Raw genomic sequence first — 228205 nt, forward strand, 5'->3', positions numbered from 1 at the left:
TCGCTGATCGGCGAGGTCATCCCCGCCCTGCCTATCCCCAATGGCGTGCTGATCCTGTTTCTCGTGGCCATCGCAGCCAGCTACATTCTGGGCCGCACCGTGCTCGGGCGCTACACTTTTGCACTGGGTTCCAACGAGGAATCGGTGCGCCTTTCCGGCGTCAACACGGATGCGTGGAAGATGGCGGTCTATGCGCTGGCCGGCGGCATATGCGGCATTGCCGGCCTGCTGATCGCCTCGCGCCTCAATTCCGCGCAGCCCGCTCTCGGCCTCGGCTACGAGCTTGAGGCGATTGCCGCCGTCGTCATCGGCGGAACCTCGCTTGCCGGCGGGCGCGGCACGATCCTCGGCACGCTGATCGGCGCCTTGATCATGGCGGTTCTGGCCAATGGCCTGCGCATCCTCTCGGTGGCGCAGGAATGGCAGACCGTGGTGACGGGCGCGATCATCATTCTCGCCGTCTATGCCGACATGATGCGCAAGCGGCGCATGGGATGAGTTTCAACACAAAGAGGGCGGTGAACGCCCCGGGTTTCGACCAGATGAGTGAGTGTGAACAAGAAACCGGAGGAGGAAACATGTTCACGAGACGCGCAATGCTGGGCGCCATCAGCGCCGCAGCCCTCGTCGCGAGCGGTATGGCCGCTTCGGCGCAGGACAAGATGTATATCCCGCTGATCTCGAAAGGGTTCCAGCACCAGTTCTGGCAGGCCGTGAAGGCCGGCGCCGACAAGGCCGCTGAAGAGCTGGACGTGGAGGTCACCTTCGAGGGACCGGACAATGAAACCATGGTCGACCGCCAAATCGACATGCTGGCGGCGGCGCTTGCCAAGAAGCCGGCAGCACTCGGCTTTGCCGCCCTCGACAGCCAGGCGGCCATCCCGCTCCTGAAACAGGCGGATGAGGCGGGCATTCCCGTGATCGCCTTTGACTCCGGTGTCGACAGCGACATCCCGAAAGCGACAGCCTCGACCGACAATCTGGCCGCAGCGGCCCTTGCCGCAGACAAGATGGCAGAACTCATCGGCGGCGCGGGGCAGGTTGCCGTGGTCGCCCACGACCAGACGAGCCGCACCGGCATCGACCGCCGCGACGGTTTCGTCAATCAGGTGAAGGAGAAATATCCGGACATCGAGATCGTCACCATCCAGTATGGCGGCGGCGACCACCTGCAGTCGACGGAGATCACCAAGTCCATCCTCCAGGCCAACCCGGATCTGAAGGGTATTTTCGGCACCAATGAAGGCTCCGCCATCGGCGTGGTCAATGGCGTGCGCGAGATGGACCGCACCAATGTTGTGATCATCGGCTACGATTCCGGTGCACAGCAGAAAGAGGCAATCCGCGATGGCCTGATGGCCGGCGCGATCACGCAGAACCCGGTCGGCATCGGCTACGAGACGGTCAAGGCTGCCGTGGCCGCCGCCAAGGGCGAAGAGGTGCCCGCGGCGATCGACACAGGCTTTTACTACTACGACAAGACCAACATAGACGATCCGGAAATCGCAGCCGTTCTTTACGACTGACGGATCTTCACGACCGCTCCGGGGAAACCCTCCCCGGAGCATCTTTCAAGCCAACAGGACATGACATGAAGCTTCTCCGCTACGGCCCGCGCGGCCAGGAAAAACCGGGCCTCCTGGACAATGAGGGCCGCGTGCGCGATCTCTCCGGCGTGATTGCCGATCTGGCCGGCCCGGCGCTTGAACCCGAGGGCATCGCCAGGCTGAAGGCGCTCGACCCGGCCAGCCTGCCGGTGGTCGAAGGCACGCCGCAGGACGGTCTGCGGCTGGGCCCCTGCGTGGGAAGCATCGGCAAATTCATCTGCATCGGCCTCAACTATGCCGACCACGCCGCCGAAACCGGCGCGGACATTCCAAAAGAGCCGATCATCTTCAACAAATGGACCTCGTCCATTGTCGGACCGGACGACGATGTGGAACTGCCACGCGGCTCTCTGAAGACCGACTGGGAAGTAGAGCTCGGCGTGGTGATCGGCAAGGGTGGGAAATACATTGCGGAACAGGATGCGCTTTCCCATGTCGCCGGTTACTGCGTGGTGAACGACGTTTCGGAACGGGAATACCAGATCGAGCGCGGCGGCACCTGGGACAAGGGCAAGGGCTGCGACACATTCGGCCCCACCGGCCCCTGGCTGGTGACGCCGGATGAAGTGAACGACGTCGACAGTCTGGGCATGTGGCTGGAGGTGGATGGCAGGCGCTATCAGGACGGTTCCACGTCAACGATGATCTTCCGCGTGCCGGAGCTGATTGCCTATGTCAGCCGCTTCATGAGCCTGCAGCCCGGCGATGTGATCTCCACCGGAACGCCGCCCGGCGTCGGCATGGGGCAGAAGCCACCGGTCTATCTGAAAGGTGGCGAAGTGATGCGCCTCGGCATTGAAGGGCTGGGCGTACAGACACAGAAAGTCGTGAGCGCAAAATGACCAAGATTACCGGCCTGCGTACCATCGATGTGCGCTTTCCCACCTCCGACCATCTGGATGGCTCGGATGCGATGAACCCGGATCCGGATTATTCGGCAGCCTATGTGATCCTTGAAACCGATGGAGACCATGAAGGCCATGGCCTGACCTTCACCATCGGACGCGGCAACGAGATCTGCTGTGCGGCCATCGAGGCCATGCGCCATCTCGTCGTCGGGCTCGACATGAACTGGGTCGCCGAGGATATGGGCCGTTTCTGGCGGCATGTCACCTCCGACAGCCAGTTGCGCTGGATCGGGCCGGACAAGGGCGCGATCCATCTGGCGACGGGCGCGGTGGTCAACGCCGTGTGGGACCTGTGGGCAAGGATCGAAGGCAAGCCCGTCTGGCGGCTGGTCGCAGAAATGAGCCCCGAAGAGCTCGTGCGCTGCATCGATTTCCGCTACATCACCGACTGCATCACGCCCGAAGAGGCGCTTTCATTCCTGCGCGAAAAAGCGGCAGGCAAAGAAGAACGGATCGCCACGCTCGAGCGCGAGGGCTACCCCTGCTACACCACATCCGCCGGCTGGCTCGGCTATGACGATGAAAAGCTGCGGCGGCTCTGCCAGGAGGCTGTGGATGCCGGGTTCCACCATGTGAAAATGAAGGTCGGCCGGGATATCGACGACGATATTCGCCGTTTGACCATCGCCCGCGAGGTGGTCGGCCCGGACGTCAATCTGATGATCGATGCCAACCAGGTGTGGGAGGTGGACGAAGCCATCGAATGGGTGAACCGGCTCTCCTTCGCCAAACCCTGGTTCATCGAAGAGCCCACCAGCCCGGACGACATCGAAGGGCATCGCAGGATCCGTGAAGGTGTCGCGCCGGTTGAAGTTGCCACCGGTGAAATGTGCCAGAACCGCATCATATTCAAGCAGCTCATCATGCGTGGGGCCGTCGATGTGGTGCAGATCGATTCCTGCCGGCTCGGCGGTGTGAACGAGATTCTCGCGGTGATGCTGATGGCGGCGAAGCACGGGCTCAAGGTATGCCCGCATGCGGGCGGTGTCGGCCTTTGCGAATATGTGCAGCATCTCTCCATGATCGACTATCTGTGCATCGCCGGCACACGCGAGGGGCGCGTCATCGAATATGTCGACCATCTGCATGAGCATTTCGTGGAACCCTGCGTGGTCCGCAACGCAGCCTATATGCCGCCGCAGGCACCGGGCTTCTCCATCGAGATGAAACCGGCCTCGCTGGAGAAATACCGTCACCGCGCAGCCGGGGAGCGGGTGCCGGCATGAGAGCTTCGGACCCGGTTGCGCTGCGCGCCAGCACCGCGCAGCCGGTCACGCTGACGCGCATGGGATTTGGCGGCGCGCCGCTCGGCAATCTCTATCGCCGGGTCGAGGAAGCGGACGCGCAGGCGACGCTGCAGGCCGCCTTCGACGGCGGCATGCGCTATTTCGACACCGCGCCGCAATATGGCCTCGGGCTTTCCGAACAGCGCTTCGGGCAGGCCATCAGGCGCTTCGGGCGCGATGCGATCACGCTCTCGACCAAGGTCGGGCGGCTTCTGGAAGACTGCCCGCCCGACGCGGTGACGCCCACCGCCTTTGTCGACACGCCCCAGAAAAAAATCGTCTACGACTACACCTATGATGGCGTGATGCGCAGCCATGAGGCGAGCCTCGCGCGGCTCGGTGTGGAGCGTGTCGACATCCTTCTCGTGCACGATGTGGACGTTTTCACCCACGGCAGTCAGGAGGCAAGCGCCGCGAAGGTGCGCGAGCTTTTTGACGGTGGCGGCTATCGCGCGCTCTGCGAGCTGAAAGAGGCGGGGCAGGTGCGGGCCATCGGCGCGGGCGTCAATGAATGGCAGGTGTGCGAACGCCTGCTCGGGCTGGGCGATTTCGACGCTTTTCTCTTGGCCGGGCGCTACACGCTTCTGGAACAGGAAGCGCTCGACAGTTTCCTGCCGCTCTGCGTGAAGCGCGATGTCGGCATCATTCTGGGCGGACCCTACAATTCCGGCATTCTGGCGACCGGGGCCATTGAGGGCGCGCGCTATAATTACGAGCCCGCGCCGGCAGACATTCTTGAAAGGGTGCGGCGGATCGAGGCCGTGTGCGCCGCGCACGGCGTGCGGTTGATCGAAGCGGCTCTGCAATTCGTGATGGGGCACCCGGCGGTGCGCACGGTTATCCCCGGTGCGATGACACCGGAAGAAGTGCAGGCGAACATCGCGCTCTTTTCGCGTAACGTGCCTGCCGGATTGTGGTCTGACCTCAAGGGCCAGAACCTGATCCGGCCCGACGCACCGACACCGGAGGAAAACTGATGCTGCGTGGTATCGACCCCATTCTCTCACCCGATCTCCTGCGCATCCTGCGCGCCATGGGCCATGGCGACGAGATCGTCATTGCCGATGCGAACTTTCCCGGCGAGGCGAGCGCGCGAGATTTCGTGCGGCTCGACGGCATTTCCGCGCCGCGAGTGCTGGAGGCGGTTCTGAGCGTGATGCCGCTCGATTCCTTTGTCGACGATCCCGCGATCAGCATGCAGATGGTGGACGACCCGGATGGCGTGCCGCCGGTGGTGGCCGAGTTTCAGACCGTGATAGACCGGGTGGCGGACAACCCCGCGCAGATCAGGCCGCTGGAACGCTTTGCCTTTTATGACCGCGCGCGCGATGCCTTTGCCATCATCCAGACGGGCGAGCGGCGCTTCTATGGCAATATGATCCTGAAGAAGGGCGTTCTGCCGCAAGAGGGCGCCTGACCATGCGCCGGATCGACGCCCACCAGCATTTCTGGAAACTTTCTCGTGGCGATTATGGCTGGCTGACGCCGGAGCTCTCCACGATCTACCGCGATTTCCTGCCCGACGATCTCAGGCCGCTCATGGAGGCCGAGGGGATTGACGGGACGGTGCTGGTGCAGGCGGCGCCCAGCGACGCGGAAACGGATTTCATGCTCTCGCTGGCCGACGAGAACGCCTTCATCAGGGGCGTTGTCGGCTGGGTGGATTTCGAAAACCCGGACGCACCGAGGCGCATCGCGGAACTGGCCGCCCATCCTCGCTTCAAGGGCCTGCGCCCAATGATTCAGGACATCCCCGATCCGGACTGGATGCTGCACCCGCAACGCGACGCGGCGTTTCGCGCGCTGATCGACCACGGGCTCGTCTTCGATGCGCTGGTGCTGCCACGCCACCTGAAAAATCTCGCCGTGCTGGTGGATCGCTATCCCGAAATGGCCGTGGTGATCGACCATTGCGCCAAACCGGACATCGCATCGGGGGCATTCGAGGCGTGGGCCGAAGACATGGCGTCTCTTGCCACGCGCGAGCAGGTCTCGTGCAAATTATCCGGCCTGGTGACAGAAGCGGGGGAAGGCTGGGACAGGGAGAAGCTTCAGCCCTATGCGGACCACGTGCTCGCGGTCTTCGGCCCGGGCCGCGTGATCTGGGGCAGCGACTGGCCGGTCTTGACGCTCGCCGCAAGCTATTCCGAATGGTGCGAAGCGACCGCCGCACTGCTCCATCGGTTTGATGCGGCGGACTGGGAGGCAATCCTCGGAGGCAATGCCGGGCGCATCTACGGGCTGAGCTGACCGCGGCTCTCCTGGAGCGGTTCACCGTTTCGCGGAAACGCTGCTCCGTTCCATCTATCTGACTTGCTGCATTTGTGCTGCAATCGTTCAGGGCTGCCCTCGGCATCAGAGCCTTGTCTTCCCACGCCATTCGCCCCGCCCGCCCTGAGACGGGCAACCTTGCCGATGCGGTCAATTCACATGATTTTCCTCCTGCTGCGCTTTCGTTCCAGCTCGCCCCGCTTGCGCATCCAGAATGTTATGATATTACATTCCATTCACCAGCCAGAGGAGCCATGCATGCCCAATCCGGACAACCGCCTGCCCGTCACCGTCCTTTCCGGCTTTCTGGGGGCGGGTAAGACGACGCTCCTGAACAATGTGCTCAACAACAGGGCAGGCCGCAGGGTGGCGGTGATCGTCAACGACATGTCGGAAGTGAACATCGACGCCGATCTGGTGCGCGAGGGCGGGGCCAACCTCTCGCAGACCGACGAGAAGCTGGTGGAGATGACCAATGGCTGCATCTGCTGCACGCTGCGCGACGATCTCCTGAAAGAGGTGCGGCGCCTCGCAGCGGAAGGGCGGTTCGACTACCTGTTGATCGAATCCACCGGCGTTTCCGAGCCGCTGCCTGTTGCCGCCACCTTCGAGTTCCGCGACGAGCAGGGCATGAGCCTTTCCGATGTCGCACGGCTCGACACGATGGTCACGGTGGTCGACACGCTGAACCTGCTCGAAGACTATGCCAGCCATGATTTTCTGCGCGACCGGGGCGAGGTCGCGGGCGAGGGGGACGAGCGCACGCTCGTGGACCTGCTGGTCGATCAGATCGAGTTCGCCGATGTGGTGATCCTGAACAAGGTGAGCGACGCCGGCCCGGAGCGCCTCGATGCGGCACGCAAGATCGTCACCGCGCTCAACCCGGATGCGCAGATTATCGAAACCGATCATTCGCGTGTTGCGCCGGAGCGCATCTTCGACACGGGGCTTTTCGACTTCGAGGCGGCGCACCAGCACCCGCTTTGGGCCAAGGAGCTTTATGGCTTCGCCGATCATGTGCCGGAGACGGAGGAATATGGCGTTTCCTCCTTTGTCTACCGTGCGCGGCGGCCCTTCCACCCGCAGAAAGTGCATGCGGTGCTGAATGCGCCGTTGCCGGGGGTCATCCGCGCGAAAGGGCATTTCTGGGTGGCGACGCGGCCTGACTGGGTGGCGGAGTTCAGCCTGGCGGGCGCGCTATCCAGCGTGAAGCCGCTTGGCACCTGGTGGGCGGCCGTGCCGCGCGAGCGTTGGCCGAACCACCCGGAAGCGAAAGCCTTCATGGATCGCTACTGGAGCGAACCCTATGGGGACCGGCGGCAGGAGCTGGTCTTCATCGGCACCGGCATGGACCGCGAACGCATCACCGCAGCGCTGGATGCGGCGCTGGTGGGAAGCGAGACGCGGTTTGATCCCGCAGAATTCCGTGCGCTGGCGGACCCTTTCCCACGCTGGCAGCGGGCTCGGGCGGCCTGAGGCGCAGTGTGCCGGCAGCGCGTGTTCTCTCCCTCGCCCTTCGACAAGCTCAGGATGAGGGAGAGGACATGGATCGTGGTTAGAAACCCTGTTGAGCGGAAACGGGTATAATTAGCCCCCTCGCCACAGAAAGGTGAAGCGCCCACACAGCCCTCATCCTGAGCTTCCTGAGCCTGTCGAAGGGCGAAGGGCGAGGGCGGGATGAAGTCCGCCGAACCTACCGCCTCACCCGCAAGAGATAGGTATCCATGATCCAGCCCTTGTCTTCCCGCGCTCTCGCCCGCGTCTCCACAATCTGCTCCATCACCTCCCCCAGCAGCCCACTAATCAGAAGCTCATCCGCCGTACCGAGATAGGCCCCCCAGAAAATCTCGTAGGCATCACCGTCGAGCGTTTGGAAGGCGCAGTCGCCGTCGAGCATGACGAGAAGCGTGTCGGCGTTGGGCGGAAACCCCTCCGCCTTCAGCCGCCGTCCGGTGGTGATCAGCACCGAACCGCCAATCCTGTTGATCGGCATATGGTGACTGGCCGCAAGCGCCTGAATGCTGGTGATGCCCGGCACCACCTCCAGCGCGACGGCAAGCGCCGTCTCGCGGCGCATGTGCTCGATGATGCGCAGCGTGCTGTCATAAAGCGAAGGGTCACCCCAGACGAGAAAGGCCGCACGGCCCGTCTCGCCCGTATGCGCCGCAAGCAGATCGCCATAGGCGCGGGCGATGGCCATGTGCCAGTCGTCCACGCCCTGGCGATAGCTCGGATTGGCGGCGTCGCGCACCGGCAGGTCGAACTCCACGATCCGCGTCTGCCGGTTTTCCAGAAACCGCTCGCAGATGACGCGGCGCAGATCTGCCAGATCCTCCTTTGCCTCGCCCTTGCGGGGGATGAGGATCACGTCAGCCCGGTTAAGCGCATTGATGCCCTGAACCGTCATGTGTTCGGGATTGCCCGTGCCGATGCCGATGAGCGAGAGCGTGCGCATGGTCAACCGTCCGAAACGCCGGCTTCGGCGAAGGTCGCCATGCCGTTGTGGCAGGCAAGAGCGCCGCGGAGGATGTTGATGGCAAGGCACGCGCCAGACCCTTCGCCAAGCCGCATGTCGAGATCGAGCAGCGGCTTGAGGCCGAGTTCGGCAAGCAGTTTGCGGTGGCCGGGTTCGGCGGAAACGTGGCCGGCAATGGCGTGCGCCAGACCGTCCTCGCCAAGACGCGCGAGCGGCGCGACCGCCGCGCCGCACACGAAACCGTCGAGCAGGAGGGGAATGCGCTTTTGCCGCGCGGAAAGGGCTGCGCCAAACATGGCGGCAAGCTCGCGACCGCCGACACGGCGCAGCGCTTCCAGCGGATCGGAAAGCGCCTCGCCATGGCAGGCAAGGGCGGCATCCACGGCCTCGGCCTTGCGCGAAAGGCCGGCATCGTCGACGCCTGTGCCGCGCCCGACCCAGTCCGCGCCCCGGCCACCGAACAGAGCGGCGGCCAGCGCGGCGGCGGCGGTGGTGTTGCCAATGCCCATCTCACCGAGTGAGATGAGGTCGGCTCCTTCCGGCACCGCATCGAAACCGGTCTGGACGGCGGTCAGGAAGTCGGCTTCATCCATGGCCGGCGCTTGCGTGAAGTCCGCCGTGGGGCGCTCGATCTCCAGCGGCGTGACGATGAGGATGGCGCCAGACTGCTTTGCCAGCTGATTGATCGCCGCACCGCCGGCGGAGAAATTCGCCACCATCTGCGCCGTCACCTCGGCCGGGAAGGCCGAGACGCCCCGCGCGGTCACGCCATGGGAGCCGGCAAAAATCAGCACATGAACCCGCTCAAGCGCAGGCTTTTCGCGCCCCTGCCAGCGGGCAAGCCGGATGGCCGCTTCTTCCAGCCGGCCAAGGCTGCCGGGCGGTTTGGTCAGCACGGCCTGACGGGCGGTTGCAGCCTGGGCGGCGTCCTCGTCGCCATTGGGGCGGTTGTTGCAGGCGGTGCGCAGGTCGGTGATCGAGGGAAAGCGGGTCATGGGAATCCTTCAGGTGAAATGAGCAACGGCGGCGATGAGCAGAACGGTCTCGGCAAGCTGTTGCAGCGTGCCGAGCACATCGCCCGTCTGCCCACCGATCTGCTTTTCGGCGAGCCATTTGATGAAGATCAGCGCCGCCACCAGAAGCGGCGCGGCAATGAGCGCAAAGCCGGGACCGGGAACAAGGAGGAGAACGCCGCCAATCGCGAACGCGACGAGAACGGTAGCCGTTCCCGGTCGCCCTGCGCCTGCCGAGAGCCCGTTTTCGCGTGCCGGTGGCGAAAGGCGCATCAGCGCCGGCATCAGCGCACGGGACGTACCATGCGCGACAAGCAGCGTCGGGATGGCGGCAAGACCCAGCGAAGAAAGCGCCGTCCAGCGCAGTAGAAACGACAGGATCAGCGCGGCGACACCATAAGAGCCGATGCGGCTGTCCTTCATGATGGCGAGCTTCTTCTCGCGCGTCGAACCGCCACCGAAACCATCGGCCACATCGGCCAGCCCATCCTCATGCAGACCGCCGGTCACGAGCGTACCCGCCGCGAGCGCGAGAACGGCGGCGATGGTAGCCGGCAGGCCGAGCGCCATCGCGCCCGCAAGCACCGCGCCGCAGAGCGCACCGACCACGAGACCGGCGAGCGGTGCTGCCCATTGAGCGGCGGCAAACCCGTGCGCCGGCATCTCGAACGCGGGCAGCGGAAGCCGCGTGTAGAAGCCGAGACAGGCTGCGATGTCGCAGAGGGCGTCGCGGGGTCCCACCATCCCTCAACTCCGCGCTATGGCGTGGAAATAGGTGCCCGACACATGCCCGCGCCGCGCGCCGGAGGGACCGAGGTCGCGGCCCTGCCCATCCGCGAGCATGGCGAGCGGCGCATCGCTGCCGGGCTCCACCAGCCGCGAATAATGGAACTCATGACCACGGATCGTCTCGCCCTTGCCGCCGATGGCGCAGTCGCTCATGAGCGTGGCCTGCCGATAGCCGAGGTTCATCTTGCGCTTCGCATAGCTCGTCACATGAGAAAGCAGACCCAGCATGGCGTGGGTCGTGCCGTCCGCATCTTCCAGCGCCTTGCCCAGAACCATGAACCCGCCGCACTCGCCGTGAATGGGCCTGTTCTCCGCGAAAGCCTGCATCGAAACATGAAAATTCTTCGCAGCAGCAATCCGCCCCGCGTGAAGTTCGGGATACCCACCCGGCAGCCAGCAGGCGTCGGCGCTTTCCGCCGGTCCTTCATCGGCAAGCGGCGAGAAAGGCAGGAGTTCTGCTCCCGCCTCGCGCCAGTGCCGGGCGAGATGCGGATAGACGAAGCTGAAGGCTGCATCCTGCGCGATGGCGATGCGTTGCCCCGGCGGCGGCAGAAGCCGCACCGCATCCCCCGCCTGCATGGAAAGCGGCACGGCGGCCTTCATCACCGCGTCGAGATCGATGGCCTCTTCCATCACATCGGCAAGCCGCTCGATGAAGGCTTCCAGCGCGGCATGTTCGCTCGCCTGCACAAGGCCCAGATGCCGCTCCGGCAACGCCATGTCCGGGTTGCGGTAGACCGCGCCCAGAACCTTGATGCCGATGGCCTCGATGGCATCGCGCGCCATCGCTTCATGGCGCGGGCTCGCCACCTGATTGAGCACCACGCCGGCAATCCGCACGTTTGGATCGTAAGCGGCGAACCCCTTTGCCAGCGCAGCAGCCGTCTGCGACTGGCCGGACACATCGAGAATGACAAGGCAGGGCACATCGTAAAGCCGCGCGATGTCGGCTGCCGCACCGGATCGTCCCGGCTCCGAAACGATGCCGTCGAAGAGGCCCATGGCGCTCTCAATCAAAAGCATGTCGGCATGCTCGCTTTGCCGGCTTCCCAGATGGGCGAGCAGATCCGGGTGCATGGCCCAGCTGTCCAGATTGACGCCCGGATGCCCCGTCGCCGCCTGATGAAAACCGGGATCGATATAGTCGGGGCCGGATTTCGCGCCCCGCACCGCAACACCGCGCCTCCTGAGCGCGCGCATCAGGCCGATGGTGACGCTGGTCTTGCCCGAGCCAGAACGGGCCGCGCCGATGATGATCGCCCGCGCCGTCATGAAAGCGCCTCGCGCAACGCGACGATGCCGCCAATCACGATGATGGAAGGGGAGCCGAAGCCCTGTTCCTCGGCCTGCGAAACAAGGGACGAGAGCGTGGTGGTGAGGATGCGCTCGTCCGGCTTGGTCGCATTCATGATGAGGGCTGCGGCCGTATCGCCCGCCATGCCGCCGGAGGAGAGTGCGTCCACGATCAGGGCAAGCTTGTGCATCCCCATATAGATGACGATGGGCTGCCCGGTTTTCGCCAGCGCTGCCCAGTCCAGATCGTCCGGCGTGCCGGCGGCGTGGCCGGTGGCGAAGATCACCGCCTTGTTCACCCCGCGCATGGTGGCGGGAATGCCCGCATCGGCAAGTGCGCCCACCGCCGATGTGATGCCCGGCAGAAAGCGGAAGGGAATGCCGGCGAGCGCCAGCACCAGCGCTTCTTCGCCGCCACGGCCAAACATGTTCGGGTCGCCGCCTTTCAGCCGCAGAACCCTGTGCCCCGCCTCGGCCTCGGCCACCATCAGCCGGTTGATTTCATCCTGCGCCGTGGAGGGCTGGCCGGCGCGTTTGCCGACGAAAATGTGCCGGGCCCGCGGTGCCGCCTTCAGGATCTCCGGGTCCACCAGCGCGTCATAGATCACCACACCCGCCGCATCGAGCGCGGCCAGAACACCGAGTGTCAGACAGCCAAAGCCACCGGGACCCGCACCCGCAAGCCACACATGGCCGGGCTCGAACGGCACTGGCTCAAAAGGCAGGCGGTCGAGCGCCTCAAGCAAACTCATAACCCCTCCCGCCCGCGAAACCGGCGCTGATAATCGACGCTGTAGAGCGCGCTTTCGCGAAAATCCTCGGCACCCAGCCCCGGCCCGACGAGAATGAGCGCCGTGCGCTCGATCGGGTCTTTCGCCATCTCCGCTTCGATGGTGGAAAGCGTGCCGCGCAGAATGCGCTCGTCCGACCAGCTTGCGCGGGCAACGATGGCGACCGGGCAGTCCGGGCCGTAATGCGGGGTCAGCTCCGCCACCACACGGTCCAGCGCGTGAATGGCGAGATGGATCGCGAGCGTCGTACCCGTGGCCGCGAAATTGGCCAGCGTCTCGCCCTCCGGCATTTTCGAGGCGCGGCCGGAAATGCGGGTCAGGACGAGGCTCTGCGCCACTTCCGGAATGGTCAGCTCGCGTCCCAGCGCCGCCGCAGCCGCCGAGAAGGAAGGCACGCCCGGCGTCAGCGTGTAATCGATGCCGAGTGCTGCAAGACGGCGAATCTGCTCGGCAACCGCGCTCCATACGGAAAGATCGCCCGAATGCAGCCGGGCGATATCCTCGCCCGCTTCATGGGCGCGGATATATTCCGCCTCGATCTCTGCAAGCGACATGGGCGCGGTGTTGACGATGCGCGCTCCCGGCGGGCAGTGCGCGAGCAATTCCTCCGGCACCAGCGAACCGGCATAAAGGCAGACCGGGCAGCGCGCGATCAGGTCGCGGCCGCGAACGGTGATGAGGTCGGCAGCGCCCGGTCCAGCGCCAATGAAATGAACGGTCATGATTGTCTTCCGGTGGTCGCGATGGCGCAGGTAACGCCGTCAAGTGTGATCCTCTGCCCGAGAAGCCGGGCGGCTGGGCCGCAGACGGCCAGCGCCGCCGCCTCCGAGGCCGATGGCAGGCCCGTGGCGGAAAGCGCCTGTTCCGAGCGGGTCAGGCAGTGCGCCGCCGCCGCCTGAAGTGCCGCATCATCGGCAATGACAAGCGGCAGGCCGAGCGCCTTTGCCGCGTCCGTCAGGCCGGGCTCGTTACGCTTCTGCGGCACGGTCGCCAGCGCGTCGAGCCTATCCCGCGCGATGTCATGCGTTGCCAGAGCGGCGTCGAGCGCGGCAAGAACCGCGTCGTGCGTGACGCCTTTTCTGGCTCCAAACCCGGCGCAGATCATGGTTTCCTCCAGCGCCATTGAAGCACCGGCATGGCCGGGCGCAGCGCCGTCATGCCGCCAACGGGGGCAGCGCGCGCAATGGCGATCTCGATCAGCTCTCCGCCGTGCCGCCCATGGCAGTCGATCAGAAGCGCTTGCGTTTGGAGCGTCACCCCGTTGGCGACAAGCCGGCCCCCGGTTCCAAGAGCAGCAATCGCCGCATCCATCAGCCCCGGTGCAGTCGCCCCGCCACCGACGAAAACCACATCGGGCACGGCAAGGCCCGCGAGCGCGGCGGGAGCCTTTCCCTCAACCACGGTGAGCTGCGGCACGCCCATGCGCTCCGCATTGCGGGCAATGCGCGCCGCCCGCTCCTCGTCCGCCTCGATGGCGATGGCGCTGAGCGACGAATGCTGCCGCAGCCACTCGATGGAAATGGAGCCTGAACCCGCTCCGATGTCCCAGAGCCGTTCACCGCGTTTCGGGGCGAGCGCGGAAAGCGTGACAGCCCGCACCTCCGATTTGGTGATCTGCCCGTCATGCTCGAAAAGCCCGTCTTCAAGCCCGGTTCCAAGCGGCAGGATGTGCGCATCCTCATCCGCCACCACCTCGATGGCGACCACGTTCAGATCGTCGAAACTTTCTGCGGAAAGCGCGGAAGCCATGAAGCTGACATGCCTTTCGCGCGGTCCGCCCAGCGCTTCCAGCACGTGAAAGGGGGAGGGACCAAAACCCTCTGCCGTGATCAGCTCCGCAATCGCAGCCGGAGCCGCGCCATCGGATGTGAGCGCGAGAATGCGCGCGCCGGGATGGAGCAGCGGGCGTATCAGCGCAATGGGCCTGCCATGCAGCGAAACCGTCTCGACCGATTGCAGCGGCCAGCCAAGCCGGGCAGCAGCAAGCGCGAAGGAAGACGGGGCGGAAAAGACGCGCATCTCGTCCGCCGGAATGCGCCGCGCCAGCGTGGCGCCAACGCCGAAATGAAACGGATCACCGGAGGCGAGCACGCAGACATTCTTGCTTCTCAGGGCTTCGATTTCATCGACCGCCTTGGCAAAGGGGGAGGGCCACTGCCGCGTCTCGCCGGAAATCTGGCCTGCCGCCAGTTCGAGGTGCCGCGCACCGCCGAACACGACCTCCGCATCGGCAATCGCGCGGCGTGCTTCCTCACTGAGCCCGGCCATACCGTCCTCGCCGATCCCCACGATGGCAAGCCAGCGCCTTGAGGTTTCCGCCTGACTGCAAAATGCTCTAGAAGACGTCATGGCAAAGCAGACCCTTCTCATTCTCGGTGGAACAGGCGAAGCGCGGCTTCTGGCCGAGCGGCTCTACGCGCGGGGTGGGCTGCGTGTCGTCACCTCGCTTGCCGGCCGCACAAGCACACCGGAAGCCTTGCAGGGCGAGGTGTGTGTGGGCGGTTTCGGCGGCGCTGAGGGGCTTGCGCGTTATCTCGAGGACGAAGGCATCGACCTGATGGTGGACGCCACGCATCCCTTCGCCGCGCGCATGGCGCGCAATGCGGCGGAAGCGGCCAGCCTGACCGGCGTGCCGCTCATCACGCTCATGCGCCCCGCCTGGCAGCCGGTCGCCGGCGACAAGTGGCAGACCGCGTCCGGCATGGCCGAGGCGGCAACGCTGCTCGGTTCTGAGCCCCGGCGCGTCTTCCTCGCCATTGGCCGGCAGGAGGTTCAGATGTTTCGCGCGGCGGCGCAGCATCATTATCTGGTGCGCAGTGTGGAGCCGGTCGAACCGTCCCACCTGCCGGCGAATGCCCAATGCATTCTGGCGCGCGGGCCGTTCTGCGAAGACGATGAGATTATCCTTCTCACCCAACACCGCATCGACATCGTGGTCGCCAAGAACAGCGGCGGCACCGCAACCTATGGCAAGATCGCAGCCGCCCGCAGGCTCGGCCTGCCGGTGATCATGATAGACCGGCCAAAGCCGACTGGCGCAGCCGTCGTGGCCGGGGTCGACGAAGCCATGGCTGCAATCAAGGCTCATCTGGCGGCTCCGCTGGCCGAGCGCGGCGCATAGACCAACGGCGATTTGCCCGGACGCTCGATCATCCGTGTTTCGGGCGAACCGATGATGACACAGGTGGCCATGTCGGCCATCTCCCCACGCGCCTCGTTCAACGGAACGATCGCCATGCGCTCGTCGGACCGGCCCGCGGCGCGGCCGAACACGACCGGCGTGGAGGCCGGCAGAATGCCGCTTAACAACTCGAAGGCGCGGCCAAGCTGCCAGGGCCGGGCGCGGCTGATCGGATTGTAGAGCGCGATCACGAAGCCCGCGCCGGCAGCCGCAGCCAGCCGGGTTTCGATCAGGTCCCACGGCTTCAGATTGTCCGAAAGCGATATGGCGCAGAAATCATGACCGAGCGGCGCGCCGACGCGGGCGGCCACGGCCAGCATGGCCGTCAGCCCCGGCACGATCTCCAGATCGAGCGCGCGCCAGTCCTCCGGCCCGTGTTCGATGGCCTCGCACACCGCCGCCGCCATGGCGAAAACACCTGCATCTCCTCCCGACACCACCGCCACATGCCTGCCTTCAGCGGCCATGGTAAGCGCCGCCTTCGCGCGGGCAAGCTCTTCCCGGTTGTCGGAGGCGTGACGGGTCTGGCCATCGTTCAGTTCGAGCCGGTCGAGATAGGGACCGTAGCCGAAGAAATCGCTTGCCGCCGCAATGGCTGCGCGCGCCTCCGGCGTTGTCTGTGCCGGTTTTCCGGGGCCGGTGCCGATGACGACGAGACGCCCGCTCATGCCACCGCCTCGCCGGGCTTTGCCTGCCAGCCCGGCCCGAGCACGAGCGAGAAATAGGGCGCCGTGTCGTCGGCCTTGCCGGCGAGCGGCGTCATGCTCGTATTGTCCATCGTGCCGCGTTCCACATAGACCGCACCGACGAGCCTGCCGGCGCGGGCCAGCGCCCGGCGGATTTTCGGCAGATTGCGCCCCACCTTCATGATGACGAAGGCTTCCGTGTCGCTCACGCGGCGCACAAGCTCATCTTCATCGAGCGTGCCGGGCAGAACTGTCATGATGTCGTCGCCCTGAACGATGGCGATGCCCGCCTGCGACCAGCAACCCGACATGGCGGTGATGCCGGGGATCACCTCCGTCGGATGCTGCGCGGCAAGCCGCACATGCAGGTGCATGTAGGAGCCGTAGAACAGCGGATCGCCCTCGCTCAAAACGGCAACCGTGCGCCCCGCTTTCAGATGCGCTTCCACCGCACGCGCCGAGGCCTCGTAAAAGCCGGTGATGGCCGCGATATAGCGAGGGTCGGCCTTGTCGATCTCGGTGGTGACGGGATATTCGAGCGGCAGTTCCTCGATGCCTTCCGGTAAAAGCCCCTCGACCGTGCGGCGGGCATTGCCCCGGCGACCACGTTTGGCGAAATACGCCACCACATCCGCCCGCTCCAGCGCCTTCAGCGCCTTGACGGTGATGAGTTCGGGATCGCCGGGTCCGGTGCCGACGCCAATCAGGGTTCCGCTCACAGGCCCGCCCTCGCAAGTGCGTTGATGGCCGCCGCCGTCATGGCGCTGCCGCCCATGCGGCCGCGCACGATGGCGAAGGGAATGCCAAGCCCGCTCTCGGCCAGCGCTTCCTTGGATTCCATCGCGCCGACGAAACCGACCGGCATGCCGATGATGGCGGCAGGCTTCGGCGCACCGGCGCGCAGCATGTCGAGCAGGTAGAAGAGCGCGGTCGGCGCGTTGCCGATGGCCACCACCGCGCCCTCCATGTGCTCGCGCCAGAGTTCCAGCGCAGCAGCGGAGCGCGTGTTGCCAAGCTTTTGCGCAAGCTCCGGCGTGCGCGCATCGCGCAAGGTGCAGATCACGTCGTTTCCGGCGGGCAGCCGCGTGCGGGTCACGCCACGCGCCACCATCTCCGCATCGCACAGGATCGGCGCGCCTTCTTTCAGCGCCGCGCGGCCAGCGGCCACGAACCCTTCGGAAAAGACGAAATGTTGCGCCGCCTCCACAAGCCCGCAGGCATGGATCATGCGGATGGCCACATCGGCCTCTTCCATGCTGAAGCGCGCGAGATCGGCCTCGGCGCGGATGATCGCGAACGACTTTTCATAAATGGCGTTGCCGTCGCGTATATACTCGGTTTCTTGCATTCAGCCTGACTTTCGAAGAAGGGCGGCGCGCAGCGTCTCGCCGCGCTCGATGAGAAAGGTGCGAAGGCGCTCGGAAGGTTTTGCGCCAACGGAGGAAAGGGTGCAGCCACCTTCAACCGCGATCAGGTTCACAACCGGCCCGGCGGGCTGGGCGCATCCTTTTTCGCAGGCCGAAAGGTGAAGGCGGAACGGACCGTCCGGCAAACCCGCCGCAGCCGCCTCGGCGGCAAGCGCCTTGGCATCGAATCGCGCCGAAGCGCAAGCGGGCGCCCCGGCGCAGGCGGCGATGGAAAGGCGCGGATCGTCGCCTTTCGTGACGAAACCCAGCGCGTGCGCTGCCTGCAACGCCTCTTCGTGACGGGCTTCGTCGAGGCCGAGGAGAAGCAGGCCGTGGCGCGGCGTAAGGCGGATTTCGCTTGCATCGGATACAGCCTCGCAGAGCGCCACTAGCACTTCCGCTGAAATCTGGCCGAAGGGCAGGGCGATGCCCAGCGCGTTTTCCCCGCCTGCCATGGCAAACGGGCCGACCGGTGCCGCATCGGCGCGCGACGCGTGTGTCTTTACCGGTGCAAGCCCGGCGCTCAGCGCGTTCGTTTCTGCCTGCGTGAAATCGCGCGCGCGCCCGCCAGTCTGCGCCAGAAGGTCGAGAATGGCGAGCGCCCTGTCGCCTGCCACGCGTTCATCCCCCGCGCCCAGCCAGTGCGCCGTCGCGCCATTGCCGCCAATGCCGATCAGCCACTGCCTGTCATCAGCCATGATGAGCTTTATGTCGGCGCTGATCGCATCGAGATGCAGTGTGCCGCCGCAATCGACCGTGACGGACACTTTTGGCGCAAGGCATGGGCCAAGGCCATGCGCAGCGACATGCGCATTGATGCGCTCCGCAAGCGGAGGAGGAGGGGCGAGCGGTGCGGTCTCCACCGCAAAGCCATCCACAGGACCAAGCTCCAGCGCGTTGATTTCCGTGGCAAACAGGGGGGCGCTCTCGGTAGTCAGTCCGCGTATCTGCAATTTGCCGCGCGCGGTCACTTCCAGAATGCCGTTGCCATGCCGGCCCGCCGCTTTTGCGATGCCCGCCAGCTTCTCAGGCGTCAGCGCGCCATGGGCCGGCGCAATCCGCGCGAGCAGCCCGTCGCCGGTCTTCATGGGGGCGGAGAGTGTGGGGCAAGCGCCGCGCCGCATCGTCATGCTGTCGCCTCCGCAAGAAGTGCGGCCAGATCGGCATCGACGGAATTGCGGCGGGGGTGCCACAGGCCGCGCCTTCGCGCAGCGTGAAACCGTTCCGCCATGGCGTGAGCGGCGGCAGGGTTTTCCGCCAGAAGAAAATCGCGCACACGATCATCGCCGAGATAAGCGTCGAACACGGCATCGATCAGGCTGCCTGAAACCGCATCCGTGGTTTCAGCGAAGCCGATCAGCCGGTCCACGGTTTCCGTGAGTTCCGCCGCACCGCGCGGGCCGTGGCGCAACTGGCCTTCGATGAAGCGCGGATTGACCGCACGGGCCCGCACGGTGCGGGCAATGGCCTGCGCCAGAGAGCGGGCGCGCGGACGTTCCGGATCGGTTGTGTCGAGCACCACCAGATCAGCCTTGCCGCCCAGCGCTTCCACCGCCGCCGCGAACCCGCCGATGAAGGCCACATCCGCCGAGCCTTCGAGAATATCGCGCCCGGCATCGTCGCCCGTGTGGAGAAGCATGTCGGCGTCCGCCACCTGCCTTGCAAACGCGCCGTCTTCCCGCCGGCCTTCGCCCTCCGCGCCGCCGAAGGCAAACGCGCCCGCGTCCAGATAGGCCTGCCCGAGTTCGGCGCGTTCCTGCCAGTCTCCGCGCGCAAGCTTTTCTTCCGGTCCCGCGCCATAGGTGCCGGGCGCGGAGCCGAAAATACGCGCCGGAGCCTTGCCGGCTTTTCGGGCGGCGCTCGCAAGCGGGTTTTCGCTGTCGTCTTCGTCACGCGCGGCCACGGCGGCAACCGCCGTATCGAGAAGCGCGATCTGGGTGGGAAACATATCGCGAAACAGACCGGAAATGCGCCAGGTCACGTCGATGCGCGGGCGGCCAAGGCTGGCCGGCGGCAGCACTTCGATGCCCGTCACACGGCCCGTCGCCTGATCCCATTGTGGGCGGCAGCCCATCAGCGCCAGACCCTGTGCGATCTCCTCGCCGCCGGTGCGCAGGCTCGCGCTGCCCCAGAGGTCGATCACCAGCGAGCGTGGCCAGTCGCCATGCTCCTGCAGATAGCCGCGCACAGCTTCATCCGCCGCCATTTTGCCAAGCGCGCTTGCGGTTGGCGTGGGCAGGGTGCGCGGGTCGGCGGTGAAAATGTTGCGGCCCGTCGGCAAAACATCGGTGCGCCCCCGCGCCGGCGCGCCGGAGGGGCCGGGTGCGATGTGTCGGCCATCGAGCGATGCCAGAAGCGCGCGCTTCTCGCTCTCCGCGCAGGCGCGGCGTTCGGGCGCTTCATCCGCGCCGCTGCCCCGGCCATAAATGTGCAGCCCGTCCTTGATGGCGAAATCTTTCAGATCACACAGCCAGGCGTCGATCTGCATCAGCGCCGCATCCGTGTCGCCAGTGTCCTCAACGCCGGCATCACGGGTCAGGCCCGTCCGCTCGGCGGTTTCCACGATCAGCTGCGCCAGCCGGTCGCGGCGGCGGCGGTCCAGACCGTCGGCCTGCGCATATTCGTCCACCAGCCGTTCCAGCTCCTGCTGGTCTTCAGAAAGCCCGGCACCCGCAAGCGGCGGCGTCAGATGGCCGAGCGTGACCGCGCCGATGCGGCGCTTGGCCTGCGCGGCTTCGCCCGGATTGCTGACGATGAAGGGATAGACCACCGGCAGCGCGCCCGCCACGATCTCCGGAAAACAGGTTTCCGTCAGCGCCACGGTTTTTCCCGGAAGCCATTCCAGCGTGCCATGCGCACCCACATGGATCAGCGCATGGGCATCGAGCCCTTCCCGCATCCAGTGGCCGAAGGCGACGAGCGCATGGCGCGGCGCAAGCGTCGGGTCGTGATAGTCCACGCGCCGGTCTGCCGAACGTCCCCGGTCCGGCGCAAGCGCCACGGTGACATTCCCGAACCGCGCCGCGCGGAACGGAAAGACGCCATCCTCCGCATCGTCTTCGGCCGGTCCCCAGGTGGCGAGCAGCGTTTCACGCGCCTCTTCGGGCAGCGCATCGAAGGCCACCCGGTATTCATCCAGCGAAAGCGCTTCCGAAGGCTGTTCGAGGCGCTGCATCAGCGCCCTTGGCGTCTCCGGAACACCATCAACCGCATACCCCGCCGCACCGAGGTCATGCAGCATGGCAAGCACGCTCGACGGCACGTCGAGACCCACCGCATAGCCGGTGCGGCCGGGCGCGCTAGGATAATCCGGTATGAGAACGACAATGCGGCGCTCCGCCGCCGGTGTGCGGCCAAGCTTCAGATGTGCGGCAATCCTTGCCGCCACCTGCCTTATGCGCGCGGGTTCGGGCCGGTTGCGCTGAACGCCGAAGGAAAGCCCTTCATCCATCGCCGCCTCATCCTTGAAGGAAATCGCGCCAGCCATCAGCCGGCCATCGAGTTCCGGCAGCACCACATGCATGGCAAGGTCCGCAGGCGCGAGGCCGCGCTGCCCTTCCTGCCACGCTTCGCGCCGCGTGGTGGCGGTGACCACCTGAAAAACCGGCACGCCAAAACGGTCGAACAGTGTTTTTTCGCCAGGCTCCGCGCCGCTGGAAAACGCCGTCGCGGTGATGAGCGCCTCAGGTTTCAACGTCTCCACGGCGTCCCGAACGAAATCGGCGGCAACCGGGTCGCGCAGGCTGGAGACGAAAACAGGAACCGCACACAGCCCCTGTTCCTCAAGCGCCTCCACCAGCGCGTCGATGGGCGCGACATCGCTGGCAAGCAGCATGGAGCGATAAAAGAGGATCGGAACGATTGCCCTGCCGGGCTGCGCGGCAAAGAAGCCCGCCTCCACGATGCCATGACCCGGCGCATAGAAGCCTGCCTTGGCGACCGGTTCGGCCTCCGGCGTGTCGATCTCCCGCCCCGCAAGGCGCGCCATCTGCATGGTCAGCGCGCGCATATTGTCCGGCCCGCCCTCGCGAAAGCAGGCAAGCAGCGCCGCGCGCGCTTCCGGCGAAACGGTGGAGCGCTCGGCAAGGCGCGGGTCGTCCTGATGGCATTCGCCGGGCAATAGCGCCAGCGCGATACCCTTGTCTCGCGCAAGCTCCGCCAGCCGGTCACAGCCATAGCGCCACCACTCATAGCCGCCCAGCACCCGCACCAGAATGGTGCGGGTGTGCGCTGCCGTGTTGTCGATCCACAGATCGACCGACATGGGGTGTCGCAGATCGCGCAACGCGGCAAGGCACAGCGAGGGCAGGGCCTCGCGGTTCGCCTGCCATGCAGAGGCGATCCCTGCCAGATCGCTGTCGGTGAACGACAGCGCCACCATATCCGCCGGCGACTGCTGCAGATCGACAGGTTCGATCAGGTCGTCCAGAGAGGCGGTGGTGGTGGCGAGGATGTGCATCGGATCAGGCCGAGAGAAGGCTTTCGATGCGCGCGCGATCAATACCCTTGAGGCCGATCACGACAAGCCGCGTTTCGGCAGCTTCACCGGCCTTCCACGGACGGTCGTAATGATGCGAAACGCGCGGGCCCACGGCCTGCACCTGCAGGCGCATGGGCTTGCCCTTCACATGCGCAAATCCCTTGAGACGCAGAACCTCGCCGGTCTCCACCGCCGCGTTGACGCGCGCTTCCAGATCTTCAGGCCGCAGGACCGATGGCAGATCGACGACAAACGTATCGAAATCGTCATGCTCATGATCGTGCGGGTCGTCGTGATGGGTCTTGCGGTTTTCGATGTCGTCTTCCACCGCGAGGCCGAGACCGAGCAGCAGCGCCGGGTCCACCTTGCCATGGGCGCTCGGCACGATCTGCACATTGCGCGACAGATGGCCCTCGATGCGGGCGCGGGCGCGCTCATTGCCTTCCGCGTCCAGAAGGTCGCTCTTGGACAATACGATGAGATCGGCGCAGGCCACCTGATCGTCGAACACCTCTTCCACGGGATCGTCATGGTCGAGCGAATCATCAGCGGCGCGCTGCGCCGCGAGCGCATCCATGTCGGCGGCCACCTGACCGTCGGCCAGCGCCGGCCCGTCCACCACCGCAATGACGCCATCGACGGTGACGCGATTCTTGATCGCCGGCCACTGGAAGGCCTGCACCAGCGGCTTGGGCAATGCCAGACCGGAAGTCTCGATCAGGATGTGATCCACCTTCGGCTCACGGGCGAGAATCTGGTCGAGTGCCGGCACGAAATCGTCGGCCACGGTGCAGCAGATGCAGCCATTGGCCAGTTCGAGCACGTTTTCCTCCGGGCAATTGTCGAGCCCGCAACCCTTCAGCACCTCGCCATCGACGCCGGCATCGCCGAATTCGTTGACGATGATGGCAAGCCGCTTGCCCTTGGTGTTTTCCAGCACATTGCGAATGAGCGTTGTCTTTCCGGCACCGAGAAAGCCGGTCACGACGGTGCAGGGCACACGATTGAAGCTCGTGGTCATGGGATATCCTTCAGACGGAGTGTGGTGAATGCGGGGATGCGGGTGAAGGAGACGCCAGCCCTTTCACGCCGCGTTCGGGCAAGGTCGCCATGAATGGCAGAGAGAAGGCGCTGAGCGGCGCAATCGGCAGTCACAATGCACACTCCTTGCCCGGGACACCCGCCAGGCGGTCAGGATTTCATTTTCAGACGGCAGGTTTCCTGGCTCACGGGTCGCTGCGCTCTCCAGCCTTCCCAGGGCGTTGCCCCAGTGGCGTGTCAGGTGCGCTCTCCGCTTACAGTTGCGGGGACAGCTGCGGCATTGGGCAAGGCCCGCACCGCATTCCCTCTTAGCCTCCTCCCTTGAGGGAAGAGGACCGTCTGCCTCGCATTTATGGCTCGCCTGGCATGTCTGTCAATGCGTGAAGAAAGCGTTTGCCGGGAGAGACGACTCCTGTATGGTCGGGCCGCTGTCGGTTCCGCGCAAGCGGACCAGAGGGAACATGGTGCGGCGCAAAATGCGCCAAGGCCATGGCTGCCCCCGCAACTGTAAGCGGTGAGCGTTTTCCTGATCGCCACTGAGGCTTTTTGTCTTGGGAAGGCTGGAAAACGCTTCGACCCGTGAGCCAGGAAACCTGCCGACAGTATGAAAGAAACACCGTATCCCTCGGGTGGAGGGGAAAGGACCGGACATGACCACGCGTATCGCACGCATTTTTTCCGCATTCGTTTTTTCATCGCTCTTCGCAACCAGCGCCGAGGCCCATCACGCCATGGGCGGAGAAACGCCCACGACCCTCTATGAGGGACTGGTCTCGGGTCTGGCGCATCCCGTGATCGGGCTCGATCATCTGGCCTTCATCGTCGCCGCCGGCCTGTTGGCTGCCGTTGCCGGCATGAGCCTTTTTGCGCCGCTTCTGTTCGTCGCCGGCTCGCTGATCGGCGTCGGTCTGCACCTGATGCTGCTCGATCTGCCGGCGGCTGAAATCATCATCGCGGCAAGCGTTCTTGCCGGCGGCTGGCTTCTGGCGCGCGGCCGGGCGGTGGAGAACCAAATCCTCGTCTTCGCCCTGTTCCTGGTGGTCGGCTTGTTCCATGGCTATGCCTTCGGCGAGGCCATTGTCGGTAGCGAAGAGACGCCGCTCATCGCCTATCTCGCCGGCCTCGCCGCAATCCAGAGCGCCATCGCGCTCGGCGCATATTTTCTGGTCCAGTCGCGTGGCTGGGCCATTGAGGCCATGCAGCCCCGGCTTGCCGGTGCCGCCATCCTTGGCGTTGGCGTGACCTTTCTTGCCGGGCATCTTGTCGGCTGAGCCGGCAAAATAGCGATGCGATCCCTTCATTTCGTTCTGGGCGGCGCGCGCTCCGGCAAGAGCCGCCATGCCGAGAGGCTGATCGAGGCCGCACCAGCGCCCTGGCACTACATCGCCACGGCGCAGGCCTTCGATGACGAGATGCGCGAACGCATCGCCATGCACCGCGCGCGGCGCGAGGGGGCGGGGGCGGGGGCGTGGCAGACGCGCGACGCCCCGCTCGACCTGCCGGGCGTGCTTGAAAAATTGCCGGCCCGCGAAACGGTTCTGGTCGATTGCCTGACCCTGTGGCTCAGCAATCTCATGCTGAACGACCATGATCCAAAGCCTGCCGCCGAGGGGCTTCTATCGGCACTCGCCGCGAGAGAAGGAACAACGGTTCTCGTTTCCAACGAGGTCGGCTTCGGCATCGTGCCCGAAAACGCGCTGGCACGCCGCTTCCGCGACGAGGCGGGGTTCCTGAACCAGAAGATTGCCGCCGTTGCCGACAGCGTCACGCTGGTGGTTGCCGGCCTGCCCATGAAAGTGAAGTGACATGCGAGAGATCGACGCAAACGAAGCCGAGCGCCACAAGGCAAAGATGGAAAAGCGCAAGGCGGTTCAGGATGCCGAAGTGCGCGACAAGACGGTCGAGAAGGGGCTTCTGATTGTCAACACCGGGCCGGGCAAGGGCAAATCCACCGCCGCTTTCGGTCTTGCGCTGCGCATGCTCGGCCATGGCCGCCGCGTGGGTGTCGTGCAGTTCATCAAGGGCGCCTGGCACTGCGGCGAGAAGGACGCCTTCGCAGCCTTCGGCGATCAGGTTTCCTGGCACACGATGGGTGAGGGCTTCACCTGGGAAACGCAGGATCTGGCGCGTGACATCGCCGCCGCCGAGCGCGCGTGGGGAAAGGCCGAGGAGTTGATGGCCGATCCGACCATCGGTCTGGTGGTGCTCGACGAGCTGAACATCGCCCTGCGCTACGACTATCTCGATCTTGAAAGCGTGGTGACCGCACTGACCGGGCGGCGCAGGGATCTGCATGTGGTCGTGACCGGCCGCAACGCCAAGCCGCTATTGACCGAGGCTGCCGATCTCGTCACCGAAATGGGGCAGGTGAAGCATCATTTCGCCGCTGGCGTGAAAGCGCAGAAGGGCATCGAATTTTAGGTCGCCCTGCTTTGAAGTTGTGCGTGGTTCGACAGGCTCACCATGAGGGAGGGAGAGACACAGCAACTGCGTCCTCCATGTTGATGAACAGGCTTGCCAGCCGCCACCTCCCTCATGGTGAGCCTGTCGAACCACGCACGACGCAGCTGCCAGAAGATCAGAGAGCGCGACAAACGCGCCCCATTCTCTCGCTCCAATCCGCCAATCTCAGAAAGCCAGATGCCAGAGCCCGACGGCAAGCGCCACAAGCCCGATCAACAGCCCGTCAGCAATCCGATAGAGCGTAAGCGCCCGGCGAATATCACCGGCATTGGCACCGCGGCGGCCACCATCTCCCATCACCGCGTCGTCCACCACCTCGCCGCCATAGCGGCGCGGGCCGGCAAGGGCGAGGCCGAGTGCACCTGCCATGGCCGCTTCCGGCCAGCCGGCATTGGGCGAGCGATGATGGCGCGCATCGCGGCGCACCGCGCGCCATGCCGCTCCAGCCGAGGCGTCGCGCATGAAGAACGCTGCAGCAATGAAGAGAAACGCCGTCAGGCGCGACGCGGGCAGGTTGATCAGATCGTCGAAACGCGCCGCCGCCCAACCGAAATGAAGGTGCTGCGCGGTCTTGTGGCCGATCATGGAATCACCCGTGTTCGCGGCCTTGTAGAGCGCGCCGCCCGCCAGCCCGCCAACCGCCAGCCAGAACACGGGCGCGACCACGCCGTCGGAGCAATTTTCGGCAAGGCTCTCGATGGCCGCGCGCGAAACGCCGGCCTCATCGAGGCTTTCGGGATCGCGGCCAACGATCTGCGAAACCGCTTTGCGTCCTTCCAACAGCCCCCCCGCGTCCAGCCCGTCCGCCACCGCTTTCACATGGGTGGCGAGGCTCCGCTGGGCGACGAGCGTGCTGCCTACAAGCGCGGCGACCAGCAGCCCGGCCCAGCCGGAAAGAGCCGTCTGGATCAACCAGCCGGCCAGACCTGCGAGCATCAGAATGGCGGCCAGCGCAAGCGCGCCATTCAGGCGGCGCGCACCGGGCGAAAGGGTTTCGACATTGCATCGCGCGTCCGCCAGCGCGATAAGACGGCCAATCCAGGTGACGGGATGACCGATCAGGCGAAAGAGAAGCTGCGGATAACCGATGGCGAGCTCGACCAGCATGGATGAAAGGGCGATCAGAATGGACATCAGGCCTCGACTGGCTGACCGGGCGACGGACAGGGTGACCGATCACGGCGGCAGTCTCGTACAGGCTTCGGCGCTCTTTCCAGACGCGCCGACGCCCTTTCTCGATCTGTCCACCGGCATCAACCCACACCCCTATCCTTTTTCGCCGCTGCCTGCCAGCGCCGTGGAGCGCCTGCCCGAAGAGGCTGACATCGCCGCCCTAACGGAGCAAGCCGCCGACTACTACGGTGCCCCCTGCGCCGCCCATGTCATCGCCGCGCCGGGAACCCAGCTTCTCCTGCCGCTGGTCGCATCGCTTCTGGCGCCCGGCCCGGCCCGCATTCTCGGTCCCACCTATGCCGAACACGCGCGCGCCGCCGCACTCGCCGGGCATACGGTCGAAGAGGTGGAGCGTTTCGATGCGCTTCATGGCGCGCGGCTTGCCGTGGTGGTCAATCCAAACAATCCCGACGGGCGGCTGATGGGTCGCAGCGAATTGCTCCATCTTGCGGAAAATCTGCGCCGCAATGGCGGTATTCTGGTGGTCGATGAGGCCTTCATGGATGTCGGCCCGCAGGCCGAGAGCCTCGCCGGCGATGTGGAAGCCGGCAACATCGTGGTGCTGCGCTCGTTCGGAAAGTTCTTCGGTCTCGCTGGCATGCGTCTGGGGTTCGCACTTGCTTCGGAAGAGCTTGCGCAGAAACTTTCCGCATGGCTGGGCCCATGGGCGGTTGCAGGGCCGGCGCTTCATGCCGGGCTTGAGGCATTCGCGGACCGCGACTGGCAGAGCGCCATGCGGCGTGATCTCATCAAGGCGCGCATAAGGCTCGATGCCCTTTTCGACAACGCAGGACTGAAGATCGAGGCCGGCACCGATCTCTTCCGCTTCCTGCGCCATCCCCGCGCGGCAGAGCTCTTCGATCATCTGGGCCGCAGCGGCATTCTCGTGCGGCGTTTCGCGGAGCGTCCCGATTGCCTGCGCATCGGCCTGCCGGGAGACGATCAGGCTTTCGAGCGCGTGCGCATCGCTCTGGGAAGCTGGCAAAGGAGCGGCGCGTAATGCTCTATGTCTGTCCCGCTTCGCATCTGGAACGTATGCTGAAAGCGACCGGCGCGCGGCACATGATCTCTTTGACATCGAGCGGTGAACCACCCGCTCTTGACCAGATCGATACGGTGCCGAAACGTCTCCATCTGGCCATGCACGACATCACGGATCAGCGCCCGGGGCTGATCGCGCCAGCCCTGGATCAGGTCGAGCAGTTGCTCGATTTCGCCCGCGACTGGGACTGGCGCTCGCCGATGGTCGTGCATTGCCATGCGGGCATCAGCCGCTCCACCGCCGCCGCCTATGTCATCGCCAATGCCTTCGCGCGCGAGATGGACGAATTCGCCCTGGCGCGGATGCTGCGCGAGCGCGCGCCGAGCGCCACGCCAAACCGGCGCATCGTCGCGCTGGGCGACCGGCTGCTTGAGCGCGAAGGCCGGATGATCCGCGCGATCCATGAGATCGGCCGAGGTGCGGAAGCCTTTGCGGGCGAGCCGTTTCACTACCCCGCCCGCTGAATGCGAAACAGGCCCCCTGGATCGCCGTGCGTCCATCTAAGGGGCCTGTCCCTGTCGCAGCGTCTTATTCTGCTGGCGTCGTGCTTGGTATGGCCGGCGTCTCCCAGCCATGGTCGCTCAGATCGGCAATGGTTTCGCCGCTGTCATGCCAGCCCTTCATCTCCGCCTCGCTCGCCCGGGGCGAGAAAAGACCCGTATAGGCATAGGCGAGGCCGATCACCGGCGACAGCCAGCAGGCGAAGGCGAGCGGGATATAGAGCAGGTTCTCCAGATGCCCATCGGAGACACCGAGCGCCAGCGCGCTGATCACGAAGGCACCGCCTGCGTTCCACGGAACCAGCGGCGAAATCAGCGTGCCGCCTTCTTCCACCGCGCGCGACAGATTGAGCGTGGAATAGCCCATGCCGCGATAGACCGGCGCATACATGCGCCCGGGCAGCGCGATGGAAAGATAGGGATCGCCCGCGACCAGATTGGTCGCCATGGACGTGCCCACGGCTGCCGTCTGGATGCCGGCAAAACTCTTCACCTTCATCATGATCGCCTTGATGATGGTCTCAAGACAGCCGGTCTTCTCCAGCGCACCGCCGAAGCCGAGCGCGATCAGCACCAGCGAGATCGTCCACATCATCGACTGGATGCCGCCGCGATTGAGCAGCGAGTCGATCTCGCTCACGCCGGTGTCGATCCTGTAGCCGCTATTGGCATAGGTGAAGACATCATGCAGCCCCACGCCCTGTGCGATCATCGCCGTCAGCCCGCCGGCCAGAACGCCGGCAAAGAGAGACGGGATCGGCGGCATGCGCTTCACGGCCAGCGCGATCACCAGAATGGCCGGCAGAAGCAGCCAGGGCGAAATCACGAAGTTTTCCCGCAGCGACGCGGTGATCGTCGTGATCTTCTCGAATGAGGCACCGCCGGACTCGATCAGACCATAGCCGGCAAAAAGATAAATGCCGAGCGCAATCAGCATCGAAGGAATGGTCGTCGGCATCATGTTCTTGATGTGCGAGAACACGTCGACGCCCGTCACGGCCGGTGCCAGATTGGTGGTGTCGGAGAGCGGCGAGACCTTGTCGCCGAAGAACGCACCCGAAACGACCGCGCCCGCGGTCCAGTAGACCGGAATGCCAAAGCCGGCACCGATGCCCATCAGCGCCAGGCCAACCGTTCCGACCGTGCCCCACGACGTGCCGAGCGAGAGCGACACGACGGCGCACAGAAGCATGGCCGCCGCAAGGAAAATCTCCGGCGAGAGAATGGTCAGTCCGTAATAGATCAGTGTTGGCACGGTGCCGCTTGCAATCCAGACGCCGATGATCATTCCGACGGTGATAAGCACCGATACGGACGGCAGCGATACGTGGATGACGTGAAACACGCCCTTTTCGATATCCTCCCAGTCGAAACCGAGCTTGATGCCGACCAGCCCGGTAAGGGCGAGACCTATGGCAAGGGGCACATGGGGCGTGAAATCATCAAAATAGAAAAGCTGGACGCCAAGCACGATGAGCGTGAGCAGCACCGGCGTCAGCGCGAGCGGTAAGCTCGGCAGAGCCTTTTGCGGGGATGACATGTCTCTCTCCCATTAGTGTTCGTCGAGGGCGCGTTGACCGCGCTCTTGTTCATTTGACGATAACAGGAGTGAAAACCCGTTTGGTCTTAATTTGCCGCTATTAAGGTCTAATCGACCAAATATTCCATTTCTGATAGATCAGGTCATGGCTAAAACAGATTTTCGGAAGAGATTTTATCATCGGTAAATTTATGTCTCGGCGAGAATGTCTGCGGCAATGCGGAAGGATTTCAGCCGTGCATCATGGTCATGAATCTGCCCCGTAATGATGATTTCGTCCGGCCTGTGGCGCGCCAGAAACGCGCTTAACGCCTCCCGCACGGTTTGCGGGCTGCCGGCGGCCGTGCAGGCAAGTGCCTGCGCCACACCGGCGGCAATGGCAGGCTCGAGGATTTCTTCAACATTCTCCACGGGACGGGGCAGGGGTCCCGGTCGCCCGGTGCGCAGATTGGCAAAGGCCTGCTGCATGGAAGACTTCAGAAACAGCCCCTCCGCGTCCGTATCGGCGGCAAAAACGTTGAGCGCCATCATGAAATGCGGCTTTTCCAAATGTTCAGAGGGCCGGAATGTCTGGCGGTAGACCTCAATCGCCTGTTCCAGCGCGGCAGGCGCGAAGTGCGAGGCGAAGGCATAGGGCAGGCCAAGATGCGCGGCGAGCTGCGCGCCATAAAGGCTGGAGCCAAGTATCCAGACCGGCACATGCGTGCCCCGTCCGGGGATGGCGCGTACCTTCTGACCGGGTTCATCGTCACCCAGATAGGCGATCAACTCCATGACATCGCGTGGGAAGCCCTCACCATCGTCGAGCCCCCGCCGCAGGGCGCGGGCCGTGGCCATGTCGGTGCCCGGCGCGCGGCCAAGCCCCAGATCGATGCGGTCGGGATAAAGCGTGGCCAGCGTGCCGAACTGCTCGGCGATGATCAGCGGCGCGTGGTTGGGCAGCATCACACCGCCCGCGCCCACGCGGATCGTCTTCGTGGCGGCGGCCACCTGCCCGATCAGGACCGAGGTTGCCGCGCTGGCGATGCCCGCCATGTTGTGATGTTCGGCAAGCCAGAAACGGCGATAGCCCCAGCTCTCGGCATGGCGGGCAAGATCGAGCGTGTTGTGGAGTGCATCGGCAACGCTCGAACCGTCGGGGACGGGCGCCAGGTCGAGAACGGAAAAGGGGATCATGGGAGAACTCCGGGGAGGAAAATCACTCCCCGGCATATGGGGGCAATTTGCGCCGATCCAAGGGTGTCGCTTTCAACGATCCCTGACGTCATGGGCAGAACGCTGGCATCCAGTCTTCAGATTGTTACGATGCCCCATTGCATTATCGCCGTGCGTGGTTCGACAAGCTCACCATGAGGAAAGCTTTACCCGGCAATGAGCCTTGGGCGAAGACGGTGCAACGCATCCATTCGCCAACCCCGCCCCTCATGGGGAGGAAAATCACTCCCCGGCAAATGGGGGCAATTTCCGCTGATCCAAGGGTGGCGTTTTCAATGGCCCCTGACGTCATGGGCAGAACGCTGGCATCCAGTCTTCAGATTGTTTCGATGCCCCTTTGCATTATCGCCGTGCGTGGTTCGACAAGCTCACCATGAGGAAAGCTTTACCCGGCAACGAGCCTCGGGCGGAGACAGTGCGACGCATCCATTCGCCAACCCCGCCCCTCATGGTGAGCTTGTCGAACCACGCACCGCGATCCAATTCCCCCCGATAGCACCTTCCTTTGCCAGCGCTTCAATCTCGTCAGCGTCGAAGCCGCTCGCTTCCAGAACCGCCCTCGTGTCGGCGCCCAGCTCGGGCGCGGGATGGCGCAGGCGGCAGGGCGTGTCGCTCAGCTTCACCGGAAAGCCCAGCATGCGGATCGGACCGTGGTTCGGCTGGTCGACCTCGATCACCATCTCCTGCGCCCGCGTCTGCGGGTCGTTCAAGGCCTCGGCCAGGTTCTGCACCTTGCCGCAGGGCACGCCGGCGGCATTGAGCCGCGCAATCCAAGCCTCCTGCGTGTCCCGACCGACTGCCTGATTGATCATCTCGTTGAGTTCGGGACGGCGGGCAAAGCGCTTGTCATTCGTGTCGTAGCGCGGATCCTTCATCAGGTGACCGAGCTCCAGCACATCGAGAAACCGCTTCAGGATCACGTCATTGGAGGGCGCGACGGCAATCTCGCCGTCCCGCGCCCTGAAGAGGCCATAAGGGGCCACCAGCGGGTGGTCATTGCCGGTGCGGGCAGGCAGCTCTCCGGTGGTGAAATATTCCGACGCCAGATAGGCCATCATGCTGATCGCGCCATTCATCATGGCGCTTTCCACATGCTGTCCCGTTCCATTGAGATCGCGCGCGCGCAGCGCGCTCACAATGCCGAATGCACAATAGAGGCCAGCCACGAGATCGGTGATCGGCTGCGCGACGCGCATCGGCTCCGTGCCTTCCGCGCCGTTCACGCTCATCAGCCCGCTCATGGCCTGGGCGATGAAATCGAAGGCGGGGCGGTCCACATAGGGGCCGGTCGAGCCATAGCCGTTCACATTGGCGGTCACGAGCCTCGGGTTAAGCGCGTTCAGGCGTTCCTCGCCGAAACCCATCTTCGCCATCACGCCGGGGCGGAAATTGTCGATGAGGACGTCGGCATCCGCGATCAGCCGCTCCAGCACCGCGCGGCCGCGCGCGCTATAGAGATCGATGACGACCGATTTCTTGTTGCGGTTGAAGCTTGCATAATAGGCGGAGAACCCGTTGCGCAGCGTGCCCTGTTCGCGGATCGGGTCGCCCTTGGCGGGTTCGACCTTGATCACCTCCGCTCCCATGTCGCCCAGCATCATGGTGCAGAACGGGCCGGAGAGAACCCGCGTCAGATCGACGACCCGAATGCCTTCGAGCGGCGCTTTTTTCTCGGTCATGTTCTCAGCCATTGGCGGTCGCAACGCTGTCCATGCTGGCGGTCTGGAGCCGCGGCCCCGCCTTCATCACCTGGCCGGGAAGCGTGCGCCCGATGATCGCTTCGGCTTCCTGCGCGACACCGATCAGTTTTTCGAGATCGACACCGGTTTCCACCCCGCATTCGCTCAGCATGTAGACGAGATCCTCGGTGCAGATATTGCCCGTCGCACGCGGCACGAAGGGGCAGCCGCCAAGGCCGCCAATGCTCGCCTCATAGCGGGTCACACCCTCCAGCAGCCCGGCATAGACACAGGCAAGCCCCACGCCGCGCGTGTTGTGGAAATGCAGCGCGATGTCGGCCTCCGGAACCGCCTCTCTCAGCGCGCGGCAGCGCTCCTGCACCACGGGCGGCGTCGCCATGCCCGTCGTGTCGCCCAGCGAAAGCGTGGTGATGCCCATGTCGCGATAGGCGCGGGCGATCTCCACGACCGAGGAGACCGGCACATCGCCCTCGAAAGGACAGCCGAAGGATGTGGCAATCGCCCCATAGACCGGAATGTCTGCATCGCCTGCAATGCGCACGATATTGGCGAAGCCTTCAAGCGATTGCGCGCGGGTGCGGTTCACATTCTTCAGATTGTGGCTCTCCGAGGCCGACATGAAAACGACCATGGCATCGACACCGGCCTCGGCCGCGCAATCGGCGCCGCGCGCATTGGGCACCAGCGCGGTCAGCACCGCGCCTTTCGAGCGGTCGATGCCGGCCAGAACGTCTGCTGCATCCCGCATCTGCGGCACGGCACGTGGCGAAACGAAGGACGTGACCTCCAGATGGCGGATACCGGCATCGATCAGCCCGTTGACGAGCGCGATTTTCCTGTCCGTCGGCACGAATTGCGGCTCCGACTGCAATCCGTCGCGCGGTCCCACTTCGACAACGCTGACGCGCTCGGGAAACCCTTTCACAAGGTGGCCGGCTGGTGCTGTCACGATTTTTCCTCCCACCTGATTGCATCGGTAGACCGGATTGGTATACCGTCTTGCGAAGAACGGTCAATGCCCGTTCCAAAAATGGCAGACCGGAGGGCAGGGAGGCTTTCCGGACCGCCGCACATGCAGGGAGGAGTGCCCGTCCATCATGGGTGAGGCTGCAAAAGACATGGCTGAACAGCCGCTCGGCGAGCGCGTGCTTTCGCGCATTCGCGGCGATGTGCTCTCGCTCAAGCTTGCGCCGGGCGAAGTCGTGTCCGAACGATCGCTGGAAACCGCCTATGGCGCCTCGCGCACCCCCATCCGGCAGGCTCTTGCGGAGCTGATCCGTGAGGGGCTTGTCGTGAAGGCCGAGCGGGGCTATGCCATCGCGCCGTTCGACCTGCAGCAGCTTGAGGAAATCTTCGAATACCGCGAGATCGTCGAGGACGCGGCGATCCGTCTTGCCTGCGAAAGGGCAAGGCCTGAGGAGCTGGACGCCATCTTGCGCACGGTGGACGAAGGCCTGAGCGACTTCACGCCCGACGACTGGTTCGAGGCGGGGCTCGACGTGCATGTGCAGCTTGCCGCCCTTTCGGGCAATCGTTTCCTGCGCGATGCGGTGCAGGATGCGGTCAACCGCACGATCCGCGCCCGCTGGCTGGTGGCGAGCTCGCCGGAGGCGCGCGCCATCGCCCACCGCGAGCACAATGAAATCATAGCGCTTGTCCGGCAGCGGAAGACCGAGGCGGCCGCCGCCGCCATTCGCCGGCATGCGCGCGACGTGCGCGGGCAGATCCTGCAGGCGCTGGAGGATTCGCGCCGCCTTTTCGGCGCGCGCGGGTTTGTGGAAGGAGGCTGAGGGCGGACGCCAATCCGGTCTCGGACACTGGAATTTCGACTTCAATGAGGGAGGACTTGATGAGCAAACTTTCAAAGCTTTTTGGAGCGGCTGTCCTGTGGACGTCGCTTTCCGTGGCTGGTGCCACGGCTGCCGAGTGCATCGCACCTGCCGATCCCGGCGGCGGCTGGGATTTTACCTGCCGTACCATCGGCAAGATGCTGTTCGACCAGAAGCTGGTGGATGCACCGGTTCAGGTCACCAACATGCCGGGCGGCGTGGGCGCGGTCGCCTATGCCAAGGTCATGTCGTCGCGCGCCGACGATGCGGAGCTGATGGTGGCCACCTCCACCGTGGGCGTCACGCAGATCGCGCAGGGTAAATATCCGGCCGACACGTCGGTGATGCGCTGGGTGGCCATGCTGGGCACCGATGTCGGCGTGATCGTCGTGCCGAAGGATTCGGACTTCAAGACGCTCGACGATCTGGTGGCCGCGCTCAAGGAAGACCCGAGCGCGCTTGCGGTTGCCGGCTCTTCCGGCGCGGGCGGCTGGGACCATATCCGCCTCCTCATGCTGGCGCAGGCCGCCGGCCTCTCGGGCGATGAATACAAGCAGATCCGCTGGGTGCAGTTCGATGGCGGCGGCCCCGCCGTCACGCAGATGATCGGCGGGCAGGTTCAGGCGGTCTCCACCGATCTGGGCGAAATCGCCGGCTTCGTGGAATCGGGCGACATCCGCATTCTGGCAGCCCTCTCCGACGAGCGCATTCCCGCCTTCCCGGATTCACCCACCGCAAAGGAACAGGGCCTCGATGTGACCGGCTACAACTGGCGCGGTTTCTACACGGGCGGCGAGGTCTCCGACGAAGGCTACAATGCCTGGATCGAGCGCCTGCAGAAACTCTATGACACGGACGACTGGAAAGAGACCGCCAAGGGCAACGGCCTCGTGCCGGTGTGGCGCGGCGGCGCGGAGTTCGAGGCCTATGTGAAGGACCAGTCCGAACAGATGCGCAAGATTTCCCAGGAGATCGGAGTCATCAAGTGACAGACAGGATCGTCGGCCTTTTTCTTCTGGCCATTTCGATCTGGTACGGCGTGACCGCGGGAGACTATGAGGCGAGCTTCGGCGACCCTCTTGGCCCCGCGGCCTTTCCCATCATGCTGTCCGTGCCCGCGGCCATCCTCAGCCTGACGATGATCATCCGCCCGGATGAGGAGCCGGCCTGGGTCACGGGCAAGCCGCTTCTGTTGCAGGTTGGAGCGGTCTCGCTTCTGCTTGCCTATGCGGGCTTTCTGGAGGTGCTCGGCTTTCCGCTCGCCACCTTCATCGCCGTCGCGCTTTTGGGGCGCATCCTGCGCAGCTCATGGTCGAAATCCATCGCTTCTGCGGCGATCATGAGCGCGTTCCTGTTTCTTGCCTTCGACAAGCTGCTCGGCCTGCCGCTGCCGCTTCTCCCAGAATTCGTGAGCTGATTTCATGGACATGCTCTCCGCCCTGGCCCAGGGTTTTGCGGTGGCGATCACGCCGACCAATCTGGCTCTGGCGCTGTTCGGCTGCTTTGCGGGGACGCTGATCGGCGCGTTGCCGGGGCTCGGCCCCGTGAACGGCGTCGCCATTCTCATCCCGCTCGCCTTCTCGCTCGGGCTGGAGCCCACCTCGGCGCTCATCATGCTGTCCTGCATCTATTATGGCTGCATGTATGGCGGGCGCATCTCCTCGATCATGCTCAACATTCCCGGCGACGAGCCGGCCATCATGACCACGCTCGACGGCTATCCGATGGCGCGCGCCGGCAAGGCTTCGGAGGCGTTGGCCATCTCCGCCGTCGCCTCCTTTATCGGTGCGACCTTTGCCACCATCGGCCTCACGCTTTTCGCGCCGCTTCTGGCCAAGGCTGCCATCTATTTCGGCCCCGCCGATTATTTCGCGCTCTATGTCATGGCCTTCGCCACCATCGGCGGCATCACCTCGGTCAATCCGTTCAAGACGCTGCTTGCCGCCTTCATCGGCCTGATGATCGCCACGGTCGGCCTCGATCCCGCGACGGGCACGGCGCGCTACACGGCCGGTTCGTTCCACCTTTATGACGGTTTCGATCCCATCGTTGCCATTGTCGGCCTGTTCGCCATTTCCGAAGTGCTGGTCTATCTGGAGCGGGTGCATCAGGGGCAGGAGAAAATGGTTCCGCTCGGCCGCGCCCTGCCGCGCTTCAGGGACATGATGGCCGGCGGCTGGGCCAATTTCCGCGGCTCGGTCATCGGCTTTGTCTGCGGCATCCTGCCGGGGGCAGGCGCCTCGCTCGGCGCGTTCATGTCCTACATCGCCGAACAGCGCTGGAGCGCGAAGGACGGCAAGTTCGGCGAGGGCGACCCGCGCGGCATCGCGGCACCCGAGGCCGGCAACAATGCCGCGTCCGGCGGCGCGCTCATCCCCATGTTGACACTCGGCGTACCGGGCAGCGGCACCACGGCGGTCATGCTGGCGCTGCTCATCTCGCTCAACATCCAGCCCGGCCCATTGCTCTTCGACCGGCAGCCGGACCTCGTCTGGGGCCTGATCGCCGCGCTCTACATCGCCAACATCGCGCTGCTCATCATGAACATTCCGATGATCGGCCTGTTCACGCGCATGCTCTCCATGCCGCAATGGGTGCTGATGCCCTTCGTCGTGATGGTCAGCTTTCTCGGTGTCTACTCGATCAGCCACTCCACCTTCGACCTGTTCGTCATGGTCGGGTTCGGCGTAATGGGCTACATTCTGCGCATGCTGGGCATTTCTCTGGTGCCAGTCATTCTGGGCCTGCTTCTGGGTGCGGACATGGAAAACAATTTGCGCCGCGCGCTTTCCATCTCGAACGGCGATTTCCAGATCCTGTTTTCCAGCCCCATCGCGCTGACGCTCTACGCCATCACCGCGACCATGCTCGGCCTCGCCTTCCTGCTCGCCTTCCGCGCGCGCAGAAGGGCCCGCGCAGCGGCGGGGTGAGACCTCATGCGTTGACAGGTGTCACCCGAAGACGACCGTCTTGTGCCCGTTCATCATCACCCGGTTTTCCAGGTGCAGCTTGACGGCGCGGGCGAGAACCCGGCTTTCGATGTCGCGGCCCGTGGCGACGAAATCCTCAGCCGTCATGGCATGCGTCACACGCTCGGTTTCCTGTTCGATGATCGGCCCTTCATCCAGATCAGGCGTCACATAATGCGCCGTCGCGCCGATAAGCTTCACTCCGCGCTCATGCGCCTGATGATAGGGCTTTGCACCCTTGAAGCTCGGCAGGAACGAATGGTGGATGTTGATCACCTTGCCGTAGAGCCGGTTCGAAAGATCGTTGGAAAGCACCTGCATGTAGCGCGCGAGGATCACGAGATCCGCACCCGTCTCCTTGAACAGGTCGAGAAGCTTTGCCTCCTGCTCCTGCTTGTTGTCCTTCGTCACCTTCCAGCAGTGATAGGGGATGCCCTCCATCTCAGCCGTGGAGCGCGAATCCCCGTGGTTGGAAACGACGGCCACCACCTCGGCATCGAGCCAGCCGACGCGAATCTGGTAGAGCAGGTGCAAAAGCGCATGGTCGAACTTCGACACCATGATGATGATCTTCGGCCGCCGTGCCGTGTCGGCGATGGCCGTCTTCATGTCGAAACGCGCAATGGCCGGCTCCAGCGCGCGCAAGAGCCCGTCGCGCTCCACGCCCTGTGGCGCGGTAACGGCGATGCGCATGAAGAAGCGGTTGGTCTGCCGGTCCCAGAACTGATTGGATTCAGCAATATTGGCACCAAGACCGGCAAGCTCCGTCGTCACCGCGGCAACGATGCCGGGGCGGTCTTCGCAGGTGAGATTGATATGAAACGTCTTCTCGGTCATGGCGCGGCCTGAACTGATGGATTACAGAGTGAACACCCCGAAGGGTGCCGGGGTTTATACGCCATCGGGCCGGGATTGAAACTGCGTTAATGTCACGCGTGGCGAAGCCTATCCTCTCAGGAACCTTTTCAGGTTTACCTCCGGGTCGCTGAGAGCTCCCGACGGCACCGGCGTCTCCCGTTCGATGAGTTTCTCGGCGATGGATATGTGCCGGGCGACAGCATTGCCCAGCCCGACGCCGCTTGCAGAAGAAAGACGTTCGTCTTCATCTGTCTGGAACAAAACGAAAGCACCACCGGCGAGATTGCGGCGGGTGAAGGACCCGGCCGGGTTCGGCAGGCCGGCGACCTGCAGGCCGAGGTCGTACTGGTCGGACCAGAACCAGGGCGTGCGCAAATAGGCATCCTGCGCGCCGAGCATGGCGCGGGCGGCATGGGCCCCCTGATCCTGCGATGCCCGCCAGCTTTCCAGCCGCACGCGAGTTCCGCGGAAAGGAAAACTGCAGCAGTCGCCCGCAGCGAAGATATGCGGGTCTGTGGTCAAAAACCGGTTGTTGACGACAATGCCGTTGTCGACCGCAAGGCCGGCGTCTTCGGCCAGTCGAGTCTCGGGAACAGCGCCCACTCCCGCCACGACGACATCGGCGTCGATTTGTCGCCCGTCGCTCAGAAGAAGGCGGTCCGGCCCCGCCTCCGCGACCTGCGCACCGAAGAGGAAGCTGACGCCTTCTGCCCTGTGACGCGCCTCGAAAACGGCGGCGATCTCTGCCGGCACGATGCGCGCCATCGGCCGGCCGGCGGCTTCGAGAACGGTCACCCGGGCCCCGAGGCCGCGGGCCGTGGCGGCGAGTTCGAGGCCGATGAATCCGGCGCCTATGACCGCAAGTCGCCGGCCCGGCCCCAGCATTGCAAGGATCGCCTGTGCATCCTCGATTGAGCGCAGCGTCCATGCTGCTTCCATACCGGGAAAGACACGCGCCCGCGCACCGGTGGCGATCAGCAGCCTGTCGTAAGACAGCGCCCCGCCACCATGCGCCACGACGTGGCGTTTTTCAGGATCGATACGGACGATACGCACACCGCGCCGCAGTTCGATGCCTGCTTCCGCATAGCGCTCTTCTTCCGCTATCGGCTTTGGGACCGGCACGGCGGCCTTGGAAAGAGGCGGGCGCTCATAGGGCAGATGTGTCTCCTCGCCGATCAGCGTAACCTCGCCCTTATATCCCGCCTCGCGCAGGGTGAAGGCCGCGCGTACACCGCACTCTCCAGCACCTATGATGACGATCCCGGCCATTGTCCCGCTCAGGCGATATCGATCAGGACGCGGTCACCCTCGACCCTGACCGGGTACGTCCTCAGGTTCACACAGACCGGTGCTCCCCTTGCCTCCCCGGTGCGGTAATCGAAACGCCCATTGTGCTTGGGGCATTCGATGATATGGCCCATCACAAGCCCGTCTGCCAGATGCACCTGTTCATGGGTGCAAAGACCGTCGGTTGCATAGAACTGCTCTTCCGGACTGCGATAGATGGCGAAGGTGCGCCCTTCATGGTCGAAGCGGATGAGATCTTCCTCTTCCACATCATCGACCCCGCAGGCCTCGATCCATTGCGACATGTTTTCCTCCTCTCAGGGGCTCGACGTGACCTTATTTTTCTTCCGAAAGCGGCTCGGCCGGGACATGAAACTCTTCTCGATAGGGTCTCGCCGTGTGCGGCAATTCCCGCCTGATGAAATAGTCCTCGTGGCGCAGCTGCCGCAGGAAAGCCGGCAGCATCTCCCGATAGCCGTCGAGGATCGACGGGTTCGGTGCCGGCAGATCGTGCCTGATCAGTTCATGCAGCTTCGGGAGTGCGTGATAGGGCACCATGGGAAACATGTGATGCTCCACATGGTAATTCATGTTCCAGTAGATGAAGCGGCTCACCGGATTCATCAGCACGGTGCGGCTGTTCAGCCGGTGGTCGGTCACGTCCTCGGCAAGCCCCCCATGCTGCAGCAGACCCGTCATCACGTGATGCCAGGCGCCATAGAGGCGCGGTCCGCCGATCAGCAGGAGGGGCAGGACCGAGCCCATGACAATGGCGAGCCCGATCGTTGCCACATAAATCGCGACCCACAGGCGGGCGATGCGAACCACTTTCGGCTGCTCCGTCCCGGGAATGAAATCCTTCTCCGCCGCGCTCAGCCCGCCGGCCGCATTGCGCGTCATGTCGATGAGTGCATGCCAGACGTCGACAATGCCGAACAGGTTGAGGATCAGACGCGCAAGATCCGGCGGGCGCATCACCGCGATTTCCGGATCACGGCCGACGATGATCGTATCCGTGTGGTGGCGCGCATGGCTCCAGCGCCAGGTGACAGGGTTGCGCATGATCATGAAGGAGGCGATCTGATAAACCGCATCGTTCATCCAGCGTGTCTTGAAGGCAGTGCCGTGGCCGCACTCGTGCCAGCGCGAATCTGCCGCCGAGCCATAGAGTACGCCATAGGCCAGAAAGAGCGGCACCGACCACCAGGACGGCCAGAGCATGACAGCCATGACGGCGAACACCGCCATCGCACCCAGCCAGACGATCGTGTCGCGGATCGCCGGAGCGTCGCTGCGCTTCATCAGCGCCTTCATCTCCCTGCGCGACACGTCCGTATGATACCACTCGGCAGACGCCAGCCCACGCTCGACGGCGCGTCTGGCATCCACTCCCGTCAAATCGTAGTCGCGTTGCCGCGCGGCGCGCGCATCCGTCGAAACGTCCAGTGCAGTTGCAGGTCCTGTGGTCATGGCTTCTCGCTCCTCCGATTGGGAGCCTATGCCAGGGAAACTGAAACCCTCAAGACAAATGAAAGTTTTTCTATCATTTTACATCATTCTATGATTGGATATATGATGCGAAACTTGCGAGGACTGCATGGCGAGACGCCCTACCATTGCCGATCTGGCCGAAAAAGCCGGCGTGAGCGTCGCAACGGTGGACCGGGTCCTGAACGGACGGCATCGCGTGCGTGAGGAAACCGCGCGGCGCGTCTACGAAGCCGCCAATGCCATCGGCTATCATGCAGCGGCGCTGATCCATCAGCGCATCACGGCGGAACTGCCGCGCATGGAGCTGGGGTTTCTCCTGCAGAAATCCCGTCAGCCCTTTTACCAGGCTTTTGCAGCGGCTTTAGAAGAGGCGGTTGCGAGAAGACGCGATATTCGCGGCCATGCGCATGTCGAGTTTCTCCAGAGTTCAGCCCCCGGCGACATGGCCGATTCGCTCCGCGCATTGGGCGGACGCACACAGGCGGTGGCCGCCGTCTGCCTCGACCACCACCTCGTGACGCGGGCGGTGGAAGCGCTCCGCGCCGATGGAAAGCCGGTTTTCTCCATGCTGTCCGATTTCGCGCAGGATGTACGCGAGAGCTATGTCGGCACCAACAACCTGAAAGTCGGGCGCACCGCGGCCTGGATGATCTCCCGCACGGCGCGGCGCGCCGGAAAGGTGGCGCTCTTCGTCGGCAGCCATCGGTGGCTCGGACACGAGCTGCGCGAAACCGGCTTCCGCAGCTACTTCCGGGAACACGCACCGGAGTTCCACATCCTGGAAACGCTGGTCAATCTCGACACCCGCCAGGTGACCCATGAGGCAACGCTCAGCCTCTTCTCCCGCCACCCGGACATCGTAGGCCTCTATGTGGCCGGCGGGGGAATGGAAGGGGCGATCGCTGCGCTGCGGGAGACCATGGATGACGGTCGTTTCGCACGCGGCGAGGGGCCATCCGTGATCGTCAACGAAGTCACCCCGGACACCACCGCAGCGCTTCAGGATCACCTTATCTCTGCGATTGTCGCAACGCCCCTGCGGGAGCTGGCCGACAGCGTGGTGGACATGATGGTCAACACGGTGCAATCCGGCCCGGCAGACAATCCGGGACAATTGTTTCTCCCGTTCGGCTTTCATGTGCCGGAGAGCCTTTAGGCTGCAATTGTTGCAGACGGCACACCTGTTTCTATCACAAATGATGTTTTTTCCAGCTGGATTGAATTGACCGGCCATTGCGGCCCCGACATGTTTCCGCCGCCGGCCCCGGAGCCGCCATTCCCGAGGAGACATCAATGACTGCGACAGCTTCGCTTTTCGCGCTCAATCACATGAGCGCGCCCAATCACACGATTTCCGACTTCTTCGATCTCGCGGCTTCGCTCGGCATGAAGGGCGTGGAAATCCGCAACGACCTGCAGGACAATGCCATTCTGGATGGCACGCCTGCCGCAGCCGTGCGCCGGGAAGCGGAGGCGCGCGGCCTGCGCATCCTCTCCATCAACGCGCTACAGCGCTTCAACGAATGGAACGACACGCGCGAGGAGGAAGCGCGATCGCTGATTGCCTATGCGCGCGATTGTGGCGCCGAGGCGCTGGTGCTCGTGCCGGTCAATGACGGAACGGGGCGGGCCGATGGCGAACGGCAGGCCAATCTGCGGATTGCGCTAAAGGCATTGCGCCCGCTTCTGGAAGACGCCGGAATTGTCGGCCTGGTGGAACCGCTGGGCTTCGAGATCTGCTCATTGCGGCTGAAATCCGAGGCCGTCGAAGCCATCGCATCGCTCGATGCCGCCGGCACCTTCCGGCTCGTGCACGACACGTTCCACCACACGCTTGCCGGCGAGGATGAGCTGTTTGTCGCTGAGACAGGACTCGTTCACATTTCCGGCGTCGTCGATGAGGCGCTTGCGGTTCGGGACATGCGGGACGGGCACCGCGTTCTGGTCGATGAGAACGACCGGCTGGACAATCTCGTGCAGATATCAGCCCTGCTTTCCGGCGGCTTCCAGGGGCCATTGTCGTTTGAGCCATTTGCCGAAAGTGTGCACCGGACTGCCGACCTGAAGAGAGACCTTGAGGAAAGCATGACGCATATCCGCAAGAATGCTTTCCAGCCGCGCGCCTGAGGCGAAACGCAAAATGGAATTTCGCCTTGACGCGACCGAACAAAATAGAATAAATATTACATATTGATCTCCTAACGGTTCCGGAATTCTATTTTATGGAGTGCCGGGCGGTTGAAAATTGAGGACTTCAGCCGTCCACCCCGATGGAGTTCATAAATTCGCATTGCAGGATTCCGGCCAAAGCGGGTGCTGCCGGACACCCATCGTGTGGAGGAGCATTCAGATGAAAAAGCTTATGATGGGCGTTGCCGTTTCGGCACTGATGTCCACCTCGGCCATGGCTGAGACGGTCGGTGTCTCCATGGCTCTGTTCGACGACAATTTCCTGACCGTTCTGCGCAATGGCATGGTCGACTATGCCGACACGCTGGACGGTGTGGAACTGCAGGTCGAGGACGCGCAGAACGACGTCGGCAAACAGCTCAACCAGATTCAGAACTTCATCGCCTCGGGCGTCGACGCGGTCATTGTCAACCCGGTCGACACCGACGCCACCGTCGCAATGACCAAGGCGGCAGCCGATGCGGGCGTGCCGCTCGTCTTCGTCAACCGCGAGCCGGTCAATGTCGACGATCTGCCGGACAATCAGGCTTTCGTCGCCTCCGACGAGAAAGAGTCCGGCACGCTGGAGACACAGGAAATCTGCCGTCTGCTCAAGGAAAAGGGCAAGGGTGACGGCGCCAAGATCGTCGTCATGATGGGTGAGCTGTCCAACCAGGCAGCGCGCATGCGCACACAGGACGTTCACGACGTGATCGCTACCGACGATTGCTCCTTCATGGAGATCGTCGAGGAGCAGACGGCCAACTGGCAGCGCACCGAGGCAACCGACCTGATGACCAACTGGCTCTCCGCCGGCCTGGAGTTCGACGCGCTGGTCTCCAACAATGACGAAATGGCCATCGGCGCTATCCAGGCCATGAAAGCCGCCAACATCTCGATGGAAGACATGCTGGTGGGCGGTGTCGACGCAACCCAGGACGCACTGGCCGCCATGGCCGCGGGCGATCTGGACGTAACCGTGTTCCAGGATGCGGCCGGCCAGGGCAAGGGCGCGCTCGATGCGGCCCTCAGACTCGCCAAGGGTGAAGACGTCGATCAGAAGGTGTATATTCCCTTCCAGCTCGTGACGCCGGACAATATGGATCAGTTCACGACCAAGAACTGATTTTGCGGACCTGACGGCGGCGGCCGCAGAGCCGCCGCCATCCCGCCGGCGCATGCCGGCTCTCCATGGCGGAAAAAACGATGGCAAACCAGGCACAAGCAGTTTCCGGCAGCGCCGCGGACATGCCCCAGAAGCGGCCGCGCTCTCACGAATTGAACGCGTTGCTCGGCCTTGTCGGCATCGCGCTCATTTTCGAAATACTCGGCTGGATCTTTCAGGGGCAGAGCTTCCTGTTCAACACCCAGCGCCTCTCCATCATGATCCTGCAGGTTTCGGTGGTTGGCATCATCGCCATCGGCGTGACGCAGGTCATCATCACCGGCGGCATCGATCTTTCATCAGGCTCCGTGGTTGGCGCCACGGCGATGATTGCGATGAGTTTCGCGCAGGTGAGCACCTATCCGCGCGCAGTCTATCCGGAACTGACCGACCTTCCCGTCATCATTCCCATACTCATCGGCCTTGCCTGCGGCATCGTGGCCGGCATGATCAACGGCCTGTTGATCGCCTTCACGAAAATACCGCCCTTCATTGCCACGCTCGGCATGATGGTGACGGCGCGCGGCATCGCCAAATGGTACACGAAGGGCCAGCCGGTCTCCTTCCCGACCGACAGTTTTGCGGCCCTCGGCCAGGGCATGACCCCGGTCTTCATCTTCCTGGCGATCGCGGCTCTTTTCCACGTCGCGCTCAAATACACCGTCTATGGCAAGCACACCTATGCCATCGGCTCCAACGAGCAGGCAGCGCGCATGTCGGGCATCAATGTCGAGCGGCATCTGGTGCTGGTCTATACGATAGCGGGTCTTCTCGCCGGTCTTGCCGGCATGGTGATCGCCGCCCGTGGACTGACCGCGCAGGCCGGCATGGGCGTCATGTATGAGCTCGACGCCATCGCCATGGCCGTCATCGGCGGCGTCTCGCTTTCCGGCGGACGCGGCTCCATCGTCGGAACGCTGATCGGTGCCGTCATCTTCGGCGTCATCATCTCCGGCTTCACCTTCCTGCGGCTCGATGCCTACTATCAGGAAATGATCAAGGGCGTGATCATCGTCGCCGCCGTGGTGGCCGATGTTTACCGTCAGCGCATGCGGCCACGGTCGCGCTGAACCCCGGGAGGAACCCATGGCAGACGCAGAACCGGCAGGCAAAGAACGCAAAGTCATCCTCAGAACCGAGGGCTTGACCAAGCATTATGGCGGTGTGCACGCGCTCCAGGACGCGGACTTCGAACTGCTCGACGGCGAGCACGTGGCGATTGTCGGCGACAACGGTGCCGGCAAGTCGACCTTCGTGCGGCAGATCACCGGCGTCGAGCGCCCCACCGCCGGCAGGATACTGTTCGACGGGCGGGAGATGGATTTTCAGAACCCCGTCGACGCCCGCGAGGCAGGCATTGAAGCGGTGTTCCAGAATCTGGCGCTGGCCGACGATCTGGACGTGCCTTCCAACATCTTTCTTGGCCGGGAGGAAACCTACTTCAATCTCGGTCCATTCAGCTTTCTGAACGAGAAGAAGATGTTCCAGCGCAGCCAGGAAGCGCTGGAAAAAACAGGGGTGAAAATTCCCAATCTGCACAATTCGATCGCCAACATGTCCGGCGGTCAGCGCCAGTGTGTCGCCATCAGCCGGGCGGCGAGCTTCGCCTCGAAGCTGATCCTCATGGACGAGCCCACGGCAGCCCTGGGCGTGCAGGAAACGACCCAGGTGGAAAACATCATCCGCGGTCTGAAGAAACGCGGCATTCCGCTGATCCTCGTCAGCCACAATCTCAGGCAGGTCTTCAACCTCGTCGACAAGATCTGGGTGTTCCGGCGCGGCCGCATCGCCGGCATGCTGGAAGCCGACAAGACGGACGGAAACGAAGTGGTCTCGCTGATCACCGGCGTGCAGTCCGGCGTCCACGAGAACGCCAGTTACATCTGAGACAAAGCCTTCAAGAACCCAGACAGAAAGACCCTCTATGACCGTGAACTTCGCGCTTCTTGGTGCCGGGCGCATCGGCAAGGTGCATGCAAAAGCGATTGCCGGCAATGCGGACGCCCGGCTTGTCGCCGTTTCCGACGCCTTTGCCGAAGCCGCACAGACTGTCGCCGACACCTATGGCTGCGCGGTGCGCGGCATTGAGGATGTCGAAGCCGACAAGAGCATCGATGCCGTTGTCATCTGCACGCCGACCGACACACATGCGGATTTGATCGAGCGCTTTGCCCGCGCCGGCAAAGCCGTTTTCTGCGAAAAACCCGTCGACCTGAACCTTGCCCGCGTGAAGCAGTGCCTTGGTGTGGTGAAGGAAACCGGCGCCGTGCTGATGGTGGGTTTCAACCGCCGCTTCGATCCGCACTTCGCTGCCGTGCGTGCAGCCATCGACGAAGGCCGCATCGGCCCTGCCGAGATGGTGCAGATCACCTCGCGCGATCCAGGTCCGCCGCCTGTCAGCTATATCAAGTCATCCGGAGGCATCCTGCGTGACATGACGATCCACGATTTCGACATGGCGCGCTTCCTGCTGGGCGAGGAGCCCGACACGATCTTCGCCACCGCTTCGGTTCTCGTCGATCCGGCCATTGGCGAGGCCGGGGATTTCGACAGCGTTTCCGTCATCCTCACCACCGCATCGGGGCGGCAATGCAGTATCTCCAATTCGCGCCGGGCCACCTATGGCTATGACCAGCGCATCGAAGTGCTGGGTGCCGAGGGAGCCGTCGCGGCGGAAAACCAGCGGCCCGTTTCCATCGAGATCGCCAATGCGCAGGGTTTTACCCGACCGCCGCTGCACGATTTCTTCATGACCCGCTACACGGAGGCCTATGCCGCCGAGATTGCAAGCTTCATCGCCGCCATTGTCGAGGGCAAGCCGGCTTCTCCCTCGGGCGAAGACGGTCTGCGCGCGCTGGCACTGGCCGATGCGGCGCTGCTCTCGGTGAAGGAAGGCCGTGCGATAAAGCTCTCGGAAGTCCTCTGATCTGATTTCAACCGGCAAGCCAGCGTTCGGACAAGTGGGTTTTCGCCGCGCGAATGCTGGCCTCCAGCCCATCGCCCCGGGCAAGACCCGCAGCGATGGCGCTGGCCAGCATGCAGCCGGTGCCGCGCATCGTGCCGGGGAGGCGTGGGCCCTCGAACCGCAGCGGCGGTTCCCCCGCCCGATACAGCGTGTCGGTGGCGCGCCGCCCCTCTGCATGCCCGCCTTTCACGAGCAGCGTCTTCACACCGCCCTCAAGCAGATCGCCCGCCTGCTGGTGCTCGTCTTCCTCGCTCCCACCTGAAAGGAGTGCGAGCTCAGGCAGGTTGGGCGTCACGAGGGTGCAAAGCGGCATCAGGCTTTTCCGCATCACGGCAATGGCATCGTCGGAAAGCAGCGCCCGCCCGGACGATGATGCAAGAACGGGATCGAGAACCACCGGTATCGCCGCATGATCGCGCAGAACCGCGGCAACGCGCGCCACGGTCTCGCGGCTACCGAGCATGCCGATCTTGATGGCGGCGACCACGTTTGCCGAAAGGGCGGCGCGCATCTGTGCTTCCACCAGATCGGGGTCGCAGAGCTGGACGCGCTCCACCGCCGTGTGGGTCTGCACCGTTACCGCTGTGAGCGCGAGGCAGGTTTTCACGCCAAAGGCAGCAAGTGTCTCCACATCGCGCGCGATGCCCGCGCCGCCAGACGAGTCCGAACCGGCAATCACCAGCACATGCGCCATGCTCACCGCCATTGCGCGGTGGCCGCCAGCCATTCGCGCGTGCGTGCTTCCGGATCTGGGTTCAGAGTGATGTCGGTCACCACGGCGGCACTATCCGCCCCAGCCGCGAACACGCCGGGAAGCCGTTCGGGATTCAGCCCGCCAATCGCCACCAGCGGCACATGGCCAACACGCTTGCGCCAGTCAGCCAGCCGGTCGAGCCCCTGCGGGTTCCATTTCATCTTTTTGAGGATCGTCGGATAGACCGGCCCGAGCGCCACATAGTCAGGCTTTTCCGCAAGGGCTGTGCGCAGTTCCGCCCCGTCATGGGTGCTGATGCCGAGCTTCAGCCCCGCCGCGCGGATCGCATCGAGATCGGCCCCGGCCAAATCTTCCTGCCCCAGATGGATGAAATCGCAATCCGTCTCGATGGCCAGCCGCCAGTGATCATTCACGATGAGCTGGCAATCGTGTTCGGCGCAGATGCGCCTTGCCTCGATGACTTCTTCGCAAAGTGCTGCCTTATCCATCTCCTTGATGCGCAACTGCACGAGCTTCACACCGAGTGGAACGAGCCGGGCGATCCACGCCGCACTGTCGACGATCAGGTAAAAGGGATCGAGTTTCATTCAAACACCGCCTTGCCGATCACCGGCGTTGAAGGAACGGCCATGTCGCGCGGCTCCAGCGGCCCGGCCAAAAAGGCCTTTCTCCCTGCTTCCACAGCTCCGCCAAAGGCCTCTGCCATCGCCACCGGATCACCCGCCTTCGCCACGGCCGTGTTTAATAGAACGGCGTCAAACCCGAGCTCCATCACCATGGCCGCATGCGATGGGCGTCCGAGCCCCGCATCCACGATCAACGGGATATCGTGAAAGGCTCCACGCATGGCCCGAAGCCCATCCACATTGATCGGCCCCCGCGCCGAGCCGATGGGCGCGCACCAGGGCATAAGCACCCCGCATCCCGCCTCTAGCAGCCTTTCCCCAACCACCAGATCGTCGGTCGTGTAGGGAAACACCCTGAAACCATCATCGCTCAGGATGCGCGCGGCCTCGACAAGACCAAACACATCCGGCTGCAGCGTGTCGTGATTTCCAATCACCTCGAGCTTGATCCATTCCGTGCCGAAAAGCTCGCGCGCCATCCGCGCTGTCGTCACCGCCTCTTTCACCGAATGGCAGCCCGCCGTGTTGGGCAGAACACGCACACCGAGCTTCCGGATCAGCTCCCAGAACCGGCCGCCCGTGCGGTTGCCTGCCATCTCGCGGCGCAGCGATACGGTCACGACGTCGCAGCCGCTTGCCCGCACCGCATCCGCCATGATGGCGGGGGAGGGGTATTGCGCGGTGCCGAGCAGCAGCCTCGATGAAAGCTGTTCACCATAAAGCGCCAGCATGTCAGCCTCCCTGCATGGGCGAGAGGATTTCGACCCGGTCGCCGTCTTTGAGTGTGCACCGGCTTCGTTCCGCTGCCGGAACAAGCTCTCCATTGCGCGCCGTGGCGAGAAAGTCGGGCGCATAGTCCAGCTCATCGAGCAAGGCGGCCAGCGTTGCTGCTGTCACCTGCCGCTTTTCGCCATTGATGATCAGCTTCATGGCTGAACCTCAACGGGTTGCGCATGGCACACTCCAACATTCACGCCCATTGCCGATTCTCCTCAAGTAGAGCTGCCGCCGCCTCGCGCGCCATGGCCGGCGAGAGCAGAAAGCCATGGCGGTAGAATCCGTTCACGCTGATGCCCTTCGGCGTGCGCTTCACGCGCGGCAGATTGTCGGGATAGGCGGGCCGCACACCAGCACCCGTCTCCACGATCTTCGCCTCGGCAAAGGCCGGGTGCAGGCTGTAGGCCGCATTGAGCAATTCCATCATCGAGCGGGCGCTGATCGGCCCGGCATCATCGCTTTCGATCATCGTCGCGCCCACCATGAAATGGTGATCCGCACGCGGCACGATATAGACCGGTATGCGCGGATGAAGCAGCCTTACCGGGCGCGAAAGCCCGACCTCTTTCGTGCGCAGCAGAAGCATCTCGCCCCGCACCCCGCGCAGCTCCGGATCCGCTGCCGCCATGCCGGTGCAGTCGGCAATCCGGTCTGCTTCCAGATGCGTTTCGCAGACGAAGCGAACACCGGCCTTCCTCAGCCCCTCGACAAGCGCCGACAGCGCCCGCCGTGGGTCGAGATGGGCCTCGCCCCGGAAGAAAAGCCCGCGGCGAAACCGGCCCGCAAGATCAGGTTCGAGTGCGGCCACGGCCTCGCCCTCCAGCCATTCATGGCCGGACGTGCGCGCGGCAAAGCGGTCGAGCTCCGCCCGGTCCCGCGCCGGCGCAACCACCAGTGTTCCATTGCGCAGCACATGGCCGGGAAGGGCGGCCTCCCACCAGTCTGCTGCGCTCTTTCCGAGCGTGAGCACAGGCTCTTCCGCGCTCTCGCGCTCACACCACGGTGCCAGCATCCCACCCGCCAGCCACGACGCGCTGCCCGCCGGGCCGGAGCGGGTATCGCACACCGTCACCCGCACACCGGCCCGCACCAGCTCATGCGCCAGTGTGAGGCCGGCCACGCCGGCCCCCTTGATCAGGATATGCATCGATGCACCAATCTCGAAAAAAACAGGCGCCCACAGCACTCCCCGTCATCCCGGCCGACCGAAGGGAGAGCCGGGACCCATTGAGAGGCGCGGCCGATTTCCGCAGAAGGAACCGACCGTGCCAATATGCGCCGAGACCCGAACCGGACCGCGCCCCATGGCATTCTCTCAATGGGTCCCGGATAGCCCTCCGGGCTTCCGGGATGGCGAGGAGCGCCGGGCTTCCCTCGCCGGGACAAAGCTGTCCCTACCTCGCCGATCACAACCCTACTCCCCGGGCTCCACCGCCTTCTCCAGCGGCATGTAGAGCTCGCCGCCCTCGCGGAACTTCTCCGCCATCTTCGCCATGCCCTCCTTCTGGGCCTCGGCGCGGATGTCGTGGGAGATGCGCATGGAGCAGAATTTCGGCCCGCACATGGAGCAGAAATGCGCCACCTTGTGCGCTTCCTTCGGAAGCGTCTCGTCATGGAAGTTCCGCGCCGTTTCGGGATCGAGCGAGAGGTTGAACTGGTCCTCCCAGCGGAACTCGAAACGCGCCCGCGAAAGCGCATCGTCGCGGATCTTCGCTGCCGGATGCCCCTTGGCGAGGTCTGCCGCATGGGCCGCGATCTTGTAGGTGATGACGCCGGTCTTCACATCGTCGCGGTCGGGCAGGCCCAGATGCTCCTTCGGCGTGACGTAACAGAGCATGGCCGTGCCGAACCAGCCGATCATCGCCGCGCCAATGCCGCTCGTGATGTGGTCATAGCCCGGCGCAATGTCGGTCGTGAGCGGCCCAAGCGTGTAGAAGGGCGCCTCGCCGCAGACATCGAGCTGCTTGTCCATGTTCTCCTTGATCTTGTGCATCGGCACATGGCCGGGGCCCTCGATCATCACCTGGCAGTCCTTCTTCCAGGCGATCTGCGTCAGCTCGCCCAGCGTCTCCAGTTCGGCAAACTGCGCGGCGTCGTTGGCATCGGCAATGGAGCCGGGGCGCAACCCGTCGCCCAGCGAAAACGACACGTCATAGGCGCGGCAGATGTCGCAGATTTCCTCAAAATGCTCGTAGAGGAAACTCTCCCTGTGGTGATGCAGGCACCACTTGGCCATGATCGAGCCACCGCGCGAGACGATGCCCGTCACGCGGTCGACCGTCAGCGGGATATAGTGCAGCCGCACGCCGGCATGGATGGTGAAGTAATCGACGCCCTGTTCGGCCTGCTCGATCAGCGTATCGCGAAAGACCTCCCAGTTGAGGTCCTCGGCAATGCCGTTCACCTTCTCCAGTGCCTGATAGATCGGCACGGTGCCGATGGGCACGGGCGAATTGCGGATGATCCATTCGCGGATGTTGTGGATGTTGCGGCCGGTGGAAAGGTCCATCACCGTGTCGCCGCCCCAGCGCGTTGCCCACACCATCTTGTCCACCTCCTCGGCCATGGAGGAGGTGACGGCGGAATTGCCGATATTGGCGTTGATCTTCACGAGAAAATTGCGGCCGATGATCATCGGCTCGGCTTCCGGGTGGTTGATGTTGGCGGGAATGATCGCCCGGCCCTTCGCCACCTCGTCGCGCACGAATTCCGGCGTCACGAAATCGGGAATGGCGGCGCCAAAGCTCTCGCCATCGCGCACGAGCGCGGCCTTCGCCTGTTCGCGGCCAAGGTTTTCGCGGATGGCGATATATTCCATCTCCGGCGTGACGATGCCGGCCCGCGCATAGGCGAGCTGCGTCACGGCCTTGCCGTCCCTGGCCCGCAGCGGCTGGTGGCGGGTGGGGAACTCCGGCGTCAGCCGGTCGCCGGAGACAAAGCCATTGTCCTCCGGCTTCACATGGCGGCCCTCATAGGCCTCCACATCGCCGCGCGCCTTCACCCAGGCCTCGCGGATGCGCGGCAGGCCCTTTTCGATCTCGATCAGCGCGTCCGGGTCGGAATAGGGGCCGGAAGAATCATAGACCGTCACCGGCGGCTCGCCGGCGCTCGGATGCACGGCGATTTCGCGCAGGGGCACGCGAATCTCGGGGTGAAGCTTGCCGGGTTTGTGGATCTTGCGCGATGCCGGCAATGGGCCGGTGGTCACTTTCGGAGCGATAGCATCCATGGGTCAGAGCCTCCTCTGCTCAGTCAGCAATGGAGACCCAGTTCGTGCCGAGAGGAGGAAGAGCTCCGGCGATCCGCTATGGAAATGGATTTCGGCTCGAAGGAGCCAGCGACCCGCCAGGCATGCACCATCCCTACGCCAGTATGAACTGGATCAGGTTCATCGGGTCACTGCGCTGCATGGAAAACCATGCCCAGCAGAATCTCAGCCCCTTGGCGGGACCCCCCAGGTGAGGCTGCAAGGTGAGTGAAGAGGGGCGCTCTTGTCAAGCACCCATGTCAGATACCGGGCAACAAGTTTGGGAAGGGGGCTTCGAGCCATGTCTCGAAGCCCTCTTCCTCTATCGAGAGGCCATACCCGTCATCCCGGCCGACCGCTGGGCTATCCGGGATGACGGGTATGATTTGTGGATGAGCCGCTGCCAGATCCTAGGCGCTTGCCTCAACGCGCTCCTTCGCACCGGAGATGGTCGGCAGGCTCTCGCCGGCGTCGATGCGCTTCAGAAGTTCGACTTCGCGCGCCTGCATCTGGATGGCGCGGTCTGCCACCATGTCCACCTCGTCGGGAGACAGGATCAGAACGCCGTTTTCATCGGCCAGCACCGCGTCGCCCGGATTGACCACCACACCGCCAACGCTGACGGGAATGTTCATCTCGCCCGAAACGCCCAGCAGCTTGGTGGTGATGGGCGAGGGGCCCCGGCACCACATGGGGAAACCGTGACGCTCGAAATCGGCGACATCCGTCGCCGGCCCGTCCACCACCGCACCGGCGGCCTTCTTGCGGGCCGCCGTGTGGGTGATGACGCCACCCCAACAGGCGTGGCGTGTGTCGCCGGCACGATCGATGATCACGAAATCGCCGGGCCGGATATGGTCCATCGCGTAATGCAGGAGCGTGCTGTCGGCATGGGGCAGGCGCAGGGTCACCGCCGTTCCGGCCGCCCGCACCCTGGGCAGCATGGAGCGGATGCCCGTGTCGAGGAAGTTGGCGTGCAGAAAATGGCCGACCGTGGCGGTCTCCACCTGCATCAGCTTGTCGATCTTGGCCTGTGCCAGCTGCTCCGGCATCGAGTTGACCTGGTACATATGCGTATTCCTTATGCGACGACGTGATGGTCTGCGACAGGCATGGAGCGGCGGATCTGCTCGGCATAGCCGGTGTCGATGGTCGCGCTTGCATGGCCGACGCGGTCCGAGCAGTTGGCGATGGTCACGCCCCATGGATCGATGATCAGCGAGTGGCCGAAGCACAGCTTTTTGCCTTCGTCATGCCCGAAGATCTGGGCCGATGCAGCCACATAGGACTGTGTCTCGATGGCGCGGGCGCAAAGGAGTTGCTCCCAGTGGTCCTTGCCGGTCTGCAGCGTGAAGGCGGCGGGCAGGACGATCACCTCGGCCCCCTTGTCACGCAGCTTGCGGAACAGTTCCGGGAAGCGCAGATCGTAGCAGATGGCGCAACCGATCTTCACGCCTTCCAGCTCGTAGACGACCACGTCCTCGCCGCGCTTCATCGTGTCGGATTCCAGATAGCTCTGGCCGCCCGGAACCTTCACGTCGAAGAGATGGATCTTGCGGTAGCGGGCAATTTCCTTGCCCTGCCGGTCGAACACGATAGTCGTGTTGTAGCACTTCTCGCCCGCAGCCTCGGCCATGGAGCCGGCGTGAATGTTCACTTTCAGTTCGGCGGCCAAAGCCGACATGGCGCGATAGGCTTCGCCGTCCGGAAAGGTTTCCGCATTGGCGCGACGGCTTTCCACGGTCCCGCCCATATAGGTGAAGGTTTCGGGAAGCACGACGAGATCGGACTTGTCTTCGGCAACGGCCTTTCGGACGAACGCTTCCGCATCGGCAATGTTCTTTGCCTTGTCGTCCTGCGAGTTCATTTGAATGACGGAGATTTTCATGAATTTCCCTTGCTTTGGAGTTTGAGCGGGGCGGCCGTCAGGCCGGCCCCAGAACGAGATTGGGGAGGAAGAGCACCAGCTCGGGCACGAAGGTGATCATGAGCAGGGCAACGATCAGTGGTATGAGAAAGGGCAGGATCGCCACCGCCACCTTTTCGAACGGCACCTTGCCCACCTCAGCGACGATGTAGAGCGCGATGCCCATGGGCGGGGTGGCAATGCCGATCAGAAGCGCCAGCGTGATGATCAGGCCGAAATGAATGCGGTCGATGCCGAACTGATCGATGATCGGCAGCAACATCGGCACGAGGATCAGCTTTGCCGGCACACCTTCCACGAAACAGCCGACCAGAAGCAGGAAGCCGAGCAGGAGGAACAGGAAGACCGTGCGCGATTCGGTGAACAGAAGAATCTGGTCCGCCAGCTGCTGCGGGATCTGCTCGATGGCCAGAAGCCAGCCCATCACATGCGAGAAGCCGATGATGATCATAATGACGCTGGTGATGGTCATCGTCTCCGTCAGCGCCTGCCAGAGCATGCGGAAGGAGAAGGTGCGGTAAACGAAGCCGAGCGCGATGGTGTAGACGCAGGCCAGAACGCCGGCTTCCGTGGCCGTGGTGAAACCGGTGAGGATGGCAACGAGGATGATGCCCGGTGCAACCAGCGCGGCGATGCCGTCAATCGCAGAGCGGCCGATCTGCGGCAGGCTCTTGCGTTCCTCGCGCGGAAAGTCCTGCTTCAGCGCGACGAGGTAGTTGAACGCCATCAGCGACATGCCGACGATGAGACCGGGAATGATGCCCGCGAGGAAGAGCCGCGCGACCGACGTGTTGGACAGGAACGCATACACCACAAGGCTGATGGATGGTGGAATGATTGGCCCGACCACAGCGCTTGCAGCCGTGAGGGCCGCCGCGAAGGGTGCTGGATAGCCGCGCTCGCGCATCGCCTTGATCTCGATCGTGCCGAGGCCGGCACAATCGGCCACGGCCGCGCCGGAGACACCGGCAAAGAGCAGCGAGGAGACGACATTCACCTGTGCGAGGCCGGCCCGCATATGGCCGACAAGCGCGGAGGCGAAATTGAAGATGCGATCGGTCATGCCGACGCCGTTCATCAGATTGCCGGCCATGATGAAGAAGGGGATGGCAAGCAGGGACGGGTTGTCGACGCCGTCGAGAACCTGAAGCGGAATGATGTAGAGCGTGTCGGAGAAGCCCGCATAGATGAGGGCGGAGAGCACCGCCAGGCCGATCGCCATGGTGATCGGCACACGCAGGAGGATGAGGGCGACGAAGCCCGCGAAAAGTAGCAAGGTCATGGTTCTACCCGGATCCTAGATGTCGCCCGCAGGGTGATGCTCAGGCTCCGCATGCCCTCTGAGGGCATGCACGAAGTCGCTGAAGAAGTGCAGGGCAATGAGCCCGCAGGACACGAAGAAGGGGACACTCAGCCAGTAGCGCTGAATGCCGACCATCTCGATATTGCCCACCTGCCGCTGGATCAGCTCCGGTGCTTCGCGCAGGATGATGAGCAAGAGCGCGATGACGGCGATGTCCACAAGCATCCGCCCGGCGCGACGCACCGGGGGCGGGGTGGCGTTCAGCAGAAAATCGACGGTGATGTCCTTGTTCTGCCGGTAGACGACGAAGAAGCCCAGAAAGCTCATCCACACGAAGCAGACGATGCTGATGGGGAAGGCCCAGACCACCCCCTGACCGAGAAATGCACGTGACGCGACATTGAGTGCGGTCACGAGGAGCATGGCGAACAGGGCCGCATTCGCTCCCACAAGAAACAGCCGGTCGATAACGGCCAGGATTCGATCCAGGACGGGCATGAAACCTCCCCCATCAATGTGAGTTCAAAGGATGCCTATTCGGCGCGCGACGAACGAACCGCGTCAAGGAACCCTTCGGGGAGTTCGCCTTTTTCCTCCATCTCCTGATAGAAGCTCTGCATGCGCTCGACGAAATCCGAAGTGTCCGGTTCCGTATAGGCAACGTCCTTGGCCTTCATGGCTTCAAGATCGCTGTTCGCCGCAGCAATCATGCGCTTTTCCGACTCTTCGGCCATTTCGGCAAAGGCGTCGAGAACCTGTGCACGCAGCTCATCGGAAAGCGCGTTCCAGCGCTTCGCGTTGGTCATGAAGGCCATGCCCTGCGGATATTCGTCATGACGGATGATATGCGACGCAACCTCGTAGAACTTCATCGGTTCGACGAGCGCGATCGGGCTGTTCACCGCATCGACGATGCCGCGGCTGATGGATTCGTAGACTTCCGTCCAGGCAAGCGTGCGAACCTCCGCGCCCAGATGGCGCCAGGCGGCCGCGGCCAGCTCATCGGGATGCATGCGCAGCCGCGTGCCCTGCATTTCTTCCAGGTTCGTCCAAGGCTTGTCGGTCACCATCACGCGATAGGGGCCGCGCAGGAAGGCGGTCGGAGAGCCGATCAGCGCGATGCCGGCTTCGTCTTCGATCTGCTTGAACCAGCCCTTGACCAGATCGGTCTGCATGAAGCGGACCCAGTGCTCGCGGTCGTCAAAAAGGAAGGGGGCCGAGGTGAACTTGATATCCGGCACCCATTTCTGGAGATAGCTGGTGCCTTCCGGATAGACATTCACGGTGCCGATCTGAAGCTGTTCGAGGACCGTGTCGTCCGAGCCGAGCTGCTCGTTCGGAAACACCTTGATCTCGACCTCACCGCCGGTCTTCTCGACCACTTTGTCGGCAAAGAATTGGAACAGTTCGCCCTCGATGCTGTCCGGCGGCATCTTGTGCGCCATGCGCCAGGTCTCAGCCTGCGCGGAGACCGTTGAGGCAGCGCCGATCGCTGTCATCACGCCTGCAGCCAGAAGATTGCGTAGAATACGGTTCATTATCCTTCCCCATCGTTTTTGTCTGGTTATGGGAACAGGATCGGAGAGCCGTCTTAAAAAGTCCAAATGAAAAATATGGCTTCCGGTGATAAATTTTTTCAATCAAGGTTGATCAGATAGTCATCAGGAAAGCGGCTCGAATAGGCAATCGCCTGTTGGCGGGCCATTTCCACGAATTCGTCCCTGAGGGTCTTGCGGGGCGAGGCTTCGGTGATCGCGAAAAACTCAAGCGGTGGAAATTCCACATCCACCGCAATTTCGTGCAGCGTGCCGCTTGCCAGTTCCTTCATCACCACCGCGCGCGGCATCGGCGCAATGCCTAGCCCCTCCTCGGCCATCTGGACGATGGTGGCGATGGAATTGGATGAGTGCACGTTGACCCGCACCTTGGAGTGCATCTTTAGGTAGCGCTCCAGTGTCTTGTAGGGGATCGAGTTCTTGGGAAAGCTGAGGATCGGCAGGTCGAGCAGCGTACCCACTGCGGCCCTGCGGATGGGGAAGGCGGTCGGGCTTGCGACCCAGGCGACCGGAAACGAGCCGAGTGGCACGAAGTCGAGCTTGGGGTCGTTTCCATCCCGCATCGCCAGTCCCACATCCACCGCATGATCCCGCAGCGACTGGATGACATCGGCAGAGGTCGACGACAGCATCTCGATGTTCACGCCTGGATATTTTGCCCGGAAGCATTCCATGAGCTGAACGAACCAGGAGCGCAGGATCGTGTCGGTCACACCAACGCGCAGCGAGCCGGTCATCTTTCTGTTCTTGTTGACCAGCCATTTCATTTCATTGGTGAGTTCGACCACCATCTCCGCATGCGGAAGAAGGACCCGGCCTTCGCTGGTCAACTGCACCCCGCGTTTAGACCGCTCGAAAAGCTTGGTGCCCAGCTCATTTTCGAGTGCGTTTATGCGTGAGGAAATGACGGGCTGGGTGGTGTGCAAAAGATCGGCCACCTTGCGAAAATTCCGCACCTTCGCGAGGTGAATGAAGGTTTCCAGAAATCGCAACTGCACGGAAGGCACCTCAAAAGAACAACGGCCCGCCACCCTTCCGGGCAACAGGCCGCATGCTAGTTGATGCTTTGCTCCCGCGCCATAGCGCCGAAGTTCACGCCGGTTCGGAAATCTTCGCTGCCAGCTTCCCCAGAAACGCAAGACAGAGAGAAAGCTGTTCGACCTCGACGAATTCATCCGGCTTGTGCGCCTGCCGGATGGAGCCCGGGCCGACGATCACCGAAGGGATGCCGCCAATGGTCTCGAACACGCCTCCCTCCGAACCGTAAGAGACCTTTCCGGACCATTCCGGCATGATGTCGCGGAAGAAGGCGAAGCCCTCGCTCGCCGTGTTGTCGCCCATCGCGGGATAGGCGAAGATTTCTTCCCATTCGATACCGGTTTCGGCGCATTTTTCCTGCATTTTGGGCAGAATTTCCGAATTTACACGCGTTTTCAGAAATTCCAGTTCGGCCCGTGCGTCATGAGTGGGTAAGCTACGGATTTCAAAGGTGAAACTGCAAAGATCCGGCGTCACATTGGTGGCGACACCGCCGGAAATCATGGTTGCCAGCATGGTGGAATGCGGCACCGTGAAATCGTGGTCGAAGGGGCCGTTTTCAGCAATCTCCCCGGCGCGCTCGGCGATCATCGCAATGATGCGCGCGGCATTGTCGATGGCGTTGACGTGATCGGGCGCGAAGGAGGAATGACCTGACGTGCCATGCACATGGCAGCGCATGGCGATCTTGCCTTTCTGGCCGGTCACCAGCTTCATGTCGGTCGGCTCGCCGATGATCGCAAGCATGGGCGGCACCTCGCGTTTCGCCAGCCATTCGGCGATGGCCGGCGCGCCAAGACACCCCACTTCCTCGTCATGCGAGAAGCAGAGCCAGACAGGGCGCTCCAGCTTCGCGGCGACAAGCTGCGGCACCATCGCCATGACACAAGCGGCAAAGCCCTTCATGTCGCAGCTTCCGCGGCCATAGAGCTTTCCGTCGCGCTCGGTCAGATCGAAAGGCGGGGAGGTCCAGCCCTTTTCCAGCGCCGGCACAACGTCTGTATGGCCGGAGAGAACGACACCCGGCACGTCGGCTGGGCCGATGCGGGCGATCAGGTTTGCCTTCTCGCCCGTCTCGTCCAGCAGAATGACCGGCTCGATGCCGTATTCCCGCAGGAACGCCGCCATGTGGTCGATGAGCGGCCGGTTCGTGTAGCGGCTCGTCGTATCGAAGGCGACCAGATCCTTCAGGTGGCTCTTGGCATTCTCAAGCAGTGACATGGTGGACTTTTCGGCCTCAGGCATTCTTTGCTGCACGATTCTCTCTGAATTTTTGCCACTCCCGGCGGATCGTCAGGCCGACGAAGAACACGATGAGGCCTGCGAAAATCCAGGAAATGGCGGACTGGAAAAAGACGGACGGATCACCGCGCGAAATGGCCAGCGCGCGGCGCAGATTGTCCTCGAACATCGGCCCCAGAATGAAGGCGATGAGGAACGGCGCCGGGGGGATGTTCAGGAGCAGCATGATGAAGCCTACCACGCCCATGATGAGCAGGACGGTGACATCGAACATGCTGCTGGAAATCGAATAGATGCCATAGACGCACAGCATCAGGACCACGGGCGTCAAAAGCACCTGCGGAATGGAGGAGATGTGCGAGAAGAAGCGCACGGTCAGCTTGCCCGCGCCGAACAACAATACGGAAGAGAACATCATGCCGATGAACAGCATGTAGACCTCGTTCAGATTGTTCTGGAAGAGAAGCGGGCCGGGCGTGAGGCCCTGGATCATGAACGCGCCGAGCATGACGCCGGTGATAACGTCACCGGGAACGCCGAGCGCCAGAAGCGGGATCATGGTCGCGCCGCAGCAGCCATTGTTGGCGGATTCGGAAGCCGCGATGCCTTCCAGCTCGCCCTTGCCGAAATTCTCGCTGTTTGGGGAGGAGCGGCGCGCCTCGCCATAGGAGAAGAAGGCGGCGGCTGACGGGCCAATGCCGGGAATGGCGCCCAGGACCACGCCGATGAAGCTGCCGCGAATGATGGATTTCAGCGAGCCGCGGAACTCCGCCAGCGTCAGTCGGTTGTCGCCGAGCTTCATGGCCTGGCCGTGGTTTTCGTCGCGAAACATGATGAGGCGCAGAAGCTCTGGCAGGGCGAACAGGCCGATCAGAACCGGCGCAACCGAAAGGCCGCTCTTCATGTCCTCGGTCATGGCGAAGCGGAACGAGCCGTACATATCCTCACCGACCGTGGCGAGCAGCAGGCCGAAACAGGCCGACACAACGCCGAGCAGGAGCGAACCGCCGGAAATGGAGGCGACCATGGTGAGCGCGAAGGCCATCAACATGAAATATTCCGGCGGACCGACGCGCAGCGCCAGAAGCGCCAGCGGGGCCGCGAGGAAGATCAGCGAAATGTTGGACAGGAAGTCGCCGATACAGGACGAGATGAGCGCCATGTTGAGCGCCTTGCCGGCCTTGCCCTTCTGGGCGAGCGGCCAGCCATCGAGCACCGTGCAGGCGGCCGATGCCGTGCCCGGTGTCTTGATAAGGATTGCCGAGATCGACGCGCCATAGGTGCTGCCCTTGTAGAGCGCGACAAGCAGCAGAATGCTGGTGACGGGCGGCAGATAAAAGGTGAAGGGCAGGGCGAGCGTGACCGCCATCGTGCCGGTCATGCCCGGAATGGCGCCGATGATCACGCCGGCCAGAATGCCCGCGCCCATGGCCAGCACATTGGCGAGTGTGGCGACGGATTCGAATGCGAAAAGAAGATCGTTCCACATGTGTTGAGCGGTCCCGGTGGCGGTCGGTCAGTTGAGGGCGGGGAAGACACCCCAGCTTCCCGACGGAAAGGGCGTGTGCGTCACATTGCCGAAGAAGAGCTGCAGGCCGAGCGGCAGAAGAACGGCAAGAGCCAGAACGGCAACCCACCGCCCGGATGCGCCGGCAAGCAGGAAACAGGCAAGCGCCAGAAGCATGGAAGAAGCGAGAAAACCCAGCAACGGCACAAGAACGACAAAACCTGCGAATGCGGCGAGCGCCAGTGCGAGCCGGATGAGCCGATTGCGCCATTCAACCGCCGACGCCGGTCCCCGCTCCGGCTCATCGCTCGTTTCGTTCCCGCCGCCAAGCGCCGCGAACGCCATCGCCAGCAGGCCAAGGGCGAGCCCGAGGATCGAGACGGTGCGCGGCCACATGTCCGGCGGCGGCGCGAAGCCCGGAATGAAGGAAGGACGCGGCACATGAACCGGAATCAATGCGAAAAGCACCGTGCCGAAGAACAGGGCTATCAACAGCCCCCGGAGCATGGCCTTGTTCAACATGCCGCGTCCTCCTTTGTTGTGCCGGCTTACTTAATGTAGCCGAACTCGCGGGCGAGCCCGTTGAAAAGCTCGTACTGTGACTTGGCGTAGGCCGCCATGTCTTCCTTGCCAACGGTGGAGATGGAACCGCGGCGCTTGGCGAGCTCCAGCCACTTCTCGTCCTCGGCAACCTTTGCAAGCGTTTCCTGCCAGCGGGTCACGATTTCTTCCGGCAGGTCCTTCGGGCCGTAGAGCGCGCTCCAGCCGGTGATCTGGCCAGCCTTTTCAAAGCCAAGCTCGGCGGCGGTTGGCACGTCGGGCAGCGTGTCCATGCGCGACGGTGCATAGACCATGAGGGCGCGCATCTTGCCGGACTCGATGTGCGGCATCAGCGAACCGGCCGCGATGGCGAGGAAGTCCACATGGCCACCGAGAAGTGCAGTCGCCAGCGCGCCGCCGCCCTTGTAGGGGACGAGGGTTGCTGCCGTCAGCGGGTCGAGCTCGTTGTCGGCCAGAAGCGCCTGAACGGTGAAACCGTCAATGGCGGTCGCGCCCGATGCGCCATAGGTGAGAGCGCCGGGATTGGCCTTCAGGCCTTCGACCAGCTCTTCGGCGGTCTTATAGGGAGAGTTTTCCGCCACGGCGAGGATCATCGGCGTGGCTTCCAACGAACCGAGGAAGGTGTAATCGTCCCAGCCGACCGGCGAGCTTTCCTGCACGGCGGGATATAACGCCATGCCGACGCGGGCGAGCAGCAGCGTGTAGCCATCGGGTGTGCCTTCGGAAACGAAGCGCGCGCCGTTCATGCCGCCATTGCCCGGCTTGTTGACGACGACGACCGGCTGCTCGCCGAGGTAGTCGCGGGCTGTTTCAGCCAGCGCCCGGGCTGCCAGATCGGAAGCGCCGCCAGCACCATAAGGGGCGACGATGGTCACGGCCTTTTCCGGATAATCGGCGTGGGCAGTGCCGGCAGCAAGGGCGACAACCGCTGCCGCCAGAACGGTTTTCATCAGAGATTTCATGCAAATCCTCCCAGGGAGAGTGAATCCATTCGCCCGAAGGGTTCGAGCGCCGTGAGGTTTTTGCACAGTATGCTTTCTTCTGCAAATTATGCCTGTTAGTATTACATTTATGAATACTGACTATTGAGGATGCGCAGATGAACCTGAAGCAGCTCGAAGCTTTCGATGCGTTCATGAGCCATGGCTCGGCGACACGGGCAGCGGCCGCGCTCAAGATCAGCCAGCCGATGGTGAGCCGGCTGCTCGGGCAACTGGAAGAAACGATCGGCTTTCCGCTGTTCGTCCGCAAACGCAACCAGCTGATGCCGACACATGAGGCGATCCTTTTTCACGCCAATGTCTCACGCTCGCTGACCACATTTCAGGAGCTCGAACGCGAGGCGCGCGCCATCGCCAACCGTCAGGTGGGCCGCATTGTGGTGGCCGCGCAGCCGATCTATGTGGATACGTTTCTGCTCGACGTGGTGGCGCGCTTCAAGGAGACCCATCCCGACGTAGCGGTGAAGATTGTCGACACGGGACTGGAAGAGCTGCTGCGCATGTTCAACGAGGGGAGCTGCGATCTGGGCGTCGGCATCACGCTCGATGCGAGCCCCTATGGCGCACGCCTGATACCTCTCGGCGCCTGTGAAGCGCGTTGCCTGATCCCGCGCGGACACCGGTTGGCGAGCCGCGACGTTGTGCGCCTTGAAGACCTGCGGCGCGAGGTGTTCGTCGAGCTGGCCATCGGCAGCCCGCTGCGCACGCGCGTCGACTACATGATGCAGACGGCGGGCGCCCAGCGCCGGATCGCAGCCGAAGCGCGCACGCTGCGCGCGGTGCACGGTCTCGTGCGGCGCGGCGTGGGCATCGCAATCGTCGATCCGTTCAGCATTCTCCTGCCATCGGGCGATGATGTGATTGAACGGCCACTGGAGCCTTCCATTCCCTGGGAAATGGCTATTTTCCACCATGAAGACCGACCGCTGAGCCGCATCGAGAATGCCTTCATCGAAACGATCAGAGCCGAAATCGGCGAACTGCGAGAAGAGGGTGTTCTTTCGTGAAGGTCGACAGTTCCATAATGTATATTATGCGAGCTACTGTTGAGGCGGGGGCAGCAAACGTTGCCGTAGCATTCATAGCCCAAGTGGCCATGAGACAAGATGGGCAAGGCCACCTGCCGGGAAGAACACGGGAACTTTTCCGAGCCTCCCCCATAGGTCCATTCCGGTGGGCACAAGCCCGTGCGGTATCCTTTCTCAGCCCTGCCCGCGCTCGGGCGCAGGACCGGTGGTCGAGCGAACGATCAGGTGGGTCTCCAGAACATAGGAAGCATCGCGCACCGCCTGCGAGCCCAGCACCTCCAGCAGCAGAGACACGGCCAGCTTTCCAGCTTCTATGGAGCGGCTGGAAACGGTTGTGAGGCTTGGCACGGTCAACGGTCCCAGCGCATCGTCACAGCCGACCACCGAGAATTCGCCAGGCACGCTGACGCCCCGCTCGCCAAGGCCGGCCAGAATGCCCTGCGCCGTCACGTCGTCGAAGGCAATCGCAGCCGTCGCGCCCTTGGCAAGGATGGCATCGACCGCCTGCAAACCGGCCTCGAAACTTGGAACGCTGGCCGAGACGAAGCTCAGATCAAGGCCGAGCTTCTTTGAGGCCTGGCGCACGGCAGCACGGCGCTGCTTGTTGGACCAGGATGTGGATGGGCCGCTGACATAGACAATGTTGCGGTGCCCGAAATCCGCCAGATGCTGCGTTGCCTCGGCAATGCCGGTGCCACTGTCGATCAGCACTTTCGGGATGCCCTTCACATCGCGGTTGATCAGAACAAGAGGGCGCAGAAGCGCATGGGCCGCGATGCGCTCGTCTGAAAGCCGGGGCGAGGCCAGGATGATGCCCTCGACCTGCCCGGCAAAACGACCGAGAAGCTGGTCCTCCTTTTCCGGGTCTTCATCGGAATTTCCGAGAAAGACGCAGAAATCGGAGCGATCCGCCTCGACCTGGGCGGCGCGGATCATGGGCGGGAAAAACGGGTTTGCGACATCCGGCACAATCAGCGCCACATTGCCATAGCGCCCGGTGCTGAGCGCCCGCGCCGTGTGATTGGGTACATAACCCAGTTTTCCGGCGGCCGCCTTGATCCGTTCAACGGTCTCCGGGCTCAGCATATCGGGTCGCGTGTAGGCGCGGGACACGCTCGAACGCGCCACCCCGGCCTCCTTTGCCACCTGACTGATCGTGACGCCGCCCTTGCGTTCCGCTGCCACTGCCTGCCCTCGAACCCTGTGCTTGCTTGCCACAAGATGCACCGCCGCGAGGCGTCAGGCAACCGGTTGACATGCAACCGGTTGCACAGCATAGTGCGCGCATTCTCGTTCTACTCTGCCGCAAGGCCCTGCGATCAGCGGGCGCACTCTTGGGAGACATGATTTGCAGCATAGCCAAGCCGCGCTCCAGCCAACTCCGCTCGTTGACCGAAAGATCGACAGGCTCGCCGTAAAAACGTTTGCAGACCGCGAAGCGATGGGAGCCGCCGCTGCAGCCGATATTGCAGGAGCGCTGCGCGAACGGCTGGCCAGCCAGGAGAATGTGCGCGTCATTTTCGCCTCCGCGCCGAGCCAGGCCTCGATGGTCGAGCAGCTTCGCGCCATGCCGGGCATCGACTGGTCGCGCGTGACCGCCTTTCACATGGATGAGTTCATCGGGCTTGCGCCGGATGCGCCCCAGCGCTTCGCGCACTGGCTGAACCGGCATATTTTCGATGCGCTTCCGCTGGCTGCCGCACACCGGATCGACCCCGGGGCAGACCCGGAGAGAGAAGCGCAACGCTACAGCGCGCTGCTCAACGAAGCGCCCATAGACTTTGTGTGCCTCGGCATCGGCGTCAACGGCCATATCGCGTTCAACGATCCGCCCATCGCCGATTTTAACGATCCGCTGGACGTCAAACTCGTGGAGCTCGACGCGGTCTGCCGCCAGCAGCAATATGACGATGGCGGTTTTGAGAGCCTCGATGCGGTGCCGCGCACCGCGCTGACGCTCACCATTCCAAGGCTGTTGCGCGCCGACCGCCTCTTCTGCATCGTGCCGGGCGCACATAAGCGCCATGCCGTGCACGGGGCGCTACACGGACCGCTGACAACAGATTGCCCGGCAAGCATCCTGCGCGTGCACGGCAATTGCACGCTTTATCTGGACAAGGAGGCTGACCCGGATGCCTGAGATCAACGCCGACGCGATCTGCGCAGACTATCTCGCAACGAGCCACGCGCTCATGCAGCGCATCCTTGTCGAAGAGCGCGACACTCTGGACAAGGCTGCCGAGCGCCTCGCCTCCCAGATCGAGGCAGACCGGCTTATCCACATTTTCGGCCCCGGCGGACACTCCAATCTCGCCAGCCAGGAGGTGTTTTTCCGGGCCGGCGGCCTGATGCATATGAGCGCCATTCTCGATGAAGGCACGCTGCTTTCCAATGGCGCATTGCGCTCCATGGCAATCGAGCGCACGCCGGGCTATGGTCGCGTTGTCATTGCCGATGCCCGCCTTGGCGAAGGCGACGTACTGATCCTCGCAAACGCTTACGGCATCAACGCAGCCCTGATCGATGCTGCACTGGAGGCGAAGTCTCGCGGGGCCTTTCTCATCGGCGTCAGCTCGCGCGAGCATGCCGAAAGCACGAGCCCGGACCACCCGGCGCGCCACCCGGAAAAGAAGAACCTGCATGATGTGGTCGACATCGCCATCGACACCAAAGTCCCGATTGGCGATGCGGTGGTCAGCCTGCCCGGCATGACCGAGAACATCTCGGCCATTTCCACATTTGCCAATGCGTTCGCGCTCAACTGTCTTGTGATCCGCACCGTTGCCAAACTGCTCGACCGTGGCGTCGAACCGCCGGTCTGGCGCAGCGGAAATGCACCGGGTGGCGATGAGGCAAACGCCCGCTTTCTGGCCCGCTTCCGCGACCGGGTTCGCGCGCTGTGAGCACGGAGAAGACCATAGCCGGGCGCGATCCCGTTACCGGAGGCGGCATCGCCATCACGATGCGCGACGGGCGGATCGCCGCCATTGCCGAGACGGATTCGCAGGATGAAACCTATCTCACGCCCGGCCTGGTCGACCTTCAGGTCAACGGCTATGCTGGCCTCGACCTGAATGACGGCGCGCTGACGCCGAAGCGCGTTTCCGAGCTCACCCGCATCATGGCCGGGCTCGGCGTGACCACCTATCTTCCAACCCTTGTGACCGGATCGCGCGAGCGGCTGCTTGATGCGCTCGACGCCATCGCTACGGCGCGGCACGAAGATCCTCTCTGCGCGCGCATGATCCCCGGCGTTCACATGGAAGGCCCGAGCATCGCGCCCGAAGACGGGCCGCGCGGCGCGCATCCAGCGGAGCATGTGAGACCCCCTTCCCTCGATGAATTCAATGCATGGCAAAAGGCGAGCGGCGGTCTTGTCCGTCTCGTGACCCTTGCGCCCGAATATGAAGAGGCCCCGGCCTATATTCGCGCAGTGACGGCGCAGGGTGTTCATGTCGCCATTGGGCATTCCTCTGCCACGCCTGAGCAAGTGCATGCCGCTGCCGAGGCCGGTGCGCGGCTCTCGACGCATCTGGGCAATGGCGCTGCCGCGCTCATGCCGCGCCATCCGAACCTGATCTGGGCGCAGCTTGCCGATGACCGGCTGACGGCCACGCTCATCGCCGATGGCCATCACCTGCCGGACGACACGTTCAAGACCATGCTGCGCGCCAAGGGGCTGGAACGCGCCCTTTTGGTTTCCGATAGCGTGGCGCTGGCCGGCATGGAGCCCGGCGTCTACCGGCAGCCGATTGGCGGCGATGTCGAGGTGCGCGCCGACGGACGCGTGGGCATTGCCGGAACACCATATCTGGCCGGAGCCGGCCTGCCTTTGATTGAAAACATTCGCATCGCGATGCGCATGGCCGGGCTTTCGCTGGCGCAGGCGCTCAGGCTCGCCACGGCCAATCCCGGCGCGTTTGTCGAGGGGCGGGGCGTGATGAAGCTGGATGCACCGGCCGATCTCATCCGTTTTACGATCGACGGGAAAACCGGCTCCTTTGAGCTGAAGACCACGCTCGTTCACGGCGAGGGGGTGTTCTCCGCATGATCCGCGCAGGCGTCGCCACGGTAGACATCACCCCGCCCGCGGGCTTGCCGCTTTCCGGCTTTGCCGCCCGCACCTTGCCTGCAACGGGTGCGCATGATCCACTGACGGTGCGTGCGCTGGCTGTCAACGATACGGCGATGGTGGTTGCCGATGTGATCGGCCTGCATGGAGACATGAGCGCGCGCATCCGCCGCCGCTGCACCCTCCCCGAGACCAATGTCATCATCAGCGCCCTGCACAATCATGGCGGCCCGGTTTCCATGGCCGGACGTCTGACGATTGAGACCGACGAGGCCTATCTGCAAAGGCTGGAAGACGCCTGTGTCGAGGCCATCGATCAGGCTTTTGCCGCGCAAAGGCCTGCAACGCTGTCGGTCGGGCTCGGATCCGACCCCGACATTGCCCGCAATCGCCGCCATCCGGGCGGCCCGGTGGATCGCGCTCTGCCGCTGCTGCGTGTGCGCGATGAGAGCGGCGACATGATCGCCTTGATGACGGGCTACGCCTGCCACCCCGTGGTGCTCGGCGCAGACAACAGGCTGTGGACCGCCGACTATCCGCACTATGTGCGCCGCGCGCTGGAAACCGCTTATCCCGGTGCCACCGCCCTGTTCGTGACCGGATGTGTGGGCGACGCGAATACGGGCCACAGCGCCCATGCCTCGATCAGCCTTGCCGCAAACCCGGACCGCAGCTTTGCCGCCGCCGAGCGGATTGGCGAGAAAATCGCAAAGGCGGCAATGGATGCACCGGAGCTGCCACTTGGCGGGGATGTGACGGCACTGGAAGCGCAGGTTTCCCTGCCGTTCGAGCGGCGTGAGACAGAGACGCCGGCAGAACTGGCAGCGCGGTGGCGCGCTGAGCGCGCACGGGCTGAACCCGCGCAGGCAGCGCTGCTCGATGCCTGGACGCACTGGGCGGAGACCATTGCGCTTGAGCCAGCCGACGCCCTGTCGGGCCGGGTGTCCCTGCTCGATTGGGGCGGATTGCCAGTCTTTGGCCTGCCCGGAGAGATCTTTGCGGCGACCGCGCTTAGCCTGCGGGCTGCATGCGGTGAGCGCCCGGCCTTCATCGCAGGGTTCGCGGAAGACAATCCCGGCTATATCCCGCCGTCAGAGGAATTTGCTTTCGGCGGATATGAGGTGGACGAGGCGCATCGCTATTATGGTCAGCCGGCAAGTTTCGCACCCGGTTGCGCAGAAGCACTCGCTGCGGCCAGTGCGACGCTTTTGAAGAAAACGCACTCTGGCAGGGATTAGAGGGAGACGAGGCGGCGCCTTCGCGAAATGCGGGGCGGCCATGCTGATGCAAAAGGAAGTCGGCTTGACGCGCAACCGGTTGCATGGCAGTTTTTCATTGGGAACGAAATTGCAGTCTGCTCACGTCGAAAGGGAGAACAAAAGATGAGAGCGTACAGGTCCAGCAACACAAAATCCGGCAGCTCGAGTTTCACCACTCGGGTGGCAGCATTGTCACTGGGGGCGGCGATTGCCGCGATCTCCGGTTCCGCATTTGCCCAGACCATCAATGTCTGGAGCGGCTACCCCGAAATGGCGCCGTTTTATGAGCATGTGGCGGAAGGGCTGAAGGAAAAATATCCTGACCTCACAGTCAACGTTGAAGCGATTGCCCTGCGCGAGCACGAGAAGCGCATTGCGCTCGGCCTCACCTCCGGCTCCGCCGGCGTGACCGTGATCGAGCTCGCGGGCTCCACGGCCAGCCGCTACATCGAAAACGATCTGTTGCCGGCGGCACCGGAAGCCGTGGCGAACTTCGTCACCAACAGCAATAATTTCGGTGAGTTCTTCGTCGGTGCCGCCTCCAAGAACGGCACCGTTTATGGCGTTCCTCTTTTCCGCGGACAGGGCGCGCTTTTCTACAATGTCGACATGTTCGAGGCGGCGGGGCTCAAAGAGCCGCCGCAGACCATGGAGGCCTATACGGATTACGCCGAGAAGCTGACCCAGCGCGACGCTGACGGCAAGGCGACCGTTTCGGGCTGGAGCCTGCGCCTTTCGGGCGGCGGCCAGGGCATTGCCGAGAAATTCTGGATCAACCTGTTCCAGTATGGCGGCTCGGTTATCGAGGAAGTGAGCGACGGCAAGTGGAAGGCGAACTACGCCAATGAGGCCGGCCGCAAGGCACTCAAGCAGTATCTCGAGAACGTGCATGTGCTCAAGACCGTGACGCCCGAAATGCCGGCAGATGCCGAGGCCTTCGAGCGCGGTCAGACGGCCATGTTCATCCGCGAGTCCTGGGTTATCGCCGACATCGCGGCCAAGGCACCCGACCTGAACTATGCGACCGCGCCGCTGCCGGTCGGCTCCATCGCCCTGCCGGCCAACCTCTATGTGAACTCCGTCGAGGGTGAGGACGCAGAGGCTGCATGGGCCTATGTGCAGGCCGCCAACGACCCGGAAAACCTCGTCTGGCTTCTCGACAATGTCGGCTGGCTGCCCAACCGTTCGGGCGTCGACTACAGCGTCGTCACGGACAAGGTGCCCGCCTATGGCGCATTCGTCGACTATCCGGAGGACTACAAGTTCTTCACCCTGCCGGCCATCGGTCCGATCGAGGAGGTGCTGACCCGTCTCGCCGCCCAGCTTACCAACGCCTATGGCGATGCCTCGCTTGCCGAGGATGACGCCGCCATCGACGCGGTGCTTGCAAAGGCTGCCGAAGAGACCAACAACATCCTGAAGCGCGAAGGCCTTCTCGCCGAATAGGCGCTTCAACGATACCCTCATCCCGGAAACGGCGTCCGCGCCGTTTCCGATCAGTGACTTCAGGCGGACGGGAACAAAATGCTGCAACAAAAGCGATGGCGCTTTGCCATTCTGGCGATCCTACCGACGCTGGCGATCTTTGCCTGGGTGCGCATGTACCCGATCGTCGAGACACTGCGGCTGAGCCTGCATCAGTGGAACATCCTGTCGAAGAACAAACCGTTCATCGGCCTGGCGAATTTCCGCGAGCTGTTTCAGGACCAGCTCTTCCTGAACGCCCTGACAAACACGTCGATCATCGCTTTCGGCGTGGTCATTCTTACGGTGCCCACCGCCATGGTGATCGCCGGGCTCATTCACCACCGCACGCATTCGCGCTTCTCCGGGTTCTACGAGACATCAGTCTTCATCCCGCATGTCGTGTCGCTGGTGCCGGCGGCGATGGCCTGGAAATGGATTTTCGACGCCAAGCTCGGCCCGCTCAACGCTTTGCTCGAATTCTTCGGAATCCCGGCGCAGGCATGGCTTTTCGATCCCGTTCTTTCGGTGATCTGTATCATCGTTCTGTGTTCCTGGCAGGCGCTCGGCTATGCCGTGCTGATCTATCTCGTCGGTTTCAAGAACCTTCCGGTCTCTCTCTTCGAGGCTGCCAAGCTTGATGGCGCGTCCGGCGTGCAGCGCTTCTGGCATGTTTCGGTGCCCATGCTGAAACCCATCACGCTCTATGTTTCCGTCGTCACGCTGATCTCCGGGTTCAATGTCTATGCGCAGGCCTTCGTCCTTGCCTCGGATTCGCAAGGCGCGCCGGGCAGGCAGGTCCGGGTTCTGGTGCTCGACATGCTCGAAAACAGCTTCCGCAACTACCGTGTCGGCTATGCGGCCTCCGAAGCCGTGGTGCTTCTGGCCATTGTTCTCGTGCTGACTCTCATCCAGTTCGGTCTTCTTCGGGAAAAGGGGCGGAAATGACACAGACGATAGCCGCTTCCACACCACGCCCGAAAGCCGGCGGGCGCATGAAAACGCGGGGCAAACTCATCGATTTCGCCATCGATGTGTTCCTGTTCTGCTTCTCGATCCTGATGATCCTGCCGCTGGTGTTTCTGGTGTCGAACGCCTTCAAGACGCCTGAAGAGATCGTCGCCTGGCCGCCACGCATCATTCCCACCGATCCGACGCTGGAGAACTTCCGCTCGGTGCTGGCGGACACGCCGTTGCCGATGTGGATCTTCAACAGCGTCGCCTTCTCCACCCTTTCCATGGTGGCGATTGTCATGACCTCGGCAATCGCCGGCTATGTGCTGGCCAAGTTTCCGTTTCGCTCGCTCAACATCATCTTCATCCTGATCCTCGCCACGGCCATCGTGCCGTTCGAGGTCTATATGATCCCGCTTTATTTCCAGGCGCAGGCGCTGGGTGTGCTCAATTCCCTCTGGGGTCTGCTGCTTGGCTATCTGGTGATGAGCTTCGGCATCTTTCTGATCCGCCAGAATGTGATGCATTCCATACCCGACGAACTGCTCGAGGCCGCGCGCATCGACGGGGCGGGAGAGTTCTGGATCTTCTGGAAGATCGTCTTGCCGCTCTTGCGCGGTGCGCTCGGCGCGCTTGCCGTTCTCGCCTTCTTCCAGGCATGGACCTCCTTCGCCTGGCCGATGATCGTGACGACGACGCGCGACAGCTACACGATCGAGGTTGGCCTCGCCCTGTTCCAGACCGGATTCACCGTCGATCTTGGCCGGTTGAGCGCAGCGTCTGCGGCCGTGCTCGTGCCCTCCATCACGCTGTTCGTGATCCTGCGTCGCAATTTCGTGCAGGGTGTTGCCAGCACGGGGATGAAGGAATGACCGCCGGGAACGCCTTCTTTCCAGAGGCCGCCGACCGCTATGCATCGGCCAATGCCGGGACGCTCCGGTGGATGCTCGATCGCCCCCTGCTTGGGGCGGGCTTCCTGAACACCAAGGTCAACAGCCTGACGCTTGCCGATTATGGCGAGGCCGACGGGCTGCGCGGGCCCGACTACACCTATGGCTGGATTCAGGGGCGTGGGCTGGAAGCGCTGGTCACGCATGCGGCTTTCTTCGAGACGCGCGATGCGGCGCTGTCTCGGCGGCTCGATGAGGCCGGGCGCTCGCTCTTCGCGCGCATCAAGGCGCTTCAGGCGCGCGATGGTCATGTCTATTTCCGCTACGATGCCGGGCTTCGGCCTGTTCGCGCGGACGCCGATGGCACGGTGACCGCTCAGGAACCGGCGGGAGACGTGTTCACCTATTCCGATGCTTTCGCCGCCAAGGGACTGGTGGCTGCGGCAGCCCGCTATGCGCCTGAAGAACTGCCCGGATATTTGCGCTACCTCGCCGATGTGACTGCGGCAATCGAGGATGGCCGCTTTCAGATGGGCGAGGAAAAGCCTCTGGGGGGCGAAGCGCTCGCCGGCGAACCGGACGATTTCGGGCCGCGCATGATCCTGCTCGGCGCTGCCGGCATGCTGGAACGCTGTGGCCTTTCAGATCACGCCGCCTATGCGCAGCGTTTCATCGATCATGTCATCGAGAACCATCTGGACGCGAAAACCGGGTTGCTGCGCAATGTGCCGGGCGGCGATGAGTGCAATGTCGGCCACGGCATCGAGTTTGCGGGCTTTGCGCTGGACCATGCGCCCGTTCGCCGGAACCCGGCGCTGGTGGCCACGCTGGAGCGCATCCTGTTCGCTTCCTTCAGGGCAAGCTTTGCCGAATGCGGGCTGCATCTCACCGTCTCGGTTTCGTCCGGCGAAAAGCTCAGCCCCTACCGGCCCTGGTGGTCGCTGCCGGAAACGATCCGCACCGCCGCGCTCTGCCACCAGCTGACCGGCAGCGCGGACAGCCTCGCCATCTGGCAAGAGGCGGACAGCGCATTCTTCGACCATTACTGGCGCGGTGCGCCGGCCATCGCCTACCAGACCCGAACGGCAGATGGCCCGACGGACTATGTGCCGGCCACACCCGATCTGGACCCCGGATATCACACCGGTCTGAGCCTTCTTGCCGCGATCCGCGTTGCGGAGGCTCTTTCAACGTCACACACCGCTTACGCCTCGAGGTAACCATGGCTTCAGTCGACATCCAGGATGTCCGCAAATTCTACGGACAGCTCGAAACCATCAAGGGCGTAACCGTCGACGTGCCGGATGGCGCGTTCGTGGTTCTGGTCGGCCCTTCCGGCTGCGGCAAGTCCACCCTGCTGCGCATGATTGCCGGGCTTGAGGACATTTCCGGTGGCACGATCAGCATTGGCGGACGCGTCATCAACGATGTGGAACCCAAGCACCGCGACATCGCGATGGTGTTCCAGAACTATGCGCTTTATCCGCACATGACGATTGCCGAGAATATGGGCTTCTCGCTCAGGCTCGCCAAGCGCCCAAAGGATGAGATCGACCGGCGCGTGCGTGAAGCGGCGGATATTCTGGGGCTTGCCGACTATCTGGAGCGCTATCCGCGCCAGCTGTCAGGCGGTCAACGCCAGCGCGTCGCCATGGGGCGCGCCATCGTGCGCAATCCGCAGGTCTTCCTGTTCGACGAGCCGCTTTCCAATCTCGACGCGAAGCTGCGCGTTCAGATGCGAGCCGAGCTCAAGGACATTCATGCCCGCCTGAAGACAACCACCGTCTATGTCACGCATGACCAGATCGAGGCCATGACCATGGCCGACCGCATCGTCGTGATGCGCGATGGCATCGTGGAGCAGGTGGGCGCGCCGCTGGACCTTTACGACCGGCCGAACAATACCTTTGTGGCAAGCTTCATCGGCTCGCCTTCGATGAACCTTCTGCCAGGCCTCCTCACCAATGGTGGCAAGGGCGTCCGTGTTGAAAGCGGCGCGGAACTGCCGCTTGAAGGCACATCACCTGCCGCCGGCAAGGTGATATACGGCATCCGCCCCGAACATCTGCATCTGGCCGCTGATGGCGAAGGGTTCGAGGCCGTTGCGACCAATGTCGAGCCGACAGGGTCTGAAACCCTCGTTCAGGTTCGCGTGGGGGAGCAGATCGTCTCGGCGCAGCTTCGTGATCGCGTCCACATTCGCGCGGGCGACACGGTGCGCCTTGGCGTTCAGGCGGCCAAGGCACATCTCTTCGACGCGGAGACCAGCCAGAGGCTTGGCTGATCCGTGATGGCGCAGCGTCTTAACCGTTCTTGTCTTTCGCATCTGGCGGGCACCGTTCAGGGTCCGGCCTACGATCCAACCGGATTGGTCGCGGGCATCGTGCATATCGGCATCGGGGCGTTTCACCGCGCTCATCAAGCTGTTTATGTGGATGCCTGTCTCGCGGAGGGAGATGCCAGTTGGGGCATTGTCGGTGTCTCCCTCCGCAGTTCCGCCATGCGCGACGCCCTCGCCCCGCAGGACTTTCTCTACACACTTGCACAGCGTGACGGTTCCGGTGAAACGCTGAAGGTCATCGGGTCCGTGATGAAGGTGCTGGTGGCGCCGGAGGACCCGCAGTCCGTTCTTGCCGCGATGAGCAGTCCGCAGACGCGGATCGTGACGCTGACCGTGACGGAGAAGGCCTATCCGCGGAATTCGGACGGTACACTGGATGTGCAGGATCGCACAGTGACGGCGGACCTTGCCAACCCCGACCGGCCGGCCGGCATACTGGGTTTTCTGACAGAAGCCCTCGCCCGAAGAAGGGCTGACGACATCCCTCCCTTTACTGTCCTTTCATGCGATAACCTGCCCGCCAACGGCAAAACGCTACACGGGCTGGTGACCGAATTTGCGACCCTGCGCGATCGCGAACTGGGCCGTTACATCGAGCAGAATGTTGCCTTCCCTTCGAGCATGGTGGACCGCATCGTTCCGGCAACCACCGATGACGACCGCGAACGGGTTGCGCAGGCGCTCGGCGTTGAAGATGCCTGGCCCGTGGTGACAGAGCCTTTCATGCAATGGGTGGTGGAAGACAATTTCCCGATGGGCAGGCCCGCCTGGGAACGCCATGGCGTCGAGATGGTGGCCGATGTCGCCCCTTTCGAGGAGATGAAGCTTCGGCTTTTGAACGGCGCGCATTCGGCCATCGCCTATGCGGGGGTGCTGCTCGGGCACGAGACGGTGGCGGATGCCTTTGCCGATCCGGTTATCCATGGGTTCGTGAAGGGGCTCTGGCGGGGATCTGCCCGGACGCTTTCCGGCGATGCCGGCCTGAAGCCGGACGAATACATGGCGCGGCTTGCAGACCGCTTCGCCAATCCAGCGCTGCGCCATCGCACCGCGCAGATTGCCAATGACGGTTCGCAGAAACTGCCGCAGCGCTTCATCAATCCGCTGCTGGAGCGGCTCGATGCGGGCGAAGATGCACCGCATCTTGCAGCCGGTGTTGCACTCTGGATTGCAGCACTCGCGGACAGGAGCGAGCCGCCGGCCTTTACCGATCCGCTGGATGAGGCGCTGAAAGCGGCCATCGCAAACACGACCAGTCCTGCCGACACTGTCGCCGCCATTCTTCAGGCTGCCCGTTTCGACAGGGTCGACCGATACCTGCCTGCCGTCCTCGAAGCCTGTCAGCGCATCGCGGATCATGGCGTTTCGGCGACCCTTACCCATTACGCTCGAGGAGACATCCCCCAATGAAAGAGACCTGGCGGTGGTTCGGTCCGGACGATCCGGTGACGCTCGCCCATGTGCGGCAGGCGGGTGCGACGGGCATTGTCACCGCCCTGCACCACCTCAATGACGGACGCGTCTGGCCGCAGGACGAGATCGAGAAGCGCAGGCACGAAATCGAACAGGCCGGCCTTGAATGGTCGGTTGTCGAAAGCGTGATCGTGCATGAGCATGTGAAAACGCGCAGCGGCGATTTCCGCGCACTGATCGAAAATTACAAGACCTCGATCCGCAATGTCGCCCGCGCCGGGGTGCGCACCATCTGCTACAATTTCATGGCCATCACCGACTGGACGCGGACGGATCTCGACTATCCGATGCCGCATGGCGGGACGGCGCTGCGCTTCGATGCAGTCGAGTTCTGTGTCTATGATGTCTTCATCCTTGCACGTCCGGGCGCCGAGGTGGACCACCCCGCCGAACGGGTGGAGGCCGCGCGCGAGCGCCTGAAGACGATGAGCGAAAGCGATCTGGCGCGGCTGGAGCGCAATCTCATCGAATGGGTTCCGGCCCGTGAATTCGTCTATGACCGCGAGAGCTTCCGTCGCATGCTGGATACCTATCGCGACATCTCAACCGATGGCCTGCGCGAAAATCTGGCAGAGTTCCACCGGGAGATCATGCCGGTCGCGGAGGAGGAAGGTGTGGTGATGGCGATCCATCCCGACGACCCTCCGTTCCCGCTGTTCGGCCTGCCGCGCATCGTTTCCACGCATGACGACCTGAAGGCATTGCTCGAGGCTGTTCCGTCCAGGGCAAACGGCCTGACATTCTGCACTGGCTCGCTCGGGGCGAACCCGGCAAACGACCTTCCGGCCATGGCGAAGGCGCTCGGGCCGCATATTCACTTCGCGCATCTGCGCAACGTGAAACGGGAGCCGTGCGGCTCTTTCCATGAAGCAGAGCATCTGGAAGGCGACACGGACATGATTGCCGTGGTGGCTACCCTGATGGATGAAGAGATGCGACGTGGCGGGCAGATACCCATGCGCCCCGACCATGGGCACGCGATACTGGACGATCTCGGCAAACGGGTGAACCCGGGCTATTCGGGTATCGGCAGGCTGAAAGGGCTGGCCGAACTGCGCGGTGTGATGCGGACACTTGAGTATATGCGACCGTGATACCAGAGGGCTTTTGACGGCTTCCAGCGCCGCGAGCCCCGCTGCAGGCTTCACAGACAAGAACCGCCCGCATCCGCGATGGCTCTCTGTTTTTCCGCATTTATGCGGACGTCAGGTGATTCCTCCTGACTGGAAAAAATGCTCCAGGAAGCAACGTTGAACGGGATCCGCTCGCACCGGGCCTCACAGAACCGGCGCCTGGTTTCTGCGCCCCACGATTTGATTTGCCCATGTGTGTGGAATGTTTGCGCAAAAGAGGTTATGTAGAGAACTGCCATACGGATAGTGGTGGTCCGAGACTTGGACCCGCGCCTACCAGAACGCTGCCCATTCATCGCATTCCACAAAAATGTTGAGGATGCGGGTAGCCAATTGCCTCAGGTTGTATTATGCAATCCAGCGTAGTGCATTTCAACTTTAACGCGGCATAGATATTGCAAGCTTCTTCGTGGTGGGGAACTGGTGAATATTCTCGCTTTTGACGATCCGGAACGTCGGCATACCGAAAAGACCGTCAGAAGACCCCGGCTTCCTGCCATGTCGGCGGAAGAATTCAGCGCGTGGCTGAAGCATGTCGACTTCAGCGAACGGCATGCGGCCAGAATATTGCAGATATCCAGAACGACAATCGCCAAATACCGCCAGGAAGGCGCTCCGGCGCATATCGGTTTTGCGTGCTCGGCGATCGCGCTTGGAATGCCCATGTGGAAACCGCATACGGACTAGAGATCGGACCGAAAAGTGGGATCCGGTTTTCGGTTTACTCCGATGCTCCATTAATAATTTAGATCGTCCTTTGTGTGTCCGGATGGACGCGCGGCGATCTAGTCTGCGGCACCGCGCGCGAAAGAACAGACGCCATTCCTGCCTGCCCGATAGACCGTTGTTGCACTGTATTCAACGCGACAGACCGAATTGAATTTCGATGCGCTGATAGCCCGCGCCGGGACCGCGCCAGTCATGATAGACCTCGCGGCTTTCGCCAGAAAACTCATGCCGTGACATCTGTATCTCGTGCACCAGCGGTGCATAGCCCTGGGTGAACAGAGTTCGCAACGAGCCCAGGTGGGTGCGTGCCGCAACCATGATCGGCTCCAGGTGAAGCAGTGGGATTTTGCCCCGGTAAAGGTCGGGCTTCACCACCGGTCTGCATATGCGCCAGTCGAACAGGGTCTTGCTGTCTCGCGGAAGGTTCCAGGATATGAATGTCCAGGGGCCCGAAGCCGTGAGCCCTTCCTTCTCGATCGAGGTCTCGATCTCGGCGGCACAATGGGCGGCTGCATTCCTGATATCTGGAATCTTTAGCCGCTGCTGCAGGCTCAAAACCCACATGTCGGGCGTTTCCTTGATGTCCATCGCGTTCTCCTTGTACGCGAGGGTTAGGCCGGGATGAGTTTCGCCACAAGACAATTTGCAGGATGGATTTCCAATTTACCGCTCCATGGAAAGAAGAATGAGAATTTCATTCCCATTTATGAATGTGCGACATCACGTCAGTTGAGGCGGGTCATTGGAATGATAAAAGAGGTATATAAAATGCCAGTTTAGGAGAGTTCCATGAGCGACACCTATATCGCCCGGCCAAAGCCTCGACCGGAGGAGGCTTTGAAAGACCCCGCCGTGAACAGGGACTTCATCGGCCGGCTGGTGCGGGAGTTCTATCGACGGGTGCGCAGCGATGCGCGGCTTGGGCCGATCTTTGCCGGCGAGATAAAAGACAACTGGGAACCGCATCTTGAGAAGATGACCGATTTCTGGTGCGCCGTGATCCTCAAAGACGGCAGCTATCATGGTCGGCCGGTGCCCGCGCATCTGAGGCTCAAGACGGTGGTGGAAGCGGATTTCGATATCTGGCTCGGTCTTTTTCGGCAGACCGTCGGAGATCTTTGCACGCCGGCGGTTGCTGCCGTGTTCACCGACCGGGCGGAGCGTATTGCAAAGAGCCTGAAACTCGCAATGTTCTTCCGCCTGCCCGCCGCGCTTGGCCCCGATGCCGCACGAGCCCGGACCAGAGACGATGCGTAACACCGAAGGGGAGAAGGCCAACCCCTATGCGCTTGCAGGTTATGGACTGGTAGCGCTTCTCTGGCTGGGCATGGTCTGCGGGGTCTCTTTTCTTGCGACCCCGGTGAAGTTTCAGGCGCAGGCCCTGTCGCTGCCCGTGGCGCTGGAAGTGGGCAATGTCACCTTCGCGGCGTTCTCCAGGGTCGAGTGGGGATTTGCGGTCCTGCTGATGATGGTGACGGTCTTCGCTTACGGGCGGCGCATTCTTGTGGCTGTGACGGGCATTGCGGTGGCAATCGTCCTGGCGCAGACATTCTGGCTTCTGCCTGTGCTGGATGCGCGGGTCGCTGCCGTGATTGCCGGCGATCCACTGCCGGCCTCGATGCATCATTTCCTCTATGCGGGAGGTGAGGCGGTGAAGGCACTTCTGCTTGCCGGAGCAGGCCTTTTTGCGCTTGCCACGCTCGCGCGACCCGAAAGGTAGTGCGATGCGCATGACGCTCCACACGGACTATGCACTTCGGATGCTGATTTATCTGGCGACAAAGCAGGGTGCTCCATGCACCGTGAGCGATGTCGCCGAGACCTATGGCCTCTCGCGCAATCACCTTTTGAAAGTGGCGCGCCGGCTGGGGCAACTGGGCGCTGTGACAACGCTGCGTGGCCGCGCAGGTGGGATCGCGCTGGCGCGCACGCCCGAGGAAATCGGGCTGGGTACGATCATTCGGGGGATGGAAGAGAGCCTCGCCCTGGTCGAATGCATGGGGACTGGAGAAAGCGCCTGCGTCCTGACGCCGGCCTGCCGGCTGAAAGGCGTCGTGAAGGAAGCTCTCGACGCCTATCTTGCCGTGTTCGACCGCTACTCCCTGGCCGATCTTGTGGCCAATCAGCAGACCCTCGCCGGTCTTCTCGGGTTCGGGGCAGAAGCCCCGATGGCGATCACACCTGAATGAAGCCGCCCCCTGCCCGCCCCTGGGCCCATAGTTCCAGGCGGGCCTCCACGGTTTCTGGAATTATTTCGCGGCAAGTTTTTCCGGCAGCGCCTCGAAGAGCGTGGCGAAATGTTTTTTGGCCTTGCCGGGGTGCTTCACCCTTGCGGCGGCCTCTCCGTTCACGGGTTCGCCCACGGCGATCAGCGCGATCATGCCCATGCCATAGTGCGGGGTGCATTTGACGCCATAGACGCCTTCTTCCGTGAGTGTCACGGAAAAATCCTTGCTTACCTTGCTGCGAAACGCGGCTGCCCCCTCGGGGAGCATACCCTTGATGGTCTCGGCATTGTGGCCGGGATCGACAGACACGAATTTGATGGTGTCGCCGGGCTGGGCGCGGACAAAATCCGGCTCGAAGACCATCACCCCCTTCTCGCCCTTGTTGAGCATCCTGATCTCAAACTCGGCTGCAAGGCCAGGCGCTACAGTGATGCCAAGAGCAAGGCCTGCCGCCAGAAAGGCGGCGGTTTTGATCGCAGTCATGAACGGTCTCCGTTTCTGACAATTCCAGGCGGGAGACAGTTTCCACGCTTCCTGGAATTGCTTTTTGGTTCGACGGCTCCTTCTAGCCGCCGTTATGGAGACACGCTTTGCGATGGGTCAAAGAGGCGTTGCGTTTTCCCGGTCGAAGGTGTCTTCGGCGATGGGCCAGATCGGGCGCGCGAGCTTCCTGTAGCCGGCCGTCTTCGGGTTGTTCGGGTAGCAGCCTTCCACCGCCGCATAGACGATCTCTTCTGCGATGGGGGCGAAGCCCGCATGGAAATGATTGGTCGACTTGACGAGAAGCACCTGCTTTTCGAGCGGATCGACGCCGAGATTGGAGAAGATGTCGGGCTCGAAGGTCTGGGTACGATTGGTGTTGAGCACGATGTCGATCTCGGTGCCGACAAGCCGCACCACCGCGGCGGGGCCGAGCGTGACGCGGCTGGTGCCGAATGTCTGCCAGCCTTCCTCGGCCAGCTTTCTGATCTCGAACGACCCGTCGAACGGTGTGCCGCTGGCGGCGTTTGCCTTTCCGCCAATGCGCATGTCGAGAATGGTGCCCTCGCCCGCGCCATGCGCAAAACCGACCGCCTGCGGATCCCAGATGGTGGCAACGCCTGCGCGAGTGATGCCGCTTTGAACGAGCGCATGCAGGAGAACGGTGTTGTCGCCCGCCGTGCCGCCGCCGGGATTATCCCACATGTCGGCGATGACGACCGGCTTGCCGCCTGCGCCGCCGACGTTCGCCCTGGCGATGGCATCTGCGGCGGAGAGGCTCTTCATGGCGGTCATGCCGCGCATGCCGCGCACATCCTGACCGAGCTTTTCGGCGAGCGCTGCACCTTTCTCCGGCACATTGTCGGTGACGACCATGACCTGCGTGCCGAGCTCGGGCACATCACCCGCCATGAAGCCGTGGATGAGCGAGACGGAGAGGATGCCCTCCCTGCCCTGCAGTGCCTTCATACGGTCCACGAAGGAGCGCATGGGCTCGCGGCTTGTCGGGAAGACGTCGATCATGCGGCAGTCGAAGGTGGAGATCACCGGGCGGATTTCGCCGCGCGTGGCACGCAGCGCCAGATCCACCACATGCTCGGCACGTTCGAGAAAATCGGTATGGGGGAATTCGAGAAAGGCGGCGAGGATGTTCGCCGCCGCCACGCGCTTCGCCGTCAGATGGCTGTGCGGGTCGAGCTCGGCCGCGACGATCACGTCCGGGCCGACGATCTCGCGCACACGGGCGAGAAGATCGCCCTCGCAATCGTCGAGCCCGCGCGCGACCATTGCGCCGTGCAGGCCAAGCACGACGCAGTCCACCGGCATGGCGGCCCGCAGCTGATCGAGAATCTCATCGCGCAGCGTCTCATAGACATCGAGCCGGACATAGCCGCCCGGTTCCGCCCAGGTGGCGGTCCCCTCGATCAGGGTGAAACCCTCTTCCCGCGCCCGCCGCCGCAAAACCGGGATGGGCGCCGAACAGAGCGTTGGAGTCTCGGGGTGTTCCCCCGGCCCGGCATAAAACGCCATCTCGAAATCCCCGCGATCGGTCGGGATCGGCGAGAAAGTGTTGGTTTCGGTGGCGAGCGAGGCGGTAAAGACACGCATGCGATGAGGTTCCGGCTTTATGGATCAGAGCGGCTTGTAGGCGACGGCCTCGACTTCGATCTTGATGTCGATCATCAGCCGCGATTCAACCGTGGTGCGCGCCGGTGGGTTCTTGGGAAAATACTTGCCGTAAACCGCATTGAACGGGCCGAAGTCGCGCGCGTCTTCCAGCCAGACGGTCGTTTTCACCACATCGTCGAGCGTGCAGCCGGCGAGCGCCAGAGCCGCCTTGACGTTTTCCATCACCTGCCCGGTCTGCTCGGTGATGCCACCCTTGACGACGACGCCATCCGCGCCCACCGGAACCTGACCGGAAATGTAGACGAAATCGCCGGCGCGCACGGCGGGGGAAAGCGGCACATGGGAGGTGCCGAAGCACTGCTTGGTCATGAATATACTCCGTTCCTGGAATTGCTTTATTTCACCGCACCGATGGCCAGGCCGCGCACCAGATAGCGCTGTAGCCAGGCAAAGATGACGGCGACGGGGATCGTGGCGACGAAGGTTGCCGCCATGACATGGTGCCACTCGACCGTATAGCGGCCAGCGACAAGAGAGAAAATCTGGATCGGCAGCGTGTAGCTTTCCTGACGCCGCAGCATGGTGAGCGCGATGACAAACTCGTTCCACGCATTGATGAAGGAGAAGATGGCGGTCACCGTCATCGCAGGAAGGGCGAGCGGCAGGAACACCATGACCAGCGCCTTTGCGGGACTGGCGCCTTCGATCCACGCGGCCTCTTCCAGATCCTTCGGAATGGTGGAGAAATAGCTTTGCAGCATCCACACGGTGAACGCGACATTGAACGCGCCATAGACGAAGACGATGGAGTTCACATTGTCGAGCAGGCCGAGCCACACCACCAGCCGGAACAGGCCGATAACAAGCACGATGGGCGAGAGCATCTGCGTGACGAGCAGGAACTGGCGGAAAAAGCCCTGTCCCCTGAAGCGGAAACGGCTCATGGCGTAAGCCGCTGGAATGGAGACCGCGAGCGCCAGAACGGTCGACAGCACCGAGACATAGATCGAATTCCAGAGCGCGGTGCCGAAATTGGTGACGGCCCACATGTCGATGAAATTGCGCCACGCCGCCTCACGCGGCCACCAGGTTGGCGACAGCACCTCGTTGGCCGGCTTGATGGCGGTGATGAACATCACGGCAAACGGAAACAGAATCAGCACGATGAGCGGTGACAGCAGCGCCCAGTAGAGAAGCGATTTCTTCAGCTTGGGGTTCATGTCCGCTCCCTGCGCATGGCCAGCGCGACATAGAGGATGGTGAAGGCCAGAAGCAGCGCGAACATCATCACCGACAGGGCGGACGCCTCGCCCAGTTTGCCGAAGCGGAAACCGAGCTTGTAGAGATAGGTGACGAGGATGTCGGTGGAGTTGGCCGGCCCGCCCTGTGTGGTCGCCCAGATGATCGGGAACGAATTGAACACATAGATCATGTTGAGCACGATCGAGATGTTCAAAAACGGCTTCATCAGTGGCAGGGTGATCTCGCGGAAAGTCTGCCAGCGCGATGCGCCTTCAAGCTTCGCCGCCTCATAAAGATCGTCGGGAATGGACGAGAGGCCACCGAGAAAGATCGTGGTCGTGAACGGGATCGTGACCAGAATGCCGATCATGATCTGCACCGGGAAGGCGGTCGAAGCGCGGGCGAGCCACTGGATGTTCTGATCGATCAGGCCGATGTTCTGCAGGCCCGAATTGAGCATGCCGCTCTCGCCATTCAGCGCCCAGCGCCAGACGATGGCGGTCATGGTGAGCGACACGGCCCAGGGCAGCATGACGATGACGCGTGCAAGCGAGCGGCCATAAAAATCCTCGTTGAGGATCATGGCGACGGGCACGGAAACGATGAGTGTGCCGAACACGATGCCGCCGGTCCAGATGAAGGTGCGCCAGAGCGCGCCAAGAAAATCCGGATCGGTGAAGACGGCGACATAGTTTTCGACGCCGTTGAAACCACGCAGCTGGCCGAAGCGGTTGACGTCGTTGAGCGAAATTGTGCCGAGCTGGTAAAGCGGCCACAGGATGATGAACGCGGCGAGAAGAAACCCCGGCAGGATCAGCAGATAGGGATTTGTCAGGGGCGAGCGGATCATGGTCCCGTCAGTTTTCGCAGGATTTCAAGCGGACAGAAGCGGCATGCGCAGCCACAACCGCGCATGCCTTGTTCGATGAATGTGTTATTGCCCGAGAATGCCGTTGATCTCTTCAGCGGCCGCATCGAGCGTGGCCTTGGGTTCGCCATTGCCGAGATAGATGGTCTGCACCGCATCCGAAGTGATGGTGGCGATCTCCTCCCAGCCGGCAACGACCGGGGCAAAGCGGGCGTCCGGCAGAAGCGCCGTAAACGCCTTCAGGTCAGCGCTGTCGGCAAAGGCCGGCTGGGCCGCGACCTCCGGATTGACCGGCAGGAAACCTTCACCGGAGGTGAATTTTGCACGCCACTCGGTGGTGAAGAGCTGATCGAGGAATTTCCAGGCCAGGTCCTTGTTCTGGGAATTCTCGAACATGATGATGGAATCGGTCACGCCATAGGTGCCGCGGTCTCCATCCGGACCGGCCGGGATGGCGGCCACACCGTAGTCGAGATCGGGCGCTTCATCCCTGATCTGGTTGGAGAGGAATGGCGCGGTGATCATCATGCCGACCTTGCCCTGCTTGAACAGGTTCTGCACATCCTCGCGGTTATAGGAGGTGACACCGGGCTGCGTCGCGCCGGAATCGATCAGCGATTTGTACATCTCCGCTGCCTTGTAGCCGGCATCGGTATCGAGGCCCGATGTGCCATCTTCTTCGATGATCTGACCGCCATAGGCCCAGAAGGCATAGCAGAAATAGAAGTCAGTCTCGATTTCTTTGCCCTGTAGGCCGAAGCCGGCAATGTCGTCACCCAGCGCACCGATTTTCTTGGCCGCTTCGGCAAGCTCGTCCCATGTGTCGGGAACCTCGGCGATGCCGGCCTGCTCGAACAGTGCCTTGTTGTAGTACATGGCGCGGGCCGACGCGGCGATGGGCAGGCCGTAGGTCTTTCCCTGCATCACGGACGGCTCGAGGAAGACCGGGAAGAAACGGTCCTTGAAGTCCTGCGTCATGTAATCGTCCAGTGGCGCGGCGATGCCCTGATCGACAAAGTCGATCAGCCAGCGTGTGCCGATGATCGACAGATCGGCATTGGCGCCGCCGGAAATGTCGGTGGTCAGTTTCTGCAGAAGCACATCCCAAGGCACCACCTCGATCTGGATATCGGAGCCGGGATTGGCCTCCTCGAATGCCTTGGCGGCTTCCTCGAAATAGGGGCCGGTCTTGGAGCTGTATTCAGCCACGGTGACGCGCACGGTCTCGGCCTGCGCCCACCCAGCCATGGATAGAAGCGCGACACTGGCGACGGTGGCTTTCAATGCGGTCCTGTTCATTCCTGTCTCCCTGTTCCTCTCTCGGGTTCCTGATGCGTGCCCGGTGAAGGGCACCTGCGCCTTAACTGTTCTTGCGGATTGCCACACGGCGCGAGCAGCGATCTTTTGTGTAATTTTTTTACAGAAATTGGAAATAAGCAAGTGAAATCACACATTCATGTTGCTAAATTACGATTTATCGGCAAATCTTTGGCTGCCGGCCTGTGTTTCAGGCAGCGTCAGATTGCCCGGAAAGAACGAAGAGACCCCACGAAAGCGGGCAAAGCCAGGGGAAGAACGGGAGCGCAATGATCGATCTCAATGGTCACAGAATTGTCGTGACGGGTGCGGCCGGTGGCATCGGTCGGGCCATGGTGGACGTCCTTTCGGGGTTTGGCGCCTTTGTGGTCGCATGCGATCTGGAGGAAGCCGACCTGTCTTTTGACGGTGTTGGAGAGGCCCAGCGCTTCGATCTGCTGGACGATGGTGCGGTCGAAGCGGCGGTGAAGCGCATCTGCGACGGGGGCGTTCCGGATGCCGTGATCTCCAACGCCGGCTGGACGCGCGCCGAGACGCTGGACGATGTGACGCCCAAGGCGCTCTCTCACGAGCTGGATCTCAACCTGCGCAGCGCTGCAAGGCTTTCGCAGGCCTTCCTTCCAGCGATGCGCGCAAGCGAAAAGGACGCGGCTTTCGTGTTCATTTCATCCATCAACGCGCTGTCGCACTACGGCAACCCCGCTTATGCGGCGGCCAAGGCCGGGCTGATCGCCTGGATGCGCGCGATCGCCACGGAGGAAGGCCGGCACGGCATCCGCGCCAATGCGATTACGCCGGGCTCGGTGCGCACCATGGCCTGGGATCACCGCATCGAACGCGACCCGGGCATCTTGGCCAAGGTGCGGCAGCTTTATCCGCTGGGGCGCATGGTTGAGCCTGTGGAAGTGGCGCGTGCAGCGGCCTTTCTCGCCTCCCCGCTTGCAAGCGGCATCACCGGCACGGTGCTTCCAGTGGATGCAGGCATTTCCGCCGGGAACCTGCCCTTTCTTGAACAGATAGCCGGCTGAGGAGACCCTTCATGGCAGAGCTGAAACTGAAGGACATTTCCAAGCGCTACGGTTCGCTGACCGTGATCGAGAAACTCTCGCTGGCGATTGACGATGGCGAGTTCGTGGTTTTGGTCGGGCCATCCGGCTGCGGCAAGTCGACCCTTTTGCGCATGATCGCGGGGCTGGAGCCCATCACCGGCGGCGACCTCGTCATTGGCGGCGCCCGGGCCAACGACATTCCGCCCCAGAAGCGCGACACATCCATGGTGTTCCAGTCCTACGCGCTCTTTCCGCATATGAGCGTTCGGGAAAACATCAGCTTTGGGCCGCGCGTGCGCGGCGAGCCGAAAGACGAGACGGAACGGCGCATCGAGAAGGCAGCCGAAATCCTCAATCTCGGTGCCTATCTCGACCGCAAGCCGGGCCAGCTTTCCGGCGGCCAGCGCCAGCGTGTCGCCATGGGCCGGGCCATCGTGCGCGATCCGAAAGTGTTTCTCTTCGATGAGCCGCTGTCGAACCTCGACGCGAAGCTGCGCATCCAGATGCGCACCGAGATCAAGGCGCTGCACCAGAAGCTTGGCACGACCATCGTCTATGTGACGCATGACCAGATCGAGGCCATGACCATGGCCGACAGGATCGTGGTCATGAATGGCGGCAATATCGAGCAGGTGGGCACACCGCTGGAACTCTACGACCGGCCCGCCAACACTTTCGTTGCCGGCTTCATCGGCTCGCCGGCGATGAGCTTTCTGCAAGCCGAAACAGGTGTGGTGGGCGCGACACCCGTGGCGGTGCTGCAGGATGGGACGAGCCTCCCCATAGCGCAGGGCTTCGGCCATGAAACCGTGACGGTTGGCATTCGCCCCGAATCCTATCAAAGGGACCCAGAAGGGCCGCTGAAACTCCATGTGGAGGTGGTAGAGCCGACCGGCCCGGAGATCCATGTGTTCGGCACCATTGCCGGAGAGGACGTGCGCGTCGTGCTGCGTGACAGGGAATTGCCCAAACCGGGCGAGACACTTGCGCTTTCCGTTCCGGTCGAGCATGTGCATCTGTTTGACAGCGATGGCGGACAAAGGCTGGAGGCGCACTGATCATGGACAAGCGCGTGCCCGATGACAGCGAACGCACGGTCGATATCATCGCCCGGTTGCAGGATCGGCTGGAACGCGGGCGCGGCGCGGAAATCCGCCTGGTGGAGAGCATCCTGGCCGATCCGCAGTTTGCCGCCCATGCGCCGATCGCGCAGATCGCCGAGCGCGCAGGCGTGAGCGAGCCGACCATCACGCGGCTGGCGCGGGCGCTGGGGTTTCCCGGCACGCGGGAGATGCGGTTTCATCTGGCGCAGGCGCTGGCCATTGGTGGCGCCTATCTGCGCGAGCCGAGCGCACCGGTGGAAGAATTGCCACTCTCCGGTCAGGTGGTGGCGAAGGTTGCCTCTGGCGCCCATGCGGCCCTTGATCTCATGACGATGGCGCTCGCCGATATCGATCTTGAACCCATGGCGAAAGAGATCAGCCGCGCAAGCCAGATCCTCGTCTATGGCACGGGCGGCAGCTCTTCCTTTGCGGCGGTGGAACTGCAGAACCGGCTCTTTCGCCTCGGGCTTCACGTGACCGCTCACACCGACCCGCAGCTCCAGCGCATGAGCGCCTCCGTGCTGGAGCCCAAGGCCGTGGTGATCGGCTTTTCGGTTTCCGGACAGGCCGCCTCGGTGATGGATGCGGTGACGATTGCCCGGCAATATGGCGCGCGCGCCTTTGTCGTAACCACGCCCAACTCGCCGCTGGCGGCGGCGGGCGACGACATTCTGCCGCTCACCTTCAAGGAAGACGGCAATCTCTACAAACCCTCCTCCATGCGCTATGCGCTGCTTTCGGCGGTGGACATGATCGCCATGGCGACCGCGCTCACGCTCGGCAAGAAGGTGCTGGAGCCGCTCAGGCGGGTGCGCCACAGCCTGGCCAGCCAGAACATCAAGAACCCCAACCTGCCTATCGGAGACTGATGCCTTGCGCATTCTCGACCTTGAAACGCCCGCCGTGGCGATCGACCTTGCGAAGGTCCGGGCCAACCTCGCCCGCGCGCAGGCCCATGCAGACGCCCATGGGCTGAAACTGCGCCCGCACATCAAGACCCACAAACTGCCCCTGTTCGCGAAATTGCAGTGCGAGATGGGGGCGACCGGCATCACCTGCCAGAAGGTGGGCGAAGCCGAAGTAATGGCCGATGCGGGGCTGACCGACATCTTCATTCCCTACAACATTCTGGGCGCCGCCAAGCTCAACCGGCTTCTGGCCCTGCACAAACGCGTGACGCTTTCGGTGACGGCGGACAGTGCCGTAACGATTGCCGGCTATGCCGGGCATTTCACCGACCCCGACCATCCCCTCCCCGTGCTCGTGGAATGCGATACGGGCATGGGGCGTTGCGGCGTGCAGACGGTGGAAGAAGCCGTTTCGCTGGCGAAACAGATCGATGCCGCACCTGGGCTGCGCTTCGAAGGGCTGATGACCTATCCGCCGCGCGGCGAGCCTGAAACGGTGGAGCGCTGGCTGGCGGACGCCATTGCCGCGCTCAGGGAGAGCGGGCTGGCGGTGAGCACGGTTTCCAATGGCGGATCGCCCGATTTCTATCGGGCCGAGCGGGTGACAAGCGCAACGGAGCATCGGCCCGGCACTTATATCTATTCCGACCGCATGCAGGTGGCTTTCGGTCATGGCACGCTGGAAGACTGCGCGTTCACCGTGCTGGCCACGGTGGTGAGCCGGCCGACCGAAAACCGCGCAATCATCGATGCCGGCTCCAAGGCACTCGCTGCCGACACCGCACCCGTGCCCGGCCATGGGCACATCGTGGGGTATCCCGATGCGGTAATCGCCTCGCTCAGCGAGGAGCATGGCATTGTCGACCTTTCGAACTGTGCGACGAAACCTGAGATCGGCGACAAGGTGCGCATCATTCCCAATCATGTTTGCCCGGTGTCGAACCTTTACGACGCGGTGAACCTCGTCGAGGGCGACAGGGTCACCGAAACACTTGTCGTTGCCGCACGCGGCCGCCTGACCTGAGAACCAGTCATTCCGAGGAACAAGCATATGACCTATGACAAGAACCCCTTCCCTGAAGGCGATGCCGACCGTCACTATCTCTGGGAAATGCTGGTGCGGCGCGACATCGACGCGTTTCTGGCGCAGGACTGGTCCATGGTGGAAGGGGATTTTGCCGAGGACCGGTTCTTCGGCATGCATGCGCATTTTCTGAGCGATGCCGATTCCTGGCGGCTGCAATTTCCCGATGTGAAAACCTATCGCGACGAATGGCTGCGGCAGGGCAGGGAAACAGCGGCAACCAAGTTTGCCGAGCCGCTGCGCGACGCGCTCTTCCGCGTGACGAACATGCGCGACATCGACATCGATGGCGACCGCGCCGTTCTGCACAAGAAGTTCAATGGCAATGTTGCCAAGGCCGATGGCAGCGTCGACCGGCTGAACTGGCAGACGCTCTATTTCTGCGCCAGGATCGACGGGCGCTGGAAGATCACCGGCTTCGTCGGCTACATGCCCCATCCGCTGGGTGGCTGATCACTCAAACGCGTTTGCCCGTCTCCGCATCGAAGAGATGGGTCATGTTCTCCTGAACGGTGAGCGGCAGTGTGTCGCCGGGCGCGACCTTTGCGCTGCCGGGGAGCCGGGCGATCAGCTCACCGCCGGCACCGTTGGCGCCTGAAAGCGTGCCGTGGGCGAGCGTGTCGGCTCCAAGCGTCTCCACCGCCGTGACGGAGAGATTGAGCGTCGCCTCTTTCGCCGTGGCAATCTGCAGGTGCTCGGGACGCACGCCGAAAAGAAGCGGGCGGCCCGTCTCTTCCGGCTTCGTGTCGAGCGCGAGTTTTCCGCCTCCTTCCAGCACGAAGTCGGCGCCCGAAACGCTTCCCTTCAAAATGTTCATCGCCGGAGAGCCGATGAAGCCGGCTACGAAACGTGTTGCCGGGCGTTCATAGACGGCCATCGGCGTGTCGATCTGCTCGGCGATGCCGGCATTCATCACCACCAGACGGTCGGCGAGCGTCATCGCCTCGACCTGATCATGCGTCACGTAAAGCGCGGTGGTGCCGACCGAGCGCTGCATCTGCTTGATCTCAAGCCGCATCTGCACACGCAGCTTGGCATCGAGGTTTGACAGCGGCTCGTCGAACAGGAAGACGGCCGGGTTGCGCACGAGCGCCCGGCCCATGGCGACACGCTGGCGCTGGCCGCCGGAAAGCGCGCGCGGCTTGCGGTCGAGATAAGGTTCGAGCTGCAGCATGGCGGCGGCCTGATCGACCCGCTGGCGGATTTCGTCCTTCGTCTTGCCGGCGATTTTCAGCCCGTAGGCCATGTTGTCGAAGACGGACATATGCGGATAGAGCGCATAGTTCTGGAACACCATCGCGATGTCGCGTTCGCGCGGCTCCAGATCGTTGACCACCCGCCCGCCGATTTCCATCGTGCCGGCGGTGATGCGCTCAAGCCCGGCCACCATGCGCAGAAGCGTGGACTTGCCGCAGCCGGACGGGCCGACAATGACGATGAATTCGCCATCGGCCACATCCAGACTGACGCCATGGATGACCTCGGTCTTGCCGTAGGATTTGCGAACGTCGCGTATGGAAATCGTCGCCATGCCGATTTCGGTCCTTCTATTTCTCTGTCTCGACAAGGCCTTTGACGAAAAGGCGCTGCATGAAGATCACGACCGCCACCGGCGGCAGAACGGCCAGCGTCGCCGCCGCCATGGTCACGGGCCAGTTGCCGTAGTCATCGGCGGTCGGCATCATCTGTTTCAGACCCATCACGATGGTGTTCATTTCCGGCTTGGTCGTGATCAGAAGCGGCCAGAGGAACTGGTTCCAACCGTAGATGAAGAGGATCACGAATAGCGCCGCGATGTTGGTCACCGAGAGCGGCAGGAGAATGTCCTTGAAAAAGCGCAGCGGCCCCGCACCGTCGACACGCGCAGCCTCCACCAGCTCATCCGGCACGGTCATGAAGAACTGGCGGAACAGGAAGGTGGCGGTGGCCGAGGCGATCAGCGGCAGGATCAGGCCGGTGTAGGAATTGAGCATGCCGAGCGAAGCGACAACCTCATAGGTCGGCACGATGCGCACCTCCACCGGCAGCATCAGCGTCATGAAGATCGCCCAGAAAGCAAGCATGCGAAACGGAAAGCGGAAATAGACGATCGCATAGGCCGACAGGATCGAAATGGCGATCTTGCCGATGGCGATGCCCATGGCCATGACGAAAGAATTGAACAGCATGCGCCCCACCGGCGCGGTGATGCCGGAAGTGAGCGCTTCGCTATAATTGTCAATGAAATGCGGTCCCGGCACCAGCGGCATGGGCGGGCGGATGATCTCGAAATGCGTCAGCGTCGAGCCGACAAAGGTGAGATAGATCGGGAAGCAGACGATGGCGATGCCGATGATCAGCACCGCATGCATCAGGATCGTGCCAAAGCCCTGTTTTTCAACCATGTTCCGCCCTCCTCAATAGTGCACGCGCCGCTCGATGAAGCGGAACTGGATGACGGTGAGAATGCCCACGACAACCATGAGGATGACCGACTGGGCGGCGGAGGAGCCGAGATCCTGCCCGACGAACCCGTCGGAATAGACCTTGTAGACGAGGATGGTGGTGGACTGGCCCGGCCCGCCGGACGTCATGGTGTGGATGATGCCGAAGGTCTCGAAGAAGGCGTAGACGATGTTGACCACCAGCAGGAAGAATGTGGTGGGCGACAGAAGCGGGAAGATGATGGTGCGGAAGCGGTGCCATTTGCCCGCGCCATCGATCGCCGCCGCCTCGATCAGGCTTTTGGGGATCGCCTGAAGGCCGGCGAGGAAAAACAGGAAATTGTAGCTGATCTGCTTCCACGCGGCGGCGAGAATGACCAGCGTCATCGCCTGACCGCCATCAAGCACCGGGTTCCAGTCGATCCCAATGGCCTTCATGTAGAAAGCGATTACGCCGATTGAGGGCTGGAACATGAAGAGCCACATCACGCCAGCAACGGCAGGGGCCACGGCATAAGGCCATATAAGCAGCGTCTTGTAAGCCCCCGCCCCCTTGATGACCTGATCGGCCATCACGGCAAAGAGCAGCGCGACCGACATGGAGACCAGCGTCACGAAGAAGGTGAACACGGCCGTGGTGACGAAGGACTGAAGATAGTACCGGTCGTTGAAGAGATACTCGAAATTCGAAAACCAGACAAAGCGCGCTCCAAGCCCGAACGGATCGGGCAGAAGCAGGGACTGGTAGAGGGCCTGCGCGGCGGGCCAGAAGAAGAAAACAATCGTCACCACCAGCTGCGGTGTCAGCAGCAAGTATGGCAACAACCGGTTGTCGAAGGTAACGCGCTTTTCCATGGGCCGACCGGATAAGAAAGGGCCGGCAAGATTGCTGCCGGCCCTGAGATTTCAAAGACTTAGCGCGTCGACTGCTCGAAGCGGCGCAGGAGCTCATTGCCGCGGCTCACGGCCTCGTCGAGCGCCGCTTTGGCGTCCTTCTGGCCCTGCCAGACGGCTTCCAGTTCCTCGTCGATGATGGCGCGTATCTGGTCGAAATTGCCCAGGCGAATGCCCTTGGAGTTTTCCGTCGGAGCCTTGCCGGTCATCTGCAGGATAGCGACGTCGGTGCCAGGGTTCTCGTTGTAGAAGCCCTGCTCCTTGGTCAGCTCATAGGCAGCCGTGGTGATCGGCAGATAGCCGGTGTCCTGGTGCCACTGAGCCTGCACTTCAGCGCTGGACAGGTAATTCAGGAACGCGGCAACGCCGGCATATTCCTCGGCCTCATGGCCCGACATGACCCACAGCGAAGCGCCACCGATGATGGTGTTGTAGGGCGCGCCTTCCGCATCCGGCCAGTAAGGCAGGTTGGTCACGGTGAAGGGGAAGTCGGCCTCGGCCTTCACGCCGGCGTAACCGGCCGACGATTCGGTGAACATGGCGCACTCGCCCGAGCGGAAACGCGCACCGCCCTCATTGCGGCGGCCCGAATAGCTGAAGAGGCCTTCCTTGGCCCATTCGCCCATCTTGTCGATGTGCTTCACCTGCAGGTCGCCATTGAAGGCAAGCTCGGTGTTGGTGCCGGCAAACCCGTTGGCTTCGGTGGCGAAGGGCACATTGTGGTAGGCGCTCAGATTCTCGAGATGAACCCATGACTGCCAGGCCGTCGTCAGCGGGCATTCAGAGCCGGCTTCCTTGAGCTTGACGAGGATTTCCTCAACCTCCGGCCAGGTGGCAGGCTTCGTCTCGGGATCGAGACCGGCTTCCTCCAGTGCATTCTTGTTGATGTAGAGAACAGGCGTCGAGGAGTTGTAGGGCAGCGACAGCATTTCGCCGTCGGTGTTGGTGTAGTAGCCGGCAACCGGAGCAAGGTAGGCGCTCGGATCGAACGCGGCCTCAGCCTCGGCCATCACTTCATAGACCGGCTTGATCGCGCCCTTGGCAGCCATCATCGTGGCCGTGCCGACCTCGAACACCTGCAGAATGTGCGGCTGCTCGCCGGCGCGGAAGGCGGCGATGCCGGCATTCAGGGCTTCCGAGTAGTTGCCTTTGAGCGTGGCAACGACTTCATAGTCATCCTGACTGGCGTTGAAATCCGAGACCTGCTTTTCCAGAAGTTCACCAAGACGACCGGTAAAGGCATGCCAGAACTGGACCTGGGTCTGCGCCTGTGCGACGCCGATCATTGCCGGAAGCGCCACAGTCAACGCTGTGGCTGCGGAAAGCATTGCGCGAAGTTTCATGTTTCATCTCCCTGTAGCGTCGAACGCCGGTTTAGGACCGGTCTCTATTGGTCGGCTATTGTTACGGTTGGATGACAGCATCTGCAGAATGCATTGTCCATACCTTTTCCGTTATGGAAATTTCATGCTGGGATCATGTTTTGACGCGGTTGGCCTTGTCTACAGCGGTCCTATACAAGGGCAGGGATCGAATCGGTTCAGGGCTTGAGGGACAATGGCAATCATAGCGCGTCTGGCAGCGGGTGCGATTACGCTGTTCGCACGCTTCATCACCGCCGTGCGGGCCGACTGGGAGGGCATTGAGCCAGTCCCGCGGCAACGGGTCTATTTTGCCAACCATGTCAGCCACGGCGACTTTATCCTGCTGTGGACAGTTCTGCCTGCCCGCATGCGCCGGCAAACCCGACCGGTGGCCGGCGCAGACTACTGGCTGAAATCCCCCACGCGCCGTTTCATCGGCCGAGACGTATTCAATGCAGTGCTGATCGACAGGAACCGCGACACGCGCGCAAGCGATCCCATAGGGCAGATGGCCGACGCGCTCGATGGAGGCGCTTCCCTCATCATCTTTCCCGAAGGCACGCGCAATGAAACCGATGCCGCTCTTCTTCCTTTCAAGAGCGGAATCTTTCATCTCGCAAAAGCGCGGCCCGACGTGGATTTCGTGCCGGTCTGGATCGACAATCTGAACCGCGTCATGCCCAAGGGAGAGTTCGTTCCCGTGCCGCTTATCTGCACGGTTACCTTCGGTGCGCCGTTGCGTGTCGGCAAAGACGAAACCAAGGACGCTTTCCTCACCCGCGCGCGCAACGCGCTCTTATCCCTGTCCGGCGTCAAACAAGGGAACGCGTGATGACCGAGCACCAGATCGATCTTCTGAAACTGCTCGGCGGACTTGCCGCCGTTCTCGTTGCCGCCTCGCTTGTGGGACATCTCCTCCAGCGCAGGCTTTCACCCGACGGGTCCAATGCCGTCATCGAAAACCTCAACGACCGGGTAAACGCCTGGTGGGTGATGATCATCCTGATGGGCGGTGCGCTGCTCTTCGGCCGGATGGGTGCGATCCTTCTCTTCGGCTTCGCCTCTTTCGCTGCCTTACGCGAATTCGTGACGCTGACCGACACGCGGCGCGGCGATCACTGGGCGCTCGCTTCCGCCTTCTTCCTCGTGCTGCCGCTTCAATACTATCTCGTCTATATCGACTGGTATGGGCTCTATTCGATCCTCGTGCCGGTCTACGCATTTCTCCTGATGCCCATCGTCTCGGCACTGCGGGGCGATACGGATCATTTCCTTGTGCGGGTGGCGGAAGTGCAATGGGCGCTGATGATCTGCGTCTTCTGCGTTTCCCATGTGCCGGCACTGCTCACGCTGCAGATCCCCGGCTATGAAGGGCGCAACCTGCTCCTGATCGCCTTCCTGGTGGTCGTCGTGCAGTCGAGCGACGTGCTGCAATATGTTTGGGGCAAGCTCATCGGACGCACCAAAATCGCGCCGAAGCTCTCTCCATCGAAGACGGTGGAGGGGTTTGTCGGCGGTGCGCTGAGCGCCACACTCGTCGGTGCGGCCCTCTTCTGGATGACACCGTTCACCCCGGTTCAGGCGGGACTGCTGTCCTTTGTCATCGTGCTCATGGGCTTTTTCGGCGGGCTCGTCATGTCGGCCATCAAGCGCGACCGTGGCGTGAAGGACTGGGGACACCTGATCGCCGGCCATGGCGGCTTCATCGATCGGCTGGATTCGGTGATCTTCTCGGCCCCCATCTTCTTTCACCTCGTGCGCTACTGGTGGTCTCTTACATGAAAACGGCGCTGGCCCGGCTGGCGAAAAGCAGCGCCGTGCACATGGGTTTTGCCTTTCTCGCCATGGGCGCGTGGGCGGTGTTTGCCAACCGGGGGTATGCAATGCCCGGCCCATTGCTGGCGGGCGTCGTTCAGGGAAGCCTCTCCGCCTGCATAACCCTTTTCCTCAAGCGGTTCATCGAAACGCTGGTGGCGCGCCATGAGGGGCTTTCCGGCCTCGTTCTGCCTCCGCTCTACGCAGGCCTCACCTCGCTGACCCTTCTCTACGCCATTCACAGCCTTGCCGGGACGCCCGAAATTCTGGCAACGATCACCGTACCGTTGACGGTCGCAACATCTTATGCGGCCCTCTATACCTACACCCTATGGAGTGCCCGACCGTGAGCGAGACCGAAAACCGCCGCCCATTGGCCAGCCGCGACACCGGCTGGGCCCACACCGTGACACGCTGGCTGGCCGCGACCTCCATCACACCCAACCAGATCTCCATGGCGAGCATGGGGTTTGCAGCGCTCGCCGGCCTCGCCTTCTGGCAGACGGGCGAGACCGATGGCGCGGCCAGGCTGGCGTTCCTTTTTCTGGGCGGCCTTTTTGTGCAATGCCGCCTCCTGTGCAACCTCTTCGATGGAATGGTGGCCGTGGAGGCGGGCAAGGGTTCGCCGGATGGCGCCTTCTGGAACGAATTCCCCGACCGTGTGGCCGATATCGCGATCCTCGTCGGCGTGGGTTATGGCGTGGGTCTACCGGCGCTCGGCTGGGCCGCCGCCGGCTTCGCCGTTCTCACCGCCTATGTGCGTGAGCTTGGACGCGCCTGTGGCCGAGAGGCAGACTTTTCCGGTCCCATGGCCAAGCCGCATCGCATGACTGCAATCACGGCCGCTGCGGCACTTTCGCTGTTCGAACCGTTGTGGAGCGGGCACGGCGTGGTGCTGACAGTGGCGCTCTGGATCGTTGCCCTTGGCGCCGCATTGACCGCCCTGCGGCGGTCGGTACGGCTGGTGAAGGCGCTCAGGGGCTAGAGCTGGGCGTTCATGAGGCCAGTCCCGGCAACACGGCTTTCACGCCAGCGACGATCATCTCGACCGCGATGGCGAGCAGGATCATGCCCATGAGCCGCGTGGTGATGACGCGCATGGTCTCGCTCAACACGCGTCCGATCCCGGATGCGAAGAAGAGGACGACGAACAGGATCGCAAGAATGACGGCAACCACGGCGCCAATGGCCAGGGTCGCCTCAAACCCGCCGGCGTGTCCCGTGTAGATGATCAGCGTTGCGATGGTGCCGGGGCCGACGATCATCGGAAAGGTGATCGGATAGAATGCGAGCCCCGACAGATCGCCCATGTGATCCTTTTCCCGGTCGGTGCCATGGTGGGAAGAGAAGCCGCTCCCGTTCAGCATCGACCAGGCGATGTGGGCGAGAACGACGCCGCCGGCAACACGAAACTCGTCCACCGTTATGCCGAAAAAGCTGATGATTGCCTGCCCCGCGAACAGGATAACCGCGCACATGATGGCCGAGAATACAGCGATCCTGAACGCCAGAACCCTCTGCTGCTGCACCGTGAAGCCCGCCGTCAGGGCCAGAAAGACCGGCAGGTTCACGAATGGGTTCATGATGGCGAAAAAAGCGCCGAACGCCTTGGTCAGTTCCGTATAGTCCATGCCCCTCCCCAGACCTCGTTCGCACGCCATTGCCGCGAATGGCGGGCGCGACTCAGCACACTGCGGGGCAGTATGGCATCAACCTTTCGCGGGAGCGACGCCCGGAGCACCTGATTTGTAATCAGCCGGCTTTTGCATCCCGCTGGAATATCCAGTCATGATCCGGGTGGTTCGCGAAGCGCCATTTGCGCAAGGGACCGGCCATCACGTTGAGATAATACATCTCATAGCCATAGGGCGCGCCGCAGGGATGGTGCCCCTTCGGCACCAGAACCACATCGTGGTCGCTGACGGCCATGGTCTCGTCCAGTCCGCCATCCTCGGTGAACACCCGCTGGAAGCCGAAGCCCTGAGCCGGGTTGAGCCGGTGATAATAGGTCTCTTCCAGATAGGTCATGTTCGGGAAATCGTCCTCGTCATGACGGTGCGGCGGATAGGACGACCAGTTGCCCTGCGGGGTGTAGACCTCGGTGACGAGCAGGCTGTCGGCCACGTCGCGGCCTTCCATGGCGATGTTGTGAATGAAGCGCGTGTTGGCGCCCCTGCCACGCTCTTCAAGATTGATGCCGGCGGGACCGATGACCTGCGCCTCATGGCCGCCCCTGCCGGGCGCGGTGCAGACGGCGAGCGTGCAGTCGGTGGTCGCCCTGGCCTGCCATTCGGCGCCATTGGGGATGTAGACCGCGTGGGGCGGCAGACGCTCGAAGACATTCATGCGCTCGCCAAGCTCGCCAAACGCCCTGCCTGCGCCGGAAATCTCCGCCTTGCCCTCGACCAGAACGAGAATGACCTCGCGGTCCCCGGTCGCCTCGGAGGCCGTTTCACCGGCTTTCAGACGGTAGAGACCGAAGCCGACATAACCCCAGCCCGCCGATTTCGGCGTGATGTCGTGCACCTTGCCGGTGGTGCCTGCGGGTTTGACCAGAAGATCGGACACGGTGCTTACCTCATTCGTTTTCGGTGTCGCCGGGTGTAAAGGTGTAGAGCAGCGACCAGGCCGCATAGACACCCGCGGCGGTGAACAGAATGCCCCAGAACGGCGCGCCGGAGACAAACTCGAAAAGCCCCCAGCCAAGACAGACCGCCACCACGACCACCCGCCGCCAGAGAGGCCGGAAGAAGGGGTGGCGGGGGTCGAGAAAATTCATGCGGCATCATCCCGGACAAGACCGGCTGCATGCGCTGCCTGCCTGAGCGCCTTCAGCCCCATGGACTGATATGTCACCGGATCGGCCTTGAGCGGGTCCTGTTCGGCTTCGATGACAAGCCAGCCATCATAACCCTTCCGGGCAAGCACGCTCAGGACCGGCTCGAACGCTATGCCGCCCTCCGGATCGCCTGGAACGGTGAAGACACCGCGCCGCACACCGGCAAGGAAGGAGAGTTTCTCCTTCTCCACTTCCCTGCGAACTGCCGGGCGGACATTCTTGGCATGGAAATGGGACACCCGGTCGCCATAGGTCTCGGCGAGTTCCACCGGGTCGGACCCGCCAAACCAGGCATGGCCGGTATCGAGCAGGAGACGCGTTGCCGGACCGGTGCCATCCATCAGGCGGCCGATCTCCTCGCGGTTTTCGACCACGGTTCCCATATGGTGATGATAGACCAGTGCAATGCCCTGCCCCGCACAGTATTCGGCAATCGCCTCCACACCGGCACAGAAGGCCGGCCAGCGATGATCCTCAAGACGGGGACGGTCTGCGAGCGCCACGGCGTCGTCGCCATGAACGGCGTTCGACGTCTCGCAGACGATGCACACTTTGCAGCCATTCGCTTTCAGCATGTCGAGATGCGGCTGGATCGCCTTCTTCTCGGTCTCGATGTCGTTGACCAGCAGATTGAGCGAATGCCAGCCGGAAACGAAGACGAGGCCGTGCCCGGCCAGAATCGCTTTCAGCGTCTCGCCATCCGAGGGCATTTTGTGCCCCTTTTCGATGCCGTCGAAGCCGATGGACCCCGCCTCGGCCAGACACTGTTCGAGGGAAATATGCGCGCCGAGGGTCTGGTCGTCATCGTTTGACCAGGCGATGGGATTGGTGCCGAAGCGGATCATTCAGGTTCTTTCTTTCAACGCATTTTCATAGGCTTTGCGGGCAGCATTGACCTCTTGCCGGTCCGAGACCTCGGGCACGGCGACATCCCACCAGTAGCCGCCGGCTTCAGTGGTGGGATAGGGGTCCGTATCGATCACGACGACAAAGGGACCTTTCGCGGCACGCGCCTCGGCAAGGGCCGTCTCGAGCTCCGCTATGGACCCGGCCTTGCGCGCATCCGCCCCCATGGAAGCGGCATGAGCGACGAAGTCGATATGCGACGGATTCACATGGTGCGTATGGTCGAGCAGATTGTTGAACTCGGCTCCGCCGGTGCCCATCTGCAGTCGGTTGATGCAGCCGAAGCCGCGATTGTCGGTGATGACAACGGTGATCTTGACGCCCATCGAAACGGCAGTGGCGAGCTCCGAATTCATCATCATGTAGGAGCCATCGCCAACCATCACCACCACATCGCGGTCAGGCTCGGCCATCTTGATGCCCAGCCCGCCGGCGATCTCATAGCCCATGCAGGAATAGCCATATTCCATGTGATAGGAGCCGGGGCGCCCGGCCTTCCACAGCTTGTGCAGCTCACCGGGCATGGTGCCGGCCGCGCACATGACCACCGTATTCTCGCGCGCCGCACGCTGCACCGCGCCGATGACCTGCATGTCGGTGGGATGTGCGTTTTCGTCCACCGCAGGTGCTTCCGTCACCGCATCGGCGGCCCTGAACCAGTCTTCCTTCAGCGCCGGCGCCGGTGCCTCCGCCTTCCAGCTACCGAGCCCTTCGGAAAGAAGTTTCAGGCCCACATCGGCATCGGCGATCAGCGCCTGCGCATCGTGCTTGGTTCCGTCATGGGGCTGGACGTTGAGTGCGAGGATGCGGCGTTTTTTCCTGAACAGCGCCCAGGAGCCGGTGGTGAAATCCTGAAACCGCGTGCCGACACCGAAAACAAGATCCGCCTCTTCGCAGATTGCATTGGCGCTGGCCGAACCCGTGACCCCGACCGGGCCAAGATTGAGCGGATGATCCCAGGGGAGTGCGGACTTTCCCGCCTGCGTTTCCACGACCGGGATGGCGTGTTTTTCCGCGAAGGCTTTCAGCGTAGCACACGCATCGGCATAGTGAACGCCACCGCCCGCAACGATAACCGGTCGGCTTGCCGCACGAATGGCTTCGATGGCATCGGCCAGTTCGTTCTCGTCTGGCCGGGGTCTGCGCCGTCGCCAGATGCGTTCGTCGAAAAAACTCTCCGGCCAATCGTAGGCCTCGGCCTGCACATCCTGGCAGAAGGCCAGCGTGACCGGGCCACAATCGGCCGGATCGGTCATGACGCGGAAGGCGCGCGGCAACGCGGTCAGAAGCTGCTCAGGCCGGGTGATACGGTCGAAATAGCGCGAAACAGGCCTGAAACAGTCATTGGCGCTCACCGTGCCATCGCCAAAATCTTCCACCTGCTGCAACACCGGATCGGGACCCCGATTGGCAAAGACATCGCCCGGCATCAGAAGCACGGGCAGGCGGTTCACATGGGCGAGCGCTGCCGCCGTCACCATGTTCGTCGCACCAGGACCGATGGACGAGGTGACGGCCATGGCACGCCGCCGGCCAAGCTGCTTCGCATAAGCGATCGCCGCATGGGCCATGGACTGCTCATTGTGCCCGCGATAGGTGGTGAGCGTGTCGCGCGCCGCATGGAGCGCCTCGCCTATGCCGGCCACATTGCCGTGGCCGAAGATCGCCCACATGCCGGCTATGAAGGTCTCGCCATCCTCGTTCTTCTGGGCGGCGATATAGCGGATCGCCGCCTGTGCGGCCGTCAGCCTGACTGTCTTCATGCCGCCTCTCCCTTTCGTGCCCGTGCGCGCGCCCGGTCCCAGACAGCGCAGAGGTTTGCATAATTCTCCGTCATTTCCGCGATGGCCGTCCGGTCATCGATCGCGCCGGAGAGCCAGCGCCGCGCCGCATCCGCAAAGATCGTGCGCCCGACGGCAAAACCCTTGACCAGATCGAAGGAAGCGGCAACCGCAAAACTGTCTTCAAGTTCCTTTGCCGGCGCATCAAGTCCAAGCACGACAATACCGCGTGTGTATGGGTCGTTGCGTCTGATTGCATCGCAGGCGTTCTGCCAAGCCGCGCGCGATGTCATCGGTTCCAGCTTCCACCAGTCGGGGAAAACGCCGATCTCGTAAAAGCGTTCAATGACCCTGGCCGCCGTGTCATCGTCGCAGGCCGCGACCTTGGACGGTATGATCTCGAGCAGCATCTCCAGCCGGTTGCGGCGGCTTGCGGCGAAAAGGCGCCTGACGGTGGCTTCCTGCTCTTCCCGCATCTTCGGCTCATCATCCGGGTGGTAGAAGCACAGAACCTTGACGACGTTTTCCAGAGGCCACTCGCCAAGGCCGCCGTAATCCGGCCCTATGGCAGGCTCCAGCGTGAGCGGGCGCGAGCCCGGCCATTCGACCGGACGGCCGATCCACAGCCCTGACCCCGAGGCGGCGTAGAGCGCATCCCGGCCAAGCCGGCCATCGCACAGTATTCCGTATCCATGACGACCGTCGGCCACCGCCTTCGCCGCCGCAAGGCACAGTTTCTTGAAGTCTCCAATGCGCTCGTGAGGGACGCCCGCCTCGTCGGCCATCGCCTCCAGTTGCATGCGGTGATCGAAGGCGAAAACGCGCATCTCCGACCAGTCGCCATGCCGCGTCGTCGCCCAGTGCACCTGCTCGAGCGATGTGTCTTTGCGCAGCGCCGTCTCGCGGATGCCAGTGCGGAAGAAATGCTTCAGCTCCTCGAAGGAGGGATACGCCGGCGTGCAGCCGTGACGGGAGACCGCGAAGGCGCCGCAGGCGTTGGCGTATTTCAGCGCGGTCTGCCAGTTCTCACCCGAGAGCCAGCCCTTGAGAAGGCCGGACATGAAACCGTCGCCCGCGCCAAGCACGTTGAACACCTCGATCGGGAACCCTTCGCCCGCTTCACCCTCGTCAAGCGTGCCGGGAATTGCGCCTGTAAAGGCGGACGCGCCCATCGGCCCCCTTTTGCAGACAAGAACGGCGTCGGTCAGCGCGCGCACGGTCCTCAGTGCCTCCATCGTGTCGGTCGAACCGCCGGCAATGTGGAATTCCTCTTCCGTGCCGACGATCAGATCGAACAAGGGTAGAGTGGATTGCAGCTTGGCGGTGACGCGTCCGGATTCGATGAAGCGGCTTTCGCCTGCCCCGTGTCCGGCAAGTCCCCAGAGGTTGGGGCGATAGTCAATGTCGAGCGCTGTCAGCGCGCCATGTTCGCGGGCGAGCCGCAGCGCCTTCAGAACGGCAGCCTCGGTGCGCGGATGAGAGAGATGTGTGCCGGTCGCACAGACACAGCGTGCCTCGCCAATGAAAGCCGGATCAATGTCTTCTTCGCCAAGCGCCATGTCGGCGCAATTTTCCCGATAGAAGATCAGCGGAAACTGCTCCTGATCGCGGATGCCGAGAAGCACAAGTGCGGTCAGGCGCTCGGGGTCGGTGACGACGCCGCGCGTGTCCACGCCCTCGCGCTGGAGTTCCTCGCGGATGAAGCGTCCCATATGCTCGTCGCCGACGCGCGTGATCAGTGCCGATTTGAGGCCGAGCCGCGCCGTACCGGCAGCAATATTGGTCGGCGAACCACCTATATATTTGTTGAAGGAGCCCATGTCCTCCAGCCGGCCACCGACTTGCGCGCCATAAAGATCGACCGAGGACCGGCCGATGGTGATGAGGTCGAGGGACTTCATCGCTGTCTCCTCCATGCGTTCCTGCTGCGCTGCGCTCCCGCCCGGCAACAGGGGCGATGGTTTGCCGGGAACGGCATTCCATCGATCTCGATAATGGAAGATATGTTCTATTTTTATCGCAAAATCAACATCAGAATTCCATTTTACTGCGCGGTGGCTCCAACGGCGACCACGAGGGCCACCGCAAGGGAGAGCGTTGCGGAAAGCGACCGGAAGTCACCGAAATCGGCCTCGGTAACCGTCAGCATGAGAGGCGTTATGGGCCGAAGCGGGCTGGCAATAGCGTCTGTTATGGCGATTACTTCGGCACCGGCAGCCCGTGCAGCCTCGGCCAGTTCGACGGTCTCGGGCGTGTAGGGTGCAAACGTGATGGCGATGACTGCGTCGCCCTTGCGGATGGCATGACGATTGTCGAGCCGGCCGACATGGTCGTGGATCATCGTCGGCACGTTCATCTTCTCGAAGGCATAGGCGAAATAGGCCGCGACGGAAAAGGCGCGGCGTAAGCCGACGATGTGCACCATGTTTGCCTGCGAAAGCGCCCGGATGGACGCATCGAGCGTATCCGGATCGATGGTTTTGGCCAGGCTTTCGAGCGAAAGGCGCCCCGCTTCGATGAACTCGGCAAGGAGCGCCGAGGCACTGCCGGCCCCGCTCTCTCTCAGCTTTTCGAGCCGCGTTGGATAATCAGGCCAGTTCTGTGCATAGGAATCGCGGAAAAGACGCTGCATCTGCGAGAAGCCGGAGAAACCGAGCACCTGGCAGAACCGCATGAAAGCCGATGGCTTGACCCCGGCGCCCTCCGCCATTTCCGCCACGGTCGACACCGCGATGCGGTCGGGATTTGCCGCCACATAGTCGGCGCACTGCTTCAAGCGCTTGGGCAGGCCGTCTGAAACCTCCAGCATTCGGTCGAGCAATTCCTCGATGGTCTGCGGTGCGGAAAGCTCTGACATGCCAATTCTCTCTTTCTTTCGCTTGACAGCGTGACTTCAACAATCTTACGCAATTGGAATAAAAATTCCAGTGGTAGAGGATAATTTCCATGCGCGATATCGGCGTCGGCCTCATCGGGACGGGTTTCATGGGCAAGGCTCACGCACTCGCCTTTCGAGCCGCAAGGGCGGTGCTGGGAGACGTGCCGACCGCACGACTGGAAATTCTGTGTGACACGCCCGCAGAGCGCGCCGAACAGATGGCGGCGCAATTCGGTTTCGCACGCGCCACGGATGACTGGCGCGCGCTGGTGAGCGACCCGGCCGTGGAGATCGTTTCCATCACCACGCCCAATCGCATGCATTGCGAGATGGCGCTGGCAGCCATTGAAGCCGGCAAACATGTTTACTGCGAGAAGCCAATGGGCCTGACCCTGGACGAGGCCCGCTCGATGGCTGAAGCGGCCGGCAGGGCCGGCGTGAAAACCATGGTCGGCTACAATTACATCAAGAATCCGGCTTTCGAGCACGCCCGCGAACTGATTGCCAGGGATGCCATCGGAACGCCGGTGCATTTTCGCGGGTTTGTGGACGAGGATTATCAGGCCGATCCGGAACTCGCATGGACATGGCGGGCGCGCATCGATGAGGCGGGACTCGGTGCCCTGGGCGACCTTGGCTGCCACCTTGTGTCCATGGCTTACGGGCTGATGGGGCCGGTGGAAAGCCTGATCGCCGACATGCAGACGATCCACGAAACACGCCCCATACCCGATGGAAGCGGGCGTGGAACGGTGGAAAATGAAGACGTCGCTTCGGCACTGGTGCGCTTTGCGAACGGTGCGCAGGGTGTGCTTTCCACCTCACGCTCCGCCTGGGGCCGGAAAAACAGGCTCGGCTTCGAGGTGCACGGCACCAAAGGCATGATCGCTTTCGAGCAGGAACGCATGAACGAACTGCAGCTTTACCAAAACGAGGGTCCGGTCGCTGAACAGGGCTTTCGGACGATCCTCACCGGGCCAGCGCACGGGGCCTACGCGGCATTCTGCCCTGCACCCGGTCATCAACTGGGCTTCAACGAGCTCAAGGTGCTGGAGGCGGGCGCGTTCCTGCGTGAAATCGCCGGCGGCGAGAAGGTCGGTCCCGACTTCGCGGATGCGCTGGAATTCGAAAAGGTAATCCACGCCATCGCCGCTTCAGCGCGCGAGGGGCGGCGTGTGACGGTGCAGGGGTAGGCGCGCGACCTCGCCATGCCGCACCGATCCGGTGAAAGGATTTGACCGCGATCAAGGAAACGAAGGCTTCTCTGCTTGATCTTTGCAAAAGCAGGACCAGAATCACATCATAGGGTGATGGAGAACGAAAGGATCCAGCATGACCACAGCTTCTGATCTCTCTCCCAAGTTCCGTCATGTGCGGCTTGAGCTCGCCCGGGAGAAGGGACACCCCATGGGCGACCATGATGAGGGCTACGATCTCCTGGTCCCGCTCGATGTCGAGGGGCATCTCGACGCGGCTGAATGGAAAAAACATCAGGCGCAGTGTCGCGTGCGTCGCTTTGAGCCGCACGCGGAAGACAAGATCGGCCGCCTGCGCCGCAAGCCGGGCGGGCAATGGTATTTCGACTATGAGGAGGGAGAACGCGACGACGAGATCGGCTTTCGCCTCGGCGAAGAACGATTTCGGCAGGGCGAATATATCTCGATCTCCCGGCAGGGGCAGATGCACACGTTTCAGGTAAAACTCGTAGAGCGGCTTTAGGGTCAGTCGCTAGAACCGGAAGAAAGAATCCTGCAGGGCCGAGTTGGAGTATTCGACGGCCCGGCCTTCGCCATCCACCACCACGCGCTGGACCCTGAGCAGCGGAGAGGCCTCTGGGATCGACAGTGCCGCGGCCTCTTCTTCCGACGCCGACAGAAGCGAAACGTGTTCGCGTGCAAGGAAGATCTCGCCCCCAAGCGCCGCACGCAACATGGTGTAGAGCGAGGTATCTGCCAGCGTGGCGATATCCAGCTTCCCGGCCAGACGGGCCGGCAGGAGCGAGGTCTGATGAACGACTGGACGACCTTCCAGAAGACGCACCCGGCGAATTTCGAACACCTCGCTTCCGAGCGGGACAGAAAGAGCGTGGGCGATGGAGAGCCCCGCCTCGACATGCCCCGTCGAGATGAGGCGCGTTGACGGGCGAAAGCCGGCCTCGCGCGCGGCTGTGGGAAAATCCATCAGCTTTTCACCGCTGCGCCCGATGGCGCGTTCACGGTAGACGGTGCTGCGCCCCTGCCCCTTGGAGACAAAACCCTCGCGCTGGAGCAGCTCCAGCGCCTGCCGCACCGTGCGCCGCGAGACGGCATAGGCAGACGCCAGTGCATGTTCGGAGGGAAGCGGATCGCCATTGCGCCACAGACCGCCGGTCAGCTCGCGGATGAGCCGGCTGGCGAGACGCTGATAGGCGCGGTCCGCTCCCATGCACTCAGGCCGTCCTGCCGCCGATGTTTCGCACCAGCACCGCGCCGATGATGATGAGGCCGGTGAAGATGTCCTGCAGGTAGTTCGGCACGCCGAGAATGGTGAGACCGTTGGCGACCACGGCGATGATCGCCGCCCCCAGAAGCGTGCCGAGCGCATTGGCCTGCCCGTCACGGAAGGCGGTCATGCCGAGGAACACAGCCGCATAGGCCTGAAGCAGGAAACCGTTGCCGCCGGTCGGATGGGCGCTGCCAAGGCGCGCGGTAAGAAGCAGGCCGGCAAGGGCGGCAAAAAGCGTGCAGAGGCCGAAGGCCCACACACTGTTTGGCACGATGCGCACGCCGGTGAGCCGTGCCGCCTCCCGGTTGCCGCCAATGGCGAGGATACGGCGGCCAAGCTCCGTGTGGTCGAGGATGAAGGCCGCAAACAGGGTGGCCGCGAGCGCCCAGAGCGTGAGAACGGGAATACCGGCGAGATAGCCGCGCCCCAGATCGCGGAAGCCCACCGGAATGTTTCCGAACAGCGTTGCGCCATCGCTGATCCAATAGGTGATGCCGCCCACAATCGTCCCCATGGCAAGCGTGACGATGAAGCTCGGCATGCGATAGGTGGCGATGGCGAGCCCGCTGACCGCGCCAACGGCAAAGCCTGCAATGAGCGTGACCAGCATGACCGGCACAATGCCCCAGCCGGCGCCGAACAGCGTGACGGAAACGATGCCTGCCATGGAAACCACCGCGCCGACCGAAAGATCGAACTCCGACAGCGACATGACGAAGGTGGCGCCCAGCGCAACGATGGCGAGCAGCGACATCTGCTGCGTGATGTTGATGAGGTTCGAGCCCTTGGCGAATGCCTCCGGCGAGAGCGCGGCAAAGAGGGCGATGATGGCCAGAAGGCCGATCAGGGTTCCGTAGCGGGCGGAAAAGCTCAAACTCGTGTCTCCGGCTTTGATGGCTGAGGCGGCGCGTGGAACGTGGCGTCGATGACGGACTGGCGCGTGACGGCGCTGTTGGGCGCATCGAGCGTGACGGCCCCCTGCGCCATGACCACGACGCGGCTTGCGAGCATCAGGAGTTCTTCAAGATCGCTGGTGGCGAAGAGAACGGCCGCGCCCTCACCTGCAAGGCGGTTGCACAGGGTGTGGATCTCCGCCTTGGAGCGCACATCCACGCCGCGCGTCGGCTCATCGAGCAAGAACAGTTTCAGCGACGGATCGAACCAGCGGCCGATCATGATCTTCTGCTGGTTGCCGCCCGACAGGGTGGAGATGCGGTCGCCAAGGCCGCCATATTTGACGCTGAGCCCTTCAAGCGCGGAGCGAATGCCCGCCCGCGCCCGCCGCCACGAGACAACGGGCAAGGAACCGACGGCGCGATGGTGATCGAGATGCGGCAGGACGGCATTGTCGAGAATGGAGTGATGCATGACGAGACCGGTGTTGCGCCGGTCTTCGCAGACATAGGCAACGCCGGCGCGTTTGCGGCTCTCAATGCCCGAGGCCGGGAGCGGCGCACCTTCAAGCGCGATACCGCCCGCTGCCACACCGCTTGCACCCCAGACGGCTTTCAGGAGGCTGGAGCGACCACTGCCGACCACGCCATAGAGCCCGACGATTTCGCCGGCGCGCACCGTAAGATCGATGGGGGCGCGGACCGGGCTCACGCGGAATCCGGAAAGCTCCAGTACGGGGTCGCCCGGCGCGCGCGCATCGCCATGGCGCTCGTGGCGAAACGCCTCGCCCGCCATGAGCGCGACGATCTCGTCGCGCGAGGTGTCAGCGATCTGCCCGCTGCCGACGGATTGGCCATTGCGCAGCACGGTGTAATCATCGGCCAGCGCGAACACCTCATCGAGCCGGTGCGACACGAAGATGATGGCGCAGCCCTGATCGGCCAGATCGCGCACGATGCGGCGCAGGACGGTCGCCTCCTCCTCGCTGAGCGATGCGGTGGGTTCGTCGAGGATCAACACCCGCGCATCGTCCATCAGCGCGCGCAGAATTTCGACAATCTGGCACTTGGCGACCGAGAGGCGCCCCACCGGGACGTCGATATCAAGATCGAGCCGGTAACGGTCGCGCAGCGCTGCAAAGCGTGTGCGCATCGCCTTCCAGTCGACGCGGCCAAAACGGCGCGGATAGGCGCGGCCCACATAGGCGTTTTCATAGGCCGTGAAGCCCGGGACGAGATTGAGCTCCTGATGCACGGTGCGCAGCCCGGCGGTTTCGGCAGTTCGGGGGCTGGCAGGTTCATAAGCCTTGCCTGAAAGCCTCATCGTTCCTGCATCGGCACGGTGCACGCCCGAAAGGCATTTGAGCAGGGTGGATTTGCCCGCCCCGTTCTCCCCCATAAGGGCATGGACCCGCCCGGCGGCAACATCGAGGCGCACGCCATCGAGCGCCGTGACGCCGCCGAACCGTTTGGTGAGCCCTTCGATCTCAAGCATCGGTGCGGGTTTTACTCGCAGTTTGCGCCGAGCGTTTCGCGGTCGATCACCTTGGCCTCCACGAAGATTTCGCGGGAGGAAGGTTCGCCGCCGCCCAGAACGGTTTCGATCTCACCGACTGCGGCGCTCGCGATGCCCGGAAAATCCTGCCGCACCGTGGCAGCGAGATTGGTGCACTGTTCGATCAGGTCAATCGCCTGCGGGTTGCCGTCAATGCCGGCGATGACGATGTCTGCATCGGGCATGTCGCTCTGTATGGCGAGCAGCGCGCCGACGGCGGGCTCATCCCACGCGGCCCAGACGCCGTCGATCTCCTCGCCATACTGGCGAATGAAAGTTTCCATGGCCTGCCGCGCATTGTCGATGGGCCCCGGCACCTGCACGTAATGCTCGGCGATGACCTCGAAATCCGGATCCTTCTTCAGCGCTTCATCCAGCGCAAGCTCGCGCTGGCGAACGCCGGGATGCGCCGAGTGGAAGAATTTGACGATCTTGCCTTCGCCGCCCAGCGCCTCGAACAGATAGTCCGAGAGGATGGTGCCAAGCGCGAAATTGTCGGTGGTGATGTTGGCGGTCACGCCATCGGCGAGCGCGCCGTCCAGCACGAAAACGGGAATGTTCTTGCCGGCTGCGGCTGTAACCTGATCGCCGATCTGGTTGGGATCGACGCTGACCAGAACGATGGCGTCCGCGCCCGCATTGGTGACGTCCTCGACACGGCTTGCGAGCTGCTGAAAGTCGCCGCGCGTGTCGACCACATTGACCGTCCAGCCCTTCGCCTGCGATTCCTTCGTGAAGGTCTCGACCATTTCGTTGGTGGCGACGGAGCTCAAATAGGGTGTCAGCACCGCGATGTCTTCGGCATTGGCCGCGGTTGCGTGAGCAAGACCGGCCAGTGCGGCTGTGGTGAGAAGCAGGCGTTTCATCATTTCCTCCGATCCGTTGAACGGTTTTCGTTTCTTTCGTTTACGTCAGCAGGCGGGCCTGTTCCCGCGCAAAGCGGGAGGCTGCGAGATAAGCCTCATAGCGGCTGTCGCAGCGTTCGGTATTGGTTGTATCCGGTACAAGAACGGGCGGCGCATCCATGGCGGCAAGCGAGAGACCGGCCTTTGCGGCGATCATGCGCAGTGCGCCAAGCGCCGTCATCTCCTGACTTGCATCGGGAAAGGCGATCTCGCGCTTCAGAACAGCGGCGAGCGTGCGCCGCTGCAGCGCATCGCGGGCCGCACCGCCAATGACGGTGAGCGGCGACGGCGGCAGGCCGGCGGTTTCCAGATTGTGCCGGATGGCGAACGCCACGCCCTCAAGCACGGCGCGCGCCATCGCGCCCTTGCCATGGGTGCGGTCGAGGCCAAGGAATGCGCCGCGCACGCGCTGATCCTCGAAAGGCGCACGTTCGCCCGAGAGATAGGGCAGGAAGAGCGGCGCGGCGCGCGCATCGTCTGCCGTCGCAGCCGCTTCCAGCAGGGCTTCGACATTCTCGCCCGTGATTTCGGCCAGCCAGTCCATGGCAGCGCCCGCCGTCAGAAACGGCGAGATGATGATGGCGCGGTCGGGGTGGACCGGATCGGCAAGCGTGTAGATGTCACGCGGGGGCGCGGCATCCTGCATGGTGAGCGTGGCCGCAACCCAGCCGGTGGTGCCGAGATAGGCGTAGGCGCGTCCCGGCTCGTCAGCGGCGGCGCCCCAGGTGGCGGCTGCGGCATCGCCCGCGCCGTTGAACACGGGGATGCCTTCGCTCAGGCCGAGCTCTGCCGCAGCTTCCGCGCGCAGCGGGCCGACGATTTCATCGGCCGGGAGGATTTCGGGCAGGCGCGACGCTTCGACACCGGCAGCGGCGAGCAGATCGGCATCCCAGCGCCGTGCTGCGATGTTCATCAGGCCGGTGGTGGAGGCGACGGTTGGATCGATGGCTGCGCGGCCGGTCAGCCGGAAGGTGACGGCATCCTTCGCGCCGAAGAAGAAGCGATGTTCGCCCGGAAGACCCGGCGCAAAGCGGTCGAGCCGCATGAGTTTGAAAATCGTGTGGGCCGGGTCCGGGTGATTGCCGACACGCCGTGCATAATCGCCCGGCAGGCGGGCTTGGAGTTCGGCAATCTCGTCTTCATCGAGGCGGCGGTCGGAATAGAGCGCGGCAGGCGCCAGCGCTTCGCCCTCCGGTGACAGAACGATCAGGTTTTGCATGGAGCCCGTGAAGACGAGCGCTTCAATATCTTCTCTGTCCGGCATGTCTGCCAGCGCGGAGACAAGTGCCGCCCACCAGCCGGCGGGGTCCTGCGTCTGCGACCGGTCTGCCCCGGACGCTGTGGCGATGGAAGCCGACCGGACAGCCAGCATCGCGCCATGCTGCGAAAACAGAACGGCTTTCAGGGCCGAAGACCCGATATCAATGGCCAGAACGGTCCGGCTCAAACCAACCTCCCTCTCATGGGATGGACGAATTCAACGTCCACCGTGTCGCCGCGCGCTGGCCTTTTTGCAAGGTCCGTTCCCCGGTTTCGCGCATTGATCCACGAGTGCGGGCCGGAAAACGTGCCATGTCAACAAGAAGGGAGGGTGCGCCGCCATTTCATTTCCCGAAAGGGACAACGACTTCCGAAAATGCGTCAGGTTGCGCGGGTGCCGGCGGGGCTGTGGCCGCAATGGCGGCGAAAGGCAGCGGCAAAGCGGCCAGCATGGGCGTAACCGACGCGGGCGGCGATGGTAGCGACCGGCAGATCGCCATGCTCGAGCAGAAGCCGGGCATGCTCCATGCGGCGCATGGTGAGATAATCATGCGGGGAAAGCCCGGTAAACCGCCGCATGCCCGTCGTGAGCGTGCGCTGGGACACCTCAAGCCGCTCGCATAGTGCCGCTACGGTGAGCGGCAGCGCGGCAGGGTCATCGAGCAGCGCCTTGAAGCTCAGCACATAGTGCGGCAGCGGACCGGCGGCGGCAAGCGCCGAGGGCTCTGCCTCGCGGCAGGGCACATGGGCAAAGAGCGTTTCCAGAACCGCATTGACGAGCGGCATGGGCGATAGCGCCGTGCAGTCGGCGGCCTCGATCTCTTCCGCGACCATGAGCCCGAAAAGGCGCGCCAGCCGCCGCCCGACCGGCGTGTCGAGGTCGATCTCCGGCTTGAAGAAAGGCGTGCGGCGCACCGGGTCGCCCGTATGGCGCTGCCAGGCGCGCTCCACGAAATCGCGCTCCAGCCGCAGCATCACCTGCGTGGTGCCGGGCCGCCAGTTGGAGCGCACGAACGGGCCGGGCGACAGGATCAACCCACGTCCGGGGCGCGATGAAACACGGTCACGCCCGTAGAGAATGTCCACCCCGCCCGAAAGCGGGAACTCCAGCATGTAGAACGTGTCGAAGATGCCGGCCTCGATCTCGATGTCGGGGCCATAGCGCAGGAGGTTGAGGGACGCCCCCTCGCCCGCGACGGCATGGTGCCGGAAGTCGAGCGATGCTTCACCGGACGGCATCAACAGGCGATGCGGCCTGTAGCGCGCGCCGATGGCGGCCTCAGCCTCCGCGACGTCAAGCGAATGCAGGCCGGGCACCCGGCCAAGCCTTTGCGACGCGTCGATGAGATCATTCACCACCATGGCTGCGAGGATAACAGGACGATGGAACCTGTCTAGAAAAAGCTGGGCCGCGAAAGGAACAAGTCGCCTTTCATGCCGCGCGGGATTCGTCGGTTTTCTATTTTATTTTCAATACTCTAACTCATTATCACTTTCGAGACAGGTGTTTGACTTGTCCCGCCCGGCCATGCCTCAATCGGGAAAAGCGAAAAAGGGACGTTGCACGTATGACTGCACCCATGGAACCCAATTCCTTCCGGATCGGCCCTGACGATGAGGGCATGTATGGGATCTTCGGCGGCCGGTTTGTGGCCGAGACGCTGATGCCGCTGATCCTCGATCTGGAAAAGCACTGGAACGAGGCGAAGGACGATCCGGCGTTTCGGGCCGAGCTCGAATATCTCGGTCGTCACTACACGGGCCGTCCCTCGCCGCTCTATTTCGCAGAACGCCTGACCGAACATCTGGGCGGCGCGAAGATCTACTTCAAGCGCGAGGATCTGAACCACACCGGTTCGCACAAGATCAACAATTGCCTCGGCCAGATCCTGCTTGCAAAGCGCATGGGCAAGACCCGCATCATTGCCGAGACCGGCGCCGGCCAGCATGGCGTGGCCTCGGCCACCGTGGCGGCTCGCTTCGGCCTGCCCTGCGTGGTCTATATGGGCGCGACAGACGTGGAGCGGCAGAAGCCGAATGTCTTCCGCATGCATCTTCTGGGCGCCGAGGTGAAGCCGGTTTCTTCCGGCCATGGCACGCTGAAAGACGCCATGAACGAGGCGCTGCGCGACTGGGTGACCAATGTGGAGGACACCTATTACCTGATCGGCACGGCGGCAGGCCCGCACCCCTATCCCGAACTGGTGCGCGATCTCCAGTCGGTGATCGGCACGGAAGCACGCGAGCAGATCCAGGAGCTGGAAGGCCGGCTGCCCGACGCCATCGTGGCGGCCGTGGGCGGCGGCTCGAACGCCATCGGCCTGTTCCATCCCTTCCTCGATGATCGCCAGGTGGCAATCCACGGCGTGGAGGCCGGCGGGCACGGGCTTGCGGGTGACGAGCACTGCGCTTCCATGACGGCTGGCCGTCCGGGCGTGCTGCATGGCAACCGCACCTATCTGTTGCAGAATGATGACGGGCAGATCCTCGACGGGCATTCGGTGTCTGCGGGGCTGGACTATCCCGGCGTCGGGCCGGAGCACAGCTGGCTGAAGGATTCGGGCCGTGTGATCTATTCGCCCATTCTGGACGATGAGGCGATCGAGGCGTTCCAGATGACGACGCGTCTTGAGGGCATCATCCCGGCGCTGGAATCGGCCCATGCGATTGCCCATGCGATCAAGCTGGCACCGACCATGGGCAAGGACCAGATCATGATCGTCAATTTCTCCGGGCGCGGGGACAAGGACGTCCACACCGTCGGGAAGATGCTCGGCATGGAGATGTAAGCCGCAGGATCCGAACCCACAATCTGTCCGAAGAGAAAGCATCCTCCCATGACCACCCGCATTGACCGCCGCTTCGCGCGGCTGAAGGAAGAGAACCGTCCCGCGCTCGTGACCTATTTCATGGGCGGCGACCCGGACTATGAGACATCGCTCTCGATCATGAAGGCGCTGCCCGCGGCCGGCAGCGACGTGATCGAACTGGGCATGCCCTTCTCCGACCCCATGGCCGATGGCCCGGCCATCCAGGCCGCCGGCCTGCGCGCGCTCAAAAGCGGGCAGACGCTGGCGAAAACACTCCAGATGGCGCGCGACTTCCGTGAAGACGACGATGACACGCCCATCGTGATGATGGGCTATTACAACCCGATCTACATCTATGGCGTGGACCGCTTCCTCTCCGATGCGAAGGAAGCGGGCATTGACGGGCTGATCATCGTCGACCTGCCGCCGGAGATGGATCAGGAGCTTTGTGTTCCGGCGATCAAGGCGGGGCTGAACTTCATTCGTCTGGCCACGCCAACGACGGATGAAGAGCGCCTCCCAAAGGTGCTGGAGAACACGTCGGGCTTCGTCTATTACGTGTCGATGACGGGTGTGACGGGCTCGGCGCTGCCGGACACGAACAATGTTTCGGCTGCGGTTTCGCGCATCGAGGAACACACGGACCTGCCGATCTGCGTCGGCTTCGGCGTGAAGACGGCGCGTCAGGCCAAGGCGATTGGCGAGGCGGCGGACGGTGTTGTGGTCGGCAGCGCCATCGTTGCGGCCATCGCCCAGTGCTACGACGCCGACGGCAAGCGGATCGAAGACCCCGCAGAGGCCGTCGCAACCCTTGTGAAGGGGCTGGCGGACGGGGTGCGTTCTCGCCAGATGGCTTAACGGTTTTGCCGATCTGATGCCTTGGCGGCGATGCGCGGTGAACATAGGATCGCGGCAAGCATCCCGCCAAGGAGAACACCATGATCGCCTGGTCGATCTTCATACCGGCCTGTTTTGCGCTGAACTGCGCGCCCGGCCCCAACAACATGCTCGCCTTTTCCAATGCCGCGCGGCTGGGCCTCGTGCCTGCCCTTCTGGGCGGACTTGGCCGCATGCCGGCTTTCGTTTTCCTGATCGCGGTCACCATTGTCGGGCTCGGCGCGGTGCTCGCGGCGTCTGCCACGGCCTTCACCATCATCAAACTGGTGGGTGCGGCCTATCTCATTTATGTGGGCATCCAGTTCTGGCGCAAGGCGCGTGCACTGGCGAGCGCCACTTCGCTGGATCGCGCCATCGGCAAACTGATGCGCCGCGATTTCGTGATCGCCATCAGCAACCCGAAGGCGATCGCCGTTTTCACCGCCTTCTTCCCGCAGTTCATCGACGCGTCACAACCGGCCTGGAGCCAGCTCGCCGCCATGGGCGGGGTGTTTCTCGCGCTCGAAGTGGTTGCTGTCGCGCTTTACGTGGTCAGCGGCGTCGTGCTTGGCAAAATGCTGAAATCCGAGCGCGTATTCGTCCATCTGAACCGCCTGGTTGGTGCGGTTCTGATCGTTTCGGGCGGAACCATGGCGGTTTCGCGGAATTAGCGCGGAATCAAGGGAAAAATGCTGCGGATTGCCGCAGTGTCGGGCCTTCACTTCGGCGCGACAAAATGTTCTATTCCGGCCGTCTCATCCGGCGCACCCTCCCGGCAGCCGGAGTTCAAAGTTTCATAACCCAAGCTGCCCGGCTCCGGCCGGGATGAGCCTTGTTTGTGCCAGAGGATTAGCAATGACCGTGAGAAAAGTTCCCGACGTCACGTTCCGCACGCGCGTTCGCGACGAGTCGATCGAAGGCCCGAACCCGTTCCGCTGGGAAGACAAGACCACTGCCGACTTCTTTGGCGGCAAGCGCGTTGTCCTGTTCTCCCTGCCAGGCGCCTTCACCCCCACCTGCTCGACCTACCAGCTTCCCGACTTCGAGAAGCTCTACCCGGAATTCCAGGCCGAGGGCATCGACGAGATCTACTGCATCTCCGTCAACGACGCTTTCGTGATGAATGCCTGGGGCAAGGCTCAGGGCCTGAAGAACGTCAAGCTCATTCCGGATGGCTCGGGCGAGTTCACCCGCAAGATGGGCATGCTCGTTGCCAAGGACAATCTCGGCTTTGGCATGCGCTCCTGGCGCTACGCCGCCGTGGTCAACAACGGCGTGATCGAGAAGTGGTTCGAGGAAGAAGGCTTCTCCGACAATTGCGACAGCGATCCCTATGGCGTTTCCTCGCCGCAGAACGTCCTGGACGCTCTGAAGAAGGGCGAGGCGCAGGCCGCCTGATCTTCGTGAATATCTGATTTGAAAGGCCCGGATGGCGACGCCGTCCGGGCCTTTTCTTTATTCGGCAGCCTGTTCGACCAAGGACGGCCAGTCGCCATGCAGGTCGGCGCCGCGTCCCTCGATCTCGAAACCGTGCGAGCCGAAGAAATCGCGCTGGCCCTGAATGAGATTGGCCGTGCCGCGCGCCTGCCGATAGCTGTCGAAATAGGCGAGCGATGACGACAGGCAGATCAGCGGCAGCTCGCCAAGCGCGCCGGACGAAACCACGCGGCGCAGCGCGGGGCTCGCCTCTTTCATCAGGGTTGCGAAAGCCGGAACCATCAGGAGATTGGTGGCCGCATCGCCGGCAAAGGCGCTCGCCATCTGGTCGAGGAAGCGGGAGCGGATGATGCAGCCGGCACGCCAGATCCTGGCGATGGTGGCGAGCTTAAGCCCCCAGCCCTGCTCTTCGGACGCGCTGGCGATGACCGAAAATCCCTGCGTGTAGGAAACGATCTTGCCGGCAAGCAGCGCCTGCTCCAGATCATCGATCGTGATGTCTACCTTGCCCTGGCGCTTGCCGTAAAGCGCTTCCGCCGCGATGCGCTCCTGCTTGCGCGAGGAGATGGAACGGGCTGCGACTGCACCCTCGATGGCCGTCGCCGGCACACCGAGCTGCTGCGCGGCAATTGCCGACCAGACGCCGGTGCCCTTCTGCCCTGCCCTGTCGAGGATCATGTCCACAAGCGGCGTGCCGCTCTCGCCATCGATGGCTTCGAGCACATGGCCGGTGATCTCGATCAGATAGGAATTGAGCGGGCCTTCATTCCAGCGCTTGAAAACCTCGGCGCAGGCTGCAGCGTCCATGCCGAGCCCGTCGCGCATCACGCCATAGACCTCGGCGATCATCTGCATGTCGCCATACTCAATGCCGTTGTGGATCGTCTTGACGAAATGGCCGGCCCCACCCTCGCCAAGCCAGGCAACGCAGGGCTCGCCCTTGAATTTCGCGGCGATGGAGGTGAGCACGGGTTCCGCATCGTGCCATTGCGCCTTTGAGCCGCCGACCATGATCGAAGGGCCATGGCGCGCGCCTTCCGCGCCGCCGGAAACGCCGACGCCGAGATAGCCGATACCCTTGGGCTTCAGATAATCGAAGCGGCGCTGCGTGTCGCTGAAGAGCGAGTTGCCACATTCAAGGATCGCGTCGCCCTCATCGAGCAGCGGCAGAAGCTGCTCGATCATGTCGTCCACCGGCTTGCCGGCCTTGACCATGATGATGATGGAGCGCGGCTTCTTCACCGATTGCACGAAGGCTACGAGATCGGCCTCAGGCAGGACGCGTTCGGCAAGACCCTCAGCTTGCGCCGCCTCGACGAACGCATCGATTTTGGCGGTGGAGCGGTTGTTGACGGCGATCGTATGGCCTTTTTCCGCAATGTTCAGAGCCAGGTTTGCTCCCATCACGCCAAGGCCGATCAGGCCGATATCCGCTTTCGACATGCTTCAAGTCTCCGGTTCGTAAAACGAGGCGGCACTATGCACCAGACCGTCGGCCGATGCATCATCGCCAGGTGGAAAGAGCTGGTTTCTTACAGCGCCGCGCGTCTTATAAGACGCGCAAAGGACGCTGTAACACTTTCAAATGATGCATGTTCGTTGTCTTTCAAATGAATTCATTTGAAAGCGACATGCATTAGCCCGCCAGATGCACATCCACATGGGCATCGGCCAGCGCCTTTGCCAGGCGGCCCGTGGGCTGCTCGTTTGTGATGATCGCCGTGAGGGCGGAGAGCGGCTCAACCGTCGCAACGAGACTGACGTCGAACTTGGAGTGATCGACCAGAAGGTAGCTCTCGTGGGATTGGCGGATCATGGCGCGCTTGACGCCGACGGCGAGGCGGTTTGCCTCGGTGATGCCGCTGGCGGTCAGGCCGCTCGCGCCGATGAAGGCGCGGTTGGCATTGTGCCGGGCGATGAAATCAATGGTCTCCGCACCGTAGATCCCGACCTCTCGCGCCATGAAGTCTCCGGGACAGATGACCACCTGAATGGTTTCGTTCTGGGCAAGGGCCGAAGCCACCGCAACGCTGTTGGTGAGGACGGTCAGGTCGCGCGCCATGGCAGCCAGATTGAGCGCGAACTGATGTGTGGTCGAGCCGGCATCGATCATCAGCACTTCGCCGGGGCGCACGAGTGCGGCCGCACGCGCAGCGATCTGCACGCGCTCCTCGATGCGCGCCCGGTCGCGCTCGCCAAAGGGCGGCTGCGCACCCATCGGCGCCGCAGAGGCACCGCCATAGGCGCGGCGGATCAGACCCTCCTGGCTGAGCGCCTCGACGTCGCGGCGAACGGTCTCCGTGGAGACGCCGAACCGGGCGGCCAGCTCGGACGTGCGCACATGGGGATGATGCTGCAGTTCAAGGATGATCTGCTCGCGGCGCGCGGATTTTCTAAGACGCGTCATTGGTTCCCTCTGCGGCCCCTCTGGCGCCCCCTTTGGCACGCAGAATGGCATCGGCGACCTCGGCAAAGCCGGCACCACCGGCCTGTTGTGTGATCCACTTGGGCGGTGTCGCCGTACCGTCGAGGAAGTCGGCAAAATTGGCCACGCCAACGCTGTTCTGGAAGAAGCCGAACATGGGCGCGTCATTGGGTGAATCGCCGACGAAGATCACGTTCCGGTCCGCCTTGTCGAGCTCGAGGCCATAGTGTCTGGAAAACAGGCGACGTGTCATCGCCAGCTTGTCATAGCGGCCGAACCATCCATTGACATGGATGGATGACACTTTTGCGACAGCGCCGGCTTCCTCGAAGCAGCTTACAATGCGGGCGATGTCCGCGTCTTTCAACCTGGGGCCGTCTTCGGCGAAATCGATCGCAAGGTCCGCCTCGCGGAACGTCTGGTCCGCCGAGAGGCGCGCACCGGGGACCGCCGTCAGGATGGAAGCGGCCAGCCGGTCTAGGCGCTGGCGTCCCTCGCGGCGCTCTTCGGCGGATTGGGCGAACTCCCGGACCATGCCGCCCTGCGGAGAACACACGAAATAGAACGCGCCATTTTCCCCGACGACCGCATCAACGGGCCACAGTCTGGCGATCAGGTCGCACCATCCCGCGGGGCGGCCCGTGACGGGAATGACGACAATGCCGGCGTGATGCAGGCGTTCCAGCGCGTGATAGGCAAGACTGGGCAGACGGCCCGCCGTCGTCAGCGTGTCGTCGATGTCGGTAAGCACGAAATCGACCTCCGCCAGTCGCTGCGTGCTCATCTCACCGAACGGCCGGGGCAACATCGTCTCCTCCGGAACAAGCTTCGCCGTCATCTCTGCCACCACACGCCTCTCCCCTTCGCCGAGCGATATGCCAAGCTTTTAGTCCTCTTTTTTGGGTTTTTCGAGGGTATTCCAAATTTTCTTTATTTGAATATTGCAAACTACCACAAAAATTCGATACGCTTTCGGTAAATGGGTGCCATTGAACGCACTCTTTTTGGGAGAAGCGGGCGGGAGTCCGCACTGGAGGAGGAAACTCATGTCTATCGTGACAGATACCCGTCTTGCCGGAGGCGCTGCCGCTGCTCTCTTCGGCCTTTCCGCGCTGCTTGCCGGCACCGCCGCGCAGGCACAGGACTGCGCCAATCGCGGCCAGCTCGACGCCATGTATTGCGACGCCAATGAAGACCTGGTGGCGGACACGCCGAGCGATCCGTCAAAGCTTTCCAACCCGGACACGCTGGTTTTTGCCTACACGCCGGTGGAAGACCCGGCGATCTATGAGGACATCTGGGAGCCCTTCATCGCGCATCTGGAGGAGGTGACGGGCAAGGACGTGCAGTTCTTCGCCGTGCAGTCGAACTCCGCCGAGGTGGAAGCCATGCGCAGCGGGCGGCTGCACATCGCCGGTTTCTCGACGGGTCCGACGCCCTTTGCGGTCAATCTTGCCGGCGCGGTGCCTTTTGCCATCATGGGATCGGAAGACGGCCGCTTCGGCTACAAGCTGCAGGTCTATACGCGCAAGGATTCCGGCATCAACGAGATGGCCGACCTGAAGGGCAAGCGCATCGCGCATACCTCGCCCACCTCGAACTCGGGCAATCTCGCGCCGCGAGCGCTTTTCCCCGGGCTCGGTGTCGTTCCGGAACAGGACTACGAAGTGGTCTATTCCGGCTCGCACGACCAGTCCATGCTGGGCGTGGTGGCAGGCGACTATGACGCTGCACCGGTCGCTTCCGAAGTCGTGGACCGCATGGCCGAGCGTGATCTCTACGATCCCGAAGAGGTGAAGATCGTCTGGGAATCCGATCCGTTCCCGACCACCTCCTACACCTATGCGCATGATCTCGATCCGGCGCTGGTGGAAAAGATCAAGGAAGCCTTCTTCTCGTTCGATTTTGCCGGAACGGCACTCGGCGAGGAGTTCTCAGGTGTCAGCAAATTCGTGCCCGTCACCTATCAGAAGGACTGGGCCGTGATCCGCGAGATCCAGAAGGCAAATGGCGTGGAATACACGCCCCAGGGTCTGGCGAAAGAGTGATCCTCCTGCGGGCGCGAGATGCCGGGGCTTGGTCTCGCGCCCGATTTTTTTCGATCGCTCACCGAATTTTGGAGTTGATGCATGCTGAAGATCTCGCAGCTGGTGAAGCGCTATGGCAATGGCGCGCCGGTGCTGAAAGGCCTGGATCTGGAAGTGCCTGGCGACAGCGTGGTGTCCATCATCGGCGCGTCGGGCGCGGGCAAAAGCACCCTGTTGCGCTGCATCAACCGGCTGGTGGAGCCGAGTTCGGGCACAATCGAACTGAACGGCCTGATGCTCACGGACCTGAAAGGCGCGAAGCTGCGCGCCGCCCGCCGGCGCATCGGCATGATCTTTCAGGGATTCAATCTGGTGGACCGGCTGACGGTCATGGAGAACGTGCAGTCGGGCCGGCTCGGCTATCTGCCGCTGTGGCGCGCGGCGATGCGGCGCTATCCGAAAGAAGACATCCGCCGCGCCTATGAACTGATGGAGCGCGTGGGCATCGCCCATTACGCCAACAAGCGTGCGGACGAGCTCTCCGGAGGCGAGCGCCAGCGCGTGGGCGTGGTGCGCGCGCTGATGCAGGAACCGGAAATCCTTCTCGCAGACGAGCCCACCGCCTCGCTCGACCCGAAAACCTCGGAACAGATCATGGAACTGCTGCGCGCGCTCTCACGCGAGTTTTCCCTGCCGGTGCTCATCAACATCCACAATGTGGCGGAGGCCAAGCAATACACCGACCGCATTGTCGGCATGCGCTATGGCCGCATCATCTTCGATGCCGGTCCGGATGCACTCGACAAGGACGCGATGGACGAGATCTATGCCGGCGTGCCGGCCGAAGAGCGCGGCGAAATGGACAACGTCACGCCGCTGAGGGCCCAGAAGGCATGAGCGCCGAGACCCCTTCCCTGCCCAACACTTCTCTCCCCGACACCTGGCGCAAGCCGCCAATGATCGCCAACCCCGTGCTGCGCTACGGATTGCTGGCGGCGGTGGTGATCTATATCGGCTGGGCCTTCTTCATGCTGCCGATAGACTGGGAACGCATTTCGCAGGGCATGACGCGCGCGGCACGCATCTTCAGCGGCGCGTTTCCGCCGAGCTTCGAACGCAGCGGGCTTCTGATCGACGGGTTTCTGGAAAGCCTGAAGATCGCCATTCTGGCGACAGTGGGCGGCGTGCTCCTGTCGATCCCCATCGCATTCATGGCCGCCAAGAACCTGGCTCCCCGCCCCGTCTATCTGCTTGGCCGCGGCCTCATCATCGTTGCCCGCAGCTTTCACCCGGTCATTGTCGCGATCATCTTCGTGAAGGCCGTGGGCTTCGGCCCCTTCGCCGGCGTCCTGACCCTCATTATCTATTCCATCGGCTTCGTCGCCAAGATGCTGGCCGAGCGCATCGAAGAGATCGACTGGGGCCAGGTGGAAGCCATGCGCGCGGTGGGTGCGGGCTATTTCCCGACGCTGATCTACGCGGTTTTTCCGCAGATCATGCCGCGCCAAATCGGTCTGAGCATCTATCAGCTCGACAGCAATCTGCGCGCCTCCGCCGTGGTCGGCATCGTCGGAGCTGGTGGCATCGGCTCGACGCTGGCCAACGCCTTCGGCCGCTATGACTACGACTTTGCACTGGCCATCACCATGGTGATCGTCGCCGTCATTCTGGTCAGCGAGGCGATCAGCGGTCAGATCAGGAAACGGGTATGGTGAGCATGGAAACGTCCCTCGAAGACTGGGCGCGCTACACGCCACGCGAGCGCATGCAACGCTATGCGATTTTTCTGTTTGCCGTGATCACGATCGTCTGGGCCCTGACCAGCATCGACGTGATCTGGCCCTGGGTGTTCGATGCGCCGCAGCAGATGGGCGACCTGTTCAGCCGCATGGTGCCGCCGGATGTGACGAACCTGCCGAGCATTTTGTGGGTGCTGGTTGAGACTGTGAACATCGCCACCATCGCAACGGCAATCGCCGTGTTTGTGTCGCTGCCCGTCGCCTATATCGCCGCGCAGAACACGACGCCAAACGCCGCGACGCTGTGGCTCGGGCGCTTCATCCTCGTGTCCAGCCGCTCGGTCAACACGATCATCTGGGCGCTTCTTTTCGTGGCCATATTCGGCCCCGGCATCGTGGCCGGCATCATCGCCATCATGTTCCGCTCCATCGGTTTCATCGGCAAGCTTCTGGGCGAGGCCATCGAAGAGATCGACCGTCGCCCGGTGGAAGCGCTGGAAGCGACCGGCGCATCGCGCTTCAAGGTGATCCTCTACGCCATCGTGCCGCAGGTGATGCCCACCTTCTGGGCCGTGGCCATCCTGCGCTGGGATATCAATCTGCGGGAATCGACCGTGCTCGGCCTCGTGGGCGCGGGCGGCATCGGCATCATCCTGCAAAGTGCCATCGACACGTTCAACTGGCAGGAAGCGGCCACTGTCCTCCTGGCAATCCTCGCGCTCGTGGTGCTTGGTGAAATTGTTTCGGCCTGGCTGCGTAAACGGATCATCTGACGCCCGGCCACAGAGCGACAGAAGAGCGCCTTTCGCTGCCAGGCACAAAACCTGTCGGGGCGCGGCGGGACAACGCACAACCCCGGGAATGATAGGGAGCCCGGCGAGATGCCGGGCTCTTATTGCTTCGACATTTGATGACACGTGCGGCCGCTATCCGCCGCGCGCGTCGCTCATACGGTTCTATAATCGCGCGGTGATCGCACCCGCCGTACCGCCCGTGAGGGCACCGAGCGCGGCGCCGGCAGCGGTGCCAACGGCCGTTCCGATCGTCGCACCGAGCCCCGCGCCCGTCGCAGCGCCAGCGAAGGTTCCAACAACGGGGAAGACAGACCCCAGAACACCGCCGGCGATGCCACCAGCCAGTGCTCCACCCGCAGTACCAAAAGCCGCTCCAATGGGCCCGCCCACGGCCAGACCAAGGCCACCACCCGTCGCCATGGCTCCGAAAGATGAGCCGCCGCCGCCATAACTGTACGGCGAATGAAGATTATCATGACGTTCTACGGAAATATTCATAACAAACTCCTTTATTAATATAATAATATTTTTAACTACTACTTGCATTATCCATTCAGAAAATGCATCTTCACTTGAGTTTATTTTATTCAATAGGTCAACCTGATTTTTTGCGTTGTTCGGGAATCCGGAGGGCGGGCCAGCGGGGTAAGCGAAATTGAACATTTGCTAAATAGAAATAACAAATGTAACATAACGCCCTGGCTCGCTCGACTGCCCTGAAGGGAAACCCTGCGGTTTATCGGCAGGATTCGCTTCAGGCTCTCTGCAGAACCAGATTTGTGTTAGACTTGGTCGAGGCGATATGAGCGGTTCCGTCTTTTTTCTGCATATGGCCGGGGCAGTGGCATTGCTGCTCTGGGCGACGCGCATGGTGCGAACAGGCGTTGAACGCGCCTACGGGAATGTGCTGCGCCAGCGGCTGCGTCAGACACTGGGCAACCCGGTGCTGGCAGCCCTGACGGGGCTGGCCCTGTCCATCGCCCTGCAGAGCTCAACTGCCGTTACACTTCTGATCGGTTCCTTCGCCGGGCTCGGGATTGTCACGGGCCTGTCGGGCATTCTGGCCGTGCGCGGCGCGGAAGTCGGCTCGGCGCTGGTCGTCAAGATACTGAGCTTCGACCTGACACTTCTGGTTCCGCTCTGCATCCTCACCGGGACCGTGATTTTTCTTGCGACAGAACGCCGGCAGTGGCGCCAGTTCGGCCGTATTCTTGTCGGAGTGGGCCTGCTCATCCTGTCGCTTGAAATGATGGGCGAGGCCTCTGAGCCACTCAGGCAGAGCACCATCGTGCCGCTGATCGTGGGATATCTCTCCGACGATCCGATCACCGCGTTCCTGCTGGCCGCAGTGACAACCTATCTCTTTCATTCAAGCATCGCCGCCGTACTCCTGCTGACCACGTTCGCCGCGCGCGGCATCGTCTCCCCCGAGCTCGGCATCGTTATGGTTCTGGGCGTCAATCTCGGCAGTTCCTTCATCGCGCCGATGCTGACGCGGAGCTCACCGCCAAGCTACCGCATCGTTCCCCTCGGCAACCTGCTCATGCGCGGCCTCGGGTCCGTTGTGCTTCTGGTGGCCTTCATTGTCTTCGATCCCAGTCTGGAGCGGCTGGGCAGCGACCCTGCGGACCGCATCATCCACGCACACATCGCCTTCAACGTGCTGATACTGATTGTCGGCATTCCGCTTTCAGGCCTGATCCTCAAGGCGACGCAGGCGCTGGTCTCCCTGCAGTCAGGAAGCGAAGCCGAAGGGGCCAGTGAGGAAAGCGAAGCACAAGTGACGGAAACCAGCGCGCTGGACGTCACGGCACTGGACACACCGCATCAGGCGCTCGCCAATGTGACGCGGGAAACCGTCCGCATGTGCGAAACGGTGGAGTTCATGCTGTGCCGAATTCTTGAACTCTACGAAAAGGCGGATAAGAAATCGATCGCTGCGCTGGCCGCCGTCGACGATACGGTGGACCGGCGCCACGCGGCCATCAAACTCTATCTCGCCCGCATCACACGCCATGAAATGACGGAAGACGATGCACGACGCTGCCAGGAACTGCTCGGCGTGTGCGTCAAGCTCGAACAGGTGGGCGACATCATCGTCCGCAACATGCTCGCCCATGTGCAGAAGAAGATGGAGCGCGGCGTCGAGTTCACCAGCGAAGGCTGGCGGGAACTTGCCGATTTCCATGCCTCCGTTCTCGCCAATGCGCGCCTGGCTTTCAACCTGCTGGTCACCCAGGACACCGAGACCGCGCGCGAGCTGGTCATGGAAAAAGACCGCCTGCGCGATGTCGAGAAGGAAACCAGCCAGCGCCATTTTGAAAGACTGCGGCAAGGCACCGAGCAAAGCGTGGAAACAAGCTCGATCCACCTCGATACGATCCGCGACCTGAAGCAGATCAATTCACTTCTGGCGACATTTGCATATCCGGTGCTCGAAGAACGCGGACTGTTGAGCGGCTCGCGCCTGAAGGCGACCTGAAAGCCACTCCCCCTTTGGGGTCAGCTCCCCGAAACACCAAAGCCGATCCTATCAGGAAGCAAGGTCGGCCATTTCTTTCTTCATTGCAATTTTGAATAAATAGACAAACCTCATCATTAGTATTAAATCTTAAAAATAAATATAAATATTAATAATATTTGTTTTTCTTTGGATTGATATATAATGATACAATCAGACTTCAGAATAACCGATAATCCAAACGGAAGAATCACGACGCTTCCGGCGCAAAAGCCGGCAGCACGCCCTGAAGGGCCGTCGCAGGGAACCAGGTCACAGCCAGCGCGCGTCGATGCGCGTGAAACGACCCTTCGCATACCGCCCCATGTGCAATTTCTCAGATGCACACTGACGGAAGAACAACAGTCGGAAATCAGCAGGGTTTCCCGCACCGTCCGTCAGGATCTTCCCAACATTCACGCAATGGCGCGGGCGAGGATGAGCGCCATCATAAAAGAACTGACCGGACAGGATGCCAATCCCGACGCGCTCTATTTGAACACGTTCAGTTCGGCGGTCTCATCCCAGACGAGTTTTACCGGCGTCGAGCACACGGGCGAGCCGAACTCGTCAACATCGTTGACAGATCTGCTTCTCGAAAACTTCGGTGCGGATCGGCAGACCCTCCAGTCCACGGCGCTGGATGCCTATGAAGGGGTCTACACGCATGGGCCGGGTGAGGGCTTCTACGGAACGCCGAACGAATTCAGGGTTTTGGCTTCCAGTCTTCGAGAGGCTATCTGGAAGGCCGACTTCCAGTCGGAGGTTCTCTCCAGTCTGAACGACTTCTGGGCCGGCCATCAGGGCGACATCGTGCCTCTGGCCAAGGTCCAGTTCGCGGTATCCGCGATGCGTGCCCTTGAGGAGTCGGACCTTTCGCTTTCCGGTGTCATAATGGTCATGCGAGGTGCGAGAGCAGATGTCGATCAGCTTCTGGCAGCGCTCTCCAACGGGATCGTCGCTGAACCGGAAAACGCGGACAACGTAGCGGTGACGGCCTTCGATATCAACGGCTACCCTTCCAGCGACATTGTCCGTTTCACCCGCTCAAACCAGCACACGGTGCTCTACATTCCGGGCGAAACGCCATCGTTTCATGAGTTCGGCAGTGAAGAGGCGCTCGACCGCTGGGTCAAGGAGATGGCAGCGTCTCCGGAGGAGCGCACGCGGCTCGCGCACCATTTTTCACTCTATAATCTACAGGATGGCTTTTGGTACACGGGCGTCGCCAATGGTCTGGAGAAGCTCGGGTCAGGCGCCTGGAGCACCGGTGTTGATTCCGAGAACCACCCCTATTCTGACAACCTGTTCTCCGAGCTTGCAGAAAACATGCGGCAGCGGAGCCTTTCCGACGCCGACATACTGATCAAGTCCGACAGCGAAGTCACGCGTGACATCTGGATCGGGAACCTGCGCACATTCAACAAGGTGTTCTGGCCGATCCTGATGCTCGCCCCCGAGCTCGAGTTTGCAACAATGGCAACCACGATGGGGAGCGAACTTGTTCTCGAGACTGAGCAGGCGGTCGCTGGAGATACCTACGAAGAGCGGAAAGCAGGTGCTGTCGGCGCCATCTCAACAGGAAGCACCATGCTCGCAGGAGCGGCCCTCGGCGCCGCCGTCAAAGCCCTTTCACGAGCTGAGCCGGTTTCTGCTGGCGGTGGCGACACAATTCCGGTTTCGGCCGTCCGTCCGGCTACCGGGGAACAGCCGCTTCGTATCGGAAATATATCCGACCATGAGGTTGATCCGTCGCTTATCGACGGGCGCACTCCAAACAGTGCGAACATCTATCAGTCAGGCGAGCGGTATTTTATTCGACACAGCGACACAACAGGCGTTTCCCGCGTCTACGAAATCAGAAGCGACTTCAAGCTGCGTGATGGCTATGTCAACGTCATCAACCCGAAAACACGAAAATCCGTCGCCATTCTTCACAATGACGGAGCGGGCGGCTGGAAGCGCATATCCGCCGATGGCGCCGGGGGAGAACGCCCGCCCTATGTGGGCCAGCGCGCAGCTGAAATCAGGCAGTCATTGAACAGGCGTGGGTACTATGTCATCGCGGACCCCGACGAAAGCGCCGCCTTCGATTCGATAGAGGTGCTGAAAGAACGGGTGGACGCTCTGAGGTTCAAACTTGAGGATCTGGGCCGCGAGGCCGAAAAGAACGGTCGAATCGGCGACTACCACCTCGTCTACCGCGTCGACAATCTGAGACCCGACGAGTTGCTCGCGGCCGGCCATTACCGGCCATCACGGCAGTTCGAAGCGGTGGTCAACCTGATCGAAAAGCCCGCGACCATCGGCAGCGCCTCGCTTGCTGCGAGCAACAATGTTCTGGATATCTGGCAGTACGATCCCGAGGACGGGATAATGTACCAGTATGCCATTGTCACCGAGGGAAAAAGAGTAGGCTCCTTCGTGGACGGCGGAGGATATGACTACGAGTTTCTTGACGAAGTGCACTTTCCGCCACCTCCGGCGAAGAATGTCTATCTGCTGGACTCTTCCGATGCAGATATCCGAAAAATCATCGCAGAGATTGCCAGCGCCCGCTCGGTGAACACAACCTATGGCATACCACTCCAGGTCTATGAAGATTACAGGATGGGACGCATCGCGCTCGACACGAGCCCGCCACCGGAACTTCCGGAAGGTTCCAGCGCATCAAGCGAAACCAGCGACAGCCTCAAATCACTTGATACATCCAGACACGGGCAGCGACGTACCCAGGCCTGGGTAGACGCAATCCCGCCAGGTGGCACAGCCGCTGAAGAGCCCTTGCCCGGGCCTTCGCGCTCAATGCAACATGAGGTGCCGGGGAAACCAGGCAGGGGCGCAGACGTCGATGATACTGACACCCCTGCTCCGCTTCCGGCTCCGCCCGGTTTCCTGGGATCTGCCCGACAACACACCCGCGACTGGGTCGATGCAATCGTACCGGAGACGGCGGAAAACCCGGAGTTGCCGGAAATCCCCGAGCCAGAACTTGCAAAAACAATGAGCGAGGCAAGCGAGAGCAGGATCCGAACGCGTTTCGACGAAACATCGATAACAGGAACATCGCAACCCAAGCAGCAGCGCACCCGTGAGTGGGTGGAGGCGTATCAGCAGAACAGCCGATAAAGCCTGTGGAGGGTCTTACTTCGTCGCCGATCTGAGCCCTTCCATGAAGGCCCCTGCGAGCTGGGTTTCGCCGAACCAGTTGAGCCGGTTCACCGTGGCGAAGCCTTCGGCGATGAGGCTGTTCTCATCGCCCTTGCGGCTCGCATGCTCGCGCCCGCGCGGCACGACCAGCTCGATCTCGTCGCCATCCTCACGCAGAACCTCCACCTTGCGGGCGATCTTGTCCCGCCCGATAGAAGGCTGGGAGACGGATGCCGGCAGGTCTGCGGGAAGATTCACACTCAGCCAGTGGCCTTCCATCGCCCACTCATTGCGCGTCTGCCAGAGGCGCTCGATGAAGCGAGCCAGCCATGCCGCATCTCCTTCGCGCACATTCGCCTCCTTCACGCGGGAGAACCCGATTGCGGGAATGCCCCAGAAGGTCGCTTCACGGGCGATGCCCAGCGTGCCGGAATAGGCGAGATCCTCGCCGACATTGCGCCCGTCATTGACGCCGCCGACAACGAGATCGGGCTTCTTGCCGTCGTCGAAAAGCCAGCCCATGGAGGTCACGATACAGTCTGCCGGCGTGCCCGAGCAGGAAAAGCGGCGCTCGCCGAGACGGCGCATGGTGAGCGGCCGTGCGACCGTGAGCGACGGGCCGGCGGCGGTGCGTTTGCCGTCCGGCGCGACCACCCAGACATCGTCCGTCAGGCGTGATGCCGCTTCAGCCGCCAGCGCAATGCCGGGAGCCTCGATGCCGTCGTCATTGGAAATCAGAATGCGCATGTATCGTCTCTTCATCAATCTGGTAGGTGTCGCCGGTGCGCGCACCGGTCATAAGAGCGGGAATGTGCTGACAGAGCGCATCAAGCGCGGCAGCATCGCAGGAATGGCCAATGAGGCGCGGGCGGCCAGCCGCCTCCCACAGGGCAATGTTCTCCGGAAGTGTTGGGTGTGTTGGCATGCGTATCCATGCGGCCTTGCCCTCATCGACAAGGCGCGCGCCGGGCGAACCTGCCGGCAGATGTCCGCTTAAGAGAATGGGAAAGGTAGCAGCCTCTGCAGCGGCAAGCGCCGGGCGCGACGGCCCTGCGACACCCATGCCGTCATGCACGAGCAGGGGGCAGTCCGGCAGCGGATCGCCTACATTCCAATCGCGCGCGGCCTGCAGCCGCTCGGAAAGGATCGCCACGCGATCCTGATGCACCGCGCCAGGCGCGTGGATCTGGGTCGACAGCGCCTCGCGCATGCCGGCCTCGATTGCAAAAGGCACGCCGATGGCCGCGATCAACTCCAGCGAACGGCCGGAAAGCGGCGTTGGAAGGAGACAGCCATCGGCATGGTCCGCAACCCATTCTCCGATCTGTCGCGCCCGCTCCGCCCCCGGAATGGGGTCGGCGCCATAGGAAGCATCGAGAATGAGCAGATCGCAGGAAGGCAGGGGCTGCATCGGGAAGACGGCGCTTTCAGGCACGATGTCGGCGGTATAGACAACGCGTTGCCCGGCTCCCTCGACGGAAAACCAGACGCCACCCACCACGTGGCCGGACGCGCCAGTCTCCACGTTCAGTTCGCCGACCCTCAGCGTTTCGCCAGGCCGAAAAAAGCGTATCTGCTCCATGGGGGGCTTGAAATCCGCCAGGTCGGCGGCATCCGCATATTGTGCGAGCGTTGCCGGCATTTCCGAGCGGGTTTCCTCGGTCATGTAGATGGGGCCGGCATATCCCTGCCTCATCAGATGACACAGCGCGCCGATGTGATCTTCATGCGCATGGGAGATGAAGAGACCATCGATCTCGCCAACCGGACGGGCAAGAACGGGGTAGTATTCCGCCCCGCTCGCGCCCACCTTGATGCCGGCATCGAGCATGATGCGCGTCCTGCCATCGCCAATGGCGACACTGGTACGCCCCTTCTCGCCGAACCCACCCTGAAGATCGACATTCAGCATCAGGCAGCACCATCGGCCGGGATCAGCCAGCCCGATGTGATGGCAAGCCTGGCGCGCTCTCCCGCCGCGAAAGACACCGGATCGGGCTGGTCGAAATGCAGGCCGAGATGGGGCGCAGCCTCGGGCTCGAACTCGATGCGCGCCGAACCGCCGCGATACACCGCCCGTGTGATGGTGCCTTCGAAACCGGGCTGGCTGGTGCCGACCGACTGGATCTGCGATGCGCGGCAACAGATGCGCGCATCCTTGCGCGGCTTCTCGCCCTTGCGGCAGCGCACGACCAGCTCCTGCCCCAGCACGGTGACGCGGCACTGTCCGTCGGCTTCCGCCGTTTCGACATTGGCCGGCAGCACCATGCCCTGCGAGATAAAGGAGGCGACCATCTCGTTGGCCGGCTCATGATAAAGCTCGCGCGGCGTGGCAAGCTGCATGAGGCGGCCATGATCCATGACCGCGATACGGTCTGCCAGCGCCATGGCTTCGGCCTGGTCGTGGGTGATGTAGAGGATTGTCGTGCCGGTGCGCTTGTGGAAGTCGGCAAACTCGTCCTCCATCGAGGCGCGCAGGTGTACGTCGAGATTGGCCAGCGGCTCGTCGAACAGCACCAGCCGCGGCTCTGCCACGAGACAGCGCGCCAGCGCCACGCGCTGCCGCTGACCGCCCGACAGATTTGCCGGACGGCGGTCGCCATACTGCTCCATATTGACGAGCGCCAGCGCGTTTTTGACCCGCTCCTCGCGCTCGGCCTTCGGAACCCGCGCAACCTTGAGCGCATAGCCGATGTTTTCCGACACCGTCATGTGGGGCCAGAGCGCATAGTTCTGGAAGACGATGCCGACGCGGCGCTTTTCCGGCGGCGTGTTTGCCTCAGGCGAAGAGACCTGCCGGTCACCGATGTGGATGTTGCCGCCAGTCACAGTCTCGAAACCGGCGATCATGCGCAGAAGCGTGGTCTTGCCGCAGCCCGAGGGGCCGAGAACGGCGAGGAACTCGCCATCCGCGACATCGATGGAGACATTGTCGAGGGCCTTCGCCTCGCCAAAAGTCTTGGTGACGTTCTTAATGCTCAGTCCCGCCATGGAAGAACTCCGTCCGGTAGTTTGTTTGCAAAGAGGCTGGCGAGCAGCATCAGAAGGAAGGTGGTTGCGACCATGATGGCGGAGACCGCCGCCGCATATTTGGAATCCCCGCCCTGTTCGAAGGAGAAGATGACAACGCCGATGGTCTCCGAGCCGGAGGACCACAGAAGCGCCGACACCGTCAGTTCGCACAGCGCTGTCATGAAGATCAGCAGGCCGCCGGCGATGGCCGCCGGAGCGATGAGCGGGAAAATGATAGTGCGCATGCGCGTGAACAGGCCCGCACCGGCCACCTGTGCCGCCTCCTCAAGCGCCCGGTCGAGCTGGAAATAGCCCGTGATCGTCGGCCTGACGGCCAGGATCAGGAAGCGCGCGAGATAGGCGTAGAGGATGATCCAGACCGTGTTGTAAATCTGGATGCCTGTGATCGGCATGGGCTTCAGGAACAGGAGCAGCGAGGCGATAGCAAGCACCACGCCCGGCAGCGCGTAGGGCAGCTCGATGGCAAGGTTGAGTGCCTTGATCCAGCGCTTGTTGCCCCAGGCGATCACATAGCCAAGCGGGATCGCCACGAAGACGGCGAAGATCGATGCGCCCGCCGAGAGATACAGACTGTTCAGGAAGGCACGGCTCGCCGCCGCATGCTGGAAGACGACGAAGTAATAGTTCTCCAGAGTTGCGGTCTCAGCCGAAAGCGTGACGCCATAGCCCCGCACCAGCGATGTGAGGATGAGCCCCACCAAGGGCAGAACGAGGATGAACGCGATCAGAACCCACATGCCGAACTCCACCGGCACACGCCAGACGCCGAGCTGGTAGGGCGCTGCGGGCAGCGAGGTGGAGGTGATGCGGAAATCGCGCCGGCTGGCGATACGGTCCTGCATGACGATGCCGACCATGGCGATGACGCCGATGAGCACCGAAAGGAATGCGACCTCGGAGAGAACATCCGGTCCGCCACCGGCCAGACGCTGATAAATGAGCGTCGGCAGGACAAGATAGTTTGCCGGGATACCCAGGAAGGCGGGAATGCCGAAATTGCCGACACAGGAAACGAAAGTGAGTGCTGCGGCGCCGACAATGGAAGGAGTCATCAGCGGCAGGATGATGGTTCCGAGCACACGTACCCAGCCGGCACCGCTGGACTGCGCGGCCTCGACCAGCTCACGCGGCAGCTTGCGCATGCCGGCGCGCACGATCAGGAAGACGAGCGGCGCATACTGGATGCCGAGCAGGAAGACGATGCCTTCCGGCGAATAGAGCGGATTGCGCGTGCCGAGCGGCGGCGCCATGCCCAGCATGTTCAAAAGCGGGCTGGAGGGGCCGAAAAGCTGCAGCCAGGCGAGCGCGGTCACCTGCGGCGCAATCATGAGCGGTGTGACAAAGCAGAGGACGAAAGCCTGACGCTGGCGCACATCCGACAGTGAAACGAGAATGGCAACAGCCACACCGAGCACCAGGGCGAAAATCGTTCCGCCCAGGCCAACCACCAGCGTGTTCCAGGTGGCGCGCCAGGTCGTGTCGTCGATCAGACCATTGCGAATGACATCAAGCGAGAACTGACCGCCGGGCAGGATGACTTCCTGCAAAAGCCGCGCCATGGGCAGCAGCGAAAAGATGACGATAAGCGCGACGATCCCCGCTGTCAGGGCCATATCCTGGCCCTGACGTTCCTTACGAATTGCGGTCATTAAGGTTTTTCCTTAGCCGCCGAACATGGAGGAGAATTTCTCCTTGTTGCCGGCGATCTCATCGACAACCTTCTTCACATCAACGCTCATGACGTTGATCTCGGTGCCCTCGGGCAGCCAGTCGGGCGAACCGACAGAAGGCTTCGCCGGCAGATAGCCCTGCTTGAGCGCCAGCTTCTGACCATCGTCGGAGAGAATGAAATCGACGAACTTCTTCGCCGCATCCGGGTTCTTCGCGGTCGACATGATGGCGACCGGCTCGGTGACGGCAGTCACGCCTTCCTCGGGGAACACGAACTCGATGGGCGAGCCGTCCTTCTTGGCGTTCATGGCCATGAAGTCGACGAGCATGCCATAGGCCTTCTCACCGCTTGCAACGGACTTCAGAACAGCGCCATTGCCGCGCACGGCAACGTGACCGTTTTCCTTCAGCTTCTCAAAATAGTCCCAGCCGAGATCGTCGCGGTTGACGAAGGCGGACAGGAGATAGGCTGCAGCACCCGAATAGAGCGGGCTCGGCATGATGGTGAGGTCCTTGTAGGCCTCGCCCGTCAGATCGGACCAATGCTCGGGCTTTTCGGCGGCTGCCGTGTTGTAGGCGATGCCGGTGGTGATGAGCTTTGAGCCGAAATAGGTCTTCTCGGCGTCATAGGCGGCTTCCTCGAAGCCTTCCACATTGGCTTCGGGATAGGCCATCAGGTGACCGTCCTTCTTGAGCGTTTCCATGCTGACTGCATCGGCGATCAGAAGCACATCCGGCTGCGGGCTGCCAGCGGCAAACTCTGCGGCGAGTTTGGTCATGAGATCGCTGGTGCCGGAACGGAAGATCTCGACTTCGACGCCCGGATTGGCGGCCTTGAAGGCGTCAACCGTTTCGGCAGCGTCAGCGTCGGGCTGCGACGTGTAGAGAACGAGGTTCTCGGCGAAAGCGGCGGTGGATGTAAGCAGTGCGGCTGCAAAAGCAACCGAACGAATCGTGGACTGGCGTCCCATGGGATAACTCCTCTGTTTGCATCTCCGGGCATCTCGCTCCGGAGCTCCTCCCCTGCATGCGCAATATGACAGGCTTGTAACAAAAGCGCCCTGGTATTGAATATGAACATATGTTTTTCGTCAATAACAAAAGAACGCAATAAAATTTCGCATATTTGCCGACCAAATGAACCGCGGGCAGAGTCGCATTGTGCTAAAACCATTGCGCGATGAGAGAGGGAATCACCGCCGTGCCGCGAAAAAGCAAAAAGAAGCCGGCAGACGAGCCGACGCTGTCTTCCGCCGACATCAATGTGAAGATGGCCTGGCTTTATCATGTGGAAGGCCTGACGCAGGAAAAGATCGCCAGCCTGCTCAATGTGAGCCGGATGAAGGTGATGCGGGCGCTCGCGGCCAGTGCAGAGAGCCATATGGTGGTGACCACGATCAACGCCGATACGGCCGAGCAAGTGGCACTGGAGCGGCAACTGGAAAAGCGCTGGGGCCTGAAAAGCGCCATCGTGGTGCCCGCCCCGGAGGAAGAAGACAATCTCGAGCGGGCGATCGGGCATGCCGTGGCACGCTATCTCGAAGAGCAGATGAAGCCCGGCATGACGCTGGCCATCGGCGGCGGCGCGACATTGCATTCGAGCCTGAGCTTCATGGCACAGCGCGAATTGACCGGCTCGACCGTGATCGGACTTGTGGGCAGCCTGCCGCATTCCAAATGGGTCAATCCCTCCATTGTCGCCACCAAGGTGGCGGAGCGCTTCAAAGTGGACAGCTACCAGATCAGCGCGCCGGTGGTGGTGGATGATCCAGACCTGCGCGAACGTCTGTGGGAACAGCCATCCCTGCGTGACGTGCGCGAACGCGCCGCGAGGGCGGATATGGCGCTCCTGACCGTGGGCGCGATCTCACCCGACGCCACGATTTTCCGTCACGGCATCGTGCCGAAGGCACTGATCGAACCGCTGCGCGACAGGGGCGCGGTGGCCAACATCCTCTGCTATTTCGTGGATGCGGCGGGACAGATGGTCGATCATGAGGTGAACCAGCGGATCATGGCGATCGATCTCGATGTCGTGGCGCGCATTCCGCATGTCATTCTCGCTGCCGGCGGCGAACAGAAGGTTTCCGCAATCCTGGCGGCCCTGCGCACGGTGTCTGCAGCGGCACTCATCACGGATGCCGCGACTGCAAGGATGCTGCTTGAAAAGGCAGATGAAGACCGGCTCTGAAAGCCGACAGTCAGTCAGATCAGGCCGCGCTCACGCATGAAATCATCGAGACCGACATGGGTGATGGTTTCGAACTCGCGCACCGCCTCGACCATGGCGCGGCGCTGGGCCGCCAGCAGCAAAAGCACCTGGCGCATCTCTCCGGAAATACCAAAGCGCTCCCAGCGATCCGCCAGATGGCTCGGTAGGCCGGCAGCCTCGCAAAAGGCCGCGATGTTCTTGTAGCCCAGGTCCGTCACGAGGGCCTGCGTCTCCTCCGGCGTCGAGCGCGGCTCAAGCGCGTGGTCATGCAGGCGCTGCGCCAGAAGGCGGATATCGTTCGGCTGCGGCGCGTTGGCCAGAACCTTGTTGATCAGAGACGAAACTCTCGGGGGCTTTTCGCTTTGCATCGCACTCTCCATTCGCGGCGATCATAGGACGAGAGCGGGCGGCGCTCAATCGGAAAGCGCCGCCCGGCGATACCACTTTCAAACAACGCGTTAGGCAAGAAGGCGTGCAAGGGGTTTAACACGCTGGATCACCAGCACATCAAACGCAAGAAGGGCCAGCAGCGTGATGCCCACCAATGGAAACAGCAGTGACACCAGAAGCATCACGACCACCGCCCCTTTCCACAGAGGAAGGTTGGCCGGTAGCGGCGGAGCGGCGAGCCGCAGCGCGCGCGAGGGCCGGCGCATCCACCACATGACGAGGCCGCTGACCGACAGGAAGATGACCGACAGGCAGAACACCGTGTTCAGCACGAGGTTCCACAGCCCCATGTCGCCTTCGTGGAAAGCGATACCGACTGCCATCGCCTTGCCCGCCGGCGAATAGTCGGCAAAGCCCACATCAGCGAGAATGTTGCCGGTGTACTGATCGATATGCACCGTCCTGTCGGACGCGGGGTCGGTGGAATCGTTGCTCATGGAATCCTGAGCAAGCGTCCACACGCCTGTATCACCGCGCGGCGTGGCGACACGGAACCGCCCCTCATAGCCAAGGCTGCGCCCGAACGCGACGATCTCATCGAGATTGAACGGGCCGGAAGCCGGCAGTCCGGCACGGCCTGCATCAGATCCCGACGCAGGAAGCGGCGTCTGCTCCAGCGCCCAGGGCACATCCTTGGTCGCTCCATGATTGAGCGAGGCATGCGTCTTGTCGGAAAGAGGCACATTGTCCCATTTCTCCGCCGGGAAGGTGCTCCATGCCTGAACGAATTTTTCTCCCCAGACGCCGGCCCAGGACAGGCCGCTGATGAGAAAGACGAGAAGGATGAGAGCGACATAGAGCCCCGTGGTCTTGTGCAGGGACTTCCAGAACGAGCGGCCCCGCGCACCGAGATCGGGGCGAAGTGCCTTGCCAGGCCCTTGCCCGTCACGCGGCCACCACAGATAAAGCCCCGTGGCGATCAACACGATGCCGAAACCGGCGGCTATTTCGATCAACCGGTCACCCAGATCGCCGATCAGCAGCGTTCCGTGAATGTCGGACGCGAAGTCGTACCAGCCGGCCTGCCTGTTCCAGATGTCCAGAACCTCGGTCGTGTAGGGATCGACGGCAACCATCATCGCCTCACCTCCGCTATCGACGCGGAAAACGGCGGCGCGGTCGGCTGCGGTGGGCGCGATATATTCGACCACATGGCCTTCGTGCAGCGCTGTCTGCGCGGCGGAGGCTTGTGCAAGAATGCTGGTCTGCGCACCCTGCGGCGTCACGCCAATCTTTTCGCCATCACGACCGTCTATGGCACTCACCCAGAGCATGATCAGCCCGGTAATGGCGAGCATCGCCAGGAAAGGCGCCACGTAGAGACCGGCATAGAAATGCCAGCGCCATGCCGCCAGATAGAGTTTGCGCCTCAGCGTCTTGCCGGTCGCCTCGTGCGGCGGCAGGTCGGGGAGCGCCTGTGTATCGGTATTGCTCATAATCCCCCCTCAGCCCTGCGTTGCCAGACGCTTGAGCTTTTCCAGCATGGAATCGTGCACCTCGCCGTAGGACAGCGTGCCGACGAAGCCGCCTTCGGCGTTCATCAGATAGACCGATGCCGTATGGTCGATCGTGTAGTCGCCGCCTTCCGTCGGGACTTTCTTGTAATAGACGCGGTAAGCCCGGGTTACGGCTTCGATCTGCTCCTTTGTTCCGGAAAGCCCCCGGATCCGATCATCAAAACTCGACGTGTACCGGGCGAGCTCTTCCGGACCGTCGCGCTCCCAGTCCACGGAAACGAAGGCGTAGTTCAGCCTGTCCGCCTCCGGTCCAAGCGCCTCGATCAGGCCTGACAGCTCGAATAGCGTGGTCGGACAGACATCCGGACAGAAGGTGAAGCCAAAGAAGATCGCCGTGGGCTTGCCAAGGAAATCAGCCTCGGTGACGGCCTCTCCGCCCTCTCCAGTGAGCGTGAACGCACCGCCAATATCGGCGGTGCCGGTTCCCCCGCCAGCCCTGCCGCCGGGGGTGATGTTCATCGTCGCCACAGCCACGATGGCAAGGACCAGCGCGAGAACCGCGCCGGCCAGGATTGAAAGCGAGCGGCGAGACATCAGTTCTTGCTCTCGCCATGCATGGGGCTGTGGCCTTCAGGGGCAGGTGCGCCCGGTTTCGCCACCGACATCTCCACCTCGATTGAGCCCGCCTTCTCGAAGGTGAGCGTGACGGGAACCGGCGCTCCTTCGGCAATCGGCTTCTTCAGCTCCATGAACATCACATGCAGGCCGCCCGGGGCGAGATTGACCGCCTCGCCCGCCGGCACCGGGATGCCATCGGGCAGATGGCGCATCTTCATGACACCATCGGCCATGTCCATCGTGTGCAGTTCCACCCGGCCCGCAAAAGCGGCCTCGGCGCTGATCAGACGGTCGTCTTCTTCACCGCCATTGACGATGGTAACGAAGCCGCCTGCAGCTTTGGCACCGGGCGGTGTCGCACGGGTCCAGGGCTGGTCGAGCTCCAGTTTGCCGAGCGTGTAATCGCCAGCGATTGCGGGGACGGTAATGAACAGCATTGCAGCCGCAAGGGTACGGATTAAAAAGCGCATGTCTTGTCTCCATAAGCGCAGATACCGGCCACGGTCACCCGTGGACGTTTTCATCATTCAATGCGTCAGATGGAGAAAGCCGGTGGCGCGCGCGCCTCTGCAAGAAAGCCAAGCGCAACAGGATGAAGAATTAGCGCACCGGGCAGGCGCGCAATGGAGAAAGCATCACGGGCGGCGCAGTCGAGCCCCGCATGTTCACCCGGCAGGGCCGGCGATACGGCACAGCCTGCCTGACAAAGCGTGGTGCAACAGTCATGCGCGCTGCGCGCCGGCGCAGACCCATCGCTTTCGGCAAGGCCAATGCCGCTCGGCGTGCAGATAATGAAACCGGGGATGCCGCCAGTGCCTGCCATCGCACCCTGGGCGAAGGCGGCGGCAAAACCCTGCATGATGAGGAAATAGGCCAGAAGACCGGCAATCAGGCCAGTCGCAAGGCGATCCTTCAGCATGTCACGCATCGGCTTCATGGGCGTGTGGTGCCACATTTCCGCAACCGTGTCACTGCGACGAATGCGGCAGCCGGACCACAGTGGGCGGCACCGCCCACTGTGGTATCGGATACTCCTAGCGCCGCTTGAGCAGCGGCAGGTTCATGGCGTTGGCGTATTTCACGCTTTCCGCCAGGAAGGTGTCATAGCTCTCGCGCACGCGGGCAACATCTTCGCTCTGGGCGGTCAGTTCGTCACGAACCTCTTCCCATGCCTTCTTGAGCCCTTCGGCCACATCGTCCGGCACATCGCGGAAGATGACGCCCTCGGCTTCGAGCGCGGCCATGGCGCGGGCATTGTGATAATCGAACTGGGCAAGCGCTTCCTGGCTTGCGGCAAGAGCCGCCGCCTCGCAGATCGCCTGCAGGTCGGGCGAAAGCTCGGCCCATGCGTCCTTGTTGAAGACGATGGCAAGTGCTGCGCTCGGCTCGTTATAGGCCGGCAGGTAGCAGTTCTTGGTGATCTTCTGCAGGCCGAACGCCTGATCGAGGAACGGCCCGACCCATTCAGCCGCGTCAAGCGCACCCGATTGCAACGCCTGGAAGATTTCCGGCGGGGGCATCAGAACGGCGTTGACGCCGAGCTTGCGATACATCTCGCCGCCAAGGCCGGCGATGCGCATGTTGAGACCCTTGAGGTCGTCCAGCGACTTGATCTCGGACTTGAACCAGCCTGCACTTTGCGTGTTGGAATTGCCGGAATAAAGCGGCTTCAGGTTGCGCTGGGCGTAGATGTCGTCCCACAGCTCCTGACCGCCGCCATAGCGCAGCCATGCATAATGCTCGGCTGCCGTCATGCCGAAGGGCACGGCGGTGAACCAGTGCAGCGACGGGTTCTTGCCGGCTGCATAATACGGCGGGTTGTGGCCGACAGGGGCCTTGCCCTGCTGCACGGCATCCTCCACGCCGAAGGGCGGCACCAGCTCGCCACCACCGAAAACCTTGAAGGTGAGGCGGCCATCGGACATGGCGGCAACCTTCTCGGCAAAGCCGGTGACATTCGTGCCCACGCCCGGCGCATTCTTGGGGAAGCTGGTGGGCAGGTTCCACTCGATCTTGCCCTGCGCAATGGCCGGGGTGGCGAGCGCCGCAGCCGTGGCGCCGGCACCAGCCGTAAGGAATGTTCTGCGTTTCATGTCGGGTTTCCTCCTGAACAACGACTATCTGAAGAGCATGTCCGGCAGCCATGTAACCACAGCCGGGAATGTGATGAGAAGCGTCAGAGCGACAAGCTGTATGGCCACGAACGGGATCACCGAGCGATAGATCTCCAGGGTGGTGATGCTGCGCGGCGCAACCGAGCGGTAATAGAAAAGCGCGAAGCCGAAGGGCGGCGTCAGAAACGAGGTCTGCAGGTTCATGGCGAGCAGGACGGCGAACCAGACGGGCGAGAAATCCGTGGCCAGAATGGGCGCGCCGAGCAGCGGCACAACGATGTAGATGATCTCCACGGCCTCGAGGATGAAACCGAGGAAGAAGACGACCACCATGACCAGCGCGAGCGCCCCCCACTTGCCGCCCGGCACCTGCTCCAGAAAACCGGCCACCAGCTCATCGCCGCCAAAACCGCGAAACACCAGAGACAGCATGGAGGCGGCGATGACGATGCCGAACACCATGCCGGAGATGCGCAGCGTATCGATGACGGCGGGAACGAGAATATCCGTACGCATCAGCCGCCAGCCAGCGAAAACGACGCCTGCGGCGATCAGCGCGGCAGCAAGGAGCGCAACGAAGCCAGCCGGAGTGCCTAGCCCGGATGGCGGTACAAACCCGAAAGCGCGCAGGAACACCAGAATGCCGCCCGCGACAACAGCAGAGAGGATGACGCCCCGCCCGGCGCGGCCAACACCGCCGCGTGTGTAACCGGCGAGCAGGATCGTGCCCACGGCACCCAGTCCCGCCGCTTCCGTCGTGGTGGCAACCCCGCCGAGAATGGACCCCAGCACTGCCAGAATTAGCAGGAGCGGCGGCAGGAAGACGCCCAGAATACGGCTCAGCGGAACCCGCTTGCGGCTGGTATTCTCAACGGCTCCGTGGGCACCACGCAGCGTGAATAGAATATAGACACCATAGAGGCCAACGAGCAGCAGCCCCGGCAAAAGCGCGCCGGCGAAGAGATCGCCCACGGAAACGGCGTCGGGCGCGAAATTTCCGGCCTTCTGCTGCGCTTCCAGATAGGTGTTGCCGATCTGATCGCCCAGAAGCACGAGCAGGATGGAAGGTGGAATGATCTGGCCCAGCGTGCCACTGGCACAGATAATGCCGCTCGACACGCGCGGCGAAACCCCCGCCTGCAGCATGGCGGGGAGGCTGACGAGGCCCAGCATGACGACCGTCGCGCCGACAATGCCGGTGGATGCCGCTATGAGCGCGCTAAAGAGCAACACGGAAAGGGCAAGGCCGCGCGGCGATGCGCCAAGCATCTCGCGCAGGACCTCGAGCATGCGCTCGGCAAGCTGCGACCGCTCCAGCACCACCCCCATCAGAATGAACAGCGGCACCGACATCAAAAGCGTGTTGCTCATCACGCCCCAGACGCGGCTTGGAAAGAAATCGAGAAAAGACAGATCGAACGCGCCGAAGAGGCTGGCAATGACCGCGACGACAAAGGGCACACCGGCAATGGCGAGCATGGCCGGAATGCCACTCAGAATGCCGGCGAAGAGCCCGACCAGCATCAGGCACAGAAACAGTTCCGAAAGGGTCATAGGGCCGGCTCGTCTTCGGCGGTGCGTTGTGCGTCCGGCGCGAGCACCATGGCGATCCCCTGCAGGATCATCATCGCGGCCCCGAGCGGCAGGGCCGTCTTGACGATGAACAGGCCTGGAAGCCCACCCGTCTCGACCGAAGCCTCGCGGATGGACCAGGAATAGGCGAGATCCGCCCAGTCGGCCCAGATGATCAGCCCGAACACCGGTATGAGAAACAGGAGCACTGCAACCGCATCCGCGATACGCGCGTAGGTGTGTGAAAGATTCTCAGAAAGAACCTCGACGCGCACATGCCCGCCCCTGCGAAGACAGACCGGCACGGAGAAGATCAGAAGCACGGCAAATGTGTAGGAAGCGAAATCCTGCAGCTCGATGAAGCCGATGCCGAAACCATAGCGCATCACCACGATGGCAAGCACGCTGGCCGTCAGGGCCAGGCAGGCAATGACACAAAACGCCGTCGCCAGCCGATCCAGCACGGCGCAAAACCTCAAATACAGATGCAAACCGGGCTCCCATGCGAATTCGGGCGCGACGCTATCGCATGCGTGGAGGAAAGGAAACGGGTATTTGCCCGTGACCGGCGCACAACGAAATCGCTCGCCGGAGAAACCCGGCGAGCGCACGACATGCCAGTGGTTTGGAGCCTGTTATCCGGCTTTGATCGTCGCAGCGAGACGCGCCGAAGCCTTGTTGAGGGCGGACAGCTTTTCAGCCTCGGACCCGTCCTTGAAAGCCGCATCGAGCCTGTTGACGATCTCGGTGAAGAGCTCCAGCTCTTCGTCCGCCGCCGTCATGGTGAGCGGCTGGTCGTCATAGGCTTCCACGAAACGCTGCGCCGCATAGGCGATGAGCAGAAGAGCAGCGGCGTTTTCCGGCTCGCTGGTGATGCGGGCGTGGGCCTTGACCGCGCAGCCTTCATAGGCGCGAACGCTTCCGCCCTGCTCGTTCAGATCCTTCAAAAACGTCTCAAACATGATCCAGGTCCTTTGGGATTTACTGCGGCAGTTCTGAAATGCCGCCATGGTTCGCCGACCATTCTGTCGGCGCATTCAGGAATTTTTCGACCTCAGCGATCGTTTCCGGCGAAAAGCGATTTTCTTCCTTGCAGACGGCGAGCACATCCCACCAGGTGGCCAGATGATGCAACCGCATGCCGGCAGCTTCAAGCCGCTTCGGCGTGTCGGGGAAGATGTCGTAATAGAACACGGCAAAGGTGTCGGTGACCTGCGCGCCGGTGCGCGCCACGGCCTCGGCAAACTTGATCTTGCTGCCGCCGTCGGTGGTCAGGTCCTCGACCAGCAGCACGCGCGCGCCTTCGCTCAATGCACCCTCGATCTGCGCATCGCGGCCAAAGCCTTTCGGTTTCTTGCGCACATATTGCATCGGCAGGCCCATGCGCTCGGCAAGCCAGGCTGCAAAGGGAATGCCAGCCGTCTCGCCGCCCGCCACCGCATCGAATTGCTCGAAACCAACATTGCGGAAGATGACGGAAGCGGCAAAATCCATGATCGCAGCGCGAACGCGCGGATAGGAGATCAGCTTGCGGCAATCGATATAGACCGGACTTGCAAGACCAGACGTGAACGTGAACGGCTGCTCGGCGCGAAAATGCACCGCTTCGATCTCCAGAAGCATGCGGGCGACCATTTGAGAAATGGCAGTCCGGTCGGGAAAGGTGTTGGAGAACATGTCGTGGTCCTGTTCGTTGTTCGGGCCTTTTCGCTAACAGCTATCTCCCGCCTGAACCAGCCCGGGAATGAGGAGATTCGTTTCCGGTAGAAAACGCACCATCACTCCGCCCTCTCAAGAAAAGCGGAAAGGATATCCACGCCGGCAAGGAAATCGTCGATCTCCATCGCTTCCTGCGGATTGTGCGAGCCATTCCGGTTGCGCACGAACACCATCGCGGAGGGAACGCCGGCAGCGGCGAACACGGCTGCGTCGTGCCCGCCGCCGCTCGGCATGACGAAGGGCTCCTGTCCGACCTGGCGCATGGCCTCTTCAAGGCCGGCGACCAGCCCCCTGTCGCACAGCGCCGGCTCGACACGGAGCTCTTCGCCAAGCTCGAACCGCACCCGCCGGTCGCGTTCGATCTCCTTGATCTCGCTCTTCAGAAGCGCGCGCATGTCGTCCAGCGTTTCCGGCTTCTGGCTGCGCATGTCGAGGCTGAAGGACACACGGTCGGGAATGCGCGACATGGCGTGTTTTTCTGGATCTGTCGCCACGATGCCGCTTGTGAGCACCAGATCGTCGCCCTTGTTGAGGATCGTCGTCCAGCTTTCATCGAGCCGCACCAGAAGATCGGCCATGGCGAGAACCGGATCGCGCCGGTAGGCCTTCGGCACCGCGCCGGAATGGCCGGCCTCGCCGTGGCAGGTGATCGAGCGGTAGCGGATATTGCCGCGAATACCCGAGACAGCGGCTGCCGGAATATTCTTGCCGATCAGGAGCGGCCCCTGCTCGATGTGAAGTTCGAGATAGGCCTCCATCCGGCTGACATCCATGAGCGGCTTTTGCGCCCGGATATCTTCGACCGGCAGGCCGATATCGGCCATATGCGCTTCCAGCGTACGACCATCGCCCTTGTGGGTTTCTTCAAGCTCGCGCTTTGAAAGCGTGCCGGTCAGCACTTTCGAGCCGATATAGCACGGGCCGAACCAGGCGCTTTCCTCGCCACGCATGGCGAGCACATGCACCGGTTTTGCAAAACGGCGCCCCTCGCGCCGAGCGCGGATCAGGCAGATGAGCCCCGCGACAACGCCGGCGAGCCCGTCGAAGTTTCCGCCGAAAGGCACGCTGTCCACATGGGAGCCGACGACGACGACACGCTCGGCATCGCGGTCTTCCGGAAGCGAGAAAAGCGCGTTGCAGCCTGCATCATACCAGACCGCCAGCCCCTCGGCCTTCGCTACGTCTTCTAGATATTTCAGCGTCCTGGTCTCGATCTCGGAAAAGGCCGGGCGGCTGACGCCCTCCACATCCGGTGACAGACGCGCAACATCGTCGAAAAGCCGCGCGGCCAGTGCGTGATCCTGAGCCCGGACATCGGCAAAAGGAGCGGGCTGCGCGTTCATGGCGCCGCTTCCATGAAGACGACAGCCTCGTCCTGTTCGCCATCGATCACCGTGCCGATCAGGTCTTTCACCGACGAAAGCCCCTGATTGGAAAGCCAGTCTTCCAGACCGTCGATCAGCGACAGCATGATCGTCGGGTGAATGAAGGTGGCGGTGCCGACCTGAACGGCGGATGCCCCGGCGATCAGATATTCGATCACGTCTTCCACCGTGGAAATGCCGCCGCAGCCGATGACGGGAATGCTGGTCGCCCGCGCACACTGATAGGCCATGCGCAGAGCGATGGGTTTGAGGCTGGGGCCCGACAGTCCCCCCATCAGATTGCCAAGCTTGGGCCGGCGCGTGTTGATGTCGATGGCCATGGAAAGGATGGTGTTGGCCACCACCAGCGCATCGGCGCCAGCCTCTTCCGCAGCGCGCGCCACTTCAGAGGTCTCGCCCGTATTGGGTGTGAGCTTCGCCCAGAGCGGCAGATCGGTCGCCGCGCGCAGCTTGCGCATCACATCATGGGTGGAAGACGGGCGGATGGCGAACGCCTTGCCGTCTTCCTCGATGTTTGGGCACGATATGTTGACCTCGATGGCCGCGACGCCGGGCACGCTGACCTCGGAACACAGCGTTGCGAACTCGTCCGCCGTGTTGCCCGAAATGGAGACGACCAGCGGTGTCTCGTAATGGGCATAGAAAGGCACGACCTTCTCGATGAAAGCCCCGACGCCCTTGCTCGGAATGCCGATCGAGTTGAGCATCGATCCGTTCACCTCGCAGACGCGCGGCGTCGGATTGCCGTCGCGCCAGCCACGGGTGATGGTCTTGGTCACATGCGCGCCAAGCCGGTCGAGATCGAACACCTCCGCGAGATCCTCGGAGAAGGTGCCGGATGCCGGCATGATCGGGTTCTTGAGCTTGAGCCCGGAAATATCGACCGAAAGATCTACCATGCGATCGCCTCCATCATGTCGAAGACGGGGCCTTCGCGGCACACGCGCAGATGCACCTGCCGGTCGCCACGATTGAACGGGCGCACGCAGCAATGGCACATGCCGATGCCGCAGGCCATCTGCTGTTCCAGCGCGATCTGGCCGGGAATGCCGTGGCGTTCGCCGATGGTCTGCAACAGCCTGAGCATGCGGTTGGAACCGCAAGTGTAAAACGCATCGGCGCGGCCGGTCGCGACCAGCCCCTCGATAACCCGTTCGAGATTGTCGAGATCGGACGTGCCTTCCGCGTCGGTCAGCGTGATCACATCCGCGCCGAGCGACGCAAAATAATCCGTCGACATCAGATAATCGGGATGGCGCGCGCTGCAGATCGCGGTGAGCCTGCGACCAAGACGGTTGGCCTCGAGCGCCAGCGGGGCAAGCGTGGCAAGCCCAACGCCGCGCGCCACCAGCACAAGATCCTGCCAGTCATCGGCAATGGTGAAGGGTTCGCCGAGAGGGCCGAGAACATTCAGCCTGTCGCCGAGCGCCAGCGAGGCCAGCGCACGGGTGCCGGCACCCGTTACCTTGTAGAGGAAGTGCAGCTCCCCCTTTTCGGGATAGAAGCCGTAAATGCTCATGGGTCGGCGCAGATAGGGCGTTTCGCCACCCGCCTGCGGGCACAGGAGATGAAAGAACTGCCCTGCCCGGCAGCGCTTCAATATATCGCGCGGCGCCGCGAGAACCAGCAGGCGGTATTCGCCATTGACCGGCTCGTTGCTCTTGACCGAGAGCGGCAGCTCGAAAGCCTTGATTGACGGCACGTCGTCCATCGTTTCAATCCTTTCTGGCATTTCCGTCAGCCGAACACGAGGTTGGGCAGGAAGGTGGAAATGTCGGGCACATAGGTGATGATCGCCAGCACGATGAGGTTCGCGATGATGAAGGGCCACAGGCCCGAAATGATCGTCAGAACCGGCTTGGAGAGCGTCGAGGACGCCACGAAAATGTCGAGCCCGAAGGGCGGCGTGATCATGCCTATGGAGATGTTCAGCGTGACGATCATGCCGAAATGGACCGGATCGATGCCGAGCGCCGTTGCCACGGGATAAAGCGGCGGAACGAGGATCAAGAGCGCCGAATTCGGATCGATGAACATGCCGGCGATCAGGAAGCTGATGTTCACAATCAGGAGGAACATGATCGGCCCGGCATGGATTGCGTCGAGAAACGCCGTGATCGCCGATGGCACCTGCGCCAGCGTGATGAAATAGGAGAGCAGGCCGCCCATCGCCAGAAGAACGAAGATGATGGCGGTGGAGATCGCCGCACGCTCCGTGATGGCAAAAAGCTTGCGGAAGGTCAGCTCGCGGAAGATCACGCCTTCCACGAAAATGGCGTAGACGACGCTGGCCGCCGCGGCCTCGGTGGGTGTGAAATAGCCGCTGTAAATGCCGCCCAGAATGATGATCGGCATGCCGAGCGCCCAGCCGGCGTCCCGGATCGCGATCACGCGCTCGCGCCAGCTTGTACGCGGCCCGCGCTCGACGTCGGAGCGGCGCGCTTCGAGCGCCGCCATGATGGCGAAGGCAAGGCCGAGCACCAGTCCGACGGCCAGACCGCCGACGAAGAGCTTGGCAACCGAGGTGCCTGTCATCCAGCCATAGATGATGAAGGTGATGGACGGCGGAATGAGCAGCGCCGTCTCGGCGCTGGAAACGATGAGGCCGAGCGAGAATTTGTCGCTGAAACCGGCCTTGCGCATTTCTGGATAGACCATGCGCGCCATGGCTGCGACGGTGGCCGGTGCGGAGCCGGAGACCGAACCGAACGCCATGGAGCCGCCAATGGTGGTGTAGCCCATGCCCCCGCGCAGATGGCCGACCAACACCTTGACAAGGCCGGTGAGGCGGCGCGCGATCTGCCCCTCGCCCATCAGCTCGGCCGCAAGGATGAAGAAGGGAATGGCCAGAAGCGTCGTGTGGTTGATGCCGCCGAGAACCTTCTGAATGACCACCGGATCAGGCAGGTTGCCGTAGAAGAATTCCTTGATCATGAGCGCCGGCACGCCCAGCACGAGAAACATCTCGAAACCGAGGACCAGCAGCAGAACCGCGACAATGATGACGAGTGCGAAAAGGATCATTATTCCTCCGACGCCTGTCCGGCGAAGCGATCGATGCGGCCGAAGAAGCTGAGCGCGAAGCGCAGCGCCATGAGCGCAAAACCGATGGTGGGCGCGAGATAGATCCAGAAGACCGGGATGTTCAGCGTCGGGCTCTTCTGACCCATGCCGTATACGAAGGCGGTCATCTGGTAGCCGAGCCAGACAAGATAAATGCAGAACACAAAGCCGACCGCGTCGATGATCTTTCTCAGCGGCAGCCCTGTCGCCCGCGCAATGCGGTCGCGCCAGGTGTGCACACCGGCATGACGTCCTTTCTCAAGGGCAAGACCGACCGTGAGGAAAACGAGGAAGAGGCTCATCAGCCGCACGGCTTCCTCGACCCAGGCAAACTCGGAGGCGAAGGTGCCACCGACCTGACGCGCCAGAACATTGGCGAAATAGAGCGCGACCATGACCAGGAAGATGGAGACCGCTGCTATGCGCTCGGCTGTTCTGATGATGGCAAGTGCTTTCAACGTCTCAATCCTTGGAAAAAGGGAACCGCTGCCGGGCCCGCGAGGGAGCCCGGCATATGAAAGTCAATGCTTCGGTTCAGGTAAGAGGCGGCGCTTACTGTGCGGCTGCCGCCTCATATTCCTTTTCATAGATGGCGATCAGCTTCTCGCCCTCGTCGCCCGCACGCTCGATATAGGCAGCACGAGCTGCCGGATACATCTTGTCGCGGAACGCGGCCTTTTCGTCGTCGCTCATCTCGCGGATGTCGATGCCGGAAGCCTTGATCTCCTCAAGCGCTGCGGCAACCGCCTCGGCCTTGTGATTGATGAGCTCGGGAATAACCTCGTTGAAGGCATCGACAATGGTTTTCTGATGCTCCTCGGGAAGGCTAGCCCACCAGGCCGGATTGAAGAGGATCACATCTTCCATCGCGCCATGATCGGACAGCACGAGATGCTTCTGCACTTCGTAGAATTTCATGCGCTGGATCGTGTCGAGCGGGTTTTCCTCGCCATCGACAACGCCGGTCTGCAGCGCGGTGTAGAGCTCGCCGAACGGCAGCGCGATGGCCGAAGCGCCAAGCGAGTTGAACTGCTCGATCAGGATATTGGAATCCATCACGCGGAACTTCTGGCCGGCAAAGTCCTCAAGGCTTGCAAGCGGCTTGGAAGAGGTGAAGTTCTTCTTGCCATTGGGCCACAGGCCGATGCAGGTCACACCGCGCGAATTGAAGCTTTCGCAAAGTGCCTCGCCGAACGCACCGCCGCGGATCTTCTGTGCGGTCTCGTCATTGTCGGGAAGCAGGAAGGGGATATCCATAATAGAGACGGCAGGGTTGAAGCCGCCAAGGAAGGCAGCCGGAGCAACCGTTGCCTCGAGCGTGCCAAGCTGGACACCCTCGGTCATTTCGCGCTGCTGGCCGAGCTGGCCCTGCGGGAAGAGCTGGAACTCCACCGCACCGTCGGTCCGCTCATTGACCAGCTTGGCTACCTTCTCAAGATGAACATGGCGCGACTGCTGCGCCGATTCCAGATGACCGATCTTGGCCACGAAATCCGCTGCCCAGACGCCTGTCGCGAATGCCGCGCCAGCGACACCCATCACGGTCGTTGCAGCCAGTTTGCGAATGAGATGTTTCATTGTTCCGCCTCCATTGCTTTTTTGAAAACGCAGACTACGAGCCCCGAAATAGCCTGTCAACGAAATTCTCAAAATTGAGACGGATTGCACTTTTGTCCAATTTATGAGCTTTCAACGCTTATTTGAGCATCTTCGTTGACAACCCGATACAGGGCACCCGATAACGGAAGGAACGGGAACTTGCGAGAAAAAAGCGTGTCACAGGGCGACTTGATCAGATTCAGCGACATCGGTGCCCGGCTGCGCGCGTATCGTCTCGGCAAGGGCCTTGCTCCCGACGAACTGGCAGAGAAGCTCGGTATCTCGCGCGCCGCTCTCTACCGCGCCGAGAAAGGCGAAATCCGCAAGATCGAGATGCTCACGAGCATCGCCGACGAGCTGGGCGTTTCGCTGCCCAGCCTGATGGGCGTCGGCGTGGAATATGTGTCGAGCGCCATTGCCTTCTTTGAGCGTATGCGCCAGCTTGAAGATGACTGCCAGCAGGTGATCGGCCTGTTCAGTCCCGTCTCCTATCTACTGACCTCGGATGCCTATGACGACGCGCTGCAGGAAGTGCTGCGGGAATCCGTGCCGCCCGAGATCGATCCCGAGGGGCTTTCGGGCGAAGTGGTGGACGCGCTGATCGACATTCTGCGGGCACGAAAGAAGGCGTTTCGCCTGCGCCGCCCGCTGATCGTGAGCCTCATCGCCTCGTCCGATCTGGAAGGGTTTCTGCTTCACGGCCTGATCGGACGGCACGACCTGCCGCCTGACGTGGTGAACAAGCGCCGCCTGCAGGCGCGCCGCGAGGCCGAATACATTCTGACCATGCTGCGCGAGCAGCCCATTGGCATCCAGATCGGCATTGTGCGCGAGCCCGTCCCGGCGACAAGTTTCCAGATATTCCGCCAGCAGGATAGATCGGTGCTGGCAATCAGCCCCTTCCGGCTCGGCGAACAGCCGAACATTCGTGTCGGCGTGGCGCTCATCACCTCCGCTCCCGAAGCGATGAAACTGCATGAAGACATCGCCGAGGGCCTCTGGGGCGATGCGCTCAAGGGCGATGAAGCGGCGAGCTATCTCGAAACCATGATCGAGAAATACGCGATCTCCGCCGAAGTCTGAAGCTTCTCATCCGCTTCCACGCCTCCAGTCACCGCACTGTCGTGCAGCCGCAACAAATCTGTCAGTTGCCCGACATGGAGAAATGATACCCGCTGCTCATCGGCCATCCGGCCCATGAAACAAGACCCAACACAAAAGCGGGACAGTCATGCTGAAATTCATCGTCATGAGCGACATTCACCTTTCACCCGAGGGTGTCGCCACAAACGGCCTGGACACGACCAGGCGCCTTCAGGCGGCAATCGACAGCGCCAACACCAATCATGGCGACGCGGATTTCTGCATCTTCGCCGGCGATCTTGCCGATCGCGGTGAAGTGCCCGCCTATGAGATTCTCGACCGCATGATCGACCAGCTTAAAATGCCGGTCGTGCTCACGCTCGGCAATCACGATCACCGCGACCGGTTCAAGCAGGTCTTCGGCACCCTGCACGACGATGAAAATGGCCACATTCAGAAGGCCATCGACGTCAAGGGCTACCGCGTCATCGTCATCGATTCCTCCGAGCCGGAGATCGTCAGCGGCGTGCTTTGCGAAACGCGCCTTTCATGGTTGGCCGCACGTCTCGAAGAGGCGAAGGATCGGCCAGTCATCATCGTCATGCACCACCATGCAAACGATCTCCACATGCCCGTGGACCAGATCAAGCTGCAGGAATCCGACAGGTTCCGCGATGTTCTGAAGACGCACCCCGACATCCGCCAGGTCATTGCCGGTCATGTGCACCGGCAGACGACGGGCCTGTGGCACGGCATCCCGCTGACCACGATTTCGGGCAACCACTACGATGTCAACGCGCACCTGCCAGGCATGCCCGGCCAGCCGCTGCGGCTCGATGGCCCCGCTCAGTACGCCGTGGTTCTGGCTGACGAGCACAGCACGCTTGTGCATTTCCATGACTACATTCACCGCCACGCGGAAATGGCCGACGGCCTGTTCGGCAAACGGCGCAACCATGCGGAAGGCAGTGCCGAACGCGAGAAAGTAGTCGGCTAATAATATAGCCGGGCACTGTCAAATAAGTTTCACTTCGCGGTCACCCGACTGTCAAGGCGCACCGATAGCCAAGGCGCGACCGGTATTGGTGCCGGCGACCGCTTCTTCCACCCAAGGAAACCAAGATGCAAAAGACATTCATCGCAAGCGCGTTCGCGCTGTTGGCACTGTCCACATCGGCCATGGCCGAGAAGGTGAAATTCGAATACTGGTATGGCCTGACAGGCCAGTTAGGCGACCAGGTTCAGGCCACCTGTGACCGTTTCAACGCCTCCCAGGACACATACGAAATTTCCTGCGTCAGCCAGGGCGATTATGCCACGGCTCTGCAGAACACCATCGCCGCCTTCCGCGCCAAGAAGCACCCCACCATCGTGCAGGGTGTTGAGGTCTCGGCACCTGACCTGATGCTCTCCGGCCAGGTTTACCCGGCTTACAAGCTGATGGAAGACCATGGCATCGACATCAACTGGGATTCCTATTTCCCGGGCATCGCCAACTATTATGCGGATTCGCAGGGCCGTCTGTGGTCCATGCCGTTCAATTCCTCGACGGCGATGATGTACTGGAACGTCGACGCCTACAAATCAATCGGCCGCGACGAGGCGCCGAAGACCTGGGAAGAGTATGAGCAGGTCCTGCGCGAACTCAAGGAAGCCGGCAGCGCATGCCCCGCTGGCTATGCGCCATCCTCATGGGTCGACCTGGAGCAGTTCTCCATGGTTCATGGCGAGCCGATCGCCACGAAGAACAATGGCTATGACGGCCTCGACGCCGAAGTGGTGTTCAACACCACGCTCCATGCAAAGCACATGAAGAACATCAAGCGCTGGATCGACGAGGGCCTTCTGGTCATCAAGACCCGTGAAACCGGCCTCTCCGAGCGCGATGCCTTTGCAGCGGGCGAGTGCGCGCACTACTTCGGTTCCATCGCAAGCCACCAGGCCGTCACCGAGCAGGTCGGCGAGGGTTTCCTTTGGGATGTGGCCATGCTGCCGGTCTATGAGGGCACGGAGCGAAAGAACTCGGTCGTGGGCGGTGCATCGCTCTGGACGCTGTCGGGCAAGACCGATGAGCAGTATCGCGGCGCTGCCGAATATTTCAAATTCCTCGCCAAGCCCGAATCCGCCGAATTCTGGAGCACGGTGACAGGCTATATTCCGGTGACTGACGAAGGCTTCGACTATCTCGTCAAGAAAGGCTTTTACGACGAGCGCCCTTACAAGGGTCGCGAGAAGGCCATTGAATCCCTCACCTACACGCCGGTCACGCCACTGACCCGCGGCATCCGTCTTGGAAACTTCGTGCAGATCCGCGCCGAATGGACCTCGCAGATGCAGGCTGTCCTGAGCGGCCAGAAAACCCCGCAGGAGGCACTGGACGATGCCGTCAGCCGCTCCAACACGATCCTGCGCAAATTCGAGCGCACCTACAAAGGCAAGACGCTTCCCTGAAGCAGGCCAAACACGCTGCGCCACGGCTCGATGAGCCGTGGCGCAACCATCTCAGCCTGTCTCCGCAACCCCCGGAACGTCCATGCAAAAGCGCGCTTATTTCAAGGCCAACTGGCTGGCCTATCTCTTCATTGCCCCCCAGTTGCTGATCATCTTCGTGTTCTTCTACTGGCCGGCATCGCAGGCCATGTATTGGGCCTTCACCCTTGAGCAGCCCTTCGGCGGCGGCAATCAATGGGTCGGGCTCGACAATTTCAAGGCGGTTTTCTCCGACGAGACCTACTGGGCCTCGATCTGGCGCAGCATCGTCTTTGCCGTACTTTCGACCGGGCTTGCCATGTCCATCGCGCTGGTGCTGGCGCTCTTCGCCGACAGACAATTGCGCGGCTATCGCTTCTTCCGCGTCGGCATGATCTGGCCCTATGCCATCGCGGCTCCCGCCGCCGCGCTTGCGTTCCGCTTTCTTTTCAATCCACAATCCGGTGTCTTCGCCTATCTGAACACGCTGTCGCCCGGCTTGTGGAACCCGGCGCTCTCCGGTGTCGACGCCATGACGGCGATCATCATCACCCAGGCGTGGAAACAGGTCTCGTATTCCTTCATCTTCTTTCTGGCCGGTCTCCAATCCATTCCGCGCTCGCTGATCGAGGCAGGCTCCATGGACGGCGCGCGCGTCATGCGCCGCATGCTCGACCTGCAGCTTCCGCTGCTCGCGCCGACCATCTTCTTCCTGCTGGTCATCAACATGACGGATTCCTTCACGGACTCCTTCGGCATCGTCGACATTCTCACCGAGGGCGGTCCGGCCCGCGCCACCGAGCTCATGGTCTACAAGATCTATGTGGATGGCTTTCAGGGGCTCGATTATTCCGGTGCCGCTGCGCAATCACTGGTTCTCATGGGGCTCGTCATCCTCATGACCTTCTTCCAGTTCCGCTTCATCGAACGCCGCGTGCACTACACGTGAGGAGCCAGCCATGATCGAACGCACCCCACTCCTCAACATTCTCACCCATGTAATCCTCGTCGCCGGCGCCCTGCTTCTGATCGTGCCGATCTGGCTCGCATTCGTTGCCGCCACGCTGACGGTGGCCGAGGTCAACTCGCCCAACGTGCACTACCTGCCGGGCGGTGAATTGTGGAACAACCTCACCGCCGCATGGACCCGCGCCGAATTCGGCGTGAAGTTCATGAATTCCATGATCGTCGCCATCGCTGTCGTGATCGGCAAGGTGATCATCTCGGCCATCAGCGCCTTCTCCATCGTGTTCTTCAACTACCGCCTGCGCATGGTGTTTTTCTGGGTGATCTTCATCACCCTGATGTTGCCGCTGGAAGTCCGCATCGTGCCGACCTACTCGGTGGCCGCCAACGCGCTCTACCCGTTCCAGACCATTCTCGATGCAACGGGCATAAGCTGGCTCATCGCGCAGATCTCGGGCGTCGAGCTCTCGCTCGAATGGAACATGTTGAATTCCTATACCGGCCTGATCCTGCCGCTGGTGGCGACGGCGACCGGCACATTCCTCTATCGCCAGTTCTTCCTCACCATTCCCGACGAACTGGTGGAAGCGGCCAAGATGGACGGCTCCGGCCCCTTCCGCTTCTTCATCGAAGTGCTTCTGCCGCTGTCACGCACCAACATCGCGGCTCTTGCCACCATCATGTTCGTCTATGCGTGGAACCAGTATCTGTGGCCGCTTCTGATCATCACCGACCGGGCCAACTACTCCACCGTGGTGATGGAGTTGCGCCGTCTCATCCCCGGCCCTGACGCCATTGCCGACTGGAATGTCGCCATGGCCGGCACACTCATCGTCATGCTGCCGCCGCTGCTCGTCGTTGTCCTGATGCAACGCTGGTTCGTGCGCGGCCTCATCAGCACCGAAAAATAACTTCAGGAAAGGCTGTCATCATGGCCGATATCGATATTCGCAAGGTCGAAAAATTCTACGGGAAAAACCAGGTCGTCCACGGTGTCGACCTCGATATCCACAATGGCGAGTTCATCGTCATTCTCGGCCCTTCGGGCTGCGGCAAGTCCACGCTGCTGCGCATGATCGCCGGGCTTGAAGAAATCAGCGCCGGCGAGATCGCCATCGAGAACACGGTGGTGAACAAACTCGAACCGCGCGAGCGCGGCTGCGCCATGGTCTTCCAGAACTATGCGCTCTACCCGCACATGACCGTCGCGCAGAACATCGGCTACGCGCTGAAAGTCGGCGGCATGCGTAGGGTCGAACGGATGCAGAAGGTGGAAGCCACCGCAAAGAGCCTCGGCCTCGACCAGCTTCTCGACCGCAAGCCGGCGCAGCTTTCGGGCGGCCAGCGCCAGCGCGTCGCTATGGGTCGCGCCATCGTGCGCGAGCCGAAAGTGTTCCTGTTCGACGAGCCGCTTTCCAACCTCGACGCCAAGCTGCGCGTGCAGATGCGTCTTGAAATCCGCCGCCTTCACCGCGCGCTGAAAGCCACCTCTGTCTTTGTCACACATGATCAGGTGGAAGCCATGTCGCTTGCCGACCGTCTGGTGGTGATGAACGGGGGCCGGATCGAGCAGGTCGGCACGCCGGAAGAGGTCTACCACGCACCTGCCAGCGTCTATGTTGGCGGTTTCATCGGCTCACCGGCGATGAACTTCCTGCCCTGTGGTGTCTCCGAGGACGGCACCTTTGCGGTGATCGACAACACACAATTCCGCCTGCCCATAGACCCCGGCATCGGCAAGACCATCGCCGGCCAGTCGGTCATCGTGGGCCTGCGGCCTGAAGACCTGAAGATCGCACCCGACGCAAACGACCCAAACCTTCTGACCGTCGCTTTCGACTTCTCCGAAGAACAGGGCAGTGGCCGATTGATGCATGGCCGTCTCGCCGGACGTGACTTCGTGCTGCACTCCGCTGGGCGCAAGCACCCGGCACCGGGCACGCCCTGCTCGCTCTCGATAGCGGCGGAAAGCGTGCATCTCTTCGACCCGACCACCGAAAAACGCATCGCGGGCGCAGGCACGAAAGCCGGTCAGACAGGTGCCCTGCCCGCAACCTTCCAGAAGACCAGCGACCTCACCGTTTCCGGAGCCATTCAATGAAGCTCGTCAGCTACAACATCCAGTATTCCAAGGGGAAGGACGAGCAGTTCAACCTCGACCGCATCGTCTCGGAAATCGAAGGCGCGGACCTGATCGCCCTGCAGGAAGTGGAAACCCATTTCCCGCGCACCGGGCTCGTGCATCAGGCGCAGGAGATCGGCGCGCGCCTGCCGGATTATCACTGGGTCTATGGCCCCGGCATCGACATCGACGCCTCGATCGTCGCCGATGACGGCACGGTCACGCATCGCCGCCGGCAGGTCGGCAACATGGTGCTGTCGCGCTGGCCGATCCTGTCCTCAATGAACCATCTTCTGCCCAAGATGGCGCTGACGAACCAGTATCACCAGCAGCGCGCAATGATTGAAACGGTGATCAGGACGGACGCCGGCCCGCTGCGCTTCTGCTCGGTCCATTTCGATCATATCGGCCCGCAAACGCGGTTGCCGCAGGTGCATCATGCGATGGACCTGCTCCTCAACGCCTCCCATCGCGGTTCCGCATGGGGCGGAAGCATCGCCGGCGACTGGTATGAGATCCCGCCGCCGCCCGTGCCCGAGCGCACCATCGTGATGGGCGATTTCAACTTCACGCCCGACAGCGAGGAATATGCGCTTTTGATCGGCGACCGCTCGGAGAGGCATGGCCGCCTCGTGCAGGATGGCGGGTTTACCGATGCATGGGTGGCCGCCGGTAATGACGAGGCTGAAGGCGTTAGCTTCATCGGCACGGGCGTGCGAATCGACCATTGCGTGGTGAGCTCGAACATGGCCGCGAGCGTCAAGCGCGCCTGGATCGACATGGATGCGCAGGGCTCCGACCACCAGCCCCTCTGGGTTGAGATCGACCAATAAAGCGTATTTAGCGGGTGCCGGCCTCAGGCCGGCATCCGCGGCACGCTCGCAAGCAGCTTCTGCGTATAGGGGTGCGCGGGGTTTGCAAGAATGTCGGCGGTCCTGCCGCTTTCGACGACCTTCCCCTTTTCCAGAATGACGATCTCCTCGCAAAGCGCCGCGACAACCGCCAGATCGTGCGAGACGAGCAGGATCGTCATCTCTTCCGACAGCGCCTTGAGAAGATCGACAATACGGGCCCGCGTCGAGAGATCCAGCGCACTGACCGCTTCATCCGCAAGAATGAGCTGCGGACGCGCGACGATGGCGCGCGCAATGGCGATGCGCTGACGCTGACCACCGGAAAATTCATGCGGATAACGGTCAATGGCATCCGCCGGCAGGCCGACATCGTGGATCGCCTTTTCAACCGCCTCCTGATGAGAGCCGGGAATGCGCAGCGCCCGCAATGGTTCGGCGATGATCGACTGCACCTTCTGGCGTGGGTCGAGCGAGGAATAGGGATCCTGAAACACCGCCTGAACCGCCTTGCGGTAATCGCGCATGAAGGCGCGGTCACGCGGGTTGAGTTCGGCGTCGCCGAATTGAATTCGCCCGCCGGTCGGACGCGCCAGCCCGAGCAAAAGCTTCAGGATTGTGGACTTGCCGGAGCCGGACTCCCCCACCAGCCCCACATTCACGCCGGGGCGAAGGCTGAACGAGACATCGTGCAGCACCTGCTGTTTGCGCGAATAGCCAAAGGCCACATTGTCGAGTGAAATCAGGCTCATCGTGCAGGCCCCAGCGCCTTGTCGAACGCGGTCGCCGCGCCGACCAGCGCCTTCGTGTATTCGTGTTTCGGTTCATCGAACACGGCGTGAACCTCACCCCGCTCGATGACCTCGCCACGGCGCAGAACGACAACGTTTTCAGTCACGCGCGCCACCACCGGAAGATCGTGGCTGATGAAGAGAAGCGCCATGTCGTCTTCGCGAACGAGACCCGAGAGGAGATCGAGGATTTCCACCTGCGTGGTGACGTCGAGCGCCGTGGTTGGTTCGTCCGCGATCAGCAGTTTCGGGCGACAGGCGAGCGCCATGGCAATGGCCACGCGTTGACGCTGTCCACCCGAAATCTCGTAAGGATAGGATTTTACGATCCGGTCGATGTCGGGAAGCGACACGCGCTCAAGCAGCGAGCGCACCTCGCGCGCAACGGCTGCGCGGTCGACCGTTTCGCCGGCGCGGCGGTGCCGGCGGATGACCGGCTCGGCAACCTGCTTCCCCACCTTCATCAAGGGGTTGAGCGCGGTAAGCGGCTCCTGAAACACGGTGGCCGCCGCCGCGCCACGCAGGGCGATCATCGCGCTTTCGGATGCTCCTACGACCTTATGGCCATCGAGCGTGATGGAGCCCTCGACCCGGAACCCACGCGGCAGAAGACCAATGGTGGCAAGCGCGGTGAGCGACTTGCCGGAACCGGATTCACCGATCAGGCCAAGCCGTTCACCGGGCGAGATGGAGAGGGAGACGTCGGAAACCAGTGTCTGACCGCCGGTGCTCAGCGTCAGGCCGCGAATGTCGAGAAGGCTCATTGCCGGCCCCTCCGGGTCGGGTCGCCCGCTTCGCGCAACCCATCGGCCAGAAGGTTCATGCCAATCACCAGCGTGACGAGCGCGATGCCTGGCGCAATGGCGCCGAAGGGCGCGGTGTAGACGGTGCCCTGCGCCTCCTGCAGCAGGCGTCCCCACGAGGCGTTGGGCGGCGGCGCGCCAAGACCGAGATAGGAGAGCGAAGCCTCCGCAATGACGGCGAGGCCGAACTGCAGTGCAAAGTTTACCGCCAGCATGGGCCAGATGTTGGGCAGGAGATGGCGGAAGACGATGCTTGGCCAGGAGGCTCCCGCCGTGCGCGCTGCGGTGATGTAATCCATCGACAGAATGCGCTTGGCGAGAATGCGGGTCAGCCGCGCGACAATGGCTGAAATGGCGATGCCCAGCGCCAGCGTGGCGGAAAACAGGCTCGCGCTCTCGGTTGCCGCCACCACAAGCATGGCCAGAAGCAGCGTCGGGAAGGCGATCAGAATGTCGAAGGCGGCAGCCAGAATGTCATCGAGATAACGCGTGGCGAAGGCCGACAGAACGCCAAGCGTGACGCCGATCGTGGCCGCGATGGCCACCGCACCGAATCCGACGATCAGCGCGATGCGCGAGCCGATCATGATCTGCGTGAAGAGATCGCGCCCGAGACGATCCGTGCCGGCCCAGTGGGCAAGCGACGGCGCTTCAAGCCGCCCGCCGGCCATGCCCGTGGGGTCGTAGGGCGTCCACACCAGCGTCAGCAGCGCGACCGCCACATGAAGTCCGACGAGAACCAGCCCGACAGTAAGCGTGAGGGAACCGCGCCTGTTCGGCACCGTCGCCGTTTCCACCTGCCCACTCATGACCGCGCTCCCCGGCTCTCACGCAGCCTCGGATCGACCAGCCGCTGGCCGAGATCGGCAAGGAAACCGATCAGGAGAACCAGCAGCGTGGAGATGAAGAGAACGCCCTGAATGTTCGGATAATCGCGCTGCTCGATGGCAAGCAGCAACATGGAGCCGAGACCCGGCAGGTTGAACACCCGCTCGACCACCACCGCACCAAGGAGCGCCGTTGCAAGCTCGATGCCGAGGATCGACATGACCGGCACCGCGCCATTGCGGATGCCATGGCGCACCAGCGCTTCGGAAAAGCCTGCGCCAAGCGCGCGCGCCGTGCGCAGATAGTCGCTGCCCAGCACATCCTGCGTGGCCGAGCGCACATAGCGCAGAAGCGAGGCGGACATCACGATGGCGATGGTGAGGATCGGCAAAAACAGCGTGCGCAGCGCCTCGACCGGCGCGTCCCACCCGCGCGGCGGAAAGCCGCCGGAGGGAAAGAGCCGCAGATTGACGGCAAACAGCGTGACCAGAAGAATGCCCACCCAGAAAACGGGGATGGCGATGCCGAGCTGCGAGACGACCGAGATGGCCGCGCCATACCAGCGGTCGGCCTTCACCGCCGACAGAATGCCGAGCGGCACGGCGATCACCAGCGCCAGCAGGAACGACAGCACGGTCAGCGGCAGCGTAACGGCGAGACGGTCCATGATTTCCGGCAGCACGGGCGTGCGGCTGACAAAGGACGTGCCGAGATCGAAACGCGCCAGACTGGTGATGAACTGGAGAAATTGCTGGGCGAGCGGCAGATCGGAACCGACCTGCCGCCGCGCGGCTGCGATCTGCGCCTCGTCGGCGCCCACGGAGATCAGCGAATTCGCCGGATCACCGGGCAGAAGCCTGAGCAGTATGAACAGAACCACACAGGCCGCCAGAAGCGAGAAGAACAGAATGGCAAGCCGCCGGGCAATATAAACGAGGATCGGAACCTCCCTCAGGACAATTCCACGCGAGGTGGAACCGTATGGCGGCTCGCCGGATCGGTTACTGAGCCTGCTTGACGATATCGTATGCGAAGAACTGCGAGTTCAGGCCGTTGACCGGATACCCGCTGACCGACGCGGTCGATACCACAATCTGCGGATAGAGATAAAGCCACCCGCTGGCGGCATCCTCAGCGATGATACGGTTTGCCTGCGTGAGCTTTTCATCACGCTCGGCTTCGGAACCGCTCGCTTCTGCCGATGCGATCAGTTCCACCACCTGCGGGTTGTTGTAGCCCCAGTAGAAATTGGGGTTTCCGTAGAACACAATGTCGCGGTGGTTCACATGCTCCTGCAGCGTCGCCTGGAAATCATGCGCCTGATAGATCTTCGTGTACCACTCATTGGCGGTGATGATGTTGATCTCTACCGTAATGCCGACCTTGGCCAGCTCGTTCTGCAGGAACTGGGCGACGATCGGATGCGGGTCGTAGTTCGGCGTGTCGAGCGTGAAGGTGAAACCGTCCGCATAGCCGGCTTCGGCCAGCAGCGCCCTGGCGCTTTCCGGGTCGTAGGCGTCGACGTCGGTGAGATCGACATACCATGGGTCCGTCGGCGGCACGAAAGAGCCGATCAGCGTGCCGTAATCGCCCCAGATGGAGTTCAACAGTCGCTCGCGGTCGATGGCGCGGGCAACGGCCTTGCGCACCTTCACATTGTCGAAGGGGGCGACGCGGTCGTTATAGGCAAGCACTTCCTTGGTGGTGGACTGGCCATCCGTGACGACAAACGACGGATTGTCCTGGAACTGCATCAGCGAATCCGGGCTCTGCACGCTGGTGATGATGTCCACCGCGCCGGTCAGAAGCGCGTTGTTGAGGGCAGTTGCCTCCTTGAAATAGGAGAAGGTCACGCCGCCATTCTTCGGCTTCTCGCCCCAGTAGTTTTCATAGGGCGAAAGCGTGATGCTGGAACCGCGCCGCCAGTTGTCGAGCTTGTAGGGGCCGGTGCCGTCCTCGCTGGAGGTCAGGTCCTCAGCGGCATCGTTGACGATCCACACATAGGTCAGATTGTAAGGCAGCGAGATAGAGCGCTCCTTGAGGGTGACAACAACCGTGTTGTCATCCTTTGCCTCCACGCTTTCGATGTTCGCCAGACTGCGCTTGCGCGAGCTTTGCGAGGTCTCGGCGGTGACACGCTCGATGCTGTGTTTCACATCGGCCGCCGTCAGCGGATCGCCCGAGTGAAAGGTGACATCCGGCTGCAGCGTGAAGGTGTAGGTGAGCCCGTCCTCGCTCATCTCGAACCCGGAGACCAGCTTCTCCACCACGTCGCCATCGTCGGTGAGCTGAAACAGCCCCTCATAGACATTGCCGTTGAAGGCCTCGTTGATGCCCTGCCCGGCACCCGCCGTGTTGTCGAGGTTCTGCGGCTCATAGAGCGAGCCGATGCGAATGACGGCGGAAGGGTCTGCGTTGTCCTGCGCCATGGCGCCGGTCGCGCCAACAATGGCGAACGCCACACTTATCGTCAGGCTGCGAAGGCCCAGACCCGTCTCTTTCAGCGATGCTGTCATCTTGCTTGTCCTTTGCGAATTCCAAACCGCGCAGTCGCCTGGCCCGTGGCCACGAACCCGCAGTTTCGTGGCTAATCTAACCGGCAAACACGATGACTGCGAGACATTTGAATCCCGCAAAGAGCAAGATGTTCGCACCGGACCGACATATCTGCCGGGCCGGTGCGAAATTTATTCCTTCAGAACGCTAATTCGTAGAACGTAAGACGCGCGTCACGCGCCGTAGGGAACCCAGATGTTCTTCACCTGAACGGCGCGGCGCAGATAGTCGCGCCCGCGGCCCTGCCCGTCATCGAGCCAGTCCGGCATGCGGCCATTGTTGACCCAGGTCGACTTCAGGTTCCCGGCCGACGCCTTCTCCACCATGGCGCTGCCTTCCGCCGAGCCGAAATACCAGAGCGCGGCCACCTCGTCGTGCTCGGCAAGCGTCTTCACAAGAAGATCGCGCTCGCCGGTGACGATGTTCACCACGCCTCCCGGCACATCGGACGTGTCGAGCACCTGATAGAAATCGCCGGCGATCAAGGGGTGTCGCGCGGACGGCACCACCACAACCCGGTTGCCCATGGCGATGGCCGGCAGCACCAGCGAAACCAGAGAAAGAAGTGGGGCCTCGTCCGGGCAGGCAATGCCCATCACGCCAAAGGGCTCGTTCATGGCAAGGGTCACATGGCGCGACTGGGTGGAATGCACCGCGCCGTCGAACTTGTCGGCCTGCGCCGCGTAATAGAAGATGCGGCGCAGCGCGATGTCGAACTCTTCGGTCGCCTTTTTCGCGCTGATGCCAGCGCTCTCGCACAGAAGCGCTTCCATGCCCTCGCGCCGCGCCTCCAGGTTTTCACCCAGATAGTAGAGCACCTGCGCGCGATTGTGGCCGGTCGCGCCGCCCCAGCCGCCGGCCTTCGCCGCCGCCTCGACCGCGTTGCGAATGTCCTTGCGGTTGCCGATGCCGGCCTGCCCGATCAGTACGCCACCCTTGCCGGCAACCGAATAGACATAGCCGCCATCGGGCCGTGCCTGCTTGCCACCGATATAGTTCTTCATGGTGCGGTCGATGCCCTCGACCATTACCTTGCCTTCACCCGCCGGAGAAGCGGAGGGAACGAAGGCTTCCGGTGCCTTGGGCGCGGAAAGCTTCTTTTCCCAGTCTGCAGCGAGATATTCGTAAAGCCCCTCGCGCGCGCCCTCGCGACCGAAGCCGCTCTCGCGATAACCGCCGAAGCCTGCGCCCGCATCGAGCATGTTGGTGCAGTTGATCCAGACCACGCCGGCCTTCACCCGCGCGGCAAGATCGAGCGCCACATTGATGTTTTCCGACCAGACGGAAGCGGCGAGCCCGTAGCGGCTGTTGTTGGCGAGTGCGGCGGCCTCATCCGGCGTGCGGAAGGTCATGGAAGCGGCGATGGGGCCGAAGATTTCCACCTGGCAGACGGTCGCGGCAGGCTCGACATCGGTGAAGAAGCCGGGCGCAATGTAATTGCCCTTCTCGGGCAGCGGGGCGGAAGCCTGCCAGAGCTGCCCGCCTTCCTCGACACCCTTTGCCACCAGCGCGGAAATCCGCTCCACCTGCACCGGCGAAACGATGGCGCCAACATCGGTGGACTTGTCGAGCGGGTCGCCGACGCGCAGCGTCTCAAGACGCGCCTTCAGCTTGGCATGAAAGCGCTCGGCAATCCCTTCCTGCACGATCAGGCGCGAGCCAGCGCAGCACACCTCGCCCTGGTTGAACCAGATCGCGTCCACCACGCCCTCGACAGCCGCGTCGATATCGGCATCCTCGAACACGATGAACGGCGACTTGCCGCCCAGCTCCAGCGACAGCTTCTTGCCGGAACCGGCGATCTGCTCGCGGATGACGCGGCCCACCTGCGTGGAGCCGGTGAAGGCCACCTTGTCGACGCCCTCATGGCCGCAGATGGCGGCGCCCGTTGCGCCATCGCCCTGAACGATGTTGACCACGCCGGCAGGCAGGCCGACCTCATGGCAGATCTCGGCAAAGGCGACCGCCGTCAGCGGCGTCAGGTCGGCGGGTTTCAGCACCACCGTGTTGCCGGCGGCCAGCGCCGGCGCGATCTTCCAGGCCAGCATCAGCAGAGGGAAGTTCCACGGGATCACCTGCCCGCACACACCCACGGGCGAGAAGCCGCGGAACTCGTCTTCCACCATCTCGGCCCAGCCGGCGTGATGATAGAAGTGGCGGGCGACCAGCGGAATGTCGATGTCGCGCGTCTCGCGCACCGGCTTGCCATTGTCCATGGTCTCCAGCACTGCCAGAAAGCGGGAACGCTTCTGCACATGGCGGGCGATGGCGTAGAGATATTTCGCGCGTTCATGGCCGGAAAGCTTCGACCACTTGCCGAATGCCGCCCGCGCGGCCTTTACCGCGGCGTCCACATCCTCTGCCGTGCCGCAGGCGATTTCGGCCAGCTGCGATCCGTCCGACGGATTGGACACGACAATCTGGCGCGCGCCCTTCGGTTTGACAAAGCGCCCGTCGATGAAATGACCGAAGGAACGGCCATGGGCGTCGAGCCACGCAACAACATCGCCATTGGCTTCCGGAGAGGGGCCGTATTCCATGGTGCTCAGAATATCCTTGATGGAAGACATGTCTTTGATCCTCATGCAACCGCGTGACGGTTGGCGCTGGAATAGCGGCCGGTCACGTAGTGCTCCAATTGCCGTTCGATGTCGCCGAGAAGCGAGCTTGCGCCGATGCGGAACAGGTCCGGCTCCAGCCAGCGATTGCCGGCCTCCTCTTTCATGAGCGCCAGCCAGGCAAGCGCATCCTTGGCGGTCTTGAGGCCGCCCGCCGGCTTGAACCCGACGATCTGGCCCGAATAGTCGCGATAGTCGCGCAGCGCCCGCACCATGGTCAGGCTTACCGGCAGTGTGGCGTTCACGCCTTCCTTGCCTGTCGACGTCTTGATGAAATCGGACCCTGCCTGCATGGCGACCATCGAAGCGCGATAGACATTGGTGAGCGTGCTCAGATCGCCGGTCGCCAGAATGGCCTTCATATGCGCCGCCCCACAGGCCTCGCGCATCGCGGCAATCTCGTCATAAAGCGCGCTCCAGTTCTGGGTCAGCACATGCTCCCGCGTGATCACGATGTCGATCTCATGCGCGCCCTCCTCCACCGCATAGCGGATTTCGGCGAGCCGAAGCGGTAGCGGCATAAGACCGGCCGGAAACCCGGTTGCCACCGATGCAACGGGAATGTTGCTGCCTTCCAGCGCCTTGACCGCATGGCCAACCATGGTCGGATACACGCAGACAGCGCCGGTGGTGATGCCCGCATCGGCAAGCCCCAGCGCCTCCAGAATGTCTTCACGCACCGGACGCCGCGCCTTGGCGCAAAGCCGGCGCACGCGGCCCGGCGTGTCGTCGCCGGCAAGCGTGGTGAGGTCGATGCAGGTGATGGCCTTCACCAGCCATGCAGCCTGATAGGCTTTCTTGACCGAGCGGCGCGCGGTCAACGTGCCCGCCCGGCGCTCGGCCGCAGTGCGGTTGACGGTCACGTCCTCGAACCATTCAGGTTTCAGTTGCGTGCCGGTGTTTCGGGCGAGAGCGTCGGTCATTGCAGCGTCCGTGGTTTCGGAATCGCCCGGCGAGGCGGGCAGCCAATCGATATGTTACGATAGAAACATTATGTTTGGATCGTTTCATAATTTCCACCTCCCTGTCAAGCCGCCCCGCCTTGCCACAAGCCGAGCCAGGGGGTTACTTTGCCGACAGGACAACTCCGGGCGGCAAGGCTCATTCGACGATGCCGGCGCAACCGGAGCACAGGGGAACGCGGCCGGCAGCAAATGGAGCATCTTTCGCAGATCGAACTGCTTCTTCCCGAGCTGCGTGCCTATGCGCGCTCGATCTGCGGGCCTGCGGAAAGCCCGGAGGATCTGGTTCAGGACGCGATCGAACGCGCCCTGCGTCACCAAACCCGCCCCGGGCCCATGGACGAACTGCGCCCCTGGATGTTTCGCGTCATCCGCAACCTGCACTATGACGAACTCAGAAAAAGACGTGTGCGCCGTGAATATATAGCAGTGCAAAAACGTCTTATGGATGAAAGCGACGGAACGGGCAGCGAAGGCCGCGATGTTCTGATCCGCCTCGCCTTCGAGAGACTGCCACCCGAAACACGGGAGGTGCTGTTTCTCATCGACATAATGGGTTTCAAATATGCGGAGGCGGCAGAAGTCATGAACGTGCCCATCGGCACCGTCATGAGCCGCGTTAGCAGGGCCCGGAAAGAACTTTTGCGCCGTGTCAATGGCGACGGCCAGGATGAAGAGCAGGCAAAGCAGACTCCATGAACAAGGTAACGGAAGAGGATTTCATCAGGGTCAACGCATTTCACGACGACGAAATGATCGAGGATCGCGCCGCTTTTGCACGCCGGCTCGAGGAAGAGCCGGAATTGAAGGCGGCACTTGCCGAAATCCGTGAAATGTCCGCCAGCCTGAAGGCCCTGAAGCCGCAGCCAGCCACACAACCGTCTGCGCGAAACGACAACCGTAGTGCAGGGCGCGGGTGGGGACGCTGGTGGCCCGGCTCAGCCCTTGCGGCTTCCGTCGCACTCGCCATTGTCCTTGCTTATCCGTTCACCCACCCGGATACGCCTGCACCGGAAGATCCGCTCGCCATTCACGAGACGTTTTCCGCTCAGGCCTTTGTTTCGCAAGACGGTGTTTTCCAGACTGTTTCGGGCGAAGAGATCGCTCTGTTCCCCGATCTCTCGGCGGCCAATCTCACGCTTGTGGCGGTCAGGAAGGTGCCGCATGGCATGGCAGCTCATTTCGCCGGCCGGGAGGGCTGCCGCCTGACGGTCTTTTCGAGCGAAAAGCCCCTGAATGCCGAAGGCTCTGCCCCGGACCTGCAGAGCGCGGCATGGGAAGTGTCCGACCGTCTCTATCGGATCGTCGCCACCGGCATGGATGCGGGCAAGTTTGCGGCGATCACGGCCTATCTGGAGCAGGCGACGCGCAGGATGGCGCAGCCCGACACCGTGATCGCTCTAAGGGACGCGACCGCACAGGCCACATCCTGCGGCTAGAGCAAACCTTTGCACCGCTTCACCCGGGCCCGGTGAAGCGGTCCAGGCTTCGGTCCAATGTTCTAGTTCGGATTGGGGAAGTTGGGGCGGTCCTCATTATAATGCGTCGCCAGATAGTCGAGTATCTCGGTGCGATCCGGCTCCGGAATGTCGTCCATGCCCTGCTCGTCGACCATCCATTCAAGCATCTCGTCCCAGCCCTCACGGGTGAGACCCTGCTGCGCGACAATCATTTCCGAATGGCAGGCGGTACAGGCGTAGAAGGTCGTATCGACCCCCGGTGCGACCTTCAAACGCCCGAAATCGCCTTCGATCTCCTGACCGGCCCCCTTCGCAGGTTCCGCGCTCGCCGTCTGCTCGGCCGGGGCGGCCTCTTCCACCGCAGCGCCTGCCTGATCGGGTGTGTCGGAGAAGGTGCCTAGATAAGCGATCAGGTTGACGCGATCCTCTTCCTTCTTGAGGCCGGCAAAGGCCATCTTGGTGCCCTTCACCTCGGCGCGGGGCTGAAGCAGATAGGCGTCCAGCCGTTCAACCGTCCACTCCCCGCCATAGGCCTTCATGGCAGGCGAGTAGGAGTAGCCTTCAACCTGTGCGACCGGCTTGCCGACCACTCCATAAAGATTTGGGCCAACCTTGTTCTTGCCGTCCTTCTCGATCGTGTGGCATGCGACGCACCGCTTGAAGATCTTTTCACCTTTTGCGGTGTCGGCATCGGCCAGGCTGGCCTGAATATCCGCCAGAGCGGGCGTGACGGCAAAGAGAGCAAATCCGACAACACCCAGCCGAACGCGAGCAAGCTTCATTCTTCATTTCTCCGTGGAATTGGGGCCCATGAAGCGGCATCCCGCCGCTTCACGGTATCATGACGATTGAGCACGTTGCGCTGTGCGATCAGCTCGCGCGCACACCAACCCGGTGCATCGTGTTGTTGAGATAGCCCTTGGGATTCCAGGCGATTGCGAAAGGCTGCATGTCGCCATCGCTGTCCGTCGCCCGCGCCCAGACCTCATAGTAGCCGGCCTGCGGGAATGTCACCTTGCCGCGCCAGTTCTGCCAGGCACCGTCATTGACCGGATCGTCCAGTTCCACTTCCTGCCAGGTCGTGCCGAAATCGATGGAGATGTCCAGCCTGCTGATGGAACGGTCGCCCGACCATGCATGGCCGCGCACATCCGTTTCCAGGCCGATGTCAGAACCGTTGGCCGGGAAGGTAACGAGAGATTTCACCGGCATGCGCTCGATGATGACGAAGTCCTCTTCCGGAACGTCCTGGCCGGGCGCCACTGGATAGGCCGGCACGCGGTAGGAGGTGCCCGTCATCTTGGGGCCGTCATGCACCTGATCGCGCAGCTCGATGCGGGTCAGCCACTTCTGGGCGGTCGAGGCCGGCCAGCCAGGAACCACGAGACGCAGCGGCGCGCCATTCATCGGGTGCAGCGCCTCGCCATTCATCTCGAAAGCAATGAGAATGTTGTCGGTCATCGCCTTGTCGATGGGCAGCCCGCGCGAAATCGGCAGCTTGTCGGGATTGCCCGAAAGGTGGCCGTCTGCGCCGTAATGGGCGGTGTAGACGACATTCGACTGGACGCCAGCCTTTTCAAGCACGTCTTTCAGCCGAACGCCCGTCCATTCCGAGCAGGCCACGGCGCCATAGGTCCACTGATTGCCGGAAGCCGGCGGATCGAAGGCGCTGCGCCCATTGCCGCCGCATTCCAGCGTCAGTTGCAGCGTGACCACTTCAAACTGCTCGCGCAGATCGGCGATGGAAAGCTCCAGCTTGTTGTCGACGAAACCGTCAATCGTCAGCGTCCAGCTTTCCGGGTCCACATTTTCCGGCGGAATGCCGTTGTTGCGAATGAAGTGCCGGCTCGTCGGCGTAACCGCATCGTCAAGCAGTTCAGCCGGGGTCTCGGCGTTGACCGGGCGGTCGTTGAGAAGCGTCAGCCCGTCCTTTCCGGCCAGCACGTCGCCGTCCTGCGCGAACGCTGCCGGCACCAACCCCACTGGCATGTTGCGGTGAAACGGTATCGAAGCCCCGACCATGGCGGCCATGGTGGCAAGCCCGGTGTTTTTCAGGAAACCACGACGCCCCGAATTCACAATGCCTTCCGAAGGCTTCGCAGGATGACCTTCATCCACAGGTGCTGCCCCGTCCCGGGGCCTCGTTGTCTCGGCGATGCGCGTCATCTGGTTCCTCCCTCTGCGCTGGCAAAATTGGCTGGCGGACACACTTTTTGGCATGTGTCGACACAGAGACGTGCGAAGCGGGGAAATTATTCCACCATTCCGCGCCGGTTCCGGCGGAAATGTAGGTGTCTTAACGAAAAATCATGAAATGTATGGCAAATTCCCGCCCTACGCGCCTGAACACAAAAAATGTCTCCGGTAGGTTGCAGGAAGCGGATATTCATGGTTGAGCATCAAAACGGCATCGCGCACGCGACATCCGGCCAAAGCGAACCAGACTGCCACGTATGCTCGGTCAAGGGCTCGGAAGCCTATATCGAGCTGCCGATCGTCAGAACGACGGAAGAGCTTCGCACAACTGTCGGAAAATTCATGGCGATCATGGCCGGCACACGCGAACTTCTTGGCGTGGTAACGGAAGTCTCCCTGAAAACGCCGCACACGGTCTCGGGTCCCGAGCTGAAGGCCATCGCCAGGGTCGACCTGGTTGGCGAGATTTCAAGGGACGAGACAGGCCGGCAGCGCTTTCGAAGAGGTGTCGGAGCCTATCCGGCAATCCACGACAGGGCGCGCATCATCAACAGTGAGCAGCTACGCCTCATCTTCCGTGGCAACAAGTCCACCTTTGCGGAAATCGGGCGACTGCACAACGACACCAGTGTTCCCGCTTATGTGGATGTCGAAAATCTCGTCACCAAGCATTTCGCCGTCCTGGGCTCCACCGGCGTGGGCAAATCCAGCGGGCTAGCAGTCATCCTACGACAGGTGATCAGAACCTGGCGCGAGCTGCGTGTTCTCATCCTCGACCATCACAATGAGTATGGCAGCGTCTTCGGCGACCAGGCCAATCTCGTCGGAGCAAAAAACCTGCGCCTGCCTTTCTGGCTCTTCAACTTCGAAGAGTTCTCGGACGTTCTTTACGCGGGCAAACCGCCCGTTCCGGCTGAGCAGGATATCCTTTCGGAACTCATTCCTCTCGCGAAGACCCAATATCTCAACCGCCGCCAGAGCGCAGAACGCCCGAGCGCGTTGCGAAAGGTCGAGCCACGTCAGTCGGGTTTTACCGCCGACACGCCGGCTCCCTATCTGATGCAGGACCTTCTGGCGCTGATCGACGAGCGCATGGGCAAGCTGGAAAACCGCTCCTCGCGCATGACCCATCACCGGCTGATCGGCCGTATCGAGACCCTCAAGAACGATCCGCGCTACGCCTTCATGTTCGCCAATGCGACAGTCGGCGGCGATACGATGGCAACGATACTGACCGAGCTGTTCCGCCTCGAGGCGAACGGCCGTCCGGTAACGGTGATCCAGCTTGCCAGTCTACCGATCGAGGTGGTGGATGCGGTGGTCTGTGTCATCTCGCGGCTCGCCTTCGATTTCGGCATGTGGAGCGACGGCGCGATGCCACTGCTTCTCGTTTGCGAGGAGGCACACCGGTTTGCGGCAGCCGATCCGAGCGTCGGCTTCCTGCCGAGCAAAAGCGCGCTTTCCCGCATTGCCAAGGAAGGGCGCAAATACGGCGTCTATCTCGGCCTTGTAACCCAGCGGCCGGCCGAGCTCGATGCAACCATCATCTCACAGTGCAACACGCTCTTTGCGATGCGCATGGCCAATGAGCGCGATCAGGCACTGCTCAAATCGGCCGTCTCCGACGCAACGGCCAATCTGGTGGACTTCGTTCCGTCGCTCGGCACCGGCGAGGTGATCGGCTTCGGCGAAGGCATGCCGCTCCCGGTCCAGTTCGTCTTCAACCGCCTGTCTGAAGAGCTGCTTCCCAGAAGTGAAGCCGCAGCAGCGCTTCCCAAAGACCTCAATCCCGGCTCGCGCCGGGAGTTTGTCAATGCCGTCGTGGAACGCTGGCGCGGCTCAATCATGAGCCATGACCAGACCGCCCCACCCCAGGAACCCGCTGCTGCCGATACAGGGTCGGACGGGCATGTCCGCACATCCGCGGGAGCCGCTGAGGACAAGATCTCCAGAGCCCTGCAGATGGCGCGGCGCGAATATCTGGGCAGGTAGCCAATGAACCCGGTTCGCCCGGCAGGCGCCGATCTGGAGGCCATTCTCGAGCACGCTCCGTTCGGCCTGGCCATTGCCGATTCCGAGGGGCAGCGTGTTTACGTCAATCAGCAGGCCAGCCTGTGCTCATCCGCGCTCGAACCGCACGCGATGCGTGAGCTGCGCTTTGCCTCGAAGACCGGTGATCGCGCGTTCAACTGCAGCCTGTGGCTGGATATCGAAGCGAAGCCCGTATTCGACGAAGAGATCTTCAGACTCGCCTTCTTTGATGAACTGACCGGCCTGCCGAACAAAACGCTTCTGGCGCGCACCATAGGCGCCGAACTCGAGGCCCAGCCCGACGCTGAAGCCGCCCTGCTTCTGGTCGATCTCGACGGGCTCGGCCGGACCAACGACTATTACGGCGCAGCCTTTACCGACGGGCTCATTGCAGCATTCGCCGAGCGGCTGTCGGGCTGTGTTCGACGCTCCGACATTCTCGGCTACCTCTCAAACGGCATGTTCTGCGTTTTCGTGACGGATCTTTCGGACCTCGACCTCCCGGACTATGCAGGCGCAATCCTCGACCGCTCCAAGGAGCCTTTCCAGGTCAAGGGTATCGAAACCTTCTCCTCCGCCTCCATTGGCATCAGCATGTTTGCGAAGGATGGTGCCAGTTTCGAGGAATTGCTGGTCTCGGCAGATCAGGCGCTTCGTGGCGCAAAGTCGGAATCGAAGGGAAGGGTCGGCTACAAGCCGGACACATCGGCCCGGCCCGGCAACGGCGACATGTCCGTCGAACAGCGCCTGCGCACCGCCCTGCGCGACCACAGGCTCTGTTGCGCCTATCAGCCGAAGGTCGACATCCATACCAATGGTGTGGTCGGGATCGAGACACTGCTGCGCTGGAGAGATGACGACGGCCAACTCCGGGTTCTGGGCGACTTCGTCAATCTCGCCACCGACGCAGGCATCATTGATGCGGTTTCCGAGCACGTCGTCGACGAGGTGATGACCTCGCTTCCGCAGATTGACGCCGTTTTCTCGCACGGCACCTCAATCAGCCTCAACATCACGGCGCACCAGTCGACCGATCCCGATTTCATGCGCAAGCTGCTCGATCGGCTGACCTCCTATCGCCGTCCGGAGCGCTTTGTTCTCGAAATCACCGAAGAGGCTTTTCTGAACGGCGATCTCCTGAGCAGGAACATCATGCCCATGGTGCGCGAGGCCGGGGTGAAAGTCTCCATCGATGATTTCGGCGTTGGGTACTCCTCCCTCTCCGCGCTCGCTGCCGTAACGGCAGACGAGCTGAAAATCGACCGCTCCTTCGTGCAGAACGTCCATCAGAGGCCACGCAGTCAAAGCGTGCTGAAGGCCATCGAGTCGCTTGGCCGCGCCCTCGGCATGACACTGGTGATCGAGGGGGTCGAGACCCGGGAAGAGGTCGACTACCTGAAGCAGCACACGGCGATCAGGATCGCGCAGGGCTATTACTTCAGCAAACCCTTCGCGCTGGAAGAATTCACGCTGGATGACGAAGCGCTTCCGGCAGCGCGGCAGCCGGAGCAGGCGCGCACCCAAGCCCCCGCCCGCTCGTCGCCAAACCGTTCGCAGCGCTGAGGCGAGTTCGGGAAAGACCCAAACCGGCTACGCCGCCACGTCGATCTCTCTGCAATCCCGAAGACCCTGGCGACTGCGAAATTTTCTAGCGATCGTAGAAGGCGTCCACAAGCCCGAGCGAAACGGACGGCACATAGGTCACCAGCAGAAGCACAAGCATCAGAACGGCGATGAATGGCAGATTGGTCTTGGTCGTGCTCCACACATCGGTTTTGGCGATGGAGCACGACGTCACCAGAACGCTCGCAACCGGCGGCGTCTGCTGACCGAGCGCGATGTTGAGCGTCAGGAGAATGCCAAACTGCACGGGGTCGATGCCCAGCTGATGCACCAGCGGCATGAAGATCGGCACCGTCAGAATGATCGCGGCCGCGCCGTGCAGGATCATGCCGAGAAACAGCAGGAACACATTGATGATCATCAACACGACCAGCTTGTTGGTGGTGACGGCCGAAATGCCCTGCGCCAGCCGCTGCGGCAGCTCGGTTTCGGTCAGATAGAGCCCGAGCACGGCGGAAGTGGCGACAAGCAGCATGACCACCGCCGTCTGCACCACACCTTCCACCAGCGCGTGATAGAGCCGACCAAGATCGATCTCGCGGTATATGAAAACGCCGATGAAGAGCGCGGTGACGACGGCCAGGCCCGCACCTTCCGTCGCCGTAACCACACCACCGAAAATGCCACCGAGAATGATCACCGGAAGCACCAGTGCCCAGGCAGCATCCTTCGTGGTCTCCCACAGGCGTGGCAGGCTGAAACCCGCTTCGCGCGGCAGATCGTAGCGAACGGCGAAATAATAGGAGAGCGCCATCAACAGAAAGCCGCCGATCACGCCCGGCACGATGCCCGCAACGAAAAGCTGCACGATGGACGTGTCCGACAGCGCGCCATAAAGGATCATCGGGATGGATGGCGGGATGATGATTGCCAGCGATGCGGAAGACGAGGTGATCGCAGCGGCAAAACGCGGGCTGTAGCCGCGCTTCTTCATGGCCGGAATCAGGACAGACCCGGTAGCAGCGACATCGGCGACGGCAGAGCCCGATATTTCGGCAAAGAACATGGAGACGCCGACATTGACCATGGCAAGCCCGCCGCGAATGAAGCCGATGAGCGCGGAAACGAAGGCGATAAGACGTGTGGAGATGCCGCCCGTGTTCATCAACGCACCGGCGAGAATGAACAGCGGGATGGCAATCAGCGGAAAGCTGGTCGCGCCGTCGAAGATGGACAGCGCGGCATTCAGGAACCCGAGATGCCCGTTGAGAAGCCACAGGCCGGCAAGCGCGCTCGCCAGGATCGAAACGGCAATCGGAAGGCCGATCGCGATCATCGCAAACATGGAGAAGAGAATAAGGGCTTCGGTCATCGTGACGTCTCCGCGCGGACGCGCGACAGCTCTTCCTGTGCGCGGGCGATTTCATGTTCAATCTCGACCGCTTCGTGGTCGATGCCGGCCTGCGCCGCACCCAGCCGTTGCGGCAGGGTCAAAAGCCTCCCGGCAAGCATCAGGCCCGCACTGATCGGCAGGATCGACTGAACGAAGCTGCGCGGCACGAAACGCAGCGTGGTCATGCTCTCATTGCCGAAAATGTCCAGAATGGCCCAGCCCGCCCAGAGCATCGCGGCGAAGACTGCGGCGAAGATCGCCTCGCCAAGCCAGAAAAGCACCATCCTCATGGCGGGTGGCGAGCCAAGCAGGAGACCGTTGAAGCCCAGATGCGCATTGCGCAGCGTTGCCAGCGCAGCGCCGGAAAAGGTGATCCAGGCAAGCAGCACCGCTGCGACCTCGTCATACCAGATCAGCGAATTGCCCGAATATCGAAAGGCGACGCCAAGCACCACGACGCATGAAAGCGCCAGAAGCAGTGTCAGCGTCACCACCTGCAGTAAAAGATCGAGCCAATGGGCAAGCCGTGCCATGTCAGGAAATCCCAAGCCGGGCGAAAAACGATTTGGTGGATAGCGGGGTGGCACTTCAAGGAAAGCACCACCCCCGTGGCGTCAGGATCGGCGTCAGGAACCGTCGGCCAGCGACAGTACCTGATCGATCATCGCCTGCCCGTTTTCGACCTCGGTGGCGAATTTCTCATAAAGCGGCTTGGAGGCTTCCACGAACGCGGCGCGATCCGCCTTGTTGACCTTCATGCCACTTTCCTCAAGCTGCTTCAGAAGGTCGTCATCCTTGGAGGCGCCTGTTTCCCGTGCCCAGCCGGCCACTTCCTGAGCCGTTTCGGCCAGAACCGTCTGGATCTCCGGGTCCAGTTTTTCAAACGCCGCCAGCCCCACCGTCGGATAGGCGGGCGAATAGACATGCCCGGAAAGCGACAGATATTCCTGCACTTCGTTCAGCTTGCCGGCGGCAATGTTGGTCAGGGGGTTTTCCTGCCCGTCGATCACGCCCGTCTGCAGCGCCACGAACACTTCCGAAAAGCCCATCGGGGTGGGGTTCGCGCCATATTCCTTGAACATGGCCACCCGCCAGGATGAATTCGGCGTACGGATTTTCAGCCCGCTCAGATCTTCCGGCGTGTTGATCGGGCGCTCATTGTTGGTGATCTGCCGGAAACCGTTTTCCCAGATCGCGAGCGGCCGATAACCCTGCGCCTCGGCAGCCGGCACCAGCACATCCTTGAACAGGGTTTCGTCGATCTTCTTCAGATGTTCGCGGTCGGCCACCAGGAACGGCAGATCGAAAATGGCGTATTCGGCGGCGATGTCGGGCATGGTGGAAGACGGAAGCGTCAGGTGCATGGTCCCGAGCTTGATCTTCTGCAGCATGTCCTTGTCTTTGCCGAGCTGCGAGCTGTCAAAGACCTTGACCACCGCCTTGCCGTCGAGCTTCTCGTTGACGCGGCGGGCAAACTCGCTTGCCGTCTGCTCCTGCAGCGACCCCGTGGCCGCGCTGATCCCGAAAATGATCTCTTCCTGCGCCTGGGCAGCGCCGGCTCCCATGGCGGGCATCAGTGCCGCCACGCAGAATGCTATGTGCTTCAGTTTCATGTTTTCCTCCCTCTGTTTCGTTTCGCGCAGCCCTCCCCGGCTGCGCGCTCACTGTTGCCGGTCCGCCTAACCCTGAGCCTCCTGGTATCTGCGTGTGCCGGCGTCCTCCTCGACGGCACGCGAAGCAATCCGGTCACCAAGCCTCCGGCCAAGCGCCAGCGCGTTGAACGACGCGCCGGTGTCGGCAATACCCTTGCCGGCAATGTCATAGGCCGTTCCATGGGCCGGCGTGACGATTGGAAACGGGTAGCCGGCAATCAACGTGACGCCGCGGTCGAAGCCGAGCAGCTTCATCGCGATCTGCCCCTGATCGTGGTACATGGTCATCACCGCGTCGAACTCCCCCCTGATCGCCCGCACGAAAACCGTGTCAGACGGGATCGGCCCCGTGACGGCCATCTGTTCCTCCTGCGCGCGCTGCACCGCCGGAAGCAGGATGTCCTCATCCTCCCAGCCGAAATTGCGCCCGTCTCCCGCATGCGGGTTGAGCGCGGCCACGCCAATGCGCGGGCGCTTGATGCCTGCCCCCTCCATCACCTCGGTGGTCAGTTTCAGACTCTCATAGATTCGCTCTACCGAAAGTTTGCCGGCCACGTCGCGCAGGGGAATATGCGACGTGACGCGCGCGTTCCACACTTCATCGAGAACGTTGAACTCACGCCCGCTGCGTTCCGCCTCGATAGTGGCATCGATAAAGCCGATCTCGTCCACATAGTCGGCTTTCGCGAGCCGCATTGCATGCTTGTTGAACGGCGTGAAGAAAACCGCTTTCGCAAGGCCCGCACTGCCGACTCGCAGCGCTGTTGCAAAATTCTCCAGCGCGGCGCGGCCACCCTCCATGCTGGCCTCGCCAAGCGGCACATCGTCCGGATCACAATTGGCCATGTCCACGAGGACCGTACCGTCCGGGAGATCGCCTTCCAGCGCATCGCGCGAGACAACCGGCACATCCAGCGTCACGCCCGCCTGGCGCGCGCCCAGCGCAAGAACACGCTCATCTCCGATAACGATCAGGTCGCCGCGATTGGCGTCCTGATCGGCAAGAATGCGGGCCGAAAGCTCCGGGCTGATGCCTGCCGGATCTCCAATCGCAAAGGCGATGCGTGACTGCTGCATTGTGTATTCCTTATTTTGTATACAAAATATACTATTGAAAATTCACACGTCAACGCATCTTTTTTGTATGATCGACAAATCCGGATGATTCAGGAGACCTCGTTTGGAACTCAGCAGCCCTTTCCCCCTGGAAACCGTCGCGATCGAAAAGCAGACGCTGCACGACCAGGTCGCGAACCGGATTCGCGATCTCATCATCGAAGGTCATCTGGCGCCCGGTACGCGCATTGATGAAACAACGCTTGTCGAGCAGCTTGGAGTTTCCCGCACTCCCTTCCGGGAAGCATTGCGCACCCTGGCGGCTGAAGGGCTGGTCATCATTCGCCCGTCAAAGGGCAGCGTGGTGCGCAAGCTCACCGCCCAGGACGTTTTCTCCATGCTGGAGCTGCTCTCGCATCTCGAGAAACTGGCGGGGCAACTCGTCTGCGAACGCGCCAGCGACGCAGACATCGAGGGGCTGCTCGAGCTCCACGAAGACATGCTGAAGCGCTACCGCGAAGGCGACCGCCTGCCCTATTACAAGCTCAATCAGGAGTTTCACTCCCGCGTTTCCGAGCTGGCAGGCAATGAATCGCTGCGCGAGGTTCAGGCCAACATTCAGGCACGCCTCAAACGCATCCGGTTTCTGGGAAACAGCAAGCCGGATTACTGGGCCTCGGCCGTTGCCGAGCACGAGCAGATGGCCGCCGCCCTCAGAAAGCGCGACGGCGACGCCCTCGGCCGCGTGATGGCGCAGCACCTGATGAACACCTGGGATCGCGTGAAGGACAATCTGTGACGAAGCGGCGTCAGCTTTGGGTGTAAGCCTCGCGCCAACCGAGCCCCGCATCGGTCCCGGCGCGCGGCCTGTACTCGGCACCGATGTAACCGTCATACCCTTCATCACGCATGGCCGGCAAAAGGCGCTCGTAGCAGACTTCGCCCTCGTCGGGTTCAGCGCGTGACGGCACGGCCGCGATCTGCACGTGTCCGATCAACGGGCGATGCGCGATAAACCGGTTAAGCAGATCGCCCTGCATGATCTGCGTGTGATAGCAGTCGAACATGATCTTGAGATTGGTCGCGCCCACGCGGGCAATGACATCTGCCGCCTGCTCGACACGGGAAAGGAAATAGCCGGGAACGTCACGGTGATTGATTGGCTCGATCAGAATGCCAATGCCCCGCGCTGCCGCCGCCGAACAGGCATATGCGAGGTTTTCGGCGAATGCGGTTTCCGCCGACGTGCTTTCCGCCACCCTGCCCGCCATCACATGCACCGCACCCGCGCCCACGGCTGCGGCGTAAGCCACCGCCTCGTCGATCGCTGCCCGCGCTTCGTCTTCACGCCCCGGCAGCGCCGCAAGGCCGAAGTCTCCCTCACGCTCTCCCTTGCGGGTGTTTAATCCCAGCAACGGCAGGCCCGTTTCCTCAAGTGCCTTGCGCAGCTCTTCAGCCGGAACGGCATAAGGCCAGTGGCACTCGACGGCCTCGAAACCGGCCGCATGCGCCCGCCGGACCGCATCCGGAAGGGCGAGCTCTGTCCACAAAAACCCAAGATTGGCGGAAAAACGCAGCATCACGACCACTCCACATCGAATTTCGTCACCACCTGATCGATCTGCTCCGGTGTCAGAAGACGCGGCGAAAGCCCGCGCGTGAGAAGCGCGAGACGCGCCGTCTCTTCCAGTTCCTCGATCGCCTGACCGGCTGCCCGCAGGTCCTTGCCCGCCACCACCGGGCCGTGATTGGCCAGCATCACCGCCGAGCGCTTGCCCGCCAGTCCGCGGATCGCCTCTCCAATGGCCACGTCCCCGGGGATGAAATAGGGAAGCAGCTTCACCTTGCCGAGCTGCATGATGGAATAGGCCGTAAGCGGCGGAAACAGATTGTCCGGGTCGACATCGGGAAGAAGCGACCAGGCGACCGAATGCGTCGAATGCAGATGCACGATCGCACCGGCCTTGGAACGCGTCTCATAAAACGCCTCGTGCAGGGGCATTTCCTTTGTCGGCTTATCGCCATCCACATGCCGGCCCGCCGCATCGAAGCGGCTCAACCGGGCCGGATCGAGCGTGCCGAGCGTCGAGCCCGTCGGCGTCACCAGCAATCCGCCGTCGCTCGTGCGGGCGGAAACATTGCCGGTGGCCCCATGCGTCAGCCCGCGCGAATGAAGCGAGGCGGCAAGGCTGCACATCTCCTCACGAAGCCTGCTTTCCTCGCTCATGCCGCCTCTCCCTTCAACACATCAAGCGCCTTCATGAAAAACGCATCGTCACCAAAATTGCCGGATTTGAGCGCCACCCAGACGGGGCGGCCCGCAACCTTCAGCCCGGGCACACCCGGCGCAATCTGCGGGCCAACCTCAAGCGCGGAGCAGTCGAGCGCCTCGACAACCGCACCAGACGTCTCGCCGCCCGCCACCACAAGCCGCTCATATCCAACGGCGACAAGCTGCACGGCGGTCGCAGCAAAAAACCCCTCAAGGGCTGAAGCGACCTCTTCCCGCCCGAACGCAGCCTGCGCCGCGCGCACCACTTCGGGATCGGCCGAGGAATAGACGAGCGGCGCGGCACCTGCGTCCTGCGCCCCGATCCACTCCACCGCTGCCTGCGGCGTCATCGTGCCCGAAAGAACGGCCTCAGGCTCCACCCTGAGCGTGGGATGAAGCTTTGAATATTCGGCGATCTGCCGCCGCGTCTGGCCCGAGCACGACCCTGAAAGGATGGCAGCACGGCCTGACGATCCCTGCCAGCCCTCTCTGTTCTTTCCGAGCAGCCCCGCTTCACGGAAATTTGCCGCCAGTCCCAGCCCCAGCCCGGATCCGCCCGTGACGAGCTTCATGCCGCGCACGGCGGTGCCGATGCGATAGAGATCCTCGTCGGAGACCGTGTCGACGACAATGCGCGTCTTCCCCTCCGCCGCCGCCCGGTCGAGCGCATCGGAGATGGCCGCCGCCCCCTCGCGCACCACCTGCGCGGAAACATGGCCCACCGCTCCGTCCGTCTGCGGCGCAAGCCAGCGGCGGATGTCTGCATCGCGCATCGGTGTGAGCGGATGATGTTCCATCCCGCTCTCGTTGAGAAGGCGGTCATTCACGAAGAGATGCCCCTGGTAAACCGTCCTCCCCGTCGCCGGAAAAGCCGGACAAACCACCGTCTGCTCCGCACCGAGACGCTCCATCAGCGCATCGATGACCGGGCCGATATTGCCCTCCGGCGTCGAATCGAAGGTCGAGCAGTATTTGAAGTAGATCTGCCGCGCGCCCTGCTCCAGAAGCCAGTCAAGCGCCTCGAGCGACTGGCGGACCGCGTCCGCCACCGGAATCGTGCGCGACTTGAGCGCCACCACCCCCGCTTCCACGGAGGGATCGGCAGGGCCGTTCGGCACACCACAATACTGGATGGTCTTCATACCGCTTCTGGCCAGCATGTTGGCGAGATCGGAAGAGCCTGTAAAATCATCCCCAATACAGCCGAGCAACATTCGCACCTCCTCCTTCGCGCATGCATCACGGCTTAATGCGACAACGTATCCATAAAAGTCAATGCAGATGAATGGGAGAGGTTCTGCGCGAATTCTGGACAAAGAAGGTCCGGGAAAATCTCACGAAACCGTGCTTTTTCTATTTGTTTTTCCTGACGAAATCAGCGCGACGGAATCCGACCTCGGCAACTCTCGAAATTCGGTGCAGTCTTGATTTTTGTGTATACATTGATTGGCAAGAAGCTAGAATAGGCGCGCAATCAAGTATCCGGAGACGACATGAGCAACAACCCCAAAGCCCCTTCCCTGCGCTCACGCGCGTGGTTCGACAATGCGGGCAACCCGGATATGACAGCGCTTTATCTGGAGCGCTACCTGAATTTCGGATTGTCGCAGGAAGAACTGCAATCCGGCAAGCCCATCATCGGAATTGCCCAGACCGGATCCGATCTTTCGCCCTGCAACCGGCACCACCTCGAACTGGCGAAGCGCGTGCGCGAAGGCATTCGCGAGGCCGGCGGCATCGCCATCGAGTTTCCCGTTCACCCGATCCAGGAAACCGGCAAGCGCCCGACAGCGTCTCTCGACCGCAATCTCGCCTATCTCAGCCTCGTGGAAGTGCTCTACGGCTATCCGCTCGATGGCGTCGTGCTCACCGTCGGCTGCGACAAGACCACGCCGGCCCTGCTCATGGCGGCAGCCACGGTCAACATCCCGGCCATCGCGCTTTCGGTGGGCCCGATGCTCAATGGCTGGTTCCGGGGTGAGCGCACGGGTTCGGGTACCATCGTCTGGAAGGCACGCGAGATGATGGCTGCCGGCGAGATCGACTATGAGGGCTTCGTGCGGCTCGTCGCCTCCTCCGCGCCGTCCACCGGCTATTGCAACACGATGGGAACGGCCACCACGATGAACTCGCTGGCCGAAGCGCTCGGCATGCAGTTGCCCGGTTCCGCAGCCATCCCCGCGCCCTATCGCGACCGGCAGGAAATGGCGTATCGCACCGGCCTTCGCATCGTCGACATGGTGCATGAAGACATAAAGCCGAGCGACGTGATGACCCGCGAAGCCTTCATCAATGCAATCCGCGTCAACTCCGCGATAGGCGGCTCCACCAACGCCCCCATCCACCTGACGGCTGTCGCCCGCCACCTGGGCGTTGAACTGTCCATCGACGACTGGCAGACCTATGGCGAGAGTGTGCCTCTCCTGGTGAACCTCCAGCCTGCGGGCGAGTATCTGGGCGAGGATTATTACCATGCCGGCGGTGTGCCGGCGGTTATCAATCAGCTCATGTCGGCCGGGCTCATCAACGAGGATGTGCTGACGGTCAACGGCAAAAGCATTGGCGAGAACTGCCGCGATGCCGCCATCGCTGACGAGAAGGTGATCCGTCCCTTCGCCGACCCTCTCAAGGAGAATGCAGGCTTCCGGGTTCTGAAAGGCAATCTGTTCGATTCCGCCATCATGAAACTCTCGGTCGTCTCCGACGAGTTCCGGAACCGCTATCTTTCCAACCCCGACGATCCCATGGCTTTCGAGGGCCGCGCCATCGTGTTCGACGGGCCGGAGGATTATCACGCGCGCATCGACGATCCTGCACTCGCCATCGATGAGAAGAGCATCCTTTTCATGCGCGGTGCGGGACCCATCGGCTATCCGGGCGCGGCGGAAGTGGTGAACATGCGCGCCCCGGACTACCTGATCAAGCGCGGCATCACCTCTCTGCCCTGCATCGGCGATGGTCGCCAGTCCGGCACATCGGGCTCGCCGTCCATCCTCAACGCCTCGCCGGAAGCGGCCGCCAATGGCGGACTTGCGATTCTCAAAACCGGTGACCGCGTGCGCATCGACCTCAACAAGTGCACGGCAAACATTCTCACCTCCGATGAAGAACTGAACCGGCGCCGCGAAGGGCTGGAGAAGGCCGGGGGATATGCCTATCCCGCGCATCAGACGCCCTGGCAGGAAATCCAGCGCGGCATGGTCGCCCAGCTCGAAGCCGGCATGGTGCTGGAACCCGCCGTCAATTACCAGCGGCTCGCACAGGGCGGAAAGGACGGCAAGATGCCGCCAGTCCCGCGCGACAACCACTGAAGCAGACATCGAAAACACGCCACAGGGAGGAGGAACCCGCATGCGCATCCTGATTATCGGAGCCGCCGGCATGGTCGGTCGCCGGCTGGCCGAGAAGCTGCTCTCCGATGGCAAGCTCGGCAGCGAGCGTATAGAAACCATTCACGCATTCGATGTGGTCGAAGCTCCGCTCGCCCCGGCCAATGGTATTCAGACCGAGGCGCAGGCCGGCGATATCGCCGATGCAGAAACCGTCGAGGCACTGATCGCGCAAAAGCCCGATGTCATCTTCCATCTGGCCGCCATCGTTTCCGGCGAAGCCGAGGTCGCATTCGAGAAGGGCTACAGCATCAACATGGATGGCACGCGCCATCTGCTTGAAGCCATCCGCCTTCTTGGCGAAAATGGAGGAGGCTCCTACCGGCCCCGCCTCGTCTTCACCTCTTCCATCGCGGTCTTCGGCGCACCCTTCCCCGACAAGATCGACGACGAATTCTTCCGGGCCCCGCTCACCAGCTATGGAACACAGAAAGCGATTGGCGAGCTTCTTTTGGCCGACTATACGCGAAAGGGTTTCATAGACGGGATCGGCATTCGCCTGCCTACGATTGTCGTTCGGCCCGGCAAGCCCAACAAGGCTGCGTCCGGCTTCTTCTCCGGCATCATCCGCGAGCCGCTCGCCGGGCAGGATGCCATCCTGCCGGTCCCGGACGATGTGCGCCACTGGGTGGCGAGCCCTGATGCTGCAGTGGGTTTCCTGCTTCATGCCGGCACCATGGACCTGGCGCGGCTCGGAGACCGGCGTTGCCTCACCATGCCCGGTCTCTCGGTCACCATTGCGGAGATGATAGAGGCCCTCGCGCGCGTTGCCGGCCATGACGTCGTGGCGCACATAAAGCGCAGGCACGATCCGCAGATCGCCGCGATTGTGGATGGCTGGCCGCGTGATTTCAGCGCCCGGCGCGCGCAGGAAGCCGGTTTCACGGCCGACCGGGATTTCGATTCCATCATCCGCGCGCACATCGCTGACGAAGAGGCACGCAAAAACACGGGTTGAAGCGGCCGGAGACGATTGACCGGCGACATCCTTGCCTGTGAAGAACCGGTATGACGACGCCCAAGCGCTTGGACATGGCAATGGATATCTGCCAACCATCGTCTGAAGGGCTGAACCGCACCGGGCAAAAATGGAGGGGATGCTGAGCACGAGCGAGCGCAGAAAGGTCGGAGCCGCAGGGCGAAAACCGGCAAGCAGGAGCGCCGATGCGCAGGCGGCGTCACGCCCGCGCCCGAGCCTGCAGGGCATCGCCAAGATGCCGGCACGCGACCGGGCGTATCACGAGCTCAAGTTCCGCATTCTGGAAGGGCGGCTGCCGCCCGGCACCACACTTCTGGAAACCGAGGTTGCGAGCCTTCTTTCGCTCAGCCGGACACCCGTGCGCGAAGCGCTGATACGGCTCGAGGAAGAAGGGCTTGTGGACGTGCGGCCGCGCCACGGCATCACCGTCAAGGCGCTGTCGGTCGGCGAGATCGAGCAGATCTACCAGGTCTTTTCAACCCTCGAGGTCAAGGCGGCGCAGCTCACGGCGCGACGCGGCATCACGGCGGCCGACCATGAGCGCCTCGACGGCATCCTCACGCAGATGGAACGCGCCTCAAAGCGAGGCGACATCGAAGCCTGGTCCGAGCTGGACGACGAATTTCATTCCGAACTGGTCGGCCTTTGCGGTAACCCGCGCCTGCAGGCCATGCTGCGGCAGCTCTGGGACCTGCAATACCACGCCCGTCGCGCGATCATAAAACTGCGTCCCCTGCCGATTGTTTCAGACCGGGAACACCGCGCGATCCTTGCAGCCATCGCGGCCGGAAACGAAGAGGAGGCAACCCGCCTCCATCAGCAGCATCGCGATCGTGCCGACGAGCAGCTCGTCTCCCTCCTGCGCCGGCAGGCGACATTCCCGCCAGGCCAATAGAGCATTTTGCAGTCGGGTGGAATCACATGACAGTCGCATCCGTGCCGATTAACAATGTATACATTGTTCTTTTGCCGTGTCTGTGCGATGACAGCGAACGGAACAGAATGAGGAGGGGCCGTACATGAACCAGATCGATCTTGCCGGACGGAGGGCGGTCATCACAGGCGGGGCGCAGGGCATCGGGCTCGCAACCGCAGAGCGTTTCATTGCAAGCGGCGCAGAGGTCGTTCTTTGGGACATCAATGCCGCGAACCTCGACAGGGCAACAGACGCCCTGGGAGGCAGCGCATCGGGCCGCGTGGTGGAACTCACCGACGAAAGTGCCGTAAACGACGCCGCACGGGAAGCCGGCGCAATCGACATTCTCGTCAACAATGCAGGCATCACCGGCGGCAATGGCAAGACCTGGGAACTGGCGCCGGATGTCTGGCGCCGCACGGTCGAGGTCAATCTCGTCGCCCCCTATCTCACCTGCCGCGCACTCGTGCCAGGGATGATCGAACGCGGCTACGGGCGCATCGTCAACATTGCTTCCATAGCCGGCAAAGAAGGCAATCCCAACGCCTCGCACTACTCCGCCTCCAAGGCCGGTCTGATCGGGCTGACCAAGTCGCTCGGCAAGGAGCTCGCCAAAACCGGCGTGATCGTCAACTGCCTCACTCCGGCGGCGGCCCGCACGCCGATCTTCGACCAGATGAGCCAGGAGCATATCGACTACATGCTGTCGAAAATTCCGCTCGAGCGCTTTCTCGAACCGGCCGAGGCGGCTGCCATGATCGCGTGGCTTTCTTCGCAGGAATGCTCCTTCACGACAGGCGGTGTGTTCGACATTTCAGGCGGCCGCGCCGTCTACTGATCAAGGCAAGTACAGAGGAATACCGATATGAAACTGTTGCGTTACGGTCCGGCGGGTCGGGAAAAACCGGGCATGCTCGCTGCCGATGGCACCCTGCGCGATCTTTCCGGCGTCGTTGACGATATTGCCGGCGACGTCATTTCGCCGGCGGGCCTCGACAGGCTGCGCGCCATCGATCCGCAGACCCTTCCGGCCGTCGATGGAAATCCCCGCCTCGGCCCCTGTGTCGCGGGCCTTCAGAAGATCATCTGCATTGGCCTCAACTATTCCGACCATGCCGCCGAAACCGGCGCCGAGCCTCCGGAGGAGCCCATCGTTTTTGCCAAGGCGCTCAACGCGCTGTGCGGCCCCAATGACGATGTCGAACTCCCGCGCGGTTCAAAGGCGCTCGACTGGGAGGTTGAACTCGCCGTCATCATCGGTTCGAAGACCAAATATGTCAGCGAGGCCGACGCGATGGATCACGTCGCCGGTTTCGCCATCATGAACGACGTCTCCGAACGCGACTTCCAGACAAAGCGCTCTGGACAGTGGACCAAGGGCAAAAGCCACGACACGTTTGGCCCGCTGGGGCCCTGGCTCGTCACCCGCGATGAAGTGGCCGACCCGCACAATCTGGACATGTGGCTCGACGTCAACGGCGAGCGCCGCCAGACCGGCAACTCAAACACGCTGATCTTCAACGTGCCGCACGTCGTCTCCTACCTCTCGCAGTTCATGACGCTGATGCCCGGTGACGTGATCTCCACAGGCACCCCTCCCGGCGTCGGCATGGGCATGAAGCCGCCCCAATATCTCAAGGCCGGTGACGTCATGACCCTGTCCATTGCCGGACTTGGCGAGCAGCGCCAGACCGTCGTCAACGCCTGATCGCAATATCTGGAGCCCGTCATGAGCATCAAGAACGTCACCGTCATCGGCACCGGCATCATGGGTGCCCCCATGGCACGAAACATTGCCAGGGCGGGCTTCAATCTCACCGTCTGGAACCGCACGCGCGCCAAGGCGGAGGCCCTTTCAGACGTTGCAACCGTCGTTGATGATCCCCGCTCAGCCGTCGCCAGCGCCGATGCCGTCGTGACGATGGTCGACAATTCACCCATCGTCACCCAGATCTATTTCGGCGAGAATGGCATCGTGGAAGCCGCACCGAAGGGCGCGCTTTTCATCGACATGTCGTCAATCCAGCCTGCGGTCGCGCGCGACCACGCCGATGCGCTTTCAAAGACGGGGCACCGGCATCTCGACGCGCCGGTGTCGGGCGGTGAGAAAGGCGCGATCGAGGCGACGCTCGCCATCATGGCCGGCGGCGAAGCTTCCGATTTCGCAGAGGCCGAGACGCTTCTGTCCGCCATGGGCCGCGCGACGCATGTCGGCGTTCATGGCGCTGGTCAGGTCGCCAAGCTCGCCAATCAGGTGATCGTCGCCGTGACCATCGGTGCGGTGTCGGAGGCGATGCTTCTGGCGCAGGAAGGCGGCTGCGACCCGGCCGCACTGCGCGATGCGCTGATGGGCGGTTTTGCCACCTCCCGCATACTGGATCTGCACGGCGAACGGATGGTCGAGCGCAATTTCGTGCCGGGCGGCCCGCTCGAACTGCAACTCAAGGATCTGGAGAATGCGCTTGAAGTGGCCCGCAGTGCCGGGCTCGCGCTTCCCTTGACGGAAAAAACCCGCGACGCATTCCACACGCTGGCCCATGAGATGAAGATGGGCCGTCACGATCACGCTGCCTATCTTCTCTGGCTCGAAGCCATCAATTCCGGCAAGCGGCTGGGCACGGGCGAAACCAGCGCCCCGCCGCTCAAGGCATGACGATCAGGCGCTGTGCGCTGCGGAAGCTGGCTTCTCCGACACCGGGAAGATCACGTCATATGCCCAGTTGAACACGAAGGCGTAGACCAGGTAGAACACCGCGAAAGATGCGTTGACGAACAATGCGTCCAGCACCGGAACACCGAGGAACAGCGCCGTGGTGGGCATGAGGACCACCAGAAGCCCGCCTTCAAACAAAAGCGCGTGGACGACGCGAACAGGCACGGATTTGCGTACACTGCCGGTGAGCCTTCGCAGGGCGTGATCGAAGCCGAGATTGTAAATATAGTTCCACAGTGTGGCGATCGTGGCGCTCACGATGACAACGACGCCCATGTCGAACATGGGCTTGCCGAACAACCATGAAGCGGCCGGTGTAACGATTAGAAGGGCAATCAGCTCGAAGCTGATGGCATGGCGAATACGATCTGCAGCGGTGCGCATACTGCTCCCCATCTGGTTCTCGGGCCGTCCCGACATGATTCCCTGGATGGGGGAGGTCGTCCTCGCTTTCGAGCGGAATATAGGCGCACGCGGGGATCATGCAAGAGTGATTTTTTGACACTATCAGACGTCTACTCTTCGGGATTCTTGCCCGGTAGCGTGATGCCGGGAAACATCTTGATGACGGCGCTGTCATCCCATCGTCCGTAGCCGGCCATGCTTGCCGAGGCAAACATCGTATAGGCAGTGGAGGCAAGTGGCAGCGGAAACCCGAGCGCGCGCCCCGTATCGGTGACAAGCCCCAGATCCTTTACAAAAATATCGACCGTGGATCGTGGCGTATAGTCCCCGTCCACCACATGACGCATACGGTTTTCGAACATCCAGGAATTGCCGGCAGCATTGGTGACCACCTCATACATGGTCTCGAGCGGGATGCCGGCCCGTGTGGCCAGCGCCATTGCCTCCGCGCCGGCAGCGATATGCACGCCTGCAAGAAGCTGGTGGATGACCTTGACGGCCGCGCCATCGCCTATCCGGTCGGAAATGCGGAAAACCCGCTCCGCCACGGCATCCAGCACCGGCGCAAGCCGCTCGAACGCCTTCTCCGACCCTGCCGCCATCACGGTCATCGCGCCCTCACGCGCCTTGGCCGGCCCACCCGAAACCGGCGCGTCGAGCATCATGTGCCCCGCCTGCTCCAGGTCCGTGCCAAAACGGCGCGCATCGTCCGCCGAGACCGTCGAAGAGATCATGACAGGCGTTCCCGCCGGCAGCTTTCCGGCTATTCCCGCCTCTCCGAAGAGAACGCTTTCCACCTGCTCGGCATTGACGGTGAGGATCAGCACGGCCTCGACACGACAGGCAAAATCGAGCCCCCGCGGCCCGGTCTCCCTGGCCCCCGCATAGCGAAGTTCCGCACGGGCCTCACAACGCGGGTCCACTCCGAAAACCTCGTGCCCGGCACGCACGAGCGAGAGCGCCGCCCCCATTCCCATCGACCCGAGACCGACCACCATCACCCGCATCGCTCACTCCCAAAAGACCGGAATTATCATTCCTTCACTGCACCCGTCATGGACGAGACGTAGTAATCGACGAAGAAGGAATAGAGGATAACCACGGGCAGGGAGCCAAGCAACGCGCCCGACATCAGCGCCCCCCATTCATAAATGTCGCCGCGCACCAGCTCCGTCAGAACGCCGACAGGCACCGTCTTGTTCTCCGACGAGGAGATGAAGGTAAGCGCGTAGATGAATTCGTTCCACGACAGCGTGAACGCGAAGATGCCGGCCGAGATGAGACCGGGCACGGCCAGCGGCAGGATCACCTTGGTCAGGATCTGCCAGCGCGTCGCCCCGTCCACCAGCGCGCTTTCCTCCAGCTCGAAGGGGATGCTGCGGAAGTATCCCATCAGCAGCCAGGTGCAGAACGGGATCAGAAAAGTCGGATATGTCAGGATCAGCGCAAGACGTGAATCGAAGATCCCCACCTTGAACACGATGAACGCCAGCGGAATGAACAGAATGGATGGTGGCACGAGATAGGCGAGGAAGATCATAAGTCCCGTCACCCGCGCGCCCGTGAACCGCACCCGCTCGATTGCATAGGCAGCAAAGACCGACGCGGCGAGCGAGATGAAGGTCGAGGCAAAGGACACCAGCATCGTGTTCCACAGCCACCCCGGATAGGAGGTTTCGAACAGCAGGAATTTCACATGTTCGAGCGTCGGCTCGATCACCCAGAAGGGGCTGTAGTTCCTGTAGTCCGTGAGCTGGTGATCCGGCTTTATAGCGGTAATCGCCATCCAGTAGAACGGGAACAGCAGCACGAAAACGAACACAGCGAGCGGCAGATAGACCGTCACGATGCGCCGGGGCAGCGTGTTGAACTGCTCCATGCCTTCCGAATCGTCGTGAAGGCCGGCCTGTTTTGTGTTTTGGGTGATCTCGCTCATGGCCGTCCTCCTCAGTCGCCGCCGCCCTGCTGCCATTTGCGACGCTGCAATCCAAAGAAGGAGAACAGGATCGCCGCCAGCAGGAATGGGATCATCGCCACGGCAATTGCCGCGCCCTCGCCCAGTTGCCCGCCGGGAATGGCGCGCTGAAAAGAAAGGGTTGCCATCAGATGCGTTGCGTTGACCGGCCCGCCGCGCGTCAAAACGTAGATGAGCTGAAAATCAGTGAAGGTGAACAGCACTGAAAACGTCATCACCACGGCGATGATCGGCGTCAGCAGCGGCAGCGTAATCTTGGTAAAGCGCTGCCACGAGGTCGCCCCGTCCAGGGCCGCTGCCTCGTTGAGCGACTGCGGAATGGTCTGCAGGCCCGCCAGCAGCGAAATCGCCACAAAAGGAATGCCGCGCCAGACATTGGCCGCGATCACCGACGCCCGCGCGTTGCCTGGGTCGCCAAGAAAATTGATCGGTTCGCTGATGATACCGAGATTCATCAGCACATGGGAAATGATCGAAAACTGGGAATCGTATATCCACCAGAATGCCAGCGCTGAAAGCACGGTCGGCACCACCCAGGGCAGGAGAATAATGGCGCGGAAAAATGTCTTGAACGGCAAATGCTGGTTCAGGATCAGCGCAAGCCACAGCCCCAGAACGAATTTCAGAACAGAGGCCACCACGGTGTAAAGCATGGTGTTGAACACCGAGAGCCAGAAGACCGGATCGTCAAACAGCCAGATATAGTTTTCGAGCCCGACGAAAATGCCCTCGCGCCCGATCCGCGCATCCGTAAACCCGAGCCACACGCCCAGCCCCAGCGGATAGGTGAGAAAGCACAGAAGAAACACCGCCGCCGGAAGCATGAACAGAAAGCCGAGCCCGTTGCGGCTTTCCAGAAGCCATCCCAGGATCGAAAAGGAACGCGCGGGCCTGGCCTGCATGGGTCATCCTGCCTTTCTTGATACTGACCTGCATGAAGAAGCGGCGCCGGCGATCGGCCGGCGCCGCCTGTCCATCAGCGGTAGTAGCGCGCGATGCGCCGCTCCGCGTTGGCAATGGCCTCTTCGGGCGTGCGTTGTCCGGTCACTGCCTCGGCAAACATGTCGACCAGCACATAGTCGGCCATGACGCCGGCCGATGCCGGTCCGAGCGGGCCTGCATAGCCGTTGGGCCGCAGCGAAGCCGAAGCCTTGGCATAGGGCGCGTGAACCGGGTTCGAGGTCCAGACAGGGTTGTTCTCGAAGCCTTTGAGAGCCTGACAGCAATAGGCGCTGGCACCTTCCAGCCACGCATTCATCCGGTCTGCCTGATACATGAAGGCGAGGTAGGCCTTGGCCGCCTGCGGATATTTGCAGTGATTGAAGATCGAAAGGGTCGAGGTCTGGTGCAGCTCCACCGACTTGCCCACCGGGCCAATCGGCAGATTGGTGGTGCGGATGTCCTCGGCGATTTCCTTTAAGGCCTCGTCCTTGGTCGCCGCATAGTAAAGCGAAACACCGTTCGCCGTGAGCGACACCTCGCCGGCAAGAAAGGCGCGGTTGTTGTTGATGTCGAGCCAGCTTTCCGTGCCCGGAATGAACGTTTCATAGAGCGCCTTCGCATAGTCGATGGCCGCTTTCGTCTCGGGGCTGTTGATCGCCACCGCACCGTTCTCGTCCACCGTCATGCCGCCATGGCTCCACAGAAGCCAGTGCGCATAGTTGTTGCCGTCACCAACCGCCTTGCCGTGCGGGAAGCCCGCCGGCGTGCCATTGGCCTTCATCGCCTTGCACAGTTCAAGGAAGCCGGCCGTGTCCTGCGGGAACTCGCTGAACCCGGCCGCCTTCATGTGGCTGTCGCGATAGCACACGGCATTGCCGATGGCGCAGAGCGGAATGGCGATAAACTTGTCGCCCTGCCGGGCGTAGCCCTCAAGGCCCTCATACCAGCCGCCATGCTCCTCGCCGAGTGCGTTGGCCAGGTCCGTCACGTCCACCAGCTTGTCGGGATACTGGAAGGGATCGTCGAACCAGCTCATCACCATGTCCGGGCCAGATCCGACATTGGCCGCCACCGCCGCTTTCGGGCGCACGTCCTCCCAGCTTTCCTGGTCGATGCGAACCTCAACGCCCGTGGCCTCGGTGAAAGCGGCGGTGTTGGCGTTCCAGGCCTCCTCTTCGCCCGTCACGAAAGGCACCCAGCGCAGAAGGCGCAGTGTGGCCCCATCTTCCGGTGTAAACATCGATGCCGTTGCCTGCGCCAGCGCATGCCGCGTTCCCAGCGTTCCCGCCAGAAGGCCACCGGCGGCAAGACCCGCCGTTCCTGAAAGAAATTTCCTGCGATTGATCGTCATTGCACGTCTCCTCCTCAAATCTGCGGGCATCCTCCCGATGCCGCAAAGCGATTGACTGCCGCATTAACGCCGGGCACCGGGGTGCCCTGTCCTGGCGCCGCCCTCCCCGGCAGCGCCAATCCGATCATGCCGAGAGTCTCTGCCCTCCCTCCGCGTCGAAAAGATGGATTGCTTCCGGATCGATGGAGACCTTCAACTCATCTCCCGGTCCGGCCTTGATGCGCTCGCGGAAAACGCAGGTCATCTCATTGCCATCGAGCTCGGCGACGACATGGGTTTCAGACCCCGTCGGCTCCACCACCTTCACACGCAGGGCAACGTCGCCGCGCAGGTGGATCGCTTCGGGACGGATACCGCAGATCAGCTTCTGGCCGGGCTTCGCCGCCCCTGCATTGGCCACGGCAATACGTTGCCCCTGCCCGGTTACGAAGACGCCGGGCTTGCCGTCTTCCAGCTTTCCCGGCGTCATGTTCATCGCCGGCGATCCAATAAAGCCCGCGACGAAGAGATTGGCCGGACGGTCATACAGTTCGAGCGGTTCGCCGACCTGCTCGACAATGCCGTCATGCATGACGACAATCTTGTCGGCCATGGTCATGGCCTCGATCTGGTCATGGGTCACATAGACTGTCGTGGTCTTGAGCCGCTGGTGCAGGTTCTTGATTTCAGAGCGCATGGAAACGCGCAGTTTCGCATCCAGATTCGAGAGCGGCTCGTCGAAGAGAAACACCTGCGGATTGCGCACAATCGCCCGCCCCATGGCGACACGCTGGCGCTGACCGCCGGAAAGCTGGCGCGGGTAGCGGTCGAGCAAATGTGTGAGGCCAAGGATTTCGGCCGCCGGCCGAACCTTCGCCTCGATGTCCGATTTGGGCGCCCCCTTGAGCATGAGCGAGAACCCCATGTTCTCGGCCACGGTAATGTGCGGATAAAGCGCATAGTTCTGGAACACCATCGCGATGTCCCGTTCCTTGGGCGGAAGCGCATTCACCACCCGGTCGCCGATCACGATCTCTCCCGATGTGATGTGCTCGAGACCTGCCAGCATGCGCAGCAGGGTCGACTTCCCACAGCCGGACGGTCCGACCAGGACGACGAACTGTCCTTCCTCGATGTCCACCGAAACGCCATGCAGAACTTCCACCTGGCCAAACGCCTTGCGGACATCGCGAAACTTCACTGTGGCCATTAAGGCTCCTCCCTCCTTAATGTATTCATTATTGCATAGTGGCTGCAATCCGAATGGAGCGCAACCTGCAAAACAAGGAACATCAGGAAGTTTCTCAGATTCGGCACCACTTCGATAACGTATGCATCGTGAAACGACGGAACAAGCGGATGACGGCGCGGTGCTTCACGCATCGCGCCGTCTCAACGGCATCAGGTCATGAATGGAAACGAAAATGCCTGCCGCGCCGGGTGCGGGTACCCGGCGGCGAATTGCTTCAGGCGAGACCGGTGATCATGGATACGATCTCGTTCTTGTCCGTTTTCGCAGTGTCGCGCACGCCGATCTGGTTGCCGCGCCGCAAAACGCAGATCCTGTCCGAGAGGCGGAAAACCTGGTCGAGGCTGTGGCTGATGATGAGGATCGCCAGATTGCGGGCCTTGAGCGACTGGACGATTTCCTCCACCTTGGCCGTTTCGGCGACACCGAGCGCGGCGGTCGGCTCGTCGAGAAGGATCAGCTTGGTGGCCCAGTGCGTCGCCCGCGCAATGGCGACACCCTGCCGCTGACCGCCCGAAAGATCGCGGATCATCGCACTGGCCGATGGAATCCGGACATCCAGTTCGTCGACAAGCGCCTGCGTTTCCTGCATCATCGCGCGGCGGTCGAGCATGCCGAAAGGCTTACGCACTTTCTCGCGGCCGAGAAAGAGGTTCATGTAGACGGGCTGAAGGTCGGCGAGCGCAAGATCCTGATAGACCACCTCGATGCCGCTGGAACGCGCCATGCTGGCATCGGAGAAGCTGACCGCCTCGCCATCGAGCCGGATGGTGCCCGAGGTCGGAGCATGCACGCCGGAGATGATCTTGATCAGCGTCGACTTGCCTGCGCCATTGTCGCCAACCAGCGCAACGATCTCGCCGGCTTTCAGGTCGAGCGAGAAATCCTGAATGGCGACAACCCCGCCAAACGCCTTGTGAATGTTCTTCAGTTCGAGAACGGGTCCATTCCCGGCTTCCGATTTCGCTGACATAGCTTACCTCAACTCCGGCCAGTCTTGCGCCACCCCGAACGGGTTCTCGATGGTCACCACTTTGGGATCACCGCTGGAAACACCGGAAATCCCCACCGTGTAGGCGCGGGTGACGAAGGCCTGCCCCCGGAAACCGAAGACGACACTGTCGCCCGCCTTGGGCTTAACTGCGCCCGTCGTGTCGATCATGCCGTAATAGTCGATTGCCGAGGGTGGCGGAATTTCCACGCTGGCCATCGCACGCGCCGAAGCCGTCGGCGTGTCGGACACGATTGCCTGAACATCGTAATCCGGGAAAACCGGATCGATATAAAGCCCGCCGCCGAAACAGTAGGCGCGCTGCTGGTGAAGATGCGAAACCTCCGAGAGGTAGAGCACGGCAGGGCGCTCCGGCAGGTCCTCAATGGCGTGAAGGGGCGTCGTGCCGTGCAGGCCGTTGCCCGGCTCACACTGCGTTGCGCCCGCCTCGGCCAGCGTGTCGAGCACGATTGACGAAGTGGTGCCCGGCGCGTTCACCTCCACATCGGTGCGACCGATCTTCGCCAGCGCTTCGGCGGCACGGGCGAGCGTCGAGAGGTTGTGCGTGGGCAGAACCTTCTTCTTTTCCTGATCGTAAAGCAGCGCCGGGAATGTGGTGAGACCAGCGAACCGCGCACCATCCAGTCCGTCGATCATCGCCGCCACATCGGCGATGTCCTCCGCAGGGAAGCCGCCCTCATGCCCGCGATAGAACGTGTCGTTCTCCGTGTGGATCCGCGCGAGGAGAGACTGCGTGCGCCCGGCAAGCTTTGCCGCGTGGGCGGCCTCCTGCGCCTTCTCCCTGCTGAAAACGGTCCAGAAATCGGGCGCCAGACGCGATGCGGCCATCGGCGCTTCATGGCGCGGCACCTGCACCAGATGGCCGAGGTGCCCGGTCTTGAGGCCTGCACGATCGCAGGCCACCGCGCATGCCATGTCCACGGCCACGGAACGGTCGATGCCGCCGCGCATGACCGCCCGGCAGAATCCGCTGTTCCGCCCCACCTGCTTGGTCATGGCGAACACTTTCAGGCCATGCCTGTCGGCAGCGGCGCGGAAATGCCGGGCATTTTCCTCCACCGCATCCAGGTCGAGCAGATAGGCATTGGCTGGCACCCTGCCCTCCTGATGCAGGCGGATTGCCGCTTCGATGAATGCGGGATTGCGGCGTCTAAGAACATCGAGAAACATCGGACTTCTCCAGAATTCGGATCAGGCGCGTGTGGTGTCGCGCAGGGAAATGGCAACGGCCAGAAGGATGATGAGCCCGCGCACGATCATCTGATCGGAGACCGAGAGCCCCATCAGGATCAGCCCGTTGTTCAGCATGCCCATGAGAAGCGAGCCGACGAGCGCGCCGATCACGGAGCCCTTGCCGCCGTTCAGCGCCGTGCCGCCGACGATCACGGCCGCGATCACCGTCATCAGGTCGCTTTCGCCGAGCGTGTATTTTGCCGCCTGCAGCCGCCCGGCATAGAGCAGCCCGGCAAGCCCGGCACAGCCGCCGCTTATCATCAGCACCGCAAGACGGATGCGCGGAACCTTGATGCCGGAAACCTGCGCGGCGCGCGCATTGTCACCGGTCGCGATCACATGCGCGCCGAACCGGCTCTCGCGGTAGACCAGATGGCCGACGATCACGGCGGCAAGCGTCCACAGCACAAGCGAGGGGATGCCGAAAACCGAGCCCGAACCGAAGAAGCCGGTGAACGTGTCGCTCAGAACCGGAATTGAGCGCAAATCCGTCATGGAGCGCGCCACACCGGCAAAAAGCCCCATCGTGGCCAGTGTCACAAGAAAGGATGGCAGGCGCAGATAAGCGACCATCATCCCGTTGATCCAGCCAATGGCCAGCCCCGCGCCGAGCCCGGCAAGAATGCCGAACAGCATGGAATGCTCTTGCATCACCACGGCGGCCGCGAGGGCTGCAACGGCAACGATGGAGCCGAAGGAAAGATCGATCTCGCCCGCCGAGAGAACGAAGACGAGGCCGATGGCCATGATCGTCGCCGGCGCGGTCTGGAGCACGATGTTCGAGAGGTTCCTGGTGGTCAGGAAGCCGTCATCCGCGAGCGTGATGGCGAAGAAGAGAAAGATCGCGATGAAGCCCAGATAGATGACGCTGCCCTGCAGATCGAACTTTCTGGCTATCGCGGATGTGCGCTTGAACATGTGACATCTCTGAAAAAACTGAACGGGTTGGCAGGCCGTAGGTTCAGGATCCGGCTACGGCCCGCCGGAGTTGTTACTGGGCCGCGGCCCTGACGCTTTCCGGCGGCTGCCGGTTCATCGACTGCATCCAGCCATCGACAACATTGTCGGAGCCGACACTCAGCGCATCGACGACGAGGAAAGGCTCCACCGTCTTGTCGAGCAGGCCCGCTGCCGCCGCCCGCGCCGCCGTAACGCCGATCTGATAGGCCTCGTCGGCGATGATCGCGGCGATGTTGCCACCCTTCAGCATGTCGAGCGCGGCAGGCTCGTTCAAATCGATCGTTACCACCTTGGTCCGGTCGTTGGACTGCTGACGGAGAACGGAGAGCACGCCCAGAGCCGGCTCGGCCCATGGAGTATAGATGCCGTCGAGATCGGGATTGCGCGAGAGCATGGCGCTTGCAATGTCCTCGGCATTGGCCGGGTCGGTCATGCCGGATTCGATCACGATCTCGATTTCGGGATACGCGTTTTCGATGGTCCATTTGAACGCACCGTCGCGCTGATTGGTGACCGGAAAATCGGCATCGTGGAACATGTAGCCCACCTTGCCCTTGCCGCCGATGGCTTCGGCCAGCGCCACAGCCGCCTTGTTGCCGATCTGAAAGAGATCGGCCGAAACCACGGTCGTGTAATCCTCACCATGGGTGAAGCCCTGCACCGCATTGTCGATGAAGACGAGCTCGACGCCCGCATCCCTGGCAACGCCATAGACGGACTTGGCCGTCGGCGGATCGATGGGCAGCGATACGATGATGGAGGGATTGCGTGCCATCACCGTTTCCACATCGGCCTTCTGGCGCGCGGTGTCGAAACCCGCATCGGTCTCCGCGACCACCTCGATGCCAAGTCGGGCGAATTCATCCTTCGCACCCTGCGCGACGGCGTTCGACCAGTCATAGAGTTCGTGCCAGACGAGCGCGGCGGTGTGGCCGCCGGACTTTATGGTCTCGATATCCGCATCGCTGAGGGTGAGCGAAGCCGCCGGCGTTGGCGCCTCACCGTTCGGCCCGACCGTCGCGGGCTGTTCGGCAAAGGCCATCGCGGTTGTCACTGCCAGAAGCGGAACCGCTGCAATAAGAGCTTTGAGTTTCATATCGTTTCCTCCCGTTTCCCCGTTTGGCGGCCGCGCCCGGCGGCCGCCGCGCAGGCATTATTTCCCGGCCTGCATCACGCTTTTCGGCGCATCCACATGCAGCGACTGTTGCCAGGCTTCGCCCACATTGTCGGCAGTGGCGGTCACAGCCGGCGCAACGATGAAAGGCGGCGTCTCTTCACCGATCAGAGCCAGTGCGCCGGTCGCCGCCATGGCGCGACCAAGCTCGTAGGCTTCATCGGCGACGATGGCGGCCACATTGCCACCACGCACCATGTCGAGCGCGACCGGTTCGCTTAGATCGAGCGTGACCACCTTCGTGGTCTTGTTGCCATTGGCGCGCAGGGCGGCCAGAACACCTTCGGCAGGCCCCGCCCAGGTCACGAAGATGCCGCCGATATCCGGGTTTTTCAGAAGCATCGCATTCGCGATCTCTTCTGCCCGCGCGGGATCGCTGATGCCCTGTTCGGCAACGATCTTCATTTCCGGATAGTCGTTTTCGATGGTGGTCTTGAAGGCGTTGTCACGCTGGTTGGTCACGTAATAATCGGCATCGTGATAGACCCAGCCCACCGTGCCCTTGCCGCCCATGGCCTTTGCCAGCGCATCGGCGGCCTGCTTGCCCATCTGGAACAGATCGTCGGTGACAATCGCCGCATAGTCGGCACCGTGCTTGTAGTCTTTCGGCAGGTTGGAGAGGAAAACAAGCTTCACACCCTGCGCCTTCGCTTCCTCGAAGGCCGCAGCCGATGTCACCGGGTCGAGCGGCAGCGAAAGAATGATGTCCGGCTTCTTGGCCATGGCCGTTTCGATGTCGCTGCGCTGCTTGGCGGCGTCGAAACCGGCGCTGGTGGTTGCCACCACTTCAATGCCAAGTCGCGCGAACTCGTCGCTTGCGCCGGCCGTCACCGCATTCACGAAATCCGACTGGTCGTGCCACAAAAGGGCTGCGCGGTGGCCGCCTGCCTTCAGGCCTTCGACCTTATCGTCGGGAACCGAAACCTCGGCTGTGGGCGTAGCGGTCTCGCCCTGCGGACCAACGGTCTGCGCATAAGCGCCACCCGTGATGAAAAGCGCGGAAAGCGATGCCGCGCGCAACAGATTGACTATCGACATGATTTTCTCCTCTTCCCCTTCTCTTTGCCCCTTGCGGGCGCTTATGCGTTTTCGATGCCGCAATAGCCGGCGATAAAGCTCGCGAAGCCGACAATGCCCGCGAAATATTCCTCAACGCTCACGCGCTCTTCGAATGTGTGGCAGTTGGAGATATCGCCCGGCGCACAATAGACGGTCGGGCAACCGACCCGGTCGATCAGGAAAGGCGCTTCCGACCAGTAGGGAGCCCCGGTCACCGCGCCCCGGCCCGGCAGCGCTTCATTCATCGCTGCCGCCAGGGCCTGAATGTCCGGGCGTTCGGGATCGACTTCGGCAGGCGATCCGCCATGGCGATGGTCCCGGCCGGCAGGATAGTCCAGCGAGACGGATGTGCCGGTGCCGGCGACGGCTTCATTGACCACGCCCTCGAGCTCAGCGACCGCATCGTCCAGCGCCTCGCCGGGCAAAAGTTTGCGAATGAGCGAAATCCGGCATTCGCCAGGCACGGCTATATAGCCGCCGCCATCGATGCCGGTCACAAGGGCAAAGGCCCGTCCGACAAGCGGGTGGCTGGCCCTTCCGGCAATCGCGTCCGAGTGGCGCCAGATCGCATCGAGAACACCGTGCATGGCCCTGAGCGCGTCGACGCCCTCTTCGGGAACACCGAAATAGGCCGACTTTCCGGTCACCGTGACATCCGCAATGAAAAAACCCATCTGGGCCGGAAAAACGGAGAGCTTCGTCGGCTCGACATAAACCGCGAAATCCGGCTTTGCGATTTCGCCGCGTTCGAAGCGCTGCGTCAGGTCCTTGATGCCGGCACTTACACCCGTTCCGGGTTCCCCGCTCTCCTCGTCACCGACGAACGCAAAGGAGACGTCACCCTTGAGTGCCAGTCCCGCTCGATCCAGCAGATCGAGCGCGCAAAGCGAGGCTGAGATGCCGGCCTTGAGATCGCCTGAGCCCCGCCCCCAGATTTCACCGTCGATGACGACGCCGGAGAACGGGTTTTCGCGCTCGGTGCCCTCCCAGTGCTCGGCCCAGCCGCGCACATGCACCGTGTCGGTGTGGCCGATGAAAAGGAGCCGCGGACCACCGCCCGCCCCTTTGCGCTCGCCCCAGACATTGGGACGGCCTGGCAGGAATTCGGCACTCTGCGGCGAGAGCCCGAGTTTCCACATCTGCGTTTCAAGGAAGGAAACGAAGTTGGCCTCGTTGCCGGTCACGCTCTCCCGCGCTATCGCGCCCTTGAGAAGGTCCAGCGCGGAATCGGCATCGAAAGCGCTTTTCAGCCTGTCCTGCACGCTCCTGTCGCCCGTCATTGCGCCGCCTCCACCAGCTTGACCACCTTCGCCGGAGGCAGGCTGATCTCGGCTCCCGGCACACCGCCTGCGAAGAGCGTTGAATGAAGATGTGTGAGCCCCACGGCCGCGCCACCGACAATCGCAACGCGCGACCCCAGCTCGGAAACATCGAGCTCCACCGGAGACGGAAAACAGAGCGGCAGCAGGTCGCGCACACGCTCGACCAGTTCTCTGCGGCTGCCTATGGACCCTCCGAGCACGACCTTGCCGGGATTGGTGATCGCGCAGATCGCGGCGACGGCGCGCGCCACATAGCGCGCCGTTTCGTCGAGAACCTGACGCGCGTGGACGTCACCCGCCCCAAGCGCATCGAAAATTCCCGGAACGTCGAGTTCACGGCCGGACAGCTCCCGATATCGCCGGCGGATGCCCGCGGTTCCGGTCACGCGCTCCAGCGCACCCACCTTCAGCGATTCCGCTTCAAACGGATCGGTGCCAAACGGCAGAAAGCCAAGCTCACCCGCCGCGTTGCCGAAGCCGCGTACCAGGACGCCACCGACCATCAGCCCCGCGCCAATACCCGTTCCGATGGCGATGTAGGCCAGATCGTCCACACCGGCGACACTGCCAATCCAGTGCTCACCGATGGCGGCAAGGTTGACGTCATTCTCCAGAACGATCTCGACCCCGAGTTCAGCGGCGAGCGCCGCACGCACATCGAGCGTCTCGAAACCCGTCACATTGGGTGACATCACAATGCGCCCGCGCTCCTGATCCGGCACGCCAGGCACACCGACAACGGCCATGCGGAGTCTTTCATAGGGGATATTGTTGTGCGCCGCAGCCTCGCGGCAAAGACGGGCAATCTGGCTGATCACATGAACACCGCCCCGTGCATCCGTCGGCTCGGTCACTTCCGCCAGAACCTGACAGGAAAGATCGGCAATCGCCGCGCGCACCTTGGTACCACCAAGATCGACGGTGGCGATGCAGGCTGCGTCCGGGACGATTTCGTAGGTGACGGCGCTTCGCCCCACATGCCCCTGGGTGCGCCCGGTCTCCCGGATCCAACCGTCCTCCTCGAGCTGACGGGCGATCTCGGAGATCGTCTGCTTGGAAAGACCTGTCTGCTTGGCAATGCTTGCGCGGGAGATCGGACCGCAATGAACGATCGCCTCCATGACCATGCAGAGAGAGAATTGACGGGAGATGCGCGGAGCTTCGTTCACAGCCATTTCTTTTAGTTCGTTCTGTTACCGAACTTATTACACCGTTTCGCATCTCAGTCAATCGCTCTCACGTCGGATTGGTGCTCGGCGTGTGGAGTTACGTCACCCGGCCAACAGCGGGCGCACTCGGAGTGCATTCGCAAAAATTATTATATTTCAATAAATTAGTGCGACGCTACCAGCGCTCGATGGCGCCTGGAATGTCTTCAAGGAGCCGCTCCTTGTTGAGGAGGCCGGCATCCTCCAGCTTCTCGAAATCAGGAAGATCTCGAAGCGTTTCAAACCCGAAATGGGCAAGAAAGGCCGACGTCGTCACATAGGTATAGGGCGCGCCCGGCTGCGGGCTGCGCGGACCGGAGGCGATGAACCCGGAACGGCGCAGCTTAGCGATCACATCGCGCGAGATCTCGCGGGCAAAAAACCTCGACAGCTCGGCGCGCGTGATCGGCTGAAAATAGCCAATGGTCATCAGCACCAGCGCCTCGACATCGCTCAGGCTTTCCCCGGTCTCGACAATGCCGAATGCCGTTCGTATCGCCTCGGCAAGTGACGGACGGGTCCGGTGCTGCCAGCCACCCGCCACACGCACCAGTTCATAAGGCCGGTCTGCAAGTTCTGCGCGGATGTCCTCGATGATCAGATCGAGATTGCAGTCGCGACCCACAACCCGAAGCAGCGTCTCGCGGCTGACCGGGTCCGGCGCCGCGAAGATCACCGCTTCCACACGCGCCATCCATTCGCGCCAGCGCAGGGCTGGCGGCAGATGCTCCAGTTCCCGATCGAACAGGGGATTGTCTGCGTCCACATCACTCTTGTGCCGGCTGGCTTGCGGGCTCATCTCTCAGATTCCGTATCGGCGGCGACTGTTTCTTGTCGGGCGTCCGATGCCAGACAAAGGAAACATCCTGCACATATCGCGCCGCCACATGGTGGACCGTAGCGCCCTCTGGCTCGTTGTGGCGCAGATCGAATCATGTCTCTACCTTGATGAACCCCGCCCGCTCTTTCAACGAAAGAGCTTCCGCAACACTCCCCCATCGACAGGTTTTCGGTGTGCAGCGCAAATGCGGCAGCTATGGCAGAAAGCGCATGAAGCAGAACCGTTCATTTTCGGATCATCAAATGTTGCCGCGCGATGACCAAATTGATTTTGCAGTTCGCCGTGAATGATCCTACACGCCACCGGACCGCATCGCGCCGGCTCCGGTCGGCGATACAGAATGCACCCCCAGAGGGAACCTTGAGGCTCCCGAACTGGCCGGGCTGAACGAAAACCGGAGTCATTTCCGTTCAGGCAAACACGTTTCCTCCAGATAGCAGATTTTTGAAATCATGAATCGAACTCGCGAACACTGGACCTCGAGAATGGGGTTCATTCTGGCTGCCGCCGGCTCGGCTGTCGGCCTGGGCAATGTCTGGCGCTTTCCCTATGTCACGGGGGAGAACGGCGGCGGGGCGTTTCTCCTGATCTATCTCGGCATCGTCTTTTCGATTGGCGTCTCGGTTCTTGTCGCGGAGCTGATCATCGGCCGCTCAACGCAGCTCGATCCCGCAGGCGCGTTCAGAAAACTCGCTGGCGGCGCCTGGCCGATTGTCGGGTATATGAGCATTCTCACCGCGTTCGTGATCCTGTCGTTCTACTGCGTGATCGCCGGATGGACCGTCGCCTACATGATCAAGTCGATCACCGGCTCGGTGCTGACGGCAAATCCGGAAGACATCGGCGGCGTGTTCGATGCCTTCATCACCGATCCGCTCGAGCCGGTCTTATACACCGCACTTTTCATCGGGCTCACCGTCTTTGTCGCGCTTGGCGGTGTCGCCAGCGGCATCGAGCGTGCGGCGCGCATCCTCATGCCGGCGCTGTTCGTCATTCTCCTGGTCCTGGTCGCGCGCTCGGTCACCCTGGACGGTGCCGTCGAAGGCATTGCGTTCTTTCTGGAGCCCGATTTCTCGAAAGTGACGTGGGAGACCCTGCTGGCTGCCCTTGGGCAGGCCTTCTTCTCCCTGTCGCTCGGCATGGGGGCGATGATCACCTATGGCTCGTACATGCAGCGCCATGACGACATTGCCGGTTCGGCCCTCGCCGTTACGGTTCTGGACGCACTCGTCGCCGTGCTGTCCGGGCTGGTAATCCTGCCGGCGGTCTTTGCCTTCGGTGCCGCCCCGACCGCCGGGCCGGGCCTCACCTTCATCACCCTGCCCTCGATCTTCGCGCAGATGCCGTTCGGCTTTCTTTTCGCCGCCCTTTTCTTCTTTCTGCTGGCCATCGCCGCGCTGACAAGCGCGGTCGCCCTTTTGGAGGTGGTCATCGCCTATTTCATGGACGAAGGCAGCGCGAACCGGAAGAAAGTGGCCGTCACAGCCGGCATTGCCACCTTTGCCCTTGCCGTGCCCGCGTCTCTCAGCCTCGGCGTGATGTCCGGTTTCACCATCGGTGGAAAAGTGCTCTTCGATGCGCTGGACTATCTCACCAACAACATCACGCTGCCGCTCGGCGGGCTTCTGGTCGCCCTGTTCCTGGGGTGGGTTCTGAAGCACAGGGGCGAAGAAGAATTTGTCGACGGCTCCACTCTTGCTCCGGCTCTGGTCGGGGCATGGCGGTTCATTATCCGTTATGTCGCGCCCGTGGCGATCCTGCTGATCCTCATCAATGGCCTCGGCTTCATCTGAAGCCGGGGGACGAAGGGCTCCGCCACTCTGCGCGCCGGCATTTTTCGGGCGTGCATTGATATATGTCAATTTTGGATAGATTATTTGAAATCATTCATATAGCATATAAAGGATGGAGACGCGGGACCTTCAGACTTTTCTGGCTGTTGCCGAAACAGGAAGCATCACCAAAGCGGCGGTGCTGCTGGAACGTTCTCAGCCCTCCGTCACCCGCACCATCCAGGAACTTGAGGCAAAACTCGGCTTTTCGCTTCTCCAGCGCGCCGGCAGGCGGGTCATGCTGTCCGATGAGGGCATCGCCTTCGAAGAAGAAGCCCGCCGTGTCCTGAACTCGCTGACGGGACTGGCAGCCCGCGCGCGTGCCATTGCCACCGGCCGGGGCCGCACGCTTCAGGTGGCGGCGACATCCGCCATCGCAACCGGCGTCATCCCCGCCGCGCTTTCCCAATTCGCCGTCGAAAAACTGCCACCTGAAATCCAGATCGCACAATATCTGCCCAACCGGGTTGCCCAGGAAGTGGGCTCCGGCGGTGCCGAACTCGGCTTTTCCAGCATGCCGCTGGATGTGCCCGGTCTGGAGGTCGTGCGCCTTTATTGTGCCAACGACGTTGCCGCCCTGCCCGAAGGCGACCCGCTAGCCGACCATGACGTGGTGCCGCTTTCGGCCTTTGCCGGTCGCAGGTTCGTGACCATGCTCGATCCGGGCCGCTTCCAGCGACAGGTTTCGCAGACGATGGAAGCGCGCGGCGTCACACCCGGCCCGCTGATCCGCACCAATGTGTCCTATTCCGCACTCCGTCTTGTGCAGAAAACCGGCGTCGTTTCCATCATCGACCCGGTCAGCGCATACGGTGTGCAACTGCCCGGTGTGGTGATACGGCCGATCGATGTTGCCGTCCCGTTTTACTGGGGCGCCGTCACCGCGTCATCACGCCCCCTTCGCCCTCTCGTCACCCAAATGATCGAAGCCGTCGAAGCCGAAGCGCTCCGTCTCATTCCCGACCTGCAGATACTCGACCCCGCACGCAGTGCGCAGACCATAGACCGGCATGCTTCAGACAGTCCGGTCCCCCACCGAGGATCAGAATGACCAGTCAGCCCCACACCACGCCCGGAGCCGCGAACAGTCTGGATGCCCTGGCAAAGCGCATCCGCTTCGATCTCGATTGCCTCAACCTTCCATCGCCCAACTGGGTGCCCGAGAAGCAGAGCGGCAGGGGCGAAAAGATTCACGATGTGGTGGTCATCGGCGGCGGCATGTGCGGCCTCGTCGCAAGCTTCGCGCTTCGCACCAGCGGCATCCGCAACATGCGCATCTTCGACCGAAACCCTGAAGGGCTCGAAGGTCCGTGGCTGACCTATGCCCGCATGGAAACCCTTCGCTCGCCCAAGACACTGCCCGGCCCGGCCTATGGCATGGGGGCGCTGACCTTCCGCGCGTGGTACGAGGCGCAGCATGGCGCCGCGGCCTGGGAACGGCTCGACAAGATCCCCCGTCCCATGTGGATGGAGTATCTCATCTGGTACCGGAACGTGCTCGATCTCCCCGTCGAGAACGAGGTGGAGGTCACCAGTGTCACGCCGGAGGGTGAATTCCTGCGGCTGGAGCTGCGCGGCGCGGGCGCAAAGGAAAGCTCCGTCCTCACCCGCAAATTCGTCATGGCAACAGGCCGCGACGGCACCGGCCACCCCAACATTCCCGATTTCGTTTCCGGCCTGCCGAAACATCTCTGGGCCCACTCCTCCGAAGACATCGATTTCCCTTCGCTCAAGGGCAAGCGCGTCGTCGTGATCGGTGTCGGCGCCTCGGCGGTCGACAATTCGGCCGAAGCGCTGGAAGCCGGCGCCAAGGAAGTGCGCCACCTCATCCGCCGCCGCGAAATGCCCACCATCAACAAGATGATGGGCATCGGCTCCTTCGGCTTCACATCGGGCTATGCGGCACTGCCGGACGAATGGCGCTGGCGTTTCATGCAGTACTCCTTCAGCACGCAGACGCCTTCGCCGCGCGGTTCGACCATGCGCGTCAGCCGGCATGAGAATGCCTTCTTCCATTTCGGGCAGGGCATAGCCCGCGTCTGGAACGACGGCGACGAGGTGGTCATCGAGACCACCGCCGGCAAGACCGTACGCACCGACTATCTCATCCTCGGCACCGGTTTCACCGTCGATCCCCTGGCCCGCGCCGAGCTCGGCGATGCCGCTGGCGAGATCCTGCTTTGGCGCGACCGCTACACGCCGCCGGCCGGCGAGGAAAGCCGCGAACTGGCCAACTTCCCCTACCTGAACGCCGACTTCTCTTTCCGCGAGCGCACGCCCGGTGCCGCCCCGTGGCTCTCCAGCATCTACTGCTTCAATTACGGTGCTTCCGCGAGCCTCGGTAAGGTTTCCGGCGACATTCCCGGCATCAGCGACGGTGCCCGCTGGCTCGCCTATTCCATCGCCGCAACGCTTTACGGCGAAGACGTCGAGACCCACTGGCGGGCGATGCTCGACTACGAAAAGCCCGAACTGCTCGGCGACGAATGGACCGAAACCGAGCTTGAAGACTGCGCAGCCAGGGGCGAGCGCGAACCGACCTATCAGACTGGAGGCTGAACACCGCATGAGCGACCTTTCGCCCAACGACATCGTCATCGCACAGGCCGGGATCGGCGCAAGCGGCTCCGTCCGCGAAGCACTCGAAGGCCGCGCCGACATCATGGCCATGACGCAGGCAACGCATGATGCTGCCCTGAAGCCCAGCGACCCGGGCGGCCTCTCCCATGGAGAACGCGCCGCACTCGCCACGCGGGTTGCCCGGCTCAACGAAGACGAGGCCCTTGCCGCGCACTACATGACACTGCTCGAAGAAGCTGGTGCTGACGAAGCCGTCTCAGCCATGGCCGACCCGGCCCATGACGGCGAAGGGGATGCCCGACGGGCCGCGCTTCTCGCCTACACCGACCTCGTTTCCACGCATCCGCGCGACACGACACCGGAAGACATCGAAGCACTGAAGAGCGCCGGCATTTCCGACGCCGACATCGTCCGGCTTTCCGAACTGAACGCATTCCTGGCCTATCAGATCCGCGTGATCGCCGGCCTCAAGCTGATGAGGGCGACGGCATGAGCACGATCATCCACGAGTTCACCACGAAGATCCCCGGCTGGCGCCCGCGCGTTCAGCCCATCAGGCTGGACGAGGCCACGCCCGAACAGCTCGACGCTTTGAAGGTCACGCCTTCCAACACGAAGGTCTCCGACTATGTGCTCGTGCTCGCCAATGATGTCGAGACGCTGAAAGTCCGCACCCCGCTTTTCAACGCGATCATGTATAATCGCGGCGGCATGGGCCGGGCAGAGCGTGAGCTGAGCGCCGTTGGCGCCTCGGTGGTCAATCGCTGTGTCTATTGCGCCGCCGTCCATGCGAGCCGGTACAACCAGCTCACCAAGGATGAGCTGGCAATGCAGGCCATCTTCGCCGATGGCGAGGAAGCGGAACTTGATGAACGCCAGAAGGCGATCTTCCTGTTTGCGGCAAAGCTGTCCAAGGCGCCGAGCGAGGCGACCGAAGAAGACATGCAGGCGCTGCGCGATGCCGGGCTCAAGGACGACGAGATTCTCGATCTCATTCTGTCCGCATCGCTGTTCGGCTGGGCAAACCGGCTGATGCACACGCTGGGCGATCCGGTGGTCGAGTAGAAACTTTTGGGGCTGATGTTTTGAGTAAAGTGGAAAACAATCTGCGTGTGGGCATCGCCGGGGCCGGAGCCATCGCCTTCGGCGCCGCGGCCTTTCTTGAGCAGTCGGGCCACAGCCCGGTTCTCTGGTCGCCCTCCGGCGAACGCACAAAGAGACTGGCAGCGGGCGAACCCCTGATTGCCACCGGTGCTGTCGAAGGCACGTTCCGTCCGGGCGTTGCGCCGTCGGCCGAGGCGCTCGTCGCCGATGCAGACGTGATCCTGATTGCCCTGCCCGGCTACGGCCACAAGCACGTCTTCGATGCGATCGCACCGCATATCCGCTCCGATCAGGCGGTGATTATTTCCTCGCACGCCTCGTTTGGCGCGCTCTACCTGTCAAAGCTTCTGGCCGCGCGCGGCATCACAGCCCCCATCGTCGCATGGGGCACCACCGCCACGACAGGCCGCCAGCCGAGCCTGGTGGAGGCCAGCGTCAACACCGTGCGCAGCAAGGTCGATCTCTGCACGGTTCCTGAAAGCCGGGCCAGCGAAGGACTGGAGCTTTGCCAGCGTCTTTTCGGCGATCGCTTTGTGGAGCGCGACGGACTGCTCGCCATTGGCCTCAGCAATCTGAACCCGCAAAACCATATGGGCATCGCCCTGTGCAACATGACCCGCATGGAGCATGGCGAAACCTGGAGCCAGGGTTTCAACGTTACACCCAATGTGGGGCGGCTTCTCGAAGCGCTCGACCGTGAGCGGCTGGCCATCGCAGAAGCGCTTGGCCTTTCGGTCCGCACCATATTCGAGCATTTTCATCTGTCGTTCCACGTGCCGCAGGACACCGTCTCGGCCATGAACCAGAAAATGCATGAGGAAGGCCGCGGCGGCACCGGTCCTGCCACGGCAGACAGCCGCTACGTCACCGAAGACGTGCCTTATGGCCTGCTCATGACCGTGAAACTCGGTGAACTGACCGGGTGTGACGCCAGACTGCATCGCGCCGGCGTGGAAATATTCTCCGCCATGTATGGGCGTGATTTCTTCGCTGAGAACGAGCTTCTCAACGCCCTGGCGATAGACACGATGGCACTCGATGACCTGAAGACCCTGTGCCGTGAGGGCTATGCTTCGCAGACGCAACCCGCATAAACACAGGGCGACAACAGGGGCCGCCAAGAGCTCCGACAACACGATTGAGAACGCGACGAACAGACACCAACCGAAAGAGGGTTAGAACGATGACCAAATTCATCACCAACCGCAGGCAATTCATCAAGAGCAGCGCCGCCGGCGCCGCCCTTGTCGCTGCCCCTGCCTATCTCCGCTCCACAGCAGCGCGCGCCTCGGGCGTCGTCAATGTGTGGACCTATGCCAACTTCATTCCCGATGATTTCAAGGCCGAGTTCGAAAAGGACACGGGCATCGAAATCCAGATCCGCCTCGTCGACGATCAGGGCAAGCAGTTCAACCTGCTCGCCGCCGAAGCACCGAACCCGACCGCCGACATCGTCACGGTCGCCGGGCACCGTTTCCTTCAGTTCATCTCTTCCGATCTTCTGGCTCCGCTCGATACGGATCGCCTCAAGAACTGGGGCAACATCAACCCGATCTATTCGGAGAGCGACTGGGCCACAATCGACGGCAACAAATGGGGCGCGCCGATCCTGTCGGGTGCCGAAATCCTCGCCTACAACACCGAGGTTGTCAGCGAAGACGAAGTGAAGAGCTGGGACGTTCTTTTCTCGGACAAGTACAGCGGACAGACGGCCTACACCATCCAGGACATGATGTCCGTCGTCATGCTCTACAAGGGCTATGACGGCAACATGGTCGCCTATATGGACGATCCGGAGAAGGCTGCGGAGATCGTTGCGGAAGCACGCGACTTCCTGATCGAGAAGAAGCCGCTCGTGCGCAAATATTACGACGCAGGCGCGGAAGTGCAGCAGATGTTCATCAATCAGGACATCGTCCTGGCTCACGCCTGGAACGGCCCGATCGCCAAGCTCATCACCGATGGCTTCCCGGTCGACATGACCATTCCGAAGGAAGGCACCTATGGCTTCGTCTACACGCTGAACGTCGCCAACAATGCTCCCAATTCCGACAATGCCTATACGCTTCTCGATGCGCTGCTGGCCAATCCGGAAGTGGGCGCGCAGATGACCCAGTCGTCGGGCTTCATCTCCACCTACAAGGGCGCCGACCAGTATCTCTCGGACATCGAGAAAAAGGCATCGTCCTTCACGGAAGAAGAACTGGCCGGTCTGCAATTCTTCCGCGCCGAGGCCAACGACATGAAATACAAGCTCGTCGACCCGGCCGTGGAGCAGATCAAGGCCGCCTGATGGCCAAAACGCCGGGCGGGCAGCCCCCGCCCGGCAGGTCTTAAACCTTCGTCGTGCGGCCGGGTTCATCAACCCCCGGACAGCGCGCAATGAAAAACACGAGCAACCGTCTCAATGGCCCACGCAGATACCGACAGGGCAGACCTTCGAAAGTCGACCGCGCCGGATGGCAGGATGACCTTTTGGGGAGCACTGCTGCAGAACGGCGCTTATCAGGCCGTCGCCAACACGCTGTTCAAGTCGCAGCGCCGCCAGTTCTGGATTCTGGCGAGCCTGCCGCTCTTCTGGATATTCTTTGCCAATCTCGGCCCCATCGTCGAGATGTTCTGGATCGGATTTCTGGACTCCTATCCGCCAAAAGTGGGTCATGAGCCGCAGTTCACGCTCGCGAACTGGGCAGCGTTCTTTCAGGACCGGGTGTTCATCATCCCGTTCTTCCGCACGCTGGCCTTCTCGTTCATCTTCACCGCGATCACGCTGCTCATCACCTATCCGGTGGCCTATTTTCTGGCCAAGCATGTAAGCCGCAAGAACCAGCTTCTGTTCCTGCTGCTCCTGCTCATCCCGTTCTGGGTGGGCGAGATCGTGCGCACCTACGCGATCATGATCCTGCTCGGCAACAACGGCGCGGTCAATCTGGCGCTCAAGTCGCTCGGGCTCATCGATCGACCCATACCGTTCATGTATACGGGCTTCTCGCTCGGTGTCGGCATCATCTATCTGACCGCGCTTTACATGCTTCTGCCGCTCTACTCGGCACTGGAAAAGCTGCCAGACAATTATCTCGAAGCCGCAGCCGATCTCGGTGCCGGTGCGTGGACACGCTTCCGCCGTATCACGCTGCCGCTTTCCAAGGAAGGCATCGCGTCGGGCTGTACGCTCGTCTTCCTGATTTCGACCGGCTATTACGCGACACCGGTGCTGCTCGGCGGGCCACGCTCGACCGTCTTTGCGGAAACCATTGCCGGCTTCTTCCACGTCGCCGGCGATCAGTGGCCCATGGGCGCGGCGTTCTCCTCGATCATGCTGATCGCGACGCTCGGCGTAACCGGCCTTTTCCTCAAGCTGATGGGCCGTGACGGAAAGGGGATGATGCGATGACCCGTAACACACGCATTCTGATGTCGGTCATCTACTGGGCCTTCATCGTCTATCTCTTCGTGCCGCTGGCGCTCATGGTCACCATGGGCTTCAAGGATTCGAAGTTCATCGGTTTCCCGATCCGCTCCTGGACACTCGACTGGTACGCCGCCGTCATACAGGACACGCAGGTCCTGTCGGTCTTCGGCTATTCGATGACCATCGCCATTGCGACCACGATCCTGTCCTTGATCATCGGCACCTGGGTGGCCGTGTTCCTTGGCCCCAACCAGTTCCGGGGCAAGGCGATCATCTTTGCGCTCGCCTGCCTGCCGGCGGTCATCCCCGGCATCATCTCGGCCATCGCGCTGCGCATCTTCGCCCGCCTGATCGACATCGAGCCGGGCATGTTCGCCATCATTCTCGGCCACACGGTGCACAATGTGCCCTTTGTCGCTCTGGTGGTGATGGCGCGCCTTTCGACCCAGCCGAAGAGCCATATCGAGGCCGCGCGCGATCTGGGAGCCGACAGCATCGTCGCCTTCTTCCGCGTCACGCTGCCCTATCTGAAGCCCGCGCTGATCGGAGCCGGCATCTTCTGCATGCTCCTGTCCTTTGACGATTTCGTGCGCGCCTTCTTCCTCGGCGGCTACCAGCCGACGCTTCCGGTGCTGATCTTCGCCAAACTGCGTTCGGGCATGTCGCCCGAGATCAACGCCATTTCCACCATCGTTCTCATCATGACCGCGATCCTCGGCCTGTGGGCCGAGCGTTCCATGCGGCGCCTGAACAAAGGTTCCTGACCATGACCGGCGAAAAGGACACCATCGTCCATATCGACAACGTCACCAAACGCTTCGGCAATGTCGTCGCGGTGGATCAACTGGACATGAAAATCATGGCCGGCGAATTCGTCACCTTCCTCGGCCCCTCCGGCTGCGGCAAGTCGACGACCCTGCGTATGCTCGGCGGGTTCGAAAACCCCACCGAGGGCCGGATCGTGCTCGATGGCGTCGATGTGACAAGCCAGCCGCCCAACCGGCGCGACGTCAACATGGTGTTTCAGGACTATGCGCTCTTCCCGCACATGACCGTGGGCCAGAACGTGTCCTTCGGGCTCGAACTCAAGGGCAAGTCACGGCCCGAGATCGAACGCCGCATGACGGAACTGCTCGACTTCCTGCAGCTTTCCGGCTTCCGCGACCGCACGCCCGACCAGCTTTCCGGCGGCCAGCGCCAGCGCGTCGCGCTTGCCCGCGCGCTTGCCCCGGATCCGAAACTCCTGCTCTTGGACGAGCCACTCGGCGCGCTCGATGCCAAGCTGCGTGGCCAGGTGCAGATCGAGCTGAAAGACATTCAGAAGCGCACGGGCAAAACCTTCTTCTTCGTCACCCACGACCAGGAAGAAGCGCTGACCATGTCCGACCGCATCGTCGTCATGAACGCGGGCCGCGTGGAACAGGACGGTACGCCCGAAGATCTCTACTTCCGACCCGAAAGCCGTTTCGTCGCCGAGTTCATCGGCGAGACGAACCTGATCAACGGCACCGTGCGTGGCGTGGAGGAGAACGCGGTCGTTCTCGACTGGAACGGCCTTTCCATCCGCGGTTCGGGCCATGGGCACCGGCCCGCCGCGGGCGATAACGTCACCGCCTCGCTAAGGCTGGAAAACGTGACCTGCCACAACAAAAAACCGGCAAATCAGAATGCCGTCGAGGGCAAGGTGATCAGCAAGCTCTTCAAAGGCAGTCGCACCTCGCTGGACATCCGCGTCGGCGAGCGCGAAGACAGTATCATCCGCGCCTATATGGACGCCGGCAATGCTGCCGAAATCGCCAATGATCAGCTCTGGATTAGCTGGGAGCCGGAGCGGCTCACGGTGCTGCGCGACTGAGTGCGGGCGTGGGGCGTCGTGATGACACGACGCCCTTCACCCGGCCTCGGGCTGGCCGATCCAGGTCTCGAATTCATCGAGCTGGGCGAAGGTCGCAGGGCGCAGCCTTCCCCATTTGGATGCGTCGGAGACCAGAAACCTACGCTGCGACCGCGCCATCGCCGCGCGTTTGACGGCAACCTCGTGAAAGTGAAAGCAGGTCACGCCTTCGCTTTCATGGATACCGGCGGCGGAGAAAAAGCCCTTGGTGATGTTGATCTCCTGCAGCATCCTGAGGGCGGTGTCTGAGCTAAAACTTCCGCTTTCGGGATGATAGATGCCGGCAAGCAGTATGAGATTCACCCCTTCCAGCCGCGATATGATTTCGGCGATGTTCATCGCCTGCGTCACCACCGTGACATTCGCGTTCTGCGGAAGATTGGCAGCCAGATACTGCAGCGTCGATCCGCAGTCCACGAAGATCGTATCCTCCGGTTCAACCAGAGCTGCCGCGCGGCGCGCCACCTGCGTCTTGGCCTGCGTGTTCGTCCCCTGAGCATGAGACAGCGAATAGCGTTCGCCATTCTCATTGGCAGACATAATGTAACCGCCGAGGCACAAAATGCCATTCTCGCCATCCCCCAGATCGCGCCGGATCGTTATCTCGGATGTGTTCAGCGCCTGCGCCGCCTCGGCGATGTGCAGTATGGTCCCTGACGCGCAGAGCTTCTTGAGCGCCTCAATCCGCGCCGCTCGTCCGGATGGTCTCGCCACATGATTCTCCTGGCCATTGAGTTTGAGCGATACTCCATCGCCTGGGCGGGTATCTGCAAGTGTGATCATTCGCTTGCAGAGGGTTGCAGGTTATGATCGGATATGATCATATTGAACCGAATTGATCAATATTGCCGCAAGATATTGAGTTAATTCGTTCAATATGTGTTCCCGATGCGCAAATTTCCTGCGCATTACCGGAACCAAGGAGGAGGATCCGTCAATGAAAGCTCTGCTCACCGCAGCTTCTTTAGCCCTGTCCCTTTTGGGCACGTCCGCGCTCGCGGAACAGATCGTGGATACATCCAAGCTCAACAATGAGCTGATCGCCACGAAAGACGACAAGAAATACACGATCGCAACCGTCGTGAAGGTCGACGGCATCGCCTGGTTCGACCGCATGCGCGACGGTGTCGAGCAGTTCAAGGCCGATACCGGACACGATGTCTGGATGGTCGGCCCGAGCCAGGCTGATGCCGCCGCTCAGGTGCAGATCATCGAAAACCTCATCGCCCAGGGCGTCGATGCCATCGCCGTCGTTCCGTTTTCGGTGGAAGCCGTCGAGCCGGTGCTCAAGAAGGCGCGCGACCGCGGTATCGTCGTCATTTCGCACGAGGCCTCGAACCTCGAAAACACCGATTACGATCTCGAGGCCTTCGACAACCTCGCCTACGGCGCCAACCTTATGAAGGAGCTCGGCAAGTACACGGGCGGCAAGGGCAAATATGTCGCCACCGTCGGCTCGCTGACCTCCAAGAGCCAGATGGAGTGGGTGGACGGCGCCGTCGCCTATCAGAAAGAGCACTTCCCGGACATGGAAATGGTCGGCGACCGTCTCGAAACCTATGACGACGCAGCCACCGACTACACCAAGCTCAAAGAGGCGATGACCACCTATCCGGACATCACCGGCATTCTCGGCGCTCCGATGCCGACCTCGGCCGGCGCCGGTCGCCTGATCGCCGAAGGCGGCCTGAAGGACAAGGTCTTCTTCGCCGGCACGGGCCTCCCCTCCGTCGCGGGCGAATATCTCGCCAATGGCGACATCCAGTACATCCAGTTCTGGGATCCGGCCGTTGCCGGCTACGCCATGAACATGCTTGCCATCGCCGCGCTTGAGGGCAAGGGCGACCAGATCAAGGCAGAGCTCAATCTCGGCCTCAACGGCTACGAGTCGCTGATTACGCCGAATGAAGATCGTCCGAACCTGCTCTACGGAGCCGGCTGGGTCGGCGTCACCGCCGACAACATGGACAAATACGACTTCTGATCCTGAAAAGCGCCGGCGCACTTTCGCGTGCGCCGGCGCTGGATCACTGGCCATTCATCCCTGCCTGAACAGGCCTTCCCATTCAGCCTGCCGGAAAAATCATGTCCGAGTATCTGATCGAGCTGAAGAACATCAGCAAGCGCTTCGGTGGCGTTCACGCACTTGACGGCGTCTCCATGGGCATTCGGCCCGGTGAGATTCACTGCCTCGCCGGCGAGAACGGTTCTGGAAAATCCACCATCATCAAGGTCATGTCGGGCATCTACACGCCCGACGAGGGTGAAATCCTGTTTGACGGCAAACCCGTCAGCCGACTGGACCCGATCACCGCCGTACACAAGGGTGTGCAGGTGATCTATCAGGATTTTTCCCTCTTCGGGAATCTGACCGTGGCCGAGAACCTCGCCCTCAACACCTATCTGCTTGAAGGGCGCGGGCGCATGGACTGGCCACGCGCCCGCAGGATGGCGCGCGAGGTTCTTACCCGTCTCGACGTCGAGATCGATGTCGACGCCGAGGTGGAAACCCTTCCCACCTCCGGCAAGCAGATCGTCGCCATTGCCCGCGCCATTCTCGCCAGGGCCCGGCTCATCGTCATGGACGAGCCGACCACCGCGCTTACCGGGCACGAGGTCGATGCGCTCTTCGCCATTGTTCGCGATCTGCAGGCGCAGGGCATCGCCGTTCTGTTCGTCAGCCACAAAATGCGCGAGATGCTGGAAATTTCCGAACGCCTGACCGTGTTCCGAAACGGAAAGAAGGTCGCCGAAGGCGCTATGAGCGACTTCGACGAACCCGCAATCACCCATGCCATGACCGGGCTCGAGCTCGACGACGAACCCTACGCACCCGACATTGCGCCAGACACGCCACCGGCCCTGGAGGTCGAGAGCCTGAGCGTGCCGGGAAGCGTCGACAATGTCAGCCTTTCGCTGCGTCCGGGCGAGATCGTCGGTGTTTCGGGGCTGATCGGCTCCGGCCGAACCGAGCTCGCCCAGGCGCTCTTCGGCATGGAGAATGCCACAGCCAGATCCTTCCGCATCGCCGGACAGGATGCCTTCCCCCATTCGGTGCAGGAGGCCATCGCGCTTGGCATTGCCTATGTGCCGGAGGACCGGTTGAGCGAAGGTCTCTTTCTCACCCAGTCTATCGAACGCAACATGGTGGTGAGCATTCTCGACCGCCTGCGGCGCGGCCTCTTTCTGGACCGCGACGCCATGCGCCAAAAGACCGAGGATATGTTTTCCTCCATGCAGATCGCCGCTCCGTCGCCGGAAACGGCTGTTGGCAATCTTTCCGGCGGCAATGCACAACGCGTCATGCTCGGGCGCTGGCTCCTGACGGGAGCAAAAGTGCTCATTCTCAACGGCCCGACCGTGGGCGTCGATGTCGGTTCCAAAGCCAAGATCCACCACATCATCCGCGACCTTGCCCGCGAGGAGGGCGTCGCCGTGCTGATGATCTCGGATGACGTGCCGGAACTGACCGGAAACTGCAACCGCATCCATGTCATGCATGACGGCCGTTTCGTGGCCGAATTCGCCGGTGCCGACATGACCGAAGATGCGATCAACGACAGCCTCAAGGCATTGAAGTAAGGCGGTGAGATGAAAAGGTTCCAATCCACGGAGACCGTGATTGCCCTCGTCCTGCTGGCGGTGATGGTTCTGATCGGCCTCGTCAATCCGGCCTTCTGGGGGGTCGCCAATCTCTTCAGCCTGGCCAAGGCCAACGTAGTGATCGGCATCATGGCGCTCGGCGTGCTGCTGATCATGATTTCGGGCGGCATCGATGTGTCGTTCCCCGCCATTTCCGCGGCCGCGCTCTACATCACGGTGCGCACCATGGTCGCGCTCGACTATGACGGCGTACTTCTGCCCTTCATTGCCGCCTCCGTGATCGGCGTTCTGCTCGGCGCATTCAACGCCTTCATCATCTACCGCTTCAAGATGATCCCGCTGATCGTCACCCTCGGCACCGCCTCGATCATACGCGGCCTCGTGCTCGGCCTCCTGGGAACATCCATCGTCAATATCAACAAGATGCCCGACGCGCTGATCGCATTCGGCAAACAGGATCTGGCAACCGTAACGGCCCAGAACGGCGCGACGGTCGGTCTGACTGCGATGATCCTCGTCTATCTGGCCATCGCCCTCGTGATCCACATCATCCTCCGCCACACGATGACCGGCCGCTCCGTCTACGCCTATGGCGGCGATCCGGAATCGGCCCGCCGCGCCGGCGTCAACACCCGCCGTACGATCTTCTTCGTCTACTGCACCGCAGGGCTCCTGGCGGGCTTTGCCGGCCTCCTGCACAGTTCCATGATCTGGCAGGCGAACCCGCGCGATTTCATCGGCCTGGAGCTCGATGTCATCGCAGCCGTGGTGCTCGGCGGCGCTTCGATCTTCGGCGGGCGCGGATCGGTACTGGGCACCATGATCGGCGTGTTCACGCTGGTCATGGTCAAGAATTCGCTGATCCTGATGAAGGTGGACACCACCTGGCAGCGCGTTGTCGTCGGCCTGATCATCATTGCAGCGACGGCGATCACCGCGTGGCGCGACCGCAAGAAACTGGCCTGAGGGGGAGCACAAGATGAGCGCTAAAGCCGAAGAAAAATCCCTCGTCCGCCGCCTGCTTGGCAGCGATGCCTCCATCGCGCAGCTCGCCGTGATCACGGTGGTGATCTTTGTCCTGATGGCGGCGATGAACCCCGACAAGTTCCTGCGTTACTACAATTTCGAGTCCATCACCTACATCATGCCGGAGCTCGGCATCCTGTGCATCGCAATGATGGTCGCCATGCTCACAGGCGGCATCGACCTCTCCATTGTGGCGATTGCCAATCTGGCGGCCATCACGGCGGGTGTCTATTTCCGCCATCCCGTCGTTGCCGAGGCGCTCGATGCGGGTGGTCTCGGCCTTGTCCTGCACACCGCCATGGGGGTGACGATCGCACTTCTTGTCGGCCTGGCGGCAGGGCTCGTCAACGGGCTCTTGATATCGCGCCTGCGCATCATTCCCATTCTGGCAACGCTTGGCACAGGTCAGGTGTTCGCGGGTCTGGCGCTCGTCTTGACCGGCGGTCCGGCCATTGTCGGCTACCCCGAAACCTGGAACTGGATCGGCACGGGGAAACTGCTCGGCGTTGCGGCCCCGTTCTGGGTGTTGATCCTCGTCGCCCTGGTGGTCGCCATTCTGCTTCGACGCACGCACCTCGGCGTGAACCTGATGCTGATCGGCACCAATGCCCGCGCCGCTGTCTTCGCCGGCATCCGCAGTTCACGCATGATCCTCTACAGCTATGCCCTGACGGGCGTCATGGCCGCCATTGCCGGCATCCTCCTGTCCGGGCGCACCAATTCGGCCAAGGCCGATTTCGGCGCGTCCTATCTGTTGCAGGCAGTTCTGATCGCCGTTCTCGGCGGCACCAATCCGGCCGGCGGCAAGGGGCGCGTCCTTGGCGTCCTTCTGGCACTCGTCGCACTCATGTTCCTGTCTTCCGGCATGCAGATGATGCGGGCATCCAACTTCATGATCGATGCGGTCTGGGGCGCTTTCCTGGTGCTGGTGATCGCCATCAACTATCTGAGGTCCGGCAAATGAGCGCTTCCGAAAACGACACCATTGTCCATCTTTCACCGGATCTGTTTCCAGACCGCGGCGAACGCGTTCTGGCAACCCATGGCGCCTTCACCATCACGGCCTTCCGCTTCCCCTCATCCGTTGAGGGCTTGCGCATTGAAAACGCGCGCGGACAGGTGACCGTTCTGCCCTATCTCGGCCAGATGATCTGGGATGCCGTGTTCGATGGGCGGCGTCTCACCATGGGCAATGTCTTTCCCTACCCGCGGCGCGGTTCTTCCATCCTCGAAACCTATGGTGCTTTCGCCTACCACGCCGGCGTTCTCCGCAACGGAACCCCCGGCCCCGCGGATGACCATCCGCTGCACGGTGAAATGCCGGTTGCAGCCATGGACAGCGCTCATATTCGTTTCGGAGAAGACGATCGAGGTGCGTTTGCCGAAGTCGGTGGTCATGTGGAACATGTCATGGGGTTCGGGCCGCATTACGTCGCCCGGCCCTGTGTGCGCCTGCATGCGGAAAGCGGCCTGATCCATGTGGAGATGGCGGTCAAGAACCTGTCGGCGCACCCGATGGAGCTCATGTACATGCTGCATGCCAATTTCGACTTCATCGCCGGCGCAGAAATCCACCAGCCAACCGGTTTTTCTCCGGAATCCACCGTTGTCCGCAAGGCAATCCCCGGGCACGTGACGCCATCGCCGGCCTTCAAGGCTCTCTTGGAAGATCTCGCCATCAACCCGGCGCGCATGCGCAGGCTGGATGAGCCCGAGCTCTACAGCCCGGAGCAGGTTTTCTATCTACGTGATCTCGGCTGCGATCAGACAGGCCGCACCCGGCTCGTCATGGAACTGCCCGAGGGCGACGGCTTTTCCGTCAGCTACGACCCGGCAGATTTTCCTCACTGCGTCCGCTGGATCCTGAACGATGGCGATGCCCAGGTCGCGGCCTTCGCCCTGCCTTCCACTTGCGAGCCCGAGGGCTACACCGCGGAGAAGGCCAAGGGGCATGTTCGCATGCTTTCGCCCGGCGAGACCGCGCGCTTCCCCGTTACCCTCGGCTATCTGAGCGCGCAGGAAGCACCTGCCGCGATCTCGGATGTCAACGACATGAGCAAGGACTGACCCATGGCTTCACCCGAAAAGGCCGGACGCATCGCCGTTGTCGGCTCCAACATGGTTGATCTGATCACCTATATCGACCGGATGCCCGAGCCGGGCGAAACGCTGGAAGCGCCCAGCTTCGAGAGCGGCTGCGGCGGCAAGGGCGCCAACCAGGCGGTTGCAGCCGCAAAACTCGGCTCCGCCGTCAGCATGATCACGAAAGTCGGCGATGACCTTTTCGGCGACAACACGATCCGCAACTTCTCCGACCACGGCATCGATACGCGCCATGTCGCCAAAGTGGCTGGCAAATCATCCGGCGTTGCGCCCATCTTCGTGGAAGAGTCCGGAGAAAACTCGATCCTGATCGTCAAGGGTGCGAATGCGAACCTTCTGCCCGCCGATGTCGACGCCGCCGAGGACACTCTGCGTGAAGCGGACCTGATCCTCATGCAGCTCGAGATTCCGCTCGAGACCATCTACCACACCGTGCGCCGTGCCGCCGAATGGGGAGTGCCGACCATCCTCAATCCGGCCCCGGCCACGAAAGAGCTGAGCGTCGCCGATCTCAAAAGCCTCGGATTCCTCGTGCCCAATGAGAGCGAGCTTTCTCTTCTTTCAGGCATGCCGACCGGCACCGAAGATGAAATCCTTGCCGCTGCCCGCAGCCTCATCGAAAAAGGCATCGGCACGATCATCGTCACGCTCGGTGCGCGTGGCGCGCGTCTCGTTACCGCCGACCGTTTCGCTTCCATCGAGCCCGTTCGCGTCACACCCGTGGACACGACCGGTGCGGGCGATGCCTTCATCGGCTCCTTCGCACATTTCCTCGCAGCGACGGGAGACACGGAAAGCGCCCTCAATCGGGCAGCCCGCTACGCCGCTTATTCTGTCGGCCGGCGCGGCACGCAGAAATCCTACGCTTCCGCCGATGAGTTCGAGAAGTTCTCCAAGGAAACAGTCGGCTAAACCCGCCGATATTCCAGGCCCCGTGCCCGTGCGAGCGACAGCTTCAGCCGCTCGTCGGAAAGACGCTGGAGGCAGATACGCCGGCCATTGGCCGTGAAAAGCCATCGTCCATTCCCAAGCGGCGTCATTGTTGCTGCGCTTCTGCGCGGCCCCGCACCCCAGTTGAGCGTCCGCCCCTCGATCTGAAGAAACGCACCATCGCAAGTCCAGTCGCCGTCGAGACCGGGCATCGCCGCGTCGTCCTTCGCGGGCAACAGCCTGACTGGACGGTGAAAGAGCTCTCCGGTCAGTGCACCATCCTCATACCGCAGGCGCATGCGCGATTGAGCCGCATTGGAGACGAACCAGCCATCTTCGCCTTCAAACAGCGTCTCCTCCGCGTCGCGAACCACGATCGATCCTGGCCGCACCTCCGCCCAGAGGTCCCCTTCGGCAGCGGCGAACAGCCCCGCCGGTGCCCATCCTTGCGCAGGTTTCAAAAGCGCCCCGTCCGGTACACCGCAAAGCGCTGCCCAGACATGTGCTGCGAGCCCGGTCGCGTCGCCGTCGTCGCGGTTGGTGAGAACCACAAGCGAGATACCCTGATCCGGATCGCACAGGAATCCAGCACGGTAACCGGCCTGTGCGCCGCCATGACCCGGCACCGCCATATTGCCGATGCGCGTCAGGCTTATTCCAAGCCCGTAGCCGGTTGCCTCTCCCGAGCCGAGCGGCAGCGGTCGTGCAATCCGGTCGAAAATCGCGCGCGGCATCAGATCGGCGAGCCAGCATGCGAGATCCATGGCTGACCCGGAAAGTGAGCCGGCAGCCGATAAATGCATGCCCTGAAATCCTTCGGACCATCCATCGGCCTCAGGCACGTGCCCGGGCACCAGACCCGGCACCGGATCGGTCCAGTGTTCAGAAGCCCGCATGCCGGTCCCGAGCCGCTTCGCATGGGCCGCAACCATCTCGGAGAAAACAAAGCCCCGTCGCGCCATCGCCATTTCCAGCAGGCGATAGCCGCCATTGGAATAAGCGACCTCGGCCCCCGGCGCGGCGTTAAGCCAGTCGAAACTGGCCATCCACGGATAGAGCGCATCCGCCTCGGTGCGCTCATGCGCGCCGAAGCCCAGGAGAGTCAGGCACTCGCGCGGGTCCGGCAACCCGCCCTGCATGGCCAGGGCCTGTCCGACCGTCACCGCCGCGGGCGCGGCTGCAAGCTCGCACAGCGCCTCGCCCAGAGGCATGTCGAGGCCAAACGCTTCGGACTCCAGAAGACAGGTTGCGAACACATGCTTGGTTACGGACGCCCAGCGAAAGACGCTGTCGGGCCCCAGCGGTCCGAGCCCTGCCCCACAACGACCCGCCGCCGCGATCAGGCGCGGCACGCCCCGTTCCATGCCGAGAACCACACCTCCTGGCCCGTTGCCCGTCCAGCTTTTGAGCTTTTCATGCGCTGCGGCTTCCGCAGCCGGCCAATCGCGTCTCGACATTCCCTGTCCCCATCCGCAGGTGCGGTTCATCACAGCTTCGATGCCGTGCGGTGCCCCCTTCGAGAAGCCATGTCAATGAGGATTGTCGTTCTGCGCGCCACCGCTCAGGCGACTTCGGAGTTTTCGGTGCCCACGATTTCACCGACCGGTTGAGGACGCCCGATAAGAAAGCCCTGGATGAGATCGACACCGAGCTTTTCAAGAAGTGCCTTCTGCTCTTCCGTCTCGACGCCTTCAACGAGAACGGTACGGCCAAGGCTGCGCAAAAGCTGGATCATGCCCTCGAGCATGCGGACATCCTGCGCACGCTGGCGCTCAGGCAGGAAGCTCCGGTCGATCTTGACAATATCGAGCTCGAAGCGGCGCAGGCAGTCGATCCCGGCGTAGCCGGTTCCGAAGTCGTCGAGCCAGATCTGCACGCCGAGGTTCCGAAGCTGCTCCACCGTCTGGGCGGCCTGCGACTGTCCCAGGATGTCGCCCCGTTCGGAAAGTTCGAGAGCAAACTGTCTTGGCGCCAGCCCGTGGCGGGCCAGCGTCTCGGCAACGCGCAGCGCAAACCCGGGAGCCTTGAGCTGAACGGCAGATATGTTGACGGCGACAATCCCGGTAAGCTTGTAGCGCGCCACGTCTGCACAGGCCTGCTCGAAAACCCATGCGCCCAGCTCGACGATCGCCCCGTTCTGCTCTGCCACCGGTATGAACACATCGGGTTTCACCAACCGCCCATTGCTCCCCTTGAGCCGCATCAGCGCCTCATAGCCGAGGACCTCGCCGGTTCCCAGTTGCACGATCGGCTGGTAGACCACTGAAATGCACTGCTTTTCAATGGCGTGCGCCAACAGGCCGGCAAGGCTTTCATTCGAATGGTCGGCATCGATGATCTGCGGATCGTAGACCGTCACCCTAGAACGGCCGGTAAACTTCGATATATAGAGTGCCCGGTCCGCTTCCTGCAGAACCTCCTGCAGCTCGGTAGCGCCGCCGTCCAGTGTCTGCGATGCACCGGCGCTGATCGTCACGATGTCGATGCCGTCACCCCTGTCGGGATGGTGAATCTCCAGCTCCTCGACCACACGACAGAACTCCTGCGCCAGGTCACGCAGTTCGTCCGACCCGGAGACGCGACGCAAGACCAGAAACTCCTCGCCGCCATAACGGCCGACGATGGATTCGTTCGCCTCCGCTGCCCCCTCCAGCGTCTGGGCAACCCGTATCAGGCAATCGTCACCGGCCTGATGGCCCAGCCGGTCGTTGAAACGCTTGAAGTGATCCACGTCGATCAGCACGACACCGAGCTCATCGCCGTTCTGAACACATTCTTCATGCAGCTCGGCGAAGGCGCTTGTGATCGCCCGGCGATTGCGCAATCCCGTCAGGGGATCGGTGTGAGCGATCCTGTGAAGCTCGTCACCCTTCTTGACGGCCGCGTGAGCCTGAGATTTTGCCTGCAGCGCTTCAAGAAACGTCCAGTAGCGCTCCACACCGAGCCGCCACGAGAGGTAGAGTGAAAACACAAGGCAGTTGACGAAGAGCGCGGCAATCACAATTCGCGCAGTCAGACCGATCTGCAGCGCATGCAGTGTCGCGGCCACGAAGACGACGGCGATGATCGTCGACGAGATCGCAGACAGCATGAAGCGGAAATTGAAGAACAGATTTGCGCCAAGCACAAAAACGATTCCGAACACGACAAAGTGCGAAAGCGCCTGCTGATATGCGGTTTCAAGCGCCAGAAGCAGCCACCCGACGGCACCGACGACAATGGCTGCGGCTGCCACCAGATGCATCGCGGCAAGGGATGCGCCGCGGCGCACACCAAACTCGATCACTGCAAGAAAGGAAATGCCGATCGCGCATCGGGTAAACACCAGTTGATCCGCGATGTCGGGAAACAGGAACCAGTCGAAGACCCCATAGGCCATATAACTGAGCACGGCAGCCCACATGCCCCAGCGAACGACCAGGCGTTGCTGGGCAGCGTCATGCTGAAAAAGCAGCCGGAGCAGTTTCGGGTCTGCCAGACCCGTACGAGGGCTCGAAAGCGCTTCAACAACCTTTCGTGCGATATCCGCGGATAGTTGCATCGTGACCTTCCATTGCAACAGACCCTCAGTACATGGGAATCGGTTAGGATGTCTTAACTTCTCCATTCCCGCTTTCGACCCCGGCCGGAAACGGCGTTTTATATTAACGGTGCGTAAATGAAGGCAGCTTTTTACCCGACTTATCGAGGTGCTGAACCCGGATAACTTTTAGTCGAGTTTGATTAAATTCTTTCGCATCCCGGTCCATACGGGTATAGTGAAAGCGTTCAAATCAGCGGGGACGGACCAGTGGCACAAGCCTCTCACCTGAAGCTTGACGAGCAGAGTTTGATCACATCTCAGCTCGTCAAGAAGCACACGACGACGTCGGATGTCGCCGATTCCACGGAGTTGAAGGAGAAGGTTGCCCAGCTTGCGCTGGTTCTCGATCTGGCGCGCCAGGGCTTCGAATCGGGCACACCGGCAGCCGACATCGTCGACCGTCTGGCGGCCCGTCTGCACGATCTCCGCAACCAGGCTTCGCCTGTCGTATGGCAACAGCTCATTCCTCTGGCCCAGGAGCATCCGGTTTCAGAGTTTCTGAAGCAGGACCCCTTCACACGCTGGTCCTTCGACAAGCCGCGCGGCTATTCCGGCGATGCCAGCCTGCTCGACATCTATTACAAACATCCAAGCGCTGACGAGATCGTGGCTTCCTCCACGGAACTCGGCCGTGAAATCTACGCTTACACAAGCGAAGCGGCGAGTTCGGTCGCCGGGCGCGAGCGGCGCGACATACTTGCGCGCACCGTGGATGCCACCGCAGAGCGCGTGGAGAATGCGGAGGTCCTCGCGATTGCATGCGGCCACCTGCGCGAAGCGGAACTCTCGACGGCCCTGGCCGGGAAGAAACTGAAGCGCTGGATCGGGCTGGACCAGGACCCGATCAGTGTGGGAACGGTCAACCGGGACCTGGCCGGCACTGGTGTGGAGGCCATTGACGGTTCCGTGAAAGGCATCCTGCGCCGCTCCTACAGTCTCGGCACGTTCGACCTCGTCTATGCGTCCGGGCTTTACGACTATCTGCCGCGCGCAGTCGCAATCCGCCTCACGCAACGCGCCATGGAACTGGTCAAGCCGGGCGGAGAATTCCTGTTCGCCAATTTCAGCGACGAGATCACCACCGATGGCTACATGGAAACCTTCATGGACTGGCCGCTGATCCTGCGCGCGGACAAGGACATGCAGGACATAATCGACCGCGCGATTGACAGGAACCATGCCGACACCGAGGTGTTCTACGGCAGCAATCGCAACATCGTCTACGGCGTCATCCGCAAACACCCCGCCTGAGCGGCAGCCTTATCCTCTCGCGTGAAAAGCCGACCTGGCCACCCAACTTCGGTTCGGTGGCCACGGGACCTCTCGCGATGAGGTCTGCCCATTCGGCGGCGAGATCAGCGACACACGCGAAACCATGGTGCCACTGCTGCCGGTATCGCTGATCTGCGTGCACAATGGCAGATACACGGTCGAGGAAATCTGGAAACCTGAAACGGCGTGATCCGGGTTCCGAAAGGCGGGGCTTCGGTCCGATGCTCCATCAATAACCTGGATCACCCATTGTGCGTCCGGCTGGATGCCAGGCGATCCAGGCATCCTGCGATTGGCTGACGACCGGAAATGGAACGAGGCCGGCTCAGCGTTTCGGCGAAACGAAGAACCGGTCTGCATGTGTCAGGGTTTTTCAGCGAGAATTCAGAAGCGCAGACGCGTGTAGCCCGGCCGCGCTGCAACCCCTGACTTAACCGAATCTCAAGGGTCAGCGACTATCTGCCACCAAAGGACGAACGATCGGGGGCGTGTAGATGAGTGTGGTCGACAAATGGAGGCCAGAGACGGCGGCCGGCGGTTTCGCGCGGGACGACGAGGACATCGCTTTCTATACACGCATCAATGCGCTCATAAACCCCGACATGGCTATCGTCGATCTGGGTGCGGGCCGTGGTGCACGCTATGACGATGGCAGCGCGGCCTTCCGCAAGACCTTCTTCAATTTTCAGGGCCGTGTGAAGCGTGTCATAGGCCTCGATGTCGATCCCGCTGTTCTCCAGCACCCACATCTCGATGAAGCGCTGACATTCGAACCCGGCGGACGCCTGCCGCTGGAAGATGGCAGTGTCGACATGATCATCTGTGAATGGGTGATCGAGCATGTCGAGCACCCTGCGGAGTTCGCAAGGGAGGTTCGCCGCGTCCTGAAACCCGGCGGCTGGTTCTGCGCCCTCACACCCAACAGCTGGGGTTATGTCGGGATCAGCAACCGCATCGTGCCGGAGCGCTTCAAGGACTGGCTGATGCGGCAGGTCTGGCCCGAACGCCCGCACCAGGATGTGTTTCCCACATTCTACCGGCTGAACACGCTGGGACGTCTGCGGCGCGCATTTGAGCGGGAGCACTGGGGTCATCACAGCTATATCGCCAACAGCACGCCGAGATATCACGGCGGCGTTTCAGCCGGTTTTGCCCTGGTTTCGCTCTTCCAGTGGCTGATGCCACCGCCGATGCGCACCAATCTCTTCGTGTTCCTGCAAAAGCGATCCTGACCCGGGAGCATCAGACCGAAAAGTGAAATCCGCTTTTCGGCCCGATGCCGCATGAATAGCCTGGACCGCGAAATCTACCGCTTCAGATACGCATTGGTGAACCAGGTGGAGACGTCCGGCATCTCCTCGAGGCGCTTGCCGTCGGCATCGCGCATGACGCCCGCCTCGAACATGAACTTCGTGATGTTGCCGAACATGTCCGCATCGATGAGACCGACCGGCTCGCCCTCGTCCTGCAGGTAGCCGCCGCCCACGATGG

221 protein-coding genes and 3 riboswitches (2 of these 224 only partly in view) are annotated in these 228205 nt (G+C 62.4%); of the genes, 98 read left to right on the forward strand and 123 right to left on the reverse strand.

Annotation, left to right across the window (positions count from 1 at the left end; genetic code table 11):
* The 8 genes from KUG85_RS18665 to KUG85_RS18700 all read left to right on the forward strand — a co-directional run.
* Window positions 1–498, forward strand: the final stretch of a protein-coding gene (locus KUG85_RS18665) for an ABC transporter permease (RefSeq protein WP_007007278.1). It extends 510 nt beyond the left edge of the window; 498 of the gene's 1008 nt are visible here — the last part of the coding sequence; its start codon lies off the left edge, out of view; it ends in the stop codon at window positions 496–498.
* Between the two features lie 80 nt (window positions 499–578).
* On the forward strand, window positions 579–1526 hold the full coding sequence (locus KUG85_RS18670) for an ABC transporter substrate-binding protein (protein WP_007007277.1): 948 nt from the start codon (window positions 579–581) through the stop codon (window positions 1524–1526).
* Between the two features lie 65 nt (window positions 1527–1591).
* Window positions 1592–2449, forward strand: a complete 858-nt coding sequence (locus KUG85_RS18675; RefSeq protein ID WP_223006528.1) for a fumarylacetoacetate hydrolase family protein — start codon at window positions 1592–1594, stop codon at window positions 2447–2449.
* Entirely contained in the window at window positions 2446–3741 is a 1296-nt protein-coding gene (locus KUG85_RS18680; protein ID WP_223006529.1) for an L-fuconate dehydratase, read from the forward strand. The genes KUG85_RS18675 and KUG85_RS18680 overlap by 4 nt, the downstream gene beginning before the upstream one ends.
* Complete coding sequence (locus KUG85_RS18685) at window positions 3738–4778, forward strand: aldo/keto reductase (RefSeq protein WP_223006530.1); 1041 nt, start codon at window positions 3738–3740, stop codon at window positions 4776–4778. The genes KUG85_RS18680 and KUG85_RS18685 overlap by 4 nt, the downstream gene beginning before the upstream one ends.
* On the forward strand, window positions 4778–5218 hold the full coding sequence (locus tag KUG85_RS18690) for an RbsD/FucU family protein (RefSeq protein WP_223006531.1): 441 nt from the start codon (window positions 4778–4780) through the stop codon (window positions 5216–5218). Before KUG85_RS18685 ends, KUG85_RS18690 begins: the two co-directional genes overlap by 1 nt.
* Window positions 5219–5220: 2 nt before the next feature.
* Window positions 5221–6051 (forward strand): amidohydrolase family protein, encoded by an 831-nt coding sequence (locus tag KUG85_RS18695; protein WP_223006532.1) that lies wholly within the window; start codon window positions 5221–5223, stop codon window positions 6049–6051.
* 279 nt (window positions 6052–6330) lie between these two features.
* The gene (locus KUG85_RS18700) at window positions 6331–7548 is read left to right on the forward strand and encodes a GTP-binding protein (RefSeq protein WP_223006533.1); all 1218 of its coding nucleotides are present in this window, start codon (window positions 6331–6333) and stop codon (window positions 7546–7548) included.
* A 217-nt stretch (window positions 7549–7765) separates the two neighbouring features.
* Here KUG85_RS18700 and cobF read toward each other — a convergent pair whose 3' ends face one another.
* The 8 genes from cobF to cbiE are packed head-to-tail and all read right to left on the reverse strand — an operon-like array spanning window position 7766 to window position 14783.
* The gene (gene cobF / locus KUG85_RS18705) at window positions 7766–8527 is read right to left on the reverse strand and encodes a precorrin-6A synthase (deacetylating) (RefSeq protein ID WP_223006534.1); all 762 of its coding nucleotides are present in this window, start codon (window positions 8525–8527) and stop codon (window positions 7766–7768) included.
* Between the two features lie 2 nt (window positions 8528–8529).
* The gene (gene cobT, locus KUG85_RS18710) at window positions 8530–9543 is read right to left on the reverse strand and encodes a nicotinate-nucleotide--dimethylbenzimidazole phosphoribosyltransferase (protein WP_223006535.1); all 1014 of its coding nucleotides are present in this window, start codon (window positions 9541–9543) and stop codon (window positions 8530–8532) included.
* 9 nt (window positions 9544–9552) lie between these two features.
* Complete coding sequence (gene cobS, locus KUG85_RS18715) at window positions 9553–10305, reverse strand: adenosylcobinamide-GDP ribazoletransferase (RefSeq protein ID WP_223006536.1); 753 nt, start codon at window positions 10303–10305, stop codon at window positions 9553–9555.
* A 3-nt stretch (window positions 10306–10308) separates the two neighbouring features.
* On the reverse strand, window positions 10309–11622 hold the full coding sequence (locus KUG85_RS18720) for a cobyrinate a,c-diamide synthase (protein ID WP_223006537.1): 1314 nt from the start codon (window positions 11620–11622) through the stop codon (window positions 10309–10311).
* Window positions 11619–12395 (reverse strand): uroporphyrinogen-III C-methyltransferase, encoded by a 777-nt coding sequence (gene cobA / locus KUG85_RS18725; RefSeq protein WP_223006538.1) that lies wholly within the window; start codon window positions 12393–12395, stop codon window positions 11619–11621. The genes KUG85_RS18720 and cobA overlap by 4 nt, the downstream gene beginning before the upstream one ends.
* Complete coding sequence (gene cobM / locus KUG85_RS18730; RefSeq protein WP_223006539.1) at window positions 12392–13156, reverse strand: precorrin-4 C(11)-methyltransferase; 765 nt, start codon at window positions 13154–13156, stop codon at window positions 12392–12394. The genes cobA and cobM overlap by 4 nt, the downstream gene beginning before the upstream one ends.
* Window positions 13153–13557 (reverse strand): cobalamin biosynthesis protein, encoded by a 405-nt coding sequence (locus KUG85_RS18735; protein ID WP_255606494.1) that lies wholly within the window; start codon window positions 13555–13557, stop codon window positions 13153–13155. Before KUG85_RS18735 ends, cobM begins: the two co-directional genes overlap by 4 nt.
* Window positions 13536–14783, reverse strand: a complete 1248-nt coding sequence (gene cbiE, locus KUG85_RS18740) for a precorrin-6y C5,15-methyltransferase (decarboxylating) subunit CbiE (protein ID WP_223006540.1) — start codon at window positions 14781–14783, stop codon at window positions 13536–13538. The genes KUG85_RS18735 and cbiE overlap by 22 nt, the downstream gene beginning before the upstream one ends.
* Between cbiE and KUG85_RS18745 the strand changes: the two genes are divergently transcribed.
* A complete protein-coding gene (locus KUG85_RS18745; RefSeq protein ID WP_223006541.1) occupies window positions 14782–15555 on the forward strand; it encodes a cobalt-precorrin-6A reductase in 774 nt (257 codons plus the stop codon). The genes cbiE and KUG85_RS18745 overlap by 2 nt on opposite strands.
* Here the strand turns inward: KUG85_RS18745 and KUG85_RS18750 are convergent.
* The 6 genes from KUG85_RS18750 to cobW are packed head-to-tail and all read right to left on the reverse strand — an operon-like array spanning window position 15519 to window position 23208.
* Window positions 15519–16283, reverse strand: coding sequence for a precorrin-3B C(17)-methyltransferase (locus KUG85_RS18750; RefSeq protein ID WP_223006542.1), 765 nt, complete (start codon window positions 16281–16283; stop codon window positions 15519–15521). The genes KUG85_RS18745 and KUG85_RS18750 overlap by 37 nt on opposite strands.
* On the reverse strand, window positions 16280–17020 hold the full coding sequence (locus KUG85_RS18755; protein WP_223006543.1) for a precorrin-2 C(20)-methyltransferase: 741 nt from the start codon (window positions 17018–17020) through the stop codon (window positions 16280–16282). Before KUG85_RS18755 ends, KUG85_RS18750 begins: the two co-directional genes overlap by 4 nt.
* Window positions 17017–17649 (reverse strand): precorrin-8X methylmutase, encoded by a 633-nt coding sequence (locus KUG85_RS18760; RefSeq protein ID WP_223006544.1) that lies wholly within the window; start codon window positions 17647–17649, stop codon window positions 17017–17019. Before KUG85_RS18760 ends, KUG85_RS18755 begins: the two co-directional genes overlap by 4 nt.
* Window positions 17650–18837, reverse strand: coding sequence for a precorrin-3B synthase (gene cobG, locus KUG85_RS18765; RefSeq protein WP_223006545.1), 1188 nt, complete (start codon window positions 18835–18837; stop codon window positions 17650–17652).
* Window positions 18834–22166 (reverse strand): cobaltochelatase subunit CobN, encoded by a 3333-nt coding sequence (cobN, locus tag KUG85_RS18770; RefSeq protein WP_223006602.1) that lies wholly within the window; start codon window positions 22164–22166, stop codon window positions 18834–18836. The genes cobG and cobN overlap by 4 nt, the downstream gene beginning before the upstream one ends.
* Window positions 22167–22170: 4 nt before the next feature.
* Window positions 22171–23208: a cobalamin biosynthesis protein CobW gene (gene cobW / locus KUG85_RS18775; RefSeq protein WP_223006546.1), complete on the reverse strand. Its 1038-nt coding sequence runs from the start codon at window positions 23206–23208 to the stop codon at window positions 22171–22173.
* Between the two features lie 173 nt (window positions 23209–23381).
* Window positions 23382–23583: riboswitch (cobalamin riboswitch) on the reverse strand.
* A gap of 60 nt (window positions 23584–23643) precedes the next feature.
* Window positions 23644–23843, forward strand: a riboswitch (cobalamin riboswitch).
* Between the two features lie 35 nt (window positions 23844–23878).
* Here cobW and KUG85_RS18780 point away from each other — a divergent pair.
* Genes KUG85_RS18780 through cobO form a run of 3 tightly spaced genes read left to right on the forward strand, consistent with a single transcriptional unit; the run spans window position 23879 to window position 25649 of the window.
* Window positions 23879–24499 (forward strand): HupE/UreJ family protein, encoded by a 621-nt coding sequence (locus tag KUG85_RS18780; RefSeq protein ID WP_223006547.1) that lies wholly within the window; start codon window positions 23879–23881, stop codon window positions 24497–24499.
* A gap of 15 nt (window positions 24500–24514) precedes the next feature.
* Complete coding sequence (gene cobU / locus KUG85_RS18785) at window positions 24515–25033, forward strand: bifunctional adenosylcobinamide kinase/adenosylcobinamide-phosphate guanylyltransferase (RefSeq protein ID WP_223006548.1); 519 nt, start codon at window positions 24515–24517, stop codon at window positions 25031–25033.
* A 1-nt stretch (window position 25034) separates the two neighbouring features.
* Entirely contained in the window at window positions 25035–25649 is a 615-nt protein-coding gene (cobO, locus tag KUG85_RS18790) for a cob(I)yrinic acid a,c-diamide adenosyltransferase (protein WP_223006549.1), read from the forward strand.
* Window positions 25650–25856: 207 nt separating this feature from the next.
* Here the strand turns inward: cobO and cbiB are convergent, their stop codons facing one another.
* Window positions 25857–26825: an adenosylcobinamide-phosphate synthase CbiB gene (gene cbiB / locus KUG85_RS18795; protein WP_223006550.1), complete on the reverse strand. Its 969-nt coding sequence runs from the start codon at window positions 26823–26825 to the stop codon at window positions 25857–25859.
* On the opposite strand from cbiB, the gene cobD reads away from it, so the two are divergent.
* Together cobD and KUG85_RS18805 are read left to right on the forward strand one after the other, a co-directional pair.
* Window positions 26818–27864, forward strand: a complete 1047-nt coding sequence (gene cobD / locus KUG85_RS18800) for a threonine-phosphate decarboxylase CobD (RefSeq protein WP_223006551.1) — start codon at window positions 26818–26820, stop codon at window positions 27862–27864. The two genes, cbiB and cobD, sit on opposite strands and share 8 nt — an antisense overlap.
* A complete protein-coding gene (locus KUG85_RS18805) occupies window positions 27864–28370 on the forward strand; it encodes a tyrosine phosphatase family protein (RefSeq protein ID WP_007007248.1) in 507 nt (168 codons plus the stop codon). Before cobD ends, KUG85_RS18805 begins: the two co-directional genes overlap by 1 nt.
* Before the next feature lie 64 nt (window positions 28371–28434).
* Here the strand turns inward: KUG85_RS18805 and nhaC are convergent, their stop codons facing one another.
* From nhaC to KUG85_RS18825, 4 genes are all read right to left on the reverse strand, one after another.
* Window positions 28435–29946 carry a Na+/H+ antiporter NhaC gene (nhaC, locus tag KUG85_RS18810; RefSeq protein ID WP_065817952.1) on the reverse strand — a complete coding sequence of 504 codons (1512 nt, stop codon included), beginning with the start codon at window positions 29944–29946 and terminating at the stop codon, window positions 28435–28437.
* A gap of 189 nt (window positions 29947–30135) precedes the next feature.
* Entirely contained in the window at window positions 30136–31122 is a 987-nt protein-coding gene (locus KUG85_RS18815; protein WP_223006552.1) for an LLM class flavin-dependent oxidoreductase, read from the reverse strand.
* Window positions 31123–31607: 485 nt separating this feature from the next.
* Window positions 31608–32840 (reverse strand): CaiB/BaiF CoA transferase family protein, encoded by a 1233-nt coding sequence (locus KUG85_RS18820; RefSeq protein ID WP_223006553.1) that lies wholly within the window; start codon window positions 32838–32840, stop codon window positions 31608–31610.
* 4 nt (window positions 32841–32844) lie between these two features.
* Window positions 32845–33810 (reverse strand): hydroxymethylglutaryl-CoA lyase, encoded by a 966-nt coding sequence (locus KUG85_RS18825; protein WP_223006554.1) that lies wholly within the window; start codon window positions 33808–33810, stop codon window positions 32845–32847.
* Window positions 33811–33958: 148 nt separating this feature from the next.
* On the opposite strand from KUG85_RS18825, the gene KUG85_RS18830 reads away from it, so the two are divergent.
* Genes KUG85_RS18830 through KUG85_RS18845 form a run of 4 tightly spaced genes read left to right on the forward strand, consistent with a single transcriptional unit; the run spans window position 33959 to window position 37620 of the window.
* The gene (locus tag KUG85_RS18830; protein ID WP_223006555.1) at window positions 33959–34651 is read left to right on the forward strand and encodes a GntR family transcriptional regulator; all 693 of its coding nucleotides are present in this window, start codon (window positions 33959–33961) and stop codon (window positions 34649–34651) included.
* A 59-nt stretch (window positions 34652–34710) separates the two neighbouring features.
* Window positions 34711–35679, forward strand: coding sequence for a Bug family tripartite tricarboxylate transporter substrate binding protein (locus KUG85_RS18835; RefSeq protein WP_223006556.1), 969 nt, complete (start codon window positions 34711–34713; stop codon window positions 35677–35679).
* Entirely contained in the window at window positions 35676–36107 is a 432-nt protein-coding gene (locus KUG85_RS18840) for a tripartite tricarboxylate transporter TctB family protein (RefSeq protein WP_223006557.1), read from the forward strand. The genes KUG85_RS18835 and KUG85_RS18840 overlap by 4 nt, the downstream gene beginning before the upstream one ends.
* Before the next feature lie 4 nt (window positions 36108–36111).
* Window positions 36112–37620 (forward strand): tripartite tricarboxylate transporter permease, encoded by a 1509-nt coding sequence (locus KUG85_RS18845; protein WP_223006558.1) that lies wholly within the window; start codon window positions 36112–36114, stop codon window positions 37618–37620.
* 21 nt (window positions 37621–37641) lie between these two features.
* Here KUG85_RS18845 and purU read toward each other — a convergent pair whose 3' ends face one another.
* The 4 genes from purU to KUG85_RS18865 form a co-directional block, all read right to left on the reverse strand.
* Window positions 37642–38496, reverse strand: a complete 855-nt coding sequence (gene purU, locus KUG85_RS18850) for a formyltetrahydrofolate deformylase (protein WP_223006559.1) — start codon at window positions 38494–38496, stop codon at window positions 37642–37644.
* A 108-nt stretch (window positions 38497–38604) separates the two neighbouring features.
* Entirely contained in the window at window positions 38605–39789 is a 1185-nt protein-coding gene (locus tag KUG85_RS18855) for an NAD(P)/FAD-dependent oxidoreductase (RefSeq protein ID WP_223006560.1), read from the reverse strand.
* An 8-nt stretch (window positions 39790–39797) separates the two neighbouring features.
* On the reverse strand, window positions 39798–40112 hold the full coding sequence (locus tag KUG85_RS18860) for a MocE family 2Fe-2S type ferredoxin (protein ID WP_065817962.1): 315 nt from the start codon (window positions 40110–40112) through the stop codon (window positions 39798–39800).
* A gap of 31 nt (window positions 40113–40143) precedes the next feature.
* Entirely contained in the window at window positions 40144–41277 is a 1134-nt protein-coding gene (locus KUG85_RS18865) for a fatty acid desaturase family protein (RefSeq protein ID WP_223006561.1), read from the reverse strand.
* A gap of 127 nt (window positions 41278–41404) precedes the next feature.
* Here KUG85_RS18865 and KUG85_RS18870 point away from each other — a divergent pair, with 127 nt between their 5' ends.
* The 6 genes from KUG85_RS18870 (at window position 41405) to iolG (ending at window position 47558) form a co-directional block, all read left to right on the forward strand.
* The gene (locus KUG85_RS18870; RefSeq protein WP_065817964.1) at window positions 41405–42454 is read left to right on the forward strand and encodes a LacI family DNA-binding transcriptional regulator; all 1050 of its coding nucleotides are present in this window, start codon (window positions 41405–41407) and stop codon (window positions 42452–42454) included.
* 137 nt (window positions 42455–42591) lie between these two features.
* Window positions 42592–43425, forward strand: coding sequence for a TIM barrel protein (locus tag KUG85_RS18875; RefSeq protein ID WP_223006562.1), 834 nt, complete (start codon window positions 42592–42594; stop codon window positions 43423–43425).
* Window positions 43426–43648: 223 nt separating this feature from the next.
* Window positions 43649–44593, forward strand: a complete 945-nt coding sequence (locus KUG85_RS18880) for a sugar ABC transporter substrate-binding protein (RefSeq protein WP_223006563.1) — start codon at window positions 43649–43651, stop codon at window positions 44591–44593.
* A 122-nt stretch (window positions 44594–44715) separates the two neighbouring features.
* Entirely contained in the window at window positions 44716–45702 is a 987-nt protein-coding gene (locus KUG85_RS18885) for an ABC transporter permease (RefSeq protein ID WP_171900119.1), read from the forward strand.
* Between the two features lie 16 nt (window positions 45703–45718).
* Window positions 45719–46519, forward strand: a complete 801-nt coding sequence (locus tag KUG85_RS18890) for an ATP-binding cassette domain-containing protein (protein WP_223006564.1) — start codon at window positions 45719–45721, stop codon at window positions 46517–46519.
* Between the two features lie 37 nt (window positions 46520–46556).
* The gene (gene iolG / locus KUG85_RS18895) at window positions 46557–47558 is read left to right on the forward strand and encodes an inositol 2-dehydrogenase (RefSeq protein ID WP_223006565.1); all 1002 of its coding nucleotides are present in this window, start codon (window positions 46557–46559) and stop codon (window positions 47556–47558) included.
* A 7-nt stretch (window positions 47559–47565) separates the two neighbouring features.
* Here iolG and KUG85_RS18900 read toward each other — a convergent pair whose 3' ends face one another.
* The 16 genes from KUG85_RS18900 to KUG85_RS18975 all read right to left on the reverse strand — a co-directional run bounded on the left by KUG85_RS18900 (window position 47566) and on the right by KUG85_RS18975 (window position 63058).
* Window positions 47566–48324 (reverse strand): hydroxymethylpyrimidine/phosphomethylpyrimidine kinase, encoded by a 759-nt coding sequence (locus tag KUG85_RS18900; protein ID WP_223006566.1) that lies wholly within the window; start codon window positions 48322–48324, stop codon window positions 47566–47568.
* On the reverse strand, window positions 48294–48899 hold the full coding sequence (locus tag KUG85_RS18905) for a thiamine phosphate synthase (RefSeq protein WP_223006567.1): 606 nt from the start codon (window positions 48897–48899) through the stop codon (window positions 48294–48296). Before KUG85_RS18905 ends, KUG85_RS18900 begins: the two co-directional genes overlap by 31 nt.
* Complete coding sequence (locus KUG85_RS18910) at window positions 48896–49669, reverse strand: thiazole synthase (RefSeq protein ID WP_223006568.1); 774 nt, start codon at window positions 49667–49669, stop codon at window positions 48896–48898. The genes KUG85_RS18905 and KUG85_RS18910 overlap by 4 nt, the downstream gene beginning before the upstream one ends.
* A gap of 1 nt (window position 49670) precedes the next feature.
* Window positions 49671–49868 (reverse strand): sulfur carrier protein ThiS, encoded by a 198-nt coding sequence (gene thiS / locus KUG85_RS18915; RefSeq protein ID WP_065817973.1) that lies wholly within the window; start codon window positions 49866–49868, stop codon window positions 49671–49673.
* A 40-nt stretch (window positions 49869–49908) separates the two neighbouring features.
* On the reverse strand, window positions 49909–50862 hold the full coding sequence (gene thiO / locus KUG85_RS18920) for a glycine oxidase ThiO (protein ID WP_223006569.1): 954 nt from the start codon (window positions 50860–50862) through the stop codon (window positions 49909–49911).
* A 267-nt stretch (window positions 50863–51129) separates the two neighbouring features.
* A complete protein-coding gene (thiC, locus tag KUG85_RS18925) occupies window positions 51130–52944 on the reverse strand; it encodes a phosphomethylpyrimidine synthase ThiC (protein ID WP_223006570.1) in 1815 nt (604 codons plus the stop codon).
* A gap of 112 nt (window positions 52945–53056) precedes the next feature.
* Window positions 53057–53182, reverse strand: a riboswitch (TPP riboswitch).
* A 190-nt stretch (window positions 53183–53372) separates the two neighbouring features.
* Window positions 53373–54032 carry an RraA family protein gene (locus tag KUG85_RS18930; RefSeq protein ID WP_223006571.1) on the reverse strand — a complete coding sequence of 220 codons (660 nt, stop codon included), beginning with the start codon at window positions 54030–54032 and terminating at the stop codon, window positions 53373–53375.
* An 11-nt stretch (window positions 54033–54043) separates the two neighbouring features.
* Complete coding sequence (locus tag KUG85_RS18935) at window positions 54044–54850, reverse strand: carbon-nitrogen hydrolase family protein (RefSeq protein ID WP_223006572.1); 807 nt, start codon at window positions 54848–54850, stop codon at window positions 54044–54046.
* Between the two features lie 37 nt (window positions 54851–54887).
* Window positions 54888–56171: a TRAP transporter large permease gene (locus KUG85_RS18940; RefSeq protein ID WP_223006573.1), complete on the reverse strand. Its 1284-nt coding sequence runs from the start codon at window positions 56169–56171 to the stop codon at window positions 54888–54890.
* A gap of 15 nt (window positions 56172–56186) precedes the next feature.
* Entirely contained in the window at window positions 56187–56690 is a 504-nt protein-coding gene (locus KUG85_RS18945; protein WP_223006574.1) for a TRAP transporter small permease, read from the reverse strand.
* 35 nt (window positions 56691–56725) lie between these two features.
* Entirely contained in the window at window positions 56726–57730 is a 1005-nt protein-coding gene (locus tag KUG85_RS18950) for a TRAP transporter substrate-binding protein (protein WP_223006575.1), read from the reverse strand.
* A 98-nt stretch (window positions 57731–57828) separates the two neighbouring features.
* Complete coding sequence (locus KUG85_RS18955; protein WP_223006576.1) at window positions 57829–58746, reverse strand: LysR family transcriptional regulator; 918 nt, start codon at window positions 58744–58746, stop codon at window positions 57829–57831.
* A gap of 94 nt (window positions 58747–58840) precedes the next feature.
* Window positions 58841–60031 (reverse strand): acetylornithine deacetylase, encoded by a 1191-nt coding sequence (gene argE, locus KUG85_RS18960; protein ID WP_223006577.1) that lies wholly within the window; start codon window positions 60029–60031, stop codon window positions 58841–58843.
* Window positions 60024–61517, reverse strand: coding sequence for a tripartite tricarboxylate transporter permease (locus tag KUG85_RS18965; RefSeq protein WP_223006578.1), 1494 nt, complete (start codon window positions 61515–61517; stop codon window positions 60024–60026). The genes argE and KUG85_RS18965 overlap by 8 nt, the downstream gene beginning before the upstream one ends.
* A 27-nt stretch (window positions 61518–61544) precedes the next feature.
* On the reverse strand, window positions 61545–62057 hold the full coding sequence (locus KUG85_RS18970) for a tripartite tricarboxylate transporter TctB family protein (protein ID WP_210180094.1): 513 nt from the start codon (window positions 62055–62057) through the stop codon (window positions 61545–61547).
* Window positions 62058–62083: 26 nt separating this feature from the next.
* The gene (locus tag KUG85_RS18975; RefSeq protein WP_223006579.1) at window positions 62084–63058 is read right to left on the reverse strand and encodes a Bug family tripartite tricarboxylate transporter substrate binding protein; all 975 of its coding nucleotides are present in this window, start codon (window positions 63056–63058) and stop codon (window positions 62084–62086) included.
* Window positions 63059–63195: 137 nt separating this feature from the next.
* Between KUG85_RS18975 and KUG85_RS18980 the strand changes: the two genes are divergently transcribed.
* Window positions 63196–64104, forward strand: coding sequence for a LysR substrate-binding domain-containing protein (locus tag KUG85_RS18980; RefSeq protein ID WP_007007217.1), 909 nt, complete (start codon window positions 63196–63198; stop codon window positions 64102–64104).
* 195 nt (window positions 64105–64299) lie between these two features.
* Here KUG85_RS18980 and KUG85_RS18985 read toward each other — a convergent pair whose 3' ends face one another.
* Window positions 64300–65310 carry a LacI family DNA-binding transcriptional regulator gene (locus KUG85_RS18985; RefSeq protein WP_223006580.1) on the reverse strand — a complete coding sequence of 337 codons (1011 nt, stop codon included), beginning with the start codon at window positions 65308–65310 and terminating at the stop codon, window positions 64300–64302.
* A 256-nt stretch (window positions 65311–65566) separates the two neighbouring features.
* Here KUG85_RS18985 and KUG85_RS18990 point away from each other — a divergent pair, with 256 nt between their 5' ends.
* The 12 genes from KUG85_RS18990 to KUG85_RS19045 all read left to right on the forward strand — a co-directional run bounded on the left by KUG85_RS18990 (window position 65567) and on the right by KUG85_RS19045 (window position 78398).
* A complete protein-coding gene (locus KUG85_RS18990; RefSeq protein WP_223006603.1) occupies window positions 65567–66265 on the forward strand; it encodes a 6-phosphogluconolactonase in 699 nt (232 codons plus the stop codon).
* Window positions 66258–67028 (forward strand): sugar isomerase domain-containing protein, encoded by a 771-nt coding sequence (locus tag KUG85_RS18995; protein ID WP_090330209.1) that lies wholly within the window; start codon window positions 66258–66260, stop codon window positions 67026–67028. The genes KUG85_RS18990 and KUG85_RS18995 overlap by 8 nt, the downstream gene beginning before the upstream one ends.
* Window positions 67025–68176, forward strand: coding sequence for an N-acetylglucosamine-6-phosphate deacetylase (locus KUG85_RS19000; protein ID WP_223006581.1), 1152 nt, complete (start codon window positions 67025–67027; stop codon window positions 68174–68176). The genes KUG85_RS18995 and KUG85_RS19000 overlap by 4 nt, the downstream gene beginning before the upstream one ends.
* Entirely contained in the window at window positions 68173–69435 is a 1263-nt protein-coding gene (locus KUG85_RS19005) for a neutral/alkaline non-lysosomal ceramidase N-terminal domain-containing protein (RefSeq protein WP_223006582.1), read from the forward strand. Before KUG85_RS19000 ends, KUG85_RS19005 begins: the two co-directional genes overlap by 4 nt.
* A 144-nt stretch (window positions 69436–69579) precedes the next feature.
* The gene (locus KUG85_RS19010) at window positions 69580–70902 is read left to right on the forward strand and encodes an extracellular solute-binding protein (protein ID WP_223006583.1); all 1323 of its coding nucleotides are present in this window, start codon (window positions 69580–69582) and stop codon (window positions 70900–70902) included.
* A 78-nt stretch (window positions 70903–70980) separates the two neighbouring features.
* Window positions 70981–71868, forward strand: a complete 888-nt coding sequence (locus KUG85_RS19015; protein WP_007007211.1) for a carbohydrate ABC transporter permease — start codon at window positions 70981–70983, stop codon at window positions 71866–71868.
* A gap of 47 nt (window positions 71869–71915) precedes the next feature.
* Entirely contained in the window at window positions 71916–72746 is an 831-nt protein-coding gene (locus KUG85_RS19020) for a carbohydrate ABC transporter permease (protein ID WP_378597181.1), read from the forward strand.
* A complete protein-coding gene (locus KUG85_RS19025; RefSeq protein WP_223006585.1) occupies window positions 72743–73984 on the forward strand; it encodes an AGE family epimerase/isomerase in 1242 nt (413 codons plus the stop codon). Before KUG85_RS19020 ends, KUG85_RS19025 begins: the two co-directional genes overlap by 4 nt.
* 2 nt (window positions 73985–73986) lie before the next feature.
* A complete protein-coding gene (locus KUG85_RS19030) occupies window positions 73987–75048 on the forward strand; it encodes an ABC transporter ATP-binding protein (protein ID WP_223006586.1) in 1062 nt (353 codons plus the stop codon).
* Window positions 75049–75054: 6 nt separating this feature from the next.
* Window positions 75055–76515 (forward strand): mannitol dehydrogenase family protein, encoded by a 1461-nt coding sequence (locus KUG85_RS19035; protein WP_223006587.1) that lies wholly within the window; start codon window positions 75055–75057, stop codon window positions 76513–76515.
* A complete protein-coding gene (gene uxuA / locus KUG85_RS19040) occupies window positions 76512–77672 on the forward strand; it encodes a mannonate dehydratase (protein ID WP_223006588.1) in 1161 nt (386 codons plus the stop codon). The genes KUG85_RS19035 and uxuA overlap by 4 nt, the downstream gene beginning before the upstream one ends.
* A 462-nt stretch (window positions 77673–78134) precedes the next feature.
* Window positions 78135–78398, forward strand: a complete 264-nt coding sequence (locus KUG85_RS19045) for a hypothetical protein (protein ID WP_223006589.1) — start codon at window positions 78135–78137, stop codon at window positions 78396–78398.
* A gap of 171 nt (window positions 78399–78569) precedes the next feature.
* Here KUG85_RS19045 and KUG85_RS19050 read toward each other — a convergent pair whose 3' ends face one another.
* Window positions 78570–79028 carry a hypothetical protein gene (locus tag KUG85_RS19050; RefSeq protein WP_065817994.1) on the reverse strand — a complete coding sequence of 153 codons (459 nt, stop codon included), beginning with the start codon at window positions 79026–79028 and terminating at the stop codon, window positions 78570–78572.
* A 201-nt stretch (window positions 79029–79229) separates the two neighbouring features.
* Between KUG85_RS19050 and KUG85_RS19055 the strand changes: the two genes are divergently transcribed.
* Genes KUG85_RS19055 through KUG85_RS19065 form a run of 3 tightly spaced genes read left to right on the forward strand, consistent with a single transcriptional unit; the run spans window position 79230 to window position 80629 of the window.
* Window positions 79230–79697: a group III truncated hemoglobin gene (locus tag KUG85_RS19055; protein WP_065817995.1), complete on the forward strand. Its 468-nt coding sequence runs from the start codon at window positions 79230–79232 to the stop codon at window positions 79695–79697.
* Window positions 79690–80160 (forward strand): hypothetical protein, encoded by a 471-nt coding sequence (locus KUG85_RS19060; protein ID WP_255606498.1) that lies wholly within the window; start codon window positions 79690–79692, stop codon window positions 80158–80160. Before KUG85_RS19055 ends, KUG85_RS19060 begins: the two co-directional genes overlap by 8 nt.
* Window positions 80161–80170: 10 nt before the next feature.
* Window positions 80171–80629, forward strand: coding sequence for an Rrf2 family transcriptional regulator (locus KUG85_RS19065; RefSeq protein WP_322098570.1), 459 nt, complete (start codon window positions 80171–80173; stop codon window positions 80627–80629).
* Between the two features lie 60 nt (window positions 80630–80689).
* On the opposite strand, the gene KUG85_RS19070 is transcribed toward KUG85_RS19065, so the two are convergent.
* From KUG85_RS19070 to KUG85_RS19095, 6 genes are all read right to left on the reverse strand, one after another.
* A complete protein-coding gene (locus KUG85_RS19070) occupies window positions 80690–81151 on the reverse strand; it encodes a pseudoazurin (RefSeq protein ID WP_223006591.1) in 462 nt (153 codons plus the stop codon).
* A 117-nt stretch (window positions 81152–81268) separates the two neighbouring features.
* Window positions 81269–82756 (reverse strand): M81 family metallopeptidase, encoded by a 1488-nt coding sequence (locus KUG85_RS19075; RefSeq protein WP_223006592.1) that lies wholly within the window; start codon window positions 82754–82756, stop codon window positions 81269–81271.
* A 24-nt stretch (window positions 82757–82780) separates the two neighbouring features.
* The gene (locus KUG85_RS19080; protein ID WP_007007194.1) at window positions 82781–83146 is read right to left on the reverse strand and encodes a RidA family protein; all 366 of its coding nucleotides are present in this window, start codon (window positions 83144–83146) and stop codon (window positions 82781–82783) included.
* Between the two features lie 26 nt (window positions 83147–83172).
* Window positions 83173–83997: a carbohydrate ABC transporter permease gene (locus KUG85_RS19085; RefSeq protein WP_007007193.1), complete on the reverse strand. Its 825-nt coding sequence runs from the start codon at window positions 83995–83997 to the stop codon at window positions 83173–83175.
* Entirely contained in the window at window positions 83994–84869 is an 876-nt protein-coding gene (locus KUG85_RS19090; RefSeq protein WP_223006593.1) for a carbohydrate ABC transporter permease, read from the reverse strand. Before KUG85_RS19090 ends, KUG85_RS19085 begins: the two co-directional genes overlap by 4 nt.
* Before the next feature lie 84 nt (window positions 84870–84953).
* Complete coding sequence (locus KUG85_RS19095) at window positions 84954–86186, reverse strand: ABC transporter substrate-binding protein (RefSeq protein ID WP_223006594.1); 1233 nt, start codon at window positions 86184–86186, stop codon at window positions 84954–84956.
* A gap of 287 nt (window positions 86187–86473) precedes the next feature.
* On the opposite strand from KUG85_RS19095, the gene KUG85_RS19100 reads away from it, so the two are divergent.
* The 5 genes from KUG85_RS19100 to KUG85_RS19120 are packed head-to-tail and all read left to right on the forward strand — an operon-like array spanning window position 86474 to window position 90801.
* Window positions 86474–87232, forward strand: coding sequence for an SDR family NAD(P)-dependent oxidoreductase (locus KUG85_RS19100; protein WP_223006595.1), 759 nt, complete (start codon window positions 86474–86476; stop codon window positions 87230–87232).
* An 11-nt stretch (window positions 87233–87243) separates the two neighbouring features.
* Window positions 87244–88311 carry an ABC transporter ATP-binding protein gene (locus KUG85_RS19105; protein WP_223006596.1) on the forward strand — a complete coding sequence of 356 codons (1068 nt, stop codon included), beginning with the start codon at window positions 87244–87246 and terminating at the stop codon, window positions 88309–88311.
* Window positions 88312–88313: 2 nt separating this feature from the next.
* The gene (locus tag KUG85_RS19110) at window positions 88314–89225 is read left to right on the forward strand and encodes a MurR/RpiR family transcriptional regulator (protein ID WP_223006597.1); all 912 of its coding nucleotides are present in this window, start codon (window positions 88314–88316) and stop codon (window positions 89223–89225) included.
* A 4-nt stretch (window positions 89226–89229) separates the two neighbouring features.
* The gene (locus tag KUG85_RS19115; protein ID WP_223006598.1) at window positions 89230–90288 is read left to right on the forward strand and encodes a D-TA family PLP-dependent enzyme; all 1059 of its coding nucleotides are present in this window, start codon (window positions 89230–89232) and stop codon (window positions 90286–90288) included.
* 27 nt (window positions 90289–90315) lie between these two features.
* The gene (locus KUG85_RS19120) at window positions 90316–90801 is read left to right on the forward strand and encodes a hypothetical protein (RefSeq protein ID WP_223006599.1); all 486 of its coding nucleotides are present in this window, start codon (window positions 90316–90318) and stop codon (window positions 90799–90801) included.
* 4 nt (window positions 90802–90805) lie between these two features.
* Here KUG85_RS19120 and KUG85_RS19125 read toward each other — a convergent pair whose 3' ends face one another.
* From KUG85_RS19125 to ugpB, 4 genes are read right to left on the reverse strand one after another with little or no spacing between them, the layout of a single operon-like run.
* Window positions 90806–91879 carry a sn-glycerol-3-phosphate import ATP-binding protein UgpC gene (locus KUG85_RS19125; protein ID WP_223006381.1) on the reverse strand — a complete coding sequence of 358 codons (1074 nt, stop codon included), beginning with the start codon at window positions 91877–91879 and terminating at the stop codon, window positions 90806–90808.
* A gap of 16 nt (window positions 91880–91895) precedes the next feature.
* The gene (ugpE, locus tag KUG85_RS19130; protein WP_223006382.1) at window positions 91896–92732 is read right to left on the reverse strand and encodes a sn-glycerol-3-phosphate ABC transporter permease UgpE; all 837 of its coding nucleotides are present in this window, start codon (window positions 92730–92732) and stop codon (window positions 91896–91898) included.
* Between the two features lie 12 nt (window positions 92733–92744).
* Complete coding sequence (gene ugpA / locus KUG85_RS19135; protein ID WP_065818010.1) at window positions 92745–93626, reverse strand: sn-glycerol-3-phosphate ABC transporter permease UgpA; 882 nt, start codon at window positions 93624–93626, stop codon at window positions 92745–92747.
* A 59-nt stretch (window positions 93627–93685) separates the two neighbouring features.
* Window positions 93686–95008, reverse strand: coding sequence for a sn-glycerol-3-phosphate ABC transporter substrate-binding protein UgpB (gene ugpB, locus KUG85_RS19140; protein ID WP_065818011.1), 1323 nt, complete (start codon window positions 95006–95008; stop codon window positions 93686–93688).
* Between the two features lie 214 nt (window positions 95009–95222).
* On the opposite strand from ugpB, the gene KUG85_RS19145 reads away from it, so the two are divergent.
* From KUG85_RS19145 to KUG85_RS19160, 4 genes are read left to right on the forward strand one after another with little or no spacing between them, the layout of a single operon-like run.
* Complete coding sequence (locus KUG85_RS19145; RefSeq protein WP_223006383.1) at window positions 95223–95861, forward strand: lysophospholipid acyltransferase family protein; 639 nt, start codon at window positions 95223–95225, stop codon at window positions 95859–95861.
* Complete coding sequence (locus KUG85_RS19150) at window positions 95861–96811, forward strand: phosphatidate cytidylyltransferase (RefSeq protein WP_065818013.1); 951 nt, start codon at window positions 95861–95863, stop codon at window positions 96809–96811. Before KUG85_RS19145 ends, KUG85_RS19150 begins: the two co-directional genes overlap by 1 nt.
* Window positions 96808–97194: a hypothetical protein gene (locus KUG85_RS19155; RefSeq protein WP_223006384.1), complete on the forward strand. Its 387-nt coding sequence runs from the start codon at window positions 96808–96810 to the stop codon at window positions 97192–97194. The genes KUG85_RS19150 and KUG85_RS19155 overlap by 4 nt, the downstream gene beginning before the upstream one ends.
* The gene (locus tag KUG85_RS19160; protein ID WP_223006385.1) at window positions 97191–97829 is read left to right on the forward strand and encodes a CDP-alcohol phosphatidyltransferase family protein; all 639 of its coding nucleotides are present in this window, start codon (window positions 97191–97193) and stop codon (window positions 97827–97829) included. The genes KUG85_RS19155 and KUG85_RS19160 overlap by 4 nt, the downstream gene beginning before the upstream one ends.
* A gap of 10 nt (window positions 97830–97839) precedes the next feature.
* Here the strand turns inward: KUG85_RS19160 and KUG85_RS19165 are convergent, their stop codons facing one another.
* The 7 genes from KUG85_RS19165 to KUG85_RS19195 form a co-directional block, all read right to left on the reverse strand.
* Window positions 97840–98475, reverse strand: coding sequence for a MarC family protein (locus KUG85_RS19165; RefSeq protein ID WP_223006386.1), 636 nt, complete (start codon window positions 98473–98475; stop codon window positions 97840–97842).
* Between the two features lie 121 nt (window positions 98476–98596).
* Complete coding sequence (gene iolB / locus KUG85_RS19170; protein WP_223006387.1) at window positions 98597–99412, reverse strand: 5-deoxy-glucuronate isomerase; 816 nt, start codon at window positions 99410–99412, stop codon at window positions 98597–98599.
* Window positions 99413–99422: 10 nt separating this feature from the next.
* Entirely contained in the window at window positions 99423–99623 is a 201-nt protein-coding gene (locus KUG85_RS19175; RefSeq protein ID WP_025031640.1) for a hypothetical protein, read from the reverse strand.
* On the reverse strand, window positions 99620–100528 hold the full coding sequence (gene iolE, locus KUG85_RS19180; protein WP_223006388.1) for a myo-inosose-2 dehydratase: 909 nt from the start codon (window positions 100526–100528) through the stop codon (window positions 99620–99622). The genes KUG85_RS19175 and iolE overlap by 4 nt, the downstream gene beginning before the upstream one ends.
* Entirely contained in the window at window positions 100529–102352 is a 1824-nt protein-coding gene (gene iolD / locus KUG85_RS19185) for a 3D-(3,5/4)-trihydroxycyclohexane-1,2-dione acylhydrolase (decyclizing) (RefSeq protein ID WP_223006389.1), read from the reverse strand. It lies immediately after the preceding gene.
* Complete coding sequence (locus KUG85_RS19190) at window positions 102349–104271, reverse strand: bifunctional 5-dehydro-2-deoxygluconokinase/5-dehydro-2-deoxyphosphogluconate aldolase (protein ID WP_223006390.1); 1923 nt, start codon at window positions 104269–104271, stop codon at window positions 102349–102351. The genes iolD and KUG85_RS19190 overlap by 4 nt, the downstream gene beginning before the upstream one ends.
* Before the next feature lie 143 nt (window positions 104272–104414).
* Window positions 104415–105227: a MurR/RpiR family transcriptional regulator gene (locus KUG85_RS19195; protein WP_065818020.1), complete on the reverse strand. Its 813-nt coding sequence runs from the start codon at window positions 105225–105227 to the stop codon at window positions 104415–104417.
* A gap of 89 nt (window positions 105228–105316) precedes the next feature.
* Here KUG85_RS19195 and KUG85_RS19200 point away from each other — a divergent pair, with 89 nt between their 5' ends.
* A complete protein-coding gene (locus tag KUG85_RS19200) occupies window positions 105317–106441 on the forward strand; it encodes a Gfo/Idh/MocA family protein (protein WP_223006391.1) in 1125 nt (374 codons plus the stop codon).
* A 139-nt stretch (window positions 106442–106580) separates the two neighbouring features.
* Window positions 106581–106967 carry a hypothetical protein gene (locus KUG85_RS19205; protein ID WP_025031636.1) on the forward strand — a complete coding sequence of 129 codons (387 nt, stop codon included), beginning with the start codon at window positions 106581–106583 and terminating at the stop codon, window positions 106965–106967.
* Window positions 106968–106976: 9 nt separating this feature from the next.
* Here the strand turns inward: KUG85_RS19205 and KUG85_RS19210 are convergent, their stop codons facing one another.
* The 6 genes from KUG85_RS19210 to KUG85_RS19235 all read right to left on the reverse strand — a co-directional run bounded on the left by KUG85_RS19210 (window position 106977) and on the right by KUG85_RS19235 (window position 113707).
* Window positions 106977–107672 (reverse strand): GntR family transcriptional regulator, encoded by a 696-nt coding sequence (locus KUG85_RS19210; protein ID WP_223006392.1) that lies wholly within the window; start codon window positions 107670–107672, stop codon window positions 106977–106979.
* A gap of 4 nt (window positions 107673–107676) precedes the next feature.
* On the reverse strand, window positions 107677–108606 hold the full coding sequence (locus tag KUG85_RS19215) for an ABC transporter permease (RefSeq protein WP_223006393.1): 930 nt from the start codon (window positions 108604–108606) through the stop codon (window positions 107677–107679).
* Window positions 108603–110120: a sugar ABC transporter ATP-binding protein gene (locus KUG85_RS19220; protein ID WP_223006394.1), complete on the reverse strand. Its 1518-nt coding sequence runs from the start codon at window positions 110118–110120 to the stop codon at window positions 108603–108605. Before KUG85_RS19220 ends, KUG85_RS19215 begins: the two co-directional genes overlap by 4 nt.
* Window positions 110121–110131: 11 nt before the next feature.
* Complete coding sequence (locus KUG85_RS19225; protein WP_255606482.1) at window positions 110132–111046, reverse strand: sugar ABC transporter substrate-binding protein; 915 nt, start codon at window positions 111044–111046, stop codon at window positions 110132–110134.
* A gap of 40 nt (window positions 111047–111086) precedes the next feature.
* Window positions 111087–112532 (reverse strand): xylulokinase, encoded by a 1446-nt coding sequence (locus KUG85_RS19230; protein ID WP_223006396.1) that lies wholly within the window; start codon window positions 112530–112532, stop codon window positions 111087–111089.
* 194 nt (window positions 112533–112726) lie between these two features.
* Window positions 112727–113707 carry a helix-turn-helix transcriptional regulator gene (locus tag KUG85_RS19235; RefSeq protein WP_255606483.1) on the reverse strand — a complete coding sequence of 327 codons (981 nt, stop codon included), beginning with the start codon at window positions 113705–113707 and terminating at the stop codon, window positions 112727–112729.
* A gap of 206 nt (window positions 113708–113913) precedes the next feature.
* Here KUG85_RS19235 and trpB point away from each other — a divergent pair, with 206 nt between their 5' ends.
* The 4 genes from trpB to KUG85_RS19255 all read left to right on the forward strand — a co-directional run bounded on the left by trpB (window position 113914) and on the right by KUG85_RS19255 (window position 117429).
* The gene (trpB, locus tag KUG85_RS19240) at window positions 113914–115134 is read left to right on the forward strand and encodes a tryptophan synthase subunit beta (protein ID WP_223006397.1); all 1221 of its coding nucleotides are present in this window, start codon (window positions 113914–113916) and stop codon (window positions 115132–115134) included.
* Between the two features lie 48 nt (window positions 115135–115182).
* Entirely contained in the window at window positions 115183–116013 is an 831-nt protein-coding gene (trpA, locus tag KUG85_RS19245; protein ID WP_223006398.1) for a tryptophan synthase subunit alpha, read from the forward strand.
* Between the two features lie 80 nt (window positions 116014–116093).
* Entirely contained in the window at window positions 116094–116702 is a 609-nt protein-coding gene (locus KUG85_RS19250) for a LysE family translocator (protein WP_223006399.1), read from the forward strand.
* Between the two features lie 184 nt (window positions 116703–116886).
* A complete protein-coding gene (locus tag KUG85_RS19255) occupies window positions 116887–117429 on the forward strand; it encodes a peroxiredoxin (RefSeq protein ID WP_223006400.1) in 543 nt (180 codons plus the stop codon).
* Window positions 117430–117486: 57 nt separating this feature from the next.
* On the opposite strand, the gene gndA is transcribed toward KUG85_RS19255, so the two are convergent.
* From gndA to KUG85_RS19270, 3 genes are all read right to left on the reverse strand, one after another.
* Window positions 117487–118911, reverse strand: a complete 1425-nt coding sequence (gene gndA / locus KUG85_RS19260; RefSeq protein WP_223006401.1) for an NADP-dependent phosphogluconate dehydrogenase — start codon at window positions 118909–118911, stop codon at window positions 117487–117489.
* A gap of 193 nt (window positions 118912–119104) precedes the next feature.
* On the reverse strand, window positions 119105–119875 hold the full coding sequence (locus KUG85_RS19265; protein ID WP_223006402.1) for a DeoR/GlpR family DNA-binding transcription regulator: 771 nt from the start codon (window positions 119873–119875) through the stop codon (window positions 119105–119107).
* Entirely contained in the window at window positions 119862–120731 is an 870-nt protein-coding gene (locus KUG85_RS19270; RefSeq protein WP_407673717.1) for an HAD-IIB family hydrolase, read from the reverse strand. The genes KUG85_RS19265 and KUG85_RS19270 overlap by 14 nt, the downstream gene beginning before the upstream one ends.
* A 208-nt stretch (window positions 120732–120939) precedes the next feature.
* Between KUG85_RS19270 and phnD the strand changes: the two genes are divergently transcribed.
* From phnD to phnE (KUG85_RS19290), 4 genes are all read left to right on the forward strand, one after another.
* A complete protein-coding gene (gene phnD, locus KUG85_RS19275) occupies window positions 120940–121941 on the forward strand; it encodes a phosphate/phosphite/phosphonate ABC transporter substrate-binding protein (RefSeq protein WP_223006404.1) in 1002 nt (333 codons plus the stop codon).
* 81 nt (window positions 121942–122022) lie between these two features.
* On the forward strand, window positions 122023–122817 hold the full coding sequence (gene phnC / locus KUG85_RS19280; protein WP_065817785.1) for a phosphonate ABC transporter ATP-binding protein: 795 nt from the start codon (window positions 122023–122025) through the stop codon (window positions 122815–122817).
* Entirely contained in the window at window positions 122814–123635 is an 822-nt protein-coding gene (phnE, locus tag KUG85_RS19285) for a phosphonate ABC transporter, permease protein PhnE (protein ID WP_223006405.1), read from the forward strand. The genes phnC and phnE (KUG85_RS19285) overlap by 4 nt, the downstream gene beginning before the upstream one ends.
* A complete protein-coding gene (gene phnE, locus KUG85_RS19290; protein ID WP_025031354.1) occupies window positions 123629–124432 on the forward strand; it encodes a phosphonate ABC transporter, permease protein PhnE in 804 nt (267 codons plus the stop codon). The genes phnE (KUG85_RS19285) and phnE (KUG85_RS19290) overlap by 7 nt, the downstream gene beginning before the upstream one ends.
* 183 nt (window positions 124433–124615) lie before the next feature.
* Here the strand turns inward: phnE (KUG85_RS19290) and KUG85_RS19295 are convergent, their stop codons facing one another.
* Window positions 124616–124951: a hypothetical protein gene (locus KUG85_RS19295; protein ID WP_245291863.1), complete on the reverse strand. Its 336-nt coding sequence runs from the start codon at window positions 124949–124951 to the stop codon at window positions 124616–124618.
* Between the two features lie 304 nt (window positions 124952–125255).
* On the opposite strand from KUG85_RS19295, the gene KUG85_RS19300 reads away from it, so the two are divergent.
* Entirely contained in the window at window positions 125256–126935 is a 1680-nt protein-coding gene (locus tag KUG85_RS19300; protein ID WP_223006406.1) for a Na/Pi cotransporter family protein, read from the forward strand.
* Between the two features lie 456 nt (window positions 126936–127391).
* On the forward strand, window positions 127392–130082 hold the full coding sequence (locus KUG85_RS19305) for a dermonecrotic toxin domain-containing protein (protein ID WP_223006407.1): 2691 nt from the start codon (window positions 127392–127394) through the stop codon (window positions 130080–130082).
* Window positions 130083–130097: 15 nt separating this feature from the next.
* On the opposite strand, the gene KUG85_RS19310 is transcribed toward KUG85_RS19305, so the two are convergent.
* Genes KUG85_RS19310 through KUG85_RS19330 form a run of 5 tightly spaced genes read right to left on the reverse strand, consistent with a single transcriptional unit; the run spans window position 130098 to window position 135778 of the window.
* Complete coding sequence (locus tag KUG85_RS19310) at window positions 130098–130850, reverse strand: 5'/3'-nucleotidase SurE (protein ID WP_223006408.1); 753 nt, start codon at window positions 130848–130850, stop codon at window positions 130098–130100.
* The gene (locus tag KUG85_RS19315; protein WP_223006409.1) at window positions 130828–132015 is read right to left on the reverse strand and encodes an MBL fold metallo-hydrolase; all 1188 of its coding nucleotides are present in this window, start codon (window positions 132013–132015) and stop codon (window positions 130828–130830) included. The genes KUG85_RS19310 and KUG85_RS19315 overlap by 23 nt, the downstream gene beginning before the upstream one ends.
* Entirely contained in the window at window positions 132015–133094 is a 1080-nt protein-coding gene (locus tag KUG85_RS19320) for an ABC transporter ATP-binding protein (protein WP_223006410.1), read from the reverse strand. Before KUG85_RS19320 ends, KUG85_RS19315 begins: the two co-directional genes overlap by 1 nt.
* Window positions 133082–134785: an ABC transporter permease gene (locus tag KUG85_RS19325; RefSeq protein WP_223006411.1), complete on the reverse strand. Its 1704-nt coding sequence runs from the start codon at window positions 134783–134785 to the stop codon at window positions 133082–133084. Before KUG85_RS19325 ends, KUG85_RS19320 begins: the two co-directional genes overlap by 13 nt.
* Before the next feature lie 12 nt (window positions 134786–134797).
* On the reverse strand, window positions 134798–135778 hold the full coding sequence (locus KUG85_RS19330) for an ABC transporter substrate-binding protein (RefSeq protein WP_065817796.1): 981 nt from the start codon (window positions 135776–135778) through the stop codon (window positions 134798–134800).
* A gap of 209 nt (window positions 135779–135987) precedes the next feature.
* On the opposite strand from KUG85_RS19330, the gene KUG85_RS19335 reads away from it, so the two are divergent.
* Window positions 135988–136998 (forward strand): sugar-binding transcriptional regulator, encoded by a 1011-nt coding sequence (locus tag KUG85_RS19335; RefSeq protein ID WP_223006412.1) that lies wholly within the window; start codon window positions 135988–135990, stop codon window positions 136996–136998.
* 14 nt (window positions 136999–137012) lie between these two features.
* Here the strand turns inward: KUG85_RS19335 and KUG85_RS19340 are convergent, their stop codons facing one another.
* From KUG85_RS19340 to KUG85_RS19415, 16 genes are all read right to left on the reverse strand, one after another.
* Window positions 137013–137387 carry a hypothetical protein gene (locus tag KUG85_RS19340; protein ID WP_065817798.1) on the reverse strand — a complete coding sequence of 125 codons (375 nt, stop codon included), beginning with the start codon at window positions 137385–137387 and terminating at the stop codon, window positions 137013–137015.
* Window positions 137388–137477: 90 nt separating this feature from the next.
* Window positions 137478–138905, reverse strand: a complete 1428-nt coding sequence (locus KUG85_RS19345; protein ID WP_223006413.1) for a PepSY-associated TM helix domain-containing protein — start codon at window positions 138903–138905, stop codon at window positions 137478–137480.
* A gap of 9 nt (window positions 138906–138914) precedes the next feature.
* Window positions 138915–139520, reverse strand: a complete 606-nt coding sequence (locus KUG85_RS19350; RefSeq protein WP_223006414.1) for an SCO family protein — start codon at window positions 139518–139520, stop codon at window positions 138915–138917.
* A complete protein-coding gene (locus tag KUG85_RS19355) occupies window positions 139520–140014 on the reverse strand; it encodes a copper chaperone PCu(A)C (RefSeq protein ID WP_223006415.1) in 495 nt (164 codons plus the stop codon). Before KUG85_RS19355 ends, KUG85_RS19350 begins: the two co-directional genes overlap by 1 nt.
* A 65-nt stretch (window positions 140015–140079) precedes the next feature.
* Window positions 140080–140472: a hypothetical protein gene (locus tag KUG85_RS19360; RefSeq protein WP_223006416.1), complete on the reverse strand. Its 393-nt coding sequence runs from the start codon at window positions 140470–140472 to the stop codon at window positions 140080–140082.
* Between the two features lie 106 nt (window positions 140473–140578).
* A complete protein-coding gene (locus tag KUG85_RS19365; RefSeq protein ID WP_223006417.1) occupies window positions 140579–141637 on the reverse strand; it encodes a TRAP transporter substrate-binding protein in 1059 nt (352 codons plus the stop codon).
* A 24-nt stretch (window positions 141638–141661) separates the two neighbouring features.
* Window positions 141662–143212: a TRAP transporter large permease gene (locus KUG85_RS19370; RefSeq protein ID WP_223006418.1), complete on the reverse strand. Its 1551-nt coding sequence runs from the start codon at window positions 143210–143212 to the stop codon at window positions 141662–141664.
* The gene (locus tag KUG85_RS19375) at window positions 143209–143694 is read right to left on the reverse strand and encodes a TRAP transporter small permease subunit (RefSeq protein ID WP_065817804.1); all 486 of its coding nucleotides are present in this window, start codon (window positions 143692–143694) and stop codon (window positions 143209–143211) included. Before KUG85_RS19375 ends, KUG85_RS19370 begins: the two co-directional genes overlap by 4 nt.
* Window positions 143695–143865: 171 nt before the next feature.
* Window positions 143866–144192 carry a hypothetical protein gene (locus KUG85_RS19380; protein WP_223006419.1) on the reverse strand — a complete coding sequence of 109 codons (327 nt, stop codon included), beginning with the start codon at window positions 144190–144192 and terminating at the stop codon, window positions 143866–143868.
* A gap of 19 nt (window positions 144193–144211) precedes the next feature.
* Entirely contained in the window at window positions 144212–144907 is a 696-nt protein-coding gene (locus KUG85_RS19385) for an orotate phosphoribosyltransferase (RefSeq protein ID WP_065817806.1), read from the reverse strand.
* 101 nt (window positions 144908–145008) lie between these two features.
* Window positions 145009–146292 (reverse strand): Zn-dependent hydrolase, encoded by a 1284-nt coding sequence (locus KUG85_RS19390; RefSeq protein ID WP_223006420.1) that lies wholly within the window; start codon window positions 146290–146292, stop codon window positions 145009–145011.
* Window positions 146289–147233: a dihydroorotate dehydrogenase gene (locus tag KUG85_RS19395; protein ID WP_223006421.1), complete on the reverse strand. Its 945-nt coding sequence runs from the start codon at window positions 147231–147233 to the stop codon at window positions 146289–146291. The genes KUG85_RS19390 and KUG85_RS19395 overlap by 4 nt, the downstream gene beginning before the upstream one ends.
* Window positions 147227–148066 (reverse strand): dihydroorotate dehydrogenase electron transfer subunit, encoded by an 840-nt coding sequence (locus KUG85_RS19400; protein WP_255606484.1) that lies wholly within the window; start codon window positions 148064–148066, stop codon window positions 147227–147229. Before KUG85_RS19400 ends, KUG85_RS19395 begins: the two co-directional genes overlap by 7 nt.
* A gap of 5 nt (window positions 148067–148071) precedes the next feature.
* The gene (locus KUG85_RS19405; RefSeq protein ID WP_223006422.1) at window positions 148072–149358 is read right to left on the reverse strand and encodes a TRAP transporter large permease; all 1287 of its coding nucleotides are present in this window, start codon (window positions 149356–149358) and stop codon (window positions 148072–148074) included.
* A complete protein-coding gene (locus KUG85_RS19410; RefSeq protein WP_223006423.1) occupies window positions 149358–149855 on the reverse strand; it encodes a TRAP transporter small permease in 498 nt (165 codons plus the stop codon). The genes KUG85_RS19405 and KUG85_RS19410 overlap by 1 nt, the downstream gene beginning before the upstream one ends.
* 94 nt (window positions 149856–149949) lie before the next feature.
* The gene (locus KUG85_RS19415) at window positions 149950–150975 is read right to left on the reverse strand and encodes a TRAP transporter substrate-binding protein (protein WP_065817812.1); all 1026 of its coding nucleotides are present in this window, start codon (window positions 150973–150975) and stop codon (window positions 149950–149952) included.
* A 210-nt stretch (window positions 150976–151185) separates the two neighbouring features.
* On the opposite strand from KUG85_RS19415, the gene KUG85_RS19420 reads away from it, so the two are divergent.
* From KUG85_RS19420 to KUG85_RS19450, 7 genes are all read left to right on the forward strand, one after another.
* Entirely contained in the window at window positions 151186–152079 is an 894-nt protein-coding gene (locus tag KUG85_RS19420; RefSeq protein ID WP_245291865.1) for a helix-turn-helix domain-containing protein, read from the forward strand.
* A gap of 166 nt (window positions 152080–152245) precedes the next feature.
* Window positions 152246–153076 (forward strand): phosphodiesterase, encoded by an 831-nt coding sequence (locus tag KUG85_RS19425; RefSeq protein ID WP_223006424.1) that lies wholly within the window; start codon window positions 152246–152248, stop codon window positions 153074–153076.
* A gap of 125 nt (window positions 153077–153201) precedes the next feature.
* On the forward strand, window positions 153202–154530 hold the full coding sequence (locus KUG85_RS19430) for an extracellular solute-binding protein (protein WP_223006425.1): 1329 nt from the start codon (window positions 153202–153204) through the stop codon (window positions 154528–154530).
* Window positions 154531–154612: 82 nt separating this feature from the next.
* On the forward strand, window positions 154613–155497 hold the full coding sequence (locus KUG85_RS19435) for an ABC transporter permease subunit (protein ID WP_223006426.1): 885 nt from the start codon (window positions 154613–154615) through the stop codon (window positions 155495–155497).
* 10 nt (window positions 155498–155507) lie between these two features.
* Window positions 155508–156425 carry an ABC transporter permease subunit gene (locus tag KUG85_RS19440; protein WP_223006427.1) on the forward strand — a complete coding sequence of 306 codons (918 nt, stop codon included), beginning with the start codon at window positions 155508–155510 and terminating at the stop codon, window positions 156423–156425.
* A 20-nt stretch (window positions 156426–156445) separates the two neighbouring features.
* Window positions 156446–157615: a sn-glycerol-3-phosphate ABC transporter ATP-binding protein UgpC gene (gene ugpC, locus KUG85_RS19445; protein ID WP_223006428.1), complete on the forward strand. Its 1170-nt coding sequence runs from the start codon at window positions 156446–156448 to the stop codon at window positions 157613–157615.
* Complete coding sequence (locus KUG85_RS19450; RefSeq protein WP_223006429.1) at window positions 157612–158469, forward strand: endonuclease/exonuclease/phosphatase family protein; 858 nt, start codon at window positions 157612–157614, stop codon at window positions 158467–158469. Before ugpC ends, KUG85_RS19450 begins: the two co-directional genes overlap by 4 nt.
* A 23-nt stretch (window positions 158470–158492) precedes the next feature.
* Here KUG85_RS19450 and KUG85_RS19455 read toward each other — a convergent pair whose 3' ends face one another.
* From KUG85_RS19455 to deoC, 7 genes are all read right to left on the reverse strand, one after another.
* Window positions 158493–159239 (reverse strand): ABC transporter ATP-binding protein, encoded by a 747-nt coding sequence (locus tag KUG85_RS19455; protein ID WP_223006430.1) that lies wholly within the window; start codon window positions 159237–159239, stop codon window positions 158493–158495.
* On the reverse strand, window positions 159236–160042 hold the full coding sequence (locus tag KUG85_RS19460) for an ATP-binding cassette domain-containing protein (RefSeq protein ID WP_223006431.1): 807 nt from the start codon (window positions 160040–160042) through the stop codon (window positions 159236–159238). The genes KUG85_RS19455 and KUG85_RS19460 overlap by 4 nt, the downstream gene beginning before the upstream one ends.
* Window positions 160039–160890, reverse strand: a complete 852-nt coding sequence (locus KUG85_RS19465; RefSeq protein WP_223006432.1) for an ABC transporter permease — start codon at window positions 160888–160890, stop codon at window positions 160039–160041. Before KUG85_RS19465 ends, KUG85_RS19460 begins: the two co-directional genes overlap by 4 nt.
* A complete protein-coding gene (locus tag KUG85_RS19470; protein WP_255606500.1) occupies window positions 160887–161837 on the reverse strand; it encodes an ABC transporter permease in 951 nt (316 codons plus the stop codon). Before KUG85_RS19470 ends, KUG85_RS19465 begins: the two co-directional genes overlap by 4 nt.
* 73 nt (window positions 161838–161910) lie before the next feature.
* A complete protein-coding gene (locus KUG85_RS19475; RefSeq protein ID WP_223006433.1) occupies window positions 161911–163425 on the reverse strand; it encodes an ABC transporter substrate-binding protein in 1515 nt (504 codons plus the stop codon).
* A 213-nt stretch (window positions 163426–163638) separates the two neighbouring features.
* Complete coding sequence (locus tag KUG85_RS19480) at window positions 163639–166035, reverse strand: aldehyde dehydrogenase family protein (protein ID WP_223006434.1); 2397 nt, start codon at window positions 166033–166035, stop codon at window positions 163639–163641.
* 11 nt (window positions 166036–166046) lie between these two features.
* Window positions 166047–167006, reverse strand: a complete 960-nt coding sequence (gene deoC / locus KUG85_RS19485) for a deoxyribose-phosphate aldolase (RefSeq protein WP_223006435.1) — start codon at window positions 167004–167006, stop codon at window positions 166047–166049.
* 231 nt (window positions 167007–167237) lie between these two features.
* On the opposite strand from deoC, the gene KUG85_RS19490 reads away from it, so the two are divergent.
* A complete protein-coding gene (locus tag KUG85_RS19490; protein ID WP_223006436.1) occupies window positions 167238–167744 on the forward strand; it encodes an RNA polymerase sigma factor in 507 nt (168 codons plus the stop codon).
* Entirely contained in the window at window positions 167741–168484 is a 744-nt protein-coding gene (locus KUG85_RS19495; RefSeq protein WP_223006437.1) for a hypothetical protein, read from the forward strand. The genes KUG85_RS19490 and KUG85_RS19495 overlap by 4 nt, the downstream gene beginning before the upstream one ends.
* A 62-nt stretch (window positions 168485–168546) precedes the next feature.
* On the opposite strand, the gene KUG85_RS19500 is transcribed toward KUG85_RS19495, so the two are convergent.
* Window positions 168547–169287 (reverse strand): c-type cytochrome, encoded by a 741-nt coding sequence (locus KUG85_RS19500; protein ID WP_223006438.1) that lies wholly within the window; start codon window positions 169285–169287, stop codon window positions 168547–168549.
* An 88-nt stretch (window positions 169288–169375) separates the two neighbouring features.
* Complete coding sequence (locus KUG85_RS19505; RefSeq protein ID WP_223006439.1) at window positions 169376–170671, reverse strand: sulfite oxidase; 1296 nt, start codon at window positions 170669–170671, stop codon at window positions 169376–169378.
* A 222-nt stretch (window positions 170672–170893) separates the two neighbouring features.
* Between KUG85_RS19505 and KUG85_RS19510 the strand changes: the two genes are divergently transcribed.
* Complete coding sequence (locus KUG85_RS19510; protein ID WP_223006440.1) at window positions 170894–172693, forward strand: ATP-binding protein; 1800 nt, start codon at window positions 170894–170896, stop codon at window positions 172691–172693.
* A gap of 3 nt (window positions 172694–172696) precedes the next feature.
* Window positions 172697–174295, forward strand: a complete 1599-nt coding sequence (locus tag KUG85_RS19515) for a putative bifunctional diguanylate cyclase/phosphodiesterase (RefSeq protein WP_223006441.1) — start codon at window positions 172697–172699, stop codon at window positions 174293–174295.
* Between the two features lie 85 nt (window positions 174296–174380).
* Here the strand turns inward: KUG85_RS19515 and KUG85_RS19520 are convergent, their stop codons facing one another.
* The 4 genes from KUG85_RS19520 to KUG85_RS19535 form a co-directional block, all read right to left on the reverse strand.
* Window positions 174381–175667: a TRAP transporter large permease gene (locus tag KUG85_RS19520; protein WP_223006442.1), complete on the reverse strand. Its 1287-nt coding sequence runs from the start codon at window positions 175665–175667 to the stop codon at window positions 174381–174383.
* Window positions 175664–176221 carry a TRAP transporter small permease gene (locus KUG85_RS19525; protein WP_065817830.1) on the reverse strand — a complete coding sequence of 186 codons (558 nt, stop codon included), beginning with the start codon at window positions 176219–176221 and terminating at the stop codon, window positions 175664–175666. Before KUG85_RS19525 ends, KUG85_RS19520 begins: the two co-directional genes overlap by 4 nt.
* A 93-nt stretch (window positions 176222–176314) precedes the next feature.
* Complete coding sequence (locus tag KUG85_RS19530; protein WP_007009174.1) at window positions 176315–177301, reverse strand: TRAP transporter substrate-binding protein; 987 nt, start codon at window positions 177299–177301, stop codon at window positions 176315–176317.
* Between the two features lie 66 nt (window positions 177302–177367).
* The gene (locus tag KUG85_RS19535) at window positions 177368–178417 is read right to left on the reverse strand and encodes a 4-hydroxythreonine-4-phosphate dehydrogenase PdxA (protein WP_223006443.1); all 1050 of its coding nucleotides are present in this window, start codon (window positions 178415–178417) and stop codon (window positions 177368–177370) included.
* A gap of 103 nt (window positions 178418–178520) precedes the next feature.
* Between KUG85_RS19535 and KUG85_RS19540 the strand changes: the two genes are divergently transcribed.
* Complete coding sequence (locus KUG85_RS19540; RefSeq protein WP_007009172.1) at window positions 178521–179195, forward strand: GntR family transcriptional regulator; 675 nt, start codon at window positions 178521–178523, stop codon at window positions 179193–179195.
* Between the two features lie 10 nt (window positions 179196–179205).
* On the opposite strand, the gene KUG85_RS19545 is transcribed toward KUG85_RS19540, so the two are convergent.
* The 3 genes from KUG85_RS19545 to otnK are packed head-to-tail and all read right to left on the reverse strand — an operon-like array spanning window position 179206 to window position 181882.
* Window positions 179206–179976 carry a hydroxypyruvate isomerase family protein gene (locus KUG85_RS19545; protein ID WP_255606485.1) on the reverse strand — a complete coding sequence of 257 codons (771 nt, stop codon included), beginning with the start codon at window positions 179974–179976 and terminating at the stop codon, window positions 179206–179208.
* On the reverse strand, window positions 179976–180623 hold the full coding sequence (gene otnC, locus KUG85_RS19550) for a 3-oxo-tetronate 4-phosphate decarboxylase (RefSeq protein WP_007009169.1): 648 nt from the start codon (window positions 180621–180623) through the stop codon (window positions 179976–179978). The genes KUG85_RS19545 and otnC overlap by 1 nt, the downstream gene beginning before the upstream one ends.
* Entirely contained in the window at window positions 180620–181882 is a 1263-nt protein-coding gene (otnK, locus tag KUG85_RS19555) for a 3-oxo-tetronate kinase (RefSeq protein WP_223006444.1), read from the reverse strand. The genes otnC and otnK overlap by 4 nt, the downstream gene beginning before the upstream one ends.
* Before the next feature lie 279 nt (window positions 181883–182161).
* On the opposite strand from otnK, the gene KUG85_RS19560 reads away from it, so the two are divergent.
* The 6 genes from KUG85_RS19560 to KUG85_RS19585 all read left to right on the forward strand — a co-directional run bounded on the left by KUG85_RS19560 (window position 182162) and on the right by KUG85_RS19585 (window position 188605).
* Entirely contained in the window at window positions 182162–183979 is a 1818-nt protein-coding gene (locus tag KUG85_RS19560; protein ID WP_223006445.1) for an IlvD/Edd family dehydratase, read from the forward strand.
* 40 nt (window positions 183980–184019) lie between these two features.
* Complete coding sequence (denD, locus tag KUG85_RS19565; protein ID WP_223006446.1) at window positions 184020–185015, forward strand: D-erythronate dehydrogenase; 996 nt, start codon at window positions 184020–184022, stop codon at window positions 185013–185015.
* A gap of 139 nt (window positions 185016–185154) precedes the next feature.
* Complete coding sequence (locus KUG85_RS19570) at window positions 185155–185931, forward strand: GntR family transcriptional regulator (RefSeq protein WP_255606486.1); 777 nt, start codon at window positions 185155–185157, stop codon at window positions 185929–185931.
* Between the two features lie 124 nt (window positions 185932–186055).
* Window positions 186056–186790 (forward strand): SDR family NAD(P)-dependent oxidoreductase, encoded by a 735-nt coding sequence (locus KUG85_RS19575; RefSeq protein ID WP_223006448.1) that lies wholly within the window; start codon window positions 186056–186058, stop codon window positions 186788–186790.
* A 27-nt stretch (window positions 186791–186817) separates the two neighbouring features.
* A complete protein-coding gene (locus KUG85_RS19580; RefSeq protein WP_223006449.1) occupies window positions 186818–187660 on the forward strand; it encodes a fumarylacetoacetate hydrolase family protein in 843 nt (280 codons plus the stop codon).
* 21 nt (window positions 187661–187681) lie between these two features.
* The gene (locus KUG85_RS19585) at window positions 187682–188605 is read left to right on the forward strand and encodes an NAD(P)-dependent oxidoreductase (protein ID WP_223006450.1); all 924 of its coding nucleotides are present in this window, start codon (window positions 187682–187684) and stop codon (window positions 188603–188605) included.
* 3 nt (window positions 188606–188608) lie between these two features.
* Here the strand turns inward: KUG85_RS19585 and KUG85_RS19590 are convergent, their stop codons facing one another.
* The 14 genes from KUG85_RS19590 to scpB all read right to left on the reverse strand — a co-directional run bounded on the left by KUG85_RS19590 (window position 188609) and on the right by scpB (window position 203333).
* Window positions 188609–189049, reverse strand: coding sequence for a PACE efflux transporter (locus tag KUG85_RS19590; RefSeq protein ID WP_223006451.1), 441 nt, complete (start codon window positions 189047–189049; stop codon window positions 188609–188611).
* A gap of 131 nt (window positions 189050–189180) precedes the next feature.
* Complete coding sequence (ltnD, locus tag KUG85_RS19595; RefSeq protein ID WP_223006452.1) at window positions 189181–190077, reverse strand: L-threonate dehydrogenase; 897 nt, start codon at window positions 190075–190077, stop codon at window positions 189181–189183.
* A 26-nt stretch (window positions 190078–190103) separates the two neighbouring features.
* Window positions 190104–191006, reverse strand: coding sequence for a carbohydrate ABC transporter permease (locus tag KUG85_RS19600; protein ID WP_065817841.1), 903 nt, complete (start codon window positions 191004–191006; stop codon window positions 190104–190106).
* 11 nt (window positions 191007–191017) lie between these two features.
* A complete protein-coding gene (locus KUG85_RS19605; RefSeq protein WP_065817842.1) occupies window positions 191018–191947 on the reverse strand; it encodes a carbohydrate ABC transporter permease in 930 nt (309 codons plus the stop codon).
* Window positions 191948–192021: 74 nt separating this feature from the next.
* Window positions 192022–193338 carry an ABC transporter substrate-binding protein gene (locus tag KUG85_RS19610; protein WP_223006453.1) on the reverse strand — a complete coding sequence of 439 codons (1317 nt, stop codon included), beginning with the start codon at window positions 193336–193338 and terminating at the stop codon, window positions 192022–192024.
* 124 nt (window positions 193339–193462) lie between these two features.
* On the reverse strand, window positions 193463–194527 hold the full coding sequence (locus tag KUG85_RS19615; RefSeq protein WP_065817844.1) for an ABC transporter ATP-binding protein: 1065 nt from the start codon (window positions 194525–194527) through the stop codon (window positions 193463–193465).
* A 256-nt stretch (window positions 194528–194783) separates the two neighbouring features.
* A complete protein-coding gene (locus KUG85_RS19620) occupies window positions 194784–195539 on the reverse strand; it encodes an ATP-binding cassette domain-containing protein (RefSeq protein WP_065817845.1) in 756 nt (251 codons plus the stop codon).
* Between the two features lie 3 nt (window positions 195540–195542).
* Window positions 195543–196748 carry an alanine racemase gene (locus KUG85_RS19625; RefSeq protein ID WP_223006454.1) on the reverse strand — a complete coding sequence of 402 codons (1206 nt, stop codon included), beginning with the start codon at window positions 196746–196748 and terminating at the stop codon, window positions 195543–195545.
* A 21-nt stretch (window positions 196749–196769) separates the two neighbouring features.
* Window positions 196770–197729, reverse strand: coding sequence for an ABC transporter permease (locus tag KUG85_RS19630; RefSeq protein ID WP_223006455.1), 960 nt, complete (start codon window positions 197727–197729; stop codon window positions 196770–196772).
* A gap of 73 nt (window positions 197730–197802) precedes the next feature.
* Window positions 197803–198867 carry a substrate-binding domain-containing protein gene (locus tag KUG85_RS19635; RefSeq protein ID WP_223006456.1) on the reverse strand — a complete coding sequence of 355 codons (1065 nt, stop codon included), beginning with the start codon at window positions 198865–198867 and terminating at the stop codon, window positions 197803–197805.
* 57 nt (window positions 198868–198924) lie between these two features.
* Entirely contained in the window at window positions 198925–199983 is a 1059-nt protein-coding gene (locus tag KUG85_RS19640; RefSeq protein WP_223006457.1) for a substrate-binding domain-containing protein, read from the reverse strand.
* Between the two features lie 41 nt (window positions 199984–200024).
* On the reverse strand, window positions 200025–201284 hold the full coding sequence (locus tag KUG85_RS19645; protein WP_223006458.1) for a M20 family metallopeptidase: 1260 nt from the start codon (window positions 201282–201284) through the stop codon (window positions 200025–200027).
* A complete protein-coding gene (locus KUG85_RS19650; protein ID WP_255606487.1) occupies window positions 201281–202447 on the reverse strand; it encodes an ROK family transcriptional regulator in 1167 nt (388 codons plus the stop codon). Before KUG85_RS19650 ends, KUG85_RS19645 begins: the two co-directional genes overlap by 4 nt.
* A gap of 223 nt (window positions 202448–202670) precedes the next feature.
* Window positions 202671–203333, reverse strand: coding sequence for an SMC-Scp complex subunit ScpB (scpB, locus tag KUG85_RS19655; protein WP_223006460.1), 663 nt, complete (start codon window positions 203331–203333; stop codon window positions 202671–202673).
* A 494-nt stretch (window positions 203334–203827) separates the two neighbouring features.
* Here scpB and KUG85_RS19660 point away from each other — a divergent pair, with 494 nt between their 5' ends.
* The 10 genes from KUG85_RS19660 to KUG85_RS19705 all read left to right on the forward strand — a co-directional run bounded on the left by KUG85_RS19660 (window position 203828) and on the right by KUG85_RS19705 (window position 214158).
* Window positions 203828–205168, forward strand: a complete 1341-nt coding sequence (locus KUG85_RS19660) for a sodium-dependent transporter (RefSeq protein WP_065817853.1) — start codon at window positions 203828–203830, stop codon at window positions 205166–205168.
* A gap of 112 nt (window positions 205169–205280) precedes the next feature.
* Window positions 205281–206258 carry a LysR family transcriptional regulator gene (locus KUG85_RS19665; protein WP_223006461.1) on the forward strand — a complete coding sequence of 326 codons (978 nt, stop codon included), beginning with the start codon at window positions 205281–205283 and terminating at the stop codon, window positions 206256–206258.
* A complete protein-coding gene (locus KUG85_RS19670; RefSeq protein ID WP_223006462.1) occupies window positions 206255–207766 on the forward strand; it encodes an NAD(P)-binding domain-containing protein in 1512 nt (503 codons plus the stop codon). The genes KUG85_RS19665 and KUG85_RS19670 overlap by 4 nt, the downstream gene beginning before the upstream one ends.
* 7 nt (window positions 207767–207773) lie before the next feature.
* Window positions 207774–208280, forward strand: coding sequence for a CMD domain-containing protein (locus tag KUG85_RS19675; RefSeq protein WP_223006463.1), 507 nt, complete (start codon window positions 207774–207776; stop codon window positions 208278–208280).
* Window positions 208277–208852, forward strand: coding sequence for a peroxidase-related enzyme (locus KUG85_RS19680; RefSeq protein WP_223006464.1), 576 nt, complete (start codon window positions 208277–208279; stop codon window positions 208850–208852). The genes KUG85_RS19675 and KUG85_RS19680 overlap by 4 nt, the downstream gene beginning before the upstream one ends.
* 41 nt (window positions 208853–208893) lie before the next feature.
* Window positions 208894–209985 carry an NAD/NADP octopine/nopaline dehydrogenase family protein gene (locus KUG85_RS19685; protein ID WP_223006609.1) on the forward strand — a complete coding sequence of 364 codons (1092 nt, stop codon included), beginning with the start codon at window positions 208894–208896 and terminating at the stop codon, window positions 209983–209985.
* Window positions 209986–210074: 89 nt separating this feature from the next.
* The gene (locus KUG85_RS19690; RefSeq protein WP_223006465.1) at window positions 210075–211184 is read left to right on the forward strand and encodes an ABC transporter substrate-binding protein; all 1110 of its coding nucleotides are present in this window, start codon (window positions 210075–210077) and stop codon (window positions 211182–211184) included.
* A 114-nt stretch (window positions 211185–211298) separates the two neighbouring features.
* Entirely contained in the window at window positions 211299–212285 is a 987-nt protein-coding gene (locus KUG85_RS19695; RefSeq protein WP_007010293.1) for an ABC transporter permease, read from the forward strand.
* Window positions 212282–213067 carry an ABC transporter permease gene (locus KUG85_RS19700; protein WP_007010292.1) on the forward strand — a complete coding sequence of 262 codons (786 nt, stop codon included), beginning with the start codon at window positions 212282–212284 and terminating at the stop codon, window positions 213065–213067. The genes KUG85_RS19695 and KUG85_RS19700 overlap by 4 nt, the downstream gene beginning before the upstream one ends.
* A 2-nt stretch (window positions 213068–213069) precedes the next feature.
* Window positions 213070–214158 (forward strand): ABC transporter ATP-binding protein, encoded by a 1089-nt coding sequence (locus tag KUG85_RS19705; protein ID WP_223006466.1) that lies wholly within the window; start codon window positions 213070–213072, stop codon window positions 214156–214158.
* A 36-nt stretch (window positions 214159–214194) separates the two neighbouring features.
* Here the strand turns inward: KUG85_RS19705 and KUG85_RS19710 are convergent, their stop codons facing one another.
* Window positions 214195–214980 carry a DeoR/GlpR family DNA-binding transcription regulator gene (locus KUG85_RS19710; protein ID WP_255606489.1) on the reverse strand — a complete coding sequence of 262 codons (786 nt, stop codon included), beginning with the start codon at window positions 214978–214980 and terminating at the stop codon, window positions 214195–214197.
* A 154-nt stretch (window positions 214981–215134) separates the two neighbouring features.
* Here KUG85_RS19710 and KUG85_RS19715 point away from each other — a divergent pair, with 154 nt between their 5' ends.
* From KUG85_RS19715 to rbsK, 6 genes are all read left to right on the forward strand, one after another.
* Complete coding sequence (locus tag KUG85_RS19715) at window positions 215135–216181, forward strand: autoinducer 2 ABC transporter substrate-binding protein (RefSeq protein WP_065817861.1); 1047 nt, start codon at window positions 215135–215137, stop codon at window positions 216179–216181.
* Between the two features lie 101 nt (window positions 216182–216282).
* Entirely contained in the window at window positions 216283–217779 is a 1497-nt protein-coding gene (locus KUG85_RS19720; protein WP_223006467.1) for a sugar ABC transporter ATP-binding protein, read from the forward strand.
* A gap of 9 nt (window positions 217780–217788) precedes the next feature.
* On the forward strand, window positions 217789–218766 hold the full coding sequence (locus tag KUG85_RS19725) for an ABC transporter permease (RefSeq protein WP_223006468.1): 978 nt from the start codon (window positions 217789–217791) through the stop codon (window positions 218764–218766).
* 13 nt (window positions 218767–218779) lie between these two features.
* Window positions 218780–219790: an ABC transporter permease gene (locus KUG85_RS19730; RefSeq protein ID WP_065817864.1), complete on the forward strand. Its 1011-nt coding sequence runs from the start codon at window positions 218780–218782 to the stop codon at window positions 219788–219790.
* Window positions 219787–220893 (forward strand): aldose 1-epimerase family protein, encoded by a 1107-nt coding sequence (locus KUG85_RS19735; RefSeq protein ID WP_223006469.1) that lies wholly within the window; start codon window positions 219787–219789, stop codon window positions 220891–220893. The genes KUG85_RS19730 and KUG85_RS19735 overlap by 4 nt, the downstream gene beginning before the upstream one ends.
* A gap of 3 nt (window positions 220894–220896) precedes the next feature.
* Window positions 220897–221841, forward strand: a complete 945-nt coding sequence (gene rbsK / locus KUG85_RS19740) for a ribokinase (protein ID WP_223006470.1) — start codon at window positions 220897–220899, stop codon at window positions 221839–221841.
* On the opposite strand, the gene KUG85_RS19745 is transcribed toward rbsK, so the two are convergent.
* Both KUG85_RS19745 and KUG85_RS19750 read right to left on the reverse strand, forming a co-directional pair.
* Window positions 221838–223316, reverse strand: coding sequence for a serine hydrolase domain-containing protein (locus tag KUG85_RS19745; protein WP_223006471.1), 1479 nt, complete (start codon window positions 223314–223316; stop codon window positions 221838–221840). The two genes, rbsK and KUG85_RS19745, sit on opposite strands and share 4 nt — an antisense overlap.
* Window positions 223317–223420: 104 nt before the next feature.
* On the reverse strand, window positions 223421–225400 hold the full coding sequence (locus tag KUG85_RS19750; protein WP_223006472.1) for a putative bifunctional diguanylate cyclase/phosphodiesterase: 1980 nt from the start codon (window positions 225398–225400) through the stop codon (window positions 223421–223423).
* A 288-nt stretch (window positions 225401–225688) separates the two neighbouring features.
* On the opposite strand from KUG85_RS19750, the gene KUG85_RS19755 reads away from it, so the two are divergent.
* Entirely contained in the window at window positions 225689–226693 is a 1005-nt protein-coding gene (locus KUG85_RS19755) for a class I SAM-dependent methyltransferase (RefSeq protein WP_083213105.1), read from the forward strand.
* A gap of 515 nt (window positions 226694–227208) precedes the next feature.
* A complete protein-coding gene (locus KUG85_RS19760) occupies window positions 227209–227946 on the forward strand; it encodes a class I SAM-dependent methyltransferase (RefSeq protein WP_223006473.1) in 738 nt (245 codons plus the stop codon).
* A 74-nt stretch (window positions 227947–228020) separates the two neighbouring features.
* On the opposite strand, the gene KUG85_RS19765 is transcribed toward KUG85_RS19760, so the two are convergent.
* Window positions 228021–228205, reverse strand: partial view of an ABC transporter substrate-binding protein gene (locus KUG85_RS19765; RefSeq protein ID WP_223006474.1) — the 3' portion only. 805 nt of this gene lie beyond the right edge of the window; only the last 185 of its 990 coding nucleotides appear in the window; the start codon falls outside the window, past its right edge; it ends in the stop codon at window positions 228021–228023.

The sequence above is a fragment of the Nitratireductor rhodophyticola genome (assembly GCF_019891355.1).
Lineage (GTDB): Bacteria > Pseudomonadota > Alphaproteobacteria > Rhizobiales > Rhizobiaceae > Nitratireductor > Nitratireductor rhodophyticola.

Coding starts and splice junctions, on each gene's coding strand:
- KUG85_RS18670 (WP_007007277.1), top strand. CDS start 579: ATGTTCACGAGACGCGCAATGCTGGGCGCCATCAGCGCCGCAGCCCTC.
- KUG85_RS18675 (WP_223006528.1), top strand. CDS start 1,592: ATGAAGCTTCTCCGCTACGGCCCGCGCGGCCAGGAAAAACCGGGCCTC.
- KUG85_RS18680 (WP_223006529.1), top strand. CDS start 2,446: ATGACCAAGATTACCGGCCTGCGTACCATCGATGTGCGCTTTCCCACC.
- KUG85_RS18685 (WP_223006530.1), top strand. CDS start 3,738: ATGAGAGCTTCGGACCCGGTTGCGCTGCGCGCCAGCACCGCGCAGCCG.
- KUG85_RS18690 (WP_223006531.1), top strand. CDS start 4,778: ATGCTGCGTGGTATCGACCCCATTCTCTCACCCGATCTCCTGCGCATC.
- KUG85_RS18695 (WP_223006532.1), top strand. CDS start 5,221: ATGCGCCGGATCGACGCCCACCAGCATTTCTGGAAACTTTCTCGTGGC.
- KUG85_RS18700 (WP_223006533.1), top strand. CDS start 6,331: ATGCCCAATCCGGACAACCGCCTGCCCGTCACCGTCCTTTCCGGCTTT.
- cobF (WP_223006534.1), bottom strand. CDS start 8,527: ATGCGCACGCTCTCGCTCATCGGCATCGGCACGGGCAATCCCGAACAC.
- cobT (WP_223006535.1), bottom strand. CDS start 9,543: ATGACCCGCTTTCCCTCGATCACCGACCTGCGCACCGCCTGCAACAAC.
- cobS (WP_223006536.1), bottom strand. CDS start 10,305: ATGGTGGGACCCCGCGACGCCCTCTGCGACATCGCAGCCTGTCTCGGC.
- KUG85_RS18720 (WP_223006537.1), bottom strand. CDS start 11,622: ATGACGGCGCGGGCGATCATCATCGGCGCGGCCCGTTCTGGCTCGGGC.
- cobA (WP_223006538.1), bottom strand. CDS start 12,395: ATGAGTTTGCTTGAGGCGCTCGACCGCCTGCCTTTTGAGCCAGTGCCG.
- cobM (WP_223006539.1), bottom strand. CDS start 13,156: ATGACCGTTCATTTCATTGGCGCTGGACCGGGCGCTGCCGACCTCATC.
- KUG85_RS18735 (WP_255606494.1), bottom strand. CDS start 13,557: ATGGCGCTGGAGGAAACCATGATCTGCGCCGGGTTTGGAGCCAGAAAA.
- KUG85_RS18745 (WP_223006541.1), top strand. CDS start 14,782: ATGGCAAAGCAGACCCTTCTCATTCTCGGTGGAACAGGCGAAGCGCGG.
- cbiE (WP_223006540.1), bottom strand. CDS start 14,783: ATGACGTCTTCTAGAGCATTTTGCAGTCAGGCGGAAACCTCAAGGCGC.
- KUG85_RS18750 (WP_223006542.1), bottom strand. CDS start 16,283: ATGAGCGGGCGTCTCGTCGTCATCGGCACCGGCCCCGGAAAACCGGCA.
- KUG85_RS18760 (WP_223006544.1), bottom strand. CDS start 17,649: ATGCAAGAAACCGAGTATATACGCGACGGCAACGCCATTTATGAAAAG.
- cobG (WP_223006545.1), bottom strand. CDS start 18,837: ATGACGATGCGGCGCGGCGCTTGCCCCACACTCTCCGCCCCCATGAAG.
- cobN (WP_223006602.1), bottom strand. CDS start 22,166: ATGCACATCCTCGCCACCACCACCGCCTCTCTGGACGACCTGATCGAA.
- cobW (WP_223006546.1), bottom strand. CDS start 23,208: ATGACCACGAGCTTCAATCGTGTGCCCTGCACCGTCGTGACCGGCTTT.
- KUG85_RS18780 (WP_223006547.1), top strand. CDS start 23,879: ATGACCACGCGTATCGCACGCATTTTTTCCGCATTCGTTTTTTCATCG.
- cobU (WP_223006548.1), top strand. CDS start 24,515: ATGCGATCCCTTCATTTCGTTCTGGGCGGCGCGCGCTCCGGCAAGAGC.
- cobO (WP_223006549.1), top strand. CDS start 25,035: ATGCGAGAGATCGACGCAAACGAAGCCGAGCGCCACAAGGCAAAGATG.
- cobD (WP_223006551.1), top strand. CDS start 26,818: ATGGACATCAGGCCTCGACTGGCTGACCGGGCGACGGACAGGGTGACC.
- cbiB (WP_223006550.1), bottom strand. CDS start 26,825: ATGTCCATTCTGATCGCCCTTTCATCCATGCTGGTCGAGCTCGCCATC.
- KUG85_RS18805 (WP_007007248.1), top strand. CDS start 27,864: ATGCTCTATGTCTGTCCCGCTTCGCATCTGGAACGTATGCTGAAAGCG.
- nhaC (WP_065817952.1), bottom strand. CDS start 29,946: ATGTCATCCCCGCAAAAGGCTCTGCCGAGCTTACCGCTCGCGCTGACG.
- KUG85_RS18815 (WP_223006552.1), bottom strand. CDS start 31,122: ATGATCCCCTTTTCCGTTCTCGACCTGGCGCCCGTCCCCGACGGTTCG.
- KUG85_RS18820 (WP_223006553.1), bottom strand. CDS start 32,840: ATGACCGAGAAAAAAGCGCCGCTCGAAGGCATTCGGGTCGTCGATCTG.
- KUG85_RS18830 (WP_223006555.1), top strand. CDS start 33,959: ATGGGTGAGGCTGCAAAAGACATGGCTGAACAGCCGCTCGGCGAGCGC.
- KUG85_RS18835 (WP_223006556.1), top strand. CDS start 34,711: ATGAGCAAACTTTCAAAGCTTTTTGGAGCGGCTGTCCTGTGGACGTCG.
- KUG85_RS18845 (WP_223006558.1), top strand. CDS start 36,112: ATGGACATGCTCTCCGCCCTGGCCCAGGGTTTTGCGGTGGCGATCACG.
- purU (WP_223006559.1), bottom strand. CDS start 38,496: ATGACCGAGAAGACGTTTCATATCAATCTCACCTGCGAAGACCGCCCC.
- KUG85_RS18855 (WP_223006560.1), bottom strand. CDS start 39,789: ATGGCCGGGATCGTCATCATAGGTGCTGGAGAGTGCGGTGTACGCGCG.
- KUG85_RS18860 (WP_065817962.1), bottom strand. CDS start 40,112: ATGTCGCAATGGATCGAGGCCTGCGGGGTCGATGATGTGGAAGAGGAA.
- KUG85_RS18865 (WP_223006561.1), bottom strand. CDS start 41,277: ATGACCACAGGACCTGCAACTGCACTGGACGTTTCGACGGATGCGCGC.
- KUG85_RS18870 (WP_065817964.1), top strand. CDS start 41,405: ATGGCGAGACGCCCTACCATTGCCGATCTGGCCGAAAAAGCCGGCGTG.
- KUG85_RS18875 (WP_223006562.1), top strand. CDS start 42,592: ATGACTGCGACAGCTTCGCTTTTCGCGCTCAATCACATGAGCGCGCCC.
- KUG85_RS18880 (WP_223006563.1), top strand. CDS start 43,649: ATGAAAAAGCTTATGATGGGCGTTGCCGTTTCGGCACTGATGTCCACC.
- KUG85_RS18885 (WP_171900119.1), top strand. CDS start 44,716: ATGCCCCAGAAGCGGCCGCGCTCTCACGAATTGAACGCGTTGCTCGGC.
- KUG85_RS18890 (WP_223006564.1), top strand. CDS start 45,719: ATGGCAGACGCAGAACCGGCAGGCAAAGAACGCAAAGTCATCCTCAGA.
- iolG (WP_223006565.1), top strand. CDS start 46,557: ATGACCGTGAACTTCGCGCTTCTTGGTGCCGGGCGCATCGGCAAGGTG.
- KUG85_RS18900 (WP_223006566.1), bottom strand. CDS start 48,324: ATGGCTGGCGGCCACCGCGCAATGGCGGTGAGCATGGCGCATGTGCTG.
- KUG85_RS18905 (WP_223006567.1), bottom strand. CDS start 48,899: ATGAAACTCGATCCCTTTTACCTGATCGTCGACAGTGCGGCGTGGATC.
- KUG85_RS18910 (WP_223006568.1), bottom strand. CDS start 49,669: ATGCTGGCGCTTTATGGTGAACAGCTTTCATCGAGGCTGCTGCTCGGC.
- thiS (WP_065817973.1), bottom strand. CDS start 49,868: ATGAAGCTGATCATCAATGGCGAAAAGCGGCAGGTGACAGCAGCAACG.
- thiO (WP_223006569.1), bottom strand. CDS start 50,862: ATGCATATCCTGATCAAGGGGGCCGGCGTGGCCGGCCTCACACTGGCG.
- thiC (WP_223006570.1), bottom strand. CDS start 52,944: ATGGATGCTATCGCTCCGAAAGTGACCACCGGCCCATTGCCGGCATCG.
- KUG85_RS18930 (WP_223006571.1), bottom strand. CDS start 54,032: ATGTACCAGGTCAACTCGATGCCGGAGCAGCTGGCACAGGCCAAGATC.
- KUG85_RS18935 (WP_223006572.1), bottom strand. CDS start 54,850: ATGAAAATCTCCGTCATTCAAATGAACTCGCAGGACGACAAGGCAAAG.
- KUG85_RS18940 (WP_223006573.1), bottom strand. CDS start 56,171: ATGACCTTGCTACTTTTCGCGGGCTTCGTCGCCCTCATCCTCCTGCGT.
- KUG85_RS18945 (WP_223006574.1), bottom strand. CDS start 56,690: ATGCCCGTCCTGGATCGAATCCTGGCCGTTATCGACCGGCTGTTTCTT.
- KUG85_RS18950 (WP_223006575.1), bottom strand. CDS start 57,730: ATGAACCGTATTCTACGCAATCTTCTGGCTGCAGGCGTGATGACAGCG.
- argE (WP_223006577.1), bottom strand. CDS start 60,031: ATGCCTGAGGCCGAAAAGTCCACCATGTCACTGCTTGAGAATGCCAAG.
- KUG85_RS18965 (WP_223006578.1), bottom strand. CDS start 61,517: ATGTGGAACGATCTTCTTTTCGCATTCGAATCCGTCGCCACACTCGCC.
- KUG85_RS18970 (WP_210180094.1), bottom strand. CDS start 62,057: ATGTTGAACAAGGCCATGCTCCGGGGGCTGTTGATAGCCCTGTTCTTC.
- KUG85_RS18975 (WP_223006579.1), bottom strand. CDS start 63,058: ATGAAATCTCTGATGAAAACCGTTCTGGCGGCAGCGGTTGTCGCCCTT.
- KUG85_RS18980 (WP_007007217.1), top strand. CDS start 63,196: ATGAACCTGAAGCAGCTCGAAGCTTTCGATGCGTTCATGAGCCATGGC.
- KUG85_RS18990 (WP_223006603.1), top strand. CDS start 65,567: ATGGGAGCCGCCGCTGCAGCCGATATTGCAGGAGCGCTGCGCGAACGG.
- KUG85_RS18995 (WP_090330209.1), top strand. CDS start 66,258: ATGCCTGAGATCAACGCCGACGCGATCTGCGCAGACTATCTCGCAACG.
- KUG85_RS19005 (WP_223006582.1), top strand. CDS start 68,173: ATGATCCGCGCAGGCGTCGCCACGGTAGACATCACCCCGCCCGCGGGC.
- KUG85_RS19010 (WP_223006583.1), top strand. CDS start 69,580: ATGAGAGCGTACAGGTCCAGCAACACAAAATCCGGCAGCTCGAGTTTC.
- KUG85_RS19015 (WP_007007211.1), top strand. CDS start 70,981: ATGCTGCAACAAAAGCGATGGCGCTTTGCCATTCTGGCGATCCTACCG.
- KUG85_RS19020 (WP_378597181.1), top strand. CDS start 71,916: ATGAAAACGCGGGGCAAACTCATCGATTTCGCCATCGATGTGTTCCTG.
- KUG85_RS19025 (WP_223006585.1), top strand. CDS start 72,743: ATGACCGCCGGGAACGCCTTCTTTCCAGAGGCCGCCGACCGCTATGCA.
- KUG85_RS19030 (WP_223006586.1), top strand. CDS start 73,987: ATGGCTTCAGTCGACATCCAGGATGTCCGCAAATTCTACGGACAGCTC.
- KUG85_RS19035 (WP_223006587.1), top strand. CDS start 75,055: ATGGCGCAGCGTCTTAACCGTTCTTGTCTTTCGCATCTGGCGGGCACC.
- uxuA (WP_223006588.1), top strand. CDS start 76,512: ATGAAAGAGACCTGGCGGTGGTTCGGTCCGGACGATCCGGTGACGCTC.
- KUG85_RS19050 (WP_065817994.1), bottom strand. CDS start 79,028: ATGGACATCAAGGAAACGCCCGACATGTGGGTTTTGAGCCTGCAGCAG.
- KUG85_RS19055 (WP_065817995.1), top strand. CDS start 79,230: ATGAGCGACACCTATATCGCCCGGCCAAAGCCTCGACCGGAGGAGGCT.
- KUG85_RS19060 (WP_255606498.1), top strand. CDS start 79,690: ATGCGTAACACCGAAGGGGAGAAGGCCAACCCCTATGCGCTTGCAGGT.
- KUG85_RS19065 (WP_322098570.1), top strand. CDS start 80,171: ATGACGCTCCACACGGACTATGCACTTCGGATGCTGATTTATCTGGCG.
- KUG85_RS19070 (WP_223006591.1), bottom strand. CDS start 81,151: ATGACTGCGATCAAAACCGCCGCCTTTCTGGCGGCAGGCCTTGCTCTT.
- KUG85_RS19075 (WP_223006592.1), bottom strand. CDS start 82,756: ATGCGTGTCTTTACCGCCTCGCTCGCCACCGAAACCAACACTTTCTCG.
- KUG85_RS19080 (WP_007007194.1), bottom strand. CDS start 83,146: ATGACCAAGCAGTGCTTCGGCACCTCCCATGTGCCGCTTTCCCCCGCC.
- KUG85_RS19085 (WP_007007193.1), bottom strand. CDS start 83,997: ATGAACCCCAAGCTGAAGAAATCGCTTCTCTACTGGGCGCTGCTGTCA.
- KUG85_RS19090 (WP_223006593.1), bottom strand. CDS start 84,869: ATGATCCGCTCGCCCCTGACAAATCCCTATCTGCTGATCCTGCCGGGG.
- KUG85_RS19095 (WP_223006594.1), bottom strand. CDS start 86,186: ATGAACAGGACCGCATTGAAAGCCACCGTCGCCAGTGTCGCGCTTCTA.
- KUG85_RS19100 (WP_223006595.1), top strand. CDS start 86,474: ATGATCGATCTCAATGGTCACAGAATTGTCGTGACGGGTGCGGCCGGT.
- KUG85_RS19105 (WP_223006596.1), top strand. CDS start 87,244: ATGGCAGAGCTGAAACTGAAGGACATTTCCAAGCGCTACGGTTCGCTG.
- KUG85_RS19110 (WP_223006597.1), top strand. CDS start 88,314: ATGGACAAGCGCGTGCCCGATGACAGCGAACGCACGGTCGATATCATC.
- KUG85_RS19120 (WP_223006599.1), top strand. CDS start 90,316: ATGACCTATGACAAGAACCCCTTCCCTGAAGGCGATGCCGACCGTCAC.
- KUG85_RS19125 (WP_223006381.1), bottom strand. CDS start 91,879: ATGGCGACGATTTCCATACGCGACGTTCGCAAATCCTACGGCAAGACC.
- ugpE (WP_223006382.1), bottom strand. CDS start 92,732: ATGGTTGAAAAACAGGGCTTTGGCACGATCCTGATGCATGCGGTGCTG.
- ugpA (WP_065818010.1), bottom strand. CDS start 93,626: ATGGAAAAGCGCGTTACCTTCGACAACCGGTTGTTGCCATACTTGCTG.
- ugpB (WP_065818011.1), bottom strand. CDS start 95,008: ATGAAACTTCGCGCAATGCTTTCCGCAGCCACAGCGTTGACTGTGGCG.
- KUG85_RS19145 (WP_223006383.1), top strand. CDS start 95,223: ATGGCAATCATAGCGCGTCTGGCAGCGGGTGCGATTACGCTGTTCGCA.
- KUG85_RS19150 (WP_065818013.1), top strand. CDS start 95,861: ATGACCGAGCACCAGATCGATCTTCTGAAACTGCTCGGCGGACTTGCC.
- KUG85_RS19155 (WP_223006384.1), top strand. CDS start 96,808: ATGAAAACGGCGCTGGCCCGGCTGGCGAAAAGCAGCGCCGTGCACATG.
- KUG85_RS19165 (WP_223006386.1), bottom strand. CDS start 98,475: ATGGACTATACGGAACTGACCAAGGCGTTCGGCGCTTTTTTCGCCATC.
- KUG85_RS19175 (WP_025031640.1), bottom strand. CDS start 99,623: ATGAATTTTCTCGACCCCCGCCACCCCTTCTTCCGGCCTCTCTGGCGG.
- iolE (WP_223006388.1), bottom strand. CDS start 100,528: ATGATCCGCTTCGGCACCAATCCCATCGCCTGGTCAAACGATGACGAC.
- iolD (WP_223006389.1), bottom strand. CDS start 102,352: ATGAAGACAGTCAGGCTGACGGCCGCACAGGCGGCGATCCGCTATATC.
- KUG85_RS19190 (WP_223006390.1), bottom strand. CDS start 104,271: ATGAAGTCCCTCGACCTCATCACCATCGGCCGGTCCTCGGTCGATCTT.
- KUG85_RS19195 (WP_065818020.1), bottom strand. CDS start 105,227: ATGTCAGAGCTTTCCGCACCGCAGACCATCGAGGAATTGCTCGACCGA.
- KUG85_RS19200 (WP_223006391.1), top strand. CDS start 105,317: ATGCGCGATATCGGCGTCGGCCTCATCGGGACGGGTTTCATGGGCAAG.
- KUG85_RS19205 (WP_025031636.1), top strand. CDS start 106,581: ATGACCACAGCTTCTGATCTCTCTCCCAAGTTCCGTCATGTGCGGCTT.
- KUG85_RS19210 (WP_223006392.1), bottom strand. CDS start 107,672: ATGGGAGCGGACCGCGCCTATCAGCGTCTCGCCAGCCGGCTCATCCGC.
- KUG85_RS19220 (WP_223006394.1), bottom strand. CDS start 110,120: ATGCTTGAGATCGAAGGGCTCACCAAACGGTTCGGCGGCGTCACGGCG.
- KUG85_RS19225 (WP_255606482.1), bottom strand. CDS start 111,046: ATGAAACGCCTGCTTCTCACCACAGCCGCACTGGCCGGTCTTGCTCAC.
- KUG85_RS19235 (WP_255606483.1), bottom strand. CDS start 113,707: ATGGTGGTGAATGATCTCATCGACGCGTCGCAAAGGCTTGGCCGGGTG.
- trpB (WP_223006397.1), top strand. CDS start 113,914: ATGACTGCACCCATGGAACCCAATTCCTTCCGGATCGGCCCTGACGAT.
- trpA (WP_223006398.1), top strand. CDS start 115,183: ATGACCACCCGCATTGACCGCCGCTTCGCGCGGCTGAAGGAAGAGAAC.
- KUG85_RS19250 (WP_223006399.1), top strand. CDS start 116,094: ATGATCGCCTGGTCGATCTTCATACCGGCCTGTTTTGCGCTGAACTGC.
- KUG85_RS19255 (WP_223006400.1), top strand. CDS start 116,887: ATGACCGTGAGAAAAGTTCCCGACGTCACGTTCCGCACGCGCGTTCGC.
- gndA (WP_223006401.1), bottom strand. CDS start 118,911: ATGTCGAAAGCGGATATCGGCCTGATCGGCCTTGGCGTGATGGGAGCA.
- KUG85_RS19265 (WP_223006402.1), bottom strand. CDS start 119,875: ATGACGCGTCTTAGAAAATCCGCGCGCCGCGAGCAGATCATCCTTGAA.
- KUG85_RS19270 (WP_407673717.1), bottom strand. CDS start 120,731: ATGACGGCGAAGCTTGTTCCGGAGGAGACGATGTTGCCCCGGCCGTTC.
- phnD (WP_223006404.1), top strand. CDS start 120,940: ATGTCTATCGTGACAGATACCCGTCTTGCCGGAGGCGCTGCCGCTGCT.
- phnC (WP_065817785.1), top strand. CDS start 122,023: ATGCTGAAGATCTCGCAGCTGGTGAAGCGCTATGGCAATGGCGCGCCG.
- phnE (WP_223006405.1), top strand. CDS start 122,814: ATGAGCGCCGAGACCCCTTCCCTGCCCAACACTTCTCTCCCCGACACC.
- phnE (WP_025031354.1), top strand. CDS start 123,629: ATGGTGAGCATGGAAACGTCCCTCGAAGACTGGGCGCGCTACACGCCA.
- KUG85_RS19295 (WP_245291863.1), bottom strand. CDS start 124,951: ATGAATATTTCCGTAGAACGTCATGATAATCTTCATTCGCCGTACAGT.
- KUG85_RS19300 (WP_223006406.1), top strand. CDS start 125,256: ATGAGCGGTTCCGTCTTTTTTCTGCATATGGCCGGGGCAGTGGCATTG.
- KUG85_RS19305 (WP_223006407.1), top strand. CDS start 127,392: ATGAGCGCCATCATAAAAGAACTGACCGGACAGGATGCCAATCCCGAC.
- KUG85_RS19310 (WP_223006408.1), bottom strand. CDS start 130,850: ATGCGCATTCTGATTTCCAATGACGACGGCATCGAGGCTCCCGGCATT.
- KUG85_RS19315 (WP_223006409.1), bottom strand. CDS start 132,015: ATGCTGAATGTCGATCTTCAGGGTGGGTTCGGCGAGAAGGGGCGTACC.
- KUG85_RS19320 (WP_223006410.1), bottom strand. CDS start 133,094: ATGGCGGGACTGAGCATTAAGAACGTCACCAAGACTTTTGGCGAGGCG.
- KUG85_RS19325 (WP_223006411.1), bottom strand. CDS start 134,785: ATGACCGCAATTCGTAAGGAACGTCAGGGCCAGGATATGGCCCTGACA.
- KUG85_RS19330 (WP_065817796.1), bottom strand. CDS start 135,778: ATGGGACGCCAGTCCACGATTCGTTCGGTTGCTTTTGCAGCCGCACTG.
- KUG85_RS19335 (WP_223006412.1), top strand. CDS start 135,988: ATGAGAGAGGGAATCACCGCCGTGCCGCGAAAAAGCAAAAAGAAGCCG.
- KUG85_RS19340 (WP_065817798.1), bottom strand. CDS start 137,387: ATGCAAAGCGAAAAGCCCCCGAGAGTTTCGTCTCTGATCAACAAGGTT.
- KUG85_RS19345 (WP_223006413.1), bottom strand. CDS start 138,905: ATGAGCAATACCGATACACAGGCGCTCCCCGACCTGCCGCCGCACGAG.
- KUG85_RS19350 (WP_223006414.1), bottom strand. CDS start 139,520: ATGTCTCGCCGCTCGCTTTCAATCCTGGCCGGCGCGGTTCTCGCGCTG.
- KUG85_RS19355 (WP_223006415.1), bottom strand. CDS start 140,014: ATGCGCTTTTTAATCCGTACCCTTGCGGCTGCAATGCTGTTCATTACC.
- KUG85_RS19360 (WP_223006416.1), bottom strand. CDS start 140,472: ATGCGTGACATGCTGAAGGATCGCCTTGCGACTGGCCTGATTGCCGGT.
- KUG85_RS19365 (WP_223006417.1), bottom strand. CDS start 141,637: ATGAAACGCAGAACATTCCTTACGGCTGGTGCCGGCGCCACGGCTGCG.
- KUG85_RS19370 (WP_223006418.1), bottom strand. CDS start 143,212: ATGACCCTTTCGGAACTGTTTCTGTGCCTGATGCTGGTCGGGCTCTTC.
- KUG85_RS19380 (WP_223006419.1), bottom strand. CDS start 144,192: ATGTTTGAGACGTTTTTGAAGGATCTGAACGAGCAGGGCGGAAGCGTT.
- KUG85_RS19385 (WP_065817806.1), bottom strand. CDS start 144,907: ATGTTCTCCAACACCTTTCCCGACCGGACTGCCATTTCTCAAATGGTC.
- KUG85_RS19390 (WP_223006420.1), bottom strand. CDS start 146,292: ATGAACGCGCAGCCCGCTCCTTTTGCCGATGTCCGGGCTCAGGATCAC.
- KUG85_RS19395 (WP_223006421.1), bottom strand. CDS start 147,233: ATGGTAGATCTTTCGGTCGATATTTCCGGGCTCAAGCTCAAGAACCCG.
- KUG85_RS19400 (WP_255606484.1), bottom strand. CDS start 148,066: ATGCCAGAAAGGATTGAAACGATGGACGACGTGCCGTCAATCAAGGCT.
- KUG85_RS19405 (WP_223006422.1), bottom strand. CDS start 149,358: ATGATCCTTTTCGCACTCGTCATCATTGTCGCGGTTCTGCTGCTGGTC.
- KUG85_RS19415 (WP_065817812.1), bottom strand. CDS start 150,975: ATGAAACATCTCATTCGCAAACTGGCTGCAACGACCGTGATGGGTGTC.
- KUG85_RS19425 (WP_223006424.1), top strand. CDS start 152,246: ATGAGCGACATTCACCTTTCACCCGAGGGTGTCGCCACAAACGGCCTG.
- KUG85_RS19430 (WP_223006425.1), top strand. CDS start 153,202: ATGCAAAAGACATTCATCGCAAGCGCGTTCGCGCTGTTGGCACTGTCC.
- KUG85_RS19435 (WP_223006426.1), top strand. CDS start 154,613: ATGCAAAAGCGCGCTTATTTCAAGGCCAACTGGCTGGCCTATCTCTTC.
- KUG85_RS19440 (WP_223006427.1), top strand. CDS start 155,508: ATGATCGAACGCACCCCACTCCTCAACATTCTCACCCATGTAATCCTC.
- ugpC (WP_223006428.1), top strand. CDS start 156,446: ATGGCCGATATCGATATTCGCAAGGTCGAAAAATTCTACGGGAAAAAC.
- KUG85_RS19450 (WP_223006429.1), top strand. CDS start 157,612: ATGAAGCTCGTCAGCTACAACATCCAGTATTCCAAGGGGAAGGACGAG.
- KUG85_RS19455 (WP_223006430.1), bottom strand. CDS start 159,239: ATGAGCCTGATTTCACTCGACAATGTGGCCTTTGGCTATTCGCGCAAA.
- KUG85_RS19460 (WP_223006431.1), bottom strand. CDS start 160,042: ATGAGCCTTCTCGACATTCGCGGCCTGACGCTGAGCACCGGCGGTCAG.
- KUG85_RS19465 (WP_223006432.1), bottom strand. CDS start 160,890: ATGAGTGGGCAGGTGGAAACGGCGACGGTGCCGAACAGGCGCGGTTCC.
- KUG85_RS19475 (WP_223006433.1), bottom strand. CDS start 163,425: ATGACAGCATCGCTGAAAGAGACGGGTCTGGGCCTTCGCAGCCTGACG.
- KUG85_RS19480 (WP_223006434.1), bottom strand. CDS start 166,035: ATGTCTTCCATCAAGGATATTCTGAGCACCATGGAATACGGCCCCTCT.
- deoC (WP_223006435.1), bottom strand. CDS start 167,006: ATGACCGACGCTCTCGCCCGAAACACCGGCACGCAACTGAAACCTGAA.
- KUG85_RS19490 (WP_223006436.1), top strand. CDS start 167,238: ATGGAGCATCTTTCGCAGATCGAACTGCTTCTTCCCGAGCTGCGTGCC.
- KUG85_RS19495 (WP_223006437.1), top strand. CDS start 167,741: ATGAACAAGGTAACGGAAGAGGATTTCATCAGGGTCAACGCATTTCAC.
- KUG85_RS19500 (WP_223006438.1), bottom strand. CDS start 169,287: ATGAAGCTTGCTCGCGTTCGGCTGGGTGTTGTCGGATTTGCTCTCTTT.
- KUG85_RS19505 (WP_223006439.1), bottom strand. CDS start 170,671: ATGACGCGCATCGCCGAGACAACGAGGCCCCGGGACGGGGCAGCACCT.
- KUG85_RS19510 (WP_223006440.1), top strand. CDS start 170,894: ATGGTTGAGCATCAAAACGGCATCGCGCACGCGACATCCGGCCAAAGC.
- KUG85_RS19515 (WP_223006441.1), top strand. CDS start 172,697: ATGAACCCGGTTCGCCCGGCAGGCGCCGATCTGGAGGCCATTCTCGAG.
- KUG85_RS19520 (WP_223006442.1), bottom strand. CDS start 175,667: ATGACCGAAGCCCTTATTCTCTTCTCCATGTTTGCGATGATCGCGATC.
- KUG85_RS19525 (WP_065817830.1), bottom strand. CDS start 176,221: ATGGCACGGCTTGCCCATTGGCTCGATCTTTTACTGCAGGTGGTGACG.
- KUG85_RS19530 (WP_007009174.1), bottom strand. CDS start 177,301: ATGAAACTGAAGCACATAGCATTCTGCGTGGCGGCACTGATGCCCGCC.
- KUG85_RS19535 (WP_223006443.1), bottom strand. CDS start 178,417: ATGCAGCAGTCACGCATCGCCTTTGCGATTGGAGATCCGGCAGGCATC.
- KUG85_RS19545 (WP_255606485.1), bottom strand. CDS start 179,976: ATGCTGCGTTTTTCCGCCAATCTTGGGTTTTTGTGGACAGAGCTCGCC.
- otnC (WP_007009169.1), bottom strand. CDS start 180,623: ATGAGCGAGGAAAGCAGGCTTCGTGAGGAGATGTGCAGCCTTGCCGCC.
- otnK (WP_223006444.1), bottom strand. CDS start 181,882: ATGTTGCTCGGCTGTATTGGGGATGATTTTACAGGCTCTTCCGATCTC.
- KUG85_RS19560 (WP_223006445.1), top strand. CDS start 182,162: ATGAGCAACAACCCCAAAGCCCCTTCCCTGCGCTCACGCGCGTGGTTC.
- denD (WP_223006446.1), top strand. CDS start 184,020: ATGCGCATCCTGATTATCGGAGCCGCCGGCATGGTCGGTCGCCGGCTG.
- KUG85_RS19570 (WP_255606486.1), top strand. CDS start 185,155: ATGCTGAGCACGAGCGAGCGCAGAAAGGTCGGAGCCGCAGGGCGAAAA.
- KUG85_RS19575 (WP_223006448.1), top strand. CDS start 186,056: ATGAACCAGATCGATCTTGCCGGACGGAGGGCGGTCATCACAGGCGGG.
- KUG85_RS19580 (WP_223006449.1), top strand. CDS start 186,818: ATGAAACTGTTGCGTTACGGTCCGGCGGGTCGGGAAAAACCGGGCATG.
- KUG85_RS19585 (WP_223006450.1), top strand. CDS start 187,682: ATGAGCATCAAGAACGTCACCGTCATCGGCACCGGCATCATGGGTGCC.
- KUG85_RS19590 (WP_223006451.1), bottom strand. CDS start 189,049: ATGCGCACCGCTGCAGATCGTATTCGCCATGCCATCAGCTTCGAGCTG.
- ltnD (WP_223006452.1), bottom strand. CDS start 190,077: ATGCGGGTGATGGTGGTCGGTCTCGGGTCGATGGGAATGGGGGCGGCG.
- KUG85_RS19600 (WP_065817841.1), bottom strand. CDS start 191,006: ATGAGCGAGATCACCCAAAACACAAAACAGGCCGGCCTTCACGACGAT.
- KUG85_RS19605 (WP_065817842.1), bottom strand. CDS start 191,947: ATGCAGGCCAGGCCCGCGCGTTCCTTTTCGATCCTGGGATGGCTTCTG.
- KUG85_RS19610 (WP_223006453.1), bottom strand. CDS start 193,338: ATGACGATCAATCGCAGGAAATTTCTTTCAGGAACGGCGGGTCTTGCC.
- KUG85_RS19615 (WP_065817844.1), bottom strand. CDS start 194,527: ATGGCCACAGTGAAGTTTCGCGATGTCCGCAAGGCGTTTGGCCAGGTG.
- KUG85_RS19620 (WP_065817845.1), bottom strand. CDS start 195,539: ATGTCAGCGAAATCGGAAGCCGGGAATGGACCCGTTCTCGAACTGAAG.
- KUG85_RS19625 (WP_223006454.1), bottom strand. CDS start 196,748: ATGTTTCTCGATGTTCTTAGACGCCGCAATCCCGCATTCATCGAAGCG.
- KUG85_RS19630 (WP_223006455.1), bottom strand. CDS start 197,729: ATGTTCAAGCGCACATCCGCGATAGCCAGAAAGTTCGATCTGCAGGGC.
- KUG85_RS19635 (WP_223006456.1), bottom strand. CDS start 198,867: ATGAAACTCAAAGCTCTTATTGCAGCGGTTCCGCTTCTGGCAGTGACA.
- KUG85_RS19640 (WP_223006457.1), bottom strand. CDS start 199,983: ATGTCGATAGTCAATCTGTTGCGCGCGGCATCGCTTTCCGCGCTTTTC.
- KUG85_RS19645 (WP_223006458.1), bottom strand. CDS start 201,284: ATGACGGGCGACAGGAGCGTGCAGGACAGGCTGAAAAGCGCTTTCGAT.
- KUG85_RS19650 (WP_255606487.1), bottom strand. CDS start 202,447: ATGGAGGCGATCGTTCATTGCGGTCCGATCTCCCGCGCAAGCATTGCC.
- scpB (WP_223006460.1), bottom strand. CDS start 203,333: ATGAGCCCGCAAGCCAGCCGGCACAAGAGTGATGTGGACGCAGACAAT.
- KUG85_RS19660 (WP_065817853.1), top strand. CDS start 203,828: ATGAATCGAACTCGCGAACACTGGACCTCGAGAATGGGGTTCATTCTG.
- KUG85_RS19665 (WP_223006461.1), top strand. CDS start 205,281: ATGGAGACGCGGGACCTTCAGACTTTTCTGGCTGTTGCCGAAACAGGA.
- KUG85_RS19670 (WP_223006462.1), top strand. CDS start 206,255: ATGACCAGTCAGCCCCACACCACGCCCGGAGCCGCGAACAGTCTGGAT.
- KUG85_RS19675 (WP_223006463.1), top strand. CDS start 207,774: ATGAGCGACCTTTCGCCCAACGACATCGTCATCGCACAGGCCGGGATC.
- KUG85_RS19680 (WP_223006464.1), top strand. CDS start 208,277: ATGAGCACGATCATCCACGAGTTCACCACGAAGATCCCCGGCTGGCGC.
- KUG85_RS19690 (WP_223006465.1), top strand. CDS start 210,075: ATGACCAAATTCATCACCAACCGCAGGCAATTCATCAAGAGCAGCGCC.
- KUG85_RS19695 (WP_007010293.1), top strand. CDS start 211,299: ATGGCCCACGCAGATACCGACAGGGCAGACCTTCGAAAGTCGACCGCG.
- KUG85_RS19700 (WP_007010292.1), top strand. CDS start 212,282: ATGACCCGTAACACACGCATTCTGATGTCGGTCATCTACTGGGCCTTC.
- KUG85_RS19705 (WP_223006466.1), top strand. CDS start 213,070: ATGACCGGCGAAAAGGACACCATCGTCCATATCGACAACGTCACCAAA.
- KUG85_RS19710 (WP_255606489.1), bottom strand. CDS start 214,980: ATGATCACACTTGCAGATACCCGCCCAGGCGATGGAGTATCGCTCAAA.
- KUG85_RS19715 (WP_065817861.1), top strand. CDS start 215,135: ATGAAAGCTCTGCTCACCGCAGCTTCTTTAGCCCTGTCCCTTTTGGGC.
- KUG85_RS19720 (WP_223006467.1), top strand. CDS start 216,283: ATGTCCGAGTATCTGATCGAGCTGAAGAACATCAGCAAGCGCTTCGGT.
- KUG85_RS19725 (WP_223006468.1), top strand. CDS start 217,789: ATGAAAAGGTTCCAATCCACGGAGACCGTGATTGCCCTCGTCCTGCTG.
- KUG85_RS19730 (WP_065817864.1), top strand. CDS start 218,780: ATGAGCGCTAAAGCCGAAGAAAAATCCCTCGTCCGCCGCCTGCTTGGC.
- KUG85_RS19735 (WP_223006469.1), top strand. CDS start 219,787: ATGAGCGCTTCCGAAAACGACACCATTGTCCATCTTTCACCGGATCTG.
- rbsK (WP_223006470.1), top strand. CDS start 220,897: ATGGCTTCACCCGAAAAGGCCGGACGCATCGCCGTTGTCGGCTCCAAC.
- KUG85_RS19745 (WP_223006471.1), bottom strand. CDS start 223,316: ATGTCGAGACGCGATTGGCCGGCTGCGGAAGCCGCAGCGCATGAAAAG.
- KUG85_RS19750 (WP_223006472.1), bottom strand. CDS start 225,400: ATGCAACTATCCGCGGATATCGCACGAAAGGTTGTTGAAGCGCTTTCG.
- KUG85_RS19760 (WP_223006473.1), top strand. CDS start 227,209: ATGAGTGTGGTCGACAAATGGAGGCCAGAGACGGCGGCCGGCGGTTTC.